Below are 230686 nucleotides of genomic sequence, written 5' to 3' on the forward strand. Positions count from 1 at the left end.
CTGCGCGGCCAGGAGCTGACCAAGGCGATGGAGCAGGGTGCCCGATGGGCCAGCTTTGCCCTGCAGAGCGCCAGCTCAATTCCCTCTGAGAAATTAAGGAGTTACCTAAAACGCTCTCAAGGATGAGCCTATGGCACACCAACCCAGACAAGTGTTGTTCCAGGGCCACCGCAGGTTGCTGCTGGCGCTGCTCTTCATCGGCTTGGCACAAGGAGCGGTGCAGCTTCTGACCTCCGCCGGTCACGACCCGATCTGGATTGCCCCCTTGGGCATAGGGCTGCTCTGGGCCCTGCAGCCGCATCTGCCCCAGCGTCCGCTGGCAAAACTGTTCCCCCTCTATACCCTGGCAGCAGGCGCTCTGGTCACCCTGCACCTGTGGCTGACCCTCTCCAGCGGCAGCCTGTCCCCCCCGCTGCTGATGGCCACCGTGCTGCTGCTGCTGTTGGCGGCCAGCGTGACTCTGTACCCGAGCCGGCTCGCCTTCTGGACACTGCATCTGCCCCTGCCGCTTGCCCTGGTGCCGGCCCTGGGACAACTGAACACCACCAACCTGGCCCAGGGAATGATCCTTCTGGGCGCCGGGCTGCTGCTCAGCTTCGCCATACTGACGGTCCTGAACCGCGGCTTCGAAGAGAATCGCAAACAGCAGCACCGCTGCGCTCAGCTTCAGCACCAGTTGGATCGCAACAGCAGGGTGGATCAGTTGACCGGCATCGCCAATCGAAGCCTGCTGGAGCAGAGGCTCAAAGAGCTGGTGGCGGAAAATCGACGCACCCACAACCCCCTTACCCTGGTGATGCTGGACATCGACTTCTTCACCGCCTTCAACCGTCATTACGGCGACGAGGCCGGTGACGAGACCCTGGTCTCCCTGGCCAAGCTGATGCTCCATTGCAGCCGGCGCCAGACCGACGTCATTGCCCGCTACCGCGGCGGCGAGTTTGCCATCCTGCTGCCCGCCACCGACAAAACCGGCGGCAAGCGTCTGCTGCAGCAGGTCCGCAAAGAGCTGATCGAGGCCGACCTGCCCCATGACCACTCCCCCATCAGTTCCAGGCTGACCCTGAGTGCCGGCGTGGCCCAGTGGAAACCGGGCCAGGACGACCGCTCCCTGCTGCAGGAAGCCAGGGCCGCCCTGAAGCAGGCCAAGACCCAGGGGCGCAACCGTTACGTACTGGCCTGACAAAAAAGGCCCGCTTTAGCGGGCCTCGGTCTCTCCAGGGAGCAGACGGGACTACATGTTGGGGTAGTTGGGTCCTGAGCCCCCTTCCGGCACCACCCAGGTGATGTTCTGGCTGGGGTCCTTGATGTCACAGGTCTTACAGTGGATGCAGTTCTGGCCGTTGATGACGAAGCGCTTCTGCCCCTCCTCCTCCACCACTTCATACACACCGGCGGGGCAGTAACGCTGGGCCGGCTCATCGAACTGGCTGAGATTCACCTGAATCGGGATCTCTGCGTCGGTCAGCTTGAGGTGACAGGGCTGATCCTCCTCGTGGAAGGTGTTGGACAGATACACCGAACTCAGGCGGTCGAAACTGAGCTTGCCATCCGGCTTGGGGTAGTCGATCGCCTTGGCCTGATCCGCCCGCTCCATCCCCTGGTGATCCACCTTGGTGTCATGCAGAGTCAGCGGCAGTTTACCGCCGAACCAGTTCTGATCCAGATAGTTGAACGCACCGCCCATCAGGGAGCCGTACTTGTGCAGGGCCGGACCGAAGTTACGGGACGCATGCAGCTCCTCATAGAGCCAGGAGGCCTGGAACTTGTCAGCATAGGCGGCGAGATCGGCACCGCCAGCGTCCCCTGCTGCCAGAGCCTCGGCCACGGTTTCCGCCGCCAACATGCCGGATTTCATGGCAGTGTGGGTCCCCTTGATCTTGGAAAAGTTCAGGGTGCCGGCATCGCAGCCCAGCAGCAGGCCACCGGGGAAGTGTTGTTTGGGCAGGGCATTGAGCCCCCCCTTGGTGATGGCCCGGGCGCCGTAACTGGTGCGCTCTCCCCCCTGCAGATACTGGGCGATCACCGGGTGGGTCTTGTAGCGCTGGAACTCTTCGAAGGGCGACAGGTTGGGGTTGGTGTAGTTGAGATCGATGATCAATCCAACCCAAACTTCGTTGTTGTCCGCATGATAGAGGTAACCGCCGCCGCTGCCCTCCCCATCCAGAGGCCAGCCGGCTGTGTGCACCACCTTACCCGGCTGGTGCTGCTCGGCAGGAACCCGCCAGATCTCCTTGAAGCCGATGCCATAGTGCTGGGGATCCACCCCGGCATCCAGTTGGTAGCGGTCGATGACCTGCTTGCCCAGGTGACCTCGGCAGCCTTCACTGAGCAGGGTGTATTTGGCGCGCAGCTCCATGCCCGGCATGTAGCTGTCCTTGGGCTCACCGTCGGCACCGACGCCCATGTCTCCGGTGAGTATCCCCTTGACGACACCCCCTTCCTCCAGCAGTTCGGCGGCGGCAAACCCCGGGTAGATCTCCACCCCAAGGGCTTCCGCCTGCTCCGCCAGCCAGCGGCACAGGTTGCCCACACTGATGATGTAGTTGCCATGGTTGTGCATGGTCTTGGGGACCAGAGAGTCCGGCAACTGCCGGGCAGAGTCCGCTTTGAGCAGGTAGATGTCGTCCCCGGTGACTTCTGTGGTTACTGGCGCCCCCTGATCGCGCCAGCCGGGCAGCAGCTCCTCAAGGGCCCTGGGTTCAAACACCGCACCGGAGAGGATGTGGGCACCCACTTCGGCCCCCTTCTCCACCACGCATACGGCCAGGTCGGCATTGAGCTGCTTAAGGCGGATCGCGCTGGCCAGCCCGGAGGGTCCGGCGCCAACAACGACCACGTCAAATTCCATTGATTCGCGTTCCATCCTGTTAGTCCTTTGTCGTTATCTATCTCCCTAACCCGCCTAGCTTACTGCAAAAGACGGCAAATTAAACGATTGTTTGACTGAAAAACCGCCAACAGCAAATCCTACCAGTTGACGAAAAAGGGAACGAAAAGGGGAAAATCAATTCGAATTGAACACCGAAATGTGATCCGGCCACATTGTTGAATAAGGGAAGCTTGGATTACACTTACAAAAAATTGTGACCGAGCCTGGACGACCTAAGTGACCATATGGTTCCCAGGCCGTGGCAAATCTGCCACCAGGGTAGCTGCGAGAAATCGAGCTACCTCCCGTGTTTGGAAAGGTGACACATGACACAGCTACACGACCGCTTTGGGCGGGAATTTCACTATCTACGTCTGTCCATTACCGACGCTTGTAACTTCAAGTGTCAGTACTGCCTGCCTGACGGCTACCGTCCCGACGGAAAACCCCGCTTCCTGACCCTGGATGAGATCCGCCGGGTCGTCACCGCCTTTGCCCAGGTGGGTACCCGCAAGATCCGCATCACAGGCGGCGAACCCACTATGCGTAAGGACTTCAGCGAGGTCATCGAGGTGGCGGCCAACACCCCAGGGGTCGATACCGTGGCCACCACCACCAACGGCTACCGACTGGCCGCCAATGCCCAGCGCTGGTTCGATCTCGGCCTCAGCCAGATCAACGTATCACTGGACAGCATGGACGAAGGCCTGTTCCGCCAGATCACCGGCGACGGCCGCCAGCAGCTGGTGCTCGATGGCATCGAAGCCGCCCTCGAAGCGGGCTATCGCCGGGTGAAGATCAACGTGGTGCTGCTCAAGGACCTCAACGCCCAGCAATTGCCCCAGTTCCTCGAATATATCCGTCACCGCCGGGTGGACATCCGCTTCATCGAGCTGATGGAAACCGGACTGGGTCAGGAGTATTTCCAGAAACACCACATCTCCGGCCAGGTGATCAAGCAGCAACTGCTGTCCCAGGGCTGGAGCGAAGATCCCCGGGGCCCGGACGATGGCCCTGCCCTCAACTTCAGCCACCCGGATTACGCCGGTCGCATCGGCCTGATCATGCCCTACGCCAAGGATTTCTGTGCCACCTGCAACCGACTGCGGGTCTCCTCCATCGGTAAACTGCACCTGTGTCTGTTCACCGAGTGCGGCATCGAACTGAGGGATCTCCTGGGCCACGACGATCACCAGCCCGAACTCATTGCCCGTCTCCATGAGCAACTCAGGCTCAAGGGGGCAACCCATCAACTGCATCAAGGCCTGACCGGGGTAACCCAGCACCTGGCCTCCATTGGCGGTTGACCCGAACACACCAAGGATTGATGCTCAAGGGCCAAGACCCTGATAATTAAGCGAGAGACACCATTATGGGACACCTTTCACAAGCCAATTTCGTACCCCTGAATATCGCGGTTCTGACCCTGTCCGACACCCGCAGCTTCGACACTGACAAGTCCGGGCAATTCCTGGAGGACTCCCTGCTGGCCGCAGGCCACAAGCTGGCAGACCGCCGCATCATCAAGGATGACAAGTACCACATTCGTGCCGTCCTCTCCGAGTGGATCGCTTCCGACAACGTCCAGGTGATCATCACCACCGGTGGCACCGGCTTCACCGAGCGTGACTCCACCCCGGAAGCGGTCTCTCCCCTGTTTGACAAGCAGATCGAAGGCTTCGGCGAACTGTTCCGCCACATCACCTTCACCGAACTGGGCACCAGCACAGTGCAATCCCGCGCCATCGGTGGCATGGCCAACCGAACCGCCATCTTCTGCCTGCCCGGCTCCACCGGCGCCTGCCGCACCGGCTGGAACAAGATCCTGGTTGAGCAGCTGGACAGCACCCACAAGCCCTGCAACTTCGTCACCCACCTGAAACCCGTTGAGGCTGAGTGATGAGCGAGTTTACCCACATCAATCCCAAGGGCGAAGCCCACATGGTGGACGTGACCGAGAAGAGCGTCACCGAACGCGAAGCCCGGGCGGAAGCCGTGGTGCGCATGGCGCCGGAGACCCTGGCGATGATCGTCGAGGGCCGTCACCACAAGGGTGACGTGTTCGCCACAGCCCGGGTGGCCGGCATCATGGCCGCCAAGCAGACCTCCAACCTGATTCCCCTGTGTCACCCTCTGATGCTGACCAAGGTGGAGCTGGACATCCTGCCGGAGCCGGAAAACGATCTGGTGCGCATCCGCAGTCTGTGCAAACTGGCCGGCCAGACCGGCGTCGAGATGGAAGCCCTGACCGCGGCCTCCGTGGCGGCCCTGACCATCTACGACATGTGCAAAGCGGTACAGAAAGATATGATCATCGACGGGGTCAAGCTGCTTGAGAAGCGCGGCGGCAAGTCCGGTCACTTTAAGATTGATGAGGAATAAGATGATTAAGGTTCTGTTTTTCGCGCAGGTTCGCGAAGTGATTGGCGTCGACGAGATTGAGCTGGAGTATCAGCACGCCATGACCACCAACAGTCTGCGTACCTTCCTGGCGGCCCAGGGCGACAAGTGGCAGCAGGCTCTGGGATCCGACAACCTGCTGGTGGCGGTCAATCAGACCCTGAGCCAGTGGCAGGTAGAGCTCGAAGATGGCGATGAAGTGGCCTTCTTCCCACCGGTAACCGGAGGCTAGTGATGAATCGGGTACAGACCGAAGATTTCAACGTAGGCGAAGAGTACGCCAAACTGGCGGACAACCCGGCCTGCGGCGCCGTGGTCACCTTCGTCGGTAAGGTGCGCGACTTTGGTGACAACCAGGGCGTCACCCGCATGGTGCTGGAACACTACCCGGGTATGACGGAAGCGGTGCTGACCCAGATTGAACAGGAGGCCCGCGAGCGCTGGCCCCTGGATCAGGTGACCATCATCCACAGAGTCGGCCCCCTGGAACTCACCGACCAGATCGTCTTTATCGGCGTCTCCAGTGCCCACCGCAAGGCGGCGTTTGCCGCCAGCGAGTACCTGATCGACTTCCTGAAAACCCGGGCCCCCTTCTGGAAGAAGGAGGTCACCGAAGCCAAAGCCCATTGGGTGGACGCCAAGGACTCCGATCAGCAGGCCGCTGAGATGTGGCGCGAGGAGCAGTAACGATGACGCGAATCTTGGCGGTTGCCCTGATGATGGTTGCGACCTTTCAGGTTGCAGCCGATGAGCTCAAGGTGGCGGTGGCCGCCAACTTCGCCCATACACTGGCCCAGGTAACGGAACGCTTCGAGGCGGAAACCGGCCACAGGATCCGCATCTCCTCCGGCGCCACCGGCGCCCTCTATACCCAGATCCAACACGGCGCCCCCTTCGACCTGTTTCTGGCCGCCGACAGCCACCGCCCTCTGCTGCTGGAGAAGGAGCAGAAGATCCTGCCCGGCAGCCGGGTCACCTACGCCATCGGTCAGCTGGCCTACTGGCAACGTCAGGGCGAGCCCAGCGAGCAGAGTCTGACTCAGTGGCACAGGAAACTGGCCATCGCCAACCCCAGGCTGGCGCCCTATGGCGCCGCGGCGCAACAAGTGCTCAGCCGCCTGGACCTGGTGAAGCAGTTCAAGGGCAAACTGGTGACTGGCAGCAACATATTGCAGGCCTATCAGTACGTGGACAGCGGCAATGTCCAGGCTGGCTTGGTGGCCCTGTCGCAACTGCGCAGTGCCGGTGTGGATGCCAGCCGTTACTGGGTGGTGCCCGAGCACTACTATGCGCCCCTGGAGCAGCAGGCCGTGGTGCTCAAGCGCACCAAAAATCCGCAGCTGGCTCAACAGTTGCTGGATTACCTCAATCAACAGCAACAACTGCTGACCGAGGCCGGCTATCAGGTGAGCGCCCATGTTGCCAAGCGCTGATCTCGAGGCCCTGTGGGTCACCTTTAAACTGGCGGCGATCACCACCCTCTGCCTGATCCTGGTGTGCCCGCCCCTGGCCTGGTGGCTGGCCCACAGCCGTTCCCGGCTGCGCCCCATGGTGGAGGCGGTGGTGGCCCTGCCTTTGGTGCTGCCCCCGACTGTGCTGGGCTTCTACCTGTTGCTGGCCTTCTCCCCCCAATACGCCATGGGCTCCATGTTCGAGGGGTTGTTTGGCCACTCCCTGGCGTTCTCCTTCGCCGGTTTGGTGATCGGCTCGATGATCTACTCCCTGCCCTTCGTGGTTCAGCCACTTCAATCGGGATTCGTCACCATGGGAACCGGCGAGCTGGAAGCCGCCGCCACCCTGGGAATGGGACGCTGGAAACGGTTTCATTACGTGGTCTTTCCCATGACCAAGCGCAGCTTCCTGCTGGCCGCCATGCTGGGTTTTGCCCACACCCTGGGCGAATTCGGGGTGGTGCTGATGATTGGCGGCAACATTCCTGGGGAGACCCAGGTGATCTCCATCGCCCTGTTTGAACACGTAGAGGCGCTGGCCTACGACCAGGCCCATATGCTGGCAGGCGGCCTGCTGGCCCTGTCCATGGCCCTGCTGGTGTTTATCTATGGCTTCCTGCAACAGAATGAACGCCGTTGGGGGTACTGGTAACCATGCTTCTGAGTTTTGACCTGCACGGCCAACTCGGTCAATTCCAGTTCAACGCCAAGTGCGATCTGCAGATGGAGGGGATCACCGGCCTGTTCGGCCCTTCCGGCGTCGGCAAAACCACCCTGCTCAGGGCCATTGCCGGCCTCAACCGGGAACTCAACGGCCGCATCGAACTGGATGGCCGGGTGCTGCAGGACAGCGACAAGGGGATCTTCCTGCCCCCGGAACAGCGCCGTATCGGCATGGTGTTCCAGGACAGCCGTCTGTTCCCCCACCTGACGGTGCGGGGCAACCTGGAGCTGGCCAAGAGCCAGGCCAAGGACAAGGTGATTCCCCTGCAGAAGGTGATCGACGGCTGTGGCATCCGCGATCTGATGGACAAACACGCCCCCTCGCTCTCCGCGGGTCAGCGGCAGCGGGTGGCCATCGCCCGTGCCCTGATGGCGGCTCCGAAGATCCTGCTGCTGGATGAACCCCTGGCCGCCCTGGATTTCGCCAGCCGCCAGCATCTGATGGGCTTTCTCAACGACAGCGCCACCCCCTTCCCCATGGTCTACATCAGCCACTCGGTCTCAGAAACCCTGAGCCTGTGCGATCCGCTGATCCTGATGGGGCATGGCTGCATCGATGCCGTCGGCCCCACAGACGAAGTGGGACAACGCCTGCCCAAGCGTCGTGGTCACGCCGAGGTGGCCCACTATGACCCCGAAACCCGCCAGGTCACCCTGACCCTGGCCGAGCACGCTCCGGAGCTGGAAGCGGGCCAGGTGGTGGGCCTGGTGTCTGAACCCCGCTGGCTGCGCAGCGGCGGAAACTGATCAATCCAGGTGGGTCAGCTCGCCGCAAAGGCTGACCCAGGGGTGCATCCTCGCCTCATAGACGCTGACCCCGGGGGCGGGAAACTCGCTGTCGGCGAAGGCACCCACCGGCACCACCACCATGTCGTCCAGCCCTTCCAGCCTCAGGGTCACCGTGGAGCCACAGCGGGGACAGAAACCGCATCGCACCCCATTACCGCTGTCCCCCTGCCGTTCATAGATGGCCGCCTGGCCATGCTGCACCACCTGACTCTCGAGGAACCTGGCCTGTGCCCCAAACACACTGCCGGTGCGACGCTGACAGGCCCGGCAATGACACACCGACACCCGTTGCGGCTCACCGCCCACCTTTAACGTCAACTGGCCGCAACTGCAGCTGGCTTCCCTAGTCATGACTCTCCTCCACTCTGTCTCCCTGGGCCGACGGACTGGAGATCACCAGAAACCGTACCGGCTCACAGGAGCGGTTTTCAAATCGATGGTGTACGCCCGGCGCCACCTCGTACCCCTGCCCGGCCAGCAGCGTCACCGGCTCCCCCGCCACCACCAGGGTCGCCTCCCCCGCCAGCAGATAGAAGAACTGGCGGGCGGTCTGATGATAATGCCCCACCTCTGCGCCTCCCGCAGGCACCTCCTCCTCGATGACGCTCAGCTGCGAGCTGCGCGCCAGGTGCCAGCCCTGGCAGCCTTTGCCCCAGAGGTAGTGCTCCGCATTGTCGCGACACATCACCTTGCTCATCCCACACATCCTCCGTACACTGCCGCCATCTGTCGTAAATGCCTCGCCGATGATGATTCCAGTTCTCTGCCAACACCCACACTTTGTGGTGATCAATAAGCCCGAAGGGGTGCACTTCCACAGCCAGGATGGCCAACCCGGACTGGTGGTACAGCTGGAAGCGCAGCTTGGGCAGAAGCTCTACCCGGTCCACAGGCTGGACACCCCCACCTCCGGCGTCTTGCTGCTGGCCCGCTCATCCGAGGCCGCCGCCGAGCTCAGCCAAGCCTTTGCCGAACATAGCATGGAAAAGCGATACCTGGCCCTGTCGGACAGCAAGCCCAAGAAGAAGCAGGGGTGGGTCAAGGGGCACATCGTCAAGGCCAGACGCGGTGCCTGGAAGTTGGCCCGGCAGGGGGAAGGAGGTCAGGCCAGTACCCAGTTTGTCAGTACCGGCCTCGGCGAAGGCATGCGTCTCTATCTGCTGCGGCCCCTGAGCGGCAAGACCCATCAGATTCGCGTCACCCTCAAGAGCCTGGGTGCGCCAATTCTGGGCGACCGACTCTACGGAGGCAGCAGTTCGGATCGCACCTACCTCCACGCCCTGAGCCTGACGTTCACGTTTCGCACAGAGCAGCACCACTTCGTCGGACTGCCCGAGCGGGGAGAGCACTATCTGTCATCCCAGGTACAGGATGCAGTTCGCCTGTGGCTGGCACACCCTCCGCTGTAAATGGCGTTATACTGAAAACATGAATAACGCTAAGGAAAACTGATGGATAAAGACAAACTCCTCCTCAGCCTCATCGCCATCCTGCTGCCGCCGGTGGCGGTATTCCTGCACAAAGGGATGGGCGGTCCCCTGCTGATCAATATCCTGCTGTGCCTGTTGTTCTACCTCCCCGGCATCCTCCACGCCCTGTGGGTGGTCAACCGCGGCTAATCACCGCAGGGGAGAATCAAAAAAGAGGGCCAGTTGGCCCTCTTTTTGACTGACGTGTCTGCTTAACCGCAGACGCTGCAGCCGGGCATCTTGGGTACCTTCATCTCCCGGAACTGCATGGTCATGGCGTCCACCATCAGCATCCGGCCGTGCAACGGCTTGCCCATGCCGGAGATCTGCTTGATCGCCTCGGTGGCCTGAATGCTGGAGATCAGCCCCACCACAGGAGAGAGGATGCCACTCTCCACGCAGCTGAGCTGCTGGTCACCGAACATGGCAGAGAAGCAGTGGTAACAGGGCTGGTCCTCGGCGTAGTTGAGCACGGTCACCAGGCCTTCCATGCGGATGGCGGCCCCGGAGACCAGGGGCACCTTGGCCCCGAAGCAGACCCGGTTCAGCTGGTTGCGGGTATCCAGGTTGTCGGTACAGTCCAGCACCAGGGTATGGTCCGCCACCTGAGCGGTCAGGGCCTCATCCTCCAGTCGCCTGGTGATCACTGTCACCTCGACATTGGGGTTGAGTTCGGCAATGGCGGCTTTGGCGGACTCCGCCTTGTTCATGCCGACGCGGGCGTCGGTGTGCAGGATCTGACGCTGCAGGTTGTGGCTCTCCACCTCATCGAAGTCCACCAGGGTCAGTTGGCCAATGCCGGCGGCGGCCAGATACTGAGCGGCGCCGCAGCCCAGACCACCGACACCGATCACCAGGACCCGCGCCTGCTTCAGCGCTTCCTGGCCGTCGATGTCAAACGCCGGAATGACGATCTGACGGTTGTAACGCATCAGCTCCTTATCGGACAGAATCTCCATTACAGACCTCCCAGAACCTGGTTGAAGGGTTCCACGGTCACCTGAACACCGGGCTCCTGACCGCCGGCATCTTTGGGCAGGACGATAAAACAGTTGGCGCGGCTCATGGAGGTGGTCATGTCTGACCCCTGAGCTCCGGTGGTGGCCACCTCCAGCTGTCCCAGTTCATTGCGACTGAGCACCCCACGCTGATACTCCTGACGACCCGGCTTCTTGCGAATGGCGTTGGTCAGGGTGGCACTCAGGGTCAGAGGCTGATGGCGCTGCTCACCGCCCAGGTGTTTGAAGAAGGGCTGCACCAGCTGATAACAGGTCACCATGGAGGAGACCGGGTTACCGGGCAGTCCGCAGAACCAGGAGTTGGGCAGCTTGCCAAAGGCGAAGGGTTTGCCCGGCTTGATCGCCAGCTTCCAGAAGTTGATGCTGCCCATCTCGTCCAGCACCACCTTGATGTAATCCGCCTCACCGACGGAGACGCCGCCGGAGGTGACCACCACATCCGCCAGTTCATCGCCGCGTCTAAAGGCGTCACGCACCAGCTCAAGATCATCCGGGATCACCCCCAGGTCGATCACCTCGGCGCCCATCTCGGTCAGCATGGTACGCAGGGCGTGACGGTTGGAGTCGTAGATTTGACCCGCTTCAAGGGGCTGGCCCGGAGGCACCAGCTCATCACCGGTGGAGAACAGCGCCACCTGGATGGGTTTGTGCACCCTGATCTTGCCATGGCCGGCTGTGGCCAGCACGCCGATCTCGGCGGCGCCCACCCGGGTGCCGGCACTCAGGACCTTCTGTCCCTGGGTCAGTTCACTGCCCCGGTGACGAACGAAGAAGCCCGGAGACACCTCCACATTGAAGCTGACGCTGTCACCGTCGGCGTTGGCCTCCTCCTGCATGATGATGGCGTCCATCTGCGGCGGCAGCGGCGCCCCTGTCATGATGCGCACGCAGGCGCCGGCGGGAATCTCGCCGTCGAAGGGGATGCCGGCAAAGGCTTTGCCGGCAATGGCCAGGGGCTGACCCTTCACCACCTCAGCGGCGCGAACGGCGTAGCCGTCCATGGAGGAGTTATCGAACGCGGGCAGATCGATCAGGGAGCAGATATCCTCCGCCAACACCCGGCCTACCGCCTCTTCCAGAGCCACCTCTTCCACCCGGTTCAGGGGAGCGCAGGCGGCGTACATCTTTTCCAGTGCCTCGGCCGGAAGCATCAGCCCCGGCTGGCTGCAACAGTCCTGCTGTGCCATCATCTTGCCTCTTGAGCCATAGTGGCGACCATTATGCCATCGGGCCCCAGATAAACCTATTGATCCAGTCGGGTATAATCACCTGCGCTGATGCAAAAATGTGCGACCATCGGCGTGAAAACCCTCAGCCATGGCCTTGTATTTTGCCGCCGCCCAGATATAATCTGCGCCCCCCGGTCAAAGGCCGGGCATTTCACAATTTCCCGGGTTCCCTCACCCCGCTTACCAAAAAGGTACACTCGATGTTGCAACTGACCCCTGCGCAGGTTAAACGCGCCCTGATCATTTTGATCGGCTTCCATATTGTGGTGATCACTGCCAGTAACTACCTGGTTCAGCTCCCCTTTCAGATCTTTGAACGACACACCACCTGGGGCGCGTTCAGCTTTCCCTTCGTCTATCTGGCCACGGATCTGACCGTCCGCATCTTCGGCGCGGCCCCGGCGCGGCGTATCATCTTTGGGGCGATGATCCCGGCCCTGCTGGCCTCCTACCTGGTATCGGTGCTGTTCTTCGAGGGCCAGTTCCAGGGCGCCAAGGGGTTACAGGAGTTCAACACCTTCGTCGGCCGCATCGCCTTTGCCAGCTTTGCCGCCTACCTCTTTGGCCAGTTGATGGACATCAAGGTGTTTGCCCGGCTGCGCCAGATGAAGGCTTGGTGGGTGGCCCCGGCGGCTTCCACCATTTTTGGGAACCTGATCGATACCCTGGTGTTCTTTTCAGTGGCATTCTATGCCAGCTCAAACCCCTTTATGGCAGAACACTGGCCGGAGATCGCCAGCGTGGATTATGGCTTCAAGCTGCTGATCAGCCTTGGACTCTTCCTGCCCGCCTATGGCCTTCTGCTGAGATTCCTGTCGGACCGCATCCTGATGTCGTCCGCCACTACTGAGAGACACTTTGCCTGATGACACCGCGGCATTTCACTGAATCACTGAAACAGCTGGGCCTGGACTGGCTCACCACCCATCAGAGCGATGCCGCTCATGATCTGGACCATATCCTCCGGGTCTACACCACCGCCGGACGCCTGGGCCAGCAGGAGGGCGCCAACCCGGACATCCTGCTGCCCGCCGCCCTGCTGCACGACTGTGTCAGCATCGACAAGCGGGATCCCCGTCGCAGCCAGGCCTCGACCCTGAGCGCCGATGCGGCGGTGGCCTGGCTGGCACAGCATGACTACCCCGCCGAACTGCTGGGTGCCATCCACCATGCCATCGCCAGCCACAGCTGGAGCGCCGGGCTGGAGACCAACACCCTGGAAGCCCGGGTGCTGCAGGACGCCGACAGGCTGGATGCCCTGGGCGCCATCGGCACCGCCCGTTGCCTGATGCTGGGTGGCCAGTGGCAAAGTACCCTCTATCACGGCGACGACCCCTTTGCCGATTCCAGAGAGTATGACGACAAGACCTACTGCCTGGACCACTTCTACGTTAAGCTTCAGCACCTGGCCGGTCAGCTGAAAACCGATGCCGGACGCCAGGAAGGCGAGCGTCGCTGGCGCTGGATGGAAGGCTTTATCCAACAACTGCAATCTGAATTACCTGAGTGAGAGATCCTATGAACTGGCGTGAAGGCACAATTGATGAAGTGATGGCTCTGGTGGAGCAGGTCCCCGAGTTGGATACTCCCTACCCCAGAGAGGAGTATGAGCAGCGTCTGGGTACTGTCACCCACCTGATTCAGATCGCCGAGGTGGAAGGCAAGGCCGCTGGCTTTAAGGTGGGCTATGCCCTGGATGAGCAACAGTTCTACTCCTGGCTGGGCGCGGTACTGCCCCAGTTCCGTGGTCAGGGTGTTGCCAAGACCCTGCTGAGGGCGCAGGAAAGCTGGGCCAAAGAACAGGGCTTTAAGCAGATCAACGTGAAGAGCCGAAATCGCTATCCGGAGATGCTGCGCATGCTGCTGGGCAAGGGCTACCACCTGGTGGATATGCAGAAGGCCAGCGACACTCCTCTGGACTACCGCATCCTTCTGGAAAAAAGTTTATAAAAAAGTGTTCAATACACTTGCAATGCAAATGAGAATGGTTATTATTTAACTGCGTTCCAACTTTAGCCCCCTGATAGTTAGGGTGGTTGTTTTAGCTCACAGCATTGCTCACACGGTATTAGGCCGGCAACTCAGTTGCCGGCCAATTTTTTTGCCCCAGGTCTTAAGGGGCTTAGTCACAGAGCTCAATCACCCGAGACACCAGGGCACGAATCCCCGTGGCGGCCTCGGGCAGGCTCTTGGCGAGCATGTAAGCCGGTGTGGTCACCACCTTGTGGTGCTCGTCCACATGGATCTCCTCCACCGCACACTCCCTATGATCGCCTCCCATGGCATTGAACGCGGCCGCGGTGTCATGATCGCTGCCTATGGTGCCCTGTACCCCGTCGCCATAGATGCGCGGCAGCATCATCGGCGCAATGCAAAGATAACCACAGGGCTTACCCGCCTGAGCAAACGCCAGGGCCACCGCCATCACATCATCGCTGACCTGGCACTCACTGCCGGACAGGGCAAAGTCACACAGATTTTTGGCGGCCCCGAAGCCTCCGGGCACCACCAGGGCATCGTAATCCGCCGCATGGAGATCGCTCAGGGGCAGCACCTCTCCCCGGGCAATGCGCGCGGCCTCAACCAGGCAGTTGCGACTCTCCTGTTCCGCCACCTCGCCGGTGAGATGGTTCACCACATGCAGTTGAGGCCTGTCAGGAGCAAAGCACTGATAAGACGCTCCCTTCTCCTGAATTGCCAGCAAGGCCAGGACAGATTCGTGTATCTCCGAGCCATCAAACACACCACAGCCACTTAGCAGTACCGCAATCCTCTTCATGGTTTCTTTCCTTATTACTCATGAGACTAAAAATTTAATTTTATATAGCCAAATATTGCAAAGTTGTTAACGACGATCTCTATACACGGCGATTTTTTGTGCTAACTTAATCACCCAGATGTCGGATGGCATTGCCGCTGTTACTTACGCCCTCCAGTGTATCCTCCGCTAAACCTGTTTCGAATAGCAATATCCACAATACGAGTTTTGTGGGATCTTTGGCCAGGATCGCCAAAGATCATTCATGTAACCAATTGATTTTATTGATCTAGCACCAAGTCCTTGATCTTGATCGAATTTTAATGCGATCCCGCGCATTCTGCAGAAACACACAGAGTTATCCACATCTCTGTGCGTCCTTATATCCTGTGGACAACTCTGTGGAAAATCACCTTCACCCTAGCGAATTCCGGGCACTCGTGGCATGCTTAGCCATCACTTTCAACAGTAAAACATCCACATGGCCCAGCTTCCCGAAAATCCCCTGATCCTCGTCGACGGCTCCTCCTACCTTTACCGTGCCTACCATGCGCCACCACACCTGACCAACTCCAAGGGGGAACCCACAGGAGCGGTCTACGGCGTAGTGAACATGCTGCGCAGCCTGATCCGTCAATTCAACCCCAGCCACATGGTGGTGGTGTTCGATGCCAAGGGTAAAACCTTCCGGGATGACCTCTACCCCGACTATAAGGCACACCGCCCCCCCATGCCCGATGACCTGCGCAGTCAGATTCAGCCTGTGCATGAGATCATCCGCGCCATGGGACTGCCTCTGCTGGTGGTGGAGGGGGTGGAAGCCGACGACGTGATCGGCACCCTGGCTATGCAGGCGGAAAAGGCGGGTCACAAAGTGGTGATCAGCACCGGCGACAAGGATATGGCCCAGCTGGTGACCGACAACATCACCCTGATCAACACCATGACCGACACCGTGATGGACCCGGAAGGGGTGGTGAATAAGTTCGGTGTGGGGCCTGAGCTGATCATCGACCTGCTGGCGATGATGGGAGACAAGGTGGACAACATCCCGGGGCTGCCCGGTGTGGGTGAGAAGACCGCCCTGGCGATGCTGCAGGGGATCGGCGGCCTGGATGCCATCTATGGCGATCCCGATGCGGTGGCGACACTGGGCTTCCGCGGCGCCAAAACCATGCCCAAGAAGCTGCGCGACAACGAGAAGGAAGCCTTCCTCAGCTACCAGCTGGCGACCATTAAGCTGGACGTTCCCCTGAACCAGGAGATGGCCGATCTCAAGGTGATCGCCCCGGACCGCGACGCCCTGGTGAAACTCTATGGTGAGATGGAGTTCCGTCGCTGGCTCGCGGAAGTGCTGGACGGCGATAAGTCAGACACTGCCGAGGAGGCGGACACCACCAAAGCCAGCGAATTCGAGCATGAAACCATCCTGACCCAGGGACAATTGGACCAGTGGCTGGACAAGCTTCAGACGGCAGAGCTGTTCGCCCTGGATACCGAGACCACCTCCCTCAACTATATGGAGGCGGAGCTGGTGGGCCTGAGCTTTGCGGTGGACACCAAGCTGGGGGCCTACCTGCCTCTGGCCCACGACTACGAAGGCGCCCCGCAGCAACTGGACAGAGACGAGGTGCTGGCCAGGTTCAAGCCTCTGCTGGAAGACGCTTCCCGCAAGAAGGTGGGTCAGAACCTCAAGTACGACATGTCTGTGCTGGCCCGTTACGGCATCAGGCTGGAGGGGGTGGAGTTTGACACCATGCTGGAGTCCTACTGCTTCAACTCCACCGCCGGCAAGCACAACATGGACGACCTGGCCCTCAAATATCTGAGCCACAAGACGGTTCACTTCGAGGACATCGCAGGCAAAGGGGCCAAGCAGAAGACCTTCAACCAGATCCCCCTGGAGGAGGCCGCCCCCTACGCCGCCGAGGATGCGGTGATTACCCTGCAACTGCACCAGCATCTGCTGCCGAGGCTTCAGGAGCTTGAGGGCTGCCACAAGGTGTTCCGCGACATCGAGATGCCCCTGGTGCCCATCCTCTCCAGCATCGAACGCCAGGGCGTGCTGCTGGATACGGATCTGCTGCATCAGCAATCCACCGAAATCGCCAATGTGCTCGACGCCCTGGAACAGCAGGCCCACGACCTGGCCGGGGAGAGCTTCAACCTCTCCTCCACCAAACAGCTTCAGCAAATTCTGTTTGAGAAACTGGGCTACCCGGTGCTGAAGAAGACCCCCAAGGGCGCCCCCTCCACCGCCGAAGAGGTGCTGCAGGACCTGGCCCTGGATTACGAGCTGCCCAAACTGATTCTGGAGCATCGCAGCCTGGCCAAGCTGAAGAGCACCTACACCGACAAACTGCCTTTGCTGGTCCAACCCAGTGGCCGGGTGCACACCTCCTATCATCAGGCGGTGACCGCCACCGGACGCCTCTCCAGCTCCGATCCCAACCTGCAGAACATCCCCATCCGCAGCGAACAGGGGCGACGCATTCGCCAGGCCTTTATCGCACCGGAGGGCTACAAGCTGCTGGCCATCGACTACTCCCAGATTGAACTGAGGATCATGGCCCACCTCTCCCAGGACAGGGGACTGCTGGACGCCTTTGCCCAGGGCAAAGACGTGCACCGGGCCACCGCCGCCGAGGTGTTTGGGGTTGGCTTCGATGAGGTCACCACCGAGCAGCGCCGTCGGGCCAAGGCGGTGAACTTCGGCCTGATCTACGGCATGTCCGCCTTCGGGCTGGCCAAGCAACTGCACATCCCCAGAGGGGAAGCCCAGCAGTACATCGACATCTACTTCGAGCGTTACCCCGGGGTGAAGCGCTACATGGAAGACACCCGCAAACAGGCCCACGACGATCAGTATGTGGAGACCCTGTTTGGCCGCCGCCTGCACCTGCCGGACATCAACGCCCGCAACAAGATGCGCCAGCAGGCCGCAGAGCGCACCGCCATCAACGCCCCCATGCAGGGCAGTGCCGCCGACATCATCAAGCGGGCGATGATCAGCGTGTCCGACTACCTGACCAGACAGGACAAGGATGAGATCCGCATGTTGATGCAGGTACACGATGAACTGGTGTTTGAAGTGAAGCAGGAGCACGCCGACGACCACAGCCAGGCGCTGTGTGAGCTGATGGCCGGCGCCGCTCAGCTGGATGTGCCGCTGATTGCCGAAGCCGGCATCGGCGACAACTGGGATCAGGCCCACTAAGAGAAGCGACGATTTCCAGGTCACTCAGATGGGAGCCTTGTGCTCCCCTTGTTTTTGCCCTTGGGGTGTAAGTGAACTTTCATCACAGGGGCCCGACTCAACCACAAAGAACCCCGCCATTAGATCTGACGGATCCACTCCCAGGATCGCCAACTGGATCGCAGATCACATTTTGACGACTTATTGCGGTAAGGCACCGACCAGGTAAACGAATGGATAATGAGACTTTATGTAGTTATTGGATCAAAAAGCGTGGAATGTGGAGATTTTTGTCGATCAAGATCACAAAATTTCTCTTCCGGGACTGAATTCGCTTTTATAAAGCAACCTGGTTGGCTATGCTTTCGTCTGTAGGGTACAGAGGTAAGATGTTCTATCTTAACAAACCTTATTCGATCGCTCCCAGCGATCAGCCAAAATTTATGGCGCCCCGGTGACACTTGTCACCGGGGTTTTTTCTTTTCTATGTCTGAAAACTTTCACCAAATTCCGACACTCACTGTACACTTTTTGCACACCCAAATTAGAGCAAATGCTTTAGTTTTTGTTGTTTAAAGGTTATGATGAGCTCATAGGGTCGTCCCCCGGAATCCGAGTCCGGGCGACTCTCGTCTTGTTATCGTTGAAAAAGCTTCTCCCCAATTGAGCTTTTTACACGCCGGTGATGGTTATTCGTCGCCGGCTTTTTCTTTTTTGGGGCCCATAAAAAAGACGCCCCGTGGGCGCCTTCATTGCAAGTGATCGACCCTTACTCGGCCACCACCTCATCCTGGGGGTCCAGCCAACGACCGATATGGGCAATGGCTTCTCCGCGGCCGGTTCCTTTCAGTGACGAGAACAGTTGCACCTTTATCTCACCACCAAACTCCTCCAGGGCAGACTTTACGTCTCTCAGGGTTTTCTGCTTGACCGCCTGCTTCAGCTTATCCGCCTTGGTCAGCAGCACCAGCACCGGCAACTCTGCGGCCACGGACCAGCGGATCATGTTAGCGTCCAGGTCCTTCAGTGGGTGACGGCAATCCATCATCACCACCACCCCGCGCAGACAGCGACGCTTCTCAAGATACTCAGCCAGGGCCTTCTGCCACTTCTTCTTCATCTCCAGGGGGACCTGGGCAAAACCGTAGCCGGGCAGATCCACCAGACGGCGGTCATCCCCGACCTCAAACAGGTTGATCATCTGGGTACGACCCGGGGTCTTGGAGGTCTTAGCCAAACCTTTCTGATCGGTCATGGTATTGAGGGCAGAGGATTTTCCCGCATTAGAGCGGCCTGCAAACGCAACCTCGATCCCGGTATCTGGCGGCAGAAAGCTGATGTCAGGGGCGCTGAGCATGTACTTGGCGCTGCGAAAATCGATGGCGGTATCGCTCACTTAGGATCTCCATTGGTGTTTTACAGGGTTGCTCTGGGTCACATTACGCCAAATTTTTAGATCTAACGACAAATTAGTGTAAAATGCGTCCTGCGAGCCTCCCCAATAGTCTATCACGGGGCGAGGCTGGACAGGGAAAGAACGAGCCACGCAAATATAAGTTGGAACACCATGAAAAAATTAGCACTAACACTTTCTGTGCTCGCCGCTTTCAGCGGTACTGTTCAGGCCCAGGGAGATGAAGCCAAAGGGCAGCAAGTTGCCACCACCACCTGTCTCGCCTGCCACGGCATGGACGGGAACAGCATGGTCCCCATGTACCCCAAACTGGCTGGCCAGCATCAGGGTTATCTGCTCAAGCAGCTGAAAGAGTTCAAACAGGGCGCCATGAGCGGCGGTAAAGAGGGTCGAAACGATCCCATTATGGCCGGTATGGTCATGACCCTGAATGAGGAGCAGATGGCGGATGTCTCCGCTTTCTACGCTTCCCAGACCATCTCCGCAGGCGCCCAGGTGGATGCAGAGACCCAGGCCAAGGGCGAAAAACTCTACATGGGTGGTGATGCCCAGCGTCAGATCACCGCCTGTGCTGCCTGCCACGGTCCTAAAGGGGAAGGGATGAACCTGGCCGGCTACCCCAGCCTGGCGGGTCAGCACCCGGACTACATCAAGGCCCAATTGGAAAAATTCCGCAGTGGCGCCCGCGCCAACGACCTCAACGGCATGATGACCGGCGTGGCCAAGAACCTGCGTGACGAAGACATCAGCCTGCTGAGCCAGTACATCTCCAGCCTGAAATAGGCCGGAATGGAATACTCGGAGTAAAGGGCGAGCCAGTGGCTCGCCTTTTTAACATCTGCGATTCATGGACCTGGATCACAGAAGGCGCATCCCATCTGAATGATTCTTCTTGTAAGAGATTTGCCATTGCGACATTGAGAGATTTAAGTCTTTTTCACTGCTGAATCTCCCTCAAAACCAATACCATCAAGCAATTGCGCTGTTAACAATCGCGAGCGACGGTAACAAAACCGCAAAAAAAGTTGCGATCCAGCTCAAATTAAGTAGAGTATGGGGCATCCAAAGGAGAGGAACTCGGTGGCCGGAGTGTTACCGAAAAAAAAGGGACAACACCCAAGGAGATGGGTGGTGGAACGGAAACTCTTCAGGAGGAAACGAGCCGGAGAGCTCGAGCAGAAGGACCAGCATCTAAGTTCAACATGGATGGTTATATTACGTCAGGAAGATGCTTGTCATCTGGACGATGACATTAGCCTTGTTAAGGAAAACCTTCAGGAAGAAGAATAAAGCGCCAGGATAGGCCGAAAACGAAAAAAGCCGCACGGAAGCAGTAAAAAGAAGACGGATCTAGACCGGGAAAGTCACATCGCAGGTAAGGATTGCCTGAATACCCGAATGAGTGAGTGTCTTAAGACACCCCATTACCTGGCAGCAGAGGAGACTCTGCTGCCATTTTTATTTCCCGCCCCCCCAGGTTCCCAGCAACAAGTGTTCCACTTATAATGGGCCGGTGATCCTACGCGAACCCTGCGTCGCCGGCTCCGCCATAGAATATCAACCCGCCCCAGTGGCTCCTTCGAGGTTTCGGGACCCCTATGCACTGCCCCCTCTGTCAGCACCATCAGACTCAGCACTATCATCAGGACAAGAAACGTCACTACTTCCAGTGCGCCAGGTGTGAACTGGTGTTTGCCGATCCCAATGCTCTGCTGCCCCCCTCGGCAGAGAAGCATCAGTACGATCAGCATCAGAATGACCCTGCAGACCAGGGGTACCGCCGCTTCCTCTCCCGGGTGGCACAGCCGCTGATGCAGAGGCTGGCGCCTGGTAGCCAGGGGCTGGACTTCGGTTGTGGTCCGGGCCCCACCCTGTCGCTGATGCTGGAGGAAGCGGGACACTCCGTGGCCCTCTATGACCCCTATTTCCACCCGGACAGGGCGCCATTGAGAAGCCACTACGACTTTGTCACCTGCACCGAGGCCATTGAACATTTCTACCGGCCCGGGCGGGAATGGCAATTGCTGCTGGAGCTGGTACGTCCTGGCGGCACCCTGGCGCTGATGACCAAACTGGTCAAGGACAGACAGGCGTTTGCCAACTGGCACTACAAGAACGACCCCACCCATGTCAGCTTTTTCAGCCGCACCACCTTCGAGTTCCTGGCCCAAAGGGACGACCTGACGGTGGAATTTATTGGTAATGACGTCGTACTGCTGCAAAAAGCGGCATAATCTGGTATAACCTGCCGCCCACTCTGGAGGCAAACGATGACGAGACAGAAGAAATCCCGCAAGATTAATGTTCACGGACCCCGGCAGCAGACCCGCACCGAAAAGGGAAGCGGTCACGAAGGCAAACGCCGGAACGCCAAGGGCAAGGCCGCTGGCTCTCGCCAGAACGAAGGCTCTGCCAAGTCCAGACTGCGGGCGGATCGGCCTCAGGACACCCTGGATCCGCGGCTGGGCAGCAAGAAGCCCATCTCTCTGGTCGCCCCCCAGAACGAGGCACCGGTGGCCAAGCCCCTCTCTCCGGAGCAGGAGCTGGAGAAACTGGAGAACCTGCCACGGCTCAACGACCTGCTGGACCGGCTGGATCAGGATGAGGTGCTCAGCGCCGAGGATCAGCAGTGGCTGGACGCCAAGCTGGACAGAATCGAACAGTTGATGACCCAGCTGGGCATCGAACTGGAGGAGGCCCAGGAGCAGCAGGCTGCCCCCCAGCCGGAGCAGGATCTGATGAGCCGCTTCGAGTCCGGCAGTGAGCTGCTGGACGACTACAAAGAGTAATCCCCAGGGGCCCGGCAAACACCGGGCCCTTTTGCCTTTGCCGGCCCTGTCGCCGCGGCCCAGCCTGACCTAACCTAACTCTGTGGTCCAGCTCACGTTCCTGAGCTCAGGCAGGGAACCTATGGCCCGCACCGTTGTTTATAAAGCATCACGCCCAACACAGCCTTATCGGCCAGACCAGCCCCCCGGGGTGAATTTGGGTCACGGATCAAAGGCAAGGCGCTTAAAAGTGTGCATAATGCACATTAAATAATGCTCCCGTTGAGTCATCGGAACGCAACCAGACCTCGGGAAGCCGCAATATCATCGGCTCACCCATGCCGCAGGAGAGAATGCAGTGCAGGATAAGATTAGCTGGAACCAGGCCCTGATCGAGAAGTATAACTACAGCGGCCCCCGTTACACCTCATACCCCACCGCAGTGGAGTTCCATAAGGACTACACCGACCAGCACCTGCGGGAAGCGATTCAGGATTCGGACAAGCGCAACCTGTCCCTCTACATCCATGTGCCCTTCTGCCATAAGCTCTGCTACTACTGCGGCTGCAACAAGATCATCACCCGTCACGCCCACAAGGCGGATCAGTACCTGGACTACCTGGAACGTGAGATCAACGCCCGCGCCCCCCTGTTCAAAGAGTACAACGTAACCCAGATGCACTGGGGCGGTGGCACCCCCACCTTCCTCAACCACGAGCAGATCCGTCGTCTGGTCAAGCTGCTGAAGGAGAAGTTCAACTTCGCCGATGAGGGTGAGTTCGCCATCGAGGTGGATCCCCGCGAAATTGAACTGGACACCCTGGAAGTACTGAAGGAGGTGGGCTTCAACCGCATCTCCGTGGGTGTGCAGGACTTCAACAAAGAGGTGCAGGTGGCGGTCAACCGCGAGCAGGATGAGCAGTTCATCTTCGACCTGATCGAGCACGCCCGTAAGCTGGGCTTTACCTCCACCAACATCGACCTGATCTACGGCCTGCCCCATCAGACCCCAGAGAGCTTTGCCAAGACTCTGGAGCGGGTAAAAGATCTGGACCCGGATCGCCTGAGCGTCTTCAACTACGCCCACCTGCCTCATCGCTTCGCCGCCCAGCGCAAGCTGAAAGAGGAGGATATGCCGACTCCCCATCAGAAACTGAAGCTCCTGGAAAACACCATCAACACCCTGATGGGCTACGGCTACCAGTTCATCGGCATGGATCACTTCGCCAAGCCCGAAGATGAGCTGGCCCGCCTGCAGAACGCCGGCCAGCTGCACCGCAACTTCCAGGGCTACACCACCCAGCCCGACGCCGACCTGCTGGGTCTGGGCGCCTCCGCCATCTCCAACATCGGCAAGGCCTACGCCCAGAACGCCGTGGACCTGAAAGACTACTACGAGGCGATGGACGCCAACGAGCACGCCATGATCAAAGGCTGCGGCCTTGAGACCGATGACTTTATCCGCCGCGAAGTGATCAAGCAGCTGATCTGCCACTTCCAGCTGGATAAGGGCGCCATCGAGAAGCAGTGGAACATCGACTTCAACCAGTACTTCGAAGAGGACCAGAAGCTGCTCAAGCCCTTCATCGAAGACGATCTGGTGCGCATGAGCGACGACCGCATCGAAGTGACCGGTCAGGGCCGCCTGCTGATCCGCAACATCTGCATGTGCTTTGACCGCTACCTGCGCGACAAGGCCCGCCAGCAGCAGTTCTCCCGGGTGATCTGATCATCCGCAGATGAAAAAGGGTCGCCTCGGCGACCCTTTTTTGTGGCTGTCTGTCAGCGACTCAGCTTCTTCTGCAGCAGCGCTCGGCGATCGCTGTCGGAGATAAAGGCCAGCTCGGCGCCATTTTGCTGAACGGTGCGCAGCTGGGCCTCACTCAGACCGATGCGCTCTCTGGCCATCTGGTACTCGAAGGGGATGGAGTTGGCGGACACGCCGGGGTCGTCGGTATTCAGACACACCTTCAGCCCCTGCTCCACAAAGGTGCGGATGGGGTGCGCCTGGTAATCGGCCACCGAGTTGGCGTGGACATTGGAGGTGGGGCAGGACTCGATGCCAATCCCCTTCTCCTTGAGAAACGCCAGCAGGCGAGGATCTTGTGGCGCCGTGGTGGCATGCCCCAGACGGGTGGCCCCCAGCTCGGTCACCGCCTGCCAGATGGAGGACGGCGGACCGGGCTCACCGGCGTGGATGGTGACATTGAGGTAGGCATCCCGTACCCGTTTGAAGTGATCCACGAACAGGTCCCCGGGGAACCCCTCCTCATCACCCGCCAGATCGCAGGCAACGAACTGCTCTTTCCGGCTGAGGATGGCATCCAGCTCCCGGTGACAGGCTTGTGGGCCGTCGCCGCGGCAGAGGATGCCGATGAGGTTGATCATGATGCCGCTGTCCCGGGCACCGCGGGCCACCCCATCGATCACCGCTTCCACTACCCCCTCCAGAGGCAAGCCGTGGGGACCGGCCATGTAGGCGGGAGAGAACCTCAACTCGCCGTAATCCACCCCATTGGCGGCCAGATCCAGGGCATTCTCATAGGCCACCCGGTTCACCGCATCCAGATCCCCCAGCACCGCCACCTGATAATCCAGCTTGGCCAGCAACGCCTCCACCGAGGGACAGCGGTCAATCACCTGCAGGTAGGGGCGCAGCGCGTCCATCTCATAGGCGGGCAGGGTCACATTGAACTGACGGGCCAGATCCAGCACGGTTTCGGGACGCACCGATCCATCGAGGTGACGATGCAGGTCGGTCAGGAGTATGCCTTGATCAATCATGGGTCTCTCTTTTTGGTAAAGGGATGTTATTTGCCAACAACAAACCCGGAGAATCTGTATAAAATTGGGGCGCCGTTTATGACGGTTTAAGAATAATTAAAAACTGATTGCCAACATAGGGACAGGATCATGAAAAACTGGCTTATCGGTGCCCTGCTGGTGCTGACCGGCTGCGCCGCCACCCAGCCCCCCAGTGCCGACGACAGAGTCATCGACCTGATGGATCAGGCCTGGCAGCAACAGCTGGCACGCTCTCCGCAGATGGCCGCGCACTTTGGCGATGCCGATGCCCTGGCCAGGCTGGACGATCACAGCCCCCAGGCGCTGAAGAGCGCCTATGACGCCAACCAGGCCCTGCTGACTCAGGCCCGGAGCATCGACACCGACGCCCTTGGCGATGAGGGCCGAATCAACCTGTCTATCCTGATGGGGATCCTGGAAAACCGCAGCGACAGCTATCGCTTCCACGAATACCTGATGCCCCTGACCGCCGAGGGGGGCTTTCACAATGAGGTGGCCGGCATCGCCGCCGGCCTGAGCCTAAGCACCCCCCAACAGGCCCAGGCCTATCTGTCCCGGCTGGCGGCCCTGCCTGAGCTGTTCCAGCAGCAGATCCACTGGATGCGCGAAGGGGTGCGGCTCGGCTACACCCAGCCCCAGGTGGTGCTTGCGGGGTTTGAAAGCTCCATCCAAGCCTACCTGCCCGATGACGCCAAACAGAGCCTCTACTATCAGCCCTTCACCACCCTGCCCGAGGACCTGGCAGACGCTGAGGCCCTCAAGCGCGCCGGCCTCAAAGCGGTCCAGGAGCAGGTGCTGCCCGCCTACCGTGATTACCTGACCTTCTTTGTTGAAGAGTACCGGCCCGGGGCCCGCACCAGCATCGCCGCCGGCGAGCTGCCGGAGGGCGACGCCTACTACGCCAACCGGGTGAATCACTTCATCACCCTGCCGATGACCCCGGACGAGGTGCATCAGTTGGGGTTGGAAGAGGTGGCCCGCATTCGCGCCGAAATGGAGGCGATCATTGAGGCGCTGGCGTTCGAGGGGGACTTTGCCGACTTCCTGGCCTTCCTGCGCACAGACCCGCGCTTCTATGCGGAAACCCCGGAGCAGCTGCTGCGGGAAGCGGCCTGGCTGGCCAAGAGGGCCGATGCCATGCTGCCGCAGTTCTTCGGCAAGCTGCCGCGCACCCCCTACGGGGTGATGGCGGTACCGGCGGAGATCGCCCCCAAGTACACCACGGGCCGCTACTCCGGCCCCAGCGGCGATCATCAGCCAGGCTACTACTGGGTCAATACCTACGCCCTGGACAAGCGCCCCCTCTATGCCCTGCCCGCCCTCACCCTGCATGAAGCGGTGCCTGGCCACCACTTGCAGATCTCCCTGACCCGGGAGCTGGGGGAGGTGCATCCCCTGCGCCGCTACCACTACATCAGCGCCTTCGGCGAGGGCTGGGGCCTGTACTCGGAGAAGCTGGGGGTGGAAGCGGGCTACTATGAGGACGCCTACGCCGACTTTGGCCGTCTCAGCTACGAGATGTGGCGCGCCTGTCGCCTGGTGGTGGACACCGGCATCCACGCCAAGGGCTGGAGCCGCCAGCAGGCCATCGATTTTATGGCCAACAATACCGCCCTCTCCCTGCACAACGTCACCACCGAGGTGGACAGATACATCTCCTGGCCGGGACAGGCCCTCTCCTACAAGATGGGCGAGTTGACCCTGTGGCGCTTGCGTCATGAGGCACAGCAGACACTGGGGGACAGGTTCGACATCCGCAGTTTCCACGACGCCGTCCTGGCCAACGGCTCGGTGCCCCTGGCAGAACTAGAGCGCATAGTGCGTCAGTGGATCAGCAGCCAGCAAGGCTAAAACAACAAGAGGTGCCCCAGGGCACCTCTTGAGTTTCACGGCCTACCTCAGCGTATCCAGCCACTGATGTATGGCGGTCGCCACCGCCTGCGGTCGCTCCATGGGCAGCAGATGGCCACACTCCGGCAGCTCGACGCGGCTGGCCTCGGGGCAGAGGCGGCCGATGCGCGCCCAACTCCCCGGGGTCACCGTGTCACTGTTGGCGCCGCGAATGATCAAAGTCGGCACCTTGAGCCTGCCCAGCCTGGGCCAGATCCAGGGGGCGGTCTGATAGATGTGCGCTTCCCACTCGCGACTGTACCTCAGTGCCACCCCCTGCTCATTGGGTTCGAAGGCCGCATGGATGTAATCGGTGAGCGCCTCATCGTCCATGCCGGCGAACACCCGCTTGCCCCGGTGAAACTGGAAGGCGCCCTGGTGGTCATCGAACTGATGGGGGCGACGCAGGGTCTTGGCCACCAGAGGCTGCTTCACCTTGAAGCGTTTGGGCATCAGCCGCATGGGGGCCACCCAGCGGGTGGGCAGAAACACCGGATCCAGCATGATCAGCCCCGCCACCTTGTGCGGACAACGCATCGCCGCCAGGCAACTGACCACCGCCCCCATGGAGTGGCCCGCCAGCAATCTGGGTTCGGACTGGCTCTCCAGCCAATGGGCCAGCTCCTCGGCCATGTGCCACCAGATGTCACTGGCCGCCTCATCCACCGGGGTGGTCAGGGGCTTGAGCAGGGGCGCCTCCACCGCCGCCCCCCAGGCCTGAAACAGCTGACGGTAGGTGGCCGGGGGAAAGCCATTGGCATGGCTGAAAACCAGGGTGGGGCTCCCCTGGCCAAAGTGTTCAAACTTCAAGAGATCTCTCCGTGAGATACCCATCTGATGGGCGGTCCTACCAGAGTATCAACATGCCCTGTTGGATACTATAGTGACTCAGATGGGGGTACACTGACGTTTCCCCCACAAGGAGATGCAAGAGATTATGGATAAACACACCCAGACCGAAATTGAAGCCGCCACCTTCCGCCGCCTGCTCAGCCACCTGGACAACCACAAGGAGGTGCAGAACATCGAGCTGATGATCCTGGCGGATTTCTGCCGCAACTGCCTGGCCAAATGGTACATGGCGGAAGCCAAGGAGCGCGGAGAAGAGGTGGATTACGATCAGGCCAGAGAGGTGGTCTACGGCGAGTCCTACGACAGCTGGAAGACCAAGTATCAGAAGCCCGCCACTGCCGAGCAGTTGGCCGCCTTTGAAGCCCGGCAACAGGCCAAGGCTTCCCAATAACCGTTGATGCCACTATGCTACGCAGCTTTCTGTTTCTTTTGGGACTTGTTATGACTCAACCGGCTCTGGCGCACCCCTCCCTGTGGCAACAAGCCAAGCAGGGAGCCTTCACCGGCGTCGACGGCCTGACACTGCGCTATGCCCACCTGACTCCAGAAAGCCCGAAGGGCACCGTGGTGATCGCCAGCGGTCGCACCGAGGGATACCTCAAGTATGAGACCCTGGTCAGGGATCTGCTGCAGGCTGGCCTGGAGATCTACATCTGGGACCACAGGGGCCAGGGTTTCTCCGACCGGCTTACCGACAACCCGTTTCTGGGTCATGTTCAGCGTTTCGACGACTATGTGGAGGACATGCACACCTTCCTCACTCAGGTGGTGCAACCCTCCGGGCCCAAGAAGCTCTATCTGGTGGCCCACTCCATGGGCGGTGCCGTCGGTACCCTCTACATGCTGCGCCACCCGGAGACCTTCGACGCCGCGGTGTTCTTCGCCCCCATGTACGGCATCAACCTCCCTGGCCCCCGCTGGGCCCTGGAGCCTGTGGTCTCCGCCCTGGCCTGGTGGAACCGCAGCCAGGGGACCCCTGGCTACATCCCAGGCGGCACCGACTACCAGCCAGTGCCCTTCGAAGAGAATGAGATGACCCAGGATGCTGACCGCTACCAGGCGCTGCTGGAATTGCATCAGCAGGTGCCCCAGCTACAGCTGGGCTCTCCCAGTAATCACTGGCTGATGGAATCCTTCCAGGCCATGGACCGGATCCTGGATCAGGTGGACAAGCTGCGCACCCCCACCATGGTGATGCAGGCCGGTGCCGACACCGTGGTGGACAACCAGGTGATGGCCCAGGCGGTGGCCAACAGCCCGGCCCTGAAGATGCTCACCCTGCCCAATGCCCGTCACGAGTTGGTGGCCGAGATCCCGGCGATCCGCGATCAGGTGATGGACGCCCTGACCCAATGGCTGGATCAGCACTAACCTGTGCCGAACCACCACGAAAAAGGCGCCCACTGGGGCGCCTTTTTGTTCCTGGCCTCGCAGCTAGCTCAGCACCTCTTCCAGGGCGCCCAGGCACAGGGTGACGTTCTCTTCTCGAGCGGCGTACCCCATCAGGCCGATGCGCCACGCCTTGCCAGCGAGATCCCCCAGACCGGCACCGATCTCCAGGTTGAACCGGTTCAGCAACTGGCTGCGCACCTCGGCATCGTTCACCCCCTGGGGGATGTAGACGGCGTTCAGCTGAGGCAGGCGATGGGCCTCCTCCACCACGAAGCTCAGGCCCAGCTTCTCCAGTCCTGCCTTAAGTTTCTGATGCATGCTGGCATGGCGGGCCCAGGCGTTCTCCAGCCCCTCTTCGTGCAGCAGGCGCAGGGATTCATGCAGGGCATAGAGGCTGTTCACCGGGGCGGTGTGGTGGTAGCTGCGCTTACCGGTGCCGCTCCAATAGCCCATCACCAGAGTCTGGTCCAGGAACCAGCTGGGCACCGGAGTTTGGCGGGCTTCCAACTTGGCCACCGCCCTGGGAGAGAAGGAGACCGGAGAGATGCCGGGGACACAGGAGAGGCACTTCTGGCTGCCTGAGTAGATGGCGTCAATGCCCCACTCGTCCACCCGCAGTTCAACCCCACCCAGGGAGGTCACCGCATCGACGATGGAGAGGCAGTCGTGCGCCCGGGCCAGGGCACACAGCGCCTTGGCGTCGGACAGGGCGCCGGTGGAGGTCTCGGCGTGAACGAAGGCGAGGAACTTGGCGTCGGGGTGAGCCTTGAGGGCCGCTTCCACCTTGTCGATGCTCACCGGGGTGCCCCAGGCATCGTCCACCACCACGGCTTCACCGCCCAGGCGCTCAACGTTCTGACGCATCCGCTCACCAAACACCCCGTTGCGGCAGACGATCACCTTCTCACCGGGCTCCATCAGGTTGACGAAGCAGGTCTCCATGCCGGCACTGCCCGGCGCCGACACGGCAATGGTGAAGGGGTTTTCGGTCTGGAAGGCGTACTGCAACAGCGCCTTTACCTCATCCATCATGGCGATGAAGCTGGGATCCAGGTGGCCCACTGTGGGCTTACCCAGGGCCTGCAGCACCTGAGGATGAACATCGGAGGGACCGGGGCCCATCAGGGTCCGGGACGGCGGGTTGAACGGCTTGAACGACATGGCGACCTTCCTGCAAATTGGCCTGAGTGAAAAAGAATATCCCAAGTTAGCACGGTTTAACTGGGGCTGGGTATAGGACCAAAGCAATTGGGCGTTTTAAACGCTCATCCATAAAAAAGGCTGCCCGGAGGCAGCCAGTGACGTCAGGAAACGGGGTCTCTTAGAAGCTGTAGGTGGCGTTGATCCCCACATGAGTGCCGGGCTGGGTAAACCTGTCCATGTTGGTTCGGCCAGCCTCGATGCTGGACACGTCGTCCCAGCGGGTGTACTTCTTGTCCAGCAGGTTGAATACCCCGCCACGAATCACAAAAGCCTCGGAGACGTTGTAGTAGGCGGTCAGGTCCAGCACCCCATAGCCGGCGGTGGTATAAGGGGTGACCGGGCTACCGGTGCGGTCCGATGGTGGGTCGATGTCGGACTCATCCTTACCCTGAACCAGGGTCCAGTCCAGGGTGCCGCCCCAGATGCCGTCCGCATCGTCATAGGCCAGGCCGATGACGCCGCTCAAGGGACTGATGCTGTTCAGCGGAACGCCCTTGGTGTCGTTTTCACCCTCGGCGTAGGCCACCGACAAGGTCAGGCTCATCCCCTCAGGGGCCCCCATCAATGCATCCAGCCACAACTGGCTCTTGAACTCGGCGCCCTTGATGGTGGCTTCCGAAACGTTGTTGTACTGCAGCAGTCCATAGGGGTAGGCGGGGTTGGAGTAATCCGTGGTTTGTTCGATGAAGTTGTCGTACTGGTTGTAGAACAGCACCAGTTCGGCGGCCCCGAAGCTGCCGGCACCACGCAGCCCCAATTCAAAGGCATCGCTCTCCTCCGGCTCCAGATCCGGGTTGGCCAGCAGGGCATAACCCCGACCGCTGTCCTCGGCGTAGTACATCTCCTTCAGGTCCGGAGAGCGGAACCCCTGGGCGTAGTTGAAGAAGCCGGTGAGGCTGTCGGTGAACTGATACAGGGTGCCCAGGCGCCAGGTGAGCTTGTCGCTCTTGTGGTCTTTGAAATCGTCGCCACCGTGGTAATACTCGTCGATCTGCGGCTTCATCTCGGTGTTGTCGTACCTCAGGCCGGGGATCACCGTCAGTGCCCCGATGCTGATCTCATCCTGCAGGTAGAGGCCGTAAGTGGTGGCCTCGGCCTTGGGCGCATACCGGGCGATGTCGGTGGGACGGTCACTCTCATAGGTGGTGATATTCAGGTTCTCCAGGTCTTCCCGGTTGAAGTCGGCGCCATAGCTGATCTCATGCTTCACCGAGCCGCTCTCCAGGGACTTGGCCAGGTCCAGGGAGAACTGCCAGCTGGTCTCCTGATACTGACGGGACATGGCCCGGTTGGTCTGATAGAAGGAGTACCAGTTGCGGGTCACCTGATCGGACTCACTGTCCTGGTAGTCCAGTTTCCAGCTCAGGGTATCGAAGGCGGCCAGGTTGGCCTGCCAGTCGTGAAACAGGCCAAAACGGCTACGGGTGCTGGTGTCATCCGCCTGCATATTGGCGTAGGTCACCCCGGGGGCGCCGGGCTCGCCATCGTTTTCGGAGAGCAGATCCCCTTCTGTGGTGGAATCAAAATACTCGGCCACCACACCGGCCCGATGATTGCCCTGGCCGGCGTAGATCAGTTTGGCCAACACGTTATTGTTGGTAACGTCCATGGGGTTGGCCTTGGTGCGGTCGTCGCCAATGCCGCCCACACTGCCCTGGGTCTCGGTCTCATGGCCGTCGCGGCGGGTGTAGAGCAACAGGGACTCCCAGTCGCCGCTGCGATTGGCCAGGGTCAGGGTTTCGGAGAAGGTCTGACTGTCGCCCCGGTAGCCTGCCTTGATGGACAGGGCGGTATCGTCCCCGGCCTCAAGATAGTCCGCCGGGTCCTTGGTGGTGAAAGCCACCACCCCGCCGATGGCGTCGCTGCCATAGAGGCTGGAAGCGGGACTCTTGGTCACCTCCACCTGCTTGAGGCTGTCGATGTCGACGAAGTTGCGGCTGGAGCGCATAAACTGGGTGCCGGAGTCGTAGCCGTTGATCTGGTCCACCCCATCGATCATGATCTTCACCCGGTTGCCGCCGATGCCGCGGATGGTGACATCCTGCAGGCCGAAACGGCCATTGCCGCTCACCTCGACCCCAGGCTCATACTTCACCAAGTCGGCGATGTTGTTCATCTGACGATCGTCGATCTGCTGGGCATCCACCACCATCATGGCCGCCGGCACCTCTTCGGCCTTCTGGGCAGAGGTGCGACTGGCGGAGACCACCACGTCATCGAACAGGGTGGCCTTGGCCTCTTCGGCCAGGGTATGGGGAGCAGCGAGGGTGGCCAGGATGGCCAGTGCTGTGGGTGAAGGCTTGAACATGGTATCCGGTCCCTATAATTGAGTTGACTCATTTATTTGAATGCGGATGATAATAATTACTATTTAGATTTGATCAAGTCTTCTACACTGTTTTTTGGCGCGCTTTACAAAAAAGGCCACCCCGAAGGGTGGCCCGGACTCGTCAAAGTCAGGTTCGTTTCGTTCTGCAGACCAGGGCCTAGGCGCGAGTCTCCTGGAGCATCGCCTGCTCCTCCTCTACGCTGATGCTCTTGGCCAGCAGGGTGTACATCACCGGCACCACAAACAGGGTGAACAGGGTGCCCACGGACAGGCCCACGGTGATCACCAGGCCGATGTTGTAGCGGGAAACCGCACCGGCACCGGAGGCCAGCACCAGAGGCATCACCCCGAGCACCATGGCCGCGGTGGTCATCAGGATCGGGCGAAGACGCAGGGCCGCCGCCTCAATCACCGCTTCCGCCTTGTCCTTACCGGTGCGCTGCAGCTGATTGGCAAACTCCACGATGAGGATGCCGTGCTTGGAGATCAGGCCCACCAGGGTGATCAGACCCACCTGGGTGTAGATGTTCAGGGTGGCCGCCCCTAGGAACAGGGGAATCATCGCACCGAAGATCGACAAAGGCACGGTCACCAACACCACCACGGGATCCCGCCAGCTTTCAAACTGAGCCGCCAGCACCAGGAAGATCACCACCAGGGCCAGGGCAAAGGTGACGTACAGGGCGCCACCTTCGGTCTCAAACTGCCGGCTCTGGCCGCCGAAATCGTAGGCGTAGCCCTTGGGCGCAATCTCCTGCAGCTTGGCCTTGAGGAAGGTGTGAGCGTCGGCAATGGTGGCGGCACCGGGCATGGGCATCGCCTCCAGGGTGGCCGAGTTCAGCTGCTGGAACTGGGTCAGGGCATTGGGGATCACCTCCTCCTTCACCGTTACCACGGTGGAGAGGGGAATGGAGGCACCGGTGTCACTGCTGACATAGAGGTCGGCGATGCGGTCCGCAGTGGAGCGGAACGGTGCATCCGCCTGAGGGATCACCTCATAGCTGCGTCCCTGAATGTCGAAGTAGTTGGTGCGGAAATCCCCGAGTTGGGTGGAGAGCACGCTGCCGATGGTCTGCATGGAGATCCCCAGCTGACCCGCCTTCTCCCGGTCGATCTCGATGTGGACCTGGGGCTTGTTCATCTTCAGGGTGCTGTTGACCACCATAAACAGGCCGCTCTGCAGCGCTTCGCGCTTGAGCTTGGTCATCACCTCGTTGAGGGTGGCGTGATCCGCGGTGGTGGTCACCACGAAGTTCACCGGCAGGCCGGAGGCCACCCCGGGCAGGGCCGGTGGGTTCACACTGAAGATCTCCAGGCCGGCAATCCCTTTGGCATCGCGCTGCACCTGGGGCTGGATCTCCATCTGGCTGCGCTCCCGCTGACTCCAGGGCTTAAGGCCCAGCACCGAGAAGAAACCGCTCTCGCTGGGGTAACCGGCAAACACCAGGGCCATGTTGTACTCGGGGTACTGGGAGGCCATGTTGATGAACTCATGGCCATAGGCCACGGCGTAGTTCACGTTGGCGTTGTCCGGGCCGCTGGCGATGTTGAACAGGTAACCCTGATCTTCGTCCGGAGCCAGCTCAGACTGGGTCATCATGAACATGGCGCCGATGGCGGCAAACAGCAGCACGGCTGCGGTCACCATGGCCGCCTTGTAGTAGCCGACCACCTGCTCCAGGATTCGCTGATAGCCATCCTTCACCCGGTCAAACAGACGATCCAGGAACTGAGGGAAGGGCTTGTGCAAGTCTTCCTTGTTCAGCAGCTTACTGGCCATCATCGGCGACAGGGTCAGGGCGATAAAGCCGGAGATCAATACCGCGCCGGCCAGGGTAAAGGCAAACTCGGTAAACAGGGACCCGGTCAGGCCACCCATGAAGCCGATGGGCGCGTACACCGCCGCCAGGGTGATGGTCATGGCGATCACCGGCATGGCGATCTCACGGGCGCCGACCACGGCGGCCCGCACCGGGGAGAGCCCCTCCTCAATGTGACGGTGAACGTTCTCCACGACTACGATGGCGTCATCCACCACCAGGGAGATGGCCATAACCAGCGCTAGCAAAGTCAGCAGATTAATGGAGAAGTCCAGACCCAGCATCACCAGACCCACCCCCACCAGGGAGAGGGGGACGGTGACGATGGGGATCATCACACTGCGGAGGGAGCCCAGGAACAGGAACACCACGATCACCACGATCACCACGGCTTCACCCAGGGTGGAGAGCACCTCGTCGATGGACTCCTGAATGAACTCGGTGGAGTCGTGGTTCATCACCTGATTGAGGCCGTCGGGCAGGTTACGCTCGATCTCCGGCAGCACCTTGTACACGCCCTTGGCCACATCCAGGGGGTTGGCTTCCGGGGTGGTGGTGATGCCCACGAAGATCGCTGGGGTGCCCTTGAACAGGCCCTGCACCTTCTCGGACTTGGCCGCCAGCTCGATACGGGCCACGTCGCGCAGACGCACCACGGTGTTGCCGTCGCTCTTCACGGTGATGTTGCCGAACGACGCCTCATCCTGCAGGGAGGTGGAAGCCCGCACCGAGGTCACGGTGTAGCTGTCACGCACCTCACCGGCGGCGGACTGGAAGTTGTTCTGGGTCAGGACCTGATTGATCTGATCGGCGGTCACCCCATTGGCCTGCATCCGCACCGGATCCAGCCAGATGCGCATGGAGAACTCTTTCTCACCGTAGAGCTGGGCTTCCGCCACCCCCTCCACCTCGGTGAACTTGGGCTGCACCACCCGCTTCAGGTAGTCGGTGATCTCCACGCCATTCATGGTGTCGCTGAAGTAGGCCAGGTACATGATGGCCCCGCCACCGGCCACACTCTTGGCGATCACCGGATCGTCGATGCTCTGGGGCAGACGGCCCTGGACCTCGTTGAGCTTGGTCAGCATCTCCGCCATGGCGGTATTGGCGTCGTAGCCCAGGTTGAGGAACACGGAGATGGTGGACACACCGGCCTTGGAGCTGGCGGTCACATAGTCGATCCCCTCGGCGGAGGAGATCGCCTCCTGGATGGGCTGGGTCACAAAGCCCTGCACCAGCTCGGCGTTGGCACCGGGGTAAACGGTGGTGACGTCGATCTGGCCAATCTCCATGTCCGGATACTGGCGCACCTGCATGTCCATCAGGGCCCGGGCACCGAACACCAGCAACAGCAGGTTGAGAACGATGGCCAGGACCGGACGGCGAATAAAGATATCGGTAAACTTCATGGGTACCCCTTAGAGTTCCACGGCGTTGGAGATGGTCACCGGCGTGCCGTTCTCCAGCTTTGAGGTACCCGCATTGACCACCTGCATCCCGGGCTCCAGGCCACTGAGGATGGAGACCAGATCGCCTCGCTGCTCACCCACCTGGACGTAGATGCGACGCGCCACCTGTTGGCCCTTGTCGTCCTTCTCTACCACGAACACCGCATCACCGAAGGGGCTGTAGGCCACGGCGGTGCTGGGCACCACGATGGGGGTCAGGGTGTCACGCATCAGCAGGCGGATGTCGGCGTACATGCCCGGGTGCAGCTCACCGGTCTGGTTGGGCACCTTGGCACGGATGGCGATATTACGGGTTTTCTCGTCCACCTTGGCTTCCACGGCGATCACCTGACCACGGAACTCCTTCTCAGGGGCGGCACTGACGTGGAACACCACCTCCTGGCCCGTATACAGGCTGGGCAGGTACTGTTCTGGCACGGAGAAATCGGCATAGAGGGAGCGGGTATCCTGCAGGGTCACCAGGGCATCGCCATTCTGGATGTACTGACCCATGGAGAACTTACGGATGCCCAGTACACCGGTGAAGGGCGCACGGATGTTCTTCTTGGCAATGGTGGCCCGGGTCTGCTCGACGTTGGCGTTGGCCACCTTGAGGTCGGCGCTGGACTGGTCGAAGTCGGTTTCGGAGATGTTGTTCTTACGGAACAGGCCTTCATTACGCTTGAACTTGATGGCCGCCAACTCCGCCTGAGCCTGGTAGCTCAACAGGTTCGCCTGCTCCACATCGTCGTTCAGGGTGATCAGCAGCTGACCCGCTTCCACCTGCTGGCCGCTCTTGAACAGGATGCCGTCGACGGTGCCTGACACCTCCGCCGCCAGCTCGATCCCCTCGATGGCGTTCAGGGTACCCACACTGGCCACCTGGGGGCGCCAGCTCTCGGTCCTGGCCTCCACCACGGAGATGGTCTCAGGAGGCGGCGTGTACGCAGCGAACTGAGCCATGCCCTCTTGAATCTGTTTGAACTTGATGCCGCCGATGATCGCCAGAATCACCAGCAAACCACCCACAACCAAGGCAAAGCGCTTGAACATTACCGAACTCCTTGTGGCCGGTAACTCAATCCGGCCGACGATACTGAGAGGGATTCAGGGATCGGGTCCCACTGCCCCAAATTTGATTGAGCGCAGTTTACAGACATGCACGTATGTATGTCTAAGAAACCTGTGTAACCAAGTGTGATAAAAGTGATCCAGATCACACAAGAAAACAAACAGGCCCCATGAGTATGGGGCCTGAAGGTGATCAAAGTATGGACAATCTGTTCGGAAGGTCAGCGCAGGAAGTAGCGGTAAGCCGCCGATTCGGTCACTTCCCGGCACTCCAAAGGCAGGGTCGCCAGGAAGGAGCTCAGCTCCTCGTCTCCGTCGGCACCACACTCCAGCCCCATCAGCACCCGGCCGTAGGCGGCGCCATGGTTGCGATAGTGGAACAGGGAGATGTTCCAGCGCTGACCCAGGCGCAGCAGGAACTGCAGCAGGGCGCCAGGGTGTTCCGGGAAGGTCACATGGAACAGACGCTCGCGCACCGGCTGCGGTGGCTGGCCCCCCACCATGTAGCGAACGTGCAGCTTGGCGGTCTCATCCTGTGACAGATCCTCATGGGGGTAGCCCTCACGGGACAGCGTGTCACTGATCCTGGCCAGCTCCTGGGCATCGGCGATGCGCAAACCGACGAAGATGTTGGCACTGTCCCGGCCCGCCAGCCGGTAATTGAACTCGGTGATGGAGCGCTGTCCCAGCAATTGGCAGAAGCGCAGGAAACTGCCCTTCTTCTCCGGGATGGTCACCGCCAGCACCGCCTCCTTGCCCTCACCCAGTTCACACCGCTCGGAGACGTATCTCAGGCTGTGGAAATTGACGTTGGCGCCGGACAGGATCGCCGCCAGTTTTTCATCCCCCTCCTTGCCTTCGCGATAACGCTTCAGCCCCGCCAGAGCCAGGGCACCGGCGGGCTCGGCGATGGCCCGGGTGTCCTCGAAGATGTCTTTGACTGCCGCACAGATCTCATCGGTGCTGACGGTGATCACCTGATCCACACACTGCTGCGCCACCCTGAAGGGCTCCTCACCGATGCGCTTCACCGCCACCCCGTCGGCAAACAGCCCCACCCTGTCCAGGGTCACCGGGTAGCCGGCAGCCAGGGCGGCCTTGAGACAGGCGGCGTCTTCCGGTTCCACTCCTATCACCTTGATGTGGGGCGCCAGCGCCTTGATGTAGGCGGCGACCCCGGCCACCAGGCCACCTCCGCCCACGGGCACAAACACCGCATCCAGCTGACGCTGCTGCTGCAACAGCTCCTGGCCTATGGTGCCCTGACCGGCGATCACCGCCGGGTCGTCGAAGGGCGGGATCAGGGTCAACCCCTGACTCTCCGCCAACTCACGGGCGTGGCCATAGGCGGCATCGAAGTTGTCTCCGAACAGCACCACCCCACCGCCATGGCCGCGAACCGCGTCCACCTTGATGTCCGGGGTGGTGGCCGGCATCACAATCACCGCCCGGATCCCCAGGCGACTGGCGGAGAGAGCCACCCCCTGGGCGTGATTGCCGGCGGAGGCTGCCACCACACCACAGGCCCGTTTCGGTTCCGACAACTGATGGATGCAGTTGTAGGCGCCGCGAAGCTTGAAGGAGTGCACCGGCTGCTGATCTTCCCGCTTCAGCCACACCTGCGCCCCCAGTCGGGCGCTGAGTTTGGCCATGGGGTCCAGGCTGGTGAGTCTGGCCACGTCATACACCGGCGCCATCAGGATGCGGCGCAGATACTCCTGAGCCAGATCCTGAGTCTGTGGCTTAGGCAGGGCGGCCATCAGGACTCCTCCAGCTTGGAAAGATCCCGCACCGCGCCCTTGTCGGCGCTGGTGGCCAGCATGGCATAGGCCTTCAGCGCCGGGCTCACCTGACGCTGACGGCTCTGCGGTTTGAAACTGCAGTTGGCGGCACGCTCTGCCAATGTCTGTTCATCCACCTCAAGGGCGATGGTGCGCTGAGGAATATGGATGCGGATGGTATCGCCGTTCTCCACCAGGGCGATCACCCCGCCACTGGCCGCCTCGGGAGAGACGTGACCGATGGACAGCCCGGAGGTACCGCCGGAGAAGCGGCCGTCGGTGATCAGGGCGCACTTCTGCCCCAGTCCCATGGATTTCAGATAACTGGTGGGGTAAAGCATCTCCTGCATGCCCGGGCCCCCTTTGGGCCCCTCGTAGCGAATCACCACCACTTCACCGGCCTGGACCTCACCGTCGAGGATGCCGGCCACCGCCGACTCCTGGCTTTCATAGACCCGGGCAGGTCCGGTAAAGGTCAGGCAGTCGTCCGGCACCCCGGCGGTCTTCACTATGCTGCCATTGGGTGCCAGGTTACCGGAGAGCACCGCCAGTCCCCCTTCGGACGAGTAGGCGTGCTCGACGCTGCGGATGCAGCCGTTCTCACGATCGTCGTCCAGCTCCTGCCAACGGCAGGACTGGGAAAAGGCCTGGGTGGTGCGCACCCCGGCGGGGCCGGCACGATAAAACTCCAGCACGCTCTCCTCGGTGGTGCCCTTGATGTCGTAGCGCTCCAGCACCTGTCCCAGGGTACCGCCGGCCACATGGGGCACACTGGTGTCCAGCAGGCCGCCACGGGCCAGCTCCGCCAGCAGGCCGATGACGCCACCGGCACGGTGCACATCTTCCATATGGTAATCCGGGGTGGAGGGGGCCACCTTGCACAGCTGCGGCACCTGGCGGGACAGGGCATCCATATCCTCCATGGTGAAGGCCACCTCCGCCTCCTGGGCGGCGGCCAGCAGGTGCAGCACCGTATTGGTGGAGCCGCCCATGGCGATGTCCAGTGCCATGGCGTTGCCGAAGGCGGCGCGAGTGGCGATGCCCCGAGGCAGGGCGGTCTCGTCCTCCTCCTGATACCAACGGCGGCACAGGTCGACGATGCGCTTGCCTGCTTCCAGGAACAGCTGCTGACGATCGCTGTGGGTGGCCAGCATGGAGCCGTTGCCCGGCAGGGACAGGCCCAGGGCTTCGGTCAGGCAGTTCATGGAGTTGGCGGTAAACATGCCGGAGCAGGAACCGCAGGTGGGGCAGGCACTGCGCTCCACCTGTTCCGCCTGCTCGTCGGAAACATTGGGATCGGCGGCCTGGACCATGGCATCCACCAGGTCCAGCTTGATCAACTGTTCTGACAGGCGGGTCTTACCCGCCTCCATGGGGCCACCGGAGACGAAGATCACCGGGATGTTGAGGCGCAAAGACGCCATCAACATGCCTGGGGTGATCTTGTCGCAGTTGGAGATGCACACCAGGGCATCGGCGCAATGGGCGTTGACCATATACTCTACCGAGTCAGCAATCAGTTCCCTGCTGGGCAGGGAGTAGAGCATACCGCCATGGCCCATGGCGATGCCGTCATCCACGGCGATGGTGTTGAACTCCTTGGCGACCCCGCCGGCTTCCTCAATGGCACCGGCCACCAACTGGCCCATATCCTTGAGATGCACATGGCCGGGGACAAACTGGGTAAAGGAGTTGGCCACCGCAATAATGGGCTTGCCGAAGTCCTGATCCGTCATACCTGTGGCACGCCAGAGGGCCCGGGCCCCCGCCATATTCCGACCCGATGTGGAGGTCGCTGATCTCAGTTTCGGCATTGTTCTACCCTTTTATTACAACACTTTTGCCGTGGTACAGGCGGCAAACTCCTGCTTGTTTTCCTGCTCTTCGCTGACGTAGTCCAGCCAGCCCCACTTGTCTTCGGTGACGCCGCTGAACAGGCCAAAGAAGGCCGCCTGCATGTCGGCGGTGATGGGACCACGCTCGCCTTCGCCCACCTGGATGCCATCCACAGAGCGCACTGGCACGATCTCGGCGGCGGTGCCGGTCATGAAGATCTCGTCGGCCAGATAGAGCGCCTCACGGGCCAACGCCTCCTCCTTCACCTCATACCCCGCATCGCGGGCCAGGGTGATGATGGTGTCCCGGGTGATGCCGGGCAGAATGGCGGCGGTCACCGGCGGGGTGATCAGTACGCCATTTTTCACCAGGAACAGGTTCTCACCTGCGCCTTCGGAGATCTGGCCATTGGTGTCCAGGGCGATCCCCTCGGTGTACCCGTGACGCTTGGCTTCACCGGAGATCAGCTGGGAGGAGAGATAGTTGCCCCCGGCCTTGGCGCCGGTGGGCATGGTATTGGCCGCCAGGCGGTTCCAGGAGGAGACGCACACATCCACCCCCTGCTTGGTGCTCTCTTCACCCAGGTAGGAGTGCCAGGGGAAGGAGGCCACAATCACCTCGGCCTGACTGCCCGGAGGCACGTTCAGCCCCAGGCCGACGTTACCGTAGAACGCCAGAGGACGGATGTAGGCGCTGTCCAGGCCGTTGTCGACAATGGTGTCACGGCAGGCCTGTTCCAGCTCCGCCGGGGTATAGGGGATGGGCATCCGGTAGATCTTGGCGGAGTCGTACAGGCGCTGAATGTGCTCCTGCAAGCGGAATACCGCCGGTCCCCTGGGAGTATGGTAAGCACGGATCCCCTCGAACACCGAGGAGCCGTAATGCAGGGCATGGCTAAGAACATGCACCTGGGCATCCTGCCAGGGCATCATCTTGCCGTTAAACCAGATAAAATCCGCTTGGCTCACAATGTGCTCCTTAATTAGCCGTTGGCGATGCGCGCCTGGGAGATCTCCAGGCGACAATTCTTTACGTCGTACAGCTTGTCCAGCTGACGGGTCAGATGCTCAATGGGGCGCTCGCTGGCAACGGTCACCGCAATGTTGGCCTTACGGTCCATGCTGCTCATATGCATATGGCACACGGTAAAGCCACGGTGGCGGGTCACCCGCAGTACACGCTCCAAAACCTCTGGCGCCGGGTTCATCTCGATATACAAAGTGTGCTGACTCATGACTGCTTCTCCATCATATCGCTATTGGATGCCCCGGGTGGTACCAGAGGCCAGACGTTTTCTTTTTCGGAGATGGACACGTGTAAAAGGAAAGGTCCATCGCTGTTTATCAGTTGTTCCAGAGCTTCCTCCACCTGGTCTTCACGCCAGATGTGGGCCCCAGGGATATCGAAGGCCGCCGCCATGGCCACGAACTCCGGGTTGTCGGACAGGTTGGTTTCGCTGTAGCGCTCCTCGAAGAACAGCTCCTGCCACTGCTTCACCATGCCCAGGCGCTGGTTGTCCAGCAGCAGGATCTTCACCGGCAGCTTGGCCCGCTTGATGGTGGTCAGCTCCTGGCAGTTCATCATGAAAGAGCCATCACCTGAGACCACCAGCACCGGCTTGTCCGGGTGGGCAAACTGGGCGCCGATGCCCACCGGCAGGCCGAAACCCATGGTGCCCAGGCCGGCACTGGAGAGGTGAGTCTCAGGGCCGTCGAACTCCATGTGCTGAGCCACCCACATCTGATGCTGACCCACGTCGCAGGCCACGGTGCTGCCCTTGGGCAGGCGATCGGAGATGGTCTTGAGCAGCCTGGGGGCAAAGATCCCCTCGAAGGGGGCGTCATACTTGAACGCCCAGTCTCGGGAGCGCTGGTCACAGAGGTCACGCCACTGACCACACTCCAGCGCCATCGCCATGGCCGGCAGCACCTGCTTGAGATCGGCGCTGTGGCTCAGGTGGGCTGCCTTACGCTTAGAGAACTCCGCCGGGTCGATGTCCAGGTGAATCACCTGGGCGTCTGGAGCGAAGGTGTCCAAGCGGCCGGTTACCCGGTCGTCAAAGCGGGCACCGACGGCGATCAGCAGGTCACACTCCTGTACCGCCATGTTGGCCGCCTTGGTGCCGTGCATCCCCAGCATCCCCATGTAGCCCGGCGTCCCTGGAGCCACGGCGCCGATCCCTTTGAGGGTAGCCACCGAAGGCATGCCTGTGGTGTCGATAAACTGACGCAGCTCGGCAACGGCGTCCGCCATGCCAACACCACCACCCACATAGAGGACAGGGCGCTTGGCCGCTTTCAACATCTGGTGCGCACGCTCCAGAGGGAAGTCGCCGATGCCGGCGGTACCATTAGTGTGGGCGGTCAGGGGCGGGTGATACTCCACCATCCCCTGCTGAATGTCCTTGGGAATGTCCACCAGTACCGGGCCAGGGCGCCCCTCTGCCGCCAGGGCAAACGCCTGCTGCAGGGTGTCACACAGCTCATCGGCAGTGCGCACCAGGAAACTGTGCTTGGTGCAGGCCAGAGACAGGCCCAGCACATCGATCTCCTGGAAGGCGTCAGTGCCTATGGCCGCATTGGGCACCTGACCGGTGATGGCGACCAGCGGAATGGAATCCATGTACGCGTCCGCCAGGGCCGTCAACAGGTTGGTGGCGCCCGGACCTGAAGTGGCAATGCACACCCCGGTCTTGCCTGAGGCACGGGCGTAACCAATAGCGGCGAAGGCCGCCCCCTGCTCATGGCGAGTCAGGGTGTGGTTGACGGACGAGTCGAGCATGGCATCGTAAACGGGCATGATGGCACCGCCGGGATAGCCAAACACGGTATCCACCCCGAATCCTTCCAATGTACGAATAACTGCTTCCGCTCCGCTGATCATCGGCTTACTCCCCTCGGTTCAACCAGCTCATGCGGCTGCGCAGTTCGGCACCAACCTTCTCGATTGGGTGCTCACACTCCGCCTTCTGGGCGGCTCGGTAGTTGGTGCTGCCAGCCTTGTACTCTTCCACCCACTGACGGGTGAATTCGCCGGACTGAATCTCAGCCAACACCTGCTTCATGGTCTCCTTGGCGCGGTCATCGACGATGCGGTCACCACGGGTCAGGGCGCCGTAAGCCGCCGTGTCGGAAACAAACTCGTGCATGCGGGAGATGCCGCCCTCGTACAGCAGGTCAACAATCAGCTTCAGCTCGTGCAGACACTCGAAGTAGGCCAGCTCAGGCTGGTAACCCGCCTCAACCAGGGTCTCCCAACCCTTGCGCACCATGGCCACCGCGCCACCACACAGCACCGCCTGCTCACCGAAGAGATCGGTCTCGGTCTCCTCCTTGAAGTTGGTGGTCAGTACACCGCCACGGGTGCCGCCGATGGCATCGGCGTAAGCCAGGGCCTTGGCGTGGGCATAGCCGGTGGCATCCTGGTGCACCGCCATCAAGCAGGGAACACCGGCGCCCTTCTCATACTCGGTACGAACCAGGTAACCCGGTCCCTTGGGGGCCACCATGGTCACGTCGATGTTGGCGGCGGGTTCGATCATGCCGTAGTGAACGTTCAGGCCGTGGCTGAACATCAGCATGGCGCCCTCTTTGATGTTGGGCTCGATGTGCTCCTTGTAGCAGTCCGCCTGGGCCATATCGGGGATCAGCACCATAACAACGTCGGCGTCGCGTACCGCTTCGGCGAAGGGAACGGGCTGCCAGCCCTCCTCTTCCGCCTGCTTCCAGCTGGCACCGCCAGGGCGCAGGCCGATGACTACATTCACTCCGCTGTCGCGCAGGTTCAGGGACTGGCCGCGGCCCTGGCTGCCATAGCCGAGGACAGCGACGGTCTTGCCTTGCAATAAACTCGGGTTGGCGTCAGCTTGGTGATACATCTGGGTCATGGTTGCTTCTCTCCGTGGACTACAGGGTAAAAAAAACCCCCCGGACCTTTCGGTGCGGGGGGTGGCTGTTTGGTTGACGTCTAGGCTGATTGTGCCTGAACCAAACGCGTTCCCCCGCCGGTGATAATAATCACCACGGTCAGGACCACGACTAGGACTAGGTTCAGGGTTACAGGCATCATCGGTTCGATTCCTACGTCTTTTTCTCTTGTTGGTGACCCCCGCAAAGGCGTTTTGCGGACAGGTCGAAATTTAAGCTTATTTAGAATTAGCACACCCAAATTAACGATGCAAAGAAAATTTTCCATTTGTGAGAAAAAGAGAAATGTAACCAAATATTACAAACACAGTGTTCTCTGAGAAGGCGCTAAAATGGAGGGTAACCACGCAGTTGCAAGGAGGCAATTTATGGCGTTGGCTCAAGTTTTTACCCGCGCGGAACTGGGGATGGACGCCCCGCTGATCCGGGTGGAGGTGCACATCAGCGGTGGCCTGCCCAGCGTCACCCTGGTGGGATTGCCGGAAGCCTCGGTGAGGGAATCCAGGGAGCGGGTGCGCGCCGCCCTGAGCAGTTGCGGCTTTCAGTTTCCCGCCCGTCGGGTGACGGTCAACCTGGCCCCGGCAGAGCTGCCCAAACAGGGGGGGCGTTTCGACCTGGCCATCGCCCTGGGGATCCTGTGCGCCACGGGCCAACTTCCTGGAACATGCCTTAAAAATCGGGAGTTTTTCGGCGAACTGTCTCTATCTGGCGAGATAAGGCCCTGCTCCGGACTGCTGCCCGCCGCCCTGGCCGCCAAGGCAACGGGGCGGCAGATGGTGGTCCCCACCCAGGGCAGTGCCGAACTGTCCCTGGTGCCTGACCTGGATGCCCTGACGGCCCCCAGCCTGCCGCTGCTGGTGGCTGCCCTGACCGGCCAGGAACCTCTGGATCCCATACAGCAGACTTTGTCTCAGCCCGACATGCGGCACCGGGATCAGGATCTCAGCGAAGTGATCGGCCAGCAACAGGGCAAACTGGCGCTGATGATCGCCGCCAGCGGCGGTCACAATCTATTGCTGATGGGACCCCCTGGCACAGGCAAGACCATGCTGGCCAGCCGCCTGTGCGATCTGCTGCCCCAGTTGCAGGTGGCCAGCGCCCTGGAAGTGGCGGCCATCCACTCAGTCGCCGGGCTGTCCCGGTCACCGGCCCAGCTGCTTCACCGGCCGTTTCGTGCCCCCCACCACTCCAGCTCGGCGGTCTCCCTGGTGGGAGGCGGCAGCCTGCCCAAACCCGGAGAGATCTCCCTGGCACACCACGGCGTGCTGTTTCTTGATGAGCTGCCCGAGTTTCCCCGCACCGTACTGGACAGCCTGAGGGAGCCACTGGAATCTGGCGAGGTGGTGATCTCCCGGGCCGCCGCCAAACTGCGCTACCCAGCCCAGTTTCAACTGGTGGCGGCGATGAACCCCAGCCCCTGCGGCGAAACCGGCCCCCAAAGCCGCTCTACCCCGGACCAGATCCGCCGCTACCTGGGGCGGCTCTCCGGCCCCTTCCTGGACCGATTCGATCTGACGGTAGAGGTGGCAAGGCTCCCGCCAGGGGAGCTGACCCGCCAGCATCAGCCTCAGGGCCTGACCACAGAGGAGGCCAGGGCCCAGGTGTTGGCAGCGCGGGAGCGTGCCATGGCTCGCCAGGGGACCCTCAATGCCCGGCTTTCCCCGTCGGCATTGGGCAGCGAAGCCAAGATAGAGCAGGATGCCGCCGCCTTCGCCGAGCAGGGGCTCAACCGGCTTAGGCTCTCAGCTCGGGCCTTTCATCGCATATTGCGGGTCAGCCGCACCCTGGCGGATCTTCAGCAGCAGGATTGGGTGACCCGATCCCACGTGGCCAAGGCCTTTGGCTTCAGGGCCATGGACAAGCTGATGGCGCAGCTGAGGCTGGAGTAGTACAGAGACAAAGGCAGATCCGCCTTGAGACAAAGGCAGATCCGCCTTGAGACACTGGTCAGAGCTGTTTAACATATCCCCAAGTTTAGCCTGCGTCACGGATGGATCTGTTGAACACTTTACGCGGACTGTTGGCCTTTTCCGGCTACGTCATCAACACCCTGTTCTGGTTTCCCGTGGTCTTCGGCCTGGGATTGCTGAAACTGCTGCCCATCACCTCACTGAAGCGCGCCTGCAGCTGGGCCGCCGACCAATGTGCCACCGCCTGGATCAGCATCAACAACCTCAATCAGGCGGTGCTCAGCGGCAGCCGGATGGTGGTGCACTCCCTGCCGGACCTCTCCCCCAGCCAGTGGTATATGGTGATCTCCAACCACCAGTCCTGGGTAGATATCCTGGTGCTGCAACGCCTGTTCAACCGCCGCATCCCCTTCATCAAGTTCTTCCTCAAGTGGGAGCTGATCTTCGTGCCGGTCATCGGCCTGTGCTGGTGGGCACTGGATTTTCCCTTTATGCGCCGCTTCTCCTCCCAGTACCTGAAGAAGAACCCGCATATGAAGGGAAAAGACATTGAAACAACAAAAAAAGCCTGCGAAAAGTACAAGACTTCACCGGTCACCATCATGAATTTCGTCGAGGGCACCCGCTTTACAGAGGCCAAGCGGGACAGGCAAAATTCCCCCTTTTCGCAACTGCTCAGACCAAAGGCAGGGGGTTTAGCCTTTACCCTAGACGCCATGGGACCCAAGTTACAGCGGATGCTGGATGTCACCATCTACTACCCGAATGGCGCCCCCAGCTTCTGGGATTACCTCTGCGGCCGGGTCCCGGAGATCCGGGTCAGCGTGGACCAACGCTCTCTGGAGGAGCTCCACGCCATCGGCTACGACTCCCCGGAGCAGAGGGCCGAGTTCCAACAGTGGCTCAATGGCCTGTGGCATGAGAAGCAGCGGCAATTGTCCGACTGCAGTAACGATGAACACCGATAGACTATGTTGAATTTTCTTCCCAGCCCCGTGCTGTTTTTGCTAAACGCCACCCTGGCGGCGTTGAACATCGCACTCTGGAGCACCCTGATCCTGATGCTGGCGCTGTTCAAGCTGGTGCTGCCCATCAAGGTGGTGCGGCTCAAACTGACCGCCATGGCCAACGGCTGCATGAGATACTGGGTGGTGCTCAACCACGCCATCTTCGGCCTGACCACCCGCACCCGTTGGGACATCACCGGCCTGGATGAGCGACTCAGCACCCGTGGCTGGTACCTGGTGCTCTCCAACCATATGAGCTGGGCCGATATCTTCGTGGTCTCCATCGTGCTGCGGGACAAGATCCCCATGCTCAAGTTCTTCCTCAAGCATCAGCTGATCTACATTCCCCTGATGGGCATAGCCTGCTGGGCCCTGGACATGCCCTTTATGCGCCGCTACTCCAAATCCCAGGTAGCCAAAAACCCCAAACTCAAGGGGAAGGATATCGAGACCACCCGCAAGGCGTGCGCCAAGTTCCGGGATATGCCCACCTCAGTGATCAACTTTATCGAGGGTTCGCGGCTCACTCCGGAGAAACACAAGCGCCAGCGCAGCCCCTACCGCTATCTGCTGAAACCCAAGGCCGGAGGCATCGCCTTCGCCATGGCCACCCTGGGGGATCAGTTCCGCCATGTGGTGGACCTGACCATCGTCTACCCCGGCGCCCGGGATAAAATCATGGCCTCCCTGCTCGGCGGTGAGCTGGAAACCATCGCCGTCGACGTCCGGGTCATCCCCATGTCCGAAGTCCCCCAAGGGGATTACGACAGGGATAAGGAGTATCGGGTCGAGTTTCAGCGCTGGCTCAACGAGCTGTGGCAGGAGAAGGACCACAAGATTGAGCAGCTGCTGCAGGAGCATGCCACCGCCCAGGGGTTTTACCGGACACTGGCGTCAAAGTGACTCTCAGTTCAACAAAAAAAGGCTCCTTTGGGGGCCTTTTTTGATCCTGAGGCATTGTCGACAACGCCTCGAGTTGTTGACAATAAGACGCAGATAAATATTTATCATCAGCATTTTCACCCTGATTCAATAACAAAATAAACACAACACAATCAATGATTTAAATGCACAAGCCCCGCTGAACGCCACTCAGATTACACTAACGTCTAAGTTAACACATTGTTGACAATCGATCGAAATGCGCCCAAGCTGTGACCCATGTCTCACTTGGTGCTTTTTTGATCATGGCCGAATCCCAACGTCAACTGACCCTGGCAGACCAGCTGGCTCACAAGCTGCAAGTGGCCATAGTCCAGGGCGAGATCTCTGCCGGCAGCAAGATCAATGAACAGGAGCTGGCCGCACGCTACGGCGTCAGCCGCGGCCCTCTGCGGGAAGCCCTGCAGAAACTGGAACGGCGCCGCCTGGTGGTTAAGGCGCCCCACATCGGTGCCAGGGTCGCCCAACTGACCCCGGAAGAGCTGGGAGACCTCTACCAAGTTCGGGCCGAACTTGAAGCCATGGCCTGCCGCCTGGCCGCCAGCCGCATCAGCGCCAGCCAGCTGGCCCAGTTGCAGCTGCTGCTCAAACGCCAAGAAAAGGTGTTCACCGATCAGAGCGGCGACTACGCCCTGTTTGACGACATCGACTTTCACCTGGGCATCATTCACGCCAGTGGCAACCAGACCCTGATCCACACCCTGACCGACGACCTTTACCACCTGCTGCAGATGTACCGCAACCAGTGCAGCAGTGGTCGCCGTCCCATGGAAGCCCTGGCCCAACACCGACGAATTCTGGACGCCATCGCCGACGGCGATGGTGAGCTTGCCGCCCTGCTGATGCGCCGCCACATCGAGTCTGGCCGCGCCAACACAGAGCGGGTACTGAGAAACCAAATGGAGGAGATTTCAGGATGACCATCCCAACCCCGGGCCAGCGTTTTCGCGACGCCGTAGCCAACGCCAAGCCGCTGCAGATTGTCGGCACCATCAACGCCTACATGGCCCTGATGGCCGAACAGAGCGGCCATCAGGCCCTGTACCTCTCCGGTGCCGGGGTGGCCAACGCCTCCTTTGGCCTGCCGGATCTGGGCATGACCTCCATGAACGACGTGGTGATCGACGCCAGTCGCATCACCGCCGCCACCGATCTGCCCCTGCTGGTGGACATCGACACCGGCTGGGGCGGCGCCTTCAACATCGCCCGCACCATCCGCGAGTTCGAGCGTGCCGGCGTGGCCGCAGTGCACATGGAAGACCAGGTGGCCCAGAAGCGCTGTGGTCACCGCCCCAACAAGGCGGTGGTGAGCGTGGAGGAGATGTGCGACCGCATCAAAGCGGCGGTGGATGCCCGCCGTGACGACAGCTTCGTCATCATGGCCCGTACCGACGCGGTGGCGGTCGAGGGACTGGAGAGCGGCATCGAGCGGGCTCAGGCCTACCTGGAGGCCGGAGCCGACATGATCTTCGCCGAAGCCCTGACCGAGCTGGATCACTACCGTCAGTTCAAGGCCCAGGTGAAGGCGCCGATCCTGGCCAACATGACCGAGTTTGGTAAGACCGAACTGTTTGGCAAAGAGGAGCTGTTCGAGGCCGGCGCCGACATGGTGCTCTACCCTCTGTCCGCCTTCCGCGCCGCCAATGCCGCCGCCCTCAACGTCTATGAGGCGCTTAAGACCGACGGTCATCAGCGCAGCCAGGTTGAGAACATGCAGACCCGCATGGACCTGTACAAATTCCTCGGCTATCACGACTACGAGCAGAAACTGGATCAGCTGTTCGCCGACAGCAAGGCGTAACCCATCCAGTCCAAAGAGCAACTTCAGGAGAGAAGGAAAGAATCATGGTAGATAAAGCACTTGGAGGCGCCGGCCTCCGCGGCCAAAGCGCCGGTGAAACCGCCCTCTGTACCGTTGGCAAGTCCGGCACCGGACTCACCTACCGCGGCTACGACATCGCCGAACTGGCGGACAAAGTCAGCTTCGAAGAGGTGGCCCATCTGCTGCTCAAGGGGCACCTGCCCAACGCCCAGGAGCTGACCGCCTACCGCGAGAAGCTGAAGAATTTGCGCGGCCTGCCTCAACCTCTGAAAACCGTGCTGGAGCAGATCCCCGCCGACGCCCATCCCATGGACGTCATGCGCACCGGCTGCTCCATGCTGGGCAACCTGGAAACCGAAGACAGCTTCGACCAGCAGGGTGAGATGGCCGATCGTCTGTTGGCGGCCTTCCCCTCCATCATCTGTTACTGGTACCGCTACAGCCACGACGGCGTGCGCATCGTCACCGAGACCGAAGATGAGCAGATCGGTGCCCACTTCCTGCGTCTGCTGCACGGCAAGGCCCCCAGCGAACTGCATGCCAAGGTGATGGACGTCTCGCTGATCCTCTACGCCGAGCACGAGTTCAACGCCTCCACCTTCACCGCCCGGGTGTGTGCCTCCACCCTGTCCGACATGCACTCCTGCGTCACCGGTGCCATCGGCTCCCTGCGTGGCCCCCTGCATGGCGGTGCCAACGAGGCGGCCATGGAGCTTATCGAGGATATGAAGGATGAGCAGGACGCCATCAATATCCTCAAGCAGAAGCTGGTCAACAAAGAGAAGATCATGGGCTTCGGCCACGCCATCTACCGGGAGTCCGACCCCAGGAACGCCATCATCAAGGGCTGGTCTGCCAAGCTGGCGGAAGAGTACGGCGACGACCGTCTCTACCGGGTGTCTGTGGCCTGTGAAGATCTGATGTGGCAGGAGAAGAAGCTGTTCTGTAACGCCGACTTCTTCCACGCCTCCGCCTATCACTTCATGGGGATCCCCACCAAGCTGTTCACCCCCATCTTCGTCTGCTCCCGCCTGACCGGCTGGGCCGCCCACGTGATGGAACAGCGGGCCAACAACCGCATCATCCGCCCGAGCGCGGACTACACAGGCGAAGAGCCTCGCAGTGTACCCGAGCTGAGCCAGCGCTAAGCCGCCCCCAGCCCAGTGGGCCGCCGTCCGGCGGCCCGGATTTCACTCTTTGGGTAGAGACTATGAACACAGAATTCCGCAAACCCCTGCCCGGCACCGGCCTCGATTACTTCGACACCAAAGCCGCGGTAGAGGCCATCGTTCCGGGCAGCTACGCCACCCTGCCCTACACCTCCAGGGTGCTGGCCGAGCAGCTGGTACGCCGCTGCGACCCGGCCACGCTAGACGACGCCCTGGGGCAGATCATCCACCGCAAACGCGACCTGGACTTCCCCTGGTACCCGGCTCGGGTGGTGTGCCACGACATCCTGGGCCAGACCGCCCTGGTGGATCTGGCCGGCCTGCGTGACGCCATTGCCGATCAGGGCGGCGACCCCGCCAAGGTCAACCCTGTGGTGCCCACCCAGCTGATCGTCGACCACTCACTGGCGGTGGAACACGCTGGCTTCGATCCGGACGCGTTTGAGAAGAACCGCGCCATCGAGGATCGCCGCAACGAGGACAGATTCCACTTTATCGAGTGGACCAAGACCGCCTTCAAGAACGTGGACGTGATCCCCGCCGGTAACGGCATCATGCATCAGATCAACCTGGAGAAGATGTCCCCGGTCATTCAGTCCAGGGACGGCGTCGCCTTCCCCGACACCTGTGTCGGCACCGACAGCCACACTCCCCATGTGGATGCCCTCGGGGTGATCGCCATCGGCGTCGGTGGCCTGGAAGCGGAAAACGTGATGCTGGGGCGCGCCTCCATGATGCGCCTGCCGGAGATCGTCGGCGTGCGCCTGACCGGCAAGCGTCAGCCTGGGATCACCGCCACCGACATCGTGCTGGCGATCACCGAGTTCCTGCGCCAGCAGCGGGTGGTCTCCGCCTACCTGGAGTTCTTCGGCGACGGCGCCGCGGATCTCACCATCGGCGACCGCGCCACCATCTCCAACATGACCCCGGAGTTCGGCGCCACCGCCGGCATGTTCTACATCGACCAGCAGACTCTGGACTACCTGACCCTCACCGGCCGGGATCCGGATCAGGTGAAACTGGTGGAGCAATACGCCAAGACCACCGGGCTGTGGGCCGATGACCTGCGCGATGCCGACTATGAGCGGGTGCTTGAGTTCGACCTGTCCAGCGTCTGCCGCAACATGGCCGGCCCCTCCAACCCCCATCGCCGACTGCCCACGGCCGATCTGGCCGAGCGCGGCATCGCCACCGACCTGGCTGCGGCCCAGGCCCAGGAAGCCGACGGCAAGATGCCCGACGGCGCGGTGATCATCGCCGCCATCACCAGCTGCACCAACACCTCCAACCCCAGGAACGTGGTGGCCGCCGGCCTGGTGGCCAAGAAGGCCAACGAGCTGGGACTGGTGCGCAAACCCTGGGTGAAATCCTCCTTCGCCCCAGGCTCCAAGGTGGCTCAGCTCTACCTGGAGGAGGCGGGACTGCTGCCTGAGCTGGAAAAGCTGGGCTTTGGCATCGTCGCCTTCGCCTGCACCACCTGTAACGGCATGAGTGGCGCCCTGGACCCGGTGATTCAGCAGGAGATCATCGACCGCGACCTGTACGCCACCGCCGTGCTGTCCGGCAACCGCAACTTCGATGGCCGCATCCACCCCTACGCCAAGCAGGCGTTCCTGGCCTCGCCACCCCTGGTGGTGGCCTACGCCATCGCCGGCACCGTGCGGTTCGACATCGAACAGGATGTGCTGGGCCATGACCCCCAGGGCAATCCGGTAACCCTCAAGGATCTCTGGCCCTCGGACGAGGAGATCGACGCCATCGTCGGCCAACATGTGAAGCCGGAGCAGTTCCGCCAGGTGTACGAGCCCATGTTCGATCTCAGCGTCGACTATGGTGAGGACAACGACCCTCTGTACGACTGGCGCCCCATGAGCACCTACATCCGCCGCCCCCCCTACTGGGAGGGTGCCCTGGCGGGCGAGCGCAGCCTCAAAGGGATGCGCCCCCTGGCGGTGCTGGGTGACAACATCACCACCGACCACCTCTCCCCCTCCAACGCCATCCTGGCCAGCTCTGCCGCCGGCGAGTACCTGGCGAAGATGGGCCTGCCGGAGGAGGACTTCAACTCCTACGCCACCCACAGGGGCGATCACCTCACCGCCCAGCGAGCTACCTTCGCCAACCCCAAGCTGCTCAATGAGATGGTGCGGGATGAGCAGGGTGAGATCCGTCAGGGATCCCTGGCTCGCATCGAGCCTGAGGGTCAGGTCACCCGCATGTGGGAAGCCATTGAAACCTACATGGATCGCAAACAGCCACTGATCATCGTCGCCGGCGCCGACTACGGTCAGGGTTCCAGCCGTGACTGGGCCGCCAAAGGGGTCCGCCTGGCCGGGGTCGAGGCGATCGTCGCCGAGGGTTTCGAACGCATCCACCGCACCAACCTGGTGGGCATGGGCGTGCTGCCCCTGGAGTTCAAACCGGGCACCACCCGACTGACCCTGGGGCTGGATGGCAGCGAGACCTACGACGTCATCGGCCAGCGCACCCCGGGGGCGACCCTGGCACTGCTGATCCACCGAGCCGACGGCAACACCCTGGAAGTGCCGGTGATCTGTCGCCTGGATACCGCCGAAGAGGTCTCCGTCTATGAGGCGGGTGGCGTACTGCAACGTTTCGCCAAGGACTTCCTGGCCTCGGAAGCGGCCGGCTAGACCCAATCAGAACAAGCCATGGGGCGTGGCCTGCCGCGCCCCGGTAAAAGGAGAAACCATGGCGTTTCCACCGCAAATCAAAATCCCCGCCACCTACATGCGCGGCGGCACCAGCAAGGGGGTGTTCTTCAGCCTCAGCGATCTGCCGGAAGCCGCCCAGCAACCGGGACCGGCCCGGGACGCCCTGCTGCTGAGGGTGATCGGCAGCCCGGACCCTTACGGTAAACACACCGATGGCATGGGCGGCGCCACCTCCAGCACCAGTAAGACGGTGATTCTGGCCAGCAGCACCCAGCCGGGCCACGATGTGGACTACCTGTTCGGCCAGGTGGCCATCGACAAGCCCTTTATCGACTGGAGTGGCAACTGTGGCAACCTCACCGCCGCGGTAGGCGCCTTTGCCATCAGCAATGGCCTGGTGGACCCGAGCCGCATTCCCGACAACGGCATTGCCACGGTGCGGATCTGGCAGGCCAACATCCACAAGACCATCATCGCCCAGGTGCCCATCACCGACGGTCAGGTGCAGGAGACTGGCGACTTTGAGCTGGATGGGGTCACCTTCCCCGCCGCCGAGGTGGAGGTCAGCTTCCTGGATCCCGCCGACGGCGACGGCGCCATGTTCCCCACCGGCAATTTGGTGGATACCCTGGAGGTGCCCGAGTCCCTGGTCCCCGGAGGCAAACTGGAAGCGACCCTGATCAACGCCGGCATCCCTACCCTGTTCTTCAACGCCGAGGCCCTGGGTTACGACGGCACCGAACTGCAGGAGGCGATCAACGCCGATCCCGCCGCCCTGGAACGCTTCGAGGCGCTGCGTGCCATAGGTGCCGTCAAGATGGGGCTGATCAAGGAGGTGGGCGAAGCGGCCAGCCGCCAGCACACCCCGAAGATCGCCTTCGTCGCCCCACCGAAAAGCTACACCGCCTCCAGCGGCAAGGGGATTGACGCCGACAGCATCGACCTCAATGTGCGGGCCCTGTCCATGGGCAAGCTGCACCACGCCATGATGGGCACCGCCGCCGTGGCCATCGGCACCGCCGCCGCCATCCCGGGCACCCTGGTGAACCTGGCCGCCGGTGGCGGCGAGCGCAGCTTCGTGCGCTTCGGCCACCCCTCGGGCACCCTCAAGGTGGGTGCCCAGGCCAGCCAGCAGAATGGCCAGTGGCGGGTGGACTCCGCCATCATGAGCCGCAGCGCCCGGGTGCTGATGGAGGGCTGGGTCAGAGTTCCCGGCGACACCCTGTAACCCCTTTCCTTCCCAACTTCAGCCCGGCAATCGCCGGGCCTTTTTTTGGAGCCTCAATGACCTTTCTCGATATGGCCGGTGGCCTCAACAGCCTGATGATCGTCGCCAGCCTTTACGGCATCTGGGCCCAGCTGCGCACCGTATTGCAGCGCCGCGCCAGGGGCGAAACCGCCACCGACCTGCTCTCTTTGAATCAGTTCAGCGTCAGCTACTTCGCCTATTGGTCCTTCTTCCTCTACGGCCTGTCAGTCACCCCCATCAACCACTACCTGGTGTGGCCCAGGCTGGCGGCCGCCCTGCTGGTACTGGGAATACTGCTGCAGATGGCCAGGGAGCGGGGGCGGGCGGCCAAAGGTGTCTGCACCCTGGCACTGCTGTCTCTGGGACTCGGCCTGGCGGTGGCCACCCTGGGCCCTCAGCTTCAGGACAGCGGCCGCTGGCTGGCCACAGTATTGATCCTGGGAATCAGCCTGATGCTGGCCCAAGGGTACGGCCATCAGATCTTGTTGATGTGGCGGGAAAAGAGAACCGGTGCCATCAATATACGCATGAGCCAGTGGATCCTGGCCATGGATCTCTCCACCCTGCTGCTGGTGACCGCCATGGGCTGGCAAAGCGGCTGGCCACTGGCGGTGCTGGCCATCACCAGCGCCCTGACCAAGGTGATCCTGCTCGGGTTGTACCGATACCTGGCCACTGACGAATCCACAGGCCGATCTGGATCTCAGGCTGACGAGGCACACCCTTGAAGCCATTCTCAAACTGATTCAAAATTGGCCTCTATTTTTCAACCAGTTGTGGAATGAAGTCGGTGACATCCAGACCCTCGCCTCAAGGCTTTACCCTGATAGAACTGACCCTGGTGTTGGTGCTTCTGGCTGTGATGGCCGCTGCGGCTGTTCCCCGCTTCATCAACCTGAGCAGTGACGCCAAAGGGGCGGTCCTGACTCAGTTTCAGGCCGCAGTGCGCGGGGCCAACACTCAACTCTACCTGTTCTCCAAGCTGCCCAGCTACCGGGTTCGTGCCGTGTCCGGCCGGGGCGATCTCACCGATGTGGATGTGGATGGTGACGGCACCTATGAGACCCGGCTCAAATGCGGCTATCTGGACAATACCGACGTGGCCAAGCGGCTGGATTACAGTGATGAGGCTCTGGGATTCGAGTATGAAGGGGTCGACAAGGTCTACTTCGGCTTCGGCACCGGCAACATCAAGGCCAGCCAGTGCTACTTCATGTATCGCCAAGCCTATGGCACCACCAACCCAGGCAGCTGCAGTCAGGATGACCCCAAGGCCGCCCCCACCTATGAACTGCAGCTGAGCGGCTGCTGATTCCTCCATCGAACACTGACAGGAATGTGTGCAGTCAACTTAAGGAATAGAAGATGAAAAACACCAAGTTCATTATGTTTATCGCAGGTACTCTGTTTGGTGCAGCAGTGTATCTGCTCATCTGAACTTCATCGCCTTTAGCTGACATCAGAAGCCAACTAAAAATGCCCGGCCTTGAGCCACACCAGGCTGGGAGCTTCCGCACGCAGCGGCGGACACAACCCGGCGGGGAAGCGGCACCAGTGGCCTCTGGAGAGACGATGGCCCGGCGCCTCCAACAGGCCATCCACCAGGAAAAACTCACAGGAGAAGGGCTGAGCCGGCAGCCCCTCGCCGGGATTCAGCCTGAACCAGCTGACCCGCTCTGACCCATGGCGGTGCAACTCCCGGGACGGGGCACCAAAGAGGCCGGGAATCACCAGAGACTGGCCGTCATCGTCGGCAAACTGGCAGAGTTTCACCAGCAGCACACAGCCCGGCTCGCTGGCCGGAGCGTGGCCACTGCCTGGCGGATTTCTCAGGTAGCTGCCCGCGCCGAAGTGGCCGCTTTCGTCGCTGAACACCCCCTCCAGAACCAGCAACTCTTCGCCGGCCGGGTGACCGTGATTGGGAAAGGCGCTGCCCGGGTCATAGCGCACCAGGCTGGTGACATGGCCACGCTCTTCCGCGACGCACTCCAGGCGTTTTCGCCAGACTCCGGGGGCGGGGGAGGCCTGCCAGGTCAGGGCCTGGGTATCGATCACCAGGGGTTTGTCGAAGGCCATGTTCAGGGGCTGCATCCCTCTCTCCTTTGCACTGACCGATCCTCTAAGTATCGTCCCGGGACGCCCAGGGATCAAAAAAGGCAGCCCGGAGGCTGCCTGAAACGCAAGGATGTTAAAAAAGAGAGGGCCTGCCGGGGCAGCAGGCCTTCCCAAGGGTGAGCGGATGGGCTCAGAAGTTCCAGCCGAGGTCGAAGTCGTAACGCATGCCCACGGCAATGGAGGTGTCCTTGTCGGCGTTGTCGAAGTCCTTCACCAGGTACTCAACGTGCAGACGCAGGTTTCCGGCAGGCTGCCACTCCAGGGTGGTGTTGTAGCCATCGTAGTCGCCACTGGCCACTTTCTTGCCGTCTTCAAACTTGAAGTAGCCCAGCTTCACCTTGTAGTCGTCGGCGAAGGGGTAGGCCAGGGCGGTATCTATGGTGCTGCCACTGCGATCGGCACCGCCGTCCAGGTTGTAGTCCTTGTCCTGGTAAGCAGCCGCCAGATAGAGGCCGTTGTCGAAGCTGTACGCCACCACGCCGCCCAGAGTCTTGTCGTCACCGATCACCTGGTTGCTGTCATCCAGGCGATCCGCGGCGACGTAACCCAGACCCAGGTGCAGGCCATCCAGGTCGTAACCCAGACCCAGGTTCACCAGATCGGCGTTGTCGTCACCCTTGTCGCCACTGATCTGAGCGCCGGCCATCAGGGTGACACCCTGGTGCTGCAGCTTGTAGGTGACGAAGTTGTCGACGAAGAAGGGGCTCTCCGCGTCATAGGCGTAGGGGCTGTTGGCGTGGTTGAAGATGTCCACGTACTCGGCCACCAGGGTGTACTGGGCAGGACGCTGCTTACCCACGCCCAGCTGGCCGTAAGGGGTGGACAGCGCCACGTAGGCCTGGCGGGCCTTGCCGAAGTCACCGTTGTTGGAGATGTCGACGCTCCACTCACCCTGGGCGATGGCTACCCAGCCATTGCTCAGTTCGGTGGTGGCCTTGATGCCCACCCGGGACAGGGCGTCACGCACGTCCCACTTTTTCTCACCATCCAGGTCCAGGTAGTTGAAGGTGGGGCGCAGGCTGCCGTACAGGTTGAAGGTGGTGCCTTCGGCGACCTGGGGGCCCTGCTGCTCCAGCTGCTGGACGCGCTCAGACAGGACGCGCACCTGCTCTTCCAGGGAGTCGGCGGCCAGGGCATTGAAAGACAGGGCGGCAACGGCGCCGGCAATCAGAGTCATCTTGGTGTTCATTGTCGTAATTCTCATTCCGTTAGGTACTACGGGGCCGCACCTGCTCGCGGGGAGAGGTGAACGGCACGGATTCAATGAATCGGCCCCGGATGGGGCCGGGAGAGGCCGGGGACGCTGGCGCCCCCGGCATCAAGTTAGGACTTGCTTACCTGCTTGAACCACAGGTTGTGGTGTTGCTTGGCCCAGTTCTCGTCGCACTTACCGGTAACCATGCACTCCATACCACCTTCGGACATAACGGTGGCCATGAAGATGTGCACCACAGCGAAGGCGCCGATGATGGCCGCGCTCACCAGGTGCAGCACCAGGCTCAGGTTGGCGCCGTCTTTGGTCTCAACCAGGGTGGGGAACATCATCACCAGACCGGAACCCACAATCAGGGCGCCGCAGATGGCGAAGGTCCAGAACCACAGCTTCTCACCGGCGTTGGCAAAGCCCGCGTCGGGGTGCTGGCCCTTGAAGGGACCGAAGTTCAGGTAACCACCGGCCTTGGCAAACCAGGCCGCGTCGCAGGACTCAGGCAGCTGCTTGGGCAGCCACTTCAGGACCATCACCGCCCAACCGATGATGAAGGGCCAGGCCATCATGTCGTGCAGGGACACGGAGGTGTTGATCACGCCGACCCAGTGGCTGACGCCCATGTTGGGTTCCAGCAGGAAGCGACCGGCGCCCATGATCAGGCCGGTGATGATCAGGAACAGACAGGCGATGCCGCCCAGCCAGTGGACGAAGATGTCCATGCCGCTCCAACGATCCACTTTTTTGCCGGAGAAGCCGCCGTGCAGCTTGGACTTGCCGTTGATCATCACGAACAGAGTCAGCAGGGCGATCATGCCGAAGAAGGAGTAGGTCAGAATGTCCGCCCAGTAGGAAGCGGGGGACAGGGTCTGCAGGTAGCCTTCATTGACGGCGGTGTTCACCACGGGCAGGTCGGGAGACACAGGCATGCCGCGCAGCTCAGGAATGTCACCGGGGATGGTCACTTCCTGAATGGGTTGCCACTGCTGAGGTTGCAGCTCGGCCTTCTCTGCGGCCACGGCCTGGCCGGCAAACGCCGCCACCAGCACCATCTGAAGTAAAGCAATAAAACGTTTCATCTCATATCCTTAGGAGCCAAACCGGCGCCTTACAGGCGGGGACATCCGTCCCCGGAAATTAATGAGTTATTCGGGATGACAGGAACTCACTCAGAGCCGTCGCGTACAGGCGCCAGAACTCCAGCTCGGCGTGCTCACACATGCCGTCGGTGAAGGCCTGGTACCAGGTGCCCAGGTGCTTGTCGAGGAACTCCCCGGCCAGCGCCTTAAGCTCGGCGACGGTGTCGTCGTTACCCTGTTTTTGGTGCTCATGGGCCAGAGCCTCCAGGCAGTAGAGGAACTCCAGCTCATTGCCGATGTAATCCGCCGGCTCACTCAACTTCTCGTCGATCACCAGGCCGATGTGCTGATAGAAATCAGCCACGGCCACGGTCTCGTCGGTGTTGATCTGCCGACCGCTGGCGCGGTGAACGGACTCATAGGGTGGCACCAGCAGGCGAGTCGGTCCGATACACATCCGGTTGAAGTCACACTCCAACTCCATGGGCGCCTGCAGATGGCGGCGCGCCTCGGATAACAACGCATCGTTGTTCTCACCGGCTTCGAGGTAAGCAATCAGGCGCTCGAGGGACTCCGTGCTGGAGGGTTCAAACACCATGCCCTTGAAGGCGTGATACGCCGAAGCAATGGGACCAAACTCGCCGTTCATCATGCCCGCTCCTTAATAATCACCATGTTTGGCTTGGTTACGCAGTCACCGTAGCCCACACCCTGCTTGCTGGCAGAGGCTTTCTGATCCAGCACCTGGTTGACGTTGTCAGACTTCAGGCACTGTACCGGGCAACCATCGACACAGGCGGGGTTCTTGCCCTGGTCAATCAGCTCGATGCACATGTTGCACTTGGCCGCTTTGCCGTCGGTGTCCACCATGGCCACCGCGTCGTAGGGGCAGGCAGAGACACACAGGCCACAGCCGGTGCACTTCTCGCGATCCAACACCACCAGACCGTCGTGACGCACGGTGTAGGCCTTGGCGGGGCAGACCATCAGACAGGCGGGGTTGCCGCAATGCATGCAGGAGTGGCTCAGCCATACGTCGACGATGCCGTCGCCCTTCTGCACTTCGTAGCGGTCCACTTTACGGAAACGCACGTTTTCAGGCAGTTCGTTGTGAATCTGGCAGGCAATGGTACAGGCGCCACAACCCACACAGTTCTCTTGTCTGAAGACAAATCCACGTTGATGTTTGTTTTCCATCGGTTACTCCTTACGCCTTGCTCAGGCCTACACGGGTTGAGTGATAGGCAGAGCAACCGCCCATATCGGTCAACTTGTCGGTGGTCAGGTTGTTGGTACAGCTGTCGAGGCCCTGAGGGTCCATACGACGCCAGTTGTTCTTGGGCGCCATGATGGTTCCGGGGACAACCTGGCTGGTGACCTGGGCTACGAAGTAGGCCTCACCACGATGGTTGTTCAAACGGATCCGGTCGTTGTTCTTGATGCCGTATTTCTCAGCATCAACCGGGCTGATCTTGGCGAAGTAAGCCGGGAAGTTACGGATGTACTTCACGTTGTAGAAGGAGCTGTTGGCACGCTGCGGGATCGCAGGGGACAGCAGCCGGAAAGGCAGATCCCGCTCTTCAGGAATCATCTCATCCTCTGGCAGACCCAGGTCGATCACTGGATCGAAGCCAGCCTTCTTCATGTAGTCGGAGTAGAGTTCAATCTTGCCGGACTCGGTGAAGTACTTGCCGTCGCCGAAGAATGGCTTAGGCACGTTCACCTTAACGAACTTCTCTTTGGCGATCTTTTCGTAGGTGATGCCTTCATAGGCGTAATCATCGGTGTCCAGGAAGTCGCGCAGGATCTGCTCGTGATCCACCTTGAACTCGGGATCGTCGTAGCCCATGTGCTGAGCCAGCTCTTTGAAGAAGGTCCAGTTGTCCTTGGACTCGCCCACAGGCTCAATCACCTTCTCACAGATCTGCTGGTAGTAGCAGTTGTAGTCCGGGCAGTAATCGTCAGATTCAAACTGAGTCGCGGCAGGCACGATGATGTCAGCCAGCTCGGCGGTATCGGTCATGATGAAGTCATGCACCACCAGGAACAGATCGTCACGCATGGCACCGAGGCGACAGGCGTTCGAATCCGGGGCAACCGCAACGAAGTTACCGTTGTAGTTGATCAGCGCGTGGATAGGCTTGCTGGGCTTGCCGTACGCGGTGGGGTTGGTGGGGTGAATCGCCTTGGCGATCTCAGTCATGTTGATGTGCTGAGCGGTCTTGTAGTTGGTCCGCAGGTGGGACGCAGTACCCTTGGCGTAGTTCATGCCGTCATCGGCCTGAACGTTGTCATAGACGAAGCCGTTACCGATCTCACCGAAGTTACCGGTGATGGCGTGCATCATGGCGATGGCACGGGACATACGGGCACCGTTGAAGTTACGCTGCATGCCGTAACCCAGGCGCAGTACGGACTTGGGAGACTCGCCGTACACCTTGGCAAACTCGAACATCTTCTCGCGAGGCACACCGGTGATCTGCTCCACTTCGTCGTAGCTGATCTCGTCCAGGCGAGCCACCAGCTCGTCGTAACCCAGGGTGTTCTTCTTGATGAAGTCGTGATCGACCAGATCCTTCTCCACCAGGTACTTCATGATACCGGCCGCCAGGTGGGTATCGGTAGACGGCTTGGGCTGCAGCCAGATGTCCGCCTGAGAAGCGATAGGAGTACGGATGGGGTTCACCACCAGCAGCTTGGCACCGTTGTCCATGGCACGGTGGATGTACTTGATGCCGTGTACGTTGGTGGCGGTTTCGTTCTGACCCCAGGCGATGTAACAGTCGGTCAGAGGGTTGTCCTCTGGATCCGGACCACGCCAGGTACCGGTGACGGACTTCAGGCCCTCGTAGGCGGCGAATACACACACCAGACGATCCAGCTGAGAAGAGCCCAGCTTGTGGAAGAAACGACATGGACCGCCGTACTTGCCGATCATGCCTTCGTGACCGGAGTAGGAGTAGGGCAGTACCGCTTCTGGACCGTGCTCGGCGATCACCTGCTTCAGACGGGTGGAGATTTCGGCGTAAGCCTCATCCCAGGTAATGCGCTTCCACTTGCCTTCGCCTTTCTTACCCACGCGCTTCATGGGGTGCAGAATGCGGTCTGCGGCATAGGTGTACTGTACGTAGGTGTGGCCCTTCACACAGGGGGAAGTACCGGTCTTTTCCTGCTCTTCCGCACCACTTACGTAGGTCATACGACCATTCTGTACGCGGAACTTGAGCAGACAGCGGTCTGCACAGTTACGGGCACAGGTGTGATACTTCACTTCACCATTACGCTTGTCCAGCAGGCTGTTGTGAGAGCCAGGCTGTTTCGCATTGGCCACACCAGGGGCCAGTCCAGACAAGGAGGTAAAAACCGATGTAGCACCGACTCCTTTCAGGAACTTACGTCTATCGAGTTTCATCATCTTACTACCAACCTTTTTAACTTTTTATGCAAGATCAAATCATCGTCAGCTTGTTATTTAACACTTGATAAAAACTGATTAAAAAGACGGCCCGGGGCAAAACAACATTGCTTTAGGACAACTGAGGGTCATGCTTTAGCAGGGAATGAGAGAGATGAGTCCCACCGCCAGGCCTTATTTGCACCAACTTTTTAATTTCAGTTAAATATCAAACACGCAACAGGTAAACGATTTAAATGTTGTACTGGAAAATCAAGTTAAATCCCTTTCCGAGCCAGTGAGTGCACCAATGCAAAACCCACACAGCTCTTCCAGACTCTCCATGCCTTACCAGTACGTCAGGGTCCAGGCCTGTGGCGCGTCCCCCTGTTGGGAGTTGTCGCCTGACACAGCACCCTGAAACCACCCCCCGAGTCACCATCCTGCTGATGCCTCAAGGAGCTTGATAACTGACAACTCATTGTCAGTTATCGGGGTTTTTCTTGGTCAAAGCCCTATATCAACCTAGGCTAATACTTGGGCTCTCAATATTTCACCTGCCCAATTGAGAACCATTAAAATTTAGATTAAGCCAGAATTTTGGGCATACGCTCCCCGGACGACCTCGTTTTAACGGGTCGCCAGGGTAAAGCAAACTATTGATTCGGATTAATATTATCGCTCAGAGGCCTTTCGCCACTCTTTTTCGAGTCCGTAAATTAACTTGGATTTCACCCAGTTAAACGACGCGGAGTTATTAATGTCGCCATAGAGGATATAGTTGCCAATATCTCTCTCGGTTCTGCGCCGTTCCCGTACTCTTCTTGCCAATTCATCCGGAAGTTTCACGTAATCAACGTGGGGCACCATATCCACAAACTGCCGGGTAAACTGGTTGCAACTTAATGTAATACTGTTGGAATCCGCCAGCATTCTCATGGCGGTGGCCACACTGTCGGTGTATCCGGCCACTTCCATCTCATGTCCCACTTCCCGGCACAAATTCACCAGGAGGGGGCAGGTCAGATCGTTATAGTTATCCAGCTCAAGCAGGGGATAACGGGCAATATCTGCCAGGTTGGGCTCCTTGGCCAAAATAGGGTGTCTGTGGTTGGCGAGAATATAAAGGTCGCCGGTTTCCGCAAACATATCCCAATTCAGGTTTTTACCCTCAAAGCCCTCATACACCACCATAAAATCGATGTCGCCGTTGGCCACTTCCACGGTACAGTCGTGGCTCAGGGTACGAATCTCAAACTTCAGATTGGGCGCCTCGGGAAGAATATGGTCATTGACCACCTTCTGCACCGCATAGACAAACTCGTCGTAGGCCAGGATGGTGAACTGACCGCCGGACTCCTCAGGAGTGAACACCGAGTAGTGCTGCTCAATCTGCTGGTACTGGTCCACCAGCTTCTTTGCCAGGGGGATCAGCTGATTTGTCTTCTCTGTGGGGATCAGACCACAGGAACGACGGACAAACAGGGAGTCCTTGAAGATGTCCCTTAAGCCCTTTAGCGTCCGGCTCACCGCCGACGCCGTCATGCCCAACTCATTGGCAGCCTGGTGACCCTGACCGTGCTTATACACCGCCAGCAGGACCTTAAGTTGGTTGTAGTTCAGTTGATCCAGTTTCATAACACTCAGTTTCGCGAAAAGTGGGTGTGCGCTGATGGTCCCCCTTTCGGTGCTGGTTGACTATTACACAGATCACATTACCGGGGGGCCAAATTTGAAGAACTTGAGTTCTCACCTAACTTTCAAAATTCGATATTTCCTAATTTTTAGTTCGGCAATCCAGATGTGATGAAGCTCACTCGAAATCGGTGCTATTTTGTGCTCGAAGTATTGATAGAGACTAAATGAAAGCTTTAGTTTTGGTTAATTCAGGCGGGAAAGATATAAAGCAAATACTCAAAAGCTATACATACTGGCAACATATCCACCAGTGAGACATTCTTGTATTAGTAAAAATTCATTTTTACGTATATGCAAATTCGGCTCAGGTTAACAGTTTTCGCATCACAGCTTTTCACCTTGTGATCTTGGGCATAGTGCCCCTGCCTCAGGCCCCCCACAATCAGGAAAAACAACCCTGGGAGAGCCTCCGTGGATATAGAACGCCTCGACTACCGTTCCCTGATCGTCTTTGAGTCTGTAGCCCGCCACCTCAACGCGGGTCTGGCCGCCAATGAGCTGGGCATGAGCAGCTCCACCGTCAGCCGCCACATGGGCAACCTGAGGGAGGTGTTTGAAGACGTACTCTTTATCCGCCGAAGCCAGGGCTTTATCCCAACGGATAAGGCGATGGAGATTCTGCCAACGGTACAGCGCCTGATACAGAGCTATGGTGAGCTGAGGCAATCTCACACCAGGTTCGATCCCCGCACCGCCAAAGAACACTTCACCATCTACGCCTACAATGAGTTCACCTACGCCACCAACAGGGCGGTACACGAGGTGATCCTGCCCCAGGCGCCCCAGCTCAGCTTCGAGGTGCGCACCTTGTCATCTGACTGCAGCCGGGCCATCGAGAATGGCGACATCGACTTTGCCGTAGTCTATGAGAACTTTGGCGGCAACAAGCTGGTGGCGGACCTGATCTCCCCCACCGAAGAGATGTACCTGGTGGCCCGGGAGGGACACCCGGTATTCCACGACACCATCACCCTGGAGAACCTGTGCCGCTTCCCCTATTTCGAGCTGGACAACTATGACGACATCCCCTGTCCCCTGCTGGCCCAGGTGGCCGCAAAGCAGGGACTGTCGGTCAAAGTGGCTGGATTCACCGACAACCTGGCAGCCCTGACCCGTCACCTGCTGGACAGCAGTGCCATCGCCATGAGCTGCAACGCCTTCACCCGCGATTACCTGAAACTGGTCAAGCGGATGCGCACCTGCAAACTTCCTGATGAGGTCACCGAGATGCTGATCGGCCAGATCGATGTGGGGCGTACCGTGGGCAACTACCTGGTCTACTCCAGCATCAATCAGTCCGTCTGCCATGACTGGGTCAAGCAACAGCTGCTGAACTCCCTGAGGAGCCAGTGGTACGAAGCGCTGGAGAAGGGGCCTAAGCCCCTGTAGTTACACCACGACTGCACTGCAGAAGCTGACATCAGCCTTGTGGGTGGTGGGATCCACACTGTGGTACCACTCGAAGCAGGGGCGCTCGTCCACCTGAATACCGGCTTGCACCACCTGGCCAATCAGCTCTTCCCAGGCCCGGGGATACTGGGCCTTGTCGGTGATCTCCCGCCTCAATGTGGCGTAGCGCCCTCCGGGAAAGGGCTTTCGTTCCAGCCACTGGGGCAGGGTCAGCCCCTCGGGCACCATCAGACAGATGTCGGTCCGACAATGCTCAGCCGGGGTAATCTCAGGGTTATCGTGATAGATAAACAGGCAGGGCGCCTCGGTCAGGCCCTGCATGCCTGCCCATTGGAACAAACGCCCGCAGGGCTCCTCATAGTTGTCGCCATAAGGCCCGGTGACGCGGATCGCCGCCAGAGAGGCGGGTTCGAAGTGTTTCATCTCCATATTGCAGCTCCATTGTGGGGTTGAGCCTGCATGGTAGGCCTCCTCACCACTGGTGGCGTGTCCTTTCTTGCGCAGCCGGTGTCCAATCTTGCTGTTTTGCAGAAGCTCGGACAGTTGCTCCAGGCAGGTACAGCGGTTGACCTCACTGGGGGTCAGTCCGAAGTGGCGGCGAAACGCCTTGGAGAGGCTCTGTGAGCTGGAAAAGCCGTGTTCCAACGCCAGCTGGGTCACCGTTCCCTTGTGGTAGAACAGGGCACAAGCAACGCTCTCCAGGCGCAGGCGGCGGCGGAAATCATCCAGGGTTTCTCCGGTGACCGCCTTGAAGATGCGGTGAAAATGATAGGGAGAGAGGTGCGCCATGGCCGCCACCTCGGTCAGGTTCATCGGTTCTGCCAGGTTATTTTCCAGGTGGCGGATCACTGGCTTCAGCCGGTTTGGGTAATCAACACTCATGGAGAAAAGGTCCAAATACTCAGGCTATTAGCCTGCCCAAAGCGGACCTATGGTGCAAGGCTCTGGCGTTGATCCTCTACAACGGGGGATAATGGGGCACGTTGTTTTACCAAGGCCCCCAATGAGACTGGACAAATACCTCTGCAGCGCCACCGAGCTGACCCGCTCCCTGGCCAAGAAGCTGCTGCACCGCGGAGAGGTCACCTGCGATGGTGAAGTGATCAAAGACCCGGGTTTTAAGGTGGCGGATCACCACGTCATCTGCATCGATGGTGAACCGGTGACTCCCATGGGCGAGCGCTATCTGATGCTGTACAAACCGGACAACTGCGTCAGCTCCCATGTGGACGACGGCTACCCCTCGGTACTGATCTACATCGACCAGCCCCGCCGGGAGGAGCTGAAGATCGTTGGCCGGCTGGACGCAGACACCACAGGCTTGCTGCTGCTGACCACAGACGGCAAGTGGTCACACCGTATCACCTCTCCCAACAGCCGCTGCCCCAAACGCTACCGGGTCACCCTGGCGGATCCCATAGAGCCACAACAGCTCGAAGCCCTGAACAATGGGGTGCTGCTCCATGGCGAATCTGAACCAGTGGCCGGACAGGCTGAACAGATCGACAGCCACAACCTGTGGTTGACCATAGGGGAGGGGAAGTACCACCAGGTGAAGCGGATGTGTGCCGCCGTGGGCAACAAGGTGGTGGGCCTGCACCGTCACGCCATTGGCAGTCTCACTCTGGACTCCGAAATGGCCCCGGGTGAGTGGCGAGCCCTCACTCCGGAGGAGATCGCCCAGTTCCGGTAACGGCAGTCGCAAGGACAAAAAAAGGCGCCCAGTGGGCGCCTCTGTTTTATCTGGCCATCTGCCACACCGCCGCCAAGTTACGGGCAGTCAGGGTCAGGTTCTCCGCTCCCCTGGCCAGGGCATGGTCCAGATTGGTCACGCCCGGCACCACACTGAACAGGGCGCCAATGCCCTCTTGATGGACCAACTCCGCTCCCGGTCCCAGTGAGCCTGCCAGGGCGACCACAGGCACGCCGGCGCGCTTGGCCAGCCGCGCCACCCCAACTGGGGTCTTGCCGTGGACCGACTGACCGTCGATGCAACCCTCTCCAGTGATCACCAGGTCGGCCCCTTGCAGCGCCTGCGCCAGCCCCACGGCGTCCATCACGATCTCAATGCCTGGCTTCAGCCGAGCCTTGAGCAGCCCCGCCAGGGCCGCACCCAGACCGCCGGCGGCCCCAGCACCCGGGATATCGGCCACGGCTACCCCATGCTGCTGAGCAATCACCTGGGCATAGTGACCCAGGTTGGCATCCAGCTGCGCCACCATCGCCTCGGTGGCTCCCTTTTGCGGGCCAAACACCGCAGACGCCCCCTTGGGACCACACAGGGGGTTGTCCACATCACAGGCCACCTCCAGAGACACCTGGCTCAGACGAGGGTCCAGCCCGGAAAGGTCCAGGCTGGCCAGTCTCTCCAGGGCACCGCCTCCGACCGGCAGGGCCTCGCCGCTCGCATCCAGCAATTTGGCCCCCAGGGCCTGCATCATACCGGCACCGCCATCATTGGTGGCGCTGCCCCCGATGCCAATGATGATCTTCTTCACCCCACGATCCAGGGCGGCGAGAATCAGCTCACCCGTACCCAGGGTGGTGGTCAGCAAGGGGTTGCGCGCTTCCCGCGGCACCAGGTGCAACCCGGATGCCTGAGCCATCTCCACCACCGCGGTGGTGCCATCCCCCAGCAGGCCAAAGTCCGCCTGCACCCGGTTTCCCAGAGGCGCGGTGACTTCGAGAGAGACCCTGTCACCCTTGGTGGCATCCAGCAGGGCCTGCACCGTGCCCTCGCCGCCATCGGCCATGGGCAGCTTCACCACCTCGGCCTCAGCATCCACCTGGTGCCAGCCCGCCTCAATGGCATTGGCCACCTCCATGGCAGAAAGGCTCTCTTTAAAGGAGTCGGGGGCAATCACTATCTTCATGGCAATCTACTCTGGCAGTGGCAAAGAGGTCAGCATAGACCGGAGCATGGGCTCCCGGCCAGTACCGCTTCACCAGAGTGAGGCCCGGCATCAACTTCATGCATCAACGAATTGAAGGACGCTATAGCCGCAACGAAAAAAAGCCCTGTGAATCGACAGGATCATCGGCCGGGGCCAGCCAGTAAGTGATGACTCACCGACTCCAGGGGTTGCGGGTGACGCCCTCCCACCCCGCGGACAGGATTACCTGGAAGTGAAACTGAAGTGGGTGCTCACACCTGATAGTGACTGAGGAACATGGCGGCGGACTGCTCCGCCAGATGTTGCCGCTGCGACGGCTCCAGCGGTGGCATCGACTTCATCACCTGGGGCCAGAATCCACACCCCTTGATCAAGCCATGCAGCTGCTCCATGGCAAATCGCACATCCAGCGGCTTTAACCGGCCATCGGCCTCGGCCGCCGTCAACCAACGCTGCAATCCGGTCTCCACCTCGGCAAACTTCGCCATCTCCGCCTGCATCTGCTCCGGGTGAAACAGGAAGTGACTGAAGGCCACCCGCATCATGTCCAGGTTGATGGGATCGCTGAGCATCGCCAGCTCCTCCTCCAGCAACGCCCGCAACTGAGGGGCCAGAGGCTGGTCCGCCCGATAGATGACACTTCCCTGGGTCAGGGCCTGCTGCCATACCTCCCTGAGCAGATGCATCACCAGCGCCTCCTTACTGGGAAAGTGGTTGTAAACGGTACGCTTGGAGACCTGAGCCAGGGCGGCCACCCTGTCCATACTGGTGCTCTGAACCCCATGCTCGGTAAAGGCTTGGCGGGCGGCATCGATGATCGCCTCTCTCTTGATTTCGCTTCGGGTTCTCTTTACTTCACTCATGACCTATTCCCGCCTTTGGCTGGATGACACACAGAATTTTACACTTGTCGGTTTACTTTTAAAGAGCAGAAAGTAAACTACACCGCATAGTTTACTTATTTTGGTGACCCAATGAAGACAGTGATCACCCTGTTGATAGGAGCTCTAGTGATGACCAGTTGTGCCCTGAGCCGTGACGCCGAGCGTCAGCCGAAGTTCACCAACACCGACGTCGACATTCGCAACAGCGCGGGCCAGATCTGGGAGATCACCAAGGCCTATTTCCGAGACAAGCGCGAAGCCGCCACCCCCAAGCAACCAATCCCCCTGCGTCCCATTCCTCTTGAGGAGTTGCAGCAGAGCGGTCCTCGGGTCTATCGCCTGGGTCACTCCACCGTATTGATGCAACTGGACGGCCACTGGCTGCTGACCGATCCGGTGTTCAGTGAACGGGCCTCGCCGGTTCAGTGGGCCGGCCCCAAGCGGTTTCACCCCAGCCCACTGGCGCTGGAAGACCTGCCCAGGATCAAAGCGGTGGTGATCAGCCACGATCACTATGACCATCTGGATAAGGCCTCCATCCAGGCCCTGGACAGCAAGGTGGAATGGTTTGTCACTCCTCTGCGCGTCGGTAATCACTTGCGTGACTGGGGGATCAGCGACGACAAGATCATCGAGCTGGAGTGGTGGCAGGAGGTCAATCTGGATGGTCTGAGCCTGACCGCAACCCCTACCCAGCACTTCTCCGGCCGAGGGCTGCTGGACCGGGACCGCACCCTGTGGGCCAGTTGGGTATTGGCCGGCGTGGAAGCGCGGATCTACTTCAGCGGAGACTCCGGCTATTTCAGTGGATTCAAGGAGATCGGTGACCGCCTGGGTCCCTTCGACCTGACCCTGATGGAGACAGGTGCCTACAACGATCTCTGGAGCGAGGTGCACATGTTGCCGGAGGAGAGCCTGCAGGCCCACCTTGATCTGCGCGGCAAGGCGATGCTGCCGATCCACAACGGTACCTTCGACCTGGCGCTGCACGAATGGTACGAGCCCCTGGAACGGATTCATCAGCTGGCCCGCCAGCACCAGGTCAACCTGGTGACCCCAGTCTTCGGCGAGGCCGTAGCCCTGAAACAGAGCTTCACCAGCCAAACCTGGTGGCCCTCGCCCCAGACCCAGGCCGTACTGGCCCAGGCAACCGAGTAGGACAGAGCACCATGACGACCACTTCGCTGCCTGATCTGCAGGGCAAAATTGCCGTTGTGACCGGCGGCAACATCGGCCTGGGATTTGAGTCCAGTCTGCAACTGGCCCGGGCCGGCGCCCTGGTGGTGATCGCCTGCCGGGACAACGATAAGGGCGAGCGTGCCAGGACTCGAATCCTGCATCATCTGCCCCGGGCCCAGGTGGAAGTGCTGCCCCTGGATCTGACCTGCGCCGAGACCATCGACCGCTTCAGTCAAGCCTTTGCGGCCCGGCACCCAAGGCTGGACCTGCTGCTCAACAACGCCGGTGTGGTCAACCTGGAAAGTCTGCGTCACACCCACACCGGCCGCGAGATGCACATGGCCACCAACCATCTGGGTCACTTCGCCCTGACCGGCAGGCTGATGCCTCAGTTGCTGGCCGCACCCCAGGCGCGAGTGGTCACCGTCAGCAGCGGCGGCTACAAATGGGGGGTGATCGATTTTGACGACCTGGACTGGCACACCCGCCCCTATCACAGGGTCAAATCCTATGGCGACAGCAAGCTGGCCAACCTGCTGTTCATGGACGAGTTACAGCGACGGTTTGAGGCGCTGGGCAGCACAGCCCTCTCCCTGGCGGCCCACCCTGGGCTGACCGCCACCGAGCGCCAGCAATCCATCGGCATTGGCGGCCGTCTGAGTCGCTGCCTGGCCACCCCGGTGAGCAAGGGCGTGCGGCCACAGCTGGTGGCGGCCACCGCGCCTGAAGCCCGTGGCGGTGATTTCTGGGGACCGGCCTTCGGGCTCTGGGGGGCCCCAAAGCGACACAGTCTCAAGGCTGAGATTCTGGACAGAGAGATCAGCCAGCGACTGTGGTCCCTCTCTGAGCAGTTGACCGGCGTCCATTACCCTGAATAACCCAATAAAAAAGCCGCTGACCTGAGTCAGCGGCTTAAACCATCATCATGAATTTTGGCTAGATGACGCCAAGTTCACGCAATCGTTCCATCAGGTAGCTGTGAGCCGTATGACGCTCCGACAACACCACCTCAGACCTGGGGTGAATGAAGAGCGGCAATGACACCCGAGACCGGTTGAAGTCCATCCCTTCAGGGTTGATCACCCTGTGGGTGGTGGAGGGGAAGTACCCCTTGGACGCTTCCTGCAACATGTCACCTATGTTGATGATCAGGTTACCGAAGTCACAGGGCACATCCAGCCACTGGCCATCTTTTCCCTGCACCTGAAGCCCGGGCTCATTGGCCGCGGGCAAGATGGTGATCAGGTTGATGTCCTCGTGGGCGGCGGCACGAATGGCGCCGGGCTCCTCCTCGCCGGTCATGGGCGGATAGTGCAACACTCGCAGAAGGGACTGCTCACTGCCCTTGATCATATTGGGCAGGGGTTCGCGGTAGTGCTCGGCCACGTCGGCAGGTGTATGCCGCTCAATCCACTCCAATAGGGTGGTGGCAAACGCCAGCGTGGTGTCGTAGTACTCCTGCAGTTCCTCCTTCAACTGGGTGGGACATTGACCCCAAGGGTAGTAGTGGTAGTACTCCTTGATGTCCCGCTTATCTGACCCCTTGGCGCTCTCCGCTACCTCCGCAGCGAAAAAGCCATCCTGGGCTTCCGGATTGAAAGCAAACTTGTGCTTCTCCTCGGTACCAAAAAAGGTCAGCCAGTTGTCGTAGATGCCTTGAACCCTCTGCTGTGACAGCGGATGGTTCTTCAGCACTCCAAACCCGGTATCCCGCAAAGACTTCACAAAACGCTCGGCGGCGTCCTCGCTGTGAAAGTCCACGGCTTCCAGGCGCGTTACCTGTGTATCCATATTGACCCCTTTGCCCTGCTTGGCAGGTGCGTTTTTATCATCTTCCGTTGATGCGCTTTGGCGCGGCGCCATTGTAGCCTCGGGCAAAAGCGTGATCCAGCGCAAAATGTTTCAGAAAAGGTGAGCGACACACGGAGAGAGAGGTAACCCTTTGGTTAATAGGGATATTTGTGGCCTGCAATAAAAACACAGGCCAAACAGGAGGGATCAGAGCTTAGGGAGCTGGCGCACATCGTTATAGCCATGAAACTTCAGGCAACGCTCACAGTTTTTATTCGGCTTGTAATGTTTGTCAAAAAATAGCTCAATTTTATTGGCTAGATTCTCAAACTTGGTTTCAGTTGCCACCTCATTCCACTTATATCGATTCATCATCTCCGCCAAATGTCGATAATAAGTTGGGTTCTTGTCGGTTAAATATTTGCTTTCCATGAGTTGACTTTCATAAGAGGAAAGACTGCCCGCCATAAAGAAATAGATCGCCTGAGTTAATTCCATCACCTGAGCCTCTGTAGCCTGCAGGGCACCGCTTTGCTGAGCCTGCTCTATGTGCAGATGCACCCGGCTCCAGAACAGGTTACAACGCTCCTTCAGCAGAGCGATCTTTTCGTCACTGGCCATCTGCCAGAACATGGAGTTGATGGACACCACCCGCAGAATATTGAAGGTCTGGCTGCGAGACACCGAGATCAAGGAGAACACCGCCGGCACCGCCGCCCGCTCGAGCTCAGTCAGTTCAGGATGTTGGTCGAGAAACAGCGGCATGTAGTTGGAGGTGCAGTTGCGCAGGAACAGGCACACCAGCACGTCCTCCTTGGATTGGAAGAACTTGTACAGGGTGTGGTTGGAACAGGAGGCTTCTTTGGCCATCTGAGCAAAGCGGAAGGAGACCACACCATTTTCATCCACCAGGCTCTCCGCCACATTCAGCAACTCATTACAGCGCATGATATCCAGATTGGTTTTGGGGCAGTGCATGGTCACCTCGGCACTAAATTATTTTTTGGCGGCATTACTGTGTCATAAGGGATGACTGATTTTCGCTACCCAGCCCACAATTTTTATTTCAAAAAACCCACCAGAAACTTTTTCTGAGACGCCCTCACGAAAACTTTTTTCACTGAATTATCACTGTGATCTCGCGCTTATTTTCCCTGCTCACTCCGGCGCTACAGTAATTTCACATTCACTGCGCGAGATAAACACTATGCATAACAGACGTTCGTTTATGAAACTCGGCGCCGGCATGGCCGCCGGCGCCATGATGCCCATGGTGGCATCCGCCAAGTGTGGCGATGAGCCCACCCAATGGGACTCCGAGCACGAAGTCATCATCATCGGTTCCGGCTTTGCCGGCCTGGCCGCCGCCGTTGAGGCGATGCGCAAGGGTGCCAAAGATGTGGTGGTCTTCGAAAAAATGGGGGTCTACGGCGGCAACAGCACCCTAAACGCCGGCCAAGCCTGCTTCGCCGGCACCGAGCTGCAGAAAAAACTGGGCATCAAGGACAGCGCCGAGCTGATGGTAAAAGACCAGCTGAAGTCTGGCCGTGGCATCGCCAGCGAAACCCTGCTGCGCCACAGCGCCGAGCTGGGTCCCTACATCTACCAGATGACCAAGGATTGCGGCTGCGTCTACCGTGACCACATCATCACCACCGGCGGCACCAGCGCCACTCGCAGCCACCAGGTTGTGGAGCGCTCCGGTTCCGGTTTCATCCGTCCCATGCTGGACACCGCTCGCAAGATGGGCGTGAAGACGCACATCCGCCACAAGTTCGAGCACCTGATCCGTGATGCCAAAGGTCGCGTTATCGGCATCAAGGTGCGTAAGGGTTACCACTTCGGTCACGAAGACAGCGGTGAGGTGATCAGCGTTAAGGCCAACCGAGGTGTGATCATTGCTACCGGTGGCTTTGGCTACAACATCAACTTCCGCATGGCGCAGGATCCGACCCTGACCTCCGAAGTGGGCTGCACCAACGCCAAAGGCGCCACCGGCGACGGCCTGATCGAGATGCTGGCTGCGGGCGCGACCCCAGTGCACCTGGCCCACATCCAGTCCGGCCCCTGGGCCTCTCCAGACGAGGGTGGCTTCGGATACGGTGCAGGCTTCTCCCTGTACAACTTCCCTCACTCCATCGCCATTGACCGCAACACCGGCCAGCGTTTCATGAACGAAATCGCCGACCGTAAGACCCGTGCCGACCTGGAACTGCAGCGTCGCGACCAGGATGGCAACCCCAACCCTGCCCTGCTGATCGCCCCCAAGCACGAGGCCAAGAAAGACCCCTCCATGCACAACGTCCTCAAGTACAACGTCGCCTGGGAATTTGACTCTGTGGAAGCCATTGCCAAGCACTTCAATGTACCCCTGGCACCACTGAAGCAGCAGATTGCCGACTGGAACGGCTTCGTAGAAAACGGCGAAGACACCCAGTTTGGTAAACGCATGGACGCCGGTCGCGGCATCAAGCTGACCGCTCCCTTCATCGTTCAGCGCCTGTGGCCCAAGGTGCACTACTGCCAGGGTGGCATCCAGATCAACACCAAGGCCGAAGTACTGGCCGCCAAGACCGGCAAGCCGATCCCGGGCCTGTACGCCGCTGGTGAGGTCACCGGTGGTATCCACGGAGTGAGCCGACTCGGTGGCTGCTCTACCCCTGAATGTATGGCGTTCGGCGTGACCGCTGCCCGCTCAATCATGGAGGCCTAATCGCCATGAAATCCACTGTAACTCTGTTTGCCGCCACCCTGGCCCTGACCCTGAGCTTTGGCGCCGCCGCCCAGAACAAGCGCGACTACCACATGGACGTCTACGACGCCGGTTGTAAGACCTGCCACGACCAGGGCATGAAGCGCTTCCCATCCGATGAGGCCTGTTTGCAGTGCCACAGCATGGATGAGGTGGCCAAACAGACCGAACGCCACGGTGAGGTAGCCCGTCAAAACCCTCACGACAGCATGCACTACGGCAAGGAAGCCCCTTGTCAGGAGTGTCATGGCGAGCACACCGCCAAGAAAGCGCTGTGCCAGGAATGCCACAACTTCGACTATCCGAAGTTCAAATAACAACAACCTTCCGAGGAAACGATGATGAAAAAACTCACTCTCACTCTTGCTGCTCTGATGGTTAGCGGTGCCGTATGCGCCGCCGACAAGCCAGCGGATCAACCCTGGCACAATGAGAAGCCTCTGCCTTACACCCCTTACGCACCCACCAAGCTGATGCCTCAGGTGTGTAAGCAGAAGCAGGCCCTGGCCTATCTGGAAGAGCTGAAGTCGGGTAAGAAGGACATCTACACCGTTAAGTCCAACGACCACGGCGGTAAGGGTGCCAACGACTCTGGCTGGCTGACCTGGACCATCGACAACCCAGACAAGCTGATCCCCTGCCCCAAAGGCGGTGCTTCCGCCACCGAAGTGGGCATGTGCTGGAAAGAGCTGAACGACGAGCCTACCGTGATCGGTCTGGTGCGCGTGGCTCCCGGTACCGCCATCCCCCACTACCACCGCGAAATGGAGTGCTACTACGGTCTGAGCGGCGAGGGCCTGACCTGGTCCCAGGGTCGCATGCAGCACTTCCAGCCTGGTGATTACATCGAGATCCCCTCCAAGGCGATGCACTACACCCCCAACACCTATGACGATCAGGATCTGATCTACATGTACTGGTTCCCTCAGGATGGCAAGTTCTCCACCTTCAAGTACCAGTGGCCTCAGGATGTTGGCCCAGGTGAAACCCTGATGTTCGACTTCATCCCCTACACCCAGTCTCACGCCGTCCGTGAAGGCCGTGGTGGCTACGGCTTCGATGCGGTTCGTCCTCAATAAATAAACGCCTTGTTTAGTTATCTCCAGGTTTATGGCCGGCGCAAGCCGGCCATCTTTTCCAGGTAAGCACCATGAAACTGACTCCACTGCTACTGCTGGCCGCCCTGCTCGCCCTGCCAACTCAGGCACAACCCCAGTCCCTGCTATGGCCCGAGCTGGCTGGCAGCAACACCGACGCCCAATCGGTGTTTGATCGCATCAATCCGGCCCTGGACGGCAAACAGGTCGTGATCCCCGGCTTTATTATCGAGAACAGTGTGGCCGCCGCCCTGCCCGGTCACGATCACGTGGACGCCCTGGCCTCCTCGGCACCCACCATCACCGTTCTCAGCCCTCAGCCGGAGATCTGTCTGCACAAGCCGCCGCCACCGGCCAATCAGCTGATCCAGGTGAAGCTCAAGCCGGACGTCACCCTGGAGGCGGAACAGGGCAAACCTGTCTACCTCATCGGTGAGCTGCAGGTGGATAAGCACCTGTCGGGCCTGTTCAGCACCGCCTACACCCTGTGGGTCTCCGCGGTGGAGCCCTATCCGGTGCCCTAGCCTGGAATTTCCACGTCAGGAATTGAATAAAATGAATAAGATGAAATTGGTCAGCCTGCTGGCATTGACCCAGTTTACCCTCACCCCGCTGGTGCACGCCGCGCCCGCCGATGACGGCATGAGTTTCGGCGGCTTCCTGAGAGCCAACTACGGCTGGAAGGACTACAGCGACGCCTCCAAGGACAAGGGCGGTGATTTCGCCTTCGACGCCCTCTCCCTCACCTATGACGGAATGATCGACGGCGTGGGCCTGAGCGCCGATTATCGCATCGCCAACGGCCTCAACTACGTCAAGCGCGCCTACGGCTACATGAACTTAGGTGACACCACCCAGGTTCAGGTGGGCATCGTCAAGGTGCCGTTCGGCAAACAGGGCTTTGTCTCCAACTCCTACTGGTTCAGCACCAACTACTACCTCGGCTTCGAAGACGACTACGATGCCGGGGTGAAGATGGTGTACGACCGTGATCAGTGGCACCTGGATCTGGCCTACTTCGCCAGCGCCGAGTACGGCCCGGGCACCGCCGACCGCTACGCCGCCGACATCATCGGCGACAACGAAGAGAGCAATCAGATTAACGCCCGCCTGGTGTACACCCTGCCTCTGGACCAGGGCCACCTGAAGCTGGGTGCCTCCGTTGAGGCAGGCCAGCTGTATCACGCCGAGCTGTCCGACAACGGCGATCGCCAGGCCTACGCGGTGCACGCCGATCTGCAGCTGGGTCACTGGAACCTGCAGGCCCAGGTCACCGACTACAACATCGACAGTGCCGACAAGGCGGATACCGTGACCGTCGGCGTGGTGGGCGCCCGCTACGACATCGCCGCCGAAGCGACCGGTTACAACCTCAACCTGGCCCGTCACTTTGACACCAGCTGGGGAGGCTTCACCCTCTACAACGACTACGGCCTGGTCTCACCGGACGGCAAGGATCAGGACGACTCCATGCAGAACGTCTTTGGCGTGTCGGTGAACCGAGGTCCCATCTGGGCCTACTTCGACTACATTGTCGGCGACAACATGACCTTTGCCGGCGGCCCTGGCGTTGGCCTACCCAACCCGGACTCCCCCACCGACAGCCGCATCAACATCAACGTCGGTTACTACTTCTAACCCCCGCAGCGGGTGACTCCTCTCTTGGTCGCCCGCTCTTTTGTGGTCATACCTGTTCACACTTCTGCAATAATCTGTTATCAACATAGGGTGCTCACCCCTGAGCCCGCAGCCTTACAGGATGTACAACCCATTGGGTTGATGAGGCAAAGATAACGACAACAAAGCAAGGATGACTCGATGAGCTTTACCCGCCGCCGCTTTCTGCACACCTTGGTGGTTTCCGCCGGGGCCATGACCCTCTCCAGCCTCACCGGCTGTTCCAACGACAACCCGGACGACAAGGCCACAGTGCTGCCGGAGATCATGCCGGAGTACTTTCCTCAGTCGGTGATGTCCGGCGATCCTCGCCCCGATTCGGTGATCCTCTGGACCCGGGCCGTGGACGGCGACGGGGATCTGTCCCTGACCCTGCAGCTCTCCACCGACCCCAGCTTCCAGGAAGTCATGGTGGAGGAGGCCTTTACTGCCGCCGCCGCCAATGGCCACTGTCTGAAGGTGCGGGTCACAGACCTGTCCCCCTACAGCCACTACTACTACCGTTTCCTCTTTGAGAAAGAGGGCAAATTGGTCAGCTCCCGCATCGGCCGCACCAAGACCGCCCCGGCCGCCGATGCCGACGTGGAGGTGAAGTTCGGCTTTGCCTCCTGCCAGGACTACCTGGGCCGCTACTACAACACCTACCTGTCTCTGCTGGCCCGGGATGATCTGGATTTTGTCCTCCATCTGGGGGACTACATCTATGAGACCAGCGGCGATGCCAGCTTCCAGGCCACCGACGGCGAACGCCAGTTCGAGTTCCGCGACGGCGACGGTGCACTGACCATAGGCACGGGCGACAGCGCCTTCCAGGCCGCCGCCAGCGTCGACAACTACCGCCAGCTGTATGAGGTCTACCGGGCTGACCCGGTTTTGCAGGAGCTGCATGAGCGCTACCCCCTGGTGGCCATCTGGGATGACCACGAGTTCTCCGACGACAGCTGGCAGACCAACGCCACCTATCTGGATGGCGCCGCCGGCGAGGAGCAGACCAGCCGCAAACGCAACGCCGAGCAGGTCTACTTCGAATTCATGCCCATCGACCATGCCGCCCCCCATGGCGACAGCGGCAGCGGCGCCCTGGAGGTGAGCGAACAGCAGCTGTTCCCCAACACCAAGATCTATCGCGACCTGAGGTTCGGCCAGCACCTGCACCTGGCGATGACCGACTACCGCACCTTCCGCCCGGATCACCTGATCCCAGAGGATGCCTTCCCCGCCAGCGTGGTGATGGACAGCGCCACCCTGACCGCCTTCCTCGGTGCCCAAGGGATGCCTCAGGCAGCCATCGACGCCACCCTGGCCCAGATGAGCCCTGTGGTGGACATAGACGCCGACGCCCTGGCGCCCTATAAAACCGCCTTCGTGGAGATCTTCACCGGCCTCTACACTCAGGAGCTGATGACCCGACTGGGGCTGGATCAGCCAAGTGCCCTGGCCCAGGCAGCCGAGCGCGCCACCGCCGCCATCACCGGCAAGCTCACCTCCAGCTACCTCAACCTGGTGTTGGTTCAGGCCCAGGCCACCCTGCCCGATGGCCACCCACTCAAGGCACTGCCCCCCTTACCGGAAACCGGCGTGGGCACCGGCCTGGCCTACTACACCCTGGGCAAGACCACATTGTTCTCCGATCTGGGCGCCCGCTACCTGGTGATTCGGGAGACCTTTGATCTCTACGCCGGCTACCTGGAGTTTATGGCCCAGCAGCAGGGCGGCAGCGTGCAGACCCCCTATGACCAGGCCCAATTCAGCTGGCTGCAGGGGCTGCTGACCCAGTCCGACGCCACCCACAAGGTGATGGCCAGCTCGGTCTCCTTCGCGCCTCTGCTGGCGGACCTCTCCCCCAGCCGCGCCGACAGCGGTGTGGCGGATCTGGAGGCGGTACTGGACTCTGACCTGGTGCCCGCCGCCCTGAAGCAGCGGTTCTACCTGAACGTTGACCACTGGGACGGATTCCCCCAGTTCAAGGGCGGCCTGATCAATGACCTGCTCAGCGCCACCGGCACCCTGACCGTCTCCGGAGACATCCACGCCAGCTTCGTCACCCAGCACCCGGCCAACCCCAACACAGGCCTGGCCTCGGTGGACTTCACCACCTCCTCGGTCAGCTCCGGCACCTTCGGCAGCTTCCTGGACGATGGCCTCAACGGACTGCTGGCCCAACTCGGGGACGTGCCACCCGAGGTGAGCCAGCTGAAGTACTTCTTCGACACCATCGCCCTGACCGCCAGCCAGCGGGACGACGTCAGCTCCAAGTTGATGTTCTCCCGCATGTGGGAGCATGGGGTGAGTGTGGCCACCGCTTCCGCCAGCGGCTTTGCGGTGGAGTACTTCAACGTGCCCACGGTGTGGGATGGGGTCAACATGACCAAGACCTCCTTCTACAACAACCGCGCCGCCTTCCTGGCCAATGTCCGCACTCACAGGTTCCACTGGGACGGCAGCGAACTGCAGATGCTGCCCGCCTAACCTAAGCTGGGCTCTGTGATCAGGCCGACTCTCCGGAGTCGGCCTTTGTCGTTTAGCGCCCCACCTGCCGCAAGCGCTTCCAGCACGCCTGACCCAGATCAAGCCACCTTCAACTACATTTCGCTACCGTTTGCCCCGTTAGCCGGGAGAACTTACCCTTGTCAGCCTCTTTAAGACCGATGAAAAGGTAAGAAAATTGTTTCGCTTTTTTAAAGCCTTAGGCTTATCTGCACTCTCCCTATCCCTGACTCTGCTGCCGGCTCAGGCGACCGAATTGTCGGACTTCGATGGCCTGTCCGGCACCCTGAACATCGCCGGCGGTACCGCCCACATCCCTGTGATGAAGAGTGCCGCCCGCACCATCATGTCCAGAAACTCTGACATTCGCATCACCATTGCCGGCGGCGGTTCAGGTGTTGGCGCCCAGCAGGTGGGTAAAGGGTTGGTGGATATCGGCAATACCGGTCGTGCCCTCAAGGCCTCCGAGCAACAGATGGGACTGATCTCCTACCCCTTTGCCATCGACGGAGTGGCGGTGATTGTTCACCCTGACAACCCGGTCAGTGACCTGAGCTTCGAACAGGTGGCCGACATCTATGCAGGAAAGATCCGCAACTGGAAGCTGGTGGGAGGGGAAGACCGCCCCATCAACCTGTTCACCCGGGATGAAGCCAGTGGCACCCGCTCCGTGTTCGTCAAGAAACTGCTTCACAAGGGCCCGGTAGCAACCACCGCCAATGTTGTGCCCTCCAATGGCGGCATGAAAGCGGCGATCTCCCGCGATCCCGGCGCCATCGGCTACAGCAGTGTCGGCTACATCGATGCCATGGTTAAAGCCCCCAGGCTGGCCGGCGTCGCGCCCAGCAACCAGGCCTGTGCCTCCGGGGAGTACCCCGTGGTGCGAAAACTCATTATGAACACCAAAGGCGAGGCCACCGGGCTGACCAAAACCTTCATCGGTTACCTCTACAGCGATGAGGGCAGCAAGTTCATCCAACAGGCCGGATACATCCCTCTGCCAGCCCATCCATGAGAGCAGCCTCCCCCTGGCCACAGCAGTGGTTGGCGGTGATCTCAGCCCTGGTGCTGGTGTCGCTGTCGCTGCTGGTGCTGTTTATCCTGTACTTTGCCCTGCCGGTATTGGTGTCAGAGGGCGGGGCAGTAATGACCCTGCTCTGGCGCCCCGAGCAGGGGCATTTTGGGATTCTGCCAATGCTGTGCACCTCCATATTGCTGGCGCTGGCAGCCCTGATGCTGGCGTATCCTCTGGCCCTGGGTATCGCCGGAAGCTGCCTGCTCTACAAAAGGCATTGGTGGGGTCGCTGGCTATTGCGAACCATACGCATGATGGCTGGGATTCCCACTGTGGTGCATGGCATTGCAGCGCTGTTTATCCTGATTCCCTGGCTGCGGGAGGCCTTTGGTCAAGGTTCCGGGTTCAGTATGCTGGCCGCTGTGCTGGTGATGGTGCTGCTGATTCTGCCGGTGATGGTGATGACCCTAGAGACCCACTGCGCTCCCAAGTTGCAGCGGCTGTCACTGCCAGCCGCATGTCTGGGGTTCTCTCAGGCGCAGGTGCTCTGGCACCTGGTGTTGCCCCAATCACGGCCCATCCTGACCAGTGCCGCCCTGCTGGGGTTTGCCCGAGCCATAGGTGACACCCTCCTCCCTCTGATGCTGGCAGGCAATGCCCCCCAGTTCCCCGGCTCTCCCATGGACTCGGTCAGGGCCCTGACCGCACACATCGGCCTGGTTCTCTCCACCGAGCATGGCAGCACACTGCATAACTCTCTGTTTGTGGCCGGTTTGCTGTTATTGCTGGTGAGCGTATCGGTCTCACTGCTGCTACGGCGACTGATGAGGGCCAACTCATGATCGCCCGGCTTTTTTTAAGGTGGTGCCAGTTGTCGACCCTGGCGCTGCTCCTCTGTCTGGCCGCCATACTGGGTTTTCTGCTGATGCGGGGCGGCCCGGTCATCGGCCTGCCTCTGTTCTTTGGCGACACGCCGGCGATGGAGGCCCTGATGGGCCACTCGCCGGTCTGGGACGGGATCTGGCCCGCCTGCCTGGGCACACTGACCGTTGTGTTTCTGGCCATTGCCCTGGCACTGGTGCCGGGCATCGCTTGCGGCATCTGGCTGGCGGTGATGCCCAAAGGTCGGTTCAGTACGCTACTGGGGCTGGGGATCGATATTCTGGCAGGCACCCCCTCCATCCTAATGGGCCTGTTTGGATTCAACCTGATCCTGTTTCTGCGCAACACCTTCGCGCCTTCAGCCAATACCTGCCTGTTGCTGTCGTCACTCTGCCTGGCCATGCTGGTGTTGCCCTATATGGCGGTCTCCACCCGAGCGGCGCTGTTGTCTGTACCCAGGGCGCTCTCCACCACCGCCCTCTCTCTGGGGTTGAGTCGATGGCAGGCTTTGTGGCACATCCAGTTACCACAAGCCAAACGCGGCATCTGGGGAGGGGTGATGCTGTCTCTCGGACGGGCCGCGGAGGATACGGCCGTGATCATGCTAACCGGAGTGGTGGCCAATGCCGGCATACCTGGTGGCCTGTTCGAGCGTTACGAAGCCCTGCCGTTCACCATTTTCTATTTCAGCGCCCAGTATATGGATTACGCCGAACTGGAGCGGGCCTTCGGCGCCGCCCTGGTGCTGTTGTGTCTGACTGCCACCCTGTTTGCCCTGGCCGGGGCCCTGCAAAAAGGTGCACGGAGAAAATAAGCCATGCCCAATCGCAAAATTCATGTTTCCGATCTGGCCGTCTACTTTGGAGGGCAACCCGCCCTGACCGGCGTGACCGCCAGCTTTGCGCCCAATCGCATTCACGTCATTACCGGGCCTTCCGGCTCGGGTAAAAGCACCTTCCTGCGAAGCCTCAATCGCCTCAACGAAAGCCTGGGTGAGTGCCGGACTGAAGGGGAGATCCTGATGGAACTGCAGGGACGGAATTGCCCCATCGACCAACTGAAGGAGGCTCAGCTGCCTTCTCTGCGACAGAAGGTTGGTATGGTGTTCCAACATCCTCAGCTGCTGCCCGGCACCATCGAAGACAACCTGCTGCTGCCCCTGAAGCTGGTGGCGAACACCAAAGGGGAGCAAGCGCAGACACAGATGTCCGACGCATTGAAGCAGACCGGATTGTGGCATGAGGTCAACCAGCGACTTCGGGCGCCCGCCCAAAGCCTCTCAGGAGGGCAGCAGCAGCGCCTCTGCCTGGCCAGGACCCTGGCGATGCAACCAGAGGTTTTGCTACTGGATGAGCCGACTGCGTCACTGGACCCGGCCGCAACCGCTCAAATCGAAGAGCTGCTGAATTCGCTGAAGCAACGCTTTACTCTGCTGGTGGTCACTCACAACATGGCACAAGCCAACCGTCTGGCAGACAGACAACTGGCATTCGACCAGGGAAAACTGATAACCGACTGACCCACACCCTTAATCAACTTGGCTCTGTGATCAGGCCGACTCTCCGGAGTCGGCCTTTTTAACTGTAAGACATAGAGTTAACTGATATGCTCAGTGGTATATCTCATCGCTCGATCCACATCTCTGGGTGTGTGGTCATAACCAGTGTCATTCTGCGGAACTGACATCAGGCTTCTCCCATGAATAAAGAGACCTCATTAACCGACGTCGCCTACTCCGAGCTGGAGAGGATGATCACCTTTCAATCCCTGAAGCCAGGCGCCATGTACTCGGAAAAACAACTGGCCGAGATGGTGGAAGCAGGACGCACCCCGGTGCGGGAAGCGCTGCAGAAACTGGCTTGGGAGCAGATGGTGATCATCCATCCACGCCGGGGCATTCAGATCCCCGAGGTGACAGTAGAGAGTCAGTTGAAACTGCTGGAGATCCGACGGGGACTGGAATCCCTGTGTGCCGAACTGGCGGCCCAGCGCAGTACCCCGGAGCAGAAACGTCAGATGCTGGAGCTGGCGGACGCCATCGTCGAATGTGCCCATCGCCACGACGATCAGACCTTCTTCACTCTGCTTCGCCGGGTTCACGAGCTGCTGGTGGACGGTTCCCGCAATGAGTACATCCGTCAGGCGATGCTGCCCTTACAGGGCCTCTCCCGCCGCTTCTGGTTTATCCACAAGGGACCGGACAGCGAGCACCCTGCCACCCTGCACGCAGAGGTGATGAAGGCGGTGGCTTCAGGGGACGCCAAGGCCGCAGCCAAGGCCGCCACCCAGGTGATCGACTACCTGCACAGCTTCGCCCTGGCCCGCCTCACCTGATCAGCGGGTCAGCTTCTCGATGATGGTCCGGTGCTGAGGGTAGCGAGCCAGCAGATCCTCGCGCTCAAACAGCTCAAAGTCGCCGAAGGTAAAGCCTGGAGAGACCATGCAGCCCACCAGGGAGTATCCCGGGTTGTTCATGGCCGATCCGAAGATCGCCCCTTTGGGCACCAGCACCTGGGGACGCTCCCCCGCCGCCAAGTCCATTCCCAACTGCACCTCCTCGAGTCGCCCATCCGGATGAATCATGCTGATGGTCATCGACTGACCGCCGTGGAAGTACCACATCTCATCGGCGGTCAGTCGGTGAAAATGGGACACCTCGCCGCACTTGAGCAAGAAATAGATGCTGGTCCACAAGGCACGCCGCTCATCAAAGGCGGCGTCAGAAGTGAAACTGGGAGCGTAGTAGCCGCCCTCCACGTGGGGCTGGAGGTTCAGGGAGTGAATCAAGTCATCGGCGGTGTGCGTCATGGGATCTCGTCGAGCAATCGGGAAAGGGAACAGCTTAGCGGCCAGGACAATCAGATCAAGGCAAGAAGAGCGCTGCAAAGCAGCATCAGCAGATACCCCAGGCGCAGCCGCACCATGAGTTGGCCTTCGAATTGCTCAGTGACGTAATTGCCGTAAGCGAGCCAGGGCCCCAAGCCCTTGCGATGGCTGACATAGGCGGTCACCCAGAAGTAGATTGCCGTAACGGAGAGCACTGCCGCCAGCCCCAGGGTCAAGGAATCAAACTCCACCCGACTCAGCCAAGTCAGGGCAAACAGGCTGAATATCAGGGCAGAGGCCAGCCGAAACCACACCTGGGAACTCATGGCCGCCAACAGCAACCGGCTGTAAATACCGGGACGGGGCAACCTCAAGCTGTCAAATCGGATGCGGCTCCACAGGGGCAAAAGAAACCCCAGGGTGGCCAGCAGTATCAGGGTGGTGGCGTAGATGGCCAGGGACCAGGGGGTTACCCACTCGTTCGGCAGCTTCAAAAAGGCGGCCGCCGCCACCACGATGAAGGGCAACAAGTAGGGGAACGCGGCCCTAAGGTGATTAAGCATGGATCGCGCCCTGCCGTCCACATAGCTCAGATAGCCCAGCTCCTCCCGGTTCCACCACAGCCAGTAAAACAGCGACGGCAGCAGGGCAATCAACAGAAACAGGGAGGCGCCCAGGGGGCGGGCCATCGCCTTGGTGGTGTCGAACATCAGGTATCCGGGGAGAGGGGCAAACAGCAGCATCAAAGGCACCACCAGGTTAACCAGCCCCAACAGCAGGTAGTTGAACCAGGGGTGGGCAGCCCGGTAGAGGGCCACTTTTCGACGATGCATTTGACCATAGTTCATAAGGGGATGTTGACCTATGTTGATTATTTTTACGCCAACACTTGGCTGTTATGGGTTTAAAGCACTTGGTGATTGCATCAGAGGATGTTGAATTCGGGTAACGCGCGGCGCCCGATGGGGCTGGCCTGACAACCACCACTCTGCGTTGTTCGGTCTTGACGTAGAACCACTATGCCTGTGATCAAACGCCTTGATTGGTGGCCGTCACTCTCAGCCAAATCCTAATCGTCATAGGCCAACACCCCTAAAGACACACCTCGGTATCCACCGCCAGCCGTCGCTGGTGGTCCACCAGGACCATCGGCCTGGCGTCGGCCAATATCGCTTGCTCCACCACAGGAAGGACTGCCGTATCCAGGCCGTTAAAGGGTTCATCCAACAACAGCCAGCGGGATTCCATGGTCAACGCCCGAAGCAGTGAGGCCTTCTTCTCGGTGCCGGTAGAGAGGCTGGCGTAGGCCTTATGCAGATGGGGCTCCAGCCCTAAAGTGGCGATCAGGCTGGCTTGCAGTTCGGAGTCCACCGGGTTGTGCCTGGATTCGAAAGCCAGCACTTCGGCCAGTGTCAACAACCCAGGGGGCGCCAGGCCATCGGAGGCCAGCACCACCTCTCTGCCTGCACCAGGGGCAAACACCACTCTGCCGCTGTCGGGTGTCACCGCACCGGCGATGATCTTCAGCAGCAGGGTCTTACCTCGGCCATTGGGACCGCTGAGCAGGGTACGGCGACTATCGAAGCGGGCACTGAAATTGTCCAGCACCGGACGACCACCAAATCCCTTGCTGAGAGCGTGACACTCGAGCATGGCATCCTTGAATCAACTGATTGAGATGATTGCAGATTACCATTCAATAAAGGGAAATTTCTGCGAGAAGATGTAACCAGTTCTGACTGAGAATCCCCATAAAAAAAGCCCCGCCAGCCTGAGCTGTGCGGGGCTTGGTTTTCCCTTCCGAGGAAAGCGGTTTAGGCCTTTATCCCGATTGACGTAATTGTATCGGCTTTGCAGCTCAGCAACATTGTTAACGAAACAATAAAGCGCGATGTTTTTGCAACCCTATTTCCCATACCAGATTATACCAACCAAAAGACTTGATACTTTCAGTTATAGCCAGCTACAGGGAAGGGGGTTCCCAGCCTAAACTCTATGTAATTACCAGCCAAATTGGCACACTCACCCGGGTGGCTGTCTTTTATTAAGCATATCACTATTTTTTGTTTGTTACCCACTTCTTTAAACCGCCACCTGAAGAAGTCATCAACAATATCCCTCTCAGATTCCTGAGAAACATTGGATCGCAGAACCGTCCTATTTACAGGGCGCTTAAAAGCCCTTTTACCTATTAAAGGAGAAACACTGGGATCTACGGCGTCATATTCAACCTCGATAAAAACGCTTTTATTTTCATTTTGAGCCACTTTTTCTAACGCTGCCCTACTATATGTTACAACCGGCGTCTCAAACTCACGACCAAAATCCCAATTCCTCAATGGGTTTCTATATGCAACCCAACGGTGTCCATGACCATTTGAGTATTCCACCATAACCTTTAGCTTCTCTTTTTCCTTCCAAGCCATATATTTTGAGGTCTTACCATTGAAATCAATACTGCCATCAAACTCCGTCCAAGATAAACTCTTCCTGAGGGACAAATTTCCTTCATTTCTAAAATCATCCGTTTGGTATACTTTGCCATTAGAGTCAAGAAGATATGTCTCCTCAGACTCTTTTGCTGTATACCAATAACCTACAGCTGAATTTCTAATTGAAGCATTTGGTTGCTCTTTCAAGAAATCTGTTAGATCTCCTGAATATATTTTAGCAGCATTTTCATATAGATTGATCTTGTAAGTGTCCTTATAAAACAGCTTAAACATTGGCCTGCTATTATCATAGTTCACACCCGCAATCCAATATCCTGCATTCTTTATCTGACCTGAATTAACAGCAATTCGCCCTTTATCGCACAGCTTAAAAGAAACATTTTTGTATGTTGTTATTTTGTTCAGGCAATAAACTCCTGGACTTACCTTTTTCAGAGCAAAGTTATTGCCAACCAAATCAATTTTAAAAGACTCTCTAGTATCAATATTCTTGATGGTTATCGAAGTAACTGGCTCTCGATCATCGAATAGAGTCCCTTTATTGGACATAGACTTCAAAATGAAACCCATAAGAATGTAACCATCACCACCATCAATATCTTTATTAATTGGTTTAGATGCACAGCCAGCAAGAAGAGATAAAAATAGTATAAGTGAGAAAAGTCTCATAACGTTCCTATGTTCAATAGCAATTACCAATCCAGTTGGTCAATCAACTTACAATCTATTAATAGAATACACACTCTCATTTGGATAAATTTCTGACATAGCTCACACACTAGATCCCCCTTACTTAGAGTGCCGTAAAAAAGGCTTCTAAAAGCCACATTCTCGAAGTAGGTGTTATCAAGACACTCTGCATTGGATATGTGATTTACAAAAAGAATGAAAATCCAATAAAGAAAGCCCCGCCAGCCTGAGCTGTGCGGGGCTTGGTTTTCCCTTCCGAGGAAAGCGGTTTAGGCCGATTCGGACTTGTACTTCAGCGTGCCGTTGGCCTTAATTTCGTCATACCACACATTGTGGTGCTGCTTGGCCCAGTTCTCATCACAGTAACCGGACTTCATGCACTCCATGCCGCCTTCAGACATCACGGTGGCCATGAAGATGTGCACGATGGAGAAGGCACAGATGATGATGGCAGAAGCGCCGTGGGCGATGATCGCCAGCAGGCTCAGGGTACGGCTGGGCTCGAACACTGTCGGGAACAGCAAGATGGCGCCAGAGGCAACAATTGCCGCACCGAACAGTACGAAGGTCCAGAACCACATCTTCTCACCGGCGTTGGCAAAGCCAGCGTCCGGGTGCTTGCCCTTGAAGGGGCCAAAGTTGATGTAGCCGCCCACCACCATGAACCAGTCCAGGTCGTACTTGGCCGGGATCTGGTTCTTGGCCCATTTGATGGTCATCAGCAACCAACCAAACATGAACGGAATCGCCATGTAGTCGTGAATCGGCTTGGCCGCCGCCATGATGGCCGCGAAAGTGCCCTGACCCAGAGTTGGCTCGAAGAAGTGACGACCGGCCATCAGCAGCAAACCAGTGATGATCAGCAGCAAACAAGGGATGGCACCCAGCCAGTGAATGGCTACGTCCGCCTTGGACCAGCGGAACACCATCTTGCCTGAGTAACCGTCGTGCAACTTGGAGATGCCGTTAACCAGCACGAACAGCACAAACACGCCGATCATGCCGAACAAAGCCAGCATCATGCCGGGAGCCAGATACTGCTCACGCACCGGAATGATGCGCTCGTCATAGGTGTTAATGGGCTTGGCGTGGAACGGGCTCTGGGAGGTGGTGTACCCCTCCTGACCCTGTTGCAGCGCCTGCCATACCACCTCAGTCTGGTTACCCGCCTGTTGGGCTACGGTACCGGGATCATCGGCCGCAAACCCCATCAGCGGCAGCATCAGAGCCACCAGCATCAGCAGAGGTCGTAACAGAGTTTTAGACATAAGTTTCTCCATGGAGAAAAGGGGCGACTGGCGGCGTCCCGTCCAGCGCCCCTTGGGCCGATGCTAGTTAGGCACCAGTCTTGGTGTTAAACACGAAGGCCTGGTTGCCGCCGCGGCTCACCACACGCTCACGGAAGATGGAGGACACAGTGTCCGCATCACCCGCCAGCAGCGCTTTGGTGGAGCACAGCTCGGCGCACATGGGCAGCTTGCCCTCTGCCAGACGGTTGGCACCGTAGAGCTCGCGCTCCTTGGCACTGCCCGCTTCGGTGTTGGGGCCACCGGCGCAGAAGGTGCACTTGTCCATCTTGCCCTTGGAACCGAAGGTAGACTGCTTCGGGAACTGAGGGGCGCCGAATGGGCAGGCGTACAAGCAGTAGCCACAACCGATGCAGCGCTCCTTGTCGTGCAGCACGATGCCGTCGTCGGTCTTGGAGAACACATTCACAGGGCAAACGGCCATACAGGGCGCATCAGCACAGTGCATGCAGGCTACGGACAGGGACGCCTCCTTGCCAACCTGACCATCGTTGATGGTCACTACGCGGCGGCGGGAGATGCCCCATTCCAGGGCACTGTCGTTCTCGTTCTTACAAGCGGTGACGCAGCCGTTACATTCGATGCAGCGCTTGGTGTCACACATGAATTTCATGGTTGCCATTGAGCTAATCTCCTCTAACGGCCTTAAGCTTTAACGATCTGACACAGGGACACTTTGGTTTCCTGCATCTGAGTCACCGGATCATAACCGTAGGTCATGGCGGTGTTGGCGGACTCACCCACCACATAGGGCTTGGTGCTCACGCCACCGCTCTCCGGATACTGCAGCTCTTCGCCTTCGAAGACACCGGCGAAGTGGTAAGGCATGAAGCACTCACCCTCGATCACTCGCTCGGTAACCATCGCCTGCATGGTCAGTACTGCACCTTCAGGGGACTTGAGCTTGATCTTGTCGCCATCGCGGATACCGCGGTCAGCAGCGTCGGCAGGGTTGATCTCAACGAACATCTCCTGCTGCAGCTCGGCCAGCCATGGGTTGGAACGGGTCTCTTCACCACCACCCTCGTACTCAACCAGACGACCTGTGGTCACCACCAGCGGGAACTTCTTATCCAGGTCCTCTTTGATCACCTTCTGCTGGATGGACTTGTACAGGGTCGGCAGACGGTGAACCTGGCGATCGTCGTACGTGGGGTACTTGGCGATCAGGTCACGACGTGGGGTGTACAGAGGCTCGCGGTGTACCGGAATCTCATCGGGGAAGGTCCACACACGTACACGGGCCTTAGCGTTACCGTAAGGGATACAGCCATGCTTCATGGCAACACGCTGGATACCACCGGAGATGTCGGTCTTCCAGTTCTTGCCTTCGGCGTGCTTCTTCTCCTCGGCGGTCAGCTCATCCCACCAACCCAGCTGCTTGAGCATGTCGGCGGTGAACTCTGGGTGACCGTCACCCAGCTCGTTACCCTTGGAGCCTGGGTCTTCAGCCAGGATGTTGACACCGTTGTGCTCAACACCGAAGCGCGCACGGAAGTTACCGCCACCCTTCATGATGTGCTTGGAGGTGTCATACAGGATGTGGGTACCTGGGTGCTTAACTTCAGCAGTACCCCAGCAAGGCCAAGGCAGACCGTAGGTTTCGCCCTTGGCTGGGCCACCTGGTGCAGCCAGATCTTCCCAAGAGAAGGTGCCCCAGTTTTCCTGGTGGGTCTTCAGACGCTCAGGAGACTGACCGGTCATGCCGATGGTCCACATGCCGCGGTTCCACTCGCGGGTGATGTCTTCCACGTTAGGCTGGTTGTTCTGAACGGAGATGCGCTTGGTGTACTGCTCCGCGAAGCCCAGCTTCTTGGCCAGCAGGTACATGATCTCGTGGTCAGGCTTGGACTCGAACGCAGGCTCAACCACCTGGGTACGCCACTGGATGGAGCGGTTGGACGCAGTTACGGAACCATAGGTCTCGAACTGAGTCGCCGCAGGCAGCAGGTAGACACCGTCTTTACGCTGGTGCATCACACCGGCCATGGTTGGATAGGGATCCACAACCACAACGGCGTCCATCTTGTTAAGGGCTTCACGAACTTCGCGACCACGGGTCTCGGTGTTCACGGACTGACCCCAGAAGAAGGCCATGCGAACGTTGTCTTTCTGACCCAGTTTCTTGGCATCTTCCAGAACGCCGTCATGCCAGCGCGAACATGGGATACCCGGGGTGTTCATGGGCACCTTGCCCAGGTACTCACCCTGGTCGAACTGGCCTTTCACCCAGTCGTAGTCCAGATCCCAAACGTTGGCCCAGTGCTTCCAGGAGCCGGTCTTCAGACCGTAGTAACCAGGCAGGGTGTCGAACAGCAGGCCGATATCGGTGGCGCCCTGTACGTTGTCGTGACCACGGAAGATGTTGGCACCGCCGCCGGAGGTACCCATGTTACCCAGGGCCAGCTGCAGGATGCAGTAAGCACGGGTGTTGGCGTTACCTACGGTGTGCTGGGTACCACCCATACACCATACGATGGTGCCGGGACGGTGCTCAGCCAGAGTCTTGGCTACGCGCTTCATCTGCTCACCGGTTACGCCGGTGATGTTCTCTACTTCGGCGGGGTGGTAGTTCTTCACCTCGTCACGAATCATCTCCATGCCGTATACGCGGCGACGGATGAAATCAGGATCTTCCCAGCCGTTCTCGAAGATGTGCCACAGCAGGCCGTAGATGAAGGGGATGTCGGTACCAGGACGGATGTGCACGTACTCGTCGGCGTGGGCCGCAGTACGGGTGAATCTTGGGTCGACAACGATCATCTTGGCGCCGCGCTCTTTACCGGTCAGGATGTGCTGCATCGCGACAGGGTGCGCTTCGGCAGGGTTGGAACCGATGAAGATCATGCTCTTACAGTTGTGCATATCGTTGTAAGAGTTGGTCATCGCACCGTAACCCCAGGTGTTGGCTACGCCGGCTACCGTGGTGGAGTGACAGATACGGGCAGAGTGGTCGATGTTGTTGGTGCCCCACATGGCCGCAAACTTACGGTACATGTAACATTGTTCGTTGGAGAACTTGGCGGAGCCCATGAAGAACAGGGCGTCTGGGCCAGACTCTTCACGAATCTTCAGCATCAGGTCACCGATCTCGTTGATCGCCTGATCCCAGGACAGTTTCTTCCACTTGCCGCCTTCCAGCTTCATGGGGTACTTAACCCGCTTTTCGCTGTGGCCGTGGTGACGGATGGAGGCACCCTTGGCGCAGTGGCCGCCACGGTTGATGGGGTGGTCGAAGGCAGGCTCCTGACCGGTCCATACACCGTTCTGTACTTCGGCGTAGATACCACAACCCACGGAGCAGTGGGAACAGATGGTACGCTTCACTTCGATCGGCGCGCTGGGATCAACGCTTTGAGACGCTTCAGCCTTACGGATCATGCCGGCACCCAGCATGGATGCTGCGGCAATGCCTCCGGTGGTCACACCGGCATTCTTCAGGAATTGACGACGGTTAAGGCCCAGTCCGACCTTCTTCTCGGCCGCCACAACCTTGGATTGACGTTCCAGTTTCATCGAAAACCTCACTTATTGGCCGCGCAGGCTGGCGTAGTAGCTGCGGACATGGTCGGTTTCACGGTAGCCCTTATCGGACTCCGCACGCTTCTCTTCGGTGGCCGCGACCGCCTGGGTGCTGGTTACCGCTACCGCTGCGCCAGCAGCGACGGTGCCCATTCCCAGGTTCTTCAGAAACGCTCGGCGCGCCTGCTGGGTTTTGTTGGTCATTTGTTACCTCTTTCTAGGTAGACGGGGCTGAATGAGATCAGGCTCCTCGGTCCGTGAGAACCAGTCACTGCGCCATCACGCTCCAACCCATTTTTTGAGTTCGCTCACATTAGCACCGCCGATTATGCCAGCACCCAAGAGGGAAAACGTGATTCAAATCAACTTTGGTTCGCTCTGATTTTCCGAGAAAAATCATAAGCATTGGGACATATTGACCGCGAATGTTATCAATTTGTGATCAATGGGTCAGAGTGGGACAGGTGGGGGATATCCCCGCTATAGGTATGGTTATGCCAACGGGCTTTGAGTCAGACTTTTTCCGCCAACAAGTGAAAAATAATCCCCGAAAAGGGGCAAAAAAAGCGGTCTGGATCGAACTGTTTGCTCATTTTTTGTACAGTTCATCATCCGTCCTTCATAAATGCGCCTAGGCAAATCGTATTGAGCCACTCCTGGAAGGCAAACACCATATTCCGGTTCGAAACCCCTTATCTCAGTTAGCTCACAACCGGGAGCTTCCACCTGTGATTTCATTTGATGAGCGACTCACTCACCTCTAGCATCTTGCAGGAAGATATTGATTAGGAAGTACAATATGGAAATTTCAAAGATTGCACTCTGCACTGCACTGGCCCTGACACTGACTGCCTGCGGGGGAGGCGGAAGCAATGACTCACCAAAGACTGATAACGCTACAGAACCCACTAAGGCCTCCCCTCTTAAAGTTCAGGTATTTAACTCCTGCGGTCAGATTGAAGTTGTACCCACAACCTTTATTTTTCACGATAAAGATGGAGTAGTTCTGGGCACAACGAAGTCCGAAGCGGGCATAGGCCCAGACACCCTTCCCAAGGGAACCCAGCACCTCACATTACTCCAGTTCAGGGACAACTTACCCGGTGTCCCGCCTTTCCTTAAGACTTTCATTGACTGGGATGGGCAAGGCATCGAAACTCTCACCCTGGATCGCTGGGGTCTACAGGAGAAATGTAACTGCCGAACACTCTCTGTGGATGCCAATGCTCTGAATACTCAGTTAGGTGACTACCAGATGAACATTGGAGGTAACGATCTAAGCTGGAAAAATATCACTGATGTCACAACCTGCAAACGCAAGGGCGAGTGGTCCCCTCTAAGCGTTGTTGCACGTCCAAACATTGAAGGAACCGAGACTTACGGCGCATACTTCCCTGTATCTGACAACACTCCAGATAAGATCTCACTGCCGGTTAACCTCATGGAAGCGTCAGAAAACACAGCCGAAGTTTTGGAGGTAAATTGGACAGGGATTGAAGGTGCAGGCCTAAGTTATTTTAAAAGTTACCAAGACCCAACCGGCTATTTAAGTCAGTATCTTCCCATTCGACATGAAGCTGGCAAAACCGCTTACTACCTTCCAAAGATGGGTAGTAACCCTATCTATCGGGCCGAACACACTACACATATAGATAAAGGAGTTATCTATAGTCACCAAATTACAGTCCCCATCGAGGACAGGTCTGTGACAATCAATCTCTCAGACAATGGCGCCTTATACTATGAAGCTATCAAGCCGCTTTTAACGGTGACAAAAGAAACTGGAAAAGAAGCAATCTACGATTTGACCTCTTTCGACAATAACGGCAGCGAATTGTACTTAACGATACTAGCGGAAAACTTCACTCCACTCTGGATCATAAACGCCCCAATTAAAGGCGCTATTCCCGAGTTAAAGCTTCCAGATGAACTCATGGAAAAGGTAGAAACTCATCGCGGAAAGCTAACCGGTATCTCCATTACAGGCACCGATAAGCCAATGGCGTTTCAAGAGTACAGGCGCCTAGTAGAGAACGCTTATACCAAGTCAGTCGAAACGACCAAGCCACTTCTTCCTTACTACCAGACAGAAGCACTATCAATCTGGGCGGACTGATACTGCACTAGCCGGGTGTCGAGGAGAAAATAGCTCCTCGACCCTGTTCCTACTTTCAATCAAACCGTATTCCGCTCAAGCACCGGCCTGAGATTCCAGATTCGAAACCCCTTATCTCAGTTGCCTCACAACCGGGAGCTTCCACCTGTGATTTCATTTGATGAGCGACTCTCTCACCTCTAGCATCTTGCAGGAAGATATTGATTAGGAAGTACAATATGGAAATTTCAAAGATTGCACTCTGCACTGCGCTGGCCCTGACACTGACTGCCTGCGGCGGTGGCGGTGGCGGTGGCACTGCGAAAACAAACAGTGGCACAAGCCACCCGTTGCAGGTGAAGGTAATCAACGAAGCCGGTGAAGTCATGGTCGACCCCACAACCCGCTTCGTTTTCCACAGCCTGGATGGTGCCGTTGTGGGCACCTATGACGCCAAGGACGGAGTTGGGCCCAAAGAACTTCCCGAAAATACGGCTCACCTCAGTATCGTTCAATCTCGTGGGCCCCAAACGGATCCCATCCCGGTGATCCACTCCTTCCTGAACTGGAACAGTCAGGGTATAGATACCCTGACCCTGTCTCGGGAAGATATTGCTGGGGATCGCAATTGCAAGGAGATTAAGGTTGATACCACAGAGTTGAGGGCGCAACTGGGCAACTACAGCCTCACTGTCGACGACTTCGAAGACGTCAATGACACCCTCAGCTTCCAGACCTGTCAGCATCAAGGCAAGTGGCAACCCTTAAGTCTGGTAGCGATGCCAAAGACCAATGGCCCCAAGCCGTACGGCGCACTCTACCCCATCACCGACGCCACTCCTTCAACACTGTCCATTCCGGCAGACCTGATGAGCAGCGAGGAGAATGAAGCGACAGAGCTTGAGGTTTCCTGGTCTTCCGAGGCCTTTGCAGGGGAGAGTTACATTAATGGAGCGGACGGGTTTGATGATTTGACGGTGGCCAACCCAGCAGGTGGCACCAGTTACTATTTCCCCAATCTGGGCAGCAAACCCTACTATCGAGGCTCTCAAGCACAGCGACTAGGCCCTGTTATCTTTTACACCCGCAGCGTTTCCGTGCCCATTAAAGAGCACCGGGCCACCCTAGCCATGGAGGACACTTCGGTCCAATTCAACGAGGTGGCCTTTAAGCTGATTGGCGCCGTGGCCGATGAGCAAGCACTGGCTCACTATGACCTGAGAGAGGCAGGCAGTGCCAGTGTCATGCTTGTTCAAACAAAGGCTAAGGATTATGCCACTCTCTGGTCCATTAGCGGCCCCACAAGCGGGACTCTGCCTCTGCTGAAGCTGCCAGAAGACGTTGAGCGCCAACTGGAAAAGCAGAACAAAGGGCGGATGATCTCCGTAATGACGATGGGAATCGATAAACCTTTGACGCTGCAGGCCTATCGTCAGATGATGTTCGAAGAGCAGGCTAAGGCCCCGGATGAACGCTCCACTGACTATTCGCGCCTGAGCTTTCAGTCCCTCACGATCATGGGAACCTGATTAAGGAAGACAAAGGGCCCAGACGGGCCCTTTGAATTTTAGCTTGCTGAATCAACAGCGGTACTCGATGGAGCCCTCCGCTTTGATTTCGTCGACCGGAACACGTTGCTGGTGCTGCTCAGCACCGCGCTCACAGTCACGTTTTCAAGAGCGATACTCGATAGAGCCCTCCGCCTTGATTTCGTCGACCGGAACACGTTGCTGGTGCTGCTCAGCACCGCGCTCACAGTCACGTTTTCAAGAGCGATACTCGATAGAGCCCTCCGCTTTGATTTCGTCGTACCAGACATTGTGGTGCTGTTTGGCCCAGTTCTCATCGCAGTAACCGGAGACCATACACTCCATGCCCCCTTCCGACATCACCGTAGCCATGAAGATGTGCACTACGGTAAAGCCGGTCAGAACGATGGCACTGAGGCCATGGAGGGTGATCGCCAGCAGGCTGCCATTGCGGGTCGGCTCAACCAGATCCGGGAACAACATCACCACACCCGAGCCGATGATGATCAGCCCGAAGATGGTGAAACACCAGAACCACAACTTCTCACCGGCGTTGGAGAACCCCGCGTCCGGATGGGCGTCCTTGAAGGGCCCGAAGTTGAGGTAGCCGCCCACTGTGGTGAACCACTTGAGGTCATAGCCGGCAGGGATGTTGTGCTTCATCCAGCGCAACATCGCCAGTATGGCCCCAATGGCGAAAGGTATCGCCATGTAGTCGTGGATCGGCTTGGCCATGGCGGCCATGGCGGCCACCGCATCCGGCCCAAGCCAGGCACCGAACACATAGCGGCCCGCCAGCAGCATCAGGCCCGTGATGATCAGCAGCAGGCAGGGGATCGCCATCAGCCAGTGGATGAAAACGTCGGTCTTGGGCCAACGCTTCACCATGACATTGGAGAACCCGGCACTGAGCCGCGAGGGCCCATTCACCAGCACGAACAGGGCAAAGATCACGAACACCCCGAACAGAGCCGCCGCCAGCGCAGGCGCCGTGGTGTCACTGCGGGTGGACACCAGCGCCGGGTCATAGGCGTTGATCAGCTGCCCGGCAAAGGGCCCCTGAGCCGTGGTACGCCCAGACTCACCGGCACGAACCTGGGTCCACAGGGGATCCGGTTCGTTGGCCGCCTGAGCTTCTGCAGCCTGTAACTCCGCCGCCTGAGCCGCCATCAGCGCCCTGCCCGCCTGCTCCTCGGCATCGGGCGAGGACGCGTACGCCCCCGCACTCAACACCAGGGCAAGCAGAGGCCAGCACAACAGGCGCAACAGATTATTGCTTCGCATTGCGACCTCCTTAGCTGTCCCAGCCCGCTTCCGATGCTCCTCGAACCGCTACCCTCTGGCGGAAGATCTCAGAGATGGTCTCGGCATCACCGGCCAGCAGCGACTTGGTGGAGCACACCTCGGCGCAGAAGGGCAGTTTGCCCTCGGCGATGCGGTTGGCACCGTACAACTCCCGCTCCTTCTCGGAACCAGGTTCGGCGTCAGGGCCACCGGCGCAATAGGTGCACTTGTCCATCTTGCCCTTGGATCCGAACACCGACTGTTTCGGGAACTGCGGCGCCCCAAAGGGGCAGGCGTAGAAGCAGTATCCACAACCGATGCACTTATCCTTGGAGTGACGGACGATGCCGTCGGCGGTGCGCTCAAAGCAGTCTGCCGGACACACCGCCATACAGGGCGCGTCTGAGCAGTGCATGCAGGCCACCGAGATGGAGGCCTCCTTACCCACCTGACCGTCGTTGATGGTCACCACCCGACGGCGCTGGATGCCCCACTCCAGGGAGGAGTCGTTTTTACTCTTACAGGCGACCACGCAACCGTTACACTCGATGCAGCGCTTGGTGTCGCAAAGGAATTTCATCGTTGCCATGGAGCCTCCTTATGCCCTGTTGATCTGGCAGATGGACACCTTGGTTTCCTGCATCTGGGTCACCGGGTCATAACCATAGGTCATGGCGGTGTTGGCAGACTCACCCTGGACATAGGGCACCGTGCCCTCAGGGTATCTTGGAACCAGACTTTCGCCTTCGAAGATGCCGGCGAAGTGATAGGGCATGAAGCACTCACCCGGTATCACCCGCTCGGTGATCATGGCGACGATCTCCAGCACCGGCCCTTCCGGACTGTGCAGGGTCACCGCATCCCCCTCCCTGATGCCGCGGTCCGCCGCATCCGCCGGATTCATCTCGACGAACATGGTCTGTTGCAGTTCCGCCAGCCAGGGGTTGGAACGGGTCTCCTCACCACCACCCTCGTACTCAACCAGTCGTCCGGTGGTCACGATCAACGGGAACTTCTTATCCAGATTTTCGCGAATCACCTTCTCCTGAATCGACTTGTACAGGGTCGGCAGACGGTGCACCTGGCGGTCATCCAGGTTAGGGTACTTCAGCGCCAGATCCCGTCTCGGGGTATACAGGGGCTCACGGTGGATGGGCACAGGATCCGGGAAGGTCCACACCTTGCATCGGGCCCGGGCGTTGCCATAGGGGATACAACCATGGGCCATGGCCACCCGCTGAATGCCGCCGGACAGGTCGGTCTTCCAGTTGCGTCCTTCGGCCGCCTGCTGCTCCTCAGTGGTCAACTCGCTCCACCAGCCCAGCTGCTTGAGCATCTGATCGGTGAACTCAGGGTGGCCACCACCCAGCTCATTGCCCTTGGAACCCGGGTCGTTGGCCAGCAGGTTCTGCCCCTCATACTCCACGCCGAAGCGGGCACGGAAGTTACCGCCCCCCTCCATGATGTGCTTGGAGGTGTCATAGAGGATGTGAGAACCCGGATGCCCAAGCTCCGGAGTGCCCCAACAGGGCCAGGGCAGACCATAGGTTTCGCCCTTGGCGGGGCCGCCGCGGGCAGAGAGGTCCTCGAACTCGAAGGTGCCCCAGTTCATCTGGTGCATCTTCAGCCGCTCTGGAGACTGGCCTGTCATGCCGATGGTCCACATGCCGCGGTTCCACTCGCGGGTCACGTCTTCCACCAGGGGTTCGTTGTTGTTGACCTTGATGTTCTTACAGAACTGGTCGCCGAAGCCCAGCTTCTTGGCCAGCAGATACATGATCTCCTGGTCGGGCTTGGACTCGAACACCGGATCGACCACCTTGTCGCGCCACTGAATGGAACGATTGGAGGCGGTCACCGAACCATAGGTCTCGAACTGGGTACAGGCTGGCAACAGGAACACATTGTCCTTACGGGTGTGCATCACCGCCGCCATGGTGGGATAGGGATCCACCACCACCACCGCATCCATCTGGTTGAGGGCTTCCCGGACTTCCCGTCCACGGGTCTCGGTGTTCACCGACTGTCCCCAGTAGAAGGCCATGCGGATGTTGTCTTTCTGACCCAGCTTGGCCGGGTCCTCCATCACGCCGTCGTGCCAGCGGGAACAGGGGATGCCCGGGGTGGTCATCGGTTTCTTGCCCAGGTATTCGCCCTGATCGAAGCGGCTCTTCACCCAGTCATAATCCAGCTCCCACACCCGCGACCAGTGTTTCCAGGCCCCTTCCGAGAGGCCGTAGTAACCGGGGAGGTTGTCAAACAGCAGCCCCAGGTCGGTGGCCCCCTGTACGTTGTCGTGACCGCGGAAGATGTTGGCACCGCCGCCGGAGGTGCCCATGTTGCCCAGGGCCAGCTGCAAGATGCAGTAAGCACGGGTGTTGGCGTTACCTACGGTATGCTGGGTTCCCCCCATGCACCAGACGATGGTGCCGGGGCGGTGCTCGGCCAGGGTCTTGGCCACCCGCTTCATCTGTTCACCGGAGACCCCGGTGATGTCCGCCACCTCGTCCGGCGGATAGTTCTTCACCTCGGCCTTGATCTCGTCCATGGCCCAGACCCGACGGTCGATGAAATCCTGGTCCTCCCAGCCATTTTCGAAGATGTGCCACAGCAGGCCGTAGATGAAGGGGATGTCGGTACCCGGGCGGATGTGCACGTACTCATCGGCGTGGGCCGCGGTACGGGTGAACCTGGGATCGACCACGATCATCTTGGCGCCGCGCTCTTTACCCACCAGCACGTGCTGCAGGGAGACCGGGTGCGCTTCGGCAGGGTTGGAGCCGATAAACAGCATGCTCTTACAGTGGTGCATGTCGTTGTAAGAGTTGGTCATGGCCCCGTAGCCCCAGGTGTTGGCCACACCGGCTACCGTGGTGGAGTGACAGATTCGCGCCGAGTGGTCGATGTTGTTGGTGCCCCACATGGCGGCGAATTTGCGGTAGAGATAACATTGCTCATTGGAGAACTTGGCACTGCCCATAAAGAACAGGGCATCCGGGCCGGACTCCTGGCGGATCTTCAGCATCAGGTCCCCCACCTGGTTGATCGCTTCATCCCAGGTGAGTTTCTTCCATTTTCCCCCCTCCAGCTTCATCGGATATTTCACCCGCTTTTCACTGTGAGTGTGGTGAACCACAGAGGCGCCTTTGGCGCAGTGGGCCCCCCGGTTGAAAGGATGATCAAAGGCGGGTTCATGGCCTGTCCAGACGCCGCTGCTGACCTCGGCATAGATGCCGCAGCCCACTGAGCAGTGGGTGCAGATGGTGCGTTTGGTTTCCACTGGCCCTTTGGCCGTGGTGGCCGCCTGAGCCTTGCGGATCATGCCGGAGCCCAACATGGAGGCCGCGGCGATGCCGCCAGAGGCGATGCCCGCCTGCTTAAGGAACTGACGTCGATTCAGCCCCAGCGAGACCGACTCGCGAGCGGGAGTATCGACGTGAAGTTTGCGCATCAGTTTCATACTCGAGCCTCCCTCAGTCCTTTAGGGTCTTGTAGTAGGTTTGAACATGAGCCGTCACCCTGAACCGGGTGTCGGATTGCGCGTCTTGGGTGGGAGACGACGTCAGTGCCGCCTTGGCGCTGCCGCTGGCCAGTGCCAGGGTGCCCGCTCCCAGGCCGAAGGCCTTGAGCAGGGCGCGCCGCTGTTGCTGGGTTTGCCTGTCTTTCATAACACCTCCAAGGTGTTAATGGATTAAGGTGGGGCGACATCAGGCTGCCCCACCGCCGGGTACTCCGGACTTCAGGGAGTGGCTAGAAGTGTAGGGGGTGTTCACCTTTGGTGCCTGTTTTTACACCAACAAAGGCAAGCCCCCCTATCTGGCCTCTCCCACCGTTTCGGTTAAACGCTGCCCTCCTGAACCGGGGTATCCAGGGTCAGGGCGGCAAACTCATCCGCTTCCTGCGTAAAGAACTGCTCCGCCAGGTGGGCGACCGCCGCGTAGAAGGCCGCCGCCTTGGCGTTGGCCAGATCGCTCCAGAGGCGATCCGCCCAGGGCTTCAGATGCTTGTTCCAGAAGCTCAGTTGCACATGCTGAGGGGTCTCCAGCAGCAGCACCGCCATCACTTCACAGATGGCGGCGATGTGATCCTCCGGCTCCTTCACCTGCTCCTCCCGGGCAAAGCCGAGACGGGCCAGGTCCTGACGCAGCTGCACCAGTTGGGTGTCCATCAGGGTGCCGGTCATATACCAGCTGGCGTAGGGGATCACCTCGCCGTGACCCAGGCCGATAAACAGATCGGTGTACTCCTGGGTGACGCTTTCGACGCTGTAGGTCTGGGCGGCCAGCTTCAGGCCACTCCAGGCACGCACCATCTCACCGTCTTCGTCGCTGCTCACCTCCAGCTGGCTGAGGAAATCCATCAGGTCCTGAGAGGGGGCGCTGCGCAGCAGGGCCGCCAGCAACTGGTAAATGTCGGCGCGGAACTGTTGCAACTCAGGCACCACTCGATTTTGCTGTTGTTCTGTCATGATTACCTCTGTTTAAACGCGCAGTTGCTTCTCAGGATCGTTCAGGATGTCTTCAAACATGTCTTTGACTCTGCAGTCTTCACACATCTGAATACGCTTGATGGCATCACCGGCAAAGGCGGTGTGGTTCTGCATCTGGGCGGTGATCTTGTTGATCACTGCGGCGGTGGCAAAGGCCTTGCCACAGCGGATACATTCAAAAGGTGGCTCCTCATGCAGTACCCGGGGTTGCTGACGCAGCTCCCGGTCCAGGGTCACCTGGCTGACAAGAGTAATGGCCTTTTCAGGACAGGCCTGCTCACACAGACCGCACTGAACGCAGGACTGCTCGGTAAAGTTGAGGGCCGGCATGTCACCGCCGTCGGTCAGGGCGCGGGGCGGACACAGGGCGGAGCAGCTCTGACACAGGGTGCACTTGTCGGTGTCCACCACCACCTTGCCGTAGGGCAGGTGTGGGATGGTCAGGGTGTCCTGATTGTCTGCGGCGCAACCATTGAGGTGATCCAGGCCGTTGTAGAAGGCATCACGCTTTGCCAGGCTGGCCGGGTAAGCGGCGATGGCCAGCTCGGGCCACTGGGCAGACTCGGCCACCTTGGCGGCCAGCTGCGGCAGCTGCTCCACACTCATCAGCTCGATGCGACCCGGCAGGCCGATGGCCTCCAAAAGCTCGGCAGCCAGGGCCTGCTCCCGGGTCATCAGCGCCATCAGGGTGGGCGGAGTCACGTCGGTGGTCAGCACCACCACCTGGCGGGCGCCCCAGGCCAGGGCGGAGAACCAGCTGTCGGTAGCGGCAACGGCGATCTCCTCCAGGGCCACGGGCAGCACTTCACCCGGCAGCGCCTGCATCTGCTTCAGCGCCTCGTCGCCGGCACTGGCGTCATGGAGCAGCACCACGGGGCGGTTGTCCGCCAGTTCGATGTATCGGGTGATCAGTCGCTTCAGGTAATCCTGCAGGGTGGCCGGTGCAGGCTGGTCATAACTGATGGCACCGGTGGGGCAGGCATTGGCACAGCTGCCGGCACCATGACACAGGTTGTGGTCGACCACGATCTGGTTGTCGACACTGGCGATGGCGTCGGCCGGGCAGAAGTTGAGGCAGCGGGTACAGCCATTGATGCCACTGCCATGGTGGGCACAGATGTCCGCATTGATCTTCACATAGCGGGGCTTGGAAAACTCCCCCACCAGTTCAGGCAGTTGGGACAGCGCCGCCGCCAGCTTGTTGGCGTCCTCGCCCACGTGAAAGTAGCCCGGAGGCAGCAGCTCCAGAGTCAGGCTGGGGCTCTGCCCCAGGTCCAGCACCAGGTCATAGTGGGGACGGCGTACCGCAGCGGGCGCCAGTTCCAACTCCTTGTCGCTCTCCTTGATGAAGGCCTGGTACTGACCCAGGAAACCTTTCAGGCGAACCTGCTTGCTGTAGTAGCTGGGCAGGCTTTCGGTGCGCTCCACCGCATCCATTACTCGGGCCAGGTGATCTTCATCCTGGCTGGTGATGGGGTCGGTGGCCACCAGAGTCACGGAGGCCATGCCGTCGAGATCGGCGGCGGCCAGGCGAATGGCGTCCTCCGGCCCGAGAATCAAAAGGTGGCCGGCGGTAGTGTAGGTAACCGTCTGCGGGATCAGGTTCTCCAGCATCTGGACCTGAGCCAGCGCCTGTTCGGCGTATTGGGTATTGCTCACTGTGCGTTCCTGTTTCTTTGTTGCCATCGCCACCCTGTGTCTGTGCCGGATGGTCGTGACTGTGGATTCTTTTTTATACCGTTGATCAGCAAAGGCTGTACCAACAACTCACCTCAGAGGCTGACTTCAAGCCCGGTCAGCTCTGCTGAGTTGGGTCATCCTGTTCGACCTCTGGGTCAAGATGTCCCTGCTCCCCGTCGGCACCGGGTAATTCTGGCTGGTTTTCCTCGCCTTCGCCGGATTCCTGCTCGGCCTTCGCCAGGGCTTCCCGGCGACGCTCCTCCTCCAGCGCCTTATCCAGATGGCGGAACACCTGAGTGGCCACCTCTTTGGCCACCTGAGCACTGAGCTTGGGTTGATCGCTGTAATCCAGGGCGTACTCCGCCATGCCGTCGGTGATGTTGTATTGAGGCTGACTCCACAAGGCTCGCAAGGCATCACGCTTCTTGGTGGGGTCGACCCCCTCCTTCAGAAACGCAGCGAAACTGCCCCCCTCCTCGATGGCGTCCGGGTCCGGCAGCGCTTCGGCCTCCTCTTCGGAGCTGGCTTCCGCCTCCTCAGCCTCCCCGTCGACCGCCTCTTCCGCCTCTTTGGCCAGAGCCTGCTCTTTGGCCGCCAACTCTTCAGCAGCCTGCTCCTCGGCCAGGCGCTCCTCCTCCTGCTCCTCCTTGACCTTGGTCAGCCGCTGTTGCCAGCGGGAAAGCAGGCCAGGCTTAGGGTCGGTCATGGCGTTTCTCCCGGCGCTCTTTCATCTCTCCGCGCACATCGATGTGCTTACGGCGATGGGCGCAGATCTGCTGTTCGCCATGGCGGGTAATAAAGGCCTCAATCCAGCACCCCACCGCCTTGGGCAGCGGATAGGTAAACACCGGCTGATCGCTCTCCAGGCAGCCTGCGGCAATATTCTGGTTGGCGGTCACCAGCATGGGGATCGGCTGGCCAGATTCATCTTCGTCGCACACCACAAACAGCAGAGGGTTATCCAGGTCCAGGTTGAGGCGGTAGTTGGCCCGCTCATCCAGGTGCAGCTCCAGCCCCACCAGGGTGGCACCCTCGACCTGCTCGGCATCGCCGGGAAGCAGCGCATCCACCGACCAGCGGGTCTCGCTCCAGCGGCCCATGGTGACCTGTTCGGATTTCAGCTTGACCTGAAGCGGCCAGATGTTTTCGGTTCGTTGCATCGGTTCCTCGCCCTGTGATGGCTGTTCCGCACTTAAGTGTGCTCCAGAGGCTGCAAAAACCGTTCCAACGCAAAATGGGGGTGAATGCGTGAGAATGATCACATCCCCACAGTCTGAAAGGACATTTTGTCCCAACCGGGTCAGGGTGTTGGGTCAAACTGGTCGAAATGGAGTGACCCCATTCACAGAGTTGGGGCCCTCAAGCCCCTAAATGCTGGAACAGTTTTTGCTAACAAATCACTAGAGTTTGTAGATCCCCTTGAACAGAAGAACCTCTATGCCCCAATTCAGTCGAACCGACACCGATGCCCCGTTGACCAAGACGGTGGAGGCCATCGATGCCACCGGCCAGCGCCTGGAGAAGCAGATCGCCTGTGAGCGGCCCCTGACCCTCTACCTCAACTGGCAACCCATAGTGACCCTGATGACCCTGGGCGCCCGGCCCGAGAAACTGGCCCTGGGTTACCTGAAAAATCAGGGCTTCATCAGCGATGTGGACAAGGTGGAGTCGGTGATCGTCGACTGGTCCGTCAGCTCCGCCGCGGTGATCACCAGCGAGTCCATCGAGGGGCTGCAGGAGAAGCTGAGCGAAAAGACCGTGACCTCAGGCTGCGGCCAGGGCTCGGTATTTGGCAGCTTCATGGCCGATGTGGACAACATCCGCCTGAAGGTACCCAGCCTGAAGCAGTCCACCATCTACGGTCTGCTGAAGAATCTCGGTGAGTACAACGAAACCTACAAGAACGCCGGGGCGGTGCACGGTTGCGGTGTCTGCCAGCAGACCGAGATCCTCTCCTTCGTAGAGGACATCGGCCGCCACAACGCCGTAGACACCCTGGCGGGGGAACTGTTTCTCAAACGTCAGTCCGGCGATGACCTGATCTTCTACACCACGGGTCGCCTCACCTCGGAGATGGTGATCAAGGTGGCCAAGATGGGCATTCCGGTGCTGGTCTCCCGCTCCGGCATTACCGAGATGGGTCTGGAACTGGCGCAGAAGCTGGGCATCACCCTGGTCTCCCGGGCCAAGGGGCGTCACTTCCTGGTCTACAACGGCGCTGAAACCATAGAATTCGATGAGGTCCCCGCATGACGACGGAACGCGAAAACCTGTTTATGAACGCCAAGGAGGTTGCCGAGTATCTCGATCTGAACGAGAAAAAGGTGTACGCCATGGCCAACGAGCAGCAGTTGCCCGGCACCAAGGTGACAGGTAAGTGGCTGTTTCCCAAGCCGATGATCGACCGCTGGGTGATGGAGTCCTGCCACTTTGGCATGCTCTCCGACCGGCTGATCATCACCGGCAGCGACGACCCGCTGCTGCAGTGGGTGATCAACCGTCTGGGGAGACGCATCGAATCCGCCGGGCTGGTGAACTACTGCTCCACCGGCTCCAAGCTGGGCCTGAATCAGCTGGCCCGCGGCCACGCGGATGTCTGCGCCATGCATTGGGGCGAGGAATCCGAGCGGGATCTGCGCCACACCGCCCTGCTCAAGCGCCACCCTCAGTTCAAACAGTGGGTGATGGTTCACGCCTGCAGCCGGGATTACGGCCTGATGATGCGCAGCGACCATCAGCATCTGTGTCACGACCTCAGTGAAACCCTGGCCCTGCGCTACCGCTGGGTGGCCCGTCAGGAGGGCGCCGGTGCCCGTCATCACTTCGACAACTGGCTCACCAAGATGCACCGCACCACCACAGACATCAATGTGGTCAATACCGCCTACAGTGAGCGGGAGTTGGCGGGGATGATCGCCCGTAACGAAGCGGAGTTTGGCATGGGCTGCCAGGGGATCGCCGGCGAGTTTGGCCTGGCGTTTGTGCCCCTGGGCAAGGAGTCCTTCGACCTGGTGATGCCTCAGGGTGTCTACTTCCGCTACCTGCTGCAGCAGCTGTTTGAACTGATGCAAACCCCGGATACCCTGGCCTTCGCCCAGCGTCTCGGGGGCTACGACCTCTCCGGCTGTGGCCGCATCATCTGGAGCCCGAGCTAAAGCGGCTCCGGGGTGGGCCTCTCCGGCCCACCCTAAATTTACAGTTAAATATCAATGACTTTTATCTGAGTCACCTCTATGCTTGTCCTCCCACTCTAAGGAGGCTTCATGAAGTATCGCGTCGAACTGGAAGAGTTCACCACCACCCCCGAAATCCTGCTCATTGAACCCCAGCCCGATGGCAGCGAGCGGGTGGTCTGGCACCTGGCGATGAAGAGCGACGAAAAGCTGATCCTGGTTGAGGTGGTGGACGACACCCACCTGGTCATCGCCGACTGGTACGGCAACCTGTTCCTCTATCACATCCCCAGCAGGCGCCTGCTGGCCCAGCACAAATTTGACGCTCGAATCGCCATGAGCGCCAATATCAGCAGGGACGGCAACCATATTCTGGTCGCTTACTGCGACGAAGCCAACGGCCTACAAAAGGTTGTAGAGGTACTGGAAACCACCAGCCTCAAGCCGCTGTGCCGTCACCTGCTACCGGACTGGGACCAGCTTGGCGACGACTGCGAGTACGAGGTCGAGGTGGATGTGTACCAGTTTCAACAGCCCATCGATGGCGAAGCCTGGTTCTACTGCTGCGATGCCAACAGCAGCTGGGACCAGCCGAAGCCTCACGGCTACTACCAGCTGGATCTCGCCAGCGGCCGCAGCTCGTTTCGTCCCCTGCCAGGAGTGGGCAACGCCGACGATGACTTCTGCCGCCCCGCCCTCAATTTTGAACTGGGATTGGGGGCCATGCTGGACTGGTCAAAAGTTCAGATGACGGCAGACGAAGAGGGGCAGCCGCAGGCACACCTCTCCTTGGTGCTGTTCTCCCTCGACAGCTTCGCGCCGGTACGCACCCTGACCGCCCGCGCCTTTTCCGACGAGCAGCTGGACGATCTGGAGGCACTGCTTGCGGGTGCAGACGCGGACGCCGACGAATACTACCAAGCACTCAGCGATCTGATGGAACAGTTGCAGCGGCTTAAGTGGCAGGGGGACAAGCTCGCCCTCACCTTCGAGGACCGGCAGCAGTGGCAACTGGATCGTCACGGCGAGCGTGTCCAGATTAAGGCCGAGCCGGAAGCCAAGCCCGAGCGCAGCTGGACACCAGAAGCGCAGTTCAGTGCCCGCATCCAGGGTCGCATCCCTCTGTTTGTAAAAGAGGATACCGCTGACACCCTGAAAGGGATGGTGAAACTGTGCGCTGACATCGACCGACAGCGACGGGGAAAGCGCTTCGCGTTCATGCTGATGGACTCCCAGGGCCAAGAGCTGGACCAGAGAGAGTTTTTCCGGCAAGCCGCCCTCAACCATCCCCAACCTCTGTTGGAGATGCTGGTCCACTTTGCCCAGTATGAGCACGCAGACGAACTCTATGACGACCTCAATGAAAGTTACGGCGCCCTGTGCCATCTGGTGAAAGCACTGGTGGAGAGCGGCGTCCCTGACTACCTGATTGCGGTGGAGGCCTGGGTCAGGCAACTGGATCTGGACCACGAGTTATTTGTCCAGGAGGAGCTTCTCGGCGCACTGCAGCGTCAGTATGGTGCCGACCACCCAGGCGTGGCGACCATCATCGACTATGCCGGGAGCTGGTAGGCAAAAACACAAAGGGCGCCATCAGGCGCCCTTTTTCGTTTAACCGTGCAGCCCTCGAAGGCTGATGGACTGGGTCTCCTCCTCTTTGGACGGGGCGTCCTTGGGGAGGTTGATGGTGAAGGTGGTGCCCACCCCCTTGGTGGAGTCCACCTCAATCTGACCTCCGAAGCGGCGGATGATGCCGTAGGAGAGAGCCAGTCCCAGGCCGGTCCCGGTCTTGCGGGTGGTGAAGAAGGGGTCGAAGATTCTGGGCAGCAGCTCAGGGTCGATGCCGCAGCCGTCATCGGACACCGCCATCTGCACCCCCTTCACCTGACCCTCTTCATCCAGCCAGTCTCGGGTACTCACCCGAATCTGCCCACGCTCCTCCATGGCATGACTGGCGTTGATCACCAGGTTGATCAGCACCTGCAACAGTTGCTGTCGGTTGACCACCACCTCGGCACTTGCCTGAGGATCCAGAGCCACATCGATGGCCCGCTTCTCGATGGAGTGGCGTACCAGCACCCGCATCTCTTCGACAATGGGGTTGATGGGCTGACGCTCCAGGGGAGCGTCGAAGTCTCCGGGGCGGGCGTACTGCAGCAGGGATTGGATGATCGCCTTGATGCGCTGCACCTGTTGCAGCACCAGCTCGATCTCCTCCTCCACATCTTCGGCCCGGTCTCCCAGTTCGAACTTCATCAGCTCCATGTTGCCCAGGATCACCGCGGTGGGGTTGTTGATCTCATGGGCGATGCCGGCGGTGAGCTCACCCAAAGCCACCAGCTTTTCGTTGGTGACCATCTGCGCCCGGGTCTCCTCCAGCAGCTGCAGGTTCTCCTTCAGCTCCCGGGTACGCAGCTTGAGGCTGCGGGTGCGCTCCTCCACCTTAAACTCCAGCTGCTCTGCCGCTGCCTTGATCTGGCGGTTTCGCTGCTGCAGCAGATCCAGCATACGGTCAAATTGTCGTGCCAACTGGGACAGTTCGTTGTCCGGGTCCAGCCCCAGGTTGCCGATGCGTCGCTCCTTGCCCTCCTGCATGGCCCGAACCACGGTGTGGATGCGGTCCAGGGGCTTCAACAGGCCGGTGGCGCCCTTGTACACCGCCAGACCGGAGAGGGAGAGCACCACCATCAGGATAAAACCCAGCTCCAGGATGTTCAGCAGATAGTTGTGGATGAAGGGGGCTTCGGTGAATCCGGTGTAGAGCATGCCGATACGCTTGCCGTCCACGTCATACAGCGGGGCATAGGCGGAGATGTACCAGTCGTCGTAGACGAAGGCACGGTCGATCCACACCTGCCCCTTATCCAGCACCTTCATCCGCACCTGATCGGAAACCAGAGAGCCGATGGCCCGCTGTTCGCCTTCACGGCTGCCGGGCACGTTGGTGCTGATGCGTACGCTGTCCAGGAACAGGGTCACTGTCCCCAGGGCATCCTGAGGCAGGGTACCGGGGGCATAAAGCAGGTCACGGATGTTGTCCACCAGGGTCTGATTGCGATTGAGCAACACCCCACCATCCAGGTACCCCACCACCTCACCACTGGTGGCCTTTACCTTGAGCAGGGTGCGCATCACCATGCCACGGCTCTCCATGCCACCTGTACTGGAGGCGGACATGGGGGTGGATAAGATGGGCATTTCGGCGCGACGGGCCAGTACCGGCCCCAGGGAGGCCAGCTCCGGTTTCTGCAACACCTGAATGCCTGAGCGAGCCCGTTCACCCTCGGCCGGCATCAACTTGGCCAACCTGGGCTCCAGCAGCACCTGCTCCAGGGTCAGCAGCCGCAAAAAGTCCAGGCCGAGGTCCTCCCGGCTCTTCTCCAGCAACCGGTTGATGGCCACGTTATGGGAGTCCTGGGCAGACAGCAGGCTCTTCAGTTGCCAGGCACTCTGCACCTGGGAGATCACCTGCTCCTGGTCATTGAGCTGTTCGAGGATCACCCCTTGGGCCACCCCCAGATCGGCCCGCACCTTCATGAACAGCTGGCTGCCGGTGTAGGAGACGTTCCAGTAGATGGTAATGAACACCAGGCTGGCCAGGGTCAGCAGCACTGGCAGCAGCATCAACACCAGCAAACGGTAGCGCACCGTGCTGGTCAGCAGGCGTACGTCCCCTTCGAAACGCTTCCGCCAATAGGAGAAGATCACTCCTGCAGGCCCCACTCTTTGAATTTACGGTCCAGGGTTTTGCGGGACACACCCAGCACCCGGGCGGCGGCAGACTTGTTGCCCTGCTGGCTGTCCACCACCTGCATCACGTGCATGCGCTCCACCTCTTTCAGAGGCATCTCGTCCGGGTAGCCTGACTGGGCGGCATCGCTCTGGGTGTTCTCCGCGGTGATCTGCTGGCGCCAGTACTCCACCGGCGGCTTACCCAGGAGCAGGCAGCGCTCCACCAGGTTGCGCAGCTCACGGATGTTGCCCGGCCAGTCGTGGCGGGTCATCAGCTCCAGATCCTCATGGCTCCAGCTGACCTCTTTCAGGCCCAGCTCTGACGCCAGCTGCCGGGTAAAGTGGTGCACCAGTTCGACGATGTCATCCTGGCGCTCGCGCAGGGCCGGGATGCGCACATTCAATACGTTGAGGCGATAGTAGAGGTCGCGACGGAAGCGCCCCTCCTTCACCTCATCCATCAGCTCCCGGTTGGTGGCGGCGATCACCCGCACATCCACCGGAGTCTCCTTCTCGGAGCCCACGGGACGGATGGCACGCTGCTCCAGCACCCGAAGCAGGGCGGTCTGCATCTGCAGCGGCATCTCACCAATCTCATCCAGGAAGATGGTGCCACCACTGGCGAAGCTGAACAGTCCCTCACGGGCACTGCGGGCACCGGTGAAGGCACCGGCCACGTGACCGAAGAGCTCACTCTCCAGCAGCTCCGGGGCGATGGCACCACAGTTCACCGGCACGAAGGGGCCACTGCGGCCGGACTTCTTGTGCAGCAGGCGAGCCACCAGCTCCTTACCTGTGCCGGACTCCCCCTCGATCAGCACCACGGAGTTGGTGGGGGCCACCCGGTCGATCACCTCCTTCACCCGGGTCATGGCGTCGCTGACCCCAATCAGGGTGTCGTCGCCGACCTGGCTCTGCTTCACCTCCCGCTTCAGCAGCAGGTTTTCCCGGCGCAGCAGGCGACGTTCGAGGCAGCGATCTACTGCCTGCATCATCTGCTCCAGGTGGAAGGGTTTCATGATGAAGTCGGCAGCACCGGCCCTCAGGGCGCGGATGGCGGTCTCCATGTCGGCGTAGCCGGTCATAAAGATGATGTCGGAGCGGCGGCTGCCTGGATCCAGGGCCTCGTTCCACTCGATGCCGTCCCGGCCCGGCAGGCGGATGTCCACCACCAGCAGATCGAAATGGCAGCGGCTGCGCAGGCGTTCGGCGTCTTCGACACTGCCGGCGGTCTCCACCAAGGCGAAGCGCTTGGAAAGGGCTTTTTTCAGGAAAGAGCGCATGCCGGGTTCGTCGTCGACGATCAGAACCGACAGGGCTGGGGTTTGTAGCACATCATCGTTGTTCATGGCGCTGCATTGTCCGATTGATATGGAGCCAATTTGTCCCAGGCTAGGCCATTTTGGCCGTGCCCGCTAAAAGGGTGTGTCATTTTGACCTAGTTGACCAGCAAAATCCTGTGAGACAGCTCAAACTTTTCAAGGAATCCAAGTTGGCATCTAAATTGCTGTTCATATAAAAGAATTTGCCATACCCAAATGAAAACGGAGAAACAGATGAAGCGCATCGTCACCGGCCTGTTGGCCCTGACCCTAAGTTTTGGCGCCTTTGCGGCCAAGGACGTAAAACTGGCCACCACCACCAGCACCGACAACTCCGGTCTGTTGGCCTACCTGCTGCCCGCCTTTGAGCAGGACAGCGGCTACCACATTCAGGTGATCGCCACCGGTACCGGCAAGGCCCTGCGCCACGGCCGTAACGGCGACGTGGATCTGGTGATGACCCACGCCCCAGGCGCCGAAGCCAAGTTTGTCAATGACGGGTTCGGCCGCATGCCACGTCAGATCATGGCCAACGACTTCATTATCCTGGGCCCTGACAGCGATCCCGCCGACCTGAAACACGCCAAAGGCATCGCCGATGCTATGAAGCGCATCCACGACACCAACGCCATCTTCGTGTCCCGCGGCGATGAGTCCGGCACCCACATGAAAGAGCTGAACCTGTGGAAGAAGGCCGAGGTTTCCAATGAGTACGCCGGCTACCGCGCCATCGGCCAAGGCATGGGCCCTGCGCTGCTGACCGCCAACGAAATGCAGGGTTACCTGCTGGCTGACCGTGGCACCTACCTGGCCTTTATGCACAAACTGAAGCTGAAAGTGCTGTTCGAGGGCGACGCGACCCTGCAAAACCCCTATCAGGTGATTCTGATCAATGACAAGAAGTACCCAGATCTGAATCATGACGGCGCCAAAGCCTTCTCCGATTGGCTGATCAGCGACAAAGGTCAGAAGATGATCGATGATTTCCGCATCAAGGGTCAGCCGCTGTTTAAAGCGACCTACAAAAAGTAGTGTGAATGAGTAGCACCCTAGACACCCTGCAGCAGGCCGTGGGCCTGCTGCTCAGCTTTGATCATAAGGTGTGGAGCATCATCCTGGTCTCCTTCACTGTCTCGGTCAAAGCCCTGGGCCTGAGTCTGATACCCGCCATCATGGCGGGTTTTGTGCTTGCTCAGGGACGCTTTCCCGGACGCCACACCTGCATCGCCCTGTTCCAGACTCTGCAGGCGATTCCCACCGTGGTGGTGGGCCTGATGGTCTACCTTCTGCTGTTCCGCCAGGGCCCCATGGGCGATCTCCGTTGGCTGTTCACCCAGAATGCCATGGTAATGGGGCAGATCATGCTGGCGACGCCGGTGCTGGTCTCCACCAGTTACGCCGCCTTTGCCGGCGGCGACTGGCGGGCCTGGGAAACCGCCCGCACCCTGGGGGCGTCCAAACTGAGAGCATTTCTGACCCTGTGTCATGAACTCAGAGTGCCACTGATGGTGGCCATCATCGCCGCGTTCAGCCGTATCATTACCGAGGTGGGCAGTTCCATGCTGGTGGGGGGAAACATTCAGAACCTGACCCGCAACATGCCCACCGCCATCGCCCTGGAAACCAGCAAAGGGGAGTTCGCTCAAGCGGCCGCCCTGGGTATGGTGCTGGTGTTCCTGGCGCTGTTACTGAACTTCTCTCTGAGCGCGTTGCGCGGAAAACAGGAGCATCGTCATCGTGGTTAAGGTCTCTCTTATTGATCCTCTGATCGCCGTGGAAGGGCGAACCCTGCTGCAGGCGGAGGAGATCAGCATCGAGGCTGGGCAAAGCATCTGGCTGCGCGGCGCCAACGGCGCCGGCAAGACCACCCTGCTCAAGACCCTGGCGGGACTGCGCAAACCCGACGGCGGCGAGCGCAGGGTCGATGGCGCCCCTGGCCCCTGGTGGCGTCTCAAGGTGGGCGCGGGTCAGATCATCTATCTGCACCAGACCCCCTACCTGTTCGACGGCAGTGTCCGTCAAAACCTGGCTTACAGCCTCAGCCTGCTGCCGATGAACCGCAGCGACAAAGAGGCCCGAATCGACGAAGCGCTGCGCGCCGCCGAACTGACTCATCTGGTGGATCGTCCCGCCCAGGTGCTGTCAGGGGGCGAGCGTCAGCGTCTTGCCCTGGCCCGGGCCTGGGTGGTACGTCCGGCGATCCTGCTCCTGGATGAACCCACCGCCAACCTGGACCAGCACTCCATCGAGGTGGTGGCCGCCATGGTGACCCAGTTGCAACAGCGAGGCTGCGGCATTATGGTCACCAGTCACCAGACCACAGAGGTGACCAAGCTGTGCAGCGACGTATGGCAGATACACAATGGCCACCTGTTTCATACTGTCAGCGAGGAACACCCCCGTGCCAGCTACCAATAACAACATCACCCTGGCCGTACTGGCCGGGGGCCGGGCCCGCCGTATGGATGGCGAAGACAAAGGCCTGGTGACCGTGGCAGGGAAGCCGATGATCAGCCACGTTCTGCAGCGTTTCGTTCCCGATGCCGCCCAGACCCTGATCATCGCCAACCGCAACCAGGATGCCTATGGCGAACTGGGTCACCCCGTGTTCAGCGACGAGCTGGAGGGGTTCCAGGGCCCCATGGCCGGCATGCGCACCGCCCTGCGTCATTGCGACTCTCCCTATCTGCTGGTGCTGCCCTGCGATGTGCCCATGCTGCCCGGTGACCTGCTTCACAAAATGTTGGATCAGTTGCAGAGAGAGGATGCGCAGATCGCCGTGGCCTGCGACGATGAGCGCGAACACTCCGTTATCCTACTGATGAAGTCGGATTTAGGCCCCTCCATCGACGAGTTTCTGGCCAATGGAGATAGAAAAATTCTGCTTTGGTACAACCAAAAACGCCTGACCAAGGTGATCTTCCCCGGTCAGGCCGAGGCCTTTGCCAATATCAATACTGCCGAGCAGCGGGACGAGCTGGAACAGCGGCTGCTGGCGAATAAGGATCTGTAACTATGAATGTCGACCAAATTCTGGCGGATTGCCGGGTGCCGGTACTGGGCATCTGCGCCTACAGTGGCACCGGAAAAACCACGCTGCTGAAAAAGCTGATCCCAGAGCTCAATCGTCGTGGCAAGAAGCTGGCCGTGATCAAGCACGCCCACCACAACTTCGATGTCGACATTCCCGGTAAGGACTCCTACGAGCTGCGCAAATCCGGCGCCGAACAGATGCTGGTGGCCTCCCACATTCGCCGCGCCCTGATGGCGGAAAAGGTCACCGACGGCGACCCCGACCTGAAAGAGCTGCTGGGGATGATCGACCAGACCCGGGTGGACATGATTCTGGTGGAAGGATTCAAGAAGCTGCCCCTGCCCAAGCTGGAGCTGCACCGCGCCGAAGTGGGCAAGCCCTTCGTCTTTACCCAGGATGACGCCATCCGCGGCATCGCCGTCGACGCCGACACCCAGTTGCCAGAGGATCTGGCCATGCCGGTGCTGGACATCAACGACGTCGATGCCATTGCCGACTTTATCGAGCAGTTTGCCGCTGACTGGAAACCGGTGGGCTACGCCCCTTTGGGCACCTGTGGCTGTGACGACGTGGAGCGCAAACAGCTCTCCGTCGCCCAGGGCCAGGCGCGCATCCTTAGCGAAGTGAAGCCGGTCACCGCCATCGAAGCCACTCCCCTGCTGCAGGCACAAAACCGGGTACTGGGGGCAGACATCGCCTCTCCGGTCAATGTCCCTCAGCACACCAACTCCGCCATGGATGGCTATGCCATCCGTAACGACGGTCAGCATGACAGCTTCACCGTGGTGGCCGAAGTGCTGGCCGGCCACGGCTATGACGCCGAGGTTCAGTCCGGTGAAGCGGTGAAGATCATGACCGGCGCCCCGCTGCCTGCCGGCGTGGACACCGTCATCATGCGCGAGCTGGCCACCCAGGAGGGAGACCAGGTCCGCTTCGACGGTGACATCGAAACCGGACAGAACATCCGTCAGGCCGGCGAAGACATCGCCGTTGGCGCCACCGCCCTGACCGCCGGCAACCGTATCGGCCCTGCCGAGCTGGGCCTGCTGGCCTCCCTGGGCCTGGGTGAACTGCCGGTCTACCGCAAACCCAAGGTGGCGGTGTTCTCCACCGGCGACGAAGTGTGTCAGCCCGGCGAGCCCCTGAAACCCAACTGCATCTTCGACTCCAACCGCTTCACCATCCAGGGGATGCTGGCCAAGCTGGGCTGCGAAGTGGTGGACCTAGGCATTCTGGAAGACACAGAGGAAGCGATGGCCGATGCCCTGCAGGCCGCCAGTGAACAGGCGGACGTGGTGATCACCTCTGGCGGTGTCTCCGTGGGCGACGCCGACTTCATCAAGCCGGTGATGGAGCGTCTGGGTCACATCGACTTCTGGAAGATTGCCATGCGTCCCGGCCGTCCGCTGGCGTTCGGTAAGATCAAGGACACCCTGCTGTTCGGTCTGCCCGGCAACCCGGTGGCGGTGATGGTCTCCTTTATGCAGTTTGTTCAGCCCGCCCTGCGCAAGATGATGGGCGAGCCCAACTGGAAACCGCAGATGATGCGCGCCACCGCTGGCGAGCCGATGCGCTCCAAGCAGGGCCGCACCGAATTCCAACGCGGCATCATGCAGCTGAACAGCCTGGGTGAGCTGACGGTGACCACCACCGGCGCCCAGGGCTCAGGCATCCTGAGTTCGATGGTTCAGGGCAACTGCCTGATTATTATTGAAGAGTGCCAGGGCAACGTCAGCGCTGGCGAGGCGGTCTGGGTTCAGCCCTTCGCCGATCTGCTGTAACGGGAGCACCCCATGAGCCTGATAGACGGCTTTGGCCGTAAGATCGATTACCTGAGACTGTCCGTCACCGACCGCTGCGATTTCCGCTGCGTCTACTGCATGGACGAAAACCCCAAGTTCCTCAAGCGGGATGATGTGCTGACCCTGGAGGAGCTGAGCGTCATCGCCCAGGCCTTCACCGAACTGGGCGTCGAGCGGATCCGCCTCACCGGTGGTGAGCCCCTGGTGCGCACCGACCTGAGCGTACTGGTGCGCAAGCTGTCCAAGTTGCCGGGTCTGAAAGATCTGTCCATGACCACCAATGGCTCGCGACTGACCAAGTTCGCCCATGTGATGTCCGGCAATGGCCTGCAACGCCTCAACATCAGCCTGGATACCCTGGATGCGGATCGCTTCGCCGAAGTCACCCGCAAGGGCAACCTGGAGCGGGTTCTGGCGGGCATCGATGCCGCCCGGGACGCCGATTTCGAGCGGATCAAGATCAACGCCGTGGTGATGAAGGGTAAGAACGACCACGAGGTGCTGGACCTGGTGAACTTCGCCCGGGACAAGGGGATCGACATCAGCTTTATCGAGGAGATGCCCCTGGGCGCCTTCGACGGTGAGCGTCGTGAGCAGACCCTGTGTACCTCGGAAGAGGTGCGCAGCTTCATTGAGCCTACCTACCCGCTGACCCCCACCTCGGATCGCACCGGCGGCCCAGCCCGCTACTACAAGATGGCGGACAGCGACATTCGCGTGGGTTTCATCTCCCCCCACAGCCACAACTTCTGCCACGAATGTAACCGGGTTCGGGTTACGGTGAAGGGTGAACTGCTGCTGTGTCTGGGCAATGAGAACTCGGTGGACCTGAAACAGATCCTGCGGGACAACGACGGCAGCGTCGAAGCGGTGAAGCAGGCGATCATCACCGCCATGAAGGTGAAGCCGGAGAAGCACCTGTTCGGCCATGAAGAAGGCACCCAGATCCTGCGCTTTATGAGCCTGACCGGCGGCTAACGCCGTTGACCGTTAAAGAGCCTCGCCATGGAGCGGGGCTTTTTTATGGGCGTAAGCGACTGGGGAAAACAAGGGATTTTCTAGGGGCCAGAAACAGAAAAAGCCGCTGATAAACAGCGGCTTCTCTATGAATAATGGGGTGGCTGATGGGATTTGAACCCACGACAACCGGAATCACAATCCGGGACTCTACCAACTGAGCTACAGCCACCACAGAGTCTTTTGTGTCAAACCAAATCCCCTGGCGGAAAATGGCGCGCCCAGGAGGATTCGAACCCCCGGCCTCACCCTCCGGAGGGGTGCGCTCTATCCAGCTGAGCTATGGGCGCTTCCTTTGACGGCGGCTATGTTACGGTGAACACCGGCACAGGTCCAACGTTTTTTCCAAAAACACCGCTCGACCGAGCAAAAAATAGCTAAAGCGGCGGTTTTTGTCACTAGGCATCACTGTTTGTTCTTCAGCATCGCCCGCAAGGCGGCGATATTGGCCTTGCCGGACTGCTGACGCTGAGCCTCGCTCTGGCGCTTTCGACCCTTATCCCAGTCGAGATCATCCTGGGGCAGTTCCGCCAGGAAACGGCTGGGCTCGCAGCGGATCTGCTCACCGAACTGACGGCGCTCCCGGCACAGGGTGAAGATCAGCTCCTTCTGGGCCCGGGTGATCCCCACATAGGCCAGACGGCGCTCCTCCTCGACGTTGTTCTCGTCCAGGCTGCTTTGGTGAGGCAGCAGCCCCTCCTCCATTCCGACCATAAACACATAGTGGAACTCCAGCCCCTTAGAGGCGTGAAAGGTCATCAGTTGCACCTGATCCGCCTCCTCCTCCTCGGAGTTGCGCTCCATCATGTCCCTCAGGGTCAGCTTGGTCACCACCTGGGGCAGGGTCATGGGCTCTTCCAGATCGTCCCCCTCCAGCATGTCGGTGATCCAGCGGTAGAGTTCGGAAACGTTCTTCATCCGCATCTCCGCCGCCTTGGGGCTGGGGGAAGTGTCATACAGGAAGTCTTCGTAGTTGATCTCCCGCACCAGGTCCTTGAGTGCCGCCAGGGTGTCGCCGCGCATCGCCCGGTCCGCCAGCTCCACCACCCAGCGGGTGAACACCATCACCGACTCGGCGGCGGACTTGGGCAGGTGCTGCTCCAGATCCGGCTCGAACGCGGCGGCGAACAGGCTCAGCTGGCGCTGGTTGGCCAGCCGCCCCAGGCGCTCCAGGGTGGCCGGCCCCATGCCGCGCTTGGGCACGTTGCAGATGCGTAGGAAGGCGTTGTCGTCGTCGCCATTCACCAGCAGTCGCAGGTAGGCCATGATGTCCTTGATCTCCGCCCGGGAGAAGAAGGAGGTACCACCGGACAGCTTGTAGGGGATGCGGTTGGTCATCAGCGCCTTTTCGAACAGCCGTGCCTGATGGTTGCCCCGGTAGAGGATGGCGTACTCTTTGTAGTCGGTGCGATTGACGAAGCGGTGACGAATCAGCTCGGCCACCACCCTCTCCGCCTCGTGGTCCTCGTTGTTGGCACTGAGCACCCGCAGGGGATCCCCATAACCCAGCTCGGAGAACAGCCGTTTGTCATAGACATGAGGGTTGTTGGCGATCAGGATGTTGGCCGCCTTGAGGATCCGCTGACTGGAACGGTAGTTCTGCTCCAGCTTGATCAGCCTCAGCTTGGGGAAGTCCTGACCCAGCAGCACCAGGTTCTGCGGTTTGGCGCCCCGCCAAGAGTAGATGGACTGATCGTCGTCCCCCACTACGGTGAAGCGGGCCCGCTGGCCCACCAGCAACTTCACCAACTGGTACTGGCTGGTGTTGGTGTCCTGGTACTCGTCCACCAACAGATAGCGGATGCGGTTCTGCCAGCGTTCACGCACCTCCTCGCTGCTGGCCAGCAGCAGGGTGGGAATCATGATGAGATCATCGAAATCCAGGGCGTTGTAGGCGGTCAGGTGCTCACGGTAACGGCCATAGAGCTGGGCGAACAGGATGGATTGCGGGTCCCGGGCCAGCTGCAGCGCCTTGTCCGGCAACACCAGGTCGTTCTTCCAGTTGCTGATGGCATTGATCAGCGCATTCAGCTGGTCCTTATCCCCCTCCAGCTCATTCTCGGTAAGCTCCTTGAGCAGGGCCAAACTGTCCTGGTCATCGAACAGGGTAAAATTGGGCTTGAGCCCCAGAGACTTGTGTTCCCGGCGGACAATCTCCAGTCCCAGGGTGTGAAAGGTGGAGACCCACAGGCCCCGGGCTTCTTTCTTACCCAGGGTTTGGGACACCCGCTCACGCATCTCACGGGCCGCCTTGTTGGTAAAGGTCACTGCCGCGATATGTCGCGCCTGATATTCACACTGCTGCACCAGATAGGCGATCTTGTTGGTGATCACCCGTGTCTTGCCGCTGCCGGCTCCGGCCAGTACCAAGCAGGGGCCGGACACATACTCTACGGCCTCCTGCTGACCAGGATTCAGTCTCATTGTTTCTCCCGCTTTCGTTAGGGGCGCTATTCTACCGGAAATGGCGGCCTGGTGCGCCTATGATGAGACTCACCCTGTAGGCGAATTCTTTGTTACCATAAATCCAAGCATTACGGAGTAGATACCATGATTAACACGGACAAGCTGGAACAGATCGCCAAGCAGATGAACGACGCCCTGCCCCCAGGGCTGAAGAGCGCAGCGGAAGATTTTGAGTCCAAAGCCAAAACCATTCTGCAGAGCCAGCTGGCCAAACTGGATATGGTCAGCCGGGAAGAGTTCGACCGCCAGAGTGCGGTGCTGGCCAAGACCCGCCAGATGGTGGAGCAGTTGGAAGCGCGACTGGCAGAACTGGAAGCCAAGCAGGAACCAGACACTGAACAGTGATCCCAAGCGTCAGTGGCAGCGGGGCGAATTCCTGCTGAGCACTGACCGGGCCAGACTGGATCGGGCCATGGTGCACCGCTACCTGAGTGAGGAGGCCTACTGGTCTCCCGGCATACCGCGAGCTCTGGTGGACACAGGCATCGACAATGCTCTTTGCTTTGGCCTGTATCATGGCCAGCAGCAGGTGGGCTTCGCCCGACTGATCACCGATTACGCCACCTTTGGCTACCTGGCAGACCTTTTTATTCTTCGGGAATTTCGAGGTCAGGGGCTGGCGAAATGGCTGGTGGAATCTCTGTTTCAGATGGAGGAAACCCAGCGGCTGAGACGCATTATGCTGGCCACTGTCGATGCCCATGAACTCTATCGCCAGGTCGGTTTCGGCCCCAGTGCCCACCCGGAAAGGCTGATGGAGATCCACCGCCCGGACATGTATCGCTCACTCTCCGTGAGCGATGAAAGTTCCCCCGAATTCTGAATAGTTTGCAAAAGGCGAAGCGGTTCACCCTTTGGCAACATCAGGGATTGACCTTGGTGTAGCACAAGGGTTTAGCATACGCCCCAGCATATGTTCTAAGATGAATCCACAACCTGACCAAAAGGACAACCGAGTGAGCAAGCGTTTTGCCCTGGCCCTGGCCCTGATGTTCGCCCCCCTGGCGACCTGGGCGGCCCAATTTGTTGAAGGTACCCACTACATGGTCGTCAGCGACAAGCCGGCGTCCGAAAAGCCCGTTATCAAGGAGTTTTTCTCCCTCTATTGTGGCCACTGCTACAACATGGAGAAGCGCTACCTGCCGCTGATCAAGCCCGGCCTGGACAAGTCCATCGACTTCCAGCAGGCCCACGTGGACTTCATGAACTCCGAGATCGGCAATGAGGTGATCCTCTCCCTGGCCGTGATGCAGGAGATGGGTGTCGAGGAGAAGGTGAAAAAGCCCCTGTTTGCCATTCTGGCGGGCGGCGATCACCACCACGGTGCCGGCGAGTCCCACGATCACGAAGCGGAAGCGGGCATCCACAACCGCGATGACATCAAGAAGGTGTTCACCGACAACGGCGTCGACGTGGCCGACTACGACAAGGTCGCCGCCAGCGAGGCGGTCAAGAAGAAGATCATGGGTTGGATGGTGGACCAGCAGAAGTTCCGTATTCAGAGCGTGCCCACCTTCGTGGTCAACGACAAATACATGATCAACATGAGCCAGATCCGCACCCTGAGCGAACTGACCGAGTTGATGAACTACCTGGCCACCGAGAAGTAATTTCGGTCCAGACGATGAAAAAAGCCTCCGCCTTCGGAGGCTTTTTTTGTGACCTTCGCCGAACATTGGCGAAGAAAACCCCAGGAAGATCACACCATCAGCCCCCTGCATTGGGCTAGGCTTGCCCCATGAATGAGCTGCTCCTGTTCAATGTCTATCTGTTTTACGGTCTGGTGTTTTTCACCATTGGCTGCGTCATCAGCTTCCGTAATCTCAAGTTCAGCAAGCTCACCATCGCCTCGGCCCTGCCTGCCCTGGCCTTGTTCGGCTTCATGCACGCCTTCCACGAATGGTCCGAGATGTTCCTCAAGCTCACCGACAATGAGTTTGGTTCGCTGTGGGGCATCCAGGTGGAGCTGCTGCGCATCACCAAGTTGCTGATCTCCTTCCTGGCCCTGGTGGGCTTTGCCTGGCAGATGCTGGAGATCCTGGCCGCCCCCCAGAGGCGCTGGCTGCGCTATCTGGTACCGGGCCTGCTGCTGGTGTACCTGAGCGCCACCCTGGTGCACCTGGCCATCTTCCCCGCGGAGCACTCTTTGGCCCTGTCGGTCAACCTGACCCGTTGGATCTTTGGCCTGGCGGGAGGCTCCCTGGCAGGGGCTGCGATGATCTACTATTCCCGGGAACTGTCCGCCACCCATCATCAGGGGGCTCAGGCATTCGCCTACTGCGGTCTGGCCCTGATCGCCTATGCCCTGGCCGCCGGGGTGCTCTCCAGTGACTGGGGAATCTGGGTCCCCATAGTGCGCATGCTCTGCGCCGCCGGGTTGCTGTTGGGGCTGGTTCAGGCCCTGAAGCTGTTCGATCAGGAGTATCTGCAACTGGTGGAGGAGCAGCAACGACGCATCATGCGCAGCGAAAAGCTGCGGGCCATGGGTGAGCTGGCCTCCGGCATTGCCCATGAAATTAAGACCCCCCTGAGCTACGCCACCCTCAGTTGCGACCTGTTGGAACGGCAACTGGATGAGGCACCCGAGCCCAGGCGCCAACTGGACCGCATCCGCCATGGTTTGCATAGGGCCAGCCACATCAGCCAGGAGGTGCTGCACTTCGCCCGCCAGCACAGCGAGCCCAGCCGGGTGAACCTGCAGCAGATCACCGAGTCGGCCCTGGATCTGATGCAGCACAGGCTCAAGGGGTTCAAGCTCAAGTGCGCCTTTGAGGGGGATCTGTTCGTCGATGGCGACCCGGTCAAGCTGGAAGAGGTAGTGATTAATCTGGTGAACAACGCCATGGACGCCAGTGAGCCGGGCGGTGTCCTGTCATTGACCCTGCAGCAGCACGGCGACAGGGTGCGTTTTGCGCTGAGAGACCATGGCAGCGGCATCCATGCCGAGCAGCTGCATCAGGCGATGAGCCCCTTCTTCACCACCAAACCCCAGGGCCAGGGAACCGGCCTGGGTCTGGCGATCTGCCAGCAGATTGTCCAGCAGCATCAGGGTGAACTGGTGCTGGCCAACAAAGCCCCTGGCCTGGAGGCCAGCTTCACTCTGCCAAGGAGCGCCCCGTGACCCTGACCATTTTGCTTGCGGAAGATGACCTGGAACTCAACGACACCATCACCGAGGTCCTGCAGTCGGAAGGGTGCGACGTCTACGCCTGCCACAGCGCCGAACAGGCGTTGGATCTGGCCGAGCAGCGCAAGTTCGACATCGCCCTGTTTGATCTGGTGATGCCCGGCATGACCGGTGTCGAGGCGATCGCCGCCCTCAAGCGGCTGCAACCGGGCATCAGCGTGGTGATCACCACCGCCTTTGCCACCGTGGACACCGCGGTAGACGCCATGAAAAAGGGGGCCGACGACTTCATCACCAAACCCTTTAACCTGACCACCCTGATCACCACACTGCGACGGGTTCAGGCCCAGAAGCAACCGGCCATGGCTCTGGAGGATGAGGACGCCAACAAGGTGTTCTCCGCCCTGTCCAACCCCATGCGCCGGGCGGTGCTGCAACAGCTTGCCCGACATAAGAAACTGCGCTTTATGGATCTCTGCCGTCTGGCCGGAGTAGAAAACCACACTCAGTTCAACTTCCACCTTCGCCAGCTCAGGCAGAGTGGCCTGGTCGAGCAAAATGCGAGCAAGGTCTATTTTCTGACAACACAGGGGCAACAAATGGTGGCCCTGCTCAGCTCCTCGTCCGATTAATTACATCATTCAAATCATAGGCTTGAATCCAATCTGATAAGTTCTCTTATCAGAGGGTAAAGTTGTGTCAACTTCCCTAATCTGGATGACATTTTCGCCAAATTCGATACTGCAGTTGGGAAACAGACAGTGGAACACCACTGCAGGAGAATGATGATGAAAACCCACACCAAACTGCTGGCGTCCCTTATCGCCGCAACCCTGCTGACCGCTTGCGGCAGCGACGACAACAACAACGATACCGTCCTTCCAGACCCAAATACGCCGCCGGTTGCGGTGGACCTGGATGCCGCCACCACCAGCGCCACTGCCATCATGATCGATGCCCTGGCCTCCGCCAGCGACGCTGATGGTGACACCCTGACACTGAGCTCCGCCATCGCCACCCACGGCAACGCCGAAGTGAAAGATGGCCAGATCAAATACGACCCTGCCGGTTACGTGGGTGACGATGTCATCGATTACAAGGTCAGCGACGGAAGTGATGAGACCGCCGCCAAGATCCTGGTAACCGTAACCGAAGAGGTGATTGAGCTGACCTACGTAGGTTCAGAGACCTGCGGTGGGTGTCACAAGGGCAAATTTGAGAGCCACCAGAACCACGGCCACAACTTCAAGATCTCCAAGATTGAAGGCGAGATGCCCACCTTCCCCTACACCGACGTATCCGGTGCACTGGAGATGGTTCAGGATGGCGCGACCCCACGCAACACCCTGGGTGTGCCGGAGTCCTATCAGGATGTCACCTACACCACGGGCGGTTACTGGAAGAAGATTCGTTGGTTCGATAAGAACGGCCACATCGTGACCGGTGCCGACGTACAGTACAACCTGTATGGTTCCGGCGACCAGCAGCTCAGCGATTACAAGAACGATGAGCACTACGATGATCTGGTCTACAACTGCGGTAACTGCCACAACACCGGCTGGAAGCCCTATGATGAGACTCTGAACCCTCACCGTCAGGATGACCTGGCCGGCATGGGCGGCACCTTTGCCCTGGCCGCAGTACAGTGTGAGGCGTGCCACGGCGCTGGTTCCGAACACATCAAGGCGCCTTCTGCCGAGAACATCACCAAAGTCGCCAAGCCTCGCAGCTCCGAGCTGCTGCAAAGCGACACCATGGGCTTTGGTGCACCGATGCACTGCAGTGAGTGCCATACCCGTGACGGTGACCGTAACCACAGCAATGGCTACGTCAACAAGTTCCACGCCGCCTTCCCTGACAGTGACCTGCCTGAAACCGCTGGACGCATCGACGCCAAGGGTGGCCTGACCCGTCATCACCAGACCTACGATGAGTTCTTCGGTATCGATCCTGAAACCGGTGAAGCCACCAACCCGCACTACCTGGCTGGCCTGGACTGCGTGAGCTGTCACGACCCGCACAAGTCCACCGTCAACATGGCTGAATCCGGCGCCAAGCTGTCTGTCTGCAGCGATTGTCACGGCGAAAAGGAGTTCAAGGACGGTCTGACCCTGCACGCCACCATGGCAGAGTGCACCACCTGTCACATGCCTGAAGTGGTGAAGAACGCCACCAGCATCACCACCAACGGCGGTGTGACCTTCGGCGACGAGATGATGCACGTGGTGACCATCGACCTGTACAACGAGAAGCCTCAGATCACCGAAGACAACAAGATGAATCCCTTCCTGAAGGACGCCTGGGCCTGCGGTGAATGCCACGCCGAAGGCAGCAAGCTGCAGAGCCTGACGGACAACTACGGAGGCAAGATCCACAAGTAAGCCCTGCAAGTTTTTCCGACCACAAACAACTCATCATTACTGTCGGAAGCCAAGCCGCCCTCTCGGGCGGCTTTTTTCGGATTTGGGCTCACCAGAAACCACCTTTGTGATCCCGCAGGCACTCAGGACGCTGGAATTTTCTACAATCGCACCTTATTATATTAGATTAATCTAATTCAAGGATGTCCGGATGAATCAGCAAGCGCAGTTGAGCCACTCCTCCAAGCTGGCCTACTTTCCCATCTCCTTCTTCGCCATGATCATGGGGATGAGCGGCCTGACCCTGGCCTGGGAGAAGGCTCACCATGTTCTGGGGGCCCCTGAATGGGTGGGTCAGGTCCTGCTGGGCATGACCCTGTGCCTGTTCACCGTCATCTCCGGCAGCTACCTGATGAAGCTCGTCACCCAGCGCCAGGCTGTACAGGCAGAGCTGGAACACCCGGTGAAACTGAGCTTTTTCCCCACCATCTCCATCAGCCTGTTGCTGCTCAGTGCCGCGCTGCTGCCGGTCTCCAGGCCTTTGTCTCTGCTGTTGTGGGCCATAGGCACCGCTGTGCATCTGTTGTTCACCCTCTATGTGCTGACTCAGTGGATTCACCACCCCAAGTTCCAGATTGCCCACAGCACACCGGCCTGGTTTATCCCCATCGTCGGTAACGTCATCGTGCCCATCGCCGGTGTCGAGCACGGCTTCATGGAGATCAGCTGGTTCTTCTTCTCCATCGGCATCCTGTTTTGGGTCATCCTCAAGGCACTGATCCTCAATCGGGTGATCTTCCACGACCCCTTGCCAGAGAAGTTGTTGCCCACCCTATTCATCTTCATTGCCCCACCCGCCGTGGGCTTTGTCTCCTACACCAAACTCACCGGTGGCCTGGATCCCATGGGGCAGATCCTGTTTAACGTGGCCATGTTCCTGGTGTTGCTGCTGGTCACCCAGTTCCCCCGCTTCTCCAAGATCCGCTTCTACATCAGCTGGTGGGCCTACTCCTTCCCCCTGGCCGCGGCCTCGGTCGCCTCTCAGGTGATGTATACCGCCACAGGCAATGAGATCTTCGGCTACCTGGCCTACGCCTTGCTGGCCCTGGTGACCGGAGTGATTCTGCTGCTGCTTGTTCGCACCCTGAAGGCGGTGCTCAATGACGAGATCTGCCAGCCAGAAGGGTAGCGGCGGAATAAAGGAAGCCGGGCCCTGCGTCCGGCCAATTCCAGTGAACCCCACCACTCTCCCTGCAACTGACACATATCGCTGTAAGGCGATGTAAGATCTCTGGGGTATCACCGCCCCTGTGGGTACACTTAGGCTCTGGAGAATTGTCGACTGAGTGGACCAAGGTGGCCAAAGCCAAAATTTTGATCGTCGAGGACGATACTGAAATCGCCCGACTCACCGCCATGTACCTGCAAGCTGAGCAGTATGAAACCCGTGTCGTAGACAGGGGTGACGAGGCTCTGACCGCCATCCGTGAGTTTCAGCCAGACCTGATGGTGCTGGATCTGATGCTTCCTGGGATGAGCGGCATCGATGTCTGCCGAGCCGCCAGGGAGTTCTTCCAGCGGCCCATCATGGTACTGACCGCTTGCGACGATGAGTTCAGCGAAATCAGCCTGCTGAAGATCGGTGCCGACGACTACCTGACCAAGCCGGTAAAGCCCCACCTGTTGGCAGCCCGCATCGAAGCCCTGTTACGACGCTGGCAACCCCAAGGCCAGGAGTGCCTGGAGGTCGGTCCCATCACCGTCAACCGTCGCCGCCAGAAAGTCAGCCTCAATCATCAGGAGGTGGACCTGGCCGAGTCCGAGTACAAGATGCTGTTGCTGCTCGCCGAGAGTGCCGGCCAGGTAGTCACCCGAGAGGAGTGCTGCCGCGCCCTGAGAGGCATCGACTACGATGGCTATGACCGCTCTGTGGACATGCGCATCTCAGGCCTGAGGAAAAAGTTAGGGGATGCCAAGGCGCCCTACCGACTGATCCTTACCGTCCGCAACCGTGGCTACATGCTGGTCAATGAATAAACTCATCCCCCCGCTGTTCACCCGCATCTATGTGGGTATGGTGCTGGCCCTGGTAGGCAGCGTTTTCCTGACCTCCAGCTTCAGCGACTCCTGGTATGAGGAGACCGAGGTCCAGGACTTCTATGCCGACACCTTCGCCATGGTCACCTTCTTCCGTAAAAGTTGGCAAATGCAGTCGATCTCCGCCGAAGAGTACATCAACGCCATCGATCTGAGCATGTCTCCCTGGGACACCAAGTGGTTGGAGGGTCTGGATACCCCGGCCTGCGAAGACTGCAAACTGATGGCCAGCTTCGACGACAGTGAGGTCTACCAGCTGGAGGAGTTTCGCTATCTCGCCACCTTCCCTATGCCAGAGCAGGGGGGAGTACTGGTGATGTACGACAAGGACTTTGCCGTCTTTGAAGAGGACCTCAGAGGCATTCTGGAGGAGGATCCGGAAGCGGCCAGCTCACAGCTGCTGTACGACTCTGAATTCCGGGATCTGGACGAGGACCTGCTGACCATTGTCGAGGAGGACCCGGATGTTGCCAGCACCCTGCTGCTCTTTGGTCTGATGCTGTCCGCCTTTGGCGCGGTGATCTACCTTCCCGCCCGCCAGCTACAGCGACAGATTCAAAAACTCAGCGCCACCCAAGCCCAGTTCGGTCAGGGACAGCTGAACGCCAGGGCCGATGTGCCCCGCTCCGAGCCGGTTCGCCAGTTGAGCAGCGGCTTCAACAAGATGGCCGATGCCATCTCCCGCTCCGTCGAAGAGAGCCGGGTACTGGCCCAGGCGGTCCCCCATGAACTGCGCACCCCCCTAAGCCGAATTCAGCTGGCCAATGGCCTGCTGCGCAAGCAGTGCGATAAGCCTGAGCAGGTGGAGCTGCTGGACGACATCGACAACTACATCGAGGACATGGATCAGCTGACCCATCAGGTGCTGACCCTGTTCCGGCTGAACTCTCCGGACAAAGGCAACTGCAGCCAGCAGCCCGATGTGGACCTGGCGGAAATCCTGGATCAGCGTCTGAAATGGTTCCAGCAAACCGGCACTCTGCCGGTAAGAGCCTACATCCCCAGCCTGCCCGCTCAGGGAGTGAACCCCACCTGCTTCCGGCTGCTGCTGGATAATCTGATGAGCAACGCCCAGCGCTATGGTCACAGCCAGGTGCGCCTCAGTGCCGAAGCCACCCCTCAAGGCACCCGCCTTCATGTGGAGGAGGATGGCGAAGGGATCCCGGAAGCGGACCGGGAGCTGATTTTCATCCCCTTCTCCCGGCTGGACAGCAGCCGTACCCAGGCCACAGGCGGACTCGGTCTCGGCCTGGCCATCGCCCAAGCCGCCGCCCACAGACTGGGGGCCCACCTGTCCGTCAGTGACAGCGAACTGGGGGGCGCCAAGTTCACCATCGTTTTTAAGGAGCAAACCGGTGCTTAGACTCCTGGCCGTTCTGATGTTGCTTTCAGCTTCGGTTCACGCCAACGATTTTGTCGACAACGGCTGGCTGGCACCGGAGAACCTCCCTGACTATCTGAACCAATTCCAGAAACAACAACAGCAGGCACGGCTGGAGCTTGATGGTCAGCGTTATCCTTTAGGGTTTCTGGATATGGAGGAGCAACGGGTCTACCTGAGCTTCGATCTGGGCGTTATCGTCGCCGAACTGGGTGAAGAGGCCGATGGCGAACGGGAGCTGGTGATCCTGCTGGGCAACCCGAACGACCTGGACGCCATAATGGAGGCGCCGGACAGAGTCCTGGTCGATGAACGCGCGCAGCTGACCACAGAGGGGGACAACTCCGTCTTCAGGAGCCTCCTCGAAGATGAGCAGAGCGGCGCACGCCAGCAGGCGCTGTTGGTGTTCAATGATTCTGTGTTTGAAGCGGGTAGCATCACCCTGAATGTGGTGGGACACCAAGCCATACTCAAAGGCGATCTGGGCACCAACGCCTACCTGCAACTGCGAACCCTGATACAGACTCACCCAGAGGTCACCGAGCTGGTGTTTCAGGATGTGCCCGGCTCCCTGTTCGACGGCATCAACCTGCACAGCGGCCGGCTGGTTCGCCAGGCAGGGCTCACCACGGTCATGCCCTCAGACGGCGAAGCCTACTCCGGTGGGGTGGATCTCTTCCTGGCGGGAGCCAAGCGGGTCTATCAACCCGGTGGCAAGCTGGGGGTGCACTCCTGGTGCTGCGAAGAGGAAAAGGGCGCCGACGAACTGCCGAAGAGCCATCCGGCCCACGATGCCCAGTTGACCTTCGTCCGGGAGATGCTGGGGCCTGAGCTGGGCCCCGAGTTCTACTTCTACACCCTGGAGGTGGCGCCCTTCGACGGCATTCACCTGATGAGCCACGACGAGATTCGTCACTACCTCAAGCCTCAACCCTTCTAGGGCGTGTTGACCTTTGCTGAGTATTTTTGCGCCAGCATCCAGCCACTAAGGCCTCGACGTGTCGACACTGTGCCCAAAACTAGGGCGCCTGCTTCAATCCCAGGGAGAGCTTTGCCCCTCCCAGGGTTTTAGAACGGCCGACGGTCAACCGGGTATCCATCCACTGGGCGATGCGGGCGACGATAGCCAGGCCCATGCCGTGGCCGGCGTTGCCCCGGCTCTGCCGCCCACGGACAAAGGGCTTGAGCACCTGCTCCGCCTCGCTGTCATCGATCCCCTCCCCGTCGTCCTCCACATGGAGCCACACCCGGTCGCCTTCCTGCCTAAGGGACAGCTCGACCCGGCTTTGGCCGAATCTCAAGGCATTGCTCACCAGATTGTTGACCTGCATCCCCAGATATTGGGGGTCCGCCCTCACCTGAGGCAGAGCCTCAGGGGTGTCGAGTACCAGAGTCATGTCATCACTCTGCTGATGCTCCAGGGCACGGCCCACCAGTTCAGCCAGGTCCAGAGACTGCCAATTGGGGGTGATGTTGGCCTCATCCAGGCGGGCATACTGCAGCAGGATCGCCACCAGCTCCTCCATGGCATCCAGATCCCGGCGGAGCCGCTGCAGATAGCGCTGTCGCTGAGCTTCACTCTGCACCTCCTCTAGGGCCTCGATGCCGAACCTCAACCTGGCGATGGGGGTTTTCAGATCGTGGGACACCGCCCGGCTCAGCAGCTTGTTGTCCTCAAGCAGTTGCTGAATCCGCTCCGCCATATGGTTGAACTCGTTCTCGATGGGCCGAATGTAGGAGACCCTGCCCGAGCTTACCCGCTGCTCCAGCTGGCCCATGCCAAACGCCTGGGCCACCCGGCTGAGGTTGATCAGGCTGCGGATCAGCGGCGACACCCAGACCAGCAGTATCAACACCACCCCGGCGTAGAACATCACGGTAAAGAGCTGATTGATGCCGCTCTGCTGTTCGGGAAACTGAAGGCCTGTGCTGATGCTGAGCACCCTCTGTGTCAAAGGCAGATGGTAGTGGAGGGAGATCCCCTCCTCCGACTCCAGCACCAGGGGCTCACCGGCGAGAAAGCCCGGCCTCAGGCTGGGGGGCAGCACAAAGGCGCGCAGATCGGACAGGGCCAGCTGCTCCGGGTTATGCCGGTTCCAGCTGCGAATCAGCGGCTCGGACTCCTGCTCCTCGTCCAGGGTCCGCGCCAAAGACTCTCCCAGGCGCTGCACCGCCGCCAGCTGGGTGGCGGCATTGGGCTGAGTCTCTGCCTCAGAGTAGACCGAGGCCAGCTCACTGATGGACCAGCCGAGACCGGCGATGGCCACCAACACCACCAGCATCAGCGACAGGGCCAGACGCTTCATCAGCCCTCCTGCTCCTGACAGAACAGATACCCCTTACCCCGAACCGTCTTGATCACGTAGGGTTGAGGCGGCGCCTCCTGCAGTTTGCGTCTCAGCCTGGAAGCACGAATGTCGATGGAGCGATCCAGGCCGTCATACTCGATGCCACGAAGGGTCTGGGTCAGTTCCTCCCGGGTGACCACGGTGCCCGCCCGGTTGGCCAGCAGCCACAGCAGGTCAAACTCATTGTCGTTCAGCTCCACCTTCTGACCGGATACCGTCACCGACTTGGCTACCGCATCCATCTCCAGTTCGCCAAAATGAAGCTGCTCCTTGGGCGGCGCATCCGTGGTGCGGCGCAACAGCGCCTTGATTCGGGCCAGCAGCACCTTGGGCCGCACCGGCTTGGTCAGGTAATCATCGGCCCCCACATCCAGGCCCAGGATCTCATCCCCCTCCTCGCTGCAGGCGGTCATAAACAGCACCGGCCCCCGATAGAAGGCTCGAGCCTCGCGACACACCTCGAAGCCGTCCTTGACCGGCATCATCACATCGAGCAGCACCAGGTCCGGGGTCTCCTCGGCGATCATGGTCAGGGCGTAATCGCCCTGGCTGGCCACCGACACGCTGTAACCGTGTTCAATCAGGTAGTCGCTGATCCACTCCGCCAGGGAGAGATCGTCCTCCACCACCAGGATATGCTTGTTGCTCATCAGAACAGCCTCCAGCCTGAACGGCTCTGCCTTGGCGCCTTATAGACCCAGGTCACCTCCACCTTCACCTCGGCCAGGGGCACAGGTTCCCCCTCCCGGATCAGGCTGAATCGGGTGGTCTTGTCCCCTTCGAAACTGAACAGGTAGTTCTGGCGACTGCGCCCGGTCCAGCACAGCAACTGCTGTCTGTCCCGCGCCTGCATCAGACAAAAGCGACCGCTCTCCGGGGTCTGCCAGTTAAACTCCACGTCCTGGTAGCAGAGCTGGCCCTTGTGCAGTGCGATGCAGCGCTCAGGGGTGGCAGTGAACTGCACCGGGCTGTCCATGCCCAGGGCACTCAGGGGCATCAGCATCAGCGAACAACAGAGGGTACGAATGGTCATCATCATCCCTCCTAAAACACGTAGCTGATGGACACGCTCGCCACGGAGCGGTGATCATCGGTGACGAAGGGACTGTCACTGATCTCTCCGGGGAGAGACCAGAAACGGTAGAAGCCGCGAAACACCAGACTCTGGCTGATGGGGTAGGCCACCCCAAGCTCCACGCCAAAGGAGAGCGACGCATCAGGTTGGTACTCGGGAAACAGGTTGGTGGCCTCCTCCTTGCTCACCCCGTAGAGGTGGCGGTTGAGGGTAGCGGAGCTGTACTCCATGCTGCCCAGCATGTGGAAGTTCCAGTTCCTGACCTGCCAGGACTTGCCCAGGCGTACCGAGCCATACATCCCCTGATCGTCGTAATAGTCGTGGACCAGCCTCATCTGCAGCACGTACTGATTGTCCCAGTAACGGGTGGCCCGCAGACCGGCGCCGATGTAGAGGGAGTCCTCTTCCGAGAGCAGGTAGTAGTTGCGCTCCATCTCATTGAGCTGGGACGGGTCGACCCCGTCGATACGACTGACGGAGCCCAGCAGGTTGGCCGCCAGCAGATCCAACGACCAGTTTTCCGAGTTCCAGAAATTGAACCCCAGGTTGATGCCATCCTGGGACTGGTGAATCATCTCGGCGAACAGGCCGCCATACTGATAAACGCCGCTGATCAGCAGCGATGGCTGCAAGCTGTTCTCATCCTCGTAACGAAGGTCTCCGCTGGAGCCCAGGTAACTGACCGCCGCCCCTATTTCAAAGTAGCCACCGTCACCACTGTGAGCAGCACCACCACTGACACTTTCAGCGATGTCTCCCGCCTGGGCGCCCCAGGAGAGCGCCAGCAAGCCGGCGGCGGTCCCCCGCAATGCTCTGTTCAGGTCCATATCTTCCTGCCGGTTTCTCTGATTGTTATGCCCCGGCCATCAGGGCCGGTGGAACCGATTCGATAACGACTATTCTACCCGCAAATCCGTGTCATCCCCATGCCAGGATACATTCGGATACAGAGTCTTATTCCGCTGGTGGATAGAGTGATCCCATCAAACAGACAAACACCAGAGGGAACATCATGAAACAGATTGCACTGCTCATCACCGCCGCCCTGATCTCCGGCCAGGCCCTGGCTGACGGCAACACCTACATCCGCAACGGTAACATCTACAGCCATGAAGGCAGCTTCTTCGCCGGCGCCGGCGTCGCCACCGGCAGCAAGTTCTACAAAGGCCAGGATCATCAGAGTGGCATCTACCTCAATGGTGGCTACCACGGTGAGGATTTCAACGCCGATCTGGGCGGCATCAACTACCGCTTCTACGGCGACAATGATAGCCAACTGAACTTCAGCGTGTTTGCCGTGGCCACACCGGGCTTCGACTCCGGGGACGCCGACATTTTAAAAGGGATGGAGGACAGGGACTGGGGTGCGGAGCTGGGGCTCAACGCCGATGTCCACTTCGCCCAGGGCACCCTGTCCACCAAGTTCCAGCACGACGTCACCGGCACCCACAAGGGGTATCAGGCCGATCTCACCTACTTCCATCCTTTGGCGCTGGGCTTCGGCGACTTGGTGCCCTTTGCCGGCGTGCACTACGCCAGTAAGGACTACGTCGACTATTACGCCGGGGTAAAAGCCTCTGAGGCAACACCCGCACGCCGTGCCTATAAGGCCGACGACGAATTCAGCTACCACGCCGGTTACCAGCTGGTGGTGCCCGTCAGCAAACACCTGGACATCGTCCACGGCGCCGCCTACACCCGCCTGGGCAATGAGTTTGGCGACTCCCCTCTGGTGGACAGCAAGAACCAGTGGGTGACCACCCTGGGCATGACCTACACCTTCTAACCCTGAGGAGAGAACCATGAGACGCCTGATGCAACTGATGGGCTGCCTGAGCCTGGCCCTGCTGGTGAGCGCCTGCGCCACCTCCTACGACACCGAGAAGTCCTTCTGGACCTTCGGCGAAGGGTTCGACACTGTGCAAATAGCCCCGGACAGCTGGCAGATCAGCTTCGTGGGCAACAACGCCACCGACCGGGCACTGGCGCGCAAATACGTGCTCTACAAGTCTGCCGAGTTGTGCCGCAGTGCGGGCTACCCCTACTTTATGTTCACCAGTGAGCGGGTGGACCGGGACTCCGTCGGCCAGTTCGGCGTAGGCACCGACATCGATAAGGATTTCCTCATCGGCAGCAGCAGTATCGAGAAGCAGACCTCGCTGATTGTGGAGGTGACCGGCCTCAAAGAGCAGGCAGAACAGGGCGACTCTCGGGTCTACTCCACCGATTACATCCTCGGTCACATCAAGATCGACGACTGACCCCTCTGATCTCAGGCCACCTTCCGGTGGCCTGTGTCATTCAGCGGCCCCGTATTTTCAACAAACTGCATAAACTGTTTAGCAAAGGCGGCGGATTATCTTCCAATAAGCGAAAAACTACACTGTCTCCCATACTGTAGAGCCAGCTCTTTCTCTGGCCGCATCACTCATCTGGGAGCCCAAAATGCACAAGACCATTCTGATCACCGGCGCCACCGACGGCATCGGCCTGGAAACCGCCAAGCAACTGGCTTCCCGGGGCCACCACCTGTTGATTCACGGTCGCAGCGACGCCAAATTGCAGGCGGTGGCCTCCCAACTGACCGACTTGCCCGGTGCCGGCAAGATTGAGCTGTATCAGGCCGACCTCTCCCACCTGGACCAGGTCGAGGCTCTGGCACAGCAGATCGGCGAGCGTTACGACCACCTGGATGCACTCATCAATAACGCCGGCGTCTATAAGCTGCCCCAGCCACAAGGCGACAACGGCATCGACCTGCGCTTTATGGTCAACACCATCGCCCCCTATCTGCTGACCAAGAAGCTGCTGCCGCTGCTGGACAGCCACAGCCGGGTGGTGAACCTCTCCTCCGCCGCTCAGGCGCCGGTGGATCTCGGCGCACTCACCGGCAGCAGCCGCCTGTCCGACGGGGTTGCCTATGCCCAGAGTAAGCTTGCCCTGACCATGTGGAACCGTCACCTGGCGGAGCAACTGGGTGAACAGGGACCGGTGCTGATTGCGGTCAATCCGGCCTCCATGCTGGGCAGCAAGATGGTCAAACAGGCCTATGGCGTCAGTGGCGGCGATCTGAGCATAGGTGCCGACATCCTGTGTCGTGCCGCCCTCTCCGACGAGTTTGCCCAGGCATCCGGGCGCTATTTTGACAACGACAGCGGCCGGTTCGCCGACCCTCATCCCCACGCCCTCGACGGCGCCAAGAATGCCGCGGTCGTAGAGGCGATGGAGCAGCTGTTGAGTCAGCGCTGACCCCTGGTGTCATCATCGGCAGCGGTCTCCTCCGCTGCCCCCGTTTCTCTTTGAGTCTGCCATCCCCCCTGGAATGGCTGAGGATCCCTATGCATTATCAAGGCAAGGTTTACCGCCCCTGGCCCGAGGCGGAAAGCGTGCTGATTCAAACCACCCTGGGCTGCAGCAACAACCAATGCACCTTCTGCAACATGTTCAGCGACAAGAGATTCAAGGTTCGCGAGCTTGAGGAGATATTCCGGGACATTGAGCAGGCCCGGCGCCTCTACCCCAAGGTGGAGTCCATCTTCCTGATCGACGGCAACGTCATTGCCGCCAGAACCGAGTTTTTGTTGAAGATCTTCGACAAGATCACCGCCACTTTCCCGGAGATCAAGAATATTGCCCTCTACGCCGGTTACAACGACCTGAGGCGCAAGACCCCGGCCCAGTTGAAACAGCTGACTCAGGCGGGACTGACCATGGCCTACGCCGGACTGGAGTCCGGGGACCCCGAGGTATTGAAGTGGACCCAAAAGGGGATGACCCAGGAGCAGGTAATGGAGGGTGCCGCTCTGGCCAAAGACGCCGGCCTGAAGATGCTGGCCTCCTTCATCTTCGGCCTGGGTGGTCGCCACCGCTCCGAGGAGCACATCCAGGCCACCACGGATCTGGTGAACCAGATTGAGCCGGAGGAGATCGCCCCCATGGCCCTGGCCATCCAGCCCGGCACCGAGCTGGAGCGCCAGGTGCTTTCGGGCGAGTTCATGATGCCCTCCCCTCTCCAGGTGTTGGAGGAGGAGCGCTATCTGCTGCAGAACCTGAACGATTTCGACTGCTACTACTGGGGCGATCACGGCAACAACCTCTCCCGCATGAAGGGGATGCTGCCAAGCGCCCGCCAGCCCTTCCTGGACAGGATCAATCAGCACATCGCCCACAACCCGGTCACTCGTCAGGAGGTGATTCAGACCTTCGCCTGGTAATGCCCAAGGGCCGCTACGGTGGCCCTGAATCTCCCTGCCTCTTCAATCCCCAAACCGCAGCCTGGGACACGTCCTGATATGACGCTGCGGTTACGCTCTTCTCAAACCCCAATCGAGCCATCGCCATGCAGGCACTCATCTTCGTCAATCTGCTGTTTGCCCTGGCCCTGGGCGCCTTCCTGCTGCTGCCGGTGACGTCCAACTGGGCCTGGCTGGGGCTGATTGTCAGCTGGTGTGTTGCCGAAGGCTGGCTGGCGAAAGACGCCAACCTGAAGTGGTGGCACTTTGGCTTGTTGTTTTTGGTACTGGGCGCACTGGAGCTGTTTCTGGTGCTGCATTTTGGAGGCCAGTGATGTTCTGGAAAATCGTCGGCACACTGTTGCTGCTGTGGGCAGGCTGGGATCTGACCCAAGGGTACACCTACCTGTTTGACCGGGTCTATCGGGAGGCCGATCCCCTGCTCTACTGGAGCGCCCTCGCCGCCTGGACCACTTTGGGATTCAGTTGCTTCTTCAGTTGGCACAACCATTGATCTTGACTCATTGAGGAGGGAGACTCTCCATGACCAAACAAACTCTGGGACTGACACTGTCCGCCCTGTTGCTTTCCCTGCCGGCCAAGTCGGCGGACTTGACCATCTCCGTTAACGAGCTTCGAAATCAACAGGGCAGTCTGTTGCTGGCACTGTTCGACAACCCGAAAGCCTACGACAACCTGGATGAGAAGGGCGCCGTTGCCAGCCTGGCGCTCAGACCCATGATAGGCGGCAATACAGTGACCCTGAGGGATCTGCCACCAGGGCAGTATGTGATTACCGCCCTGCACGATGAAAACCGCAACGAGCAGTTGGACACCAACAAGCGTGGGTTCCCCATCGAGGGTTATGGCTACTCACGCAATGCCGGCGCCCTGGAGACGCCCAAGTTTTCTGAGGCAGCGTTCTCCCTGACACCGGGCAACGCAACTGAGTCCATTAAACTCATCTACATCAAATAGGAACACGTCATGGAAAGCCTGTGGGAAAGGACGTTCAACAGCTGGGTGTTCTATGAGTGGGAACTGATTGCAGAGGACTGGTTCTTCCTGTTCGCCATGGCGTTCTTCGGATTCGAACTCATAATGCTGACCTTCAGGGGCAGGATGAGTTGGAACCTGGCGCTGGACTCGGTCAACAACTTTGTCACCCTACTGGCCCACCTGGGGCTGGTGGCTCTGTTTGCCGCCCTCTATCTGTGGAGTTTCTACTGGGCCTGGGAACTTGCGCCGATGCCGTTGCCCAACACCCTGACTACCCTGGCACTGTGCATATTGGCCTGTGACCTGGCCTACTACTGGGAGCACAGGATGGCACACCAGATAGGCATCGGCTGGGCTACCCATACGGTTCACCACAGCTCGCCCCACTTCAATATCTCGGTGGCCTATCGCCACGGTCCTCTGGACGCCATCTTCGGCCTGCCCTTCCTGCTGGTTGTAGTGCTACTGGGATTCGACCCTTTGATGGTATTGCTGTCCGCGGCCCTGGTGCAGCTGTTCCAGACGGCACTGCACACCGAATCCATCGGCCGCCTACCCCGCCTCATCGAGGCGGTGTTCAACACTCCCTCTCATCACAGGGTGCACCATGGCTCCAACCCCCAGTACATTGACAAGAACTACGCCGGCATCCTGATCATCTGGGACAAGCTGTTCGGCACCTTCGCCCGGGAGCAGGAGAAAGTGGTCTATGGTGTGCTGCCTCCAATCGGATCCAACAATCCTCTGGTGGTGCTGTTTCATGGATTCAGCCGACTCTTCAAAAAGATGAAGACAACGCCGGGGTTCGGCAACAAGCTGGCCTGCCTGGTGAGAGGGCCAGGCTGGCAACCCAAACCCCGCTCCTAAAAAAGACGCCCTTTTCTGGGCGTCTTGTCTGTTATTGAACGCAAACGGCCCATTAAAGATTAAGGACAGCAACGCACCGCAGGTTTGATGTCCAGCAACCGGGTGCCACTCAAGCAGTCCAGGCCTCGTACCTGCACCCGGCCATGGTCGATGGACTCGATGGTCACCTCGGACGCGGCAATGGGGTTGGGACGATGGGGCGATCTCAGGGCAAAGGTGCCCACAGGATCCGCCTCAGGGTTGTGGAACGGCACCTGCAACATAGGATGCTGACGGTCCGCGTCGTGGAACCAGTAGAGCACCAGAATCCGCTGCCCCACCTCCAGGGCCGTCAGTCCCTCAACGTACTGGTCCTCCAGCACCAGGGTGCAGAGGGGGCCATCCTTCTGCACATTGGAGGGACACTCCTCTACGGCGTGATAAGGGGTCTCAATGTGCCCAATGAATGTTAACTCTGCGTTCATGCCCTTCTCTCACTCCTATAAAAATCAAACTTGGCGACGGTGCTATCGTTTCCACTCACTGCGGAAGGCCTGGGGTGACTGCCCCGACATCCGTTTGAAGAAGCGGCAAAAGTAACTGGTGTCCTTGTACCCCAACTTAAATGAGATGGTTTTGATGGTCTTTTGGGTAAAGGCCAGTTCCCGTCTCGCTTCGACAGTCACCTTGTCATGGATCAGCTGGGTCACGGTACGGCTGAACCGCTGCTTGGACAGCTCATTCAGCCGCTTACTGGTCATCGACAGCTGCTGAGCATACATGGCCACATCCTTGCGCTCCCGGAAGTTGTCGTCGATGAGGTTCAACAGCCTGACCATGCGCTTATCAGCCATGGTGTCACTGTCATCGCCTTCATCCAGATAGCGCATCATGTAGCGCAGATAACCCACCAGCAGTGCACTCATCAGATCCCTGTCCGGAAGCTCTCGGGCCAGCTCACGACCAACCATCTCCAGCAGACCGAGCAGCTCGCCACCGCCCAACTCATCCAGGCTGATGTAGGGCTCAGTGGAGCGATTGCGCAGAAACAGGCGGTCAATGGGCTGCTGGCAATACTCCCTTGAGCTGATGAACTCAGGGTTGAATGACACCGACACCATCTTTTGCGGCATGGCGTGAACATCATGAACCTGACCCGGTGCGATGAAGAACACCTGACCCGGCATCATGGGAAACTCGCGAAAATCGATGCTTTGTGAACCCTCCCCCTCCAGCACCCAGAAGATCTGGAAATACTCATGACGGTGAGGGTGAGGAGTCTGTCGACCTGGGCGCTGCAGAAACTCCACGTCCAGCGGTACCCCCTCTGGCAACCTCTTGACCTCAATCATCTGAAACGTGTCGCTCCCTTATTGGACCTGCGGTTCACTGGCCTGCGACTCAGCGTGGATAGCACGAACCGGCCCCCTTGATAGTGGGGTCAATTATGGCGTGATGGCGGTGTTTGAGAAGAGGATAAAATGGACATGGGATGGCACTATTTGCACACCCACTTCAAAGCCATCAATAGCACCCACATTGGCAACACCAACCAACTAATTGTATTTGTTATTTTTTATGTGCTTTGCCACTGGTGACGGCATGGACCAAAACTTCCTGGCCAACTCTGCCTCATCCCAGCGCTCTCCGTGGTTCCAAGTAAAGGCCAAGCTGCCTTTAAGGGCCGCTCAACCGCCTCAGCGCATGGGCAGCTTGACTTGAATTATTGACGGTCGCTGCCCCAGCCTTGTTTGTGGTGAATACACCCCGGAATCTCAGCCTAACCCTCTGATCATCACCTACACTTTTGGTAAGACGAGGGACAGTTATCTCACCCTCGAACTTACGACGAAACACGCACCAAGCAGCCCAGCCTCCCCACCTAATCGGCCTGTTGGCATAGCCAGTCTTCAGGGCAGAGGGGCGGCTGCCGCTCAGGGCAAAGACTGATGTCAGTAGAGAGGGATTCAGGAGCTGTGGATGAGTCAACCATTGGCAACCGGCAAACCGCGCGACAGACTGAGCGTCCAGCGCCTTGGGGCGGGATGGCGTGCCGCAGCATTTGCCCTGCTGTGGTGGGTAGTTAGCGACGGCTCGATGTCATCCTGGTGGATCGGAGCTCCAGTGGTGCTGCTGGCGACCCTGGTCAGCCTGAAACTGGTCACTCCCTTCTCCTTCTCCCCAGTCGGGTTTCTCCGGTTTATTCCGCACTTCATCTGGTACTCACTGCGCGGCGGGATGGATGTCGCTTGGCGTGTGTTCCACCCTCTGTGCCCCATCGCGCCAACGCTCATCGACTTTCCGCTGCGATTACCGTCAGGTATGGCCAGGGTGTTTTTGGCCAACACCGTCAGCTTGCTGCCAGGCACATTGAGTGCAGAGTTGGAGTCCAGGGTGCTGAGGGTTCATGTCCTGGATGGGAACAAGGCGGTCACACCGGAGCTGATGGAACTGGAGAGGGTCGTCGCCAGGGTGTTTGGCATCGCACTGCCAGCGGATGACGCAAGCGACCGATTGAGCTGAATCGTCAAAATGCTGGCCGCCCCTGACTGAGTCTGGCCATCGAGAGGAACGGAGACCCTATGCAAACCCTGCAATTCTCATTGGCGCTGTTCCTGTTGCTGAACCTGATTGCCGGGATGTGGCGGGTGTTGACGGGACCTACGGCGGCCGATCGCATGCTGTCCGCTCAGTTGTTCGGCACCACCTCGGTGGCCACCCTGCTGTTGCTGGCCCAGGCCACCGGCCTGACTGCATTGCGGGACGTGGCCCTGGTGTTCGCCCTGTTGGCAGCGGTTACTGCGGTGGCCTTTGTGCGACGAGCCTGGCCGGGAGAGGAGACAGGTGATGACAGCCACTGACGCCCTCTCGATGATTCTGCTTATCTGCGGAGGACTGTTCTTCCTGGCCGGCACCCTGGGGCTGTTGCGATTCCCCGACGTCTACACCCGGCTGCATGCCCTGACCAAGGCAGACAACGTCGGCCTGGGGCTGATCGTGGCGGGACTGGCAATGGAGGCTCACAACTGGCTGGCCGTACTGAAACTGCTGCTGATCTGGGGGCTGGTGATTCTCGCCAGCGCCACCATCGCCCACCTGATTGCCCGGGGTGCCTTGCTGCGAGGTATCAAGATATGGAAGAGGTGACCGCGCTCTACTGGCTGCTGGACGGATTGCTTGGAACAGGGTTGTTCTGCCTTGCCTGGCAGACTCTGGCCAGCTCAGACCTGTTCAAGGCGGCAGTGCTTTTCATCAACTTTGGGCTGCTGATGGCTTTGGCCTGGGTGCGACTCAACGCCGTGGATATTGCCCTGGCAGAAGCGGCCATCGGAGCAGGGCTCACCGGCGCCCTGCTGTTGGCCGCCCTGGCCCGACTGCAGCACAACCGGGAGCAGTCGGATAGGGACCCGGGTCCGCCCCGTAAGGACGAGGAAGGGTGAGATGATCAAAGAACACTGGGTTCGATGGCCGCTGATACTGCTGATCTTTTTCGGGATCGGCTATGCCGTGGTGAATACTCCGGGCCCAGCAGCCCCTCTGCTCACTCAGGTGACCCAGCAGATGGACTCCAGCGGTGTCACCAATCCGGTGACGGCGGTGCTGCTCAACTTTCGTGGCTACGACACCCTGCTGGAGCTGGCGGTGTTGCTGGTGGCCCTGCTCGGTGTCTGGTCTCTGGGTGACCTGACAGCCTATCGCTCTGCCGCGCCCGGACCGGTGCTGGAGATGATGTCACGGCAGCTGGTGCCCGTGCTGCTGCTGGTGGCCGGCTACCTGTTGTGGGCCGGCGCCTCCTCTCCCGGCGGTGCCTTCCAGGCAGGTTCGCTGCTCGGCGCCGCGGGCGTGCTGCTGCTGTTGTGCGGTTGGCAAGTGGACAACCGCTTGCCGGGGCTGCCAGTCAGGCTGATGCTGGTGGCCGGGTTGGGGGTGTTCATCCTCACCGGGGCAGCCCTGCTGCTGAACGGCAAGTTTCTGCAGTTTCCCCCCGCGCTCGCCGCTGACCTGATACTGGCTATCGAGGCGGCCGCCACCTGCTCCATTGGCGTCACCTTGGCGGCCCTGTTTCTCGGCAGCCCACCCACAGGGAGGCCCGGATGAGCCACATCTACCTCTATGCCTTGTTGGGTGTTGCCCTGTTTGTACTGGGGCTCAATGCCCTGCTCGTCCATCGCCACCTGCTGAAAAAGATACTCGCCCTCAATGTGATGTGCAGTGGGGTATTCCTGACTCTGGTGGCCCTGGCCGTCCGCCATCCGCAGCAGCCCGCCGACCCGGTCCCCCACGCCATGGTGATCACCGGCATCGTAGTCACCGTGTCGGCAACCGCCCTGGCACTGCGTCTGATGCTCAGGGTATTCCAGGCCACCGGGAAGAGTGAGCTTGTCGACCACCTGACTGAGTCACACCGCGACCGGAGCCCATAAGCTGAGAATGCAAGGAGTGGACATTGCTGGAGTTTGCCTGGGTCATCCTGCCGATTATCGTGCCGCTGCTGGGGGGCATCGTCTGCTTCCTGTTGCCGGCGCGCTGTCGCTGGCTTGGCTTACTCTGGGCCATCGCCACCCTGATTTGTGTAGCAGGTCTGGGCTGGCAGCTGAGCCAACTGGAGGAGGTGCGCTACCCCATCGGAGGCTGGGGCGCGCCCCTGGGCATCGACCTGTTTGCCGACGGGCTGAGCCTGATGATGCTGATGACCACCGCCCTGACCGGACTGGGGATCAGTGTCTATGCGTGCGGCTACTTTGGCGCGGACAAGGCAGGTCACTTCTGGCCTCTGTGGCTGCTGCTGTGGGGTGCACTCAACGCCCTGTTTCTGTCCGCAGACATCTTCAACCTCTACGTCACCCTGGAGCTGCTTGGCTTGGCGGCAGTCGCCCTGGTAGCCCTGGCCGGCGGCGCCCAGGCGCTGACCTCTGCCATGCGTTATCTGCTGGTGGGCCTGCTGAGCTCGCTGTTTTACCTGTTGGGGGTGGCCCTGCTCTATCACGGTGTTGGCACCCTGGACCTCGCCCTGCTGGCCGAGCGGATAGTCCCGTCACCTTCGGCATGGGTGGCGCTGGGGCTCATGGGTGCCGGCCTGCTGATCAAATCCGCCCTGTTCCCCCTGCACTTCTGGCTGCCTCCGGCCCACGCCAACGCCCCCACTCCGGTCAGCGCGCTGTTGTCGGCCCTGGTGGTTAAAGCGGCCTTCTACATTCTGCTGCGTCTTTGGTGGGCCCTGCTGCCGGCCACCACAGTGCCATTAGCGCAACTGCTGGGAGCACTGGGGGGCATCGCCGTGGTGTGGGGCGGCCTGCTGGCACTGCGTCAGACCCGGTTGAAGCTGCTTATTGCTTACTCGACGGTCTCCCAGCTCGGCTATCTGTTCCTGGTTTTTCCCCTTGGCATCGGCCTCGCCTGGAAAGGCGCGGTATACATGGTGTTGTCTCACGCCATGGCCAAAGCCGCCCTGTTTATGGCGGCAGGCAACATCCTGGCGGCAGCCGGACACGACCGCATTGCCGAGTTTGACCCCATCCTCCAGAAACTGCCTCTGACCATAACCGCCTTTACCCTGGCCGGAGTCAGCATCATGGGGCTGCCTCCCAGCGGGGGATTCGTCGCCAAGTGGTTGCTGTTGCAGGCGTCAGTTCAGTCCGGGCAGTGGTGGTGGGCCCTGATTCTGCTGCTGGGCGGCTTCCTGGCCGCGGCCTACCTGTTCAGGGTGATTGGCTGCGTCTTTACCCAAGCCAAACCCTCGACATCACTACAGGAGATCTCGCCACAGATGGCCTGGCCTCCTTTGGTGATGGCCTTGCTGGCGATCCTCCTGGGGCTGCTCGCTGCACCGCCTATGACGATGATGGAGCTTGGAGCACCATTCAGCCTAAGGGGGAGCGGATGAGTTGGAGCCAGTCCCTGCCGCTGCTGATCCTGGGCAGTTCTCTGCTGCCGGGTTTGATTATCTTCCTGCTGCCGGAGGAACGGGTCATCAGCCGCACCACCCTGAACCTGGCCGGCGCTGTGGTGAAGATAGCGCTGGTGCTGGCGATGCTGGCAGGCATGTTGCGAGGCGAGCACTACCAGGCTCAGTTGCCCCTGACCGAGGGTCTGGATCTGATGCTGCGCGCCACACCCTTATCGATGCTGTTTCTGCTGCTCTCCGCCATTCTCTGGCTGGTCACCACAGTCTACGCCGTGGGCTACCTGGAAGACTCCCCCAATCGCAGCCGCTTCTTCGGCTTCTTCAGCCTGTGCGTGACCGCCACAGTCGGTGTCGCCCTGGCGGGCAACCTGCTGACCTTCCTGCTGTTCTATGAACTGCTGACCCTGTGTACCTATCCGCTGATCGTCCATCGCGGCACCGAGGTAGCGCGACGGGCTGGCCGAAACTACCTGGCCTACACCGTTGGCGGCGGCGCCCTGCTGCTGCTGGCCACCGTGTGGCTATTCACCTTGACCGGCTCCCTGGACTTCCGGGAGGGCGGATTCCTGGCCGAAGTGGATGCCTCCCTTCACCCGCAGCTGACTCTGGTGTTCGTCTTGCTGATCGCCGGACTGGGGGTCAAGGCGGCGCTGGTCCCCCTCCATGGCTGGCTGCCCCAGGCGATGGTGGCACCGGCCCCGGTCAGTGCCCTGTTGCACGCGGTGGCCGTAGTCAAAGCCGGCGCATTCGGCATCATTCGCGTCATTTTTGACGTTTATGGCATCAACTTCGCCGCCAGTCTGGGGCTGATGCTGCCCCTGGCCGCCCTGGCCGCCATCACCATAGTCTACGGTTCGGTCAGGGCACTGTTCCAGCAGGAGCTGAAACGGCGGCTGGCGTTCTCCACCGTCAGTCAGATAGCCTACATCATCCTCGGCGTTGCCCTGGCGGGCCCCATTGCCGCCACCGGCGGCCTGGTGCATCTGGTGCATCAGGGGGTACAGAAGATCACCCTGTTCCTCTGTGCCGGAAACCTGGCCGAAACCCTGGGCATTCACCACATCGAGGAGATGGACGGGGTGGGCCAGCGCATGCCCTGGACCATGGCTTCCTTCACCCTGGGGGCGTTTGGCATGATAGGGGCTCCGCCCCTGGCGGGGTTCTTCAGCAAGTGGTATCTCGGGCTCGGAGCCCTTGAGATGAACCAGGGCTGGGTGATCCTGGCCCTCTCCGTCAGCAGCGCCCTCAACGCCGCCTACTTCCTGCCTATCCTGCACCGCGCCTGGTTCAGGGAACCGCCGTCGAGCTGGCCGGCGGAGCGCAATCTGGGGAACCAGGAGACCGCCTGGGCGCTGCTGCTGCCTCCCCTGGCAACGGCAGTCATGATCGTGATGCTGGGGGTGCTGGCCTCCGCTCCCTTCGGCCTGGTGGAGTGGGCCGGCATCATCGCCGACCGGGGGTTCGCCCCATGACGCTGATGACCCTGCTTCTGACTCTGGCTCCGGGGCTGCCTCTGACTCTGGCCCTGCCGTCACTGCGCCGCAGCTTGCCCTGGCCGCTGCTGCTGGCCCTGCTGCCTGCGGCAGTGCTGGCGCTGGTGCCAACCCCGGCTTGGGTGTCCCTGTCATGGTTCAAGGCCGGGGTCGCCCTGAGCCTGGACCCGACCGCGCGCTGGTGGCTGGCGATGTCGGTGGTGGCCTGGGCCAGCGCCTATCTGCTGTTGCCTGCCACCCTTAGAGTCTACCGGGGCACCTGGCTGTTGCTGGCACTGAGTGGCCAGATGGGCGCACTGCTCAGCACCGAGCTGATGGGGTTTTACGCCTTCTCGACCCTGATGAGCTACGCCTTTATCGGCTTGCTGCTCACCGACTTCGACCCGGCCAACCGTCGCGTCGGCCAGCTCTATCTGGTGCCGCTGATCATCGCCGACCTGCTGCTGTTTGACGCCATGCTGCTGGCCACAGACGCCATTGGAAGCCTGAGTTTTAGCCACCTGGCACAGACTGGCTCTCCCGGCCTCTACCCTGTATTGGTGGCCCTGGGCTACCTGCTGAAGATGGGCCTGTGGCCCCTGCTGCTGTGGATTCCCAAAGGGCACCGTACGCCCAGCCCGGCGCTGTCACTGCTGTTCTGGATCGGTCCCGTCGCTACGTCTCTGCTCGGTCTGCTGCGCTGGCTGCCACTGGGTATCCTTGATGCCCCCATATCCGGGGCCCTGCTGCTGACCACCGGGGCTGGCGTGGTTGTGTACACCTTGTGGCAGGGAATAACAGAGAGGCGCAGGAACAAGCTGAGCACCCTGGTGGTAAGTCTGACCGCTGCGGGGATGACCCTAGTGATTGGCGCCAGTCTGATGCAGCCCACCCTCTGGTCCGAGGTTGAAAGCGGGCTTCCTTTGCTGGCGGCCGTCGGCACCGGGGCACTGATCCTCATCGGTGCCCTTAACTTGGGGAAGGAGGACGCCGTCAGCCGAGAAGAGTCAGCTATGCCGGTCGGCCACAGCGTTGTGTATCGAAGGGTAAGAGGGGCAACCACCCTTAGCCTGCCCAGGCTGCGAGCCGCCTGGCTTGGCTATGGGCGGGAGTTATGGCTGAGACACAGGTGGCCACAACGCCTGGAAGGCGGTGAACGCTACCTGCGTCAGTGGCGCCTGGCCATTACCCTGCTTCTGCTGCTGGCGGTCATTATGGTGGCACTGCCTGTGTCGGCGTACTCATGGATTTGAACAATAAAGTTTGACACAAGCATCTGCTGGCTGCCAAATGGTCGGCTCTTGGTGATCTTTTCTGGTTTCACAACGGCCAGCCCACTTTATCGCGAGCGGCGGTGCCAGGCCTAACTAAGGCCCGGCTCTTATTGCTTAGTTAGCTGGACAGCCCTTCTTATTAACAATACCGCCGTCTGTCGGACATCTATCTTTCTTGTTAGGCACTCCATCGCCATCGATGTCGGGATCGCAGGCATCTCCAATGCCATCAGCATCTAAGTCTGCCTGGTCTGTGTTGGCCGCAAGTAAGCAGTTATCGCTTGCATCATTCACTGAATCGCCATCAGAATCAGCATCTGCTGCAAGCACATCACATGCATCGCCTACGCCATCGTCATCATAGTCTGACTGGTTCGGGTTGGGTACTGCAGGGCAGTTATCAGTCTTGTTAGAAACCCCGTCGCCATCTGAGTCACTGTTTTTGTTTGTTTTTTCTGTGTCACAGGCATCACCAATTCCATCTGAGTCGCTGTCAGTTTGGTCGGAATTCGCAGTGCTTGGGCAGTTGTCTAGCTCATCAGTTACCTCATCACCATCGGCGTCCTGGCCAGTTTGAATCAGGGAGGTGATGGTACTTATTACACTTATTTCGCCTTGTATAGAGTCATTGAATACTAAAACTAACCTCGCAAAGTTTGCTAATGAGATGTCCGGAGGATTGCTAGAGTTCTGTTCGTCAGTGAGAAATGTAGGTGGAATGGAGCCAGATGCCTGACTTTGAAGAAGAAAGTAAGAGTAACTGTAGTCATCAAATGCAACACCAAGATCATAGATTTCGCGGTTGACCGTGTAATCGTCGTAGTAAGTTACTCCGTCAAAGGAATCGTTTCTTAGGTTTATGCTGCCACTACTAGATGTTGTGGCCGTTCCATCAGACAAGCTGCCTACCTGAAATGAAACTGCAGATGGTGGCGGATAGAAGGTGCCGTTACTTGTGCCGATAGGTGGATCGTTGGGGTCGAAAGTGTATTCAAGGATCACGGTGTCTCCCAATTGAAAGGGGTGTGCCGCTCCTAGGTCAGCTGCGATGTGGCTTATGATCCCTGTGGCTCTAAAAGTGACCTCCTGGGCAGTGGCCAAAGGAAGCCCAAAAGGTATCGCGAACATAAGAGTCGCCAGAGTTTTATGGTTGGTCATGCTGAAGATACGTGATCTTTTCATAACGGGTACCACAACTTAACGAAGTGAGAAGAATGCTTGCAGAAAAGAGGGCTAAGTATAGTGGCTGTTCCTTTAACCGCCACTCGGCGTGAGCAGCCAACTTTAGTGATTGGGCAGAGAGTGTAGTTCTTTCATTCGTGAACTCGCTGACCTGCTGACATATGACGGGACCCGTCTGGCGTTGCAAAGCTGTATGGGGTGGTAATTTCAGGTGATCGGGTAGTGGTGAGGGTGACAGTCAAGGCCGGGAAGAGTCAGCTATGCCAGTCAGCCACAGCGTTGTGTATCGAAGGGTAAGAGGGGCAGCCACCCTTAGCCTGCCCAGGCTGCGAGCCGCCTGGGTTGGCTATTGGCGGGAGTTATGGCTGAGACACAGGTGGCCACAACGCCTGGAAGGCGGTGAACGCTACCTGCGTCAGTGGCGCCTGGCCATTACCCTGCTTCTGCTGCTGGCGGTAGCCATGGTGGCACTGCCAGCTTTGGCTAACTCAGACGTTCTGTCCCGCCACATAGCCGGAGGCCCAGGCCCACTGGAAGTTGAAGCCCCCCAACCAGCCGGTGACGTCCATCACCTCACCGACGAAGTAGAGACCGGGCACCCTCTTGCACTCCATGGTCTTGGAACTGAGCTCATCGGTGTCTACCCCACCCAGGGTCACCTCGGCGGTGCGGTAGCCCTCGTCGCCGCCGGGCTTAAGCTGCCAACGGTTGAGCTGTTCGGGAATGGCGGCCAGGGTGGCCTTGTTCAGCTGCCCCAGGGGGTGATTGGGCCAACCGTGGTAGGCGATCAGCGTCTCCGCCAACCGCCCGGGGAAATGCTCTGACAGCCAGGTGGAGAGCTGGCGCTTGGGGTTCTGCTCCCTGGCCAGGGCCAGGGCCTCGGCCACGTCCACAGCGGGCAACAGGTCAATGGTGACCCCCTCGCCGGGCTCCCGGTAGTTGGAGGCCTGCAGCACACTGGGGCCGGAGAGGCCACGATGGGTGATCAGCATCTGCTCGGTAAAGGCCGGGCCACGCTTGGCGGCCACATTGGCGGTCAGGCTGATGCCGGACAGGGGCTCGAAGTGCTGTTTGTCCTGGGGTTGCAGAGTAAAGGGCACCAGGCCTGCCCGGGTCGGCTTGAGCCTGAGGCCAAACTGCTCAGCCAGCTTGTAACCATAGGGGGTGGCCCCCAGCTTGGGCATGGAGAGGCCACCTGTGGCCACCACCAGAGACTGGCATTGGATGCGGCCGATGCTGGTGGCCACGGCGAATCCGCTCTCCACCCGGCTCACCGACTCGATCTCGGTCCGCAGCCGCAACTGTACCTGGCCCTTGTCGCACTCATCCAGCAGCATACGCACGATCTCTTTGGCGCTGTCATCGCAGAACAGCTGGCCATGATCCCGCTCGTGATAGGCGATGTTGTGGCGCACCACCAGATCGATGAAATCCCACTGGGTGTACTGGGCCAGGGCGGATTTAACGAAGTGGGGATTGCTGCACAGGTAGTTGGCTGGCTCCACATAGAGGTTGGTGAAGTTGCAGCGGCCACCACCACTGATCAGGATCTTCTTACCCGCCTGCTTGGCGTGGTCGATGACCATCACCTTACGGCCGCGGGCAGCGGCGGTTGCGGCACACATCAATCCGGCGGCACCGGCGCCGATCACCAGCACCTCTGTTTCAAGACTCATCACTTCTACCTAAAAAACAAAAAGGGATGCGGCTGCATCCCTTTGGAATCATTTTGACCACCGGTCATTTTACTCGGACTTGGGGTCCCGGGACAGCAGTTGTTTCGCTGCCTCCTTCACCGGCTTGCCCTCATAGAGCACCTGGAAAAGCTGTTCGCAGATGGGCATCTCCACGCCGACCCGCTTGGCCAGCATGTACACCTCTTTGGTGTTGCGATACCCCTCCACCACCTGACCGATCTCGGTCTGGGCGGTGTCGACATCTTTCCCCTGGCCCAGGGCCAGGCCAAAGCGTCGGTTACGGGACTGGTTGTCGGTGCAGGTCAGCACCAGATCACCCAGGCCAGCCATCCCCATGAAGGTGTTCTTGTCCGCGCCCAGGGCACAGCCCAGACGACACAGCTCCACCAGACCACGGGTAATCAGCGCGGTACGGGCATTGGCACCAAAACCGATGCCGTCAGACATGCCAGCGCCGATGGCGATGACGTTTTTCACCGCACCACCGAGCTGCATACCGATGAAGTCGGCGTTGCGGTACACCCGAAGCCAGGTGCCGCAGTGCATCAACCGGGCCATCTCTTCGGCGAAATCATCGTCGGTAGAGGCCAGGGAGATGGCGGTGGGCAGGCCGGCGGCCATCTCTTTGGCAAAGGTGGGACCGGACATCACCGCCAGCGGGATCTGCTCACCCAGGATCTCACGGGCAACATCCTGCAGCAGCCGACCAGTCTCAGGCTCCAGGCCTTTGGTGGCCCAGACGACGCGGGCGTCATCACGCAACAAGGGCTGGGCCTGTTTCAGCACCAGGGCGAATACATGGCTCGGCACCACCACCAGCACATTGCGGCTGGCAGCCAGGGCCTTGCCCAGGTCCGCTTCCACCACCAGCTCATCGGGGAAATCGACGCCGGGGAGAAACTCCTCGTTGCGGCGATCCTGCTCCAGCTGTTCCATATGGTCCGGCAGGTGCCCCCAGATGATGGTGCGATGACCATTCCGGGCCAGGGATATGGCAAGGGCGGTGCCATAAGACCCCGCCCCTAGAACCGTTACTGCGGCTTGTTCAGTCAACTGACTCGCTCCCTTAGGCGTCAGCTTGCTCAGCGGCTTGTTCCTGCTGACGCTGAACGTACTGAGCGAACAGGGCGTCGAAGTTTACAGGAGCCAGGTTCAGTGGAGGGAAGGTACCACGGTTAACCATGCTGGCGATCGCTTCGCGAGCGTAAGGGAACAGGATGTTAGGGCAACCAGCACCCAGGGCGTGGGCCAGCTGAGGCTCAGGCAGGTTGGCGATGGAGAAGATACCGGCTTGCTGAACTTCGCACAGGAAGGCCACGTCTTCTTCAACCTTGGTGGTTACGGTGATGTTCAGAACCACTTCGTACACGTCGTCAGCCAGCTTGTTGCTGCGGGTATCCAGGTCCAGCTTAACTTCTGGCTTCCACTCTTTCTGGAAGATAGCGGGAGAGTTAGGAGTCTCGAAGGAGATGTCCTTGGTGTATACACGCTGAATCTGGAACTGAGGTGCGGCCTGCTCGTTGGCTGCGGTGTTAGCTGCTTCTGCCATTTGTCTAAATCCTAAATATTGTTGTCGTCGTTCTGGGCGTCTCGAAACTCCACAACCTGGTTACGGCGGTCGCGCCGGGCCGGCTTGAAGCTGAGTGTGTCGCCATCCATATCGTCTTATGCGCGACCAGAAAAAGGGTTAGCGCCTTTTACGCACTACCAGCAGGTTGGCCGCTTTCCAATCGGTCATGCCACCCTGCAGGCTGAATACCTTCTCAAAGCCCGCGGATACCAACATTTGCGCCGCCTGTACGGAGCTCACGCCAGCGTTACACACAACTATAATGGGAGCACTCTTGTGGTTTTCAAGGGTGGACAGCTGATTATTTTTAATCTCTGCCAGAGGAATGTGCTTGGCGTTGGCGATGTGGCCCTTGCGGAACTCCTCATCGCTGCGCACGTCCACGACCACGGCGTCCTCTTTGTTGATCATCTGCACCGCCTGCTGGGCGGGGATATTCTTAACCTTGGAGAAGGCGGATTTGATGGTGACGAACAGGAAGGCCACCAGCAGACCCACCCAAGCCGCACTCAGCATGGCGTGACGGCCGAGAAAATCGATATATTCCTGCATTAACTTGCCTAAATCGGTTGACGTTGGTGAGGAGTGAAAGTCGCCAGTATAACCGGATCCCCCGGCATGTGAAGTGTCTGTAACCAGCGGGGACGGGGCGCGGATCACAGCACAGAGGGAAATGAGGATGTAATAAAATTACATTTTTGCCTGGGCGATCTGGAGAAGATCGCTGGTTACGTTGTACACTGACAGCAGTTTTATTTGCGATTGCCTCGACGGCAAAAAGGATAGTAGATGACCAAGCGCACTACCCCACTTGCCCTCCTGATCCTGGACGGCTGGGGACACAGAGCCGACGCTGACGACAACGCCATCAGCAGAGCCAACACTCCCACAATGGATCGCCTGTTCCGCGACTACCCCTCGACCCTGATCTCCGGATCCGGTAACGACGTTGGCCTGCCCGACGGTCAGATGGGTAACTCCGAAGTGGGCCACATCAACCTGGGCGCCGGACGCATCGTCTATCAGGACCTGACCCGAATCGGCAAGTCCATCGAAGACGGTGAGTTCAACCACAACCCTGTACTGTGCAGTGCCGTAGACAAGGCCAAGGCCAACGACGGTGCCGTACACATCATGGGATTGCTCTCTCCCGGGGGCGTACACAGCCATGAAGACCACCTGGAAGCCGCCATCCGCATGGCCGCCGAGCGTGGTGCCAAGAAGGTGTACCTGCACGGCTTCCTGGACGGCCGCGATACCCCGCCCCGTTCCGCCCACGACTCCCTGGTTCGCTTCGACAAACTGTTCGCCGAACTGGGTTGTGGCGCCATCGGCTCCATCGTAGGCCGTTACTACGCCATGGACCGTGACCAGCGTTGGGAACGGGTTCAGGCCGCGTTTGACCTGCTGACCCTGGGCAAGAGCGAGCACAGCTACGCCAGTGCCACAGACGCCCTGCAGGCGGCCTACGATCGTGACGAGAACGACGAGTTCGTCGCCCCCTCCTCCATCGACGCAGACGCCACCTTCAACGATGGCGATGCGGTGATCTTCATGAACTTCCGTGCCGATCGCGCCCGTCAACTGACCCGCGCCTTCACCGACGCCGACTTCGACGGTTTCACCAAGGCCAAGGCCCCCAAGCTGACCGACTTCGTGATGCTGACCGAGTACGCCGCCGACATCGACACAAGCTGCGCCTTCCCGCCAGAGGCCCTGAAGAACACCTTCGGTGAGCTGATGGCCAACCAGGGCAAACGCCAGCTACGCATCTCCGAAACCGAGAAGTACGCCCACGTTACCTTCTTCTTCAACGGTGGCATCGAGCAGCCCTTCGAAGGAGAAGAGCGCATCCTGGTGAAGTCCCCCAATGTCGCCACCTACGACATGCAGCCAGAGATGAGCAGCGGCGAGCTGACCGACAAGCTGGTGGACGCCATCGAAAACGGCAACTTCGACACCATCATCTGCAACTACCCCAACGGCGACATGGTCGGTCACACCGGCGACTTCGATGCCGCAGTGAAGGCCTGCGAAGCGGTGGATGCCAGCATTCAACGTGTTCTGGACGCCATCGAGCGTGCCGGTGGCGAGTGCCTGATCACCGCCGACCACGGTAACGCCGAGCAGATGTGCGACGCCAATTCCGGTCAGGCGCATACCGCGCACACCAGTGAGCCTGTTCCCTTCATCTACGTGGGCCGCAACGCCCAGGTACGGGAAGGTGGCCGCCTCTCCGACGTGGCTCCCACCATGCTGCACCTGATGGGCCTGGAGATCCCCGAGGAGATGACCGGTACCCCCATCGTCACCCTGGCGGAATAAGATGAAGTTTCTGTCGTTCCTGTGGCCCGCCCTCCTGGCGGGCCTGTTCAGCCTGCCCCTGGCCGCCAGCCAGGAGGAGATTGATCAACAGCAGCAGCAGCTTCAGAAGCTGCAGAAGCAGATCAAGGCCAGTCAGTCCAAGCTGATCGCCAGCCAGGCCAGCCGGGACAAGGCCAGCAAGGCGCTGCGCCAGGACGAACTGGCCATCGGCAAACAGGCGGCGGCCATCCGTGGCAATCGCAACAAGCTGGACAGCCTCAATGATCAGCTGGCCGAGCTCTCCAAAGAGCAAACACGGCTGGAGCGACAGTATGAACAGCAGCAACAGCAGCTGGCCGCCCAGATCCGCGCCTCCTGGGTCGCGGGTCAGGGAGAAACCGGTCAACTGCTGCTCAAACAGAACAGCGCCGACAAGCAGCGGCTGCTGACCTACTACCACTATCTCAATCAGGCACGCATCCAGGCCATGGAAGCGATCGCCGACACCAAAGACGCCCTCACCAACAACCATCGTCAGCAACTGGAACGCAAAGCCCAGCTGGAGCGTACCCAGGAGAAGCTGGACAACCAGCAGAAATCCCTCCGCCAGCAGCAGGAAAAGCGAAAGCAGACCCTGGCCAAGCTGGAAGCCCAGCTCAAGAATGAGAGCCGCAAGCTCAACCAGCTTGAGGTGGACAGCGAGATCCTGGCCCAGGCCATTGAGGAGGCCCTGGCCGCCCTCGCCGCCCGCCCGGTCTCCCTGGACGGACTGAAAAAACTCAAGGGCAAGCTGGACTGGCCGCTCTCAGGTAAGGTCAAGCACCGCTTCGGCAGCCACCGCCAGGGGCAGCTCAAGTGGAACGGCCTACTGATCGCCGGACGGGAAGGCCGCAACGTTGAATCGGTAGCCCCAGGCCAGGTGGTGTTTTCCGACTGGCTGCGAGGCTATGGCCTGGTGGTGGTGGTGGATCACGGCGAAGAGTACCTCAGCCTGTACGGCCACGCCCAAAGCCTGCTCAAGGAAGTCGGCGATCGGGTAGAGGGGGGAGAAGTGATTGCCCTCAGCGGAGACTCAGGCGGACAGTCCGATAGCGGACTATACTTTGAAATCCGTCATCGGGGACTCGCTGTGGACCCTGCCCCCTACCTGAAGAGGCGGTAACACAGCCCCGCCAATGTGGCCAGAGGGTATGCGCTATGCCGCAACTGTTCGCCTTGCTGGTCGGCATTCTGTTTGTGTTCAGTCCACAGGCAGAAGAGCACAGGGAAGTGGCGGCGCCGACACTGGAAGAAGCTCAGGAACTGATCGTCACGGTGCAGGACATCGTGGAGTATTACTACGTCGATCAGGTGGATCGCCGTGCCATGATCGAGGGCGCGCTCAAGGGGCTGTTTGAATCCCTGGATCCGCACTCCACCTACCTGACCCCACAGACTCTGGAACTGCTCAGAGAAGCCAACGACGGCCATTACTACGGCTACGGCATCGAGGTGAGCATCGACGAGGGAGTGGTGCAGGTGATCACCCCCCTGGCCCACAGCTCTGCCCACTACGCCGGCATCAAACCGGGGGACATTCTGGTGCGGGTGGACGACCTGCCCGCCACACCGGACACCATGGACAAGCTGATCCAGTACATCAAGACCGCCAGCCGCGAAGACCGCACCCTCACCCTCACCCTCAAGCGGGAGAAAGCGCCCATGCCGCTGACGGTGAGCCTGCAGCCCAGCAACATCACCATCGACAGCACCCAGTTCCGCTCCCTGCCCCACCAGGTGGGCTACCTGAAGATCAACAGTTTCAACCGCCAGACCACCGACGAGGTGGCCAGATTCAGCAGCCGCATCCGCCAGGAGGGGCTTACCCAGCTGATCCTGGATCTGCGCAACAACCCCGGCGGCATGTTTGACTCCGCCGTTCAGATCGCCGACATGTTCCTCGACGCCGGGCTGATCGTCTCCACCCATGGCCGCTTCCTGGACGCCAACAACGACTACTACGCCTCAGACGCCGCCCCCCTCGGCCAGCTGGAAGTGGTGGTGCTGATCAACGAAGGCAGCGCCTCGGCGGCAGAGATTCTCGCCGGTGCCCTCAAGGATCACCAGAAAGCCACCCTGTTTGGCCAAACCTCCTTCGGCAAGGGCACGGTGCAAAGCCTCATCCCTCTGCTGGGGCAGCAGGGCGCCATCAAGCTGACCACCGCCCGTTACGCCACCCCCAACGGCACCTTCATCGACAAGAAGGGGATCGACCCGGACATTCAGGTGCTGCTGGAGAATAGCGTCGAGAAGCCTATAATGGCTGAATCAGAAATGAACGGACAATGGCTACAGGACAGTCAGTTGGCAGCCGCCTATGAGTGGTTGTTGCAGCCTTCCCGGGAGTAATCATCAGGTACGCTTTTCTGGCTTTGCTGCTGTGGGTCCACACCGCCACAGCGGCAGAGCTGACGCTCATTATCGACGATGTAGGTTACCGGCAGACCGATAAAGGTGTGCTGGCGCTACCTGCTGCCACCACACTGAGTGTGCTGCCCCATACCCCCTGGGGTCGGCAGCTGGCCATCGCCGGCTGGCGCCAGGGCAATGAGATCATGCTGCATCTGCCGATGCTGGCCGATGGCGGCAACGCCCTGGGGCCCAGCGCCCTGGTAGGCGGCATGACCCCCTGGGAAGTACAGGTCACCATCAAGCGCGCCCTGGCGGACATCCCCTTTGCCCGGGGCATCAACAACCACATGGGCAGCACCCTGACCCGCCAGCGCCCCATGATGGACGCCGTCATGGCGGAGGTGGCCCATAGAGATCTCTACTTCGTCGACAGCCTCACCACCCCGGACTCCGTCGCCTACGACGCCGCCGTGGCTCAGGGGATACCGGCCCTCAAGCGTCATGTGTTTCTGGACAACGAAACCGAAGAGGTGGATCTGCAGCAACAGTTTGACCAGGCGGTGACCATCGCCAGGCGATATGGCCGGGCGGTGCTCATTGGCCACCCCTACCCGGAAACCCTGACCTTCCTGGAGCAGGCATTGCCCACCCTGGACGGCCAGGGCGTCACCCTGGTACCGGCTTCGGCTCTGCTCAGCGACCAACAGCGGGCCCAGCTCAGGCCACTGAAGCCGCCCACCGCCTTTCTGCATAAGCTGCCCACGCCACAGCCCTCCCAGGCGAGCCTGGGCGGCGCCAGCCTCCACTAGAAAGAGCCAGCGATTGCTGGCCCTTTTGTTATTGTTCGGCAGATTAGAAACCAAACTTGCCATTGCTGTTGGCCCACTGCTCCTGAGGCGGAATCGCTTCGATGGTGTCCCAGTGTTCAACAATCTTGCCTTTGCTCAGGCGGAACAGGTCGTAGAAGGCCACATGCTCACCGAGGAACTGCCCTTCGCTCACCGACAGCACAAAGTTGCCTTTACCCAGGGTGATGTGGTGCTTGGTGTAGATCATTGGGGTGCCCGCGTCCGCCAGTGCCCCCAGGGCAGCAAACAGCCCCTCCAGATCATCGGCCACGCCAGGGTTGTGCTGCAGATAGTCGCCCTTGCCTCCATCGATGTAGTTGCTGATGTCCCCTGTGCCATCCATCAAAATGGTCTCGACGAACTCGGTGACGATCATGATGTTCTCATCGGTGCTGTCCAGATCGCTGATTCGGGTCTCGCCGTCGAACTGGGTGCGGCCGCTGGCGTTGGGGGGCGCTATCTCCTGCAGGTTGTCCCAGTGCTCGACGATCAGGCCATTTTCGAAACGGAAGATGTCGAAGCCCGCCTTGGGACCGAAGAAGTTGTACTCAGTATGAGCCACCACGTATTCGCCATACTCGAACACCCGCTTTACATCCGCCTTGGCGCTGCCCTCGGGCAGGGCCTGCAGCACCTCACCGAAACCGGCCAGGCCATCTTTCACCGCCAGGTTGTGCTGGATGTACTTATTGGGATTGATGTAGGCCACGGGAGCCTGATCGCCGGTCTCGATGCTCTCCAGCAGGGCCACCACCTTCTGCTCTTTGTCCGTCAGTGCGGGGGCGTCGTTATCGGAGTCGGAATTGGCACACCCCACCAGGCCCAGAGTCAGGACCATAGAGGTGGCGGCCGCCAGGTGTTTGATCTGTTGTTTCATAGCTGTCTCTCCCTTGGAATCTGGATACCATCCTAGATATCTCCCTCGGGTGAGGCGCGGTGGGTTAAAGCCTAAAAATGGTAAATGTCGAACATTTAGATTAACTAACCAGGCTTGAAAAACGGAGTTAAACAGAAAAAATGAGAGTCAAGATCGTTAAATGTCGGCGAATTGCCAGATAAATAGGGGGTAGGCGCTGGAGATTGCGCTATCAAGCAGCTGGTGAATATCCAACTATAAAGTGGGCGTAATGAAGCTGTGACGAAACTGGCTGGGCGTCATCTGCACCTGTTTCTTAAAGTACTTAACGAAGTTGCTGGCGTCTTCAAACCCGAGATCCAGGGCCATCTGGGACGAGGTATCCTGACTGACCACCAGCCGCCGCTTGATCTCCAGGATGGTGTAGGCATCGATGGCCTGTTTGGCGGTCATCTCCATGGCCGTCTTGCACAGGCAGTTGAGGGTCTTATAGGTAACGCCTATCTGGCCGGCGTACCAGTTGGCATCCCGGGTCCGGTGAAAATGGGCCTCCAACAGCACCATGAAACGCCCCAGCCGGACACGCTGCTCATCCGACAGCCTTTCCTGCCGATGTTGCGGCTTAAGCCGGTGAAGCAGCAGATTCAGCGCGGAGAACAGATGCATCACCATCAATGAATCCGGTTGCTCCAGGGCGGTTTCCCTGGCCATTTCGCCGGTCAGTGCCTGACAACGGGCCAGGTTTTCGACGTCCAGTTGGGTCAGCGGGTGGTGGTGTTGATTCAGATGGGTGGGGGTAAAACTGGTCAGGCGCATCTGGTTGTGCAGCTTATCCAGGAAGCCCTGGGTGAACAGCAACAGCTTGCCTTTCAGCTCGGCACTGAAACGAAACGCCTGGACCTGTCCTGGTTGAACAAAAACCACGGTTCCGGGAGAGATGGGGTGCTCCTGAAAGTCCACCATATGCTGACCCTGGCCCTGCTCAATCAGCAGCAGCTGGAAGAAGCGGATACGATGGGGAAGCTGAGGGTCATGCCGCTTCATGGCACGGCCAGACAGGGACTGCAGAGATAAGATCTCGAGCTCCGCCTGATTGGTTCGATTGAGGTCAAACCCCACCTTGGGAATCGCCATCCCTGTCTCCGCTTCTGGTCCCGACAGCCCAGTGTACTGACTGCCTCAGAAGGCGCAAGGAGGAACGCTCCCTGCAATTGAGTCAATGGAGGAGTTAAGTTTGCCGCCAGAGCTGTCGCCTGGAAAAGCTCAACTTGTTTTTTTCTGACTCTGTCAGCAGATGTTCAACATTCCTGAGTAACTCTTCCACCTGCTTATAATCTTTCGCTTGCCAAGCTGGACCGAGTTGCCGGCGAATATGAGACAGCCGAGTCTCTATAGCAAGCTCATGACTCTCAAGATCGCGCTGCTCTTTCAGGGCAAGAAAAGCTTCAGCATCCCCCTTGAGTAAATCGGGACCAATATCTAACAACAGTGATGCCATCTTCTCCAGGCACCGCACCATTGACTCCTCTGAAGCCGCAGCAAAAGAAGTTTGGAGATCAAGAGCTTCAACACCCTTTAACATCGCCACTTCTCTTAAGTCGAATGTCTCTTCAGGCTCATAATCTGTTCGTCCCTGCTGGCCAATACACACTTCAAGGTCATATCCGTGGCCAAAGTCATAAGACACGATGACAATAACCTCATCGCTTTCATATCGGGCAGTTCCATCTAGGCCATCAACTCGACTAAAACCAAAACTCTCTTCTAAATAAGCAAACTCTGAGACAGTGGCCCTTTTGAATCCTGATAAGCTCATGCCCGCTCCTTACAGCTAGAGGTTATCCCTTGAGCGCCGCTCCGGCTCTCAGAGTTTCATAGGTGTCCTGCTCGAGCAGGGTGAGGGTCGCCATCGCCTGCTCATCGGTGCCGCCGCAGAGGTCGGCGTCCGGCTTGAAGGCACCGCACACCACAGGCCGCTGGGGCTGGCCGAAAAGCTTGCACAGGTTGTTGTCATCCAGCTGAATGCAGCGCACGCCGGCGGGCTTGCCATGGGGCATGCCGGGAATGGGGGAGCTGATTGAGGGAGCGATGCAGCAGTGGTGGCACCCTGATTTTTAGAACTTAGAAATGGCTATAAGCATATAATTTAGCTCAACTTTACATTTTTTCTAAACTTAAGCCCATTGGGCAATTTTTCCCCTCGCCAAAAACTAAGCCGTTACGCACGATTTCTAAAACTATGCTCCAACGGGGCGATTTACCTCCGCGGGAGCATGGTATGGGCAGGCTACCTCCTTCACTGTCCCCGAGTATAGTACCCCTCCAACCTCGGAGTTGTGCGTACATCACCAGCAGTAACGTTTGCGACTCCGTTCCTTTCAATGATCTTTTCTCTTGCGCCACCGAGAGAAACGGCTATTCGTGGGTAGTCTTCTTCCAAATCTGGATACTCTTCCTGCAACCAGAGAGGGAAAGCAGGAGCCCGTGCTAGTTGGAGTTCTTTACCGCGTACATAGACACTACCCTTAGCAAGCTCTTTGACCATAGGAAGTTCTGCCCCACCACCTGTAAGCGCTATACCAAGAGCTCCATTAGGTGCGCCATTTGTAAAGCTAGAATCGATTCTAGACAAAATCCTATCTCTACACTCGGTCAAAGATCGTCCGAAGCTCTTTACCTGCTCCAATGCCAAAAACTCATCAATGGTTACGGTTACAAGTTCATCTGTAAAGAGCCTTACAGAAACCTCTCCACTTAAAAACAAGCGCTCCTTGTGGTCTCTAAGGTCAAGTTCTAGGTTACCGAGAACATTCAACCAATGCTCATGTGTATGGTCGACTTCAGATTTGCTAAGAATAAAACCCTTCAGTAGGTTATCCAGATGATTTCCAGCTTCAGTTATACCTTCATTTGAGTCCGCAACCTCAAGAGCAGTACTTACTTTTGTATTTTCGTCATATCGCATTCTAAACACACTGAAGTCACTAGTTCCTGCCCCGACATCAATTACCATCACTAAGGAGTTCACACTTTTCGTCCAACTAATTAGTGAACCAGCGACACCCAAAGGTTCTGTGATATCTTCGGCAATGAATGGGTAATTCAGTCGCTTTTCTCTTATCGCATATACTATTTCAACAAATTTATTAATAGGTATGCCATCTTGCATCGAGTTGCTGAACGTATCTGCTAGAATCTGTGCTTCGCCTAACATGGAACCTAACAATTGAGCTGTATCTCGTGATTTTGAAAGCTCTAAACATGGCATTGCATACCTTCGAATAACATTCTTCGGCTCACCTAACTCAGCCAAGCACTGATTAGCAGTCCATGTCAGATACATTAGATTAGCAAGGATCATATCCCCATACGTTACACTATAGGATGTCGGGTTGAACCTTTCACTAACTATACTTGAAAACCCTTCCTCTGATAAATATCGCTTAATATTATCTAATCGCTGGCGCCCATCTTTTTCTAACCGCGAACGATCAACTGCTGACTTTCCAAACCAAAGGTATCCTTCTTGGTCAATAAACACAGAAGAGATCAGCATTGTTTCACTAATTTCCTCTTGGTCACCAGGAATCCCTAGGGTTAAAACCTCAATTTCCTCAAAATCGCTTCCACCACTAGTGTCACGAACCAAAGTTACCTTTGACATAGCAGTACCAAAGTCCAAGCATAGACGGTGGCCCTCTGAAGCTTCCGGTAAATCAAGGACACTCAGATCTATCTCTATGCTTGGAGAATCTTGATCTTCTACCTGGGTTTTAGGTGTGTCATCAATAGTTCTGTTTGAACTATCCAATTCAAAAGTAGCTTGCTTCTCAACGGTTACACTTGGCTCTTCACTACTTAATACGTTTAAAGCCAGCCTCAAGGCACTCATTTCATCATCAGTTAATGTACCACGAAGTTCATAGCTATCTTCTTCTACTTTCCTAAACCTCTTTATAAGGCTCTTAAGTAGAACCTTTCCCTCAAAAACTTCCATCATAAAACCTCCATGTGACAAAGTATCAATCTGCGTTCTTAACCCTGGGCTTCACAAGTATCTTGGTTTTTCCACCGAAGTCTTTCTGAATACCATCACGTAACACTTTCACCTTACGAACACCATATTGGTGTCCTCCCAGCATTTCGTGTTGCAAAGGGTTATAATCTAATACTGCTCCTTTCAAGCCCATATGTTTGAGCTTTCGCATCTTTGCTAGATGCCTTGCTGTCTCAGAAATTTCCCCATAACTTAGGGCAGCTTTTTTTACATTCTCTGATAGTGCTGGCTCCATCACTTCCAGCATTGGAACAACAGCCCTTTCAAGCTTTTCCATAACCGTTTTACTTTCTTCCACATTAATCAACAACGACCCTATTTGTTGATCATCTGAATTACTCACTTTGTGCTCGGCCACACGTTTAGGAGAGCTTACATCTCCAGCTCTTTCCCACCACTCTCGCACATCCGGATCAAGCTCATGTGCACTGGAGAAATGGGCTATAATCGCAGCTCTAGCCTGCGCTTTCGAGTAGTAAGCAAAGCGGAGTGAATCCATTAATCCTTTATCTGTACTATTTTGTCTAGCCAAGACCAAAGCAGACTCTTTTAAAGCTGTTCTAACTTTTTCTAGGAACTGTGACCTCCGCATGATCTCAACCCATACATCATGCTTAAATGTTGTTCTCGCACGGTCAAGTACGCTATATGTTTCTGCTATCAGAGCAAACGAGAACCGCAGCTCGATCACTCGCAAGAGAATAGATAGAGTATCATCGATGAGATCCACCAAGACAGAGACATCAACATCTTTTCGGCTTGTCATCGTCACAGATGAGAACCATTCAGATAAGGCAACCCCAGGGCTATAGCCTACATCGCCTTCCCACTGCCGTATTACGTCCGAAGAGACACTACTCAAACGTCTGGCTCGTTTGTAGCGAGTATCATCACTGTCGATGGCTTTTAATGTTGGAAATACTTTGGAAGTACTCAGCAAAAAACCTGCTAAGGATCCAAACTTAGACAACGCGGTAGACAACAGCACACGTCTCGCCTTTTCCGCTGTATCGATATCCACCGCTTGATTAAGGCAGTACTCCGCTAACCACGGCTGGTTTAACTCAGCTAAGCAAAGTGATGCATAATACTTCTCATCGCCATCTTCAAGAGCCTCTATTGAGCCAGGTTGAGTTTCAGAAAACAAATCCGATAAACGAGAAAAAACAGCGCCTTCCCTGCCCCGAGCCACCGCTGACAGCCTTCCTAAAACCGCAGCACAGATCAAGGTTCTATTTTGAGAGTCCGAGCGTACTAAACCCTTACTGAGGACGACATCACAAATATGATCCAGATTCTGTCCTTTTATAAGCGCTTGAATCTTCTGTTTCGCCATAACTCTAGTGAGAAGCTCGTTGACTCCCCGCAAGTCCTGACAATCCTCAATAAAATCGAGTTGAGCTTCTACACCATCATCGAGAACTTGCTCTAAGTGCCCCATTCTCTCCCCCATCTACATTTAAAAATAATTACTATCTACAAGGGCATTTGTACTACAACTTAACCATCCGCTGCATGCTCTGGCTCAAAGAAGCTTTGAAAGCCGCATCTTTGGCAAATCGTTTGTAGAATTCCATGTCGACCAAGCGATGTTTGAGCATCACCTCCGTCAACATCTTCTCCCAAGCTAATTGGCGGTTATGAGGGTCAGGGTTATTCTGGTACTTAGCCTCGAAGTCTGGATGGTTCTTCATGCTTTCAGCGATCTTTATGAACTTGATCCGATTCTCTTCAGGTGTAGCGTCCCACCCCTGAAACCAGTGCTCGTTGAAAGCTTGGACAATCTCATCAAGAGGATTGGTTTCCTTTTCACCGCCGTGAGCTCCTCGTGGATTGGGATTTTGCGGATCTAGCTCAGTTTCTTCGGCATCCAAACCTATCTTATGATTCAGCTTCACCCGCTCCAGACCATAGGAACTTAGATCAACCGACTCCAACAACTCATCCAATACATCCGCTTCAGGATCTTCCAACTTCAGCTTTGGAATCAAAAACTTGAGGAACCAAAACAACTTCTCCCATAACACCACTTCATAAGGCATAATAGAGGCCATTTGGCCGTAGATCTTCACGAACTGCTTGGCCTTAATCTTAAAGTCCGCTTTATCCTCATTTTCCAGCTCCAACTCATTGTTGAAGCGGGCAGCAGCAGTATCGATAAGCGGGCTCAACTCTTGAGCATCCACGCCATCAATAAAGCGGGTAGTGAACTGGTCTACTTCATGCCACTCGTAGACACCCACATCATCCATGGCGTCCTTCAACTCGTGCAGCACGTTCACATCAGTTGCTTCGGACAAGGTGGTCGCGGTGTAAAAGGGGTCAAACGAGCTCTTGATATCCTCAACGGTATTGAAGAAATCCAGGACAAACAAGTCTTCTGTCTTTTTGCCCAGTTTCGGGGCAGAACGGTTCAGCCGCGACAGGGTCTGCACACACAGCACCCCAGGGAGTTTCTTGTCCACATACATTGAGCAAAGCTTGGGCTGATCAAAGCCGGTCAAATACTTATTCGCTACTACCAACAGGCGATATTCATCGGAATCGAACTTGTCTTTGGTCTCGGTATCAGCAAAACCATTCAGGCTCGCTTCTGTATGCTCAATCCCATCGACCTTTTTGGTTTCTGAGAATGCCACCGCTACTTTGAATGGGTTGCCCATCTGCTCCAACTGGCGTGTAATAGCTTTGTAGTAACGGATAGCTGTCTCAATATTCTGCGTGACCACCATACCTTTGCCTTTGCCCTTAAGCTTCTTGGCATTCACCACATGGGGGATAAAATGGTCGAGCATTATCTCCGCTTTGATATCGATGGTCTGCTGACTCCGCTCCACATAGGCTCGCAGCTTTTTCTGGGCTTTCCTGCTATCAAACTCTGGGTTTTCAGCGATCGACTTCTCAATCTCGTAGTAGCTCTTGTAGGTGGTGTAGTTGGCCAATACATCAAGGATGAACCCCTCCTCAATGGCCTGCTTCATTGAGTACAGGTGGAACGACTTAAAGCTTCCGTCATCCTGCCGCTCACCAAACTTCTCCAAAGTGGAGTTTTTAGGCGTTGCAGTGAAGGCTAAGTAGGAGGCATTACCTCGCATCTTTCGGGCACGCATTGCCTGCAGGATCTTATCCTGAGCATCCTCGTACTCCTCATCAGAGCCCATCGCCTTGTTCATGTTGTCATGGGCAGAGCCCGATTGAGAGCTGTGCGCCTCATCAATGATCACGGCAAAGCGCTTATTGCTAAGATCAGATATCCCATCGATGATGTAGGGAAACTTCTGAATGGTGGTAATGATGATCTTCTTACCGATCTCAAGCGCCGATTTGAGTTCTGCCGAGCGATTAGCGTGCGCGACAATGTTCTTAACCTCAGAGAACTCTTTGATGGTGTCCCGCAGTTGCTTGTCCAGCAAACGACGGTCAGTCACCACGATCACCGAATCAAATAACGGCTGTTCAATGCCACAGCTCCCCGGCACCTCATTACTAACAGGATATGCCTCAATAAGCTGAAATGCAGCCCAAGTAATAGAGTTGGACTTACCCGAGCCAGCCGAGTGCTGAATAAGGTAGGTCTGCCCCACCCCTCGGTTGCATGCATCATCAATCAGCTTACGCACCACATCCATCTGGTGATAACGGGGAAAAAACAATGTGCGCTTATTCAGCGGCGTTTTGCTGGTGCCATCCAATCGGACAAAGTGCTGAATGATATTGGCCAGGCTCTCCTTGGTGAACACCTCTTCCCACAGGTAAGCCGTCTTATGGCCGTGAGGATTAGGCGGATTCCCCTTACCATGGTCGTAGCCCTTATTGAACGGCAAGAAGAAGGTTTTTTTTCCAGCCAGCTTGGTCGTCATATAGACCTCATCGGTATCCACCGCCATATGCACCAGACATCGACCAAAACTCAATAGCGGCTGGGTAGAATCACGATCTTCCTTGTACTGCTTCTGCCCATGGTAACGGGCATTCTGACCGGTCCAAGCGTTCTTTAACTCCAGTGTGACCACAGGGATACCGTTGATAAACAGCACCATGTCGATCTCCTGCAGCGGCCTTTGCTTGTTGTAGCGAACCTGCCGAGTACAGCTGAAGATATTGGCGTCGAAGTTTTGCTTAACCCGCTCACTGCTGCTGGCCAGCGGTGCCGGGCACATCAAGATCAGGTGGGCGTCATCAACGCTCAGGCCCTTTTTCAGCAAGTGCAAGATCCCATGCTTGCTGATCAACCGGTCAAACCGTTCCAGCACCTTGCGCTGCCAATCATTGGGGCTGTTGCGCTTAAGCTTCTCCAGCTCCTGTTCCTGTGTCAGCTCTAGGAATTGCCAGAAGTACTTGGTATCCAGCGCATACTGCATATCAAAGTCATCCGGCACTCCCAACTGGAATCGGCGATTACCATAGTTCGGAACGGCCCCACCCAGTTTAAGAGTCTCAACACAGGTGCCCGTCAGGTGTTTCTGAATGGCGGCTTCAAGTGCTTGTTCGTTGGTTTTACTGGCCATCTTTGCTTCGGTCCTTCTTATCAAAAACTCGCTTGTTTCAAAGCTTGCCCCGCTTGGTTTAGCGGGCCTTTGAAGGCCTTTTCCAATCGGCTCATCTGCTCAAGGTGCCAGGCAACCCACTCGGGCCAGCGCTCCTTGTTGAACCCTTCAGCAGCGCGGGCAAACTGAATGCGGCAGGACTTCTTGTTATCCAGTCGCATCCACTCCAATGGCTGGCCGAATGTCGCCTCAATCTCATCTTTGTGGGCAAACAGTTGGTCGAACAGAAACTTGTTCTGCTCGGTCTGGCCACGGCTGATCCACAACTCAACGCGGATCTCCTTCTGGCCAAAGATCAGGTTGAATGGGCAACCGGTCAGCCCTGAACCGGCAGAGAGCCAGTGGTCCTTGCTGGGGCTGATGTTGTTGTAGAGGGTACATGCGCTGCTCTGGAACGCCTCCAGCGCCTGCTCCCAATAGGCATTGCGGACGTGGTGGCGGGTTTTACGCACCACCTCGGTGCTCTTCTCCTCCGCCTCCTTGGCGTTGATTCCAATCATCAACTCCTTGGCTTCCGGCGTCGGGATGATCTGGTCGATATTGAGCAACAGCTGCTCGCCCAGGGAGTAAGGGGTCACCTTAAAGCACTGGATCACCAAGCCCTGTCCCAACAACCACAGCGCCGTGCTGGTCACCTCCTTGCGGAAGTTGGCGGCCACCAACATCAAGCGCTGACTGTTACCCAGGTTGAGCTTCACTTCATCGAGATCAGGCGCATTGAGAAACTCGCAGATCAGCTGTCCGGCGTCCTGTACCTCACCCGGAAACTCACGGCTCAAGTACTTCTGGTAAATCTCAACGATCTGCCCCTTAGTCAGGTTGGCGCAGTAAGAGGCGTATTTCAGCGCCTGCCACACCACATCCCGGCCACTGTCATCCAGCTTATTTTCGATGATCACCAGATTGCCGTCTTTATCCAGCGCCAACAGATCGAGCCGCTCCCGGGTTTCATCGAAGCCATCAAACTCCTTCTGGATGATCAGCAGATCCTCCCCCAACACTTCCGGCCGATGTGCCAACCACTCCTGCAGGTGCTTACGTTCGGTAAAGCCCAGTTCACCAAAGCTGCGCACCGACACTGGGCTGATCCGATTGCTTGCCTGATCCAAGGTATACATACGTTGTCCCTAACTCCTGTTCCCTTAAGCCACTTTGATTTTGCCAGTCACAGCAGCATTGATCAGCGTGGCTTTGTACTCTTTCAGCTTCTCGATTTGCTGCTGTTGTAGTTCAATAGCCGAGTCAATTTGCTTACTTTTCTTTTCTAAGTATTCGAAAATCTGGAGCTGCTCTTCCTTAGGGGGAAGTACTACAGTCATGTCTTTCAGAAGCTCTTGCCCTAGCGATGCTCGAGTTACCAAGTTCATTTCTTTCACAAAGTAGTCTCTCAACATTGGAGCATTTAGGACGTACTTAGAGAACTCTTTGGTGAGTGCCTTTGTCGTTGGCCTGAAGCGGATGAGGAAGCCGGCAAAAGTCGCCTTTTCAATGGTCTTGAAGCATACAGATGCAAAGCCAATCTCTTCGATTGTCTCAGACGTTCGAGTAAACAGAACGTCTCCAGAACTAACGGAATACAAGTTCTGATCCGCCTCACTGGATTTAGCTAGCCCAGTAACCTCTTCAGGCAGTTGGCGATTTCGATAAACGTCTCCATAGCTGACAAATGGTTCCCCAGAACCAAAGTACTCTGCGCCTGCACTGATACCATTCTGAGTCGTTCCCAAGTACCTGAGTCGCTTTGTGTTCCAGTGCTCAGGAATCTTGCCGATCCAATCGACTCCAGAATCCTTCATCGGTGTATCTGGGTTTACCCCTTGTGTAACCGCCTGCTGGATGATGATTTGCTTACGCTCTTTCAACAGAGCGACTTGCTGCTCTTTGATAGCGATGGCCTGGTCTAGCTGAGCACTTTTTTCATCCAAGAAATTTGCTATTGAAACCTGCTCCGCCTCTGACGGCAGAGAAACAGGAACACGCTTTAGCTGGGGCCAATACAGGTTTCGTTGGATTGTTCCAACACCTTTAGAGCAGACTAGATAATGTGCCACCATCGCTCCGTCACGAAACAGATAGTTTGCATAGCGTGGGTCAATCTCTTTAGAAAGGCTCAAAACCAAGTATGCGGGGCTAACGATGCCAGTATGTTTTGATACGCCCACAGAGCCACGCCAGGCCTGCTGATTGTTGAGGACAAAATCACCCTGTTCGACCAACTGATACTTGCTTAAGTCTGAACTGGTTGCATTGGTTCGCTTGGCGTCGACGTCGGAAAAACGAACTACACCTTTGTCCAGATAAACAGAGAGAAGCTCTTTGTCTTCATGGTTCACTTCTGACTTCAGTTCACACAAAGTTAATAGCGGTCTCTGATTCCAGTGAGCAGGGATATCGCCCAACCAATCAACTCCCGAGTCTTTGTACTCGTCGTACTTGAGCATCGCATTCAGGCTACTCATGCGGTCTCCCCCTGTACCTCTGCTACCTTAACGCCCAGGATCTCGGCGATCAGGCCTTCAGCCTTCTGTTCCAGCTGGATAATGTCGCCCGCTACCACATCCAGGCTGCGCAAAGGCTTATGGCGGTAGAAGTGCTTGTTAAAGCTGATCTCGTAGCCGATCTTCACGCTGTCGATATTGAGCCAGGCTTCCTCAACGTGCGGCTTCACCTCATCGAGGAAGTACTGATAGATGCTCTGTTTCAGCGGAATGGATTCTGAGTCGCGCAGCTCGCTGCTGGACTCATAAGTAGTGAACTCGTTGGTTTTGCCCGTTGGGTAGTAACCGAAGTCCGGCAGGTCCTCCTCCTCACATTCGCAACGCTCCAGCAGTTCATCCAACTTAGTGCTGGTCAGCTTAGCGACCTTCTTAATTACCTTTTCGGCGGTTGCGTCATACCAGCTAACGGCATTCAAGATGACCTTTTTCTCAGGGCCGCCCAGCTTGACCTTCTGCGCTTTCAGCACAGCATCCACATCTTTGCGGAACTGGTTAAAGTCGCGGTATTCCTCAATACCAACCTCCTGCTTCAGCAGGTAAGCGGTATCCACCAGCTCCTTCAGACCGACCCAAGTTGCTGTACTCAAAAGCTTGGTTTTGGCCTTGGTATTGAGGGTGATGTCGTTCTCTTCACACCAGGTGAGGATCGCCTTCTCCTGAGACTTGAGGAAGTCCTTCTCATAGACCTGCTCTTCGTGCTCGGCATAGAGGTGCGCCATGACTTCCCGTAGCGACTTATCAAAGCGCAGGGTTTCAATCAGATCATCACGGAACTGGGCCTTACGACGGTCTGGTCGCTCAACGGTTACCTTGAAGTAGCCAAAATCGTCGTTATTAAACTCCTGAGCAGCAATACCTATCGGGTTGTTCTGCTCATCGGTAGCACGCTCGATGGTGGCTGCATCCAGATAGGTACGGGTGATCTCTTCGATGTGCTCTGGGGTAAATTCGCAGTTCTTCTCACCCAGATTCTTGCGCAGCTTCTTAAACAGCAAGCTGGCGTCGATCAGTTGAACCTTGCCTTTGCGACTTTCCGGCTTGTTGTTGTTCAGCAGCCAGATGTAGGTCGTGATCCCGGTGTTGTAGAACAGGTTGTTAGGCAGCTGAACGATGCCTTCCAGCATGTCGTTTTCAATGATGTAGCGACGGATATTGCTTTCACCGCCACCGGCATCACCGGTAAACAGGCTAGAGCCGTTATGAACTGAGGCAATTCGCGCTCCAAGAGGACTGTCCTTGGTGGACTTCATCTTGGTGACCATCTCCATCAGGAATAGCAACTGGCCATCGCTGGAGCGCGGCGTCGCATCCTCAGTAAGCTCCTCACCCCAGTAGTCCTTCAGCTTCACCTTGAAGCGAGGATCGATAACTTCCTTACCTTCCTTGATGTGCTTTTGCTCAGAAGCCCAGCTCTTACCGTAAGGGGGGTTGGACAGCATAAAGTCGAAGCGCTGACCGGCAAACTCGTCGGTGGAAAGGGTAGAACCCACCTTGATGTTCTCCGGGTTGTTGCCCTTGATCATCATGTCGGACTTACAGATGGCATAAGTCTCGTCGTTGATCTCTTTACCGTAGAGATAGATATCCCGGCTAGATGCAGTGACGGGGTATTTCTCTTCGATAAAGTTCTGGGTCTCGGTCAACATGCCGCCGCTTCCACAGGCTGGATCGTAGACGGTCAGTACGTTTGGCAGTTCGTCCTTGATGGGGTCGAACACCAGGTGGGTCATCAGTTCGATCACTTCACGTGGGGTAAAGTGTTCACCCGCCTCTTCGTTGTTCTCTTCGTTGAACTTGCGGATCAGCTCCTCGAACACGTAGCCCATGCCCAGGTTGCTCAGAGCTGGCATCTTGATGCCATCCGGATCGTTCTTCTCTTCCGGCGTCAGGTTGATGTACGGGGAGATGAACTTCTCCACCACATCCAGCAGCACCTCTTTGCCTGCCATATGGCGGATCTTTTGCTTCAGATCAAAGCGCTCAATGATCTCTTTTACGTTATCGCTGAAGCCGTTGAGGTAGTCTTCAAAGTTGGTCAGTAAGATTTGCTGATTGTTGGTCGCCTGATTGTACAGGCTTCGCAGCGTAAACTTGGAAGTGTTGTAGAACACATAGCCAGATGCTTGGCGTAATGGCTCCTCATCCAGCTCAACCTCGTTCATCTCTTCAAGCTGGAACTTGGCTTCGTCCAGCACCTCTTGCTTGCTCGGCTCCAGCAAGGTGTCCAGGCGGCGCAGCACCACCATCGGCAGAATCACATCGCGGTACTTACCACGAACATAAACATCCCGCAGGCAGTCATCGGCGATGCTCCAGATAAAAGAAACCAGTTTGTTGTGTACTGAATGGTCCATAAGAGTCCCGTATTCCTTGTGCAAAAGCCCGAAGCGCCCCAGCGCTCCGGCCTGAAAAATTAGAGTTTCAGCCAGTCGTCGTGACGCAGCGCGTCGATCTGCTGCTGAAGCTGAGCGATTTGTTCCTGCAGCGATACCATCTGCTGCTGCTTTTCTGATGCTTTGTCGACTTGGGCCAGAGTGGGGATCACTACGGGCAGCTCTTCCAGATCGTTCATCTTGATGGTCTTGATCCCTGTACCGACCGCCTTGCTCACCAGTGCCTGCTGAGCCATCGGTGAATTCAGATAGCGATAGAGGTAAGTGCTGTCCTGGATCGGGCCGTCGGGCTTAAGTCGCAGGATGATAAAGGATTGACCAGCAATCCAGTTTTCCTCAGCGCTATCAGGTACTAACCCAACTCTTCCAACGTTGCCCTTCACTGTAACCAGAACATCACCAGGAATCATCCGCTGTCGTTTGACTCGGGTCATGACTTTGGTATCAGAGATGGAAATCTGTTTTTTGGGGCGTTTGAAAAATCCGATACCATCGATGTCTGTCTGATTAGCTTCCAGATAAACCTTGCCTTCATCCTCGGCTTTAATAGCCTGACAACGCAGAAACTCAACAACATCCGACAATGCGCAGGTCGGCAACAGTTCAAGCTTATCTTGAAGCTGTTGAGCTTCGTCCGAGAGCACGTAACGAGGTACATCCAGATTCCATTCATTAGCTTCTGCCTCAGCTATAGTGATGTGTTTGGCAATGCTTTGCTCTTCCGTCTCAATTGCTTGGAGAAGGGCCTCTTTACCAAAAAAGTGATTCTTGTAGCGATCTTTGGTGTAAAAGCGATCGGCCGAGGCATCAACCATCAGAGGGGTGTGCAATCCATCTTTATCCACTAACAACATCACCGGAGGAACCGAGGCGATATTGAGAGTAAATCCTGCAAACTGCACTATTGCTGCAAGCTTGCCTGTCCGCACCAACTCCTCTTTAAAAGATCTATCACCGGTAACCGTCCGAGATAAAAATCCTGGTGGGACTACTACTGCAGAGCGACCTTCAACACCATAGGTCAGCGCCTGAGTGAGCAAGGCCTCGCTGCTGGCCGGTTGATGGGGGGCAACGATTTCTGATGAAGCAGGTAAGTCGCTACTGTCTAATTTCATCCCCCAAAAAGGGAAAGAAGCACCTTGAGCATAACGCTCTTTGATCTTTAAAGCGTCTAGGTGATCATGAATCGGGCTAGCTTGGCGCACTTCAATACGCTGTTCACAGAAAACAGACATCATCTTAGCCCACGCGCTCTCGACAAGGACATCGGTGGTGTAGACCGACTGAATGCCTTTTGCTGCATATGCATAAGCAAAGCTGAATGAGCCGCTATAAGGACAGAAAGCAGTACCGCACTCCCCCCCTTGACTCGTCCACTCAACGGCCAATTCTGCCAGCCCTCGCTGCAGCAATGTAGAGCCAGCTTTTCCAGAGGCCTCCATGTGAAAATCGTGCAGCAACCATCCCAATTCGGTGTGGTCAATACCAGTTTGCAAGATAATTTGGGCATACCCAAGCATCTCGTTAAGCCCACTGATTTTGTCACGGCGCAGAGCATCCGTCGCGTCAAGCAGAGCTTCAGCCAAATCAGGTAATGACTTGGAAAGGTAGGCAGCTAGCTCTTCTACATCGCAGAAGTTTTTGTCTATAAACAGCCCGGCTCGCTCAGCAGCCACGCGAGTCGCAATGAGTGCTGTAACAATGTAGATAGTGTCCCTAGAATCTCGGGCACCGCGGATCAGTTCACTCGCTTTCCAAACAAGAGCTTTGGCTTTGTTGTCCATTGATATTTCCTAGAGCTTCCTAGAGTAACTATTGAGGGCGTAAGTCGTAATTTTCTGGCCAGCAGCCTCAACAAGTACATACCCTCCTCGCTCTTGAGCTTTGATCAGTTCGTGTCGAACGTGATCAAGCTCTCTCAACGCGGCCTCACATGCTTTCCGGTTTAAGATCTGCTTATCACCACTCCAGATGCCAAATCGCTCAACGAGATCCAGAGTGGACTGCTTTATCCCACGCTGGGACATGCGCTGTTGGATATGTCTTGTCTTAGCCATCACTACATTCCCTTTGTAAGCTTCGACAACTATTTTTAGTCAGGCCCTGATTAAAGTCAAGTAATCAGGGCCTGATTTTATGTATCATTAAGGCAAAAGAGATCATCGCACTGAGATGGGACAAGGTAAGGGAGATGACTAGTTCTGTGCGAAAGCCAGGATTCATGGGGCTTTCTGGAGGGCTGGAGCAGAAGAACTGGGTAGAGAGTAAATTGTTAACTCGATACTTAAGGCAGCAATGCTTTGGCATCGCAGCCTATTACGTCCGCCAGTTTGTAGAGCATATCAAGTGTCAAATTAACCTCACCCCGCTCAATACGGCCGACATAGCTACGATCAACCTTGGCGATGTTGGCCAATTTTTCTTGAGAGATCCCGGCAGCTTTGCGCTGCTGACGCAGTTTCAGTCCAACCGTTTCGGCTAACTCACTCATTCTTATCCCCTAAAAGATAAGAATGATGTTGAGTTGTTCACTTACTAACAACGGATTATAATCCGCATTTTGCTTCGAGCAATGCCGCTATCTGTTTTCAGCACCGCAGTCAGTGGATACAGCCACTAATCGAGATTCTAGAAATGGCCTCATCAAGTACAACAGCGCTTTGTCAGGACACAATCGCTGCAATCGCTAGCCTGGATGGCCCTTTTTCCTGCGCTGAAGTGCGTGAAAAGCTCCAATCAGAGTCTTCGAGCCTTGATGGGCTAACACATACCCAAGCCAGGATGGCAACCTACTACCGGATCAAAAGGCTGATAAAGGAGGGCTGGGTTCAAGTCAAAGCTGGCACTTATGGCCCAAAGCAGCTCTACGTCGTGACAGAACATTTCGAAGTACCGGTGACTGCAGTAGAAGTAGATTTCCCAACAGATAACCATCAGCAGAATCAAAAACAAGAGATCACAGACAAACTCCGCGAGTACCATTCAGAGATGTTATCCCTGCAAGGTGAGTCTGAAGAGTATGAGCGGTTGTACCAGTTGTACCCTGACAACAAAGAGTCTTACCAAGCCAGCTTCCAGGAAACCGTTAATGCCAAATGGAAGCTGGTAGGGCGCATTAGAGCCTTGGAGAAGCAGCTCAAAAGGATGGCACAGTAATGGGGCTACGTCGTTGGCAAGGTGAATGTGTTCAGGCTGCCCTTCGAAAATTCCAAACGGGCCAGAAGCACTTTTTTTGCCTAGCATCTCCTGGGTCTGGAAAGACCCTGATGGCTGCGGAGGTTACCGCTCGTATGCTCGACGCCAATCAGATCGATCTGGTTATCGCCTTTTCACCGTCTTTAGTCGTCGCCGAAGGGATCCGGTCAACCTTCGAGTCGCGCCTGAGTCGACGAATGGATGGCTTACTGGGAGCTGTTGGTCGATCTCTGACATATCACAGCATGAGCCACCTACCAGATAATTTTTGGTCCATCATCAGAAATCACAGGACGTTGGTGATTTTTGATGAAATCCACCACTGTGCTGGCAACGAGTTAGCAAACACCAACTCTTGGGGAGCGACTATTTTACTGCAAATCCAAGATCAGGCTGCCTATACGCTGGCTCTCTCTGGTACACCTTGGCGCTCCGACCGGCTACCAGTGTCTCTAGCTAAGTATCATGATGACAGCAATCAAGTTGCTTATGACTATTGCTATGGCATGGGGCAAGCAGTTGAGGATCAGGTGTGTCGAGCACCACACATCGTGCTCGTTGATAACCTCCATATCACATGTGGTAATCCCACAGCGTCGAAGCAATATTCTGGAATCGATGCATTACTTGAAGACAAAGCTCTCAGTTATCAGGCGCTACTGAATGACCCAAAATTTGTCGGCTATGTGCTTGAACAGGGCCACAAAAAGCTACAGGAGTTGAAGCAAGTAAACAAAGAGGCCGCAGGACTCGTCGTTGCATCATCAATCGCACATGCCACCTACATCCACCATTGGCTCGCGACCAATGTGAGCAGTAAAATCGCCATTGTTGACCACAGTCAACCAAACGCCAAACGCATCATTGAGCAGTTTAGAAAGGGTGAAGGTGAGTGGATTGTTTCAGTAGGAATGATAAGCGAAGGAACCGATATTCCAAGACTACAGGTTTGCTGCCACCTTTCCAGGATCAGAACGGAAATGTACTTTCGTCAGGTACTCGGAAGAGTCATTCGCCGTACATCTGCACCTAATCAATCAGCTTGGCTGTTCGCCGCAAATACAGCTAACTTAGCCACGTTTAGCAAGGCCCTCAGAACGGAAATCCCCAGAGCAACTCTTCAAACTGTACATACAGACGAAATGCTAGCTGAAGACAAGGAGTATGATCTTCAGATACCGCACTCACGAAAACGGATTACATCCAACAACCCTGTAGATTCGATAGATGCAAACTACATAATGAAGCTGTGCTCCGCCACTAAAGCAGGAGATAGTGATGATCGAGAGCTGGTCTTATCCGAAAATTTCACGAAGCAGCTCATAAACTGCTTTCAGTCTCCCTTGTATCGTTCGGCTTAATCGTGCGCTGCTCAGTGTCTTGCTCGAGCTCCGTTAGTATCGCTAGTGCAGCTTCGGGACCAGAGGTACAGATCACCTCATCACTTTTGAAGCTATGACAGACTGCAGGGCGACTAGGCTGCCCAAACAAACGACAAAGGTTGTTGTCATCCAACTGAATGCAGCGTACTCCTGCAGGCTTGCCCTTCGGCATACCAGGTATCGGAGATGAGATAGATGGTGCAATGCAGCAAGCGCCGCAACCGCGCGCTAAAGATTTTGAAATACAAGGCGACCAATCTGGCACATCAATAATATATTCGGACACTTATGATCACCTACAAGACTACTTCAAGTTGTTTACGGGTCGATTTTTGAGCGAGAATTCTAATACGTTTGCGTCTACAATGCCATGTTGCTCTAGGTGCTTTATGTACTTCTGCATGTGGTAAAGCTGGTACTGGAGCTCAAGCTTTTCCCCCTCTGCAATCCTAAGCAACCCTCTCAACTCGTTTCGTTGTGTTCGATACCTATCTTTGAGTTCTCGCTCTTTAGCTAGTTTGGAGGCCTCCTCGGAACTACTCGAGCTTGAACTGACGGTTGGCGATTTTACGTTGATAATGCGCGCTTTCAGTTCCCGGTACAAAGGATGCTTGTAGTTCAGCGCCCCATTCGCTAGGCCAGCTCTCTTTTCGACAGCATGTTGGCTTATTCTTGCTCCTTCAGCAATGAGGTCAGCCAGAGCTCTCTGTGCAGCCTCGACCGTTCTCTCAACTTTGCTCATACTTCCACCCCGTACTGCTTCAGTGCATCATGATAAAATTCCATCTCTAACCGCAAGAACTCCGCTCCATCATCAGAAAATTGATTAACCAAAGCATTTTCGTACATCGCCTTATATTTACTATATCGTCGTTGCCAAACTGGTATTGAGTCCGAATCTGCAATCAGATTCTCACACTCAGGGTTACATTTTGCCGCTTGAACAACTGCAGTAAACGAGCATTCCGCACCATTAAGACAATACATTCCGTTACCTAAGGACATCACCCTAGCCTCATTTTTTTTAGCCATCTGCATTGCCTTTTCAAACGAGGGATAAATAGCCAGAGGAGATTCAGGCTGGTGCTCTTCTAGACGCTTTCCACCACGCCCGTATAAGTTAGATGCACCTTGGAACTTCATTGCCATTGTTGCCGATAACTCTAAAGAGGCTTTTTCCAATTCCTTTGCTATTCCTCTTGGAATCAATCCTCTTGGTTGTTCAAGCTCTGAGCCTGAGGTGTACCACTCTGACTGAGTTCGAGAAAGATGCTTCAATTGAAAGCTAAGATACTTCATATCTACCAAACTAAGTCTACGGACATGAACCGCAATGCTCCTTCTGAACTGATGGCTCTTAAGTGGCCAAACTGCACCAACAAAAATACTTTTCCTTATTACATCGGGCCTAGAGATATTTGGATTTAGAGACCAAAACTCATCAACATCTTCCTTAGTTAATCTAATCTGGTGTTTGTTAGACCAATCTATAAGCAAGTCAGCTTTACGCTGAGAGCTCATGGGGACTAGTCTTCCTTGGTCAATATAAGCCCTCGCATTGGTCTTAATAAACATGTTATTTAAGTTATCTTTTTCATCAACATTAAAAAATGATGATGCAAGCAACCGGATCTTATCAAAGATAGTTTCGACGTACGGCGCCGCTGCCCAATGCTCTTCTGAGCCGTTTTCACCAGAAAACTTATGGAGAGTAGCACTAATACCGATACAGCCATTATCCTTTATCAAAGAGCCAAATTTAATAGACCTCGCCTCAGAAATCCGCATGCCTGTCATAGCCTGCATAGCATCGACTGCTAAGAGTGCTGTTCTATTGTAAAATGCGGCCAAGTTTTCAAAATCGACACGATACTCTGCAACTACATCGTTTTTAGTTGAGCACTTAGCCAGATAATCCTTACCCCTTAGCTTTGTAGCAAATACATATTCTCTTGATTTCTTACACTCTATTTCACCAGCCTCTCTCCTTGTAATCAGTTCTTTAGTAGCACAACTTTCATCTTGATAAATAGCCTTAAGTTCATCTTTACAATATAACTCAAAAAACTTCTCCTTGTACTTATGATTTGGCTTTAAATTGTTTGCCTCTAAATATCTCCTGTATCTACCTGGAAGACTTGCCAAATATCGAACATTGTCATAATTAAAGTGTAGATTATCGAAGTGGTTCATGTATGACTGCCAATACTTGGATAGAACCATAAAAGGCATGCAAAGTGTCTGGTTATCATCTCGGCCTGATGATATTTCCTTGAAGTTATACTCAAGAACATATCCTAATTCAGACAAACTGGTCAAGTTTATCGCACACACACTCTTAAGAACTTGCAAGTAATTATTAATAGTGCTGTTCGACTTTCCTTTTGAAAAGGTAGAAATGAATTTTTCTCTAATAGGATTTCTATTAAGCCAAAATATCGACTTCACACCAATACTCTGCAAGCACTTACAGATAACTATCAACTGCTCAATATTTCTTATTATAGAATTTAGCTTAGATCTCCTTCGAGAGAACCATAAAAAGAAAGTGGCTATTACTTTAGCTTCGATTTTAAGCTCATTTTCCAAATCAGAAAAGTTTGCCTTTCTAAAGGTTTCCATGCCCTCACGCTGCGTAAACATGCATGGTTTCGCAGTCCAAATATCACTTGAAAACAATATAGATGCGCTCATATCTGGATCTATGAAACTCGGAATAACCACCATGGAATCGAGATCAGCGATCCTTCCTTCTCTGATTGATGCATGAATAATATCTAAGCTGGGCAGTAAGTGTTGTTCATGCATCCCGTCTGACTCAGCCTCAATATAGCATGGCTGGTTGTGCACTATAGATCCCATACTTCCGACGCTCCCTCTTTGTTAATTTTTCTTTCCACTACAGAAAGTAATTTTCTATCAACAAAAGACAATGCCAACTCTAACCTCTCTAAGAGAACGTTATAATTCTGTGAAGCTTTATTAGAGCCTATATAAATACTCTTGCCATACTCAATATGAAATTTAAAACTAAGTAAGTTATATAATGCACTCTCATCTTCAATAACAGCACACTTATTGCAGAAAATACACGAAGAGTAATCTGCACAGATCTTTACTAGGCGCCCGAGCCTAGATTGTGACTTAATAAATGACGACTCTTGCTCAGTTACTGACTCTCCCCGAACACACCCAAGTCCATTCAAGTTTATAGAAACCCCCTCCTTGTCTTTTATAAGTCGCAGACCTTGATCTTTTGCATATTTTTGCCTTTCTTCAAATGATAAAATTTCTGTTGCTCCAGATACCATCTTTCCCAATGCCTCGGATACATGCAACATCGATTCAATTGAGTTTCCACGAGCATAGTTTCGTTGATATGTATCCCAGTTGTGCTGAGCTTTACCAAGAATTACGAGAGGGTTTTTCAACCTAGAGTCTGTAATCTGTTCTAGCGTCTTTCTAATTTTAGCGGGTGATACACGAGGCATATCGACTCCTAACCTCCGTGCAGTGGCCACTAACGGGTGATTGACGAACCCTTCAGAGTAAAGATGAAAAGAGCGTATCTCGAGCGATTTTTCACTACATACAAAGAATAGATAGTTTGAAGAAAAAGAACATCCTATAGAAGTATAATAGGATACCAGTCTATTTCTTATTGCAAAAAATCTTTTAAAGACAGACAATCCCTTTCTATCGCCATCAATTTTAGAATCTCCTATATTTAACCTAACAAAACTCCTTGCCCTGCCTTTGTACAAATAATCTGTTTCCACAAAATCATCACCGACTTTGATATCTGGAATAGTTAAGGAAGAAACTTGAGCCTTATTGCCCCAAGTAAACACAATAAAAAGAACAAACGCAGACTGCATGAACCAATATGCCGGATTTCTAAATATAACCTCTATTTCATTTCCATCAACGTTATACCCACTCTTCTCTATCGAGCTCACCTCACAAAGAGCAAAGTGCCTAATACCATTATTATAAGCAATTACGTGCTCTTCTATTTGTTTAGCGCTAACCTCAAATATGAGCATCATCATTTTTATAATGACACTTACCTCATCAACGGTATAAGGACTTCTAAAGTTAGTTATCGACCTGCCACTAAACTTATAATGAAACCTATCAATCAGCTTACCATTATGCACTAAAAAACCATTTACTAAACTTAGCGTAGTAACCGCATGCTCTACCCCGCATTCTCTTGCATAAATTTTTGACTGAAGATGAAGACAAAAACCTTCTAATCCTTGCTCACTACCAATAGTCTTGCCTAATTTATATTGATAGTCGAGATAGCCAATTAATGCTCTAGCTGCAGTCTTTCTTCCTCCGGCTCTCAAGCCATTTAGATAGGCAGCTGCAAGAGATGCAACATCATGCAACTCCTGAGATGCTTCAGATTTTAGTTTTTCAAACTTGCGTTTTTGAATTCCTGTTATAGAGCGCAATGTGGAATCTTTGTTCTTCCAAAAACCACTTAATGACAACATATTCAAATCCATTTGATTTCTACCATCAGATCGAATATTAGTATCAATCACGAGATCCACGTCATATTCACACGTCATAGAGCACTCACCTCCATTGAGGAAAACACAAGTTCATCCATTACTTGTGCCACCTGCTCTGAAATACATTTTCTAGATAAAAAGTTTATATAGTGAAGTGTCGTCTTGATATCCTTGTGGCCCATATAATGCTTTGTTGACTCCAAGCACGCATCAACATCGTTGGGGAAAAGCCTCAATGCCGATGATAAATAATTTGTCCCAAAGGTTGCTCGCAAGTCATGTGGTCTTTTGCATAGATCACGATTATTGTTTTTTTTATACTTTGCTATGAACTTATACCACATTGTATAAAACGTTCCAGAGGTCATCTCATTTCCTCTAGAACTTAAGAATAAAGGTATTCTATTCGAGACCACCTTGCTTTTAGTTCGCCACTTATCAAGACGATTTTGATAAGCCTCAGAACTCTTGTGGTAAAGAATTAATTGATGCAAGCAATTACTAAGAAAGAGCTCTCGCTCAGTAGAAAACTTCGTCGAAACACCGTATTTGGGACCGATTTTTACCCCAGTTATTAAGTAGGTGGTTTTATCGATCCTTTGTCCTTCACTAAACAAAGCCGCATTCATCGTCAATGCTTCATTTAACCTTAGACCTGAATGCATCATCAGCAATATGATCAAGGTAAATTCCGTTGTCATTTCACTCAGAGAAGCAATAACAAATTGCTGCTCGGCCTCAGTTAAAGGTGATAACTTTTTTTCTTTTCCCCTGGGGACTCTGATAGACAAATCTGATGATGGAACTTTCCTATACCCATCAACTATGCTTACTTCAGGCTTATAAAATAAATCGCTTTCAACAATCCCTTCATCTTCCAGCATCTTGTAGAACGACTTAACAACCAAAATATAGTTATTGGCTGTAGATAGCGATATGTTTTTATCCTTGTTTGCTCTCTGAAGCAAATGTTGTCTAAAAGAATAAGTGGGGCTTTTGTACTTATATATTGAATATGATAGTGGGTCTATACCTTGAGAGAATATCCAAGATAACCAAGTTCGCAAAGCCTTTGCTGTCGGCATCAAGTCTTTCGTGCCGTCCGTTGCTTTCTTCAATATAAAGCGGTTCACCAAGTCAGATAACCGCTTATCAGGTACTTTAATTATTACAGGAACGACAACAACCCGACTAGTCCCGTCCATTTCAAGACTCTGCGTTGGAGCACGCATCTCACTAGCTACGCCAATCCTAACCTGCACACCATTTAGTATCTCGACACCCATGAAGCATCCTTACTTCTAAGTACAAAACACAAGGTAGCAGTTCTAAGTGACCAAGTATAGGGTAGCACCACAGCCGAGACGACACTCCATACTTCCCCCTTAACCGACTCGGGCCGGCAGAGCCGACCCGAAAATAAACTGATTGAATTTAAAGAACATTATTCCATCAAGTTCTTCAATTTCTTGATGGCGTTCTTCTCCAGCTGACGAATCCGCTCGGCGGACACCTGGTAGCGCTCCGCCAGCTCCTGCAGGGTGGTCTTCTCCTCATCCAGCCAGCGGGTCTTGAGGATCTCCTGACTGCGCTCATCCAGGGTTCGCAAGGCGGCGTAGAGTCTGTCCTTGGACTGGGAGTCGTGATCTTCCTGCTCGATCTCCAGTGCATGGTTGGAGCTCTGATCCTCCAGATAGTGCACCGGGGCAAAGCTCACATCGGGCTCATCGGGCTCATTGGGGATGTCGAAGGAGGCGTCCTGGGCGGCCAGGCGGGATTCCATCTCCAGCACCTCGGACTCGCTCACGCCCAGGGACTCGGCCACGGTGGCGACCTCCTCCTGGGTAAACCAGCCAAGACGCTGCTTGGCTTTGCGCAGATTGAAGAACAGCTTGCGCTGGGCCTTGGTGGTGGCCACCTTAACGATACGCCAGTTCTTCAGAACGTATTCGTGGATCTCCGCCTTGATCCAGTGCACGGCGAAGGAGACCAGTCGCACCCCAACCTCAGGGTCGAAACGCTTCACCGCCTTCATCAGGCCGATGTTGCCCTCCTGAATCAGGTCAGCCTGGGGCAGGCCGTAGCCGGAGTAGCTCTTGGCAACGTGAACAACGAAACGCAGATGGGACATGATCAGCGCCTTGGCCGAATCAATGTCGCCCTCCTGGCGCAAACGCACGGCCAGGTGGTACTCCTCTTCTGCTGACAGCATGGGGATGCCATTGACGGACTGGATGTAGGACTCCAGACTGCCGCCCCCCTGGGGGACCACCATCAAACCCAATGCTTGTTTTTTGTCGCTCATCGATACCTCAGAAATCAACTGGACCGGAGAGTCTATCATGAAACGGGATCCGCTTCACAGCTTCCTCAATCTGACCTTTAGAGTCTACTGAGGTTCAATGGCGGTGAGGTGGCGCTGCACCGACAGCCAGGCCCCCAACCAGCATAGCAGCACCGAGGTGCCGATCATGGTGCCCAATTCGGACAGGGAGAGGCCTTCCAGACGGAAGTTGCTCTGATAGCTGCTGACAAACTCGGCCAGGGCGCCATCAAACCAGATCAGTACCGCACTGACACAGGTCCATGCGATCACCGAGGCACTCAGCCCATACCAGATGCCGGCGTAGAGGAAGGGGCGGCGAATAAAGCCATTGGTGGCACCCACCAGCTTCATCACCCGGATCTCATCCTGGCGCTGGGTGATGGCCATGCGGATGGTGTTGGCGGTCACCAGCACCACGGCACCGATAAGCAATGCGGCCACGCCCCAGGCCATCTTCGACAGGCTGGCCATCAGCGCCTTGAGCTGTAACAGCCACTCCAGATCCAGCCGGGCCATCTCCACCCCATTGAGCTCAGACAGCTTCTGTTTCAGCCGCTGCAGCCGCTCCACTTCTCGGTATTGCAGGCTGGGAAGCACCCGGAGCACCGGGGGCAGAGGGTTGTCGTCCAGATACTGCAGGGCTTCGCCAAACTGGGACATCGCCTTGAAGTCCGCCAGGGAGTCATCGGCAGAGAGGTACTCCACCTGGCCCACCTCCTCCATGCCCCGCAGTTGCGACTGCAGGCTGGCCAGTCGCTGCTCCGACAGGCCGGCATCGAGAAACAAACTGATCTCTGTCGGATCCGTCCAGTGCTGCTGCACCTGAGCGGAGTTCTTCACCAGCACCGCCAGCACCGTAGGCAGGCTCAGGCTGATCCCCAGCACCGCCATGGTCAGCAGCGAGGTCAGCGGCAGCCGCCACAGTTCACCCAAAGAGGCAAACAGGTGACGGAAGTGGCTTTGCAGGTAAGCCATGAACCGGCGCCCCAGGGGCTGCTTATCGGCACCCAGGCTCATGAGCGGCCTCCCTGCAGGTCTTCGCTGATCATCCGGCCATCCCTCAGGGTGAGGTTGCGGTAACGCATGCGGGCGATCAGCCCCAGATCGTGGGTGGCAATCAGCACCGAGGTGCCAGTGCGGTTGAAGGTTTCAAACAGCTTCATGATCTCAAGGGAGAGCTTGGGATCCAGATTGCCCGTGGGCTCATCCGCCAGCAGCAACTTGGGCTTGCTGACGATGGCGCGGGCGATCCCCACACGCTGTTGCTCCCCGCCAGAGAGGTGCTCGGGCAGGTAGCCAAGCTTGTCGCCCAGGCCCACCAGTTCCAGGGCAGCCCCCACCCGCTTGTCGATCTCACTGCCGCGGTAACCCTCGATGAGCAGCGGCAAGGAGACGTTTTCCCGCACGGTGCGGTCCATCAGCAGGTTGTGGTCCTGGAAGATGATGCCTATCTGGCGTCGCAGGAAGGGGACCTTGCTGCGGGCAAGGCGCCCCACATCGTGGCCCAGCACCTGCACCCGGCCGGTGGTGGGCTTCTCGATGGCGGTGATCAGCTTGAGCAGGGTACTTTTACCAGCACCACTGTGTCCGGTAAGAAAGGCCATCTCTCCCGGCTCCACGGCAAAATCCACCTTGTTGAGGGCCTGGAAGCCCCCGGCGTAGACCTTACTGACCTGCTCAAAGCGAATCATGGATTACTCGTTATCCTCGGTAAACAGTGCCTCGATAAAGGCGGTGCTGTCGAAGGGTCTCAGGTCATCAATGCCCTCACCCACACCAATGTAACGTACTGGAATACCGAACTTATCGGCAAGTGCGAAGATCACACCACCCTTAGCGGTGCCATCCAGCTTGGTCAGGGTCAGGCCGGTCAGGGAGACCGCCTCATTGAACAGCTGGGCCTGGCTGATGGCGTTCTGGCCGGTGCTGGCATCCAGGGTCAGCATCACCTCATGGGGCGCCTTCTCATCCAGTTTCTTCATCACCCGGACGATCTTCTTCAGCTCATCCATCAGGTGGGCCTTGTTCTGCAAACGACCGGCGGTATCGGCGATCAGCACGTCGACACCACGGGCCTTGGCGGCCTGCAGGGCATCGAAGATCACAGAGGCACTGTCGGCGCCGGTGTGCTGGGCAACCACGGGGATGTTGTTGCGCTCACCCCAGACCTGCAGCTGCTCTACGGCCGCCGCACGGAAGGTGTCACCCGCCGCCAGCATCACCGACTTGCCTTCAGCCTGGAACTGCTTGGCCAGCTTACCAATGGTGGTGGTCTTGCCCACACCATTGACCCCAACCATCAGGATAACGAAGGGGCCGTCCGGGTTGTCGATCACCAGAGGCTGATCCACCTTCTCCAGGGTGGTACCCAATTCACCCTTGAGGTGGGTAAACAGGGCTTCACTGTCCTTGAGCTCACCAAAGCTGGCGCGCTCGGTCAGGCTGTCGATGATGCGGCTGGTGGTCTCCACCCCCACATCCGCCAGCAGCAGCTGGGTCTCCAGCTCCTCGAACAGTTCGTCGTCAATCTTCTTGCCGCGGAACAGGGCCAGGAAGCCGCCGCCGATGTTCTCCCGGGTCTTCTTCAATCCCGCCTTCAGACGAGCGAAGAAGCCTCCCTTCTCCTCCTCTTCGGGTTGAGCCGCCGGCTCGGGCTCAGCAGCAGTCGCCTCGACAACCGGCTCGGCCTCAGGCTCAACCTCGGGCTCGGCCTCCAGTTGAGGCGGCTCCTCAGGCTTAGGTTCAACCTCGATCTGGGGCTGCACCTCTTCGGCCTTAGGCTCCACCTCTGCTGGCTTTTCAGCAGCTTGGGGCTCGTTGGATTCATCGTGAGAAACCTGAGGCGCCTGCTCAGAGTCGGAGGGAGCGGGTGCGGCCTGCTCAGCCTGCTGCTCAACCTCGTCGTGCTTCTCGTCTTTATTTCGGCTAAACCAGGAAAAAATGCCTTTCGCCATCTCTTAAACCTTTACTGATGTTCGGGTCCCGCTGTGGTTAGGCTTGGGGCAGAGCCCCTGCTACAATAGCGAGTTTTTCAAGCGCCATAGTCTAACCACAAACGCAGCAAAAACCGAGGAATCCATGGCCAGAGGCTCGCGAAACCCCAAATCCCGCACATCCACCCAAGGTGGCAGTGGTCAGGTCCGCATCATCAGCGGCCGTTTCCGCGGCCGAAAACTGCCGGTGGCGGACCTTCAGGGCCTTCGCCCCACCACGGACCGGGTTCGGGAAACTCTGTTTAACTGGCTTCAGGGGGACACCCAGGACGCCAGGGTTCTCGATTGCTTTGCGGGCAGCGGCGCTCTGGGGATGGAAGCGCTGTCCCGCTACGCCGCCAGTGTCACCCTGATGGAGCTGGACAAAGGCGCCGCCTCTCAACTCAAGCGCAACCTGACCACACTGGGTGCGGACAACGCCAGAGTGCTTCAAGGCGATACCCGCGCCCTGTTGCAACAGGGCGGCCAACCTCAGGACCTGGTGTTTGTGGATCCCCCCTTCAGACAGGGGCTGGTGGCGCCGGTTCTGGCCCTGCTGGAGCAGGAGAACTGGCTGGCAGACGAGGCCCTTATCTATGTGGAAACCGAGTCTGAGCTGAGTCTGGAAGAGGTGCCTGCCCACTGGACGCTGCTTAAGGAGAAGGTGGCGGGTCAGGTGGCCTATCGGTTGTTTCAGCGGGAGAGTGAATAATGGAAGCTCTGTTTAAACTGGGCCGCGGCGCCACCCTGGTGGCCTGGGTGCTGATGATACTGAACCTGATCACCCCTTTACCCCTGGGTGAATACCTGGCGTTGCTGCTGCTGTTGACCCTGGCGGCCCATGTGAGTCTGGCTGCAGTGACCCTGGTGGTTCGCCGTCAGGGGCTGGCGGCCACCGGCCGAGTCCTGCTGTTTGGTCTGTTCGAGTTCTATCGCCCAGACCAGGCTCACTGAAGCAAAGGCTCACCACAGCAGCGGTTGCGGCCAAGCTCCTTGGCCCTGAGCAGATGACTGTCCAGCCGCTCCAGCACTTCAGGCTCCATGCTGGTGCGGTTCCAGCCGCCATAGCCCACGGAAACGGTGAAGGTGAGCGCCTCTGGCGTGGCCGGCAGGGGGGAGGCCATGGCCAGCAGACGAATCTTCTCCGCCAACCCGGCCAGGTCCTTGAGATCGATGCCGGGGATCAGCACCAGAAACTCCTCGCCCCCCCAGCGCACCACCAGATCCTCTTTACGCACCGCCCCTTTGAGCAGCGCCGAGAAGTGGCACAGCAGTTCATCTCCGGTGATGTGGCCATAGGTATCGTTCACCTGCTTGAAGCGATCGATGTCCAGCATCATCATTCCCATCACCATCTTGTCCGGTGACTTGACCGCCAGTCGTCCCCCCAGTGACAGCAGTTCTTCAAGACGGCTCTCCATACCGCGGCGGTTGAGCAGGTTGGTCAGAGGATCGGTAACACTGTCATTGGCCAGGGTTTTTCCCAACTCAAGCAGGTTCAGATCAGATTCGATGATGTTCACTACAGACTGCAACAACGCCTGCCATTGATGAATGTGGTCCTGGGACACCAGATCATAGATGCACAGAGTGCCGAACAGGCAGCCATCGGGCTGGCGCACCGGCAGCCCCAGATAGCTGAGCACCCCGACCCGGGTTTCCCGTCCATTGGCCCACATCGGCTCCTCCCAGGCGTTGTCTACCGCCAGCGCCGAGCCGGTTTTCATCACATGTTCGCAGTAGAGGTCGAAGATGGGAAACTTGTCCCCAGGGGTGGTCAGGGCCGGACAACCGTCGCTGGTGGCCAGAATCTTCATATTCTCGGTATCACAACGGGAGAGGTAGGCACCGGGCAACCCGGTGACCTGACTGAGCATATTGAGCAGATGATTCCACTGCTTTTGGGCGTGATTTTCCAGCTCTCCCAGTAATCTGATGTCCTGTGCTGTCATGGTCACTCCTCTGTTACCGCCCAACCCCAAGGATGGGGTTCCTCGCCTGGCCTGCCGACGGGCTCCTGAATAATAAGGTAAGCAAAAGTTACCGGATTCGCGAACTGAATCTCTGCTTTACTGATGCTTACCGGTCAATTAGCGCTTAAACGACGTTTTTTTTACGTTAACAATGGCAGATAATGGCAGGAATGACGCTCAGCAAACTTAGGCAGATTACAAATCGCCGTTAAACACTCGTGAGGGAGTTGATCTCAACGCGTCAGTGGTTAAGGTAACTGAGACCGGAGTTCGAATTACGGACATCCGAGAGGAAGAAGAATACAACAACAAGATGAAGACCATCCCGATAGAACAGCTGGCGCTGGGTATGTATGTGGAAAGCATCCCGGACCATCCGTCACTGTCCATGATTCAGAAAGGCTATATCCAGGACCCGTCGGCCCTGGGGATGCTGCGCAACCTCGGGGTGGAGCGCATTATCATCGACCCTTCCAAATCGAAAGGGGCACCCGCCGCGACGCGCGCCACCAGTTCCAAGGTTAAATCCCCGTCCAAGGCCAACCTTAAGAACGAACTGCCCCGGGCGAAAAAACTGCTTACCCAGGCCAAGAAGCTGCAATCCAGGCTGATGTCTGATGTGAAGCTGGGGCAGAAAATTGACCTGCAGCCGGTCAACGCCATGGCGGATGAGTTTATCGGCAGTGTTTTCCGTAATCCCAGCGCCCTGGCCTGCCTGCGTCTGATCAAGGACAAGGACGATTACCTGCTGGAACACTCCCTGGGGGTCACCATCCTGATGACCCTGTTTGCCCGGGCCTTGGGGATCAGTGGCACCACCCTTCACCAGCTGTGTGTGGGTTCCCTGCTGCACGACATCGGCAAGATTCGCATTCCCGAAGAGATCCTCAACAAGCCGGGCAAGCTGACCCCGGACGAGTTTGAGGTCATGAAAACGCACGCCGCCCACAGCCGCACCATCATCGCCGCCACCCCTGGCATCAGCAAGGTCAGCCTTGATGTGGCCGCCATGCACCACGAAAAACTGGATGGCACAGGCTACCCCATGGGTCTCAAGGGAGAGCAGATCTCCATGGCGGGCCGGATGGTGGCCATCTGCGACATCTATGACGCCATGACCGCCGATCGGGTTTACCACAAGGGGATGGCCCCCACCTTGGCCCTGAAACGCCTGCTGGAGATGACCCCACATGCCCTGGATAAGAACCTGGTGGTGAAGTTCATCCAGACCCTGGGCGTCTACCCCAATGGCTGTATGGTGGAGCTCACCAGTGGTCGGGTGGGCATTGTCATGGAAACTCAGGACAGAAAGCCCACCAAGCCTCTGGTGAAGGTGGTGTACAACCTGAAGAGCCACACCCATGTCATGCAGTCTGAGATCGAACTGGAGAAGCACAACGACTCCATCGTCAAGGCGATCGATCCCAGAGACTACAAGCTGGATCTGACCAACTACCTCTAACAAGGTAGGAATTTGAAAAGGGGCCGGCGAGCCCCTTTTGTTGCTGGACTTCGTTACCGAGACAGGTTAACGTACGCACCCCAATTGAGAACAGTTATCATTTATGAACTATTTGATCGCCAGCCTGCTGATTCTGGCCGTCGGCCCCATTCTTCACCATGGTCTGAAAAATTGGACCGGAATCATCACCGCCATTGGCGCCTTCGTGATGGTCTCCTTAGGTGGCCTGGTGCTGTTCGACGTGCTGCCTCAGGTGGTGACCCTGGGAGGTCTGCCGGCGATTCTCTTTGTTCTGCTGGGGCTGTTTGGCCCAACCCTATCGGAAAGACTGTTCAAGCAACACTCCGCCTTTGCTCATAACCTGACGGTCGCCCTTGGGGTGTTTGGATTGCTGCTGCATGCAGTTACCGACGGCAGCGCTCTGTTTATGGCGGCCAACGAGCAGGGCCCCCTACTGCTGGCTTTCGGCATTATTCTCCACCGGATGCCTGCCGGCCTGGCGGTATGGTGGCTGCTGCGTCCCGCCTACGGACGACTGATCGCCGTTGGCGTACTCGGACTGATGATGGCCGCCACCCTGATCGGGTACAAGTTGGGGCCCGAACTGCTGCACCACATGACCGCCACCCACATCGTCTATCTGCAGGCGTTCGTGACCGGCTCCATCCTTCATGTACTCTGGCACCGGCCCCATGAACGTCACAGCCACGACCATGATCATCACCATGGCCTGCCAAGCATCAACTCAGCCCATTGGATTGGTGGCGGTCTGGGTCTGCTGTTCCTGGTGCTGCTGATGGTGGCCCACCCGGACCACGGCCACAGTGGTGCCAGCGATCACCTCCATGGCGAGGAGCTGCACCAGGGGCACTAGGGCCTTTGCCGGTGCAAAAATAGTCAGCAAAGGTCAACACGCCCTAATTTAACTGGTGTGGTCGTGAACGATGCGCCACTGCCCCTCCAGCTTGCGAAATATCAGGGTAAACTCCCCGCCAGGCTGATCCTTTTCCCTGATCAGTGTCCAGCGCCCCACCACCAGGGCGGCGTCCTCCGCCAGCAACTGCACCGACTCCAGCTCAAACTGCAGCTGGCCCATGGTGGCGGCGTCCGGATAACGATTCAGATACCCCTTGAGGGTGGTGTCCCAGCCGTACTTGATCTTACCGCCGGAGATGAACCTCAGCTGGTCGCTGTGCCAGTAGCCCTGCATGTAACCGGGAATGTCTCCCCGGTTCCAGGCCTGGCGCTGTCCTTCAAGCACCTGACGAATCTGTGCCTCATCGGCCCTGACCAGGCCACTGAAGGCCAGCACCAGCAACATCATCACCACTCGCTTCATCCCTTCCTCCCTGAATTGCCCTGTTTTGGGGCAGTTATTGGCTATTGGTATACTGTTTAGATTAGCTATCAAACACTAACTGACCATCATGAGGCAATCTTTCTCCGCCTGGCTGCTCAAGCTGTTTGGCTGGACCATCGAGGGTGAGATACCCGCCAAGGGCCGCTACATCGTTATTGTGGGCCCCCATACCAGCAACTGGGACTTCCCCATAGGCATCCTTGCCCAGTGGGCCCTGGGGATGAGCGCCAACTTCATTGGCAAGCACCAGCTGTTTCGCTGGCCCACCGGCTGGCTGTTTCGGGCCCTGGGCGGGTTCCCGGTCAACCGTGGCAAGCAGAACAACCTGGTCAGCACCGCCGTCGACCTGTTTGCCACCCGGGACAATTTCATCCTGGCCCTGGCGCCGGAAGGCACAAGAAAGCCGGTCTCCCGTTGGAAAACCGGCTTCTATCACATCGCCCGTCAGGCCAGGGTGCCCATCTACTGCGCCGGGCTGAACTTCCAGCAGCGCAAAATCATCGTGCGCCCTCCGTTGATGGCCGGTGAGGATATGGCCGGGGACATGAACACCATCCTCGACTTCTTCCGCGCCATCCCGGGCAAATACCCCCAGCCGGTGCCCCGTTACGAGGAGTGAGCCGCCGCCCGGGCGAAATCCTGGCCTGTGGGACGTTGCATCGCTTTAAGCTCGAACTCCGGCAGTATGGCGTACAAGTGGTCGAAGATGTCCGCCTGAATCCCCTCATACACCGGCCAGCGGGTGTCATTGGTGAAACAGTAGATCTCCATGGGCAGCCCCAGTTCACTGGGAGCCAGCTGGCGCACCATCATGGTCATCTCCGGCCGCAGGTGGCTGCTGGCCTGAAGGTAGGCATCCAGATAGGCCCGCAGGCACCCCAGGTTAGTCAAGCGGCGACCATTGACCGACATCGCCATGTCGTCACGGCCGGCATTGGCTTCGGCCAGCTCCGACTGCTTCTGCGCCAGATAGGGCGCCAGCATGCTGATCTCCTTAAGCTTGGCCAGCAGTGCTTCATCCACAAACTTCACTGAATTGACATCCAGCAGCACGGAGCGCTTGATGCGACGCCCTCCGGACTCCTGCATGCCGCGCCAGTTGCGGAACGAGTCCGTGGTCAGCGCATAGGCGGGGATCATGGTGATGGTCTTATCCCAGTTCTGCACCTTGACCGTGGTCAAGGTAACCTCGAGCACCTCACCGTCGGCGCCATACTTGGCCATCTCGATCCAGTCACCTGCGCTCACCATTCGGTTGGCTGCCAGCTGGATGCCCGCCACAAACCCCAGGATGGTGTCGCGGAACACCAACATCACCAGACCGGTGGCCACACCCAGGCCGGAGAGCAGATAAAGCGGCGACTTGTCTAACATGATGGCGAAGAAGAAGATCAACGCCACAATAAACAGGAATACTTTGCCGAGTTGCACAATGCTCTGCATTGGGAGCCGTCGACCTGAAGTGGTTAACGACGCAGCGCTGCGCACCGTATCCAACCCAGCAAAGAGGGCTCTCATCAGCAGCGCCAACATCACCAGTTCGAGGGAGCGAGTAACCAGGTGATCCCAAAAAGGCCAATGGTTGAATACCATTGGAGTAAACAACTCCAACACGCCGACAGGAGCAATCTGAGCAGTCTTCTCTAGCAAGCAGTGCTTTGTCAGGGGGGCAAACCAGATAGAGCTGCCCCGCTCAATCAACCGCTTAGCTCCCCTGACCAGGATGCGAATCGCAATGAAATAAACCACGCCGGCCATAGCGAAAGCCACAAACAGCAGCAGAACCACGGTTAACAGATCATCCGCTTGCGCAGGCATCCCAAAGGAGGTCAACCAATCGGCAAGCATTGGCCGTAGTTTATTCTCAACTTCTTGTTCCATATTAACCTCTTACAAGAGCGAGCATAACTTTTGTGCCAGCATACGCAGTCACTTGAAAAGAAAAAAGCCCCGCAGATGCGGGGCTTGTCTCAAATATTGGTACGCTGACCAAGATTATAGGCTAGGGAGAACCCCTTGGGGCAACAGGGCGTTGTAACCCGCTTCAAACAGCAGCGCCGTGGCCTTGGTGATGTCCGGGGCGAAGTACCTGTCCTTGTCGTAGAAACTGACCCGTTGACGCAGTTGCGCCTTGGCCTGCTCCACCTGAGTGCTGGCCTTCAGCGGCTTGCGGAAATCCAGGCCCTGGGCCGCCGCCAGCAGCTCCACCGCCAGTACACCGCGGCTGTTTTCCGCCATCTCCCGCAGGCGACGGGCGGCGAAAGTAGCCATGGAGACGTGATCCTCCTGGTTGGCCGAGGTAGGCAGGCTGTCGACGGACGCGGGATGGGCCAGGGTCTTGTTCTCACTGGCCAGGGCCGCCGCAGTCACCTGGGCAATCATAAAGCCGGAGTTCACCCCACCATTGTCCACCAGGAAAGGCGGCAGGCCGGAGAGATTCCGGTCGATCAGCAGGGCGATGCGACGCTCCGCCAAAGCACCAATCTCGGCGATGGCGATGGCCAGGTTGTCGGCGGCCATGGCCACCGGCTCGGCGTGGAAGTTACCACCAGAGACGATGTCGCCCTCGTCGGCAAACACCAGGGGGTTGTCGGTGACGCCATTGGACTCCACCAGCAACACTTCGGCCGCCTGGCGGATCTGGGTCAGACAGGCGCCCATCACCTGGGGTTGGCAGCGCAGGGAGTAGGGATCCTGCACCTTCTCACAACCGGCGTGGCTGTCACCCAGCTCAGAGTTCTCATCCAGCAGGTGGCGGAACACCGCCGCAGAGTCCATCTGACCGCGCTGACCGCGCACTTCGTGGATGCGGGCATCGAAGGGGCGACGGCTGCCCAGAGCCGCTTCGACGCTCATGGCACCCACCACGGATGCGCCGGCCCACAGGTCTTCGGCGCGGAACAGCCCTTGCAACGCCAGGGCGGTAGACGCCTGGGTACCGTTGAGCAGAGCCAGGCCCTCCTTGGGCGCCAATTCCATGGGGCTCAGGCCCGCCTTGGCCAGGCCGGTGGCGGCATCGATGATCTCGCCGTGGTAGCGCACCTCGCCTTCACCCAGCAGGGGCAGCACCATGTGGGACAGGGGCGCCAGGTCGCCAGACGCGCCCACAGAGCCCTTCTCCGGCACTATGGGGTAGACCTCGGCGTTCACCAGGGCGATCAGGGCATCGATCACCTCACGGCGAATGCCGGAGAAGCCCCGGGCCAGGGAGTTGATCTTCAGCACCATCATCAGGCGCACAGCACTGTCGCTCATGGGCTCACCGGTTCCGGCGGCGTGGGAGAGCACGATGGAACGCTGCAGCAGCGCCAGGTCATCTTTGCCGATGCGGGTGTTGGCCAGCAGGCCAAAACCGGTGTTGATGCCGTAGACCACCCGGTCCTCATCGATCACCTGCTGCACGGTGGCGGCACTCTTGTCGATGGCGGCGTAGGCGCTGTCCGCCAAGGTCAGCTTCACCCGCTGTTCATCGATGCTGCGCAGCTGGGCCAGAGTCAGCTGGCCCGGATTCAGGGTCAGTTCCAGCATCATTTGTTCTCCATGGGCAGATCCAGGCCCTGCTCACGGGCGCAGTTCTTGGCGATGTCGTAACCGGCGTCGGCGTGACGCATGACGCCGGTGGCCGGGTCATTCCACAGCACGCGGCTGATGCGGGTGTCCGCCTCTTCACTGCCGTCACACAGGATGACGATGCCGGAGTGCTGGGAGAAGCCCATGCCCACGCCACCACCGTGGTGCAGGCTCACCCAGGTAGCACCGCCTGCGGTGTTGAGCATGGCGTTCAGCAGAGGCCAATCGGATACGGCATCGGAACCGTCCATCATCCCTTCGGTTTCCCGGTTGGGGGACGCCACGGAGCCGGAGTCCAGGTGGTCACGGCCGATCACCACAGGGGCTTTCAGTTCGCCGTTCTTCACCATCTCGTTGAAGGCGCGACCCAGGCGGGCACGGTCTTTCAAACCCACCCAGCAGATTCGGGCAGGCAAGCCCTGGAAATGGATGCGCTCACGGGCCATGTCCAGCCAGTTGTGCAGGTGCGGGTCGTCAGGGATCAGCTCCTTCACCTTCTGGTCGGTCTTATAGATATCCTCTGGGTCACCGGACAGGGCCACCCAGCGGAAGGGGCCGATGCCTTCGCAGAACAGCGGGCGAATGTAGGCCGGTACGAAGCCGGGGAAGTCGAAGGCGTTCTTCACCCCCTCTTCCAGGGCCATCTGACGAATGTTGTTGCCGTAGTCCAGGGTCGCGGCGCCGCGCGCCTGCAGGTCCAGCATCGCCTGAACCTGAACCGCCATGGAGGCCTTGGCCGCCTTCACCACCGCAGCCTCATCGGTCAGGCGCATCTCGGCGGCCTGGGCCATGGTCCAGCCCTGGGGCAGGTAACCGTTCAGCGGATCGTGGGCCGAGGTCTGGTCGGTGACCACATCCGGGGTAATGTTCTTCTCCACCAGCTCACCGAAGATGTCGGCGGCGTTGGCCAGCAGGCCCACGGACACCGGCTTGCCTTCCGCCTTGGCCTGGTCGATCATCCCCATCGCCTCATCCAGGCTGTAGGCTTTCTTATCCACATAACCGGTGCGCAGGCGGAAATCGATGCGGGTCTCATCGCACTCGACGGCGATCATGGAGAAACCGGCCATGGTGGCGGCCAGAGGCTGGGCGCCGCCCATGCCACCCAGGCCACCGGTGAGGATCCAGCGACCGGCGGCTTCGCCACCGAAGTGCTTCTTGGCCACGGCCACGAAGGTCTCATAGGTGCCCTGAACGATGCCCTGAGTACCGATGTAGATCCAGGAACCGGCGGTCATCTGGCCGTACATGGCCAGGCCCTTCTTGTCCAGCTCATTGAAATGTTCCCAGTTGGCCCAGTGGGGCACCAGGTTGGAGTTGGCGATCAGCACCCGGGGGGCGTTCTCGTGGGTCTTGAATACGCCCACAGGCTTGCCGGACTGCACCAGCAGGGTCTCATCCAGCTCCAGGCGCTTCAGAGTTGCAACGATCTGATCGAAGCACTCCCAGTTACGAGCGGCGCGGCCGATGCCGCCGTACACCACCAGGCCCTGGGGATGCTCTGCCACATCCGGATCCAGGTTGTTCATCAGCATCCGCAGGGGCGCTTCGGTCTGCCAGCTCTTGGCGTTCAGTTCAGTGCCTCGCGGTGCACGGGTCACCCGGCTCTCGTCCAGGCGGCTTGCGGTGTCCTTGTTGGTGCTCATCGTGATCTCCTCACTGTTCTAATTGTCCATCACCAGGTGACCACCCAGCCGGTAGCGGCTTCCGGGATGAGTCAGTCTGGCAAAGCTCACCGCACCGGAGCGGCTCCAGGTGCGACGTAAAATTCTCAAACAGGGCTCGCTTGGCCCCAGTTGCAGCAGTTCTGCGGTAGCTGTGTCCACCACCACCGCCTCCACCTCATGGTGGGCCTCGGTCAGGGGGGCAACCTGACTCAGGTACTCATGGGGCGTCTGCTGGCCAAAGTCCTGGTCCAGATATCCGGGCACCAGCGCCAAATTGACGTAACGGTGCTCCAACTGCATCGGCAGCCCCTCTTCCAGGTGCAGCAGGGCGGTATGACCCACTTCGGTTCCCGGTGTCAGCCCGAGCGCGATGGCGACCTCGGTGTCGGCTGCCAGCCGGGTCTTGGCCAGCACCTGTACCCTGTGGTCCCTGCCCCGCTCCTTCACCTCATCGGCGATGTTGCGAATGGTCAGCATAGACCCCTGGGACTTGAGCGACGCCACGAAGGTCCCCTGCCCCTGACTGCGCACCAACACCCCCTGCTCCACCAGTTCGGTCAGAGCCCGGCGTGCGGTCATCCGGCTACACTCAAACTGGGCGGCCAGGGCATTCTCCGACGGCACTTTGGCGTGCTCAGCCAGCTCTCCCTGCTCGATCAGCTCGGTGAGGTGCTGCTTAATTTCAATGAATTTTGGTGCGGCCAAAGTGGGCTCCCAGGGTGGTCTCTTCGAACAAAAATGACACAGACAACTTGTATATACAAGCAAAGATTGCCAGAATGCCGAGAGATAATTTGAGCCCAAGGAGCGTGAAATGGAGTGGGATCAGCTTTGGATAGACATCAATCTGGCCACTATGGATCCAGACAGAACAGGCAGTTACGGCGAGATTGAGGATGCCGCCCTGGCGGTCAAAGATGGCCGAATTGCCTGGGTGGGCCCGCGCTCTGAACTGCCCGAGTTTGACCCCCTCTCCATTCCGGTGATCAAGGGCAACGGCCAGTGGCTGACCCCAGGCCTGGTGGACTGCCATACCCACCTGGTGTTTGCCGGCACCCGCGCCAGCGAGTTCGAGGCCAGGCTCAATGGCGCCACCTATGAGGAGATCGCCCGCCAGGGAGGCGGCATCCTCTCCACGGTCAAGGCCACCCGTGAGGCGGATAGGGAAACCCTGTTCCAGCTGGGGCGCGAACGCCTCAACGCGCTGCTGGCAGAGGGAGTGACCCGGGTGGAGATCAAATCCGGCTACGGGCTGGATACCGAAACCGAGCATAAGATGCTGAGCCTGGCCCGCTATCTGGGCGAGGTTCACCCCCTGGATGTCCACACCACCTTCCTCGGTGCCCACGCGGTGCCCGCCGACTACAAGGGCAAGGAGCAGGCCTATGTGGACCTGGTGTGCAACGAGATGATTCCCGCCATCGCCGCCGACAAACTGGCCGACGCCGTGGACGTGTTCTGTGAAAACATCGCCTTCGATCTGGCGCAGACGGAGCAGGTGTTCCGTAAAGCCCAGGAGCATCAATTGCCGGTGAAACTGCACGCCGAACAGCTGTCCAACATGGGAGGCAGCAAACTGGCCGCCCGTTATCAGGCGCTGTCGGTGGACCACATCGAATGCCTGGATGAGGAGGGCGTTCAGGCCCTGGCCGAGTCCGGCACCGTTGCGGTGATTCTGCCCGGCGCCTTCTACTTCCTCAAGGAAACCCGCAAGCCACCCATCGACCTGCTGCGCCAGTACGGCGTACCCATGGCCGTGGCGTCGGATTTCAATCCGGGCAGCTCCCCCCTGTGCTCCACCCTGCTGATGGTCAACATGGCCTGCACACTCTTTGGGCTCACCCCGGCTGAAGCCCTGGCTGGCGTCACCCGCAACGGCGCCCGAGCCCTTGGTGTCGGCGACACCGTGGGTCAGCTCAAAGTGGGTATGACTGCCGATATGGCACAGTGGGCCATCGGCCACCCCGCCGAGCTGGCCTGGCAATACGGCAACCGTCCCTGCAAAGCGGTCTACAAGGGCGGAAAAGTAGTACGAATGGGTTAAGTTAAAGCTGGCATTGAACACGCCTCGGCGCTAATATTTGCGCTGATGCGACTTTATTTATTGTAGGGACTATGGGAATTCAAGCCGTTATCGTAGACACCGCCGGTACCACCACGGATTACGACTTCATTCAGAAAGTGTTGTTTTCATACTCAGCCAATGAAATGGCTAAGTTTATCGAAGACAATCAAGACCATGTGGTGGTTTCCCACTGTATCGATGACGTCAAGGATCTGGCTGGAGAACCCGATGCAGACCTGCCTCGCGTCATTGAGATCCTGCTGGAATGGATTGCTCAGGATAAGAAGGCCACCCCTCTCAAGACCATTCAGGGGATGATCTGGCGCCAGGGCTACCAGAAAGGTGCACTGGAAGGCCACATCTACCCCGATGCCATGGAAGCCCTGAAGTCCCTCAAAGAGCAGGGCAAGCGCATCTACAGCTACTCCTCCAGTTCCACAGAGGCACAGGAGCTGCTGTTCCAACACAGCCAGTTTGGTGACCTGCGCAATATGTTCCATGGCCACTTCGACACCCATGTGGGTCAGAAGGTGGAGTCTCAGGCCTACCGCAACATCATCAACACCATCAGCATGTGGCCCAACCTGATTCTGTTCGTCTCCGACAGCCTGGAAGAGCTCAATGCCGCCAAGGCCGCCGGTCTGAAGACCTGCCAGATTGTTCGCTCCGACTCGGTGCGACAGGGCAAGCATCAGGTGATCGAAGACTTCAGTCACCTCAAGCTCTCAAGCTTCTAAAAAAAGCGGCCGACTGGCCGCTTTTTTGATGCCTGTTTCACTCAGTGAATGGGCAATGCTCAATCCCAGGGCTTATCCCCCAGCAGCGGCCCCAGGGCCTCACGAATCTCATCGGGAATGCGCACCGGCTTCTCTTCCCCATAGTCATAGTGGACCATGGCCACCTCGGCCCTGGCCACCACCTTTCCATCCTGAGAGGCCTGATGCCAGATCTTCAATGAGCTGTTGCCCACCTGGTTAACCCCTGTGGTGATCACCACGTCCTGGCCGTAATAGGTTGGCAGCAGGTAGTCCACCTTGAATCCCGCCAGGATCAGATTCCACTCTCTGTGGTCCAGGCTGGGGACGAAGCAGCGAAAGATGGGTGTGCGCGCCTCCTCGAACCAGACAGGCACCACGGTGTTATTGATGTGCCCCAGGGCATCGGTTTCAGAAAACCTGGGACTCAGAGTAATGGTATGCATGGCGACTCCTTTTCTATGCACAAAAAAGGGTGCCTGTGCGGCACCCTCTTCGTCAAGCATTACGCTGACACCAAGCTCATTAAGGCGAGCATTACTTCATTGAGGCTTTCTTACGCTCGACCAGCTTCTTCGCCTTGCTGTACATGGCATCAATCTCCTCGGCAAACCGCTCATTGATCACCTTGCGTCTCAGCTTCAGGGTCGGAGTCAATTCACCGCGCTTCATGCAGAACTCCCGGGGCAGCAGGGTGAACTTCTTCACCTGTTCGAACTTGGCCAGCTCCTGCTGTACCTCCTTCAGACGCTGCTCGAAGTGCTCCACCACGTCGGAGTGCTGAATCAGCTCCAGCTGATCTTTGTACTTGATGCCCTTCTCCTTGGCCCAGCTTTCCAGAGATTCGAAGGCGGGCACGATCAGCGCAGACACATAGTTACGGGCTTCAGCCACCACCGCCACCTGCTCAATCAGAGGATCTCGGGCAACCATCCCTTCGACCCGCTGAGGGGCAATGTACTTGCCGTTGGAGGTCTTCATCAGCTCCTTGATGCGGTCGGTGATGTGCAGGTGCCCCTCATCGTCCAGGAGACCTGCGTCACCTGTCTTCATCCACCCATCCTCAAACACCTCTGCGGTCTCTTCCGGGCGATTGTAGTAGCCCTTCATCACCGTATCGCCCTTCACCAGGATCTCATCATCCTTGCCGATCTTTACCTGAACTTCAGGCATGGGACGGCCATTGCCTTGGAGGCGGATGGAGCCTGGCAGTCCACAGGTAACGGTCGCCGTGGTTTCGGTCATGCCGTAACCGCACAACAGGGTAATACCCACGGACTGGAAGAACTCGTGGACCACATCATCCAGCTTAGCGCCGCCGCAGGGCATAAAGCGGATCTTGCCGCCCAACACGCCTCTCAGCTTGGACAGCACCAACTTATCGGCCAGCGCGACCAACTGCTTGCGCACCGGGTTCAACCTCTGTCCGTTGTTGGCCGCTTCGAAGCGGATGCGGCCTTGGCGCAGGGCCCAATAGAACAGGAAGCGACGGGGAGCCGGAGCCTTGCCTACCTTGTCGGCAACCGCGCTGTAGACCTTTTCATAGAAGCGGGGCACGGCGCACATCACCTCAGGCTTAAACTCGGTCAAGGCCTTTTGAACATCGGCAGGGTTCTCTAGGAAACCCACGTGACCGCCCCGGCCCAGAGCAAACAGCGTCCAGCCCCGCTCAAACACATGAGACAGAGGCAGGAAGGCCAGTGAACGTTCACCTGCATTGAAGCTGAGGATTCGGGAGTGCTGCCTGGTGGTGCTGGCAAAGTTGCGGTAATCCAGCATCACCCCTTTGGGCTCACCCGTGGTCCCGGAGGTGTAGATCAGGGTCAGCAGATCGTCCAGGCTGCGGCCATCGAGGCGCTCCTGATGCTGAGCCTGACAGTAAGCAACGTCGTACTCCAACAGCTCATGGAAGTAGTGCTGAACCACAGGACAGTCGGCCTTGCTGATAGAGGGCTTCATCAGCACGATGTTGGTCAGGCTCGGGCACCGGTCCGCCACCTCCAAGGCCTTGTCATACTGTTCCTGGTCGCCCACAAACAGCAGCTTGGCTCCGGCATCATTGATGATGTATCTGGCCTGGTCTGCGGTATTGGTGGGGTAGATGGGTACGACAACAGAACGACACTGCATGGCGGCGAGGTCGGTCATCGCCCAGCGGTCGGAGTTTTGGGCAAAAATCGCCACCTTGTCCTGGGTGTCGATGCCCAGGTGGATCATCACCCTGGCCAACTGAGTCAGCTTATTGCCCAGCTCACGCCAACTGATGGGGTGCCACTCTCCCTTCTCGCGGTAGGAGATAGCCGGCTGCTCTGGCAGCGCCTTGATTTGGTTCTGAATCAGATCTACCAGGTGCAGATCTTCGAGAAGTTGGGTCACTGCTTACTCCCACCGCAACGGATTTAGCGTACAGATGTTCACTGTTTGCTGCGAATCTTACCCAACTCAGACCGGGCAGGTAAGGTTGATCTCACTTAAATTGTGCAGCAGAGCACGTTAAGCACCAACTGTTCAGACCAGTCATAGAGCAAATTCTCTAGGATCCCATGATTTCAGGGCTTGCAGAGGAGAAGCGTAAAAAGCAAAGCCCAAGAATACAGGAACAAGTCGACGCCGACCCACAGGTGAATTTCACTGCCTGAGAGGACACAAATAAAGCTTCAGCATTGTGATCGATAGATGTGTCTTTGCTTAGCTGAAGCGATCATAGCCAATTCATTACTATTTGGTGTGCGCCAGAGAGGCGATTGTGCGTGGGGCGGCAAGCGCTTCGTTGCTGCTGCTGGAAGGATTACCTTGGCATAACTCCTAAGGCTCACCTCCTGAACCATCAGCACGCTCGGAGCTCATGCATTACCACGTGGCCTCCCCTAGCACCGTCATGTTGGCGCACGCCGGTATCCAGAGTCTTTGATTTTAAGGAACGAGAGAAAGTCACTGGATCCTGACGTGCGTCAGGAAGACGATTGTGCGTGTGGGTTGGGGAGCGCTCCGCAGCCTTCATCGAGCACTCTGGTAGTAGTAACGAAAAAAGCCCAACCTTGCGGTTAGGCTTTCTTCTGAATGAGTGCCTGACGATGACCGACTCTCACATGAGAGCACCCACTCCACCATCGCTGTTGCAGTGTTTCATTGCTGGGCGCCGGCGGCGGGGAATTAGCGCATGGGATCAGGGGCCTGATCTCATGCGTACTTAGGACCTAAAACGAAAAAAGCCCGTCCAAAAGGACGGGCTTCTCTCTGAATAAGTGCCTGACGATGACCTACTCTCACATGGGAACTCCCACACTACCATCGGCGCTACTGTGTTTCACTGCTGAGTTCGGCATGGGATCAGGTGGGACCACAGCGCTATGGTCGTCAGACGAATTTGGAACAATTCGCACAAGCTGTTTCTCGTTTGCATTCTCGCAAGCGCTTTTCTATCTGGGATATCAAAACCCATTGGGTGTTGTATGGTTAAGCCTCACGGGTCATTAGTACAGGTTAGCTCAACGCCTCACAACGCTTACACACCCTGCCTATCAACGTCCTAGTCTTGGACGGCCCTTTAGAGACCTTAAAGGTCTAGTGAGAACTCATCTTGAGGCTCGCTTCCCGCTTAGATGCTTTCAGCGGTTATCGATTCCGAACTTAGCTACCCGGCAATGCCACTGGCGTGACAACCGGAACACCAGAGGTTCGTCCACTCCGGTCCTCTCGTACTAGGAGCAGCCCCTCTCAATTCTCAAACGCCCACGGCAGATAGGGACCGAACTGTCTCACGACGTTCTGAACCCAGCTCGCGTACCACTTTAAATGGCGAACAGCCATACCCTTGGGACCGACTTCAGCCCCAGGATGTGATGAGCCGACATCGAGGTGCCAAACACCGCCGTCGATATGAACTCTTGGGCGGTATCAGCCTGTTATCCCCGGAGTACCTTTTATCCGTTGAGCGATGGCCCTTCCATGCAGAACCACCGGATCACTATGACCTACTTTCGTACCTGCTCGACGTGTCTGTCTCGCAGTTAAGCTGGCTTATGCCATTGCACTAACCGTATGATGTCCGACCATACTTAGCCAACCTTCGTGCTCCTCCGTTACTCTTTGGGAGGAGACCGCCCCAGTCAAACTACCCACCAGGCACTGTCCCTAACCCCGATTCAGGGGCCCAGGTTAGAACATCAACACTACAAGGGTGGTATTTCAAGGACGGCTCCACGTCATCTAGCGACAACGCTTCAAAGCCTCCCACCTATCCTACACATGTAGGGTCAATGTTCAGTGCCAAGCTGTAGTAAAGGTTCACGGGGTCTTTCCGTCTAGCCGCGGGTATACGGCATCTTCACCGCAAATTCAATTTCACTGAGTCTCGGGTGGAGACAGCGTGGCCATCATTACGCCATTCGTGCAGGTCGGAACTTACCCGACAAGGAATTTCGCTACCTTAGGACCGTTATAGTTACGGCCGCCGTTTACCGGGGCTTCGATCAAGAGCTTCTTCCGAAGAATAACCCCATCAATTAACCTTCCGGCACCGGGCAGGCGTCACACCGTATACGTCCACTTACGTGTTTGCACAGTGCTGTGTTTTTGATAAACAGTTGCAGCCACCTGGTATCTGCGACTGCCGACAGCTTAGGGAGCAAGTCCCATCACCGTCAGCAGCGTACCTTCTCCCGAAGTTACGGTACCATTTTGCCTAGTTCCTTCACCCGAGTTCTCTCAAGCGCCTTGGTATTCTCTACCTGACCACCAGTGTTGGTTTGGGGTACGATTCCTTCTTACCTGAAGCTTAGAAGTTTTTCCTGGAAGCATGGCATCAACCACTTCAGTGCCGTAGCACCTCGTCATCAGCTCTCAGCGTAATGTGTGTCCGGATTTGCCTAAACACACCGCCTACAACCTTAAACGCACATCCGATAGTGCGCTGGCCTAGCCTTCTCCGTCACTCCATCGCAGTAAGAAGAAGTACGGGAATATTAACCCGTTTCCCATCGACTACGCCTTTCGGCCTCGCCTTAGGGGTCGACTCACCCTGCCCCGATTAACGTTGGACAGGAACCCTTGGTCTTCCGGCGAGCGGGTTTTTCACCCGCTTTAACGTTACTCATGTCAGCATTCGCACTTCTGATACGTCCAGCATGCCTCTCGACACACCTTCAACCGCTTACAGAACGCTCCTCTACCATGCACACAAGTGTGCATCCGCAGCTTCGGTGTCTAGTTTAGCCCCGTTACATCTTCCGCGCAGACCGACTCGACCAGTGAGCTATTACGCTTTCTTTAAATGATGGCTGCTTCTAAGCCAACATCCTGGCTGTCTGAGCCTTTCCACATCGTTTCCCACTTAACTAGAACTTTGGGACCTTAGCTGGCGGTCTGGGTTGTTTCCCTCTCCACGACGGACGTTAGCACCCGCCGTGTGTCTCCCGTAATTGCACTCATTGGTATTCGGAGTTTGCAAAGGGTTGGTAAGTCGGGATGACCCCCTAGCCTTAACAGTGCTCTACCCCCAATGGTGAGATACGAGGCGCTACCTAAATAGCTTTCGAGGAGAACCAGCTATCTCCCGGTTTGATTGGCCTTTCACCCCTACCCACAAGTCATCCGCTAATTTTGCAACATTAGTCGGTTCGGTCCTCCAGTTGGTGTTACCCAACCTTCAACCTGCCCATGGGTAGATCACCGGGTTTCGGGTCTACACCTTGCAACTCATTCGCCCAGTTAAGACTCGGTTTCCCTACGGCTCCCCTATTCGGTTAACCTCGCTACAAAATGTAAGTCGCTGACCCATTATACAAAAGGTACGCAGTCACCCCGAAGGGCTCCCACTGCTTGTACGTACACGGTTTCAGGTTCTATTTCACTCCCCTCACAGGGGTTCTTTTCGCCTTTCCCTCACGGTACTGGTTCACTATCGGTCAGTCAGGAGTATTTAGCCTTGGAGGATGGTCCCCCCATGTTCAGACAAGATATCACGTGTCCCGTCCTACTCGATTTCACACAAAGTTAGTTTTCGTGTACGGGGCTATCACCCTGTATCGCGCCACTTTCCAGAAGCTTCCACTAACACCCTCTGTGCTTAAGGGCTAATCCCCGTTCGCTCGCCGCTACTTAGGGAATCTCAATTGATTTCTTTTCCTCAGGGTACTTAGATGTTTCAGTTCCCCTGGTTCGCTCTGTACACCTATGTATTCAGTGCACAGTGACCGCTTATGCGGCCGGGTTTCCCCATTCGGAAATCGGTGACTCAAATGGCTCTTACTGCCTCATCACCGCTTATCGCAAGTTAGTACGTCCTTCATCGCCTCTGACTGCCTAGGCATCCACCGTGTACGCTTAGTTACTTAACCATACAACCCCAATAGGTCTTTTCTGCTGGGTCTTTGTCGCTTATGCGTCGTTGAAATCCTCACTCACTCGGTTATGTGGATGAACCACACGCCCTCGCTCGTTCGGCTTTCGCCTCACCTAAGCACCAAATTCCTGCGCAGAAACTACTGAAGTTGCTTAATACGATTAAACAACCAATACGTTAATCTATCGCCAGATATTCAAGGCACTTGCAAAAATTGCAAATATCTCGAGAAATTATCAGCTTGTCCAAATTGTTAAAGAGCAAGTTTTTGCCTAAGCAAAAACGCCAAAATCACCCCTAAGGATGATTTCAGACAATCTGTGTGAACACTCAACGCAAAACCGTATCTATTTCGTAAGGAGGTGATCCAGCCCCAGGTTCCCCTAGGGCTACCTTGTTACGACTTCACCCCAGTCATGAACCACACCGTGGTCATCGCCCTCCCGAAGGTTAAGCTAATGACTTCTGGTGCAGCCCACTCCCATGGTGTGACGGGCGGTGTGTACAAGGCCCGGGAACGTATTCACCGTGACATTCTGATTCACGATTACTAGCGATTCCGACTTCATGGAGTCGAGTTGCAGACTCCAATCCGGACTACGACCGGCTTTATGGGATTGGCTGACTCTCGCGAGCTCGCAACCCTTTGTACCGACCATTGTAGCACGTGTGTAGCCCATCCCGTAAGGGCCATGATGACTTGACGTCGTCCCCACCTTCCTCCGGTTTATCACCGGCAGTCTCCCTAGAGTTCCCGCCATTACGCGCTGGCAACTAAGGACAAGGGTTGCGCTCGTTGCGGGACTTAACCCAACATTTCACAACACGAGCTGACGACAGCCATGCAGCACCTGTCTCACGGTTCCCGAAGGCACACTTCGATCTCTCAAAGCTTCCGTGGATGTCAAGGGATGGTAAGGTTCTTCGCGTTGCATCGAATTAAACCACATGCTCCACCGCTTGTGCGGGCCCCCGTCAATTCATTTGAGTTTTAACCTTGCGGCCGTACTCCCCAGGCGGTCTATTTAATGCGTTAGCTTTGGAACCCACGCCTCAAGGGCACAGACTCCTAATAGACATCGTTTACAGCGTGGACTACCAGGGTATCTAATCCTGTTTGCTCCCCACGCTTTCGCATCTGAGCGTCAGTCTTTGTCCAGGAGGCCGCCTTCGCCACTGGTATTCCTTCAGATCTCTACGCATTTCACCGCTACACCTGAAATTCTACCTCCCTCTACAAGACTCTAGTCTGCCAGTTCGAAATGCAGTTCCCAGGTTAAGCCCGGGGCTTTCACATCTCGCTTAACAGACCGCCTGCATGCGCTTTACGCCCAGTAATTCCGATTAACGCTCGCACCCTCCGTATTACCGCGGCTGCTGGCACGGAGTTAGCCGGTGCTTCTTCTGCGAGTAACGTCACAGCTAACGGGTATTAACCGTTAACCTTTCCTCCTCGCTGAAAGTACTTTACAACCCGAAGGCCTTCTTCATACACGCGGCATGGCTGCATCAGGCTTGCGCCCATTGTGCAATATTCCCCACTGCTGCCTCCCGTAGGAGTCTGGACCGTGTCTCAGTTCCAGTGTGGCTGATCATCCTCTCAAACCAGCTAGAGATCGTCGCCATGGTGAGCCATTACCTCACCATCTAGCTAATCTCACTTAGGCTTATCCAATCGCGAAAGGTGCCGAAGCATCCCCCTCTTTCCCCCGTAGGGCGTATGCGGTATTAGCAGTCGTTTCCAACTGTTGTCCCCCTCGACTGGGCAAATTCCTAAGCATTACTCACCCGTCCGCCGCTCGACGCCCAACAAATCATCCGAAGAATCTTTGTTGTCGTTTCCGCTCGACTTGCATGTGTTAGGCCTGCCGCCAGCGTTCAATCTGAGCCATGATCAAACTCTTCAATTAAAAAGTTTTTTGGAATCCGAAAATTCCGACTCAATGAATTACTGAATTAACTTGTTATAGTCACTCAGTGCAACATTGATATATGAGATATCAATCCTGCGCGAGTGCCCACACAGATTGTCTGACTAATTGTTAAAGAGCAGTGCAACGTTGTTTTCGTTGCTGAGGCTGCGCATTCTACGCTTTCCTCATCCCCCGTCAAGCCCTATTTTCAAAGGTTTTTCCGGGTGTCGATGTTTTGCTCGGCGTCCGTTTTCCTTCCGCTTTGCCCCGTCGACAGGGAGCGCATTATAGGGGCTGGGATTAACTTGGCAAGGCGATTTTGAAACTTTTTTCAGGATAATTGGCCAATCGCTTAACCACACCGCATTCACACAACAAACCCACAGAGTTATCCACAATCTTAAATATAAAAGGCAGGAAGATTAGGTAAATTCGGCCTGACCAGTAACTGAGCTCGAAAATTCCAGGCGTGAAATTCTCAGGCGTAAGCCACTAAAGTGTAATTAAACTGGTTACAATACAGGCATCTATTACTCTCAAGGAGACTTTGGATGGATCCCCTCCTTCTACTTATACCTCTCCTCCTCGCCCTGGGGGCCGTACGCATCGGCCTTCCCCCGCTGATCGGGTATCTGGCCGCAGGCTTTGCCCTCTACGCCGCCGGCATCGATGCTTTGGAGTTCCTGACACCCATCGCCGATCTCGGCGTACTGCTTCTGCTGTTTGCCATTGGCCTGAAGCTGGACCTGAGCAGCCTGGCCAGGCGAGAGGTGTGGGGTACGGCAACCACCCATATGCTGATCACCGTCTTCATTGCGGCGCTCTTTATTAAGACAATGGCACTGGTTGGGCTGGGCATGTTCGACCAACTGTCCAACACCCAGATTCTGACTCTGGGGTTTGCATTGAGCTTCTCCAGCACGGTGTTTGCCATTAAGACTCTTGAGGAGAGTGGCGACTTGGCCTCACTCTATGGCCGCACCGCCATCGGCATTCTGATCATGCAGGACATCTTTGCCGTGGTATACCTTACCGCAAGCAAGGGGGTGTGGCCCTCCCCCTGGGCATTTGCCCTATTGGCCCTGCCCCTGCTCCGACCGCTGCTGTTCAGGATGATGAAGAGCAGTGGCCATGGTGAGATGCTGGTGCTCTTCGGCCTGGTGATGGCATTGGTCCCCGGTGCCGCCCTGTTTGGCGCCGTAGGCCTGAAACCGGATCTGGGCGCTCTGATTATGGGCATTCTCCTGGCTGGCCACGCCAAGTCTTCCGAGCTGTCCAAATCCCTGTTCCTCTTTAAAGAGCTTTTCCTTGTCGCCTTCTTCCTTACCATAGGCCAGCAAGGCATCCCCTCCATGGAAGAGATCACCACAGCGCTGACTCTGTTGATACTGCTGCCCCTTAAGCTGATGTTGTTCCTCGGGCTACTGCTGTTTTTCCGCTTCAGGTTACGCACCGCCTTTATGTCGTCGCTGACACTGGGCAACTTCAGCGAGTTTGGCTTGATTGTGATGACAGCTGCCATCGCCACCGGCACCCTGGATGCCAGCTGGCTGAGAGTTATGGCACTGATGGTGGCCTTCAGTTTCCTGATTGCCGCGCCATTGGACCGTATGGCGCAGGGCCTCTACCACTGGCTGCAGCCCAAACTGCAACATCGCCAGCGCACCCCCCTTCATCCTGAGGATCAGCCCATCCACCTGGGGGAGCCCAAGATCCTCATCTTTGGTATGGGCCGAATCGGTTCGGCAGCCTATGACTCTCTCAATGAGGCGCACCAAGGTCAGGTTCTCGGTATTGACCATAAGCAGGAGATCATCGAGCGTCATCACAAAGAGCAGCGCAATGCAGTTCTGGGTGACGGTACTGACTCAGACTTCTGGGATAAGTTGGTGCCCACCTCCAGTGTGGATCTGATCGTACTGGCGATGCCCTCCCACCTGGGTAACCTGCATACCGCCGAGCTGCTGTTCAACAGTGACTATCGAGGCAAGGTTACCGCGATTGTGCGTTACCCCGATGAGGAGGAAGCTCTTCTGGAGATGGGGGTGCACAGCGTCTACAACATCTATCAGGCTGCGGGTACCGGCCTGGCCGATCAGGTTATGGACACCCTCCCCAGCTCCCTCAGCAGCAAACCCTCTCTCTGACAATCCGGGCGGCTCTGCCGCCCTTTTCTATTCCCTTAGGGGTAACTCCTCCCCGACGATACGTGATCCAGATCTCAACCCTCTCCTTCCTGCAAATCGTCCGTTGCCAATACTTGAGTATTTTACTAAGGTTTTCCCAATCTATTGATGCATTGAAAATGCACCTTTAAATAACTCACCCTCAACAAACGACAAAACCAGATAGCAGGTACGGTTATGAGTCGACAAAAAATCATACTTTGGGCGCTGATACTCTCCTGTCTCGCCTCTTTCACCGTGTTGCTCTCCATGGGCAGCAGTACCTATCGAGAAATGCCCCCCATTCCTACACAGGTCGTCAGCGATGATGGCCGGGTACTTTTCTCCGAAGAGGATATTCAACAGGGCCAGATGGCCTGGCGCTCCATGGGTGGCCACCAACTGGGCTCCATCTGGGGCCACGGCTCCTATGTTGCACCAGACTGGAGTGCCGACTGGCTGCACAGAGAACTGATGGCCTGGCTCGAAATCCAGGCCCAGGATCAGTTTGGCCAAGCTTACGAGACCCTGAGCGAAGCTCGCCAAGGCGGGTTGCAGGCCGAACTCAAAGCGGACGTTCGTCGCAATCGCTATAACCCGGCCAATGGCACCATCACCATATCCAACACCCGCTTTGATGCCATTAACCGGGTTCAGGCGCATTACCTCTCCCTGTTCAGTGATGATCCTGAACTTCAGCCCCTTAGGGAACAGTACGCCATGAAGGAGGGTACCCTGCCTTCCCTGGAGCGACGCCAGGACCTGACCGCCTTCATCTTCTGGAGTGCCTGGGCAACCACCACCGATCGCGCAGACCAGCCCGGCGTGTCCTACACCAACAACTGGCCCCATGAGCCCCTGGTGGACAACCAGCCCACCTCCTCCATTACGGTCTGGTCCATCTTGTCCGTGGTGGTGCTGATCTTTGGTGTCGCAGCGCTGGCCTGGTACCACTCCACCCTGAAGCATGACCCTCTGCCGACCCCGGCGAAGGAAGACCCCATCTTCAGCCACCAACCCACTGCCTCTCAGCGTGCATTGGGCAAGTACTTCCTCACTGCCATCGGCCTGTTCATGCTGCAGATCGTCCTGGGTGGGATCACCGCCCACTACGCGGTTGAAGGCCAACAGTTCTACGGTATCCCCCTGTCCGATATCCTTCCCTACTCCCTGACCCGAACCTGGCACACTCAACTCGCGGTGTTCTGGATTGCCACCCTTTGGCTGGCAACCGGGCTCTATATCGCGCCAGCACTCTCCGGAGGCCGTGAGCCCAAGTGGCAAAAGCTGGGTGTAAACCTGCTTTGGCTGGCCCTGCTGATCGTGGTTCTGGGATCCATGGCCGGGGAATGGTTGGCGGTTCAGCAGGTGCTGGACATCGATCTGAGCTACTGGTTTGGTCACCAGGGGCATGAGTACATCGACCTGGGGCGCTTCTGGCAGATGCTGTTGATGGTCGGCCTGCTTATCTGGCTTGGCCTGGTGACCGCCGCCATTCGCCCCGCACTCAGCGAGCAAAACGACCACAAACCGGTGATCTGGCTGCTCTATGTATCGGTGGTGGCCATTGGTCTGTTCTATGGCGCTGGCCTGATGATGGGCAAACACACCAACCTGGCCATGGCTGAGTACTGGCGCTGGTGGGTAGTTCACCTGTGGGTAGAGGGCTTCTTTGAAACCTTTGCCACCGCCGTGATTGCCCTGATGTTTGTCCGCCTGGGACTGATTCGTGCCCGCAGTGCCAACGCTGCGGTGTTGTTCGCCACCTTGATATTCCTTTCCGGAGGAATCATCGGTACCGCGCACCACTGGTACTTCACCGGTACTCCGACGTCGGTACTGGCCTGGGGCTCCATCTTCTCCGCCCTGGAGGTGGTCCCTCTGGCACTGATCGGCTTTGAGGCCTATGAGCAGTATCGTCTTCGCAACGCGGCCAGCTGGATGACCAACTACAAGTGGGCCATCATGTTCTTCGTGGCGACCGCCTTCTGGAATATGTTTGGTGCCGGCATGTTAGGCTTCCTGATCAACCCTCCCATCTCGCTCTACTATGTGCAGGGACTGAACACCACGGCCGCCCACGGACACGGTGCCTTTATGGGTGTATACGGTATGCTGGGCATCGGCCTGATGCTGTTCTGTATGATGGGACTCAGTAAAGGGCGCGGCTGGAATCAGAACCTGCTGAAATGGGCCTTCTGGTGCATGAACATCGGCCTGATGGCGATGCTGGTGATGTCTCTGCTTCCCGTTGGCATCATCCAGTTCTTTGCCGCCATCGACCACGGCTACTGGTTCGCACGCTCACCTGAAGTTCTTCAGAGTGACCTGGTACGACAGTTGGTGTGGTGGCGAGTGCCTGGTGATATCCTGTTTGCCGTAGGTGGCATGTTTATCGCCATGTTCCTCTTTGGCTTGGTAAAGGCCAGCCTGGCCGCCAAACGCGCTAAAAAACTGGCTACCGCCTGATAGCAAGACATGGGGCACAGCAGTGCCCCATATACGGAGTACACAGATGAGCTCAGAGATACTGACAGGCAGACTGGCCAAAGAACACAAGACCATCAAGCATATGCTGCAGATCTACTGCAAGGCCCATTGCCAGACGGAATTGAGAACCAATGGTCTTTGCCCCGACTGTTTGTCTCTGCTGAACTACGCTGAGCAGAAACTGGATCGCTGCCCCTATGGCGAGACTAAGCCGGACTGCGCACGATGCCCCATCCACTGCTACAAACCTGAGCCCAGGGCTCAGGCAAGAAAGGCGATGATCTACTCCGGCCCAAGGATGCTTTACCGGCACCCCATAGAAGCGGTTCAACATATATTGGATAAGCGCCGCCCCATACCGGAGAAGCCTCCGGCAGGCGCCAGCCAATATGCCCGGCGCAAAGCCGCAGCCAAACAGAAACAATGACTCGGGGGACCTTCAAGGTCCCCTTTTTATATCCAACTCACCCCACATCGAACTACTCTCCAACCCTAGAGAGGGGGCTCGCACACACCATACCTATCGATGACTCTGCGCCTCCCCTAGAACCCTATTGCCGCCAACAGATCCGCTGTCTTACCTCACAGCTGCAGGTTCGCAGAGAGTCTAATTTCAACCTAATGCGGCTCCCCCCAGCACTGTCATGCCGGTATATGGACTCCTCCCGAGTTTCAACCTCCAGCGCAGACAGACAAAGTAAGATGCAGGCGTATATTCGGGCTCTTGATGGGTTGCGATCCCTGGCCACTGATGTTTTCGCACCACCATGCCTCTACGCGAACGCGGAATTGAATTCTCGCCGGCAAGATCAGGCTCTTGGTGGTCGGTCTCACCTGTTTGTTATGCGCTCTTGGTTGTCACTCTTAACTCTTGAATCGATGGTTAGATAGCTTGAGGTTGTTGATAATCCTGATCTCGGTGCAACATGGCCCAGGCAGTGCGAATGGTTTTGTTAACTAGCGCCACTGCCGCACGTCGAAGCCCGCGTCGCTCGATAATTGCCAACAGCCATTTTTCTTTGAGTGTCTTAGGTGGCCTACGGCCTAATTGCATGGCCACAGCTAATGCCCCCTGAATCAGGTTGGCGCGCAGCCGCTTATGGCCAATCCGCTTGCCAATACCACCTAAAGAAGTGACGCCCCCGGTACTGAATTGTTTAGGCGTCACTCCAATGCAGGCCGCGGCTTCCCGGCCATTCTTAAACCCTTCACCACGCTCACCTAAGATGAGATACAAGGCCAAGGCATTAACCTCGCCAACGCCTTCAAGCTTCATGAGCCTCTTGCAGGGCGACTGCTGCTTTATCAATTCTGATAGCTGATTCTCTATTTGTTTGAGCTCATCTCTCCCCCGTTGCCATTGCTGGTACACCTTTGAAAGCTGAGCTTTGAAGGCCTGAGGAAGAAGCTCAGACGAGCCGTCTAGAAGCTCTGGCATGATCCGTATAAGTGCTGTATTCCCTTTGGCGATGGTGATACCAAACTCATAGAGCAAGCTACGCATCATGTTGCTGGTTGAGCGGTTATGATCCAGCCAGTGCTGACGCATCCGCTCAATGCTTTGCAAAGCTTGTTGTTCAACCGATTTGACTGCTGCAGAGCGAGTGCTTGGCTGACGGGCTGCTATCGCGATGGCCAGTGCATCGTTGCTATCGGTTTTATGGCCCTGCCGATATGGGGTGACTGTTTTGGGGGCGATGATCATGACGGAGTGGCCAAAAGATTCAGCGAAGCGGCCCCAGTAGTGGGCGGAGCCACAGGCCTCCACGGCAACAATGGAGGGTTTCTGCTTGGCCAGCCATTGCTCAAGTCGTGCGCGTGACATACTGCGGTTATTCAACACTTGATGTTCCGGACTGAGCGTTGCCACTTGGAAAGAAGATTTTGCCAGGTCGATGCCGATGATATTAAGGTTAAGCATGTATGGGCTCCTTTCGCTGTTAGAGCGGTTGTGGTGACTTAACTCTAGCCCCTTAGGGGAGGGAGGAGTCCATACATCGCGCACGCCGGTATCCAGAGTCTTTGATTTAAGGGTCGAAAGAAAGCCACTGGACCCTGGCGTGCACCAGGGAGACGATTGTGCGTGTGGTGACGGGAGCACTTCGTAGCCTTCTCTCAGCAACCTGGAAGTTATAAACAGCAGAAACGACAAAACCCAGCTCAAGGCTGGGTTTTATCTAAATAGTTGGCGGAGTGGACGGACTCGTACGGGGGCGCCCAGCCACGCGACCAAACTGCACAGCAGTTTTTGGGAGCGATAAACGAAAAAAGCCCGTAGCGTTAGCTACGGGCTTTTTCGATTTGTTGGCGGAGTGGACGGGACTCGAACCCGCGACCCCCGGCGTGACAGGCCGGTATTCTAACCAACTGAACTACCACTCCGCCGAATTTTATGCCTGACGCAAGAGACTGATTAGCACTCTCACATCAAGGAATTGGTGCCTGACGATGACCTACTCTCACATGGGAACTCCCACACTACCATCGGCGCTACTGTGTTTCACTGCTGAGTTCGGCATGGGATCAGGTGGGACCACAGCGCTATGGTCGTCAGACGAATTTGGAACAATTCGCACAAGCTGTTTTCTCGTTTGCATTCTCGCAAGCGCTTTCTATATCTGGGATATCAAAACCCATTGGGTGTTGTATGGTTAAGCCTCACGGGTCATTAGTACAGGTTAGCTCAACGCCTCACAACGCTTACACACCCTGCCTATCAACGTCCTAGTCTTGGACGGCCCTTTAGAGACCTTGAAGGTCTAGTGAGAACTCATCTTGAGGCTCGCTTCCCGCTTAGATGCTTTCAGCGGTTATCGATTCCGAACTTAGCTACCCGGCAATGCCACTGGCGTGACAACCGGAACACCAGAGGTTCGTCCACTCCGGTCCTCTCGTACTAGGAGCAGCCCCTCTCAATTCTCAAACGCCCACGGCAGATAGGGACCGAACTGTCTCACGACGTTCTGAACCCAGCTCGCGTACCACTTTAAATGGCGAACAGCCATACCCTTGGGACCGACTTCAGCCCCAGGATGTGATGAGCCGACATCGAGGTGCCAAACACCGCCGTCGATATGAACTCTTGGGCGGTATCAGCCTGTTATCCCCGGAGTACCTTTTATCCGTTGAGCGATGGCCCTTCCATGCAGAACCACCGGATCACTATGACCTACTTTCGTACCTGCTCGACGTGTCTGTCTCGCAGTTAAGCTGGCTTATGCCATTGCACTAACCGTATGATGTCCGACCATACTTAGCCAACCTTCGTGCTCCTCCGTTACTCTTTGGGAGGAGACCGCCCCAGTCAAACTACCCACCAGGCACTGTCCCTAACCCCGATTCAGGGGCCCAGGTTAGAACATCAACACTACAAGGGTGGTATTTCAAGGACGGCTCCACGTCATCTAGCGACAACGCTTCAAAGCCTCCCACCTATCCTACACATGTAGGGTCAATGTTCAGTGCCAAGCTGTAGTAAAGGTTCACGGGGTCTTTCCGTCTAGCCGCGGGTATACGGCATCTTCACCGCAAATTCAATTTCACTGAGTCTCGGGTGGAGACAGCGTGGCCATCATTACGCCATTCGTGCAGGTCGGAACTTACCCGACAAGGAATTTCGCTACCTTAGGACCGTTATAGTTACGGCCGCCGTTTACCGGGGCTTCGATCAAGAGCTTCTTCCGAAGAATAACCCCATCAATTAACCTTCCGGCACCGGGCAGGCGTCACACCGTATACGTCCACTTACGTGTTTGCACAGTGCTGTGTTTTTGATAAACAGTTGCAGCCACCTGGTATCTGCGACTGCCGACAGCTTAGGGAGCAAGTCCCATCACCGTCAGCAGCGTACCTTCTCCCGAAGTTACGGTACCATTTTGCCTAGTTCCTTCACCCGAGTTCTCTCAAGCGCCTTGGTATTCTCTACCTGACCACCAGTGTTGGTTTGGGGTACGATTCCTTCTTACCTGAAGCTTAGAAGTTTTTCCTGGAAGCATGGCATCAACCACTTCAGTGCCGTAGCACCTCGTCATCAGCTCTCAGCGTAATGTGTGTCCGGATTTGCCTAAACACACCGCCTACAACCTTAAACGCACATCCGATAGTGCGCTGGCCTAGCCTTCTCCGTCACTCCATCGCAGTAAGAAGAAGTACGGGAATATTAACCCGTTTCCCATCGACTACGCCTTTCGGCCTCGCCTTAGGGGTCGACTCACCCTGCCCCGATTAACGTTGGACAGGAACCCTTGGTCTTCCGGCGAGCGGGTTTTTCACCCGCTTTAACGTTACTCATGTCAGCATTCGCACTTCTGATACGTCCAGCATGCCTCTCGACACACCTTCAACCGCTTACAGAACGCTCCTCTACCATGCACAACAAGTGTGCATCCGCAGCTTCGGTGTCTAGTTTAGCCCCGTTACATCTTCCGCGCAGACCGACTCGACCAGTGAGCTATTACGCTTTCTTTAAATGATGGCTGCTTCTAAGCCAACATCCTGGCTGTCTGAGCCTTTCCACATCGTTTCCCACTTAACTAGAACTTTGGGACCTTAGCTGGCGGTCTGGGTTGTTTCCCTCTCCACGACGGACGTTAGCACCCGCCGTGTGTCTCCCGTAATTGCACTCATTGGTATTCGGAGTTTGCAAAGGGTTGGTAAGTCGGGATGACCCCCTAGCCTTAACAGTGCTCTACCCCCAATGGTGAGATACGAGGCGCTACCTAAATAGCTTTCGAGGAGAACCAGCTATCTCCCGGTTTGATTGGCCTTTCACCCCTACCCACAAGTCATCCGCTAATTTTGCAACATTAGTCGGTTCGGTCCTCCAGTTGGTGTTACCCAACCTTCAACCTGCCCATGGGTAGATCACCGGGTTTCGGGTCTACACCTTGCAACTCATTCGCCCAGTTAAGACTCGGTTTCCCTACGGCTCCCCTATTCGGTTAACCTTGCTACAAAATGTAAGTCGCTGACCCATTATACAAAAGGTACGCAGTCACCCCGAAGGGCTCCCACTGCTTGTACGTACACGGTTTCAGGTTCTATTTCACTCCCCTCACAGGGGTTCTTTTCGCCTTTCCCTCACGGTACTGGTTCACTATCGGTCAGTCAGGAGTATTTAGCCTTGGAGGATGGTCCCCCCATGTTCAGACAAGATATCACGTGTCCCGTCCTACTCGATTTCACACAAAGTTAGTTTTCGTGTACGGGGCTATCACCCTGTATCGCGCTACTTTCCAGAAGCTTCCACTAACACCCTCTGTGCTTAAGGGCTAATCCCCGTTCGCTCGCCGCTACTTAGGGAATCTCAATTGATTTCTTTTCCTCAGGGTACTTAGATGTTTCAGTTCCCCTGGTTCGCTCTGTACACCTATGTATTCAGTGCACAGTGACCGCTTATGCGGCCGGGTTTCCCCATTCGGAAATCGGTGACTCAAATGGCTCTTACTGCCTCATCACCGCTTATCGCAAGTTAGTACGTCCTTCATCGCCTCTGACTGCCTAGGCATCCACCGTGTACGCTTAGTCGCTTAACCATACAACCCCAATGGGTCTTGCTTGTTCTTTGCTTCCCACTTGTCGTCAGCCCTTTCACTCGCGTCGGTCATTAACAGAAGTTAACTCCCTCGCTCGCTCAAGCGCTTCCTCAATTGGAAATCAAATCCCAGCGCAATACCGAGTTTTGAGATTGCATTAATTGTTTAAACAACCAATACGTTAATCTATCGCCAGATATTCAAGGCACTTGCAAAAATTGCAAATATCTCGAGAAATTATCAGCTTGTCCAAATTGTTAAAGAGCAAGTTTTTGCCTTAGCAAAAACGCCAAAATCACCCCTAAGGATGATTTCAGACAATCTGTGTGAACACTCAACGCAAAACCGTATCTATTTCGTAAGGAGGTGATCCAGCCCCAGGTTCCCCTAGGGCTACCTTGTTACGACTTCACCCCAGTCATGAACCACACCGTGGTCATCGCCCTCCCGAAGGTTAAGCTAATGACTTCTGGTGCAGCCCACTCCCATGGTGTGACGGGCGGTGTGTACAAGGCCCGGGAACGTATTCACCGTGACATTCTGATTCACGATTACTAGCGATTCCGACTTCATGGAGTCGAGTTGCAGACTCCAATCCGGACTACGACCGGCTTTATGGGATTGGCTGACTCTCGCGAGCTCGCAACCCTTTGTACCGACCATTGTAGCACGTGTGTAGCCCATCCCGTAAGGGCCATGATGACTTGACGTCGTCCCCACCTTCCTCCGGTTTATCACCGGCAGTCTCCCTAGAGTTCCCGCCATTACGCGCTGGCAACTAAGGACAAGGGTTGCGCTCGTTGCGGGACTTAACCCAACATTTCACAACACGAGCTGACGACAGCCATGCAGCACCTGTCTCACGGTTCCCGAAGGCACACTTCGATCTCTCAAAGCTTCCGTGGATGTCAAGGGATGGTAAGGTTCTTCGCGTTGCATCGAATTAAACCACATGCTCCACCGCTTGTGCGGGCCCCCGTCAATTCATTTGAGTTTTAACCTTGCGGCCGTACTCCCCAGGCGGTCTATTTAATGCGTTAGCTTTGGAACCCACGCCTCAAGGGCACAGACTCCTAATAGACATCGTTTACAGCGTGGACTACCAGGGTATCTAATCCTGTTTGCTCCCCACGCTTTCGCATCTGAGCGTCAGTCTTTGTCCAGGAGGCCGCCTTCGCCACTGGTATTCCTTCAGATCTCTACGCATTTCACCGCTACACCTGAAATTCTACCTCCCTCTACAAGACTCTAGTCTGCCAGTTCGAAATGCAGTTCCCAGGTTAAGCCCGGGGCTTTCACATCTCGCTTAACAGACCGCCTGCATGCGCTTTACGCCCAGTAATTCCGATTAACGCTCGCACCCTCCGTATTACCGCGGCTGCTGGCACGGAGTTAGCCGGTGCTTCTTCTGCGAGTAACGTCACAGCTAACGGGTATTAACCGCTAACCTTTCCTCCTCGCTGAAAGTACTTTACAACCCGAAGGCCTTCTTCATACACGCGGCATGGCTGCATCAGGCTTGCGCCCATTGTGCAATATTCCCCACTGCTGCCTCCCGTAGGAGTCTGGACCGTGTCTCAGTTCCAGTGTGGCTGATCATCCTCTCAAACCAGCTAGAGATCGTCGCCATGGTGAGCCATTACCTCACCATCTAGCTAATCTCACTTAGGCTTATCCAATCGCGAAAGGTGCCGAAGCATCCCCCTCTTTCCCCCGTAGGGCGTATGCGGTATTAGCAGTCGTTTCCAACTGTTGTCCCCCTCGACTGGGCAAATTCCTAAGCATTACTCACCCGTCCGCCGCTCGACGCCCAGTAAATCCACCGAAGCTTCAATACTGTCGTTTCCGCTCGACTTGCATGTGTTAGGCCTGCCGCTAGCGTTCAATCTGAGCCATGATCAAACTCTTCAATTAAAAAGTTTTTTGGAATCCGAAAATTCCGACTCAATGAATTACTGAATTAACTTGTTATAGTCACTCAGTGCAACATTGATATATGAGATATCAATCCTGCGCGAGTGCCCACACAGATTGTCTGACTAATTGTTAAAGAGCAGTGCAACGTTGTTTTCGTTGCTGAGGCTGCGCATTCTACGCTTTCCTCATCCCCCGTCAAGCCCTATTTTCAAAGGTTTTTCCGGGTGTCGATGTTTTGCTCAGCGCGGTGTTTGATGACCCGCTGTGCCCCGTCGACAGGGAGCGCATTATAGGGAGCTGAATTCGTTACGCAAGAGGAAAATTATAAAAATATTCCTTTCGAATAAAAAACGGGCACAAGGCCCGTTTTCTTACACTTTTACCCGTTTTATCTCACACTGATGAAACGGGAACCCTGGATGTCGGTAACCCGAGTCTGGTCCACATCGCCGCTGGCAACAAAGTCGATGTCGATGACCGCCTCTTTCAGATAGTAGGGGTCCACCGACAGGGCCACGGGAACACTGGCCACTTCGCCACCACCTACGACCACCTGTTGAGGTCCACCCCACTCATACTCCTCCAGCCCCTCGACCTTCAGGTCGAAAGTTACCGGAGCCTCGCTCTTGTTGAGCACCTTGAGGGTATAGACGTTTTCGATAAGCCCCTCATTGGTTTCACGGTAGAGCATGTTGCGGTCGCGGATGACGTCCACCTCAAGAGGCTTGATGGCAGCGACCATCCCGCCGAAGGCCACACACATCACCACCATGGCGATGCCATAACCGATCAGCTTGGGACGCATCACATTGCTGCTGCCCCCTTCGAGTTTGCGCTCTGTGGTGTAGGCGATCAGGCCTTTGTCGTAACCCATCTTGGCCATCACATCGTCGCAAGTCTCCACACAGGCACCACAGTTGATGCACTCATACTGCAGGCCATTACGGATGTCGATGCCAGTGGGGCACACCTGAACACAGAGATTACAGTCGATGCAGTCACCCAGTCCCATCTCCTTGGGGTTCTGCTTACGACCTCGGGGACCGCGGGTTTCACCTCGAGTGGCGTCATACCCCACGGAGAAAGTGTCCTTGTCGAACATCACCGATTGGAATCGGGCATAGGGACACATATGCAGGCACATGATCTCCCTCATCCAGCCCGCATTGCCGTAGGTGGCCAGGGTAAAGAACACGGCCCAGAAGTAGGCGCCGCCACTGGCGTTGCCGCTGAAGAAATCCAGATAGAGTTCGGTAGCCGGATAGAAGTAGGAGACGAAGGTCAGGGAAGTGATCAGCGACACCAGCAACCACAATCCGTGTTTGGCTGTTTTGCGTTTGACCTTATCGGCACTCCAGGGGGCCTTATCCAGCTTCATCCTCTTATTGTGGTTACCCTCAACCTTCTCCTCTATCCAGATAAAGATGAAGGTCCACACCGTCTGCGGACAGGTGTAGCCACACCACACCCTCCCCAAATAGGTGGTAAAGAAGAACAGGGCAAAGGCAGCAATCATAAACAGGAAGGCCAGCAACAGCAGATCCTGGGGCCAGATCACCAGGCCGAAAACGTAAAACTTTCTTTGGGCCAGTTCGAACAGCACCGCGGGGCGATCCCCCCAGGGGAGCCAGGGCAGGCCAAGGAACAGGATCATGAACACCCAGCCCATCTGACGGCGCAAATTGGTCCATTGACCTAAGGATTTTCGAACGTAGATTCGATTGCGGGGATTGAACCTGTCCATCTTGCGGGGATCCGCTGCCTGCACCTTGATGGGCTTGGCTTGCGCATCGCTATTTCGAGGGGCCATAACTGCAAAACCTTTCCATGTTTACAACTCGGTGCGGATTATATCAGTTTTTTCTAACAAACCATTATTAATTGAGACCCAGGTATGCTAGGTACGTGGAACAACTGTTAGCTGGATCACACTTAACCCATGCCGCCGAGACAAAGATATTTCGTCTCCAGGTACTCATCCAGTCCCTCCTGACCGCCTTCACGACCCAGGCCTGAACTCTTGATGCCGCCAAAGGGAGCGGTGGCGCTGGAGATGATCCCCTCATTGATGCCCACCATGCCATAGTCCAGAGACTCTGCCACTCGCATCGCCCGGGAAAGGGTGTCACTGAACAGGTAGCTGGCCAGCCCGGCCTCGGTGTGATTCGCCAGGGCAATCCCTTCCTCTTCGGTGTCGAACGGCGTCACTGTCACCACTGGACCGAAGATCTCCTGGGACCAGATTGGGTTCTGTGGCGTCACCGACTCCAGCAGAGTAGGGGAGTAGTAGCGGCTAGCCTCACCAACCCGGCCAGCCCCCAGGGTCTTCACAGCGCCAGCCTCCAAAGCCTGGTCAACCAGAGACTCGACCCGGGCGATGGCCCGGTCACTGATTAGGGGACCCAGATCGGCCCCAGGCAGGGAACCGGGTCCCAGAGTCAGGGATGCCATACGGGTCTTCAGCCGCCGGATGAATGGGTCATAGATGCCACGCTGAACCAGGATGCGGTTGGCACAGACGCAAGTCTGACCGCTGTTTCGGAACTTGGAGGCGATCAGCCCTTCCACCGCCGCCTCCAGGTTCGCGTCGTCAAACACCAGGAAGGGGGCGTTGCCCCCAAGCTCAAGAGACAGTCTTTGAATACCCGAGGCACTTTGAGCCATCAGGATTCGTCCCACCGCCGTCGACCCGGTGAAGGAAAGCTTGCGCACCTTAGGGTGGGTACACAGACGGTGTCCAATGGTTGCGGCATCGGTGCCGGGGACCAGGTTGATCACCCCGGGGGGCAGGCCGGCCTCCTCGGCAAGCCCGGTCAGCAGCAGGGCTGTCAGAGGCGTTTCCGCCGCAGGTTTGATCACCAGGGTGCAGCCCGCCGCCAACGCCGGCGCCACTTTGCGGGCAATCATCGCCAGGGGAAAGTTCCAGGGAGTAATGACCCCAACGACGCCCACAGGCTGTTTCAACGTCATCGGACGCCGGCCTCCGGGCAGAGTTGGGAGGGTTCGGCCATTGGCTCTCACGGCCTCTTCGGCATACCAGCGCAGGTAACTGGCGCCATAGTCCACCTCGGACAACGCTTCGGCTATGGGCTTGCCCGACTCCAGGGTGATCACTTCCGCCAGCCGTTGTCGGTTTTCTCCAACCTTGTGGTACCAGGCCAGCAGCAGATCGGCCCGCTCTTGAGCAGACAATCGCCGCCAGGACCCAAAGGCCTGGTGGGCCGCTTCAATGGCCTGTTCCACCTGCTCGAGGCTGACGTCCGCCACCTTGGCCACAATCTCTCCCGTGGCAGGATCGTCCACCTCAAAGCTTCCCTGGTTACCCGCCAGCCACTGGCCGCCGATATACGCCTTATGCAGCTTGGTCATACCCTGTCCCTGCCATTGATTCACTCAGTCCACGGTAGCACCTAAGCCCTGGGCAGAACAGGGTATCGATCACTCCATTCCCGCAGGCGGTTCCATCATGGCGGGCACTCGTCGCGCCGCACAGACCAGCATGTAAACAGAGGTGGCCAGAAACACCACCCCGAAATACTGCGGCAGCCCGATTGAAACAAGGCTCAGCATCTGTGCCAGCATGGGGCCCGCAACCGAGCCCAGACTGTAGCTGATCAGCATCAGTTGAGTGATGCGAACAACCTGAGCCGAGGCCCGGCCCTCACAGGCCTGATTGATGGCAAGAGGGTAGAGAACAAAGGCAGACGCCCCCAACAGCAGCACCCCCAGGCCAAACTCAAAAGCTGAGGATGCCAGCACCAGGATCACCGTGGCCATGGCCCCCACCAGGCTGAACAGAGCCATCAGCAGAGTCTTGCTGATTCGGGCAGACATCCAGCTACCCAGGGGTTGCACCGCCATCCCCCCCAGAACCACCAGGGCCATCATCACCCCGGTCAGTTCAGACACCAGCGCCTGCTGATGAAGGAAAACCGGCATCAATCCATAAAGGGGACCCAGCACCAATCCGGAGATGACACATCCCAGGATTGCGGGCATGCTGACATTTCTCAGGGCCAAGGGTGCCGAGTGGCCGTCCCCGGCAGGGACGACATTCACGGAGCGACCCAGTAAGGGCGGCACCACCGCCAGCAACATCAGCCCCATCACCACCAGCAGCGGCCAGGCTCCCCCGACCCCCAGCAGGTTGATCATCAACTGGCCCAGGGCATTCCCCCCATAAAGCGCCGCCATGTAAAGGCCCAGCCGACCGGCGCGTTGACGCTCATCCTCCACCAGCAGTAACCAGGACTCAATCACCACGAAGACACCGGCGGTGGCAACGCCCGCCAGCAGTCGCATAGCCAACCAGACCACAGGGTGGGGCAGGGCAGACATCACCGCGACGGTAGCCGACAGCACCAGCAGTGAGATCATCAGGGCCGGGCGATGCCCGAGACGGATCACCACAGGCTCGACGAACAGGGCACCCAACAGCAATCCGCCATAGAGCGCACTGGCCAGCCAGGCCGCCATCTCCGGGGGCATAGATAGCCCGGCAACAGACAGAGGCAAAAGACTCATCAGGTAGCCAGTTGCCACAGCAAACAAAAACAGCCCCCCAATGGGAGCCATCACCCCGGACTCCTTCCGGGACAATACAGACTCGGTCACAGCCTTCTCCAACTTCACCCTGTCGCCATAGGGACCCATTCCCGGCGATCGGCGGCATGGTGAGGCCGAGGTGAGTTGGAGTAAAACGAAACCTTTTTATGGTCAGGACAACGGATTTCTATTGTGGGTTTTGCGCCAGCTTCGAACCTTGATAGGCCTGGGCGGGCACCGGGCGCAGCTGCCAGACTAACCCCAGACGCTCCATCAGCTTCAACCCCCAGTAAGTCGGATCCAGTTCCCACCAGTAGAACCCATTTCTGGCCGCGCCTGGATACTTGTGATGATTGTTGTGCCATCCCTCTCCCAGGGTGAGCAGGGCCACCAGCCAGTTATTGCGAGACAGGTCATCGGTGTCATACCGCCGCCGGCCAAAGCGGTGGCACAGAGAGTTCACCGCCAAGGTGGCGTGAAGAAGCGCGACCGTCGACACCACAAACCCCCAAACCACCAGCTGCAGTCCGTTGGTGTTCAGTCCGGGAAAATAGGTGGCGCAAAGCTGCCCCAGCAGGAACAGAGTCCCGATCAGAGTCAAAGGCGCAACCCAATCGAACCGGTTCAGCCAACGCAATTCAGGGAAACGGCTGAATTCGGGAATCTGTTTATAGGGGGTGGCAAAGCTGGCGTTGCAGGTGAACCACAGCATGTGACTCCACCAAAACCCCTGATTGGGGGAGTGGAGATCCCCCTCCTTGTCCGTGTGCCTGTGATGCTGGCGATGGTGACCGCTCCACCACAGCGGCCCCCTTTGAGCCGCACTGGCACCAATAAAGGCAAACAGGAACTGCACCCATCTGTGGGTGCGAAAGCTCTTATGGGCAAAATAGCGGTGATAAAATGCGGTCAGGGCGAAGGCCCGAATCAAATACAGCGTCAGAGCCACACCAAGAGCAAAGGCCGAGGCCGGCACCCAGAACACCAGCAGAATGCTCAGGTGCAACAGGATAAAGGGCAGGCAACGCACCAGATTGAAGCGACGACTATGAGGGTCATCCAGGGGGGCAGATTCATTGTCCAGCCAGATTTTCCAGTGGCTCATGGGTCACTCCTTAGCAGATTCAGACCTCTAGCTACGAAAGCAACTGCCTTGGCGATCACTGGCCAACAGTCAAATGAATGTTGATTTATTCAGCATCAGACCCGATGTTAGAGATTGGGTAAATGGAGAGGCCAGGGGAAGATGGAAACATCACGTCGTTACCGTACTCAGCTAGTCAGCAGTCTGCTCGGTCTGCTGCTGGTGTTGCTGTGCGCCCAGCCCCTCACCGCCAGCAAGTTGGCCAACGAACATCAGTTCAATGCCCAGGCCGCAGAAGCCACCGCCCTGACACTGACGGCGGCCACACATCAGGCATCCAGTTTCAAGCACCCCAAACAGCAGGGAGGCAACGAGCTGACCGGGGCAGAGGCTGTTTGGCCTCAGCCTCCCGCCATTAAGGAAGAGCTGGAAGTTACCCCTTTGCCCCAGCCATGGTTTCACCGGCGGACTTCCCCTCCTGATCGCACCGCAGGATGGCGAGAGTCCAACCTGACCTACCGGGCCAGCCTCACGTACGAAGTCTGATCTCACCTGAGTATTGATGGCTGCTTCTACGCAGTCTATTCCCCTTTGAATGACTCCCAAGGTGACTTATGACTTTGAATAAAAAACTCGCCCGGCTGATGTCCCGGGCACTGATACTGTTTCTGATGCTCCTGTTCTGTCTGCCGGCCTTCGCCTCGTCGACTCAAAAGCTGTCCGCAGACGCCATCGACCCCTTGATCAGTCAAACCCTGACGGTGATGAGAGAACACTACCTGAATCCGGACAGAGTGGATGATATAGAGAGTTTCCTGAAAGCTCGCCGCAATGCTGGCCACTATGACCAGATCGCCACACTGGACCAGTTCGCCCAGACCCTGGGGCAGGAGATACGGAGGATCACCGGAGATGCTCACGTCAGCCTCTATGTGAAACAACCACAAGTTCAGGCCAGTCACATACTCAGCCACCCGCCGGGCAAGCTGACACACAACTATGCCTTCGAGCAGGTGAGCTACCTTGCGGGCAACATCGGCTACCTCAAGTTCAACAAGTTTCATCCCAACCCGAACGCCAAAGAGGTGGCGGATCAGGCCCTGGGGTTTCTCTCCCGGGCCGACGCGCTGATCATCGATATGAGAGACACAGTCGGAGGCTCGCCGGATCTGGCGCGCTACCTGCTGAGTCACTTCTTTAAGGAGGGCACCGAACTCTGGCGCCTCTATGGGCGGGACCTTGAGCTGCTCAATGTGGTCAACGCCGAACCTGTTCAGTTGTCCCGGTTTCAGGAGAAGGTGCCCATAGTGCTGCTGACCAGTGACGACACCGCCAGCGCCTCTGAACTCTTTGCCTCCACCATGCAGGCCGGGGGCAGGGCAATCGTCATCGGTGACACCACAGGTGGTGCTGGCTACTACGCCGGAGTCCGGGAGGTGACCGACCGTCTGGTGCTGCGACTCTCCCTGATGAAACCCGTGATCTCCGCCAACGGACTCAACTGGGAAGGCACCGGGGTCACACCGGACATCAAGGTGCCCGCCATGGATGCCCAGGACAGGGCACAACTCTGGCTGCGTACCCAGATGGCGCCTGAATCCTAACCCCTTCAGGGGCCAGTCTCTGGCCCCTGCGTCTTTGACAACAGCCCCAGCCGCGTCAGAGTCCGGGTCATGGCTCTGTGGTGGCTGCCACGCCAGTAGACCTGACCACAGTCGTCGCAGACAAAGAAATGCCGGTGTTCTCGCCAGGCTCCGGCGGGCACTCGATCACGAACCTCGTCCCGGCTGATGGTGTGCAGCAACCCATTACAACGGATGCAGCGGCTGAAGAAGCTGAGCCGCCCCTCGAGAGCATAGTGATGGATCACCTCAAGCAGCTGCCGCTCCGGGTCGGTGTTGCGCACCCAATACCCGTGAATCACCGCCCCTCGGTGCAAAATCCCCTTATCCCGGGTCAGGATGCCTCGCCCATGTTCACAGGCAAGCCGGACTATCTCCTCATCGTCAAAGTCACGGCGATAGAGGCAGTCCAGGCCGGATAATCTCATCAGTCTGGCCAGTCGCCCCAGGTTCACATCCAAGATAAAGGCGTCGGGCAAAGGCCTGGGGCGCAGAGGCGTGAATGAATCGATCTCCAATGGCTCCAGGAGAGGAAACACCTCGAGGCGCTCGCCGCCGGTAATGGGATGGTCCAGAGTCGTCGACTGGCCATCCACCAGGACCAGGTCAACCTCAGCCTGAGGCACACCGGCCCCTTCCAGCACACTCTTCAGAGAGGGCTGGCCACTGAATCTGAACTGAAAACAACGCTCCCTGGATGGGACGGGCAGGAAGTCATTCAGCTCCCGGTAACAGCGGAGGGTGAGGTGACGCCACAGGGGCGCATGGGGATCGGACTCCATAGTTCAAGGATAGTCCGCGGCCAAGCCAACAAAAAAGGCGCCCTTTGGGCGCCTTTTCTCCAACCTTAGGTCTTACTCTACGGTCACGGACTTGGCCAGGTTACGAGGCTGGTCCACGTCGGTACCCTTAATCAGCGCCACATAGTAGGAGAGCAGCTGCAGGGGCAGGGTGTAGATCACCGGGGCGATGAACTCATCACAATGTGGCACCGGCAGCACCTTCATGGTGTCGTCGGATTCGAACTGGGCTTCCTTGTCGGCGAAGACGTACATCAGGCCACCACGGGCACGCACCTCTTCCACGTTGGACTTGAGCTTCTCCAGCAGTTCGTTGTTGGGTGCCACCACGATCACCGGCATGTCCGCGTCGATCAGCGCCAGTGGACCGTGCTTCAGCTCACCGGATGCGTAGGCTTCGGCGTGGATGTAGGAGATCTCCTTCAGTTTCAGGGCTCCCTCCATGGCGATGGGGTACTGATCACCACGACCCAGGAACAGGGCATGGTGCTTATCGGCGAAATCTTCCGCCAGCACCTCAATCTCTTCGTTCAGGCTCAGGGCCTGCTCCACCTTGGTGGGCAGAGATTGCAGGCTCTGCATCAGGTTGCCCAGCTTGGTCTCATCCATGCCGTTGTGGCGGCCGATGGCACCGGTCAGCATCAACAGGGCCGCCAGCTGCACGGTGAACGCCTTGGTGGACGCCACGCCAATCTCGGCACCGGCCTTCATCATGTACGCCATGTCGGACTCACGCACCAGGGAGGAGCCGGGCACGTTACAGATGGTCAGGCTGGACTCGTAGCCCATCTCCTTGGCCAGGCGCAGGGCGGCCAGGGTGTCGGCGGTTTCACCGGACTGGGAGATGGTCACCAGCAGGCTGTTGGGGAACACGTGGGATTTGCGGTAACGGAACTCGGAGGCGATCTCCACGTTACAGGAGACCCCGGCGTGCTGCTCCAGCCAGTAGCGGGCCACCATGCCGGCGTGGTAGCTGGTGCCACAGGCGATGATCTGCACATGCTTCACATTGGCCAGCAGCTCATCGGCGCCTTCGCCGAAGGCATCGGGGGCAACGATGCCGGCCTGGAGGCGGTTCTCCAAGGTACGCTGCAGAGCCAGAGGCTGCTCGTAGATCTCTTTCATCATGTAGTGACGGTAAGGCCCCTTGTCGCTGGCCTCGTGAGACACCTCAGATTCCTTCACCTCACGCTCAACCGGGTTGCCCTCGGCGTCGAAGATGTTCACCTCACGACGGGTCACCTCGGCCACGTCTCCCTCCTCCAGGAAGGCAAAGCGGCGAGTCACCGGCAACAGGGCCAGTTGATCGGAAGCGATAAAGTGTTCACCCACACCATAGCCGATCACCAGGGGGCTGCCGGAGCGAGCCACCACCACCCGGGAAGGGTCACGGCGATCGGTGATAACGGTGCCATAGGCGCCTTCCAGCTGCTTCACCGTGGCCTGTACCGCCGCCAGCAGGGAGTCGTGGGACTTGAGCTCATGATGAACCAGGTGACCAATCACCTCGGTATCGGTATCAGACTCAAATACGTAGCCCAGTCCCTTGAGGCGCTCGCGCAGGGGACCGTGGTTTTCGATGATGCCGTTGTGCACCACGGCGATGTCGCCGCTGGACTGGTGAGGGTGGGCGTTACGCTCGTTGGGTTCACCGTGGGTGGCCCAGCGAGTGTGGGCGATGCCGGTGCCGCCGCTCAGGGGCTGCTCAGCCAGGGCATTAGCCAGCTCCTGAACCTTACCCACACGACGAATCCGGGACAGCTCGCTGCCGTCGTTGATGATCGCAATACCGGCGGAGTCGTAACCCCGGTACTCCAGGCGCTTCAGACCCTCTACCAGGATCTCCGCCACATCACGTTGGGCTACCGCCCCTACAATGCCACACATAATCGTTTCTCCATTAACTTTGGCTGGAAGCCCGGATCACCCGGACTCCATGAATCTCTATCTGAGCCGTCGCCTCATCGGACAGCTCATCGTCGGTAATCAGTACGCTCACCTTCTCCCAGGGCAGCTCCAGGTTGGGGATCTTGCGCCCCACCTTGTTGGACTCCACCATCACCACCACTTCGCGGGCCGCCTCCGCCATCACCTTGGAGAGGCCAATCAGCTCATTGAAGGTGGTCGTTCCACGTGAAACATCGATGCCATCGGCGCCGATAAACAGCTGGTCGAAATCGTAGGAGCGCAATACCTGCTCCGCCACCTGCCCCTGGAACGACTCGGAGTGCGGATCCCAGGTGCCGCCGGTCATCAGCAGGGTGGGCTCGTTCTCCAGTTCACGAATGGCGTTGGCGCTGTTGAGGGAGTTGGTCATCACCACCAGGCCACGCTTGCTGCCCAGTTGGGAGATCATGGCGGCGG

General features: G+C 57.9%; 201 protein-coding genes, 3 tRNA genes, 6 rRNA genes, 1 pseudogene and 1 riboswitch (2 of these 212 only partly in view). Of the genes and pseudogenes, 104 read left to right on the forward strand and 107 right to left on the reverse strand.

All coding sequences use genetic code 11. The annotated features are described in order from the left end of the window. Together QUE41_RS20380 and QUE41_RS20385 are read left to right on the forward strand one after the other, a co-directional pair. Positions 1-126, forward strand: the 3' portion of a protein-coding gene (locus QUE41_RS20380; protein WP_286340783.1) for a PfkB family carbohydrate kinase. It extends 720 nt beyond the left edge of the window; 126 of the gene's 846 nt are visible here — the last part of the coding sequence; its start codon lies beyond the left edge, outside the window; it ends in the stop codon at positions 124-126. 4 nt (positions 127-130) lie between these two features. Beyond that, positions 131-1183 carry a GGDEF domain-containing protein gene (locus QUE41_RS20385; RefSeq protein ID WP_286340784.1) on the forward strand — a complete coding sequence of 351 codons (1053 nt, stop codon included), beginning with the start codon at positions 131-133 and terminating at the stop codon, positions 1181-1183. A gap of 51 nt (positions 1184-1234) precedes the next feature. Here QUE41_RS20385 and QUE41_RS20390 read toward each other — a convergent pair whose 3' ends face one another. Next, positions 1235-2866, reverse strand: a complete 1632-nt coding sequence (locus tag QUE41_RS20390; RefSeq protein ID WP_286340785.1) for an electron transfer flavoprotein-ubiquinone oxidoreductase — start codon at positions 2864-2866, stop codon at positions 1235-1237. Positions 2867-3076: 210 nt separating this feature from the next. After that, positions 3077-3210, forward strand: a riboswitch (molybdenum cofactor riboswitch). On the opposite strand from QUE41_RS20390, the gene moaA (QUE41_RS20395) reads away from it, so the two are divergent. From moaA (QUE41_RS20395) to QUE41_RS20430, 8 genes are all read left to right on the forward strand, one after another. Beyond that, entirely contained in the window at positions 3199-4179 is a 981-nt protein-coding gene (gene moaA / locus QUE41_RS20395) for a GTP 3',8-cyclase MoaA (RefSeq protein WP_286340786.1), read from the forward strand. (Overlaps the previous riboswitch by 12 nt.) A 65-nt stretch (positions 4180-4244) precedes the next feature. Further along, positions 4245-4772, forward strand: coding sequence for a molybdenum cofactor biosynthesis protein B (moaB, locus tag QUE41_RS20400; RefSeq protein WP_028107927.1), 528 nt, complete (start codon positions 4245-4247; stop codon positions 4770-4772). Next, positions 4769-5254: a cyclic pyranopterin monophosphate synthase MoaC gene (moaC, locus tag QUE41_RS20405; RefSeq protein WP_286340787.1), complete on the forward strand. Its 486-nt coding sequence runs from the start codon at positions 4769-4771 to the stop codon at positions 5252-5254. The genes moaB and moaC overlap by 4 nt, the downstream gene beginning before the upstream one ends. A 1-nt stretch (position 5255) precedes the next feature. Next, positions 5256-5504: a molybdopterin synthase sulfur carrier subunit gene (gene moaD, locus QUE41_RS20410; protein ID WP_286340788.1), complete on the forward strand. Its 249-nt coding sequence runs from the start codon at positions 5256-5258 to the stop codon at positions 5502-5504. Positions 5505-5506: 2 nt separating this feature from the next. Continuing rightward, complete coding sequence (gene moaE / locus QUE41_RS20415; RefSeq protein WP_286340789.1) at positions 5507-5959, forward strand: molybdopterin synthase catalytic subunit MoaE; 453 nt, start codon at positions 5507-5509, stop codon at positions 5957-5959. Between the two features lie 2 nt (positions 5960-5961). After that, positions 5962-6705: a molybdate ABC transporter substrate-binding protein gene (gene modA / locus QUE41_RS20420; protein ID WP_286340790.1), complete on the forward strand. Its 744-nt coding sequence runs from the start codon at positions 5962-5964 to the stop codon at positions 6703-6705. Next, on the forward strand, positions 6689-7375 hold the full coding sequence (gene modB / locus QUE41_RS20425) for a molybdate ABC transporter permease subunit (protein ID WP_286340791.1): 687 nt from the start codon (positions 6689-6691) through the stop codon (positions 7373-7375). Before modA ends, modB begins: the two co-directional genes overlap by 17 nt. A gap of 2 nt (positions 7376-7377) precedes the next feature. Further along, entirely contained in the window at positions 7378-8193 is an 816-nt protein-coding gene (locus QUE41_RS20430; protein ID WP_286340792.1) for an ATP-binding cassette domain-containing protein, read from the forward strand. On the opposite strand, the gene QUE41_RS20435 is transcribed toward QUE41_RS20430, so the two are convergent. Together QUE41_RS20435 and QUE41_RS20440 are read right to left on the reverse strand one after the other, a co-directional pair. Beyond that, positions 8194-8586 (reverse strand): GFA family protein, encoded by a 393-nt coding sequence (locus QUE41_RS20435; protein ID WP_286340793.1) that lies wholly within the window; start codon positions 8584-8586, stop codon positions 8194-8196. Then, on the reverse strand, positions 8579-8932 hold the full coding sequence (locus QUE41_RS20440) for a cupin domain-containing protein (protein WP_286340794.1): 354 nt from the start codon (positions 8930-8932) through the stop codon (positions 8579-8581). The genes QUE41_RS20435 and QUE41_RS20440 overlap by 8 nt, the downstream gene beginning before the upstream one ends. Before the next feature lie 49 nt (positions 8933-8981). Between QUE41_RS20440 and QUE41_RS20445 the strand changes: the two genes are divergently transcribed. Next, complete coding sequence (locus QUE41_RS20445; RefSeq protein ID WP_286340795.1) at positions 8982-9644, forward strand: TIGR01621 family pseudouridine synthase; 663 nt, start codon at positions 8982-8984, stop codon at positions 9642-9644. Between the two features lie 42 nt (positions 9645-9686). Then, positions 9687-9854 (forward strand): YqaE/Pmp3 family membrane protein, encoded by a 168-nt coding sequence (locus tag QUE41_RS20450; RefSeq protein WP_286340796.1) that lies wholly within the window; start codon positions 9687-9689, stop codon positions 9852-9854. 62 nt (positions 9855-9916) lie between these two features. Here the strand turns inward: QUE41_RS20450 and moeB are convergent, their stop codons facing one another. Together moeB and moeA are read right to left on the reverse strand one after the other, a co-directional pair. Beyond that, positions 9917-10663 (reverse strand): molybdopterin-synthase adenylyltransferase MoeB, encoded by a 747-nt coding sequence (gene moeB / locus QUE41_RS20455; RefSeq protein ID WP_286340797.1) that lies wholly within the window; start codon positions 10661-10663, stop codon positions 9917-9919. After that, the gene (moeA, locus tag QUE41_RS20460; protein WP_286340798.1) at positions 10663-11913 is read right to left on the reverse strand and encodes a molybdopterin molybdotransferase MoeA; all 1251 of its coding nucleotides are present in this window, start codon (positions 11911-11913) and stop codon (positions 10663-10665) included. The genes moeB and moeA overlap by 1 nt, the downstream gene beginning before the upstream one ends. Positions 11914-12152: 239 nt before the next feature. Between moeA and QUE41_RS20465 the strand changes: the two genes are divergently transcribed. Genes QUE41_RS20465 through QUE41_RS20475 form a run of 3 tightly spaced genes read left to right on the forward strand, consistent with a single transcriptional unit; the run spans position 12153 to position 13902 of the window. Further along, a complete protein-coding gene (locus tag QUE41_RS20465) occupies positions 12153-12818 on the forward strand; it encodes a 7-cyano-7-deazaguanine/7-aminomethyl-7-deazaguanine transporter (protein WP_286340799.1) in 666 nt (221 codons plus the stop codon). Then, positions 12818-13462, forward strand: coding sequence for an HD domain-containing protein (locus QUE41_RS20470; protein ID WP_286340800.1), 645 nt, complete (start codon positions 12818-12820; stop codon positions 13460-13462). The genes QUE41_RS20465 and QUE41_RS20470 overlap by 1 nt, the downstream gene beginning before the upstream one ends. Before the next feature lie 8 nt (positions 13463-13470). Next, positions 13471-13902, forward strand: coding sequence for a GNAT family N-acetyltransferase (locus QUE41_RS20475; protein ID WP_286340801.1), 432 nt, complete (start codon positions 13471-13473; stop codon positions 13900-13902). Between the two features lie 172 nt (positions 13903-14074). Here QUE41_RS20475 and elbB read toward each other — a convergent pair whose 3' ends face one another. Next, positions 14075-14731: an isoprenoid biosynthesis glyoxalase ElbB gene (gene elbB / locus QUE41_RS20480; protein WP_286340802.1), complete on the reverse strand. Its 657-nt coding sequence runs from the start codon at positions 14729-14731 to the stop codon at positions 14075-14077. Between the two features lie 460 nt (positions 14732-15191). On the opposite strand from elbB, the gene polA reads away from it, so the two are divergent. Then, entirely contained in the window at positions 15192-17927 is a 2736-nt protein-coding gene (gene polA, locus QUE41_RS20485) for a DNA polymerase I (RefSeq protein WP_286340803.1), read from the forward strand. 748 nt (positions 17928-18675) lie between these two features. Here the strand turns inward: polA and yihA are convergent. Then, positions 18676-19302 carry a ribosome biogenesis GTP-binding protein YihA/YsxC gene (gene yihA / locus QUE41_RS20490; protein WP_286340804.1) on the reverse strand — a complete coding sequence of 209 codons (627 nt, stop codon included), beginning with the start codon at positions 19300-19302 and terminating at the stop codon, positions 18676-18678. A gap of 171 nt (positions 19303-19473) precedes the next feature. On the opposite strand from yihA, the gene QUE41_RS20495 reads away from it, so the two are divergent. The 4 genes from QUE41_RS20495 to hemN all read left to right on the forward strand — a co-directional run bounded on the left by QUE41_RS20495 (position 19474) and on the right by hemN (position 23817). Then, positions 19474-20103: a c-type cytochrome gene (locus QUE41_RS20495; protein WP_286340805.1), complete on the forward strand. Its 630-nt coding sequence runs from the start codon at positions 19474-19476 to the stop codon at positions 20101-20103. Between the two features lie 815 nt (positions 20104-20918). After that, on the forward strand, positions 20919-21554 hold the full coding sequence (locus QUE41_RS20500; protein WP_286340806.1) for a class I SAM-dependent methyltransferase: 636 nt from the start codon (positions 20919-20921) through the stop codon (positions 21552-21554). Positions 21555-21590: 36 nt separating this feature from the next. Then, the gene (gene yihI / locus QUE41_RS20505; protein ID WP_286340807.1) at positions 21591-22109 is read left to right on the forward strand and encodes a Der GTPase-activating protein YihI; all 519 of its coding nucleotides are present in this window, start codon (positions 21591-21593) and stop codon (positions 22107-22109) included. A gap of 337 nt (positions 22110-22446) precedes the next feature. Next, positions 22447-23817, forward strand: coding sequence for an oxygen-independent coproporphyrinogen III oxidase (gene hemN, locus QUE41_RS20510; protein WP_286340808.1), 1371 nt, complete (start codon positions 22447-22449; stop codon positions 23815-23817). Positions 23818-23870: 53 nt separating this feature from the next. Here hemN and add read toward each other — a convergent pair whose 3' ends face one another. Continuing rightward, positions 23871-24872 carry an adenosine deaminase gene (gene add, locus QUE41_RS20515; protein ID WP_286340809.1) on the reverse strand — a complete coding sequence of 334 codons (1002 nt, stop codon included), beginning with the start codon at positions 24870-24872 and terminating at the stop codon, positions 23871-23873. Between the two features lie 129 nt (positions 24873-25001). On the opposite strand from add, the gene QUE41_RS20520 reads away from it, so the two are divergent. Then, a complete protein-coding gene (locus tag QUE41_RS20520; RefSeq protein ID WP_286340810.1) occupies positions 25002-26744 on the forward strand; it encodes a DUF885 domain-containing protein in 1743 nt (580 codons plus the stop codon). A 42-nt stretch (positions 26745-26786) separates the two neighbouring features. Here the strand turns inward: QUE41_RS20520 and QUE41_RS20525 are convergent, their stop codons facing one another. Then, positions 26787-27593, reverse strand: coding sequence for an alpha/beta fold hydrolase (locus QUE41_RS20525; RefSeq protein WP_286340811.1), 807 nt, complete (start codon positions 27591-27593; stop codon positions 26787-26789). A gap of 127 nt (positions 27594-27720) precedes the next feature. Here QUE41_RS20525 and QUE41_RS20530 point away from each other — a divergent pair, with 127 nt between their 5' ends. After that, positions 27721-28026, forward strand: coding sequence for a DUF1244 domain-containing protein (locus QUE41_RS20530; protein ID WP_286340812.1), 306 nt, complete (start codon positions 27721-27723; stop codon positions 28024-28026). A gap of 50 nt (positions 28027-28076) precedes the next feature. After that, entirely contained in the window at positions 28077-29006 is a 930-nt protein-coding gene (locus QUE41_RS20535; RefSeq protein ID WP_286340813.1) for an alpha/beta fold hydrolase, read from the forward strand. A gap of 63 nt (positions 29007-29069) precedes the next feature. Here QUE41_RS20535 and QUE41_RS20540 read toward each other — a convergent pair whose 3' ends face one another. The 10 genes from QUE41_RS20540 to ilvC all read right to left on the reverse strand — a co-directional run bounded on the left by QUE41_RS20540 (position 29070) and on the right by ilvC (position 44401). Further along, positions 29070-30188, reverse strand: coding sequence for a pyridoxal-phosphate-dependent aminotransferase family protein (locus tag QUE41_RS20540; protein ID WP_286340814.1), 1119 nt, complete (start codon positions 30186-30188; stop codon positions 29070-29072). A gap of 160 nt (positions 30189-30348) precedes the next feature. Then, complete coding sequence (locus tag QUE41_RS20545; protein WP_286340815.1) at positions 30349-32538, reverse strand: TonB-dependent hemoglobin/transferrin/lactoferrin family receptor; 2190 nt, start codon at positions 32536-32538, stop codon at positions 30349-30351. Between the two features lie 178 nt (positions 32539-32716). Next, a complete protein-coding gene (locus tag QUE41_RS20550) occupies positions 32717-35788 on the reverse strand; it encodes an efflux RND transporter permease subunit (protein ID WP_286340816.1) in 3072 nt (1023 codons plus the stop codon). Positions 35789-35797: 9 nt separating this feature from the next. After that, entirely contained in the window at positions 35798-36880 is a 1083-nt protein-coding gene (locus QUE41_RS20555) for an efflux RND transporter periplasmic adaptor subunit (RefSeq protein ID WP_286340817.1), read from the reverse strand. Positions 36881-37119: 239 nt separating this feature from the next. Beyond that, positions 37120-38658 carry a threonine ammonia-lyase, biosynthetic gene (gene ilvA / locus QUE41_RS20560; protein WP_286340818.1) on the reverse strand — a complete coding sequence of 513 codons (1539 nt, stop codon included), beginning with the start codon at positions 38656-38658 and terminating at the stop codon, positions 37120-37122. Further along, positions 38658-40493 carry a dihydroxy-acid dehydratase gene (gene ilvD / locus QUE41_RS20565; RefSeq protein WP_286340819.1) on the reverse strand — a complete coding sequence of 612 codons (1836 nt, stop codon included), beginning with the start codon at positions 40491-40493 and terminating at the stop codon, positions 38658-38660. Before ilvD ends, ilvA begins: the two co-directional genes overlap by 1 nt. A 15-nt stretch (positions 40494-40508) precedes the next feature. Then, on the reverse strand, positions 40509-41486 hold the full coding sequence (locus QUE41_RS20570) for a branched-chain amino acid transaminase (protein ID WP_286342987.1): 978 nt from the start codon (positions 41484-41486) through the stop codon (positions 40509-40511). Between the two features lie 11 nt (positions 41487-41497). After that, on the reverse strand, positions 41498-41749 hold the full coding sequence (ilvM, locus tag QUE41_RS20575; protein ID WP_028107959.1) for an acetolactate synthase 2 small subunit: 252 nt from the start codon (positions 41747-41749) through the stop codon (positions 41498-41500). Continuing rightward, positions 41746-43398 (reverse strand): acetolactate synthase 2 catalytic subunit, encoded by a 1653-nt coding sequence (gene ilvG, locus QUE41_RS20580; RefSeq protein WP_286340820.1) that lies wholly within the window; start codon positions 43396-43398, stop codon positions 41746-41748. The genes ilvM and ilvG overlap by 4 nt, the downstream gene beginning before the upstream one ends. Positions 43399-43402: 4 nt before the next feature. Continuing rightward, complete coding sequence (ilvC, locus tag QUE41_RS20585) at positions 43403-44401, reverse strand: ketol-acid reductoisomerase (RefSeq protein ID WP_286340821.1); 999 nt, start codon at positions 44399-44401, stop codon at positions 43403-43405. Positions 44402-44809: 408 nt separating this feature from the next. On the opposite strand from ilvC, the gene QUE41_RS20590 reads away from it, so the two are divergent. The 10 genes from QUE41_RS20590 to QUE41_RS20635 all read left to right on the forward strand — a co-directional run bounded on the left by QUE41_RS20590 (position 44810) and on the right by QUE41_RS20635 (position 56527). Next, positions 44810-46330, forward strand: a complete 1521-nt coding sequence (locus QUE41_RS20590; protein WP_286340822.1) for a YifB family Mg chelatase-like AAA ATPase — start codon at positions 44810-44812, stop codon at positions 46328-46330. A 101-nt stretch (positions 46331-46431) separates the two neighbouring features. Continuing rightward, positions 46432-47319, forward strand: a complete 888-nt coding sequence (gene yihG / locus QUE41_RS20595; protein ID WP_286340823.1) for a 1-acylglycerol-3-phosphate O-acyltransferase, YihG family — start codon at positions 46432-46434, stop codon at positions 47317-47319. Between the two features lie 3 nt (positions 47320-47322). Continuing rightward, positions 47323-48261 carry a 1-acylglycerol-3-phosphate O-acyltransferase, YihG family gene (yihG, locus tag QUE41_RS20600; protein WP_286340824.1) on the forward strand — a complete coding sequence of 313 codons (939 nt, stop codon included), beginning with the start codon at positions 47323-47325 and terminating at the stop codon, positions 48259-48261. Positions 48262-48545: 284 nt separating this feature from the next. Continuing rightward, on the forward strand, positions 48546-49220 hold the full coding sequence (locus QUE41_RS20605) for a GntR family transcriptional regulator (protein ID WP_286340825.1): 675 nt from the start codon (positions 48546-48548) through the stop codon (positions 49218-49220). After that, positions 49217-50101 carry a methylisocitrate lyase gene (gene prpB / locus QUE41_RS20610; RefSeq protein WP_286340826.1) on the forward strand — a complete coding sequence of 295 codons (885 nt, stop codon included), beginning with the start codon at positions 49217-49219 and terminating at the stop codon, positions 50099-50101. Before QUE41_RS20605 ends, prpB begins: the two co-directional genes overlap by 4 nt. 44 nt (positions 50102-50145) lie before the next feature. Then, positions 50146-51270, forward strand: a complete 1125-nt coding sequence (gene prpC / locus QUE41_RS20615; RefSeq protein ID WP_286340827.1) for a bifunctional 2-methylcitrate synthase/citrate synthase — start codon at positions 50146-50148, stop codon at positions 51268-51270. Between the two features lie 62 nt (positions 51271-51332). Beyond that, complete coding sequence (gene acnD / locus QUE41_RS20620) at positions 51333-53945, forward strand: Fe/S-dependent 2-methylisocitrate dehydratase AcnD (protein ID WP_286340828.1); 2613 nt, start codon at positions 51333-51335, stop codon at positions 53943-53945. 58 nt (positions 53946-54003) lie between these two features. Then, positions 54004-55194, forward strand: a complete 1191-nt coding sequence (gene prpF / locus QUE41_RS20625) for a 2-methylaconitate cis-trans isomerase PrpF (RefSeq protein WP_286340829.1) — start codon at positions 54004-54006, stop codon at positions 55192-55194. Between the two features lie 56 nt (positions 55195-55250). Further along, positions 55251-55943, forward strand: a complete 693-nt coding sequence (locus QUE41_RS20630; RefSeq protein ID WP_286340830.1) for a hypothetical protein — start codon at positions 55251-55253, stop codon at positions 55941-55943. 62 nt (positions 55944-56005) lie between these two features. Beyond that, positions 56006-56527 carry a prepilin-type N-terminal cleavage/methylation domain-containing protein gene (locus tag QUE41_RS20635; protein ID WP_286340831.1) on the forward strand — a complete coding sequence of 174 codons (522 nt, stop codon included), beginning with the start codon at positions 56006-56008 and terminating at the stop codon, positions 56525-56527. Positions 56528-56685: 158 nt separating this feature from the next. Here QUE41_RS20635 and QUE41_RS20640 read toward each other — a convergent pair whose 3' ends face one another. The 7 genes from QUE41_RS20640 to QUE41_RS20670 all read right to left on the reverse strand — a co-directional run bounded on the left by QUE41_RS20640 (position 56686) and on the right by QUE41_RS20670 (position 64648). Further along, positions 56686-57306, reverse strand: a complete 621-nt coding sequence (locus QUE41_RS20640; protein WP_286340832.1) for a cupin domain-containing protein — start codon at positions 57304-57306, stop codon at positions 56686-56688. A 154-nt stretch (positions 57307-57460) separates the two neighbouring features. Further along, on the reverse strand, positions 57461-58519 hold the full coding sequence (locus QUE41_RS20645) for a porin (RefSeq protein ID WP_286340833.1): 1059 nt from the start codon (positions 58517-58519) through the stop codon (positions 57461-57463). Positions 58520-58653: 134 nt separating this feature from the next. Continuing rightward, positions 58654-59616, reverse strand: coding sequence for a formate dehydrogenase subunit gamma (locus QUE41_RS20650; RefSeq protein WP_286340834.1), 963 nt, complete (start codon positions 59614-59616; stop codon positions 58654-58656). A 58-nt stretch (positions 59617-59674) separates the two neighbouring features. Continuing rightward, positions 59675-60268, reverse strand: a complete 594-nt coding sequence (locus QUE41_RS20655) for a TorD/DmsD family molecular chaperone (protein WP_286340835.1) — start codon at positions 60266-60268, stop codon at positions 59675-59677. Then, a complete protein-coding gene (locus QUE41_RS20660) occupies positions 60265-60813 on the reverse strand; it encodes a 4Fe-4S dicluster domain-containing protein (RefSeq protein WP_028107974.1) in 549 nt (182 codons plus the stop codon). Before QUE41_RS20660 ends, QUE41_RS20655 begins: the two co-directional genes overlap by 4 nt. A 10-nt stretch (positions 60814-60823) precedes the next feature. Then, positions 60824-63028, reverse strand: a complete 2205-nt coding sequence (locus QUE41_RS20665) for a molybdopterin-containing oxidoreductase family protein (RefSeq protein WP_286342988.1) — start codon at positions 63026-63028, stop codon at positions 60824-60826. Positions 63029-63685: 657 nt separating this feature from the next. Continuing rightward, positions 63686-64648 carry a LysR family transcriptional regulator gene (locus QUE41_RS20670; protein ID WP_286340836.1) on the reverse strand — a complete coding sequence of 321 codons (963 nt, stop codon included), beginning with the start codon at positions 64646-64648 and terminating at the stop codon, positions 63686-63688. Between the two features lie 471 nt (positions 64649-65119). On the opposite strand from QUE41_RS20670, the gene QUE41_RS20675 reads away from it, so the two are divergent. Beyond that, positions 65120-66097, forward strand: coding sequence for a LysR family transcriptional regulator (locus QUE41_RS20675; protein ID WP_286340837.1), 978 nt, complete (start codon positions 65120-65122; stop codon positions 66095-66097). Here QUE41_RS20675 and QUE41_RS20680 read toward each other — a convergent pair whose 3' ends face one another. Next, entirely contained in the window at positions 66098-67000 is a 903-nt protein-coding gene (locus QUE41_RS20680; RefSeq protein WP_286340838.1) for an AraC family transcriptional regulator, read from the reverse strand. A gap of 121 nt (positions 67001-67121) precedes the next feature. Here QUE41_RS20680 and QUE41_RS20685 point away from each other — a divergent pair, with 121 nt between their 5' ends. Then, on the forward strand, positions 67122-67811 hold the full coding sequence (locus tag QUE41_RS20685; protein ID WP_286340839.1) for a pseudouridine synthase: 690 nt from the start codon (positions 67122-67124) through the stop codon (positions 67809-67811). Positions 67812-67857: 46 nt separating this feature from the next. Here the strand turns inward: QUE41_RS20685 and QUE41_RS20690 are convergent, their stop codons facing one another. Beyond that, positions 67858-68991 (reverse strand): glycerate kinase, encoded by a 1134-nt coding sequence (locus tag QUE41_RS20690; protein ID WP_286340840.1) that lies wholly within the window; start codon positions 68989-68991, stop codon positions 67858-67860. A 272-nt stretch (positions 68992-69263) separates the two neighbouring features. Then, a complete protein-coding gene (locus tag QUE41_RS20695) occupies positions 69264-69875 on the reverse strand; it encodes a TetR/AcrR family transcriptional regulator (RefSeq protein WP_286340841.1) in 612 nt (203 codons plus the stop codon). Positions 69876-70025: 150 nt separating this feature from the next. Between QUE41_RS20695 and QUE41_RS20700 the strand changes: the two genes are divergently transcribed. Then, complete coding sequence (locus QUE41_RS20700; protein ID WP_286340842.1) at positions 70026-71054, forward strand: MBL fold metallo-hydrolase; 1029 nt, start codon at positions 70026-70028, stop codon at positions 71052-71054. Positions 71055-71065: 11 nt separating this feature from the next. Continuing rightward, positions 71066-71953, forward strand: coding sequence for an oxidoreductase (locus QUE41_RS20705; protein ID WP_286340843.1), 888 nt, complete (start codon positions 71066-71068; stop codon positions 71951-71953). Between the two features lie 58 nt (positions 71954-72011). Here QUE41_RS20705 and QUE41_RS20710 read toward each other — a convergent pair whose 3' ends face one another. Further along, positions 72012-72866: an isopenicillin N synthase family dioxygenase gene (locus tag QUE41_RS20710; RefSeq protein WP_286340844.1), complete on the reverse strand. Its 855-nt coding sequence runs from the start codon at positions 72864-72866 to the stop codon at positions 72012-72014. Between the two features lie 207 nt (positions 72867-73073). Next, a complete protein-coding gene (locus QUE41_RS20715; RefSeq protein WP_286340845.1) occupies positions 73074-73844 on the reverse strand; it encodes a TetR/AcrR family transcriptional regulator in 771 nt (256 codons plus the stop codon). Positions 73845-74073: 229 nt separating this feature from the next. On the opposite strand from QUE41_RS20715, the gene QUE41_RS20720 reads away from it, so the two are divergent. The 11 genes from QUE41_RS20720 to QUE41_RS20770 all read left to right on the forward strand — a co-directional run bounded on the left by QUE41_RS20720 (position 74074) and on the right by QUE41_RS20770 (position 85110). Then, positions 74074-75579: a flavocytochrome c gene (locus QUE41_RS20720; RefSeq protein WP_286340846.1), complete on the forward strand. Its 1506-nt coding sequence runs from the start codon at positions 74074-74076 to the stop codon at positions 75577-75579. 5 nt (positions 75580-75584) lie between these two features. Continuing rightward, a complete protein-coding gene (locus QUE41_RS20725; RefSeq protein ID WP_286340847.1) occupies positions 75585-75935 on the forward strand; it encodes a cytochrome c3 family protein in 351 nt (116 codons plus the stop codon). Between the two features lie 24 nt (positions 75936-75959). Continuing rightward, positions 75960-76697, forward strand: coding sequence for a cupin domain-containing protein (locus QUE41_RS20730; RefSeq protein ID WP_286340848.1), 738 nt, complete (start codon positions 75960-75962; stop codon positions 76695-76697). A gap of 71 nt (positions 76698-76768) precedes the next feature. Beyond that, positions 76769-77239 carry a DUF3299 domain-containing protein gene (locus QUE41_RS20735; protein ID WP_286340849.1) on the forward strand — a complete coding sequence of 157 codons (471 nt, stop codon included), beginning with the start codon at positions 76769-76771 and terminating at the stop codon, positions 77237-77239. 31 nt (positions 77240-77270) lie between these two features. Continuing rightward, positions 77271-78353 carry a putative porin gene (locus QUE41_RS20740; protein WP_286340850.1) on the forward strand — a complete coding sequence of 361 codons (1083 nt, stop codon included), beginning with the start codon at positions 77271-77273 and terminating at the stop codon, positions 78351-78353. Positions 78354-78533: 180 nt separating this feature from the next. Continuing rightward, the gene (locus tag QUE41_RS20745; RefSeq protein ID WP_286340851.1) at positions 78534-80861 is read left to right on the forward strand and encodes an alkaline phosphatase D family protein; all 2328 of its coding nucleotides are present in this window, start codon (positions 78534-78536) and stop codon (positions 80859-80861) included. Positions 80862-81057: 196 nt separating this feature from the next. Further along, complete coding sequence (locus QUE41_RS20750; RefSeq protein WP_286340852.1) at positions 81058-81894, forward strand: phosphate ABC transporter substrate-binding protein; 837 nt, start codon at positions 81058-81060, stop codon at positions 81892-81894. Continuing rightward, positions 81891-82736, forward strand: a complete 846-nt coding sequence (locus QUE41_RS20755) for a PstC family ABC transporter permease (protein ID WP_286340853.1) — start codon at positions 81891-81893, stop codon at positions 82734-82736. The genes QUE41_RS20750 and QUE41_RS20755 overlap by 4 nt, the downstream gene beginning before the upstream one ends. A gap of 29 nt (positions 82737-82765) precedes the next feature. Further along, positions 82766-83590, forward strand: a complete 825-nt coding sequence (locus QUE41_RS20760; protein ID WP_286340854.1) for a PstA family ABC transporter permease — start codon at positions 82766-82768, stop codon at positions 83588-83590. 3 nt (positions 83591-83593) lie between these two features. Beyond that, the gene (locus QUE41_RS20765; RefSeq protein ID WP_286340855.1) at positions 83594-84295 is read left to right on the forward strand and encodes a phosphate ABC transporter ATP-binding protein; all 702 of its coding nucleotides are present in this window, start codon (positions 83594-83596) and stop codon (positions 84293-84295) included. A gap of 179 nt (positions 84296-84474) precedes the next feature. After that, positions 84475-85110, forward strand: a complete 636-nt coding sequence (locus QUE41_RS20770) for a GntR family transcriptional regulator (RefSeq protein WP_286340856.1) — start codon at positions 84475-84477, stop codon at positions 85108-85110. On the opposite strand, the gene QUE41_RS20775 is transcribed toward QUE41_RS20770, so the two are convergent. From QUE41_RS20775 to QUE41_RS20810, 8 genes are all read right to left on the reverse strand, one after another. Then, positions 85111-85584, reverse strand: coding sequence for a cupin domain-containing protein (locus QUE41_RS20775; protein ID WP_286340857.1), 474 nt, complete (start codon positions 85582-85584; stop codon positions 85111-85113). Positions 85585-85634: 50 nt separating this feature from the next. Beyond that, a complete protein-coding gene (locus QUE41_RS20780; protein ID WP_286340858.1) occupies positions 85635-86435 on the reverse strand; it encodes a hypothetical protein in 801 nt (266 codons plus the stop codon). 259 nt (positions 86436-86694) lie between these two features. Beyond that, on the reverse strand, positions 86695-87255 hold the full coding sequence (locus QUE41_RS20785) for an ABC transporter ATP-binding protein (protein ID WP_286340859.1): 561 nt from the start codon (positions 87253-87255) through the stop codon (positions 86695-86697). Positions 87256-87551: 296 nt separating this feature from the next. Beyond that, positions 87552-88724: a hypothetical protein gene (locus tag QUE41_RS20790; protein WP_286340860.1), complete on the reverse strand. Its 1173-nt coding sequence runs from the start codon at positions 88722-88724 to the stop codon at positions 87552-87554. A gap of 290 nt (positions 88725-89014) precedes the next feature. After that, positions 89015-90013, reverse strand: coding sequence for a formate dehydrogenase subunit gamma (locus QUE41_RS20795; RefSeq protein ID WP_286340861.1), 999 nt, complete (start codon positions 90011-90013; stop codon positions 89015-89017). Between the two features lie 67 nt (positions 90014-90080). Continuing rightward, positions 90081-90674 (reverse strand): formate dehydrogenase FDH3 subunit beta, encoded by a 594-nt coding sequence (gene fdh3B / locus QUE41_RS20800; RefSeq protein WP_286340862.1) that lies wholly within the window; start codon positions 90672-90674, stop codon positions 90081-90083. A gap of 23 nt (positions 90675-90697) precedes the next feature. Beyond that, complete coding sequence (locus QUE41_RS20805; RefSeq protein WP_286340863.1) at positions 90698-93568, reverse strand: formate dehydrogenase subunit alpha; 2871 nt, start codon at positions 93566-93568, stop codon at positions 90698-90700. Positions 93569-93580: 12 nt separating this feature from the next. Beyond that, positions 93581-93778 (reverse strand): twin-arginine translocation signal domain-containing protein, encoded by a 198-nt coding sequence (locus QUE41_RS20810; protein ID WP_136850158.1) that lies wholly within the window; start codon positions 93776-93778, stop codon positions 93581-93583. A 595-nt stretch (positions 93779-94373) separates the two neighbouring features. On the opposite strand from QUE41_RS20810, the gene QUE41_RS20815 reads away from it, so the two are divergent. Both QUE41_RS20815 and QUE41_RS20820 read left to right on the forward strand, forming a co-directional pair. Further along, positions 94374-95690: a hypothetical protein gene (locus tag QUE41_RS20815; protein ID WP_286340864.1), complete on the forward strand. Its 1317-nt coding sequence runs from the start codon at positions 94374-94376 to the stop codon at positions 95688-95690. Between the two features lie 218 nt (positions 95691-95908). Next, the gene (locus QUE41_RS20820; protein ID WP_286340865.1) at positions 95909-97198 is read left to right on the forward strand and encodes a hypothetical protein; all 1290 of its coding nucleotides are present in this window, start codon (positions 95909-95911) and stop codon (positions 97196-97198) included. A gap of 237 nt (positions 97199-97435) precedes the next feature. On the opposite strand, the gene QUE41_RS20825 is transcribed toward QUE41_RS20820, so the two are convergent. The 8 genes from QUE41_RS20825 to QUE41_RS20860 form a co-directional block, all read right to left on the reverse strand. Further along, the gene (locus tag QUE41_RS20825; RefSeq protein WP_502876033.1) at positions 97436-98368 is read right to left on the reverse strand and encodes a formate dehydrogenase subunit gamma; all 933 of its coding nucleotides are present in this window, start codon (positions 98366-98368) and stop codon (positions 97436-97438) included. Between the two features lie 124 nt (positions 98369-98492). Continuing rightward, a complete protein-coding gene (gene fdh3B / locus QUE41_RS20830; protein WP_286340867.1) occupies positions 98493-99071 on the reverse strand; it encodes a formate dehydrogenase FDH3 subunit beta in 579 nt (192 codons plus the stop codon). A gap of 9 nt (positions 99072-99080) precedes the next feature. After that, the gene (locus tag QUE41_RS20835; RefSeq protein WP_286340868.1) at positions 99081-101942 is read right to left on the reverse strand and encodes a formate dehydrogenase subunit alpha; all 2862 of its coding nucleotides are present in this window, start codon (positions 101940-101942) and stop codon (positions 99081-99083) included. Between the two features lie 13 nt (positions 101943-101955). After that, positions 101956-102150: a formate dehydrogenase gene (locus QUE41_RS20840; protein ID WP_286340869.1), complete on the reverse strand. Its 195-nt coding sequence runs from the start codon at positions 102148-102150 to the stop codon at positions 101956-101958. Positions 102151-102320: 170 nt separating this feature from the next. After that, the gene (locus tag QUE41_RS20845) at positions 102321-102950 is read right to left on the reverse strand and encodes a TorD/DmsD family molecular chaperone (RefSeq protein ID WP_286340870.1); all 630 of its coding nucleotides are present in this window, start codon (positions 102948-102950) and stop codon (positions 102321-102323) included. 12 nt (positions 102951-102962) lie between these two features. Beyond that, positions 102963-104657, reverse strand: a complete 1695-nt coding sequence (locus tag QUE41_RS20850) for a 4Fe-4S binding protein (RefSeq protein ID WP_286340871.1) — start codon at positions 104655-104657, stop codon at positions 102963-102965. Between the two features lie 109 nt (positions 104658-104766). Further along, the gene (locus QUE41_RS20855) at positions 104767-105357 is read right to left on the reverse strand and encodes a DUF3306 domain-containing protein (protein WP_286340872.1); all 591 of its coding nucleotides are present in this window, start codon (positions 105355-105357) and stop codon (positions 104767-104769) included. Next, positions 105344-105811 (reverse strand): DUF3305 domain-containing protein, encoded by a 468-nt coding sequence (locus QUE41_RS20860; protein WP_286340873.1) that lies wholly within the window; start codon positions 105809-105811, stop codon positions 105344-105346. Before QUE41_RS20860 ends, QUE41_RS20855 begins: the two co-directional genes overlap by 14 nt. Before the next feature lie 277 nt (positions 105812-106088). On the opposite strand from QUE41_RS20860, the gene QUE41_RS20865 reads away from it, so the two are divergent. The 3 genes from QUE41_RS20865 to QUE41_RS20875 all read left to right on the forward strand — a co-directional run bounded on the left by QUE41_RS20865 (position 106089) and on the right by QUE41_RS20875 (position 109396). Beyond that, positions 106089-106904: a formate dehydrogenase accessory sulfurtransferase FdhD gene (locus QUE41_RS20865; RefSeq protein WP_286340874.1), complete on the forward strand. Its 816-nt coding sequence runs from the start codon at positions 106089-106091 to the stop codon at positions 106902-106904. Further along, a complete protein-coding gene (locus tag QUE41_RS20870; RefSeq protein WP_286340875.1) occupies positions 106901-107806 on the forward strand; it encodes a substrate-binding domain-containing protein in 906 nt (301 codons plus the stop codon). Before QUE41_RS20865 ends, QUE41_RS20870 begins: the two co-directional genes overlap by 4 nt. A gap of 108 nt (positions 107807-107914) precedes the next feature. Further along, positions 107915-109396: a hypothetical protein gene (locus tag QUE41_RS20875; protein WP_286340876.1), complete on the forward strand. Its 1482-nt coding sequence runs from the start codon at positions 107915-107917 to the stop codon at positions 109394-109396. 39 nt (positions 109397-109435) lie between these two features. Here the strand turns inward: QUE41_RS20875 and QUE41_RS20880 are convergent, their stop codons facing one another. After that, positions 109436-111448: a sensor histidine kinase gene (locus QUE41_RS20880; protein WP_286342989.1), complete on the reverse strand. Its 2013-nt coding sequence runs from the start codon at positions 111446-111448 to the stop codon at positions 109436-109438. A gap of 80 nt (positions 111449-111528) precedes the next feature. Beyond that, a complete protein-coding gene (locus QUE41_RS20885) occupies positions 111529-112905 on the reverse strand; it encodes a sigma-54-dependent transcriptional regulator (protein WP_286340877.1) in 1377 nt (458 codons plus the stop codon). Between the two features lie 207 nt (positions 112906-113112). Between QUE41_RS20885 and QUE41_RS20890 the strand changes: the two genes are divergently transcribed. Genes QUE41_RS20890 through moaA (QUE41_RS20915) form a run of 6 tightly spaced genes read left to right on the forward strand, consistent with a single transcriptional unit; the run spans position 113113 to position 118692 of the window. Next, entirely contained in the window at positions 113113-113910 is a 798-nt protein-coding gene (locus tag QUE41_RS20890) for an ABC transporter substrate-binding protein (protein WP_286340878.1), read from the forward strand. A gap of 5 nt (positions 113911-113915) precedes the next feature. Next, entirely contained in the window at positions 113916-114623 is a 708-nt protein-coding gene (locus QUE41_RS20895) for an ABC transporter permease (RefSeq protein ID WP_286340879.1), read from the forward strand. Beyond that, positions 114616-115296, forward strand: coding sequence for an ABC transporter ATP-binding protein (locus tag QUE41_RS20900; protein ID WP_286340880.1), 681 nt, complete (start codon positions 114616-114618; stop codon positions 115294-115296). The genes QUE41_RS20895 and QUE41_RS20900 overlap by 8 nt, the downstream gene beginning before the upstream one ends. Continuing rightward, a complete protein-coding gene (mobA, locus tag QUE41_RS20905; protein ID WP_286340881.1) occupies positions 115280-115891 on the forward strand; it encodes a molybdenum cofactor guanylyltransferase MobA in 612 nt (203 codons plus the stop codon). Before QUE41_RS20900 ends, mobA begins: the two co-directional genes overlap by 17 nt. 2 nt (positions 115892-115893) lie before the next feature. Continuing rightward, the gene (locus QUE41_RS20910) at positions 115894-117693 is read left to right on the forward strand and encodes a bifunctional molybdopterin-guanine dinucleotide biosynthesis adaptor protein MobB/molybdopterin molybdotransferase MoeA (protein ID WP_286340882.1); all 1800 of its coding nucleotides are present in this window, start codon (positions 115894-115896) and stop codon (positions 117691-117693) included. A 12-nt stretch (positions 117694-117705) separates the two neighbouring features. Next, on the forward strand, positions 117706-118692 hold the full coding sequence (moaA, locus tag QUE41_RS20915) for a GTP 3',8-cyclase MoaA (RefSeq protein WP_286340883.1): 987 nt from the start codon (positions 117706-117708) through the stop codon (positions 118690-118692). 135 nt (positions 118693-118827) lie between these two features. Here moaA (QUE41_RS20915) and QUE41_RS20920 read toward each other — a convergent pair. From QUE41_RS20920 to rep, 3 genes are all read right to left on the reverse strand, one after another. Beyond that, positions 118828-118903 (reverse strand) — tRNA-His (locus QUE41_RS20920). 41 nt (positions 118904-118944) lie between these two features. Further along, positions 118945-119021, reverse strand: a tRNA-Arg gene (locus QUE41_RS20925). A 115-nt stretch (positions 119022-119136) separates the two neighbouring features. Further along, positions 119137-121155 (reverse strand): DNA helicase Rep, encoded by a 2019-nt coding sequence (rep, locus tag QUE41_RS20930; protein ID WP_286340884.1) that lies wholly within the window; start codon positions 121153-121155, stop codon positions 119137-119139. 126 nt (positions 121156-121281) lie between these two features. Between rep and ubiK the strand changes: the two genes are divergently transcribed. The 10 genes from ubiK (at position 121282) to QUE41_RS20980 (ending at position 131102) form a co-directional block, all read left to right on the forward strand. Beyond that, entirely contained in the window at positions 121282-121542 is a 261-nt protein-coding gene (ubiK, locus tag QUE41_RS20935) for a ubiquinone biosynthesis accessory factor UbiK (protein WP_286340885.1), read from the forward strand. Between the two features lie 67 nt (positions 121543-121609). Further along, entirely contained in the window at positions 121610-122020 is a 411-nt protein-coding gene (locus QUE41_RS20940) for a GNAT family N-acetyltransferase (RefSeq protein ID WP_286340886.1), read from the forward strand. A gap of 133 nt (positions 122021-122153) precedes the next feature. Beyond that, positions 122154-122807 carry a thiol:disulfide interchange protein DsbA/DsbL gene (locus QUE41_RS20945; RefSeq protein ID WP_286340887.1) on the forward strand — a complete coding sequence of 218 codons (654 nt, stop codon included), beginning with the start codon at positions 122154-122156 and terminating at the stop codon, positions 122805-122807. Between the two features lie 128 nt (positions 122808-122935). Next, the gene (locus QUE41_RS20950) at positions 122936-124318 is read left to right on the forward strand and encodes a sensor histidine kinase (protein WP_286340888.1); all 1383 of its coding nucleotides are present in this window, start codon (positions 122936-122938) and stop codon (positions 124316-124318) included. Continuing rightward, a complete protein-coding gene (locus QUE41_RS20955) occupies positions 124315-124956 on the forward strand; it encodes a response regulator (protein ID WP_286340889.1) in 642 nt (213 codons plus the stop codon). Before QUE41_RS20950 ends, QUE41_RS20955 begins: the two co-directional genes overlap by 4 nt. A 156-nt stretch (positions 124957-125112) precedes the next feature. After that, positions 125113-126705 carry an Ig-like domain-containing protein gene (locus QUE41_RS20960; protein ID WP_286340890.1) on the forward strand — a complete coding sequence of 531 codons (1593 nt, stop codon included), beginning with the start codon at positions 125113-125115 and terminating at the stop codon, positions 126703-126705. 190 nt (positions 126706-126895) lie between these two features. Continuing rightward, positions 126896-127873 (forward strand): SLAC1 anion channel family protein, encoded by a 978-nt coding sequence (locus QUE41_RS20965; protein WP_286340891.1) that lies wholly within the window; start codon positions 126896-126898, stop codon positions 127871-127873. Positions 127874-128019: 146 nt separating this feature from the next. Further along, a complete protein-coding gene (locus QUE41_RS20970; protein WP_286340892.1) occupies positions 128020-128721 on the forward strand; it encodes a response regulator transcription factor in 702 nt (233 codons plus the stop codon). Then, a complete protein-coding gene (locus QUE41_RS20975; protein ID WP_286340893.1) occupies positions 128714-130144 on the forward strand; it encodes an ATP-binding protein in 1431 nt (476 codons plus the stop codon). Before QUE41_RS20970 ends, QUE41_RS20975 begins: the two co-directional genes overlap by 8 nt. Further along, complete coding sequence (locus QUE41_RS20980) at positions 130137-131102, forward strand: hypothetical protein (RefSeq protein WP_286340894.1); 966 nt, start codon at positions 130137-130139, stop codon at positions 131100-131102. The genes QUE41_RS20975 and QUE41_RS20980 overlap by 8 nt, the downstream gene beginning before the upstream one ends. A gap of 79 nt (positions 131103-131181) precedes the next feature. Here QUE41_RS20980 and QUE41_RS20985 read toward each other — a convergent pair whose 3' ends face one another. The 4 genes from QUE41_RS20985 to QUE41_RS21000 are packed head-to-tail and all read right to left on the reverse strand — an operon-like array spanning position 131182 to position 134412. Beyond that, positions 131182-132468, reverse strand: coding sequence for an ATP-binding protein (locus QUE41_RS20985; protein ID WP_286340895.1), 1287 nt, complete (start codon positions 132466-132468; stop codon positions 131182-131184). After that, entirely contained in the window at positions 132468-133163 is a 696-nt protein-coding gene (locus QUE41_RS20990) for a response regulator (protein WP_286342990.1), read from the reverse strand. Before QUE41_RS20990 ends, QUE41_RS20985 begins: the two co-directional genes overlap by 1 nt. Further along, positions 133160-133546 (reverse strand): DUF3019 domain-containing protein, encoded by a 387-nt coding sequence (locus QUE41_RS20995; RefSeq protein WP_286340896.1) that lies wholly within the window; start codon positions 133544-133546, stop codon positions 133160-133162. The genes QUE41_RS20990 and QUE41_RS20995 overlap by 4 nt, the downstream gene beginning before the upstream one ends. A gap of 8 nt (positions 133547-133554) precedes the next feature. Next, positions 133555-134412, reverse strand: a complete 858-nt coding sequence (locus tag QUE41_RS21000) for a MipA/OmpV family protein (protein WP_286340897.1) — start codon at positions 134410-134412, stop codon at positions 133555-133557. Positions 134413-134597: 185 nt separating this feature from the next. Between QUE41_RS21000 and ompV the strand changes: the two genes are divergently transcribed. The 8 genes from ompV (at position 134598) to QUE41_RS21040 (ending at position 139683) form a co-directional block, all read left to right on the forward strand. Then, positions 134598-135371, forward strand: a complete 774-nt coding sequence (gene ompV / locus QUE41_RS21005; protein ID WP_286340898.1) for an outer membrane protein OmpV — start codon at positions 134598-134600, stop codon at positions 135369-135371. 16 nt (positions 135372-135387) lie between these two features. After that, entirely contained in the window at positions 135388-135846 is a 459-nt protein-coding gene (locus QUE41_RS21010) for a CC0125/CC1285 family lipoprotein (protein ID WP_286340899.1), read from the forward strand. Between the two features lie 184 nt (positions 135847-136030). Further along, on the forward strand, positions 136031-136834 hold the full coding sequence (locus QUE41_RS21015) for an SDR family NAD(P)-dependent oxidoreductase (RefSeq protein WP_286340900.1): 804 nt from the start codon (positions 136031-136033) through the stop codon (positions 136832-136834). An 89-nt stretch (positions 136835-136923) separates the two neighbouring features. Further along, the gene (locus tag QUE41_RS21020; protein ID WP_286340901.1) at positions 136924-137799 is read left to right on the forward strand and encodes a B12-binding domain-containing radical SAM protein; all 876 of its coding nucleotides are present in this window, start codon (positions 136924-136926) and stop codon (positions 137797-137799) included. A gap of 125 nt (positions 137800-137924) precedes the next feature. Further along, on the forward strand, positions 137925-138152 hold the full coding sequence (locus tag QUE41_RS21025) for a hypothetical protein (protein ID WP_286340902.1): 228 nt from the start codon (positions 137925-137927) through the stop codon (positions 138150-138152). Further along, positions 138152-138331, forward strand: a complete 180-nt coding sequence (locus QUE41_RS21030; RefSeq protein ID WP_286340903.1) for a hypothetical protein — start codon at positions 138152-138154, stop codon at positions 138329-138331. Before QUE41_RS21025 ends, QUE41_RS21030 begins: the two co-directional genes overlap by 1 nt. Positions 138332-138360: 29 nt before the next feature. After that, positions 138361-138795, forward strand: coding sequence for a DUF2141 domain-containing protein (locus QUE41_RS21035; protein ID WP_286340904.1), 435 nt, complete (start codon positions 138361-138363; stop codon positions 138793-138795). Between the two features lie 9 nt (positions 138796-138804). Beyond that, a complete protein-coding gene (locus tag QUE41_RS21040) occupies positions 138805-139683 on the forward strand; it encodes a sterol desaturase family protein (protein WP_286340905.1) in 879 nt (292 codons plus the stop codon). A gap of 59 nt (positions 139684-139742) precedes the next feature. Here the strand turns inward: QUE41_RS21040 and QUE41_RS21045 are convergent, their stop codons facing one another. Both QUE41_RS21045 and QUE41_RS21050 read right to left on the reverse strand, forming a co-directional pair. Then, positions 139743-140147, reverse strand: coding sequence for an SAM-dependent methyltransferase (locus QUE41_RS21045; protein WP_286340906.1), 405 nt, complete (start codon positions 140145-140147; stop codon positions 139743-139745). A 42-nt stretch (positions 140148-140189) separates the two neighbouring features. Further along, positions 140190-141014, reverse strand: a complete 825-nt coding sequence (locus QUE41_RS21050) for a helix-turn-helix transcriptional regulator (protein ID WP_286340907.1) — start codon at positions 141012-141014, stop codon at positions 140190-140192. Positions 141015-141642: 628 nt separating this feature from the next. On the opposite strand from QUE41_RS21050, the gene QUE41_RS21055 reads away from it, so the two are divergent. Genes QUE41_RS21055 through QUE41_RS21095 form a run of 9 tightly spaced genes read left to right on the forward strand, consistent with a single transcriptional unit; the run spans position 141643 to position 148292 of the window. Then, on the forward strand, positions 141643-142185 hold the full coding sequence (locus QUE41_RS21055) for a Na+/H+ antiporter subunit E (RefSeq protein ID WP_286340908.1): 543 nt from the start codon (positions 141643-141645) through the stop codon (positions 142183-142185). A 59-nt stretch (positions 142186-142244) separates the two neighbouring features. Beyond that, positions 142245-142523 (forward strand): MrpF/PhaF family protein, encoded by a 279-nt coding sequence (locus QUE41_RS21060; RefSeq protein WP_286340909.1) that lies wholly within the window; start codon positions 142245-142247, stop codon positions 142521-142523. Next, positions 142510-142809 (forward strand): monovalent cation/H(+) antiporter subunit G, encoded by a 300-nt coding sequence (mnhG, locus tag QUE41_RS21065; protein ID WP_286340910.1) that lies wholly within the window; start codon positions 142510-142512, stop codon positions 142807-142809. The genes QUE41_RS21060 and mnhG overlap by 14 nt, the downstream gene beginning before the upstream one ends. Continuing rightward, positions 142797-143102, forward strand: a complete 306-nt coding sequence (locus QUE41_RS21070; protein WP_286340911.1) for a Na(+)/H(+) antiporter subunit B — start codon at positions 142797-142799, stop codon at positions 143100-143102. Before mnhG ends, QUE41_RS21070 begins: the two co-directional genes overlap by 13 nt. Before the next feature lies 1 nt (position 143103). Beyond that, complete coding sequence (locus QUE41_RS21075; RefSeq protein ID WP_286340912.1) at positions 143104-143760, forward strand: MnhB domain-containing protein; 657 nt, start codon at positions 143104-143106, stop codon at positions 143758-143760. Continuing rightward, entirely contained in the window at positions 143757-144086 is a 330-nt protein-coding gene (locus QUE41_RS21080; RefSeq protein WP_286340913.1) for a sodium:proton antiporter, read from the forward strand. The genes QUE41_RS21075 and QUE41_RS21080 overlap by 4 nt, the downstream gene beginning before the upstream one ends. Positions 144087-144109: 23 nt before the next feature. After that, entirely contained in the window at positions 144110-145546 is a 1437-nt protein-coding gene (locus tag QUE41_RS21085; RefSeq protein ID WP_286340914.1) for a complex I subunit 5 family protein, read from the forward strand. After that, positions 145543-147039, forward strand: a complete 1497-nt coding sequence (locus QUE41_RS21090; protein ID WP_286340915.1) for a complex I subunit 5 family protein — start codon at positions 145543-145545, stop codon at positions 147037-147039. Before QUE41_RS21085 ends, QUE41_RS21090 begins: the two co-directional genes overlap by 4 nt. Beyond that, positions 147036-148292, forward strand: a complete 1257-nt coding sequence (locus tag QUE41_RS21095; protein ID WP_286340916.1) for a proton-conducting transporter membrane subunit — start codon at positions 147036-147038, stop codon at positions 148290-148292. The genes QUE41_RS21090 and QUE41_RS21095 overlap by 4 nt, the downstream gene beginning before the upstream one ends. 135 nt (positions 148293-148427) lie before the next feature. On the opposite strand, the gene QUE41_RS21100 is transcribed toward QUE41_RS21095, so the two are convergent. The 5 genes from QUE41_RS21100 to QUE41_RS21120 all read right to left on the reverse strand — a co-directional run bounded on the left by QUE41_RS21100 (position 148428) and on the right by QUE41_RS21120 (position 153314). Next, the gene (locus QUE41_RS21100; protein WP_286340917.1) at positions 148428-149495 is read right to left on the reverse strand and encodes a thrombospondin type 3 repeat-containing protein; all 1068 of its coding nucleotides are present in this window, start codon (positions 149493-149495) and stop codon (positions 148428-148430) included. 488 nt (positions 149496-149983) lie between these two features. Then, positions 149984-151171, reverse strand: a complete 1188-nt coding sequence (locus QUE41_RS21105) for a BaiN/RdsA family NAD(P)/FAD-dependent oxidoreductase (RefSeq protein WP_286340918.1) — start codon at positions 151169-151171, stop codon at positions 149984-149986. 69 nt (positions 151172-151240) lie between these two features. Next, positions 151241-152245: an NAD(P)H-dependent glycerol-3-phosphate dehydrogenase gene (gene gpsA / locus QUE41_RS21110; RefSeq protein ID WP_286340919.1), complete on the reverse strand. Its 1005-nt coding sequence runs from the start codon at positions 152243-152245 to the stop codon at positions 151241-151243. Positions 152246-152258: 13 nt separating this feature from the next. Continuing rightward, complete coding sequence (gene secB, locus QUE41_RS21115) at positions 152259-152741, reverse strand: protein-export chaperone SecB (RefSeq protein WP_028108043.1); 483 nt, start codon at positions 152739-152741, stop codon at positions 152259-152261. A gap of 138 nt (positions 152742-152879) precedes the next feature. Further along, positions 152880-153314: a rhodanese-like domain-containing protein gene (locus tag QUE41_RS21120; RefSeq protein WP_286340920.1), complete on the reverse strand. Its 435-nt coding sequence runs from the start codon at positions 153312-153314 to the stop codon at positions 152880-152882. A gap of 237 nt (positions 153315-153551) precedes the next feature. Here QUE41_RS21120 and gpmM point away from each other — a divergent pair, with 237 nt between their 5' ends. From gpmM to QUE41_RS21140, 4 genes are read left to right on the forward strand one after another with little or no spacing between them, the layout of a single operon-like run. After that, positions 153552-155087: a 2,3-bisphosphoglycerate-independent phosphoglycerate mutase gene (gpmM, locus tag QUE41_RS21125; protein ID WP_286340921.1), complete on the forward strand. Its 1536-nt coding sequence runs from the start codon at positions 153552-153554 to the stop codon at positions 155085-155087. 1 nt (position 155088) lies between these two features. After that, positions 155089-156228, forward strand: a complete 1140-nt coding sequence (locus tag QUE41_RS21130; RefSeq protein ID WP_286340922.1) for a murein hydrolase activator EnvC family protein — start codon at positions 155089-155091, stop codon at positions 156226-156228. A gap of 35 nt (positions 156229-156263) precedes the next feature. Next, positions 156264-157454, forward strand: coding sequence for a S41 family peptidase (locus QUE41_RS21135; protein WP_286340923.1), 1191 nt, complete (start codon positions 156264-156266; stop codon positions 157452-157454). A 23-nt stretch (positions 157455-157477) separates the two neighbouring features. Next, a complete protein-coding gene (locus QUE41_RS21140; protein ID WP_286340924.1) occupies positions 157478-158266 on the forward strand; it encodes a divergent polysaccharide deacetylase family protein in 789 nt (262 codons plus the stop codon). A 43-nt stretch (positions 158267-158309) separates the two neighbouring features. Here QUE41_RS21140 and QUE41_RS21145 read toward each other — a convergent pair whose 3' ends face one another. The 12 genes and pseudogenes from QUE41_RS21145 to QUE41_RS21200 form a co-directional block, all read right to left on the reverse strand. Continuing rightward, positions 158310-159182: a nuclear transport factor 2 family protein gene (locus QUE41_RS21145; RefSeq protein ID WP_286340925.1), complete on the reverse strand. Its 873-nt coding sequence runs from the start codon at positions 159180-159182 to the stop codon at positions 158310-158312. Between the two features lie 234 nt (positions 159183-159416). Next, entirely contained in the window at positions 159417-160295 is an 879-nt protein-coding gene (locus QUE41_RS21150; protein WP_286340926.1) for an AraC family transcriptional regulator, read from the reverse strand. Positions 160296-160389: 94 nt separating this feature from the next. Beyond that, on the reverse strand, positions 160390-160977 hold the full coding sequence (locus QUE41_RS21155) for a hypothetical protein (protein WP_286340927.1): 588 nt from the start codon (positions 160975-160977) through the stop codon (positions 160390-160392). A 22-nt stretch (positions 160978-160999) separates the two neighbouring features. Next, a pseudogene (locus QUE41_RS21160) lies at positions 161000-161269 on the reverse strand (YkgJ family cysteine cluster protein); the annotation flags it as partial. Between the two features lie 188 nt (positions 161270-161457). Next, on the reverse strand, positions 161458-163161 hold the full coding sequence (locus tag QUE41_RS21165; protein WP_286340928.1) for an acetate and sugar kinases/Hsc70/actin family protein: 1704 nt from the start codon (positions 163159-163161) through the stop codon (positions 161458-161460). Positions 163162-163183: 22 nt separating this feature from the next. Next, positions 163184-164659, reverse strand: a complete 1476-nt coding sequence (locus QUE41_RS21170; protein WP_286340929.1) for a hypothetical protein — start codon at positions 164657-164659, stop codon at positions 163184-163186. A 52-nt stretch (positions 164660-164711) separates the two neighbouring features. Then, the gene (locus QUE41_RS21175; RefSeq protein WP_286340930.1) at positions 164712-167726 is read right to left on the reverse strand and encodes a type I restriction endonuclease subunit R; all 3015 of its coding nucleotides are present in this window, start codon (positions 167724-167726) and stop codon (positions 164712-164714) included. Between the two features lie 20 nt (positions 167727-167746). Continuing rightward, a complete protein-coding gene (locus QUE41_RS21180) occupies positions 167747-168883 on the reverse strand; it encodes a DUF4268 domain-containing protein (protein WP_286340931.1) in 1137 nt (378 codons plus the stop codon). 24 nt (positions 168884-168907) lie between these two features. Continuing rightward, a complete protein-coding gene (locus tag QUE41_RS21185; protein WP_286340932.1) occupies positions 168908-170224 on the reverse strand; it encodes a restriction endonuclease subunit S in 1317 nt (438 codons plus the stop codon). Beyond that, positions 170221-172617 (reverse strand): type I restriction-modification system subunit M, encoded by a 2397-nt coding sequence (locus QUE41_RS21190; protein ID WP_286340933.1) that lies wholly within the window; start codon positions 172615-172617, stop codon positions 170221-170223. The genes QUE41_RS21185 and QUE41_RS21190 overlap by 4 nt, the downstream gene beginning before the upstream one ends. Before the next feature lie 59 nt (positions 172618-172676). After that, complete coding sequence (locus tag QUE41_RS21195; RefSeq protein ID WP_286340934.1) at positions 172677-174440, reverse strand: N-6 DNA methylase; 1764 nt, start codon at positions 174438-174440, stop codon at positions 172677-172679. A 500-nt stretch (positions 174441-174940) separates the two neighbouring features. Further along, entirely contained in the window at positions 174941-175147 is a 207-nt protein-coding gene (locus tag QUE41_RS21200; protein WP_286340935.1) for a helix-turn-helix domain-containing protein, read from the reverse strand. A 143-nt stretch (positions 175148-175290) separates the two neighbouring features. On the opposite strand from QUE41_RS21200, the gene QUE41_RS21205 reads away from it, so the two are divergent. Next, a complete protein-coding gene (locus tag QUE41_RS21205; protein ID WP_286340936.1) occupies positions 175291-175812 on the forward strand; it encodes a VspR family transcription factor in 522 nt (173 codons plus the stop codon). Further along, positions 175812-177212: a DEAD/DEAH box helicase gene (locus QUE41_RS21210; protein WP_286340937.1), complete on the forward strand. Its 1401-nt coding sequence runs from the start codon at positions 175812-175814 to the stop codon at positions 177210-177212. The genes QUE41_RS21205 and QUE41_RS21210 overlap by 1 nt, the downstream gene beginning before the upstream one ends. On the opposite strand, the gene QUE41_RS21215 is transcribed toward QUE41_RS21210, so the two are convergent. From QUE41_RS21215 to ftsY, 9 genes are all read right to left on the reverse strand, one after another. After that, the gene (locus tag QUE41_RS21215) at positions 177172-177477 is read right to left on the reverse strand and encodes a YkgJ family cysteine cluster protein (protein WP_286342992.1); all 306 of its coding nucleotides are present in this window, start codon (positions 177475-177477) and stop codon (positions 177172-177174) included. The genes QUE41_RS21210 and QUE41_RS21215 overlap by 41 nt on opposite strands. 60 nt (positions 177478-177537) lie before the next feature. After that, complete coding sequence (locus QUE41_RS21220; RefSeq protein WP_286340938.1) at positions 177538-177975, reverse strand: hypothetical protein; 438 nt, start codon at positions 177973-177975, stop codon at positions 177538-177540. Next, on the reverse strand, positions 177972-180095 hold the full coding sequence (locus QUE41_RS21225) for a hypothetical protein (protein ID WP_286340939.1): 2124 nt from the start codon (positions 180093-180095) through the stop codon (positions 177972-177974). Before QUE41_RS21225 ends, QUE41_RS21220 begins: the two co-directional genes overlap by 4 nt. Beyond that, complete coding sequence (locus QUE41_RS21230; RefSeq protein ID WP_286340940.1) at positions 180083-181798, reverse strand: hypothetical protein; 1716 nt, start codon at positions 181796-181798, stop codon at positions 180083-180085. Before QUE41_RS21230 ends, QUE41_RS21225 begins: the two co-directional genes overlap by 13 nt. Positions 181799-181812: 14 nt before the next feature. Continuing rightward, positions 181813-183045, reverse strand: a complete 1233-nt coding sequence (locus QUE41_RS21235) for a tyrosine-type recombinase/integrase (RefSeq protein WP_286340941.1) — start codon at positions 183043-183045, stop codon at positions 181813-181815. A gap of 158 nt (positions 183046-183203) precedes the next feature. Continuing rightward, a complete protein-coding gene (gene rpoH / locus QUE41_RS21240; RefSeq protein ID WP_286340942.1) occupies positions 183204-184064 on the reverse strand; it encodes an RNA polymerase sigma factor RpoH in 861 nt (286 codons plus the stop codon). Between the two features lie 84 nt (positions 184065-184148). Beyond that, positions 184149-185102 (reverse strand): permease-like cell division protein FtsX, encoded by a 954-nt coding sequence (gene ftsX / locus QUE41_RS21245; RefSeq protein ID WP_286340943.1) that lies wholly within the window; start codon positions 185100-185102, stop codon positions 184149-184151. Beyond that, positions 185099-185776, reverse strand: a complete 678-nt coding sequence (ftsE, locus tag QUE41_RS21250) for a cell division ATP-binding protein FtsE (RefSeq protein WP_286340944.1) — start codon at positions 185774-185776, stop codon at positions 185099-185101. Before ftsE ends, ftsX begins: the two co-directional genes overlap by 4 nt. Positions 185777-185779: 3 nt before the next feature. Beyond that, positions 185780-187039, reverse strand: coding sequence for a signal recognition particle-docking protein FtsY (gene ftsY / locus QUE41_RS21255; RefSeq protein ID WP_286340945.1), 1260 nt, complete (start codon positions 187037-187039; stop codon positions 185780-185782). A gap of 124 nt (positions 187040-187163) precedes the next feature. Between ftsY and rsmD the strand changes: the two genes are divergently transcribed. Together rsmD and QUE41_RS21265 are read left to right on the forward strand one after the other, a co-directional pair. After that, positions 187164-187769 (forward strand): 16S rRNA (guanine(966)-N(2))-methyltransferase RsmD, encoded by a 606-nt coding sequence (gene rsmD / locus QUE41_RS21260; RefSeq protein ID WP_286340946.1) that lies wholly within the window; start codon positions 187164-187166, stop codon positions 187767-187769. Then, entirely contained in the window at positions 187769-188011 is a 243-nt protein-coding gene (locus QUE41_RS21265; protein ID WP_286340947.1) for a DUF1145 domain-containing protein, read from the forward strand. Before rsmD ends, QUE41_RS21265 begins: the two co-directional genes overlap by 1 nt. On the opposite strand, the gene QUE41_RS21270 is transcribed toward QUE41_RS21265, so the two are convergent. Beyond that, a complete protein-coding gene (locus QUE41_RS21270) occupies positions 188005-189009 on the reverse strand; it encodes a sensor domain-containing diguanylate cyclase (RefSeq protein ID WP_286340948.1) in 1005 nt (334 codons plus the stop codon). The genes QUE41_RS21265 and QUE41_RS21270 overlap by 7 nt on opposite strands. A gap of 334 nt (positions 189010-189343) precedes the next feature. Here QUE41_RS21270 and QUE41_RS21275 point away from each other — a divergent pair, with 334 nt between their 5' ends. Both QUE41_RS21275 and QUE41_RS21280 read left to right on the forward strand, forming a co-directional pair. Further along, positions 189344-190492: a cyclic di-GMP phosphodiesterase gene (locus tag QUE41_RS21275; RefSeq protein ID WP_286340949.1), complete on the forward strand. Its 1149-nt coding sequence runs from the start codon at positions 189344-189346 to the stop codon at positions 190490-190492. Between the two features lie 103 nt (positions 190493-190595). Beyond that, a complete protein-coding gene (locus QUE41_RS21280) occupies positions 190596-191366 on the forward strand; it encodes a ZIP family metal transporter (protein ID WP_286340950.1) in 771 nt (256 codons plus the stop codon). 48 nt (positions 191367-191414) lie between these two features. On the opposite strand, the gene QUE41_RS21285 is transcribed toward QUE41_RS21280, so the two are convergent. Next, the gene (locus QUE41_RS21285) at positions 191415-191831 is read right to left on the reverse strand and encodes a YybH family protein (protein WP_286340951.1); all 417 of its coding nucleotides are present in this window, start codon (positions 191829-191831) and stop codon (positions 191415-191417) included. 88 nt (positions 191832-191919) lie between these two features. On the opposite strand from QUE41_RS21285, the gene QUE41_RS21290 reads away from it, so the two are divergent. Then, positions 191920-192471, forward strand: a complete 552-nt coding sequence (locus QUE41_RS21290; protein WP_286340952.1) for a 1-acyl-sn-glycerol-3-phosphate acyltransferase — start codon at positions 191920-191922, stop codon at positions 192469-192471. Here the strand turns inward: QUE41_RS21290 and QUE41_RS21295 are convergent. The 4 genes from QUE41_RS21295 to hutC form a co-directional block, all read right to left on the reverse strand. Beyond that, a complete protein-coding gene (locus QUE41_RS21295) occupies positions 192459-193733 on the reverse strand; it encodes a mechanosensitive ion channel family protein (RefSeq protein WP_286340953.1) in 1275 nt (424 codons plus the stop codon). The genes QUE41_RS21290 and QUE41_RS21295 overlap by 13 nt on opposite strands. A 114-nt stretch (positions 193734-193847) precedes the next feature. After that, positions 193848-195380: a histidine ammonia-lyase gene (gene hutH / locus QUE41_RS21300; RefSeq protein WP_286342993.1), complete on the reverse strand. Its 1533-nt coding sequence runs from the start codon at positions 195378-195380 to the stop codon at positions 193848-193850. Then, positions 195380-197068 carry a urocanate hydratase gene (gene hutU, locus QUE41_RS21305; RefSeq protein ID WP_286340954.1) on the reverse strand — a complete coding sequence of 563 codons (1689 nt, stop codon included), beginning with the start codon at positions 197066-197068 and terminating at the stop codon, positions 195380-195382. Before hutU ends, hutH begins: the two co-directional genes overlap by 1 nt. An 18-nt stretch (positions 197069-197086) precedes the next feature. After that, the gene (gene hutC / locus QUE41_RS21310) at positions 197087-197794 is read right to left on the reverse strand and encodes a histidine utilization transcriptional repressor HutC (protein ID WP_286340955.1); all 708 of its coding nucleotides are present in this window, start codon (positions 197792-197794) and stop codon (positions 197087-197089) included. Positions 197795-197903: 109 nt separating this feature from the next. Between hutC and hutI the strand changes: the two genes are divergently transcribed. Together hutI and mtnC are read left to right on the forward strand one after the other, a co-directional pair. After that, a complete protein-coding gene (gene hutI, locus QUE41_RS21315) occupies positions 197904-199133 on the forward strand; it encodes an imidazolonepropionase (protein WP_286340956.1) in 1230 nt (409 codons plus the stop codon). Between the two features lie 71 nt (positions 199134-199204). Then, complete coding sequence (gene mtnC, locus QUE41_RS21320) at positions 199205-199891, forward strand: acireductone synthase (RefSeq protein ID WP_286340957.1); 687 nt, start codon at positions 199205-199207, stop codon at positions 199889-199891. Between the two features lie 59 nt (positions 199892-199950). Here mtnC and QUE41_RS21325 read toward each other — a convergent pair whose 3' ends face one another. From QUE41_RS21325 to QUE41_RS21345, 5 genes are all read right to left on the reverse strand, one after another. Then, positions 199951-200355: an acyl-CoA thioesterase gene (locus QUE41_RS21325; RefSeq protein WP_286340958.1), complete on the reverse strand. Its 405-nt coding sequence runs from the start codon at positions 200353-200355 to the stop codon at positions 199951-199953. Positions 200356-200446: 91 nt separating this feature from the next. Next, a complete protein-coding gene (locus QUE41_RS21330) occupies positions 200447-202285 on the reverse strand; it encodes an AMP-dependent synthetase/ligase (RefSeq protein ID WP_286340959.1) in 1839 nt (612 codons plus the stop codon). Between the two features lie 871 nt (positions 202286-203156). Next, positions 203157-203271: ribosomal RNA gene (gene rrf, locus QUE41_RS21335) — 5S ribosomal RNA — on the reverse strand. A gap of 90 nt (positions 203272-203361) precedes the next feature. Continuing rightward, a 23S ribosomal RNA gene (locus QUE41_RS21340) occupies positions 203362-206247 on the reverse strand. Positions 206248-206607: 360 nt separating this feature from the next. Continuing rightward, a 16S ribosomal RNA gene (locus QUE41_RS21345) occupies positions 206608-208162 on the reverse strand. Together the 16S, 23S and 5S rRNA genes form the textbook arrangement of a ribosomal RNA operon. Before the next feature lie 554 nt (positions 208163-208716). On the opposite strand from QUE41_RS21345, the gene QUE41_RS21350 reads away from it, so the two are divergent. The 3 genes from QUE41_RS21350 to QUE41_RS21360 all read left to right on the forward strand — a co-directional run bounded on the left by QUE41_RS21350 (position 208717) and on the right by QUE41_RS21360 (position 213247). Beyond that, a complete protein-coding gene (locus QUE41_RS21350) occupies positions 208717-210312 on the forward strand; it encodes a cation:proton antiporter domain-containing protein (RefSeq protein ID WP_286340960.1) in 1596 nt (531 codons plus the stop codon). Between the two features lie 216 nt (positions 210313-210528). Beyond that, positions 210529-212799, forward strand: a complete 2271-nt coding sequence (locus tag QUE41_RS21355; RefSeq protein WP_286340961.1) for a nitric-oxide reductase large subunit — start codon at positions 210529-210531, stop codon at positions 212797-212799. 46 nt (positions 212800-212845) lie between these two features. Continuing rightward, complete coding sequence (locus QUE41_RS21360) at positions 212846-213247, forward strand: nitrous oxide-stimulated promoter family protein (protein WP_286340962.1); 402 nt, start codon at positions 212846-212848, stop codon at positions 213245-213247. 456 nt (positions 213248-213703) lie between these two features. Here the strand turns inward: QUE41_RS21360 and QUE41_RS21365 are convergent, their stop codons facing one another. The 9 genes from QUE41_RS21365 to QUE41_RS21405 all read right to left on the reverse strand — a co-directional run bounded on the left by QUE41_RS21365 (position 213704) and on the right by QUE41_RS21405 (position 225921). Beyond that, positions 213704-214741 carry an IS110 family RNA-guided transposase gene (locus QUE41_RS21365; RefSeq protein WP_286339505.1) on the reverse strand — a complete coding sequence of 346 codons (1038 nt, stop codon included), beginning with the start codon at positions 214739-214741 and terminating at the stop codon, positions 213704-213706. Positions 214742-215125: 384 nt separating this feature from the next. Beyond that, positions 215126-215202 (reverse strand) — tRNA-Asp (locus tag QUE41_RS21370). Positions 215203-215260: 58 nt separating this feature from the next. After that, positions 215261-215375 (reverse strand): 5S ribosomal RNA (rrf, locus tag QUE41_RS21375). Between the two features lie 92 nt (positions 215376-215467). After that, a 23S ribosomal RNA gene (locus QUE41_RS21380) occupies positions 215468-218354 on the reverse strand. Between the two features lie 359 nt (positions 218355-218713). Then, positions 218714-220268, reverse strand: a 16S ribosomal RNA gene (locus tag QUE41_RS21385). 391 nt (positions 220269-220659) lie between these two features. Continuing rightward, on the reverse strand, positions 220660-222081 hold the full coding sequence (ccoG, locus tag QUE41_RS21390; protein WP_286340963.1) for a cytochrome c oxidase accessory protein CcoG: 1422 nt from the start codon (positions 222079-222081) through the stop codon (positions 220660-220662). 122 nt (positions 222082-222203) lie between these two features. Then, on the reverse strand, positions 222204-223640 hold the full coding sequence (locus QUE41_RS21395; protein ID WP_286340964.1) for an NAD-dependent succinate-semialdehyde dehydrogenase: 1437 nt from the start codon (positions 223638-223640) through the stop codon (positions 222204-222206). Positions 223641-223709: 69 nt separating this feature from the next. Next, complete coding sequence (locus tag QUE41_RS21400) at positions 223710-224885, reverse strand: MFS transporter (protein WP_286340965.1); 1176 nt, start codon at positions 224883-224885, stop codon at positions 223710-223712. A 118-nt stretch (positions 224886-225003) separates the two neighbouring features. Next, a complete protein-coding gene (locus QUE41_RS21405) occupies positions 225004-225921 on the reverse strand; it encodes an acyl-CoA desaturase (RefSeq protein ID WP_286340966.1) in 918 nt (305 codons plus the stop codon). A 141-nt stretch (positions 225922-226062) separates the two neighbouring features. Here QUE41_RS21405 and QUE41_RS21410 point away from each other — a divergent pair, with 141 nt between their 5' ends. Next, positions 226063-226446: a hypothetical protein gene (locus tag QUE41_RS21410; protein ID WP_286340967.1), complete on the forward strand. Its 384-nt coding sequence runs from the start codon at positions 226063-226065 to the stop codon at positions 226444-226446. A 74-nt stretch (positions 226447-226520) separates the two neighbouring features. Next, positions 226521-227504 carry a S41 family peptidase gene (locus tag QUE41_RS21415; RefSeq protein ID WP_286340968.1) on the forward strand — a complete coding sequence of 328 codons (984 nt, stop codon included), beginning with the start codon at positions 226521-226523 and terminating at the stop codon, positions 227502-227504. 5 nt (positions 227505-227509) lie between these two features. On the opposite strand, the gene QUE41_RS21420 is transcribed toward QUE41_RS21415, so the two are convergent. The 3 genes from QUE41_RS21420 to QUE41_RS21430 all read right to left on the reverse strand — a co-directional run. After that, a complete protein-coding gene (locus tag QUE41_RS21420; protein WP_286340969.1) occupies positions 227510-228304 on the reverse strand; it encodes a Mut7-C RNAse domain-containing protein in 795 nt (264 codons plus the stop codon). A 72-nt stretch (positions 228305-228376) separates the two neighbouring features. Then, positions 228377-230209 (reverse strand): glutamine--fructose-6-phosphate transaminase (isomerizing), encoded by a 1833-nt coding sequence (glmS, locus tag QUE41_RS21425; RefSeq protein ID WP_286340970.1) that lies wholly within the window; start codon positions 230207-230209, stop codon positions 228377-228379. 13 nt (positions 230210-230222) lie between these two features. Then, positions 230223-230686, reverse strand: the 3' portion of a protein-coding gene (locus tag QUE41_RS21430) for a DeoR/GlpR family DNA-binding transcription regulator (RefSeq protein ID WP_286340971.1). The gene runs 310 nt beyond the window's last position; the window shows 464 of its 774 coding nt (coding positions 311-774); the start codon falls outside the window, past its right edge — the gene reads right to left on this strand; the stop codon is at positions 230223-230225.

Source organism: Ferrimonas sp. YFM (assembly GCF_030296015.1).
Taxonomy (GTDB): Bacteria; Pseudomonadota; Gammaproteobacteria; order Enterobacterales; family Shewanellaceae; genus Ferrimonas.

Coding starts and splice junctions, on each gene's coding strand:
- QUE41_RS20385 (WP_286340784.1), top strand. CDS start 131: ATGGCACACCAACCCAGACAAGTGTTGTTCCAGGGCCACCGCAGGTTG.
- QUE41_RS20390 (WP_286340785.1), bottom strand. CDS start 2,866: ATGGAACGCGAATCAATGGAATTTGACGTGGTCGTTGTTGGCGCCGGA.
- moaA (WP_286340786.1), top strand. CDS start 3,199: ATGACACAGCTACACGACCGCTTTGGGCGGGAATTTCACTATCTACGT.
- moaB (WP_028107927.1), top strand. CDS start 4,245: ATGGGACACCTTTCACAAGCCAATTTCGTACCCCTGAATATCGCGGTT.
- moaD (WP_286340788.1), top strand. CDS start 5,256: ATGATTAAGGTTCTGTTTTTCGCGCAGGTTCGCGAAGTGATTGGCGTC.
- moaE (WP_286340789.1), top strand. CDS start 5,507: ATGAATCGGGTACAGACCGAAGATTTCAACGTAGGCGAAGAGTACGCC.
- modA (WP_286340790.1), top strand. CDS start 5,962: ATGACGCGAATCTTGGCGGTTGCCCTGATGATGGTTGCGACCTTTCAG.
- modB (WP_286340791.1), top strand. CDS start 6,689: ATGTTGCCAAGCGCTGATCTCGAGGCCCTGTGGGTCACCTTTAAACTG.
- QUE41_RS20430 (WP_286340792.1), top strand. CDS start 7,378: ATGCTTCTGAGTTTTGACCTGCACGGCCAACTCGGTCAATTCCAGTTC.
- QUE41_RS20435 (WP_286340793.1), bottom strand. CDS start 8,586: ATGACTAGGGAAGCCAGCTGCAGTTGCGGCCAGTTGACGTTAAAGGTG.
- QUE41_RS20440 (WP_286340794.1), bottom strand. CDS start 8,932: ATGAGCAAGGTGATGTGTCGCGACAATGCGGAGCACTACCTCTGGGGC.
- QUE41_RS20445 (WP_286340795.1), top strand. CDS start 8,982: ATGATGATTCCAGTTCTCTGCCAACACCCACACTTTGTGGTGATCAAT.
- QUE41_RS20450 (WP_286340796.1), top strand. CDS start 9,687: ATGGATAAAGACAAACTCCTCCTCAGCCTCATCGCCATCCTGCTGCCG.
- moeB (WP_286340797.1), bottom strand. CDS start 10,663: ATGGAGATTCTGTCCGATAAGGAGCTGATGCGTTACAACCGTCAGATC.
- moeA (WP_286340798.1), bottom strand. CDS start 11,913: ATGATGGCACAGCAGGACTGTTGCAGCCAGCCGGGGCTGATGCTTCCG.
- QUE41_RS20465 (WP_286340799.1), top strand. CDS start 12,153: ATGTTGCAACTGACCCCTGCGCAGGTTAAACGCGCCCTGATCATTTTG.
- QUE41_RS20470 (WP_286340800.1), top strand. CDS start 12,818: ATGACACCGCGGCATTTCACTGAATCACTGAAACAGCTGGGCCTGGAC.
- QUE41_RS20475 (WP_286340801.1), top strand. CDS start 13,471: ATGAACTGGCGTGAAGGCACAATTGATGAAGTGATGGCTCTGGTGGAG.
- elbB (WP_286340802.1), bottom strand. CDS start 14,731: ATGAAGAGGATTGCGGTACTGCTAAGTGGCTGTGGTGTGTTTGATGGC.
- polA (WP_286340803.1), top strand. CDS start 15,192: ATGGCCCAGCTTCCCGAAAATCCCCTGATCCTCGTCGACGGCTCCTCC.
- QUE41_RS20495 (WP_286340805.1), top strand. CDS start 19,474: ATGAAAAAATTAGCACTAACACTTTCTGTGCTCGCCGCTTTCAGCGGT.
- QUE41_RS20500 (WP_286340806.1), top strand. CDS start 20,919: ATGCACTGCCCCCTCTGTCAGCACCATCAGACTCAGCACTATCATCAG.
- yihI (WP_286340807.1), top strand. CDS start 21,591: ATGACGAGACAGAAGAAATCCCGCAAGATTAATGTTCACGGACCCCGG.
- add (WP_286340809.1), bottom strand. CDS start 24,872: ATGATTGATCAAGGCATACTCCTGACCGACCTGCATCGTCACCTCGAT.
- QUE41_RS20520 (WP_286340810.1), top strand. CDS start 25,002: ATGAAAAACTGGCTTATCGGTGCCCTGCTGGTGCTGACCGGCTGCGCC.
- QUE41_RS20530 (WP_286340812.1), top strand. CDS start 27,721: ATGGATAAACACACCCAGACCGAAATTGAAGCCGCCACCTTCCGCCGC.
- QUE41_RS20535 (WP_286340813.1), top strand. CDS start 28,077: ATGACTCAACCGGCTCTGGCGCACCCCTCCCTGTGGCAACAAGCCAAG.
- QUE41_RS20540 (WP_286340814.1), bottom strand. CDS start 30,188: ATGTCGTTCAAGCCGTTCAACCCGCCGTCCCGGACCCTGATGGGCCCC.
- QUE41_RS20545 (WP_286340815.1), bottom strand. CDS start 32,538: ATGTTCAAGCCTTCACCCACAGCACTGGCCATCCTGGCCACCCTCGCT.
- QUE41_RS20550 (WP_286340816.1), bottom strand. CDS start 35,788: ATGAAGTTTACCGATATCTTTATTCGCCGTCCGGTCCTGGCCATCGTT.
- QUE41_RS20555 (WP_286340817.1), bottom strand. CDS start 36,880: ATGTTCAAGCGCTTTGCCTTGGTTGTGGGTGGTTTGCTGGTGATTCTG.
- ilvA (WP_286340818.1), bottom strand. CDS start 38,658: ATGGCCGCCCTGCCTAAGCCACAGACTCAGGATCTGGCTCAGGAGTAT.
- ilvD (WP_286340819.1), bottom strand. CDS start 40,493: ATGCCGAAACTGAGATCAGCGACCTCCACATCGGGTCGGAATATGGCG.
- ilvM (WP_028107959.1), bottom strand. CDS start 41,749: ATGAGTCAGCACACTTTGTATATCGAGATGAACCCGGCGCCAGAGGTT.
- ilvG (WP_286340820.1), bottom strand. CDS start 43,398: ATGATCAGCGGAGCGGAAGCAGTTATTCGTACATTGGAAGGATTCGGG.
- ilvC (WP_286340821.1), bottom strand. CDS start 44,401: ATGACCCAGATGTATCACCAAGCTGACGCCAACCCGAGTTTATTGCAA.
- QUE41_RS20590 (WP_286340822.1), top strand. CDS start 44,810: ATGGCGTTGGCTCAAGTTTTTACCCGCGCGGAACTGGGGATGGACGCC.
- yihG (WP_286340823.1), top strand. CDS start 46,432: ATGGATCTGTTGAACACTTTACGCGGACTGTTGGCCTTTTCCGGCTAC.
- yihG (WP_286340824.1), top strand. CDS start 47,323: ATGTTGAATTTTCTTCCCAGCCCCGTGCTGTTTTTGCTAAACGCCACC.
- QUE41_RS20605 (WP_286340825.1), top strand. CDS start 48,546: ATGGCCGAATCCCAACGTCAACTGACCCTGGCAGACCAGCTGGCTCAC.
- prpB (WP_286340826.1), top strand. CDS start 49,217: ATGACCATCCCAACCCCGGGCCAGCGTTTTCGCGACGCCGTAGCCAAC.
- prpC (WP_286340827.1), top strand. CDS start 50,146: ATGGTAGATAAAGCACTTGGAGGCGCCGGCCTCCGCGGCCAAAGCGCC.
- acnD (WP_286340828.1), top strand. CDS start 51,333: ATGAACACAGAATTCCGCAAACCCCTGCCCGGCACCGGCCTCGATTAC.
- prpF (WP_286340829.1), top strand. CDS start 54,004: ATGGCGTTTCCACCGCAAATCAAAATCCCCGCCACCTACATGCGCGGC.
- QUE41_RS20630 (WP_286340830.1), top strand. CDS start 55,251: ATGACCTTTCTCGATATGGCCGGTGGCCTCAACAGCCTGATGATCGTC.
- QUE41_RS20640 (WP_286340832.1), bottom strand. CDS start 57,306: ATGCAGCCCCTGAACATGGCCTTCGACAAACCCCTGGTGATCGATACC.
- QUE41_RS20645 (WP_286340833.1), bottom strand. CDS start 58,519: ATGAACACCAAGATGACTCTGATTGCCGGCGCCGTTGCCGCCCTGTCT.
- QUE41_RS20650 (WP_286340834.1), bottom strand. CDS start 59,616: ATGAAACGTTTTATTGCTTTACTTCAGATGGTGCTGGTGGCGGCGTTT.
- QUE41_RS20655 (WP_286340835.1), bottom strand. CDS start 60,268: ATGATGAACGGCGAGTTTGGTCCCATTGCTTCGGCGTATCACGCCTTC.
- QUE41_RS20660 (WP_028107974.1), bottom strand. CDS start 60,813: ATGGAAAACAAACATCAACGTGGATTTGTCTTCAGACAAGAGAACTGT.
- QUE41_RS20665 (WP_286342988.1), bottom strand. CDS start 63,028: ATGAAACTCGATAGACGTAAGTTCCTGAAAGGAGTCGGTGCTACATCG.
- QUE41_RS20670 (WP_286340836.1), bottom strand. CDS start 64,648: ATGAAACTGGATCAACTGAACTACAACCAACTTAAGGTCCTGCTGGCG.
- QUE41_RS20680 (WP_286340838.1), bottom strand. CDS start 67,000: ATGAGTGTTGATTACCCAAACCGGCTGAAGCCAGTGATCCGCCACCTG.
- QUE41_RS20685 (WP_286340839.1), top strand. CDS start 67,122: ATGAGACTGGACAAATACCTCTGCAGCGCCACCGAGCTGACCCGCTCC.
- QUE41_RS20690 (WP_286340840.1), bottom strand. CDS start 68,991: ATGAAGATAGTGATTGCCCCCGACTCCTTTAAAGAGAGCCTTTCTGCC.
- QUE41_RS20695 (WP_286340841.1), bottom strand. CDS start 69,875: ATGAGTGAAGTAAAGAGAACCCGAAGCGAAATCAAGAGAGAGGCGATC.
- QUE41_RS20700 (WP_286340842.1), top strand. CDS start 70,026: ATGACCAGTTGTGCCCTGAGCCGTGACGCCGAGCGTCAGCCGAAGTTC.
- QUE41_RS20705 (WP_286340843.1), top strand. CDS start 71,066: ATGACGACCACTTCGCTGCCTGATCTGCAGGGCAAAATTGCCGTTGTG.
- QUE41_RS20710 (WP_286340844.1), bottom strand. CDS start 72,866: ATGGATACACAGGTAACGCGCCTGGAAGCCGTGGACTTTCACAGCGAG.
- QUE41_RS20715 (WP_286340845.1), bottom strand. CDS start 73,844: ATGCACTGCCCCAAAACCAATCTGGATATCATGCGCTGTAATGAGTTG.
- QUE41_RS20720 (WP_286340846.1), top strand. CDS start 74,074: ATGCATAACAGACGTTCGTTTATGAAACTCGGCGCCGGCATGGCCGCC.
- QUE41_RS20725 (WP_286340847.1), top strand. CDS start 75,585: ATGAAATCCACTGTAACTCTGTTTGCCGCCACCCTGGCCCTGACCCTG.
- QUE41_RS20730 (WP_286340848.1), top strand. CDS start 75,960: ATGAAAAAACTCACTCTCACTCTTGCTGCTCTGATGGTTAGCGGTGCC.
- QUE41_RS20735 (WP_286340849.1), top strand. CDS start 76,769: ATGAAACTGACTCCACTGCTACTGCTGGCCGCCCTGCTCGCCCTGCCA.
- QUE41_RS20740 (WP_286340850.1), top strand. CDS start 77,271: ATGAATAAGATGAAATTGGTCAGCCTGCTGGCATTGACCCAGTTTACC.
- QUE41_RS20745 (WP_286340851.1), top strand. CDS start 78,534: ATGAGCTTTACCCGCCGCCGCTTTCTGCACACCTTGGTGGTTTCCGCC.
- QUE41_RS20755 (WP_286340853.1), top strand. CDS start 81,891: ATGAGAGCAGCCTCCCCCTGGCCACAGCAGTGGTTGGCGGTGATCTCA.
- QUE41_RS20765 (WP_286340855.1), top strand. CDS start 83,594: ATGCCCAATCGCAAAATTCATGTTTCCGATCTGGCCGTCTACTTTGGA.
- QUE41_RS20770 (WP_286340856.1), top strand. CDS start 84,475: ATGAATAAAGAGACCTCATTAACCGACGTCGCCTACTCCGAGCTGGAG.
- QUE41_RS20775 (WP_286340857.1), bottom strand. CDS start 85,584: ATGACGCACACCGCCGATGACTTGATTCACTCCCTGAACCTCCAGCCC.
- QUE41_RS20780 (WP_286340858.1), bottom strand. CDS start 86,435: ATGCATCGTCGAAAAGTGGCCCTCTACCGGGCTGCCCACCCCTGGTTC.
- QUE41_RS20785 (WP_286340859.1), bottom strand. CDS start 87,255: ATGCTCGAGTGTCACGCTCTCAGCAAGGGATTTGGTGGTCGTCCGGTG.
- QUE41_RS20790 (WP_286340860.1), bottom strand. CDS start 88,724: ATGAGACTTTTCTCACTTATACTATTTTTATCTCTTCTTGCTGGCTGT.
- QUE41_RS20795 (WP_286340861.1), bottom strand. CDS start 90,013: ATGTCTAAAACTCTGTTACGACCTCTGCTGATGCTGGTGGCTCTGATG.
- fdh3B (WP_286340862.1), bottom strand. CDS start 90,674: ATGGCAACCATGAAATTCATGTGTGACACCAAGCGCTGCATCGAATGT.
- QUE41_RS20805 (WP_286340863.1), bottom strand. CDS start 93,568: ATGAAACTGGAACGTCAATCCAAGGTTGTGGCGGCCGAGAAGAAGGTC.
- QUE41_RS20810 (WP_136850158.1), bottom strand. CDS start 93,778: ATGACCAACAAAACCCAGCAGGCGCGCCGAGCGTTTCTGAAGAACCTG.
- QUE41_RS20815 (WP_286340864.1), top strand. CDS start 94,374: ATGGAAATTTCAAAGATTGCACTCTGCACTGCACTGGCCCTGACACTG.
- QUE41_RS20820 (WP_286340865.1), top strand. CDS start 95,909: ATGGAAATTTCAAAGATTGCACTCTGCACTGCGCTGGCCCTGACACTG.
- QUE41_RS20825 (WP_502876033.1), bottom strand. CDS start 98,368: ATGGCGGCTCAGGCGGCGGAGTTACAGGCTGCAGAAGCTCAGGCGGCC.
- fdh3B (WP_286340867.1), bottom strand. CDS start 99,071: ATGGCAACGATGAAATTCCTTTGCGACACCAAGCGCTGCATCGAGTGT.
- QUE41_RS20835 (WP_286340868.1), bottom strand. CDS start 101,942: ATGAAACTGATGCGCAAACTTCACGTCGATACTCCCGCTCGCGAGTCG.
- QUE41_RS20840 (WP_286340869.1), bottom strand. CDS start 102,150: ATGAAAGACAGGCAAACCCAGCAACAGCGGCGCGCCCTGCTCAAGGCC.
- QUE41_RS20845 (WP_286340870.1), bottom strand. CDS start 102,950: ATGACAGAACAACAGCAAAATCGAGTGGTGCCTGAGTTGCAACAGTTC.
- QUE41_RS20850 (WP_286340871.1), bottom strand. CDS start 104,657: ATGGCAACAAAGAAACAGGAACGCACAGTGAGCAATACCCAATACGCC.
- QUE41_RS20855 (WP_286340872.1), bottom strand. CDS start 105,357: ATGACCGACCCTAAGCCTGGCCTGCTTTCCCGCTGGCAACAGCGGCTG.
- QUE41_RS20860 (WP_286340873.1), bottom strand. CDS start 105,811: ATGCAACGAACCGAAAACATCTGGCCGCTTCAGGTCAAGCTGAAATCC.
- QUE41_RS20865 (WP_286340874.1), top strand. CDS start 106,089: ATGCCCCAATTCAGTCGAACCGACACCGATGCCCCGTTGACCAAGACG.
- QUE41_RS20870 (WP_286340875.1), top strand. CDS start 106,901: ATGACGACGGAACGCGAAAACCTGTTTATGAACGCCAAGGAGGTTGCC.
- QUE41_RS20875 (WP_286340876.1), top strand. CDS start 107,915: ATGAAGTATCGCGTCGAACTGGAAGAGTTCACCACCACCCCCGAAATC.
- QUE41_RS20880 (WP_286342989.1), bottom strand. CDS start 111,448: ATGCTGCTGCCAGTGCTGCTGACCCTGGCCAGCCTGGTGTTCATTACC.
- QUE41_RS20885 (WP_286340877.1), bottom strand. CDS start 112,905: ATGAACAACGATGATGTGCTACAAACCCCAGCCCTGTCGGTTCTGATC.
- QUE41_RS20890 (WP_286340878.1), top strand. CDS start 113,113: ATGAAGCGCATCGTCACCGGCCTGTTGGCCCTGACCCTAAGTTTTGGC.
- QUE41_RS20895 (WP_286340879.1), top strand. CDS start 113,916: ATGAGTAGCACCCTAGACACCCTGCAGCAGGCCGTGGGCCTGCTGCTC.
- QUE41_RS20910 (WP_286340882.1), top strand. CDS start 115,894: ATGAATGTCGACCAAATTCTGGCGGATTGCCGGGTGCCGGTACTGGGC.
- moaA (WP_286340883.1), top strand. CDS start 117,706: ATGAGCCTGATAGACGGCTTTGGCCGTAAGATCGATTACCTGAGACTG.
- rep (WP_286340884.1), bottom strand. CDS start 121,155: ATGAGACTGAATCCTGGTCAGCAGGAGGCCGTAGAGTATGTGTCCGGC.
- ubiK (WP_286340885.1), top strand. CDS start 121,282: ATGATTAACACGGACAAGCTGGAACAGATCGCCAAGCAGATGAACGAC.
- QUE41_RS20940 (WP_286340886.1), top strand. CDS start 121,610: ATGGTGCACCGCTACCTGAGTGAGGAGGCCTACTGGTCTCCCGGCATA.
- QUE41_RS20950 (WP_286340888.1), top strand. CDS start 122,936: ATGAATGAGCTGCTCCTGTTCAATGTCTATCTGTTTTACGGTCTGGTG.
- QUE41_RS20960 (WP_286340890.1), top strand. CDS start 125,113: ATGAAAACCCACACCAAACTGCTGGCGTCCCTTATCGCCGCAACCCTG.
- QUE41_RS20965 (WP_286340891.1), top strand. CDS start 126,896: ATGAATCAGCAAGCGCAGTTGAGCCACTCCTCCAAGCTGGCCTACTTT.
- QUE41_RS20975 (WP_286340893.1), top strand. CDS start 128,714: ATGAATAAACTCATCCCCCCGCTGTTCACCCGCATCTATGTGGGTATG.
- QUE41_RS20985 (WP_286340895.1), bottom strand. CDS start 132,468: ATGAAGCGTCTGGCCCTGTCGCTGATGCTGGTGGTGTTGGTGGCCATC.
- QUE41_RS20995 (WP_286340896.1), bottom strand. CDS start 133,546: ATGATGACCATTCGTACCCTCTGTTGTTCGCTGATGCTGATGCCCCTG.
- QUE41_RS21000 (WP_286340897.1), bottom strand. CDS start 134,412: ATGGACCTGAACAGAGCATTGCGGGGGACCGCCGCCGGCTTGCTGGCG.
- ompV (WP_286340898.1), top strand. CDS start 134,598: ATGAAACAGATTGCACTGCTCATCACCGCCGCCCTGATCTCCGGCCAG.
- QUE41_RS21010 (WP_286340899.1), top strand. CDS start 135,388: ATGAGACGCCTGATGCAACTGATGGGCTGCCTGAGCCTGGCCCTGCTG.
- QUE41_RS21015 (WP_286340900.1), top strand. CDS start 136,031: ATGCACAAGACCATTCTGATCACCGGCGCCACCGACGGCATCGGCCTG.
- QUE41_RS21020 (WP_286340901.1), top strand. CDS start 136,924: ATGCATTATCAAGGCAAGGTTTACCGCCCCTGGCCCGAGGCGGAAAGC.
- QUE41_RS21025 (WP_286340902.1), top strand. CDS start 137,925: ATGCAGGCACTCATCTTCGTCAATCTGCTGTTTGCCCTGGCCCTGGGC.
- QUE41_RS21030 (WP_286340903.1), top strand. CDS start 138,152: ATGTTCTGGAAAATCGTCGGCACACTGTTGCTGCTGTGGGCAGGCTGG.
- QUE41_RS21035 (WP_286340904.1), top strand. CDS start 138,361: ATGACCAAACAAACTCTGGGACTGACACTGTCCGCCCTGTTGCTTTCC.
- QUE41_RS21040 (WP_286340905.1), top strand. CDS start 138,805: ATGGAAAGCCTGTGGGAAAGGACGTTCAACAGCTGGGTGTTCTATGAG.
- QUE41_RS21045 (WP_286340906.1), bottom strand. CDS start 140,147: ATGAACGCAGAGTTAACATTCATTGGGCACATTGAGACCCCTTATCAC.
- QUE41_RS21050 (WP_286340907.1), bottom strand. CDS start 141,014: ATGATTGAGGTCAAGAGGTTGCCAGAGGGGGTACCGCTGGACGTGGAG.
- QUE41_RS21055 (WP_286340908.1), top strand. CDS start 141,643: ATGAGTCAACCATTGGCAACCGGCAAACCGCGCGACAGACTGAGCGTC.
- QUE41_RS21060 (WP_286340909.1), top strand. CDS start 142,245: ATGCAAACCCTGCAATTCTCATTGGCGCTGTTCCTGTTGCTGAACCTG.
- mnhG (WP_286340910.1), top strand. CDS start 142,510: ATGACAGCCACTGACGCCCTCTCGATGATTCTGCTTATCTGCGGAGGA.
- QUE41_RS21070 (WP_286340911.1), top strand. CDS start 142,797: ATGGAAGAGGTGACCGCGCTCTACTGGCTGCTGGACGGATTGCTTGGA.
- QUE41_RS21075 (WP_286340912.1), top strand. CDS start 143,104: ATGATCAAAGAACACTGGGTTCGATGGCCGCTGATACTGCTGATCTTT.
- QUE41_RS21080 (WP_286340913.1), top strand. CDS start 143,757: ATGAGCCACATCTACCTCTATGCCTTGTTGGGTGTTGCCCTGTTTGTA.
- QUE41_RS21090 (WP_286340915.1), top strand. CDS start 145,543: ATGAGTTGGAGCCAGTCCCTGCCGCTGCTGATCCTGGGCAGTTCTCTG.
- QUE41_RS21095 (WP_286340916.1), top strand. CDS start 147,036: ATGACGCTGATGACCCTGCTTCTGACTCTGGCTCCGGGGCTGCCTCTG.
- QUE41_RS21100 (WP_286340917.1), bottom strand. CDS start 149,495: ATGAAAAGATCACGTATCTTCAGCATGACCAACCATAAAACTCTGGCG.
- QUE41_RS21105 (WP_286340918.1), bottom strand. CDS start 151,171: ATGAGTCTTGAAACAGAGGTGCTGGTGATCGGCGCCGGTGCCGCCGGA.
- secB (WP_028108043.1), bottom strand. CDS start 152,741: ATGGCAGAAGCAGCTAACACCGCAGCCAACGAGCAGGCCGCACCTCAG.
- QUE41_RS21120 (WP_286340920.1), bottom strand. CDS start 153,314: ATGCAGGAATATATCGATTTTCTCGGCCGTCACGCCATGCTGAGTGCG.
- gpmM (WP_286340921.1), top strand. CDS start 153,552: ATGACCAAGCGCACTACCCCACTTGCCCTCCTGATCCTGGACGGCTGG.
- QUE41_RS21130 (WP_286340922.1), top strand. CDS start 155,089: ATGAAGTTTCTGTCGTTCCTGTGGCCCGCCCTCCTGGCGGGCCTGTTC.
- QUE41_RS21135 (WP_286340923.1), top strand. CDS start 156,264: ATGCCGCAACTGTTCGCCTTGCTGGTCGGCATTCTGTTTGTGTTCAGT.
- QUE41_RS21145 (WP_286340925.1), bottom strand. CDS start 159,182: ATGAAACAACAGATCAAACACCTGGCGGCCGCCACCTCTATGGTCCTG.
- QUE41_RS21150 (WP_286340926.1), bottom strand. CDS start 160,295: ATGGCGATTCCCAAGGTGGGGTTTGACCTCAATCGAACCAATCAGGCG.
- QUE41_RS21155 (WP_286340927.1), bottom strand. CDS start 160,977: ATGAGCTTATCAGGATTCAAAAGGGCCACTGTCTCAGAGTTTGCTTAT.
- QUE41_RS21165 (WP_286340928.1), bottom strand. CDS start 163,161: ATGATGGAAGTTTTTGAGGGAAAGGTTCTACTTAAGAGCCTTATAAAG.
- QUE41_RS21170 (WP_286340929.1), bottom strand. CDS start 164,659: ATGGGGCACTTAGAGCAAGTTCTCGATGATGGTGTAGAAGCTCAACTC.
- QUE41_RS21175 (WP_286340930.1), bottom strand. CDS start 167,726: ATGGCCAGTAAAACCAACGAACAAGCACTTGAAGCCGCCATTCAGAAA.
- QUE41_RS21180 (WP_286340931.1), bottom strand. CDS start 168,883: ATGTATACCTTGGATCAGGCAAGCAATCGGATCAGCCCAGTGTCGGTG.
- QUE41_RS21185 (WP_286340932.1), bottom strand. CDS start 170,224: ATGAGTAGCCTGAATGCGATGCTCAAGTACGACGAGTACAAAGACTCG.
- QUE41_RS21190 (WP_286340933.1), bottom strand. CDS start 172,617: ATGGACCATTCAGTACACAACAAACTGGTTTCTTTTATCTGGAGCATC.
- QUE41_RS21195 (WP_286340934.1), bottom strand. CDS start 174,440: ATGGACAACAAAGCCAAAGCTCTTGTTTGGAAAGCGAGTGAACTGATC.
- QUE41_RS21200 (WP_286340935.1), bottom strand. CDS start 175,147: ATGAGTGAGTTAGCCGAAACGGTTGGACTGAAACTGCGTCAGCAGCGC.
- QUE41_RS21205 (WP_286340936.1), top strand. CDS start 175,291: ATGGCCTCATCAAGTACAACAGCGCTTTGTCAGGACACAATCGCTGCA.
- QUE41_RS21210 (WP_286340937.1), top strand. CDS start 175,812: ATGGGGCTACGTCGTTGGCAAGGTGAATGTGTTCAGGCTGCCCTTCGA.
- QUE41_RS21220 (WP_286340938.1), bottom strand. CDS start 177,975: ATGAGCAAAGTTGAGAGAACGGTCGAGGCTGCACAGAGAGCTCTGGCT.
- QUE41_RS21225 (WP_286340939.1), bottom strand. CDS start 180,095: ATGGGATCTATAGTGCACAACCAGCCATGCTATATTGAGGCTGAGTCA.
- QUE41_RS21235 (WP_286340941.1), bottom strand. CDS start 183,045: ATGGGTGTCGAGATACTAAATGGTGTGCAGGTTAGGATTGGCGTAGCT.
- rpoH (WP_286340942.1), bottom strand. CDS start 184,064: ATGAGCGACAAAAAACAAGCATTGGGTTTGATGGTGGTCCCCCAGGGG.
- ftsX (WP_286340943.1), bottom strand. CDS start 185,102: ATGAGCCTGGGTGCCGATAAGCAGCCCCTGGGGCGCCGGTTCATGGCT.
- ftsE (WP_286340944.1), bottom strand. CDS start 185,776: ATGATTCGCTTTGAGCAGGTCAGTAAGGTCTACGCCGGGGGCTTCCAG.
- ftsY (WP_286340945.1), bottom strand. CDS start 187,039: ATGGCGAAAGGCATTTTTTCCTGGTTTAGCCGAAATAAAGACGAGAAG.
- rsmD (WP_286340946.1), top strand. CDS start 187,164: ATGGCCAGAGGCTCGCGAAACCCCAAATCCCGCACATCCACCCAAGGT.
- QUE41_RS21265 (WP_286340947.1), top strand. CDS start 187,769: ATGGAAGCTCTGTTTAAACTGGGCCGCGGCGCCACCCTGGTGGCCTGG.
- QUE41_RS21270 (WP_286340948.1), bottom strand. CDS start 189,009: ATGACAGCACAGGACATCAGATTACTGGGAGAGCTGGAAAATCACGCC.
- QUE41_RS21275 (WP_286340949.1), top strand. CDS start 189,344: ATGAAGACCATCCCGATAGAACAGCTGGCGCTGGGTATGTATGTGGAA.
- QUE41_RS21280 (WP_286340950.1), top strand. CDS start 190,596: ATGAACTATTTGATCGCCAGCCTGCTGATTCTGGCCGTCGGCCCCATT.
- QUE41_RS21285 (WP_286340951.1), bottom strand. CDS start 191,831: ATGAAGCGAGTGGTGATGATGTTGCTGGTGCTGGCCTTCAGTGGCCTG.
- QUE41_RS21290 (WP_286340952.1), top strand. CDS start 191,920: ATGAGGCAATCTTTCTCCGCCTGGCTGCTCAAGCTGTTTGGCTGGACC.
- QUE41_RS21295 (WP_286340953.1), bottom strand. CDS start 193,733: ATGGAACAAGAAGTTGAGAATAAACTACGGCCAATGCTTGCCGATTGG.
- hutH (WP_286342993.1), bottom strand. CDS start 195,380: ATGCTGGAACTGACCCTGAATCCGGGCCAGCTGACTCTGGCCCAGCTG.
- hutU (WP_286340954.1), bottom strand. CDS start 197,068: ATGAGCACCAACAAGGACACCGCAAGCCGCCTGGACGAGAGCCGGGTG.
- hutI (WP_286340956.1), top strand. CDS start 197,904: ATGGAGTGGGATCAGCTTTGGATAGACATCAATCTGGCCACTATGGAT.
- mtnC (WP_286340957.1), top strand. CDS start 199,205: ATGGGAATTCAAGCCGTTATCGTAGACACCGCCGGTACCACCACGGAT.
- QUE41_RS21325 (WP_286340958.1), bottom strand. CDS start 200,355: ATGCATACCATTACTCTGAGTCCCAGGTTTTCTGAAACCGATGCCCTG.
- QUE41_RS21350 (WP_286340960.1), top strand. CDS start 208,717: ATGGATCCCCTCCTTCTACTTATACCTCTCCTCCTCGCCCTGGGGGCC.
- QUE41_RS21355 (WP_286340961.1), top strand. CDS start 210,529: ATGAGTCGACAAAAAATCATACTTTGGGCGCTGATACTCTCCTGTCTC.
- QUE41_RS21360 (WP_286340962.1), top strand. CDS start 212,846: ATGAGCTCAGAGATACTGACAGGCAGACTGGCCAAAGAACACAAGACC.
- QUE41_RS21365 (WP_286339505.1), bottom strand. CDS start 214,741: ATGCTTAACCTTAATATCATCGGCATCGACCTGGCAAAATCTTCTTTC.
- ccoG (WP_286340963.1), bottom strand. CDS start 222,081: ATGGCCCCTCGAAATAGCGATGCGCAAGCCAAGCCCATCAAGGTGCAG.
- QUE41_RS21395 (WP_286340964.1), bottom strand. CDS start 223,640: ATGACCAAGCTGCATAAGGCGTATATCGGCGGCCAGTGGCTGGCGGGT.
- QUE41_RS21405 (WP_286340966.1), bottom strand. CDS start 225,921: ATGAGCCACTGGAAAATCTGGCTGGACAATGAATCTGCCCCCCTGGAT.
- QUE41_RS21410 (WP_286340967.1), top strand. CDS start 226,063: ATGGAAACATCACGTCGTTACCGTACTCAGCTAGTCAGCAGTCTGCTC.
- QUE41_RS21420 (WP_286340969.1), bottom strand. CDS start 228,304: ATGGAGTCCGATCCCCATGCGCCCCTGTGGCGTCACCTCACCCTCCGC.
- glmS (WP_286340970.1), bottom strand. CDS start 230,209: ATGTGTGGCATTGTAGGGGCGGTAGCCCAACGTGATGTGGCGGAGATC.